At 55.2% G+C, this 229,377-nt stretch carries 213 protein-coding genes, 2 tRNA genes, 1 pseudogene and 2 riboswitches (2 of these 218 only partly in view); of the genes and pseudogenes, 122 read left to right on the forward strand and 94 right to left on the reverse strand.

Features of this window, described 5'->3' with window-relative positions:
• Positions 1-782, reverse strand: partial view of a phosphate acyltransferase gene (locus AC0L7R_RS00475; protein WP_473658277.1) — the 5' end (the start) only. Its footprint begins 1,474 nt before the window's first position; the window shows 782 of its 2,256 coding nt (coding positions 1-782); it begins with the start codon at positions 780-782; its stop codon lies off the left edge, out of view.
• 158 nt (positions 783-940) lie between these two features.
• On the opposite strand from AC0L7R_RS00475, the gene mutS reads away from it, so the two are divergent.
• Positions 941-3,550, forward strand: a complete 2,610-nt coding sequence (gene mutS / locus AC0L7R_RS00480; protein WP_473660460.1) for a DNA mismatch repair protein MutS — start codon at positions 941-943, stop codon at positions 3,548-3,550.
• A 3-nt stretch (positions 3,551-3,553) separates the two neighbouring features.
• Here the strand turns inward: mutS and AC0L7R_RS00485 are convergent, their stop codons facing one another.
• Genes AC0L7R_RS00485 through hrcA form a run of 3 tightly spaced genes read right to left on the reverse strand, consistent with a single transcriptional unit; the run spans position 3,554 to position 6,291 of the window.
• Positions 3,554-4,624, reverse strand: a complete 1,071-nt coding sequence (locus AC0L7R_RS00485) for a TPM domain-containing protein (RefSeq protein ID WP_473658279.1) — start codon at positions 4,622-4,624, stop codon at positions 3,554-3,556.
• Between the two features lie 38 nt (positions 4,625-4,662).
• A complete protein-coding gene (locus AC0L7R_RS00490; RefSeq protein WP_473658280.1) occupies positions 4,663-5,214 on the reverse strand; it encodes a nucleotide exchange factor GrpE in 552 nt (183 codons plus the stop codon).
• 12 nt (positions 5,215-5,226) lie between these two features.
• Positions 5,227-6,291, reverse strand: a complete 1,065-nt coding sequence (hrcA, locus tag AC0L7R_RS00495; protein ID WP_348109424.1) for a heat-inducible transcriptional repressor HrcA — start codon at positions 6,289-6,291, stop codon at positions 5,227-5,229.
• Between the two features lie 119 nt (positions 6,292-6,410).
• Between hrcA and rph the strand changes: the two genes are divergently transcribed.
• Genes rph through hemW form a run of 3 tightly spaced genes read left to right on the forward strand, consistent with a single transcriptional unit; the run spans position 6,411 to position 8,878 of the window.
• A complete protein-coding gene (gene rph, locus AC0L7R_RS00500; protein ID WP_247128109.1) occupies positions 6,411-7,118 on the forward strand; it encodes a ribonuclease PH in 708 nt (235 codons plus the stop codon).
• Between the two features lies 1 nt (position 7,119).
• Positions 7,120-7,728: an RdgB/HAM1 family non-canonical purine NTP pyrophosphatase gene (gene rdgB, locus AC0L7R_RS00505; RefSeq protein ID WP_473658282.1), complete on the forward strand. Its 609-nt coding sequence runs from the start codon at positions 7,120-7,122 to the stop codon at positions 7,726-7,728.
• Positions 7,721-8,878, forward strand: a complete 1,158-nt coding sequence (gene hemW, locus AC0L7R_RS00510; RefSeq protein ID WP_473658283.1) for a radical SAM family heme chaperone HemW — start codon at positions 7,721-7,723, stop codon at positions 8,876-8,878. The genes rdgB and hemW overlap by 8 nt, the downstream gene beginning before the upstream one ends.
• Here the strand turns inward: hemW and AC0L7R_RS00515 are convergent.
• The 7 genes from AC0L7R_RS00515 to AC0L7R_RS00545 form a co-directional block, all read right to left on the reverse strand.
• Positions 8,875-9,759, reverse strand: a complete 885-nt coding sequence (locus AC0L7R_RS00515; protein WP_473658284.1) for a ParB/RepB/Spo0J family partition protein — start codon at positions 9,757-9,759, stop codon at positions 8,875-8,877. The two genes, hemW and AC0L7R_RS00515, sit on opposite strands and share 4 nt — an antisense overlap.
• A 3-nt stretch (positions 9,760-9,762) precedes the next feature.
• Positions 9,763-10,578, reverse strand: coding sequence for a ParA family protein (locus AC0L7R_RS00520; protein WP_348109419.1), 816 nt, complete (start codon positions 10,576-10,578; stop codon positions 9,763-9,765).
• Complete coding sequence (gene rsmG / locus AC0L7R_RS00525) at positions 10,568-11,179, reverse strand: 16S rRNA (guanine(527)-N(7))-methyltransferase RsmG (RefSeq protein ID WP_473658285.1); 612 nt, start codon at positions 11,177-11,179, stop codon at positions 10,568-10,570. Before rsmG ends, AC0L7R_RS00520 begins: the two co-directional genes overlap by 11 nt.
• A 1-nt stretch (position 11,180) precedes the next feature.
• Entirely contained in the window at positions 11,181-13,046 is a 1,866-nt protein-coding gene (gene mnmG, locus AC0L7R_RS00530; RefSeq protein ID WP_473658286.1) for a tRNA uridine-5-carboxymethylaminomethyl(34) synthesis enzyme MnmG, read from the reverse strand.
• A gap of 12 nt (positions 13,047-13,058) precedes the next feature.
• Complete coding sequence (mnmE, locus tag AC0L7R_RS00535; RefSeq protein ID WP_473660462.1) at positions 13,059-14,339, reverse strand: tRNA uridine-5-carboxymethylaminomethyl(34) synthesis GTPase MnmE; 1,281 nt, start codon at positions 14,337-14,339, stop codon at positions 13,059-13,061.
• Between the two features lie 30 nt (positions 14,340-14,369).
• Positions 14,370-15,641 carry a transcription termination factor Rho gene (gene rho, locus AC0L7R_RS00540; protein ID WP_348109416.1) on the reverse strand — a complete coding sequence of 424 codons (1,272 nt, stop codon included), beginning with the start codon at positions 15,639-15,641 and terminating at the stop codon, positions 14,370-14,372.
• A gap of 115 nt (positions 15,642-15,756) precedes the next feature.
• Entirely contained in the window at positions 15,757-16,209 is a 453-nt protein-coding gene (locus AC0L7R_RS00545) for a CopD family protein (protein WP_348109415.1), read from the reverse strand.
• 400 nt (positions 16,210-16,609) lie between these two features.
• Here AC0L7R_RS00545 and AC0L7R_RS00550 point away from each other — a divergent pair, with 400 nt between their 5' ends.
• Genes AC0L7R_RS00550 through dnaQ form a run of 4 tightly spaced genes read left to right on the forward strand, consistent with a single transcriptional unit; the run spans position 16,610 to position 19,350 of the window.
• A complete protein-coding gene (locus AC0L7R_RS00550; protein ID WP_473658288.1) occupies positions 16,610-17,209 on the forward strand; it encodes a Maf family nucleotide pyrophosphatase in 600 nt (199 codons plus the stop codon).
• Positions 17,206-18,039, forward strand: a complete 834-nt coding sequence (locus AC0L7R_RS00555) for a shikimate dehydrogenase (RefSeq protein WP_247128095.1) — start codon at positions 17,206-17,208, stop codon at positions 18,037-18,039. Before AC0L7R_RS00550 ends, AC0L7R_RS00555 begins: the two co-directional genes overlap by 4 nt.
• Entirely contained in the window at positions 18,036-18,623 is a 588-nt protein-coding gene (coaE, locus tag AC0L7R_RS00560; RefSeq protein WP_473658289.1) for a dephospho-CoA kinase, read from the forward strand. Before AC0L7R_RS00555 ends, coaE begins: the two co-directional genes overlap by 4 nt.
• Positions 18,616-19,350, forward strand: a complete 735-nt coding sequence (gene dnaQ, locus AC0L7R_RS00565) for a DNA polymerase III subunit epsilon (RefSeq protein ID WP_473658290.1) — start codon at positions 18,616-18,618, stop codon at positions 19,348-19,350. The genes coaE and dnaQ overlap by 8 nt, the downstream gene beginning before the upstream one ends.
• A gap of 10 nt (positions 19,351-19,360) precedes the next feature.
• Here dnaQ and secB read toward each other — a convergent pair whose 3' ends face one another.
• Together secB and AC0L7R_RS00575 are read right to left on the reverse strand one after the other, a co-directional pair.
• On the reverse strand, positions 19,361-19,870 hold the full coding sequence (gene secB / locus AC0L7R_RS00570) for a protein-export chaperone SecB (protein WP_473658291.1): 510 nt from the start codon (positions 19,868-19,870) through the stop codon (positions 19,361-19,363).
• Positions 19,871-19,939: 69 nt separating this feature from the next.
• Positions 19,940-20,437, reverse strand: a complete 498-nt coding sequence (locus tag AC0L7R_RS00575; RefSeq protein WP_473658292.1) for an FxsA family protein — start codon at positions 20,435-20,437, stop codon at positions 19,940-19,942.
• 110 nt (positions 20,438-20,547) lie between these two features.
• On the opposite strand from AC0L7R_RS00575, the gene AC0L7R_RS00580 reads away from it, so the two are divergent.
• From AC0L7R_RS00580 to AC0L7R_RS00590, 3 genes are read left to right on the forward strand one after another with little or no spacing between them, the layout of a single operon-like run.
• Entirely contained in the window at positions 20,548-21,198 is a 651-nt protein-coding gene (locus AC0L7R_RS00580; protein WP_473658293.1) for a Tim44/TimA family putative adaptor protein, read from the forward strand.
• A gap of 6 nt (positions 21,199-21,204) precedes the next feature.
• Positions 21,205-22,242 (forward strand): MltA domain-containing protein, encoded by a 1,038-nt coding sequence (gene mltA / locus AC0L7R_RS00585; protein ID WP_473658294.1) that lies wholly within the window; start codon positions 21,205-21,207, stop codon positions 22,240-22,242.
• Positions 22,242-22,826 carry a Smr/MutS family protein gene (locus AC0L7R_RS00590; RefSeq protein WP_473658295.1) on the forward strand — a complete coding sequence of 195 codons (585 nt, stop codon included), beginning with the start codon at positions 22,242-22,244 and terminating at the stop codon, positions 22,824-22,826. The genes mltA and AC0L7R_RS00590 overlap by 1 nt, the downstream gene beginning before the upstream one ends.
• Here AC0L7R_RS00590 and AC0L7R_RS00595 read toward each other — a convergent pair.
• The 3 genes from AC0L7R_RS00595 to AC0L7R_RS00605 all read right to left on the reverse strand — a co-directional run bounded on the left by AC0L7R_RS00595 (position 22,809) and on the right by AC0L7R_RS00605 (position 26,534).
• Positions 22,809-24,038, reverse strand: a complete 1,230-nt coding sequence (locus tag AC0L7R_RS00595) for an MFS transporter (RefSeq protein WP_473658296.1) — start codon at positions 24,036-24,038, stop codon at positions 22,809-22,811. The genes AC0L7R_RS00590 and AC0L7R_RS00595 overlap by 18 nt on opposite strands.
• A 123-nt stretch (positions 24,039-24,161) precedes the next feature.
• Positions 24,162-25,469, reverse strand: coding sequence for an ATP-dependent protease ATPase subunit HslU (hslU, locus tag AC0L7R_RS00600; protein ID WP_473658298.1), 1,308 nt, complete (start codon positions 25,467-25,469; stop codon positions 24,162-24,164).
• 9 nt (positions 25,470-25,478) lie between these two features.
• A complete protein-coding gene (locus AC0L7R_RS00605) occupies positions 25,479-26,534 on the reverse strand; it encodes a hypothetical protein (RefSeq protein WP_473658299.1) in 1,056 nt (351 codons plus the stop codon).
• 142 nt (positions 26,535-26,676) lie between these two features.
• Between AC0L7R_RS00605 and AC0L7R_RS00610 the strand changes: the two genes are divergently transcribed.
• Positions 26,677-27,054, forward strand: a complete 378-nt coding sequence (locus tag AC0L7R_RS00610) for a DM13 domain-containing protein (protein WP_348109402.1) — start codon at positions 26,677-26,679, stop codon at positions 27,052-27,054.
• A gap of 59 nt (positions 27,055-27,113) precedes the next feature.
• Here the strand turns inward: AC0L7R_RS00610 and hslV are convergent, their stop codons facing one another.
• From hslV to regB, 9 genes are all read right to left on the reverse strand, one after another.
• Positions 27,114-27,680: an ATP-dependent protease subunit HslV gene (hslV, locus tag AC0L7R_RS00615; RefSeq protein ID WP_473658301.1), complete on the reverse strand. Its 567-nt coding sequence runs from the start codon at positions 27,678-27,680 to the stop codon at positions 27,114-27,116.
• A 120-nt stretch (positions 27,681-27,800) separates the two neighbouring features.
• Complete coding sequence (gene trxA / locus AC0L7R_RS00620) at positions 27,801-28,121, reverse strand: thioredoxin (protein ID WP_247128081.1); 321 nt, start codon at positions 28,119-28,121, stop codon at positions 27,801-27,803.
• Positions 28,122-28,189: 68 nt separating this feature from the next.
• Positions 28,190-31,561, reverse strand: a complete 3,372-nt coding sequence (gene addA, locus AC0L7R_RS00625) for a double-strand break repair helicase AddA (RefSeq protein WP_473658302.1) — start codon at positions 31,559-31,561, stop codon at positions 28,190-28,192.
• Entirely contained in the window at positions 31,558-34,503 is a 2,946-nt protein-coding gene (gene addB / locus AC0L7R_RS00630) for a double-strand break repair protein AddB (RefSeq protein ID WP_473658303.1), read from the reverse strand. Before addB ends, addA begins: the two co-directional genes overlap by 4 nt.
• On the reverse strand, positions 34,496-35,176 hold the full coding sequence (locus AC0L7R_RS00635) for an NTP transferase domain-containing protein (RefSeq protein ID WP_473658305.1): 681 nt from the start codon (positions 35,174-35,176) through the stop codon (positions 34,496-34,498). Before AC0L7R_RS00635 ends, addB begins: the two co-directional genes overlap by 8 nt.
• The gene (locus AC0L7R_RS00640; protein WP_473658306.1) at positions 35,173-36,144 is read right to left on the reverse strand and encodes a phosphotransferase; all 972 of its coding nucleotides are present in this window, start codon (positions 36,142-36,144) and stop codon (positions 35,173-35,175) included. Before AC0L7R_RS00640 ends, AC0L7R_RS00635 begins: the two co-directional genes overlap by 4 nt.
• Positions 36,137-36,595 (reverse strand): tRNA (adenosine(37)-N6)-threonylcarbamoyltransferase complex ATPase subunit type 1 TsaE, encoded by a 459-nt coding sequence (tsaE, locus tag AC0L7R_RS00645; RefSeq protein ID WP_473658307.1) that lies wholly within the window; start codon positions 36,593-36,595, stop codon positions 36,137-36,139. The genes AC0L7R_RS00640 and tsaE overlap by 8 nt, the downstream gene beginning before the upstream one ends.
• A gap of 40 nt (positions 36,596-36,635) precedes the next feature.
• Entirely contained in the window at positions 36,636-38,237 is a 1,602-nt protein-coding gene (locus AC0L7R_RS00650; protein WP_473658309.1) for a PAS-domain containing protein, read from the reverse strand.
• Positions 38,238-38,330: 93 nt separating this feature from the next.
• Positions 38,331-39,716 (reverse strand): sensor histidine kinase RegB, encoded by a 1,386-nt coding sequence (gene regB, locus AC0L7R_RS00655; RefSeq protein WP_473658310.1) that lies wholly within the window; start codon positions 39,714-39,716, stop codon positions 38,331-38,333.
• A gap of 84 nt (positions 39,717-39,800) precedes the next feature.
• On the opposite strand from regB, the gene AC0L7R_RS00660 reads away from it, so the two are divergent.
• Together AC0L7R_RS00660 and AC0L7R_RS00665 are read left to right on the forward strand one after the other, a co-directional pair.
• A complete protein-coding gene (locus tag AC0L7R_RS00660; protein ID WP_247128069.1) occupies positions 39,801-40,409 on the forward strand; it encodes an SCO family protein in 609 nt (202 codons plus the stop codon).
• Between the two features lie 67 nt (positions 40,410-40,476).
• Complete coding sequence (locus tag AC0L7R_RS00665) at positions 40,477-41,034, forward strand: ActR/PrrA/RegA family redox response regulator transcription factor (RefSeq protein ID WP_247128068.1); 558 nt, start codon at positions 40,477-40,479, stop codon at positions 41,032-41,034.
• A 19-nt stretch (positions 41,035-41,053) separates the two neighbouring features.
• Here the strand turns inward: AC0L7R_RS00665 and AC0L7R_RS00670 are convergent, their stop codons facing one another.
• Both AC0L7R_RS00670 and AC0L7R_RS00675 read right to left on the reverse strand, forming a co-directional pair.
• On the reverse strand, positions 41,054-41,590 hold the full coding sequence (locus AC0L7R_RS00670) for a ricin-type beta-trefoil lectin domain protein (RefSeq protein WP_473658311.1): 537 nt from the start codon (positions 41,588-41,590) through the stop codon (positions 41,054-41,056).
• Between the two features lie 99 nt (positions 41,591-41,689).
• A complete protein-coding gene (locus AC0L7R_RS00675; protein WP_473658312.1) occupies positions 41,690-42,562 on the reverse strand; it encodes a LysR substrate-binding domain-containing protein in 873 nt (290 codons plus the stop codon).
• A 96-nt stretch (positions 42,563-42,658) separates the two neighbouring features.
• Here AC0L7R_RS00675 and AC0L7R_RS00680 point away from each other — a divergent pair, with 96 nt between their 5' ends.
• Entirely contained in the window at positions 42,659-42,826 is a 168-nt protein-coding gene (locus AC0L7R_RS00680; RefSeq protein ID WP_247128064.1) for a hypothetical protein, read from the forward strand.
• Positions 42,827-42,833: 7 nt separating this feature from the next.
• On the opposite strand, the gene AC0L7R_RS00685 is transcribed toward AC0L7R_RS00680, so the two are convergent.
• Positions 42,834-43,304 carry a GNAT family N-acetyltransferase gene (locus AC0L7R_RS00685; protein ID WP_473658313.1) on the reverse strand — a complete coding sequence of 157 codons (471 nt, stop codon included), beginning with the start codon at positions 43,302-43,304 and terminating at the stop codon, positions 42,834-42,836.
• Entirely contained in the window at positions 43,301-43,891 is a 591-nt protein-coding gene (locus AC0L7R_RS00690) for an HD domain-containing protein (RefSeq protein ID WP_473658314.1), read from the reverse strand. Before AC0L7R_RS00690 ends, AC0L7R_RS00685 begins: the two co-directional genes overlap by 4 nt.
• Before the next feature lie 110 nt (positions 43,892-44,001).
• Between AC0L7R_RS00690 and ahcY the strand changes: the two genes are divergently transcribed.
• The 3 genes from ahcY (at position 44,002) to AC0L7R_RS00705 (ending at position 46,620) form a co-directional block, all read left to right on the forward strand.
• Entirely contained in the window at positions 44,002-45,393 is a 1,392-nt protein-coding gene (ahcY, locus tag AC0L7R_RS00695; protein WP_473658315.1) for an adenosylhomocysteinase, read from the forward strand.
• Positions 45,394-45,403: 10 nt separating this feature from the next.
• On the forward strand, positions 45,404-46,144 hold the full coding sequence (locus AC0L7R_RS00700; protein WP_473658317.1) for an extensin family protein: 741 nt from the start codon (positions 45,404-45,406) through the stop codon (positions 46,142-46,144).
• Between the two features lie 134 nt (positions 46,145-46,278).
• Complete coding sequence (locus tag AC0L7R_RS00705; protein WP_247128058.1) at positions 46,279-46,620, forward strand: DUF2853 family protein; 342 nt, start codon at positions 46,279-46,281, stop codon at positions 46,618-46,620.
• 219 nt (positions 46,621-46,839) lie between these two features.
• On the opposite strand, the gene AC0L7R_RS00710 is transcribed toward AC0L7R_RS00705, so the two are convergent.
• The 5 genes from AC0L7R_RS00710 to tsaD are packed head-to-tail and all read right to left on the reverse strand — an operon-like array spanning position 46,840 to position 50,032.
• Complete coding sequence (locus AC0L7R_RS00710; protein WP_247128056.1) at positions 46,840-47,232, reverse strand: DUF1761 domain-containing protein; 393 nt, start codon at positions 47,230-47,232, stop codon at positions 46,840-46,842.
• 55 nt (positions 47,233-47,287) lie between these two features.
• Positions 47,288-47,707, reverse strand: coding sequence for an EVE domain-containing protein (locus tag AC0L7R_RS00715; protein WP_473658318.1), 420 nt, complete (start codon positions 47,705-47,707; stop codon positions 47,288-47,290).
• The gene (locus tag AC0L7R_RS00720; protein ID WP_473658319.1) at positions 47,707-47,979 is read right to left on the reverse strand and encodes a YciI family protein; all 273 of its coding nucleotides are present in this window, start codon (positions 47,977-47,979) and stop codon (positions 47,707-47,709) included. The genes AC0L7R_RS00715 and AC0L7R_RS00720 overlap by 1 nt, the downstream gene beginning before the upstream one ends.
• A gap of 2 nt (positions 47,980-47,981) precedes the next feature.
• Entirely contained in the window at positions 47,982-48,944 is a 963-nt protein-coding gene (locus AC0L7R_RS00725) for an NAD(P)H-dependent glycerol-3-phosphate dehydrogenase (protein WP_473658320.1), read from the reverse strand.
• Positions 48,941-50,032, reverse strand: coding sequence for a tRNA (adenosine(37)-N6)-threonylcarbamoyltransferase complex transferase subunit TsaD (gene tsaD, locus AC0L7R_RS00730; protein WP_473660464.1), 1,092 nt, complete (start codon positions 50,030-50,032; stop codon positions 48,941-48,943). The genes AC0L7R_RS00725 and tsaD overlap by 4 nt, the downstream gene beginning before the upstream one ends.
• Before the next feature lie 74 nt (positions 50,033-50,106).
• Here tsaD and AC0L7R_RS00735 point away from each other — a divergent pair, with 74 nt between their 5' ends.
• The 3 genes from AC0L7R_RS00735 to AC0L7R_RS00745 all read left to right on the forward strand — a co-directional run bounded on the left by AC0L7R_RS00735 (position 50,107) and on the right by AC0L7R_RS00745 (position 53,664).
• Positions 50,107-50,814 (forward strand): uroporphyrinogen-III synthase, encoded by a 708-nt coding sequence (locus tag AC0L7R_RS00735; RefSeq protein WP_473658321.1) that lies wholly within the window; start codon positions 50,107-50,109, stop codon positions 50,812-50,814.
• Positions 50,815-50,899: 85 nt separating this feature from the next.
• Positions 50,900-52,132, forward strand: coding sequence for a COG4223 family protein (locus tag AC0L7R_RS00740; RefSeq protein WP_473658322.1), 1,233 nt, complete (start codon positions 50,900-50,902; stop codon positions 52,130-52,132).
• Positions 52,133-52,143: 11 nt separating this feature from the next.
• The gene (locus AC0L7R_RS00745; protein ID WP_473658323.1) at positions 52,144-53,664 is read left to right on the forward strand and encodes a heme biosynthesis HemY N-terminal domain-containing protein; all 1,521 of its coding nucleotides are present in this window, start codon (positions 52,144-52,146) and stop codon (positions 53,662-53,664) included.
• Positions 53,665-53,667: 3 nt separating this feature from the next.
• Here AC0L7R_RS00745 and AC0L7R_RS00750 read toward each other — a convergent pair whose 3' ends face one another.
• The 6 genes from AC0L7R_RS00750 to AC0L7R_RS00775 form a co-directional block, all read right to left on the reverse strand.
• On the reverse strand, positions 53,668-55,443 hold the full coding sequence (locus tag AC0L7R_RS00750) for an EAL domain-containing protein (protein WP_473658325.1): 1,776 nt from the start codon (positions 55,441-55,443) through the stop codon (positions 53,668-53,670).
• 37 nt (positions 55,444-55,480) lie between these two features.
• On the reverse strand, positions 55,481-55,900 hold the full coding sequence (locus AC0L7R_RS00755) for a globin domain-containing protein (protein ID WP_473660466.1): 420 nt from the start codon (positions 55,898-55,900) through the stop codon (positions 55,481-55,483).
• A gap of 125 nt (positions 55,901-56,025) precedes the next feature.
• Positions 56,026-56,814 (reverse strand): FAD binding domain-containing protein, encoded by a 789-nt coding sequence (locus tag AC0L7R_RS00760; RefSeq protein ID WP_473658326.1) that lies wholly within the window; start codon positions 56,812-56,814, stop codon positions 56,026-56,028.
• A gap of 12 nt (positions 56,815-56,826) precedes the next feature.
• A complete protein-coding gene (locus AC0L7R_RS00765; protein WP_473658327.1) occupies positions 56,827-59,199 on the reverse strand; it encodes a molybdopterin cofactor-binding domain-containing protein in 2,373 nt (790 codons plus the stop codon).
• A 66-nt stretch (positions 59,200-59,265) separates the two neighbouring features.
• Positions 59,266-59,751 carry a (2Fe-2S)-binding protein gene (locus AC0L7R_RS00770; protein WP_348108333.1) on the reverse strand — a complete coding sequence of 162 codons (486 nt, stop codon included), beginning with the start codon at positions 59,749-59,751 and terminating at the stop codon, positions 59,266-59,268.
• Positions 59,752-59,776: 25 nt separating this feature from the next.
• The gene (locus AC0L7R_RS00775) at positions 59,777-60,289 is read right to left on the reverse strand and encodes a CoxG family protein (RefSeq protein ID WP_247128042.1); all 513 of its coding nucleotides are present in this window, start codon (positions 60,287-60,289) and stop codon (positions 59,777-59,779) included.
• A gap of 206 nt (positions 60,290-60,495) precedes the next feature.
• On the opposite strand from AC0L7R_RS00775, the gene AC0L7R_RS00780 reads away from it, so the two are divergent.
• The 6 genes and pseudogenes from AC0L7R_RS00780 (at position 60,496) to AC0L7R_RS00805 (ending at position 68,765) form a co-directional block, all read left to right on the forward strand.
• The gene (locus AC0L7R_RS00780; RefSeq protein ID WP_473658329.1) at positions 60,496-61,206 is read left to right on the forward strand and encodes a response regulator; all 711 of its coding nucleotides are present in this window, start codon (positions 60,496-60,498) and stop codon (positions 61,204-61,206) included.
• Positions 61,207-61,283: 77 nt separating this feature from the next.
• On the forward strand, positions 61,284-62,399 hold the full coding sequence (locus AC0L7R_RS00785; RefSeq protein ID WP_473658330.1) for an FIST N-terminal domain-containing protein: 1,116 nt from the start codon (positions 61,284-61,286) through the stop codon (positions 62,397-62,399).
• Positions 62,387-64,600, forward strand: a complete 2,214-nt coding sequence (locus AC0L7R_RS00790; RefSeq protein WP_473658331.1) for a PAS-domain containing protein — start codon at positions 62,387-62,389, stop codon at positions 64,598-64,600. The genes AC0L7R_RS00785 and AC0L7R_RS00790 overlap by 13 nt, the downstream gene beginning before the upstream one ends.
• A complete protein-coding gene (locus AC0L7R_RS00795; RefSeq protein ID WP_473658332.1) occupies positions 64,597-65,394 on the forward strand; it encodes an alpha/beta fold hydrolase in 798 nt (265 codons plus the stop codon). The genes AC0L7R_RS00790 and AC0L7R_RS00795 overlap by 4 nt, the downstream gene beginning before the upstream one ends.
• A 15-nt stretch (positions 65,395-65,409) precedes the next feature.
• Positions 65,410-66,597 (forward strand): kynureninase, encoded by a 1,188-nt coding sequence (gene kynU, locus AC0L7R_RS00800; protein ID WP_473658333.1) that lies wholly within the window; start codon positions 65,410-65,412, stop codon positions 66,595-66,597.
• Positions 66,598-68,765: pseudogene (locus AC0L7R_RS00805) on the forward strand (thiamine pyrophosphate-dependent enzyme).
• Here the strand turns inward: AC0L7R_RS00805 and AC0L7R_RS00810 are convergent.
• Positions 68,755-71,175: an FAD-dependent oxidoreductase gene (locus tag AC0L7R_RS00810; protein WP_473658334.1), complete on the reverse strand. Its 2,421-nt coding sequence runs from the start codon at positions 71,173-71,175 to the stop codon at positions 68,755-68,757. The pseudogene AC0L7R_RS00805 and the gene AC0L7R_RS00810 sit on opposite strands and share 11 nt — an antisense overlap.
• Positions 71,176-71,355: 180 nt before the next feature.
• Here AC0L7R_RS00810 and AC0L7R_RS00815 point away from each other — a divergent pair, with 180 nt between their 5' ends.
• Positions 71,356-72,876 carry a trimethylamine methyltransferase family protein gene (locus AC0L7R_RS00815; RefSeq protein WP_473658335.1) on the forward strand — a complete coding sequence of 507 codons (1,521 nt, stop codon included), beginning with the start codon at positions 71,356-71,358 and terminating at the stop codon, positions 72,874-72,876.
• Between the two features lie 465 nt (positions 72,877-73,341).
• The gene (locus AC0L7R_RS00820) at positions 73,342-74,025 is read left to right on the forward strand and encodes a sugar transferase (RefSeq protein ID WP_473658336.1); all 684 of its coding nucleotides are present in this window, start codon (positions 73,342-73,344) and stop codon (positions 74,023-74,025) included.
• Positions 74,026-74,033: 8 nt separating this feature from the next.
• On the opposite strand, the gene AC0L7R_RS00825 is transcribed toward AC0L7R_RS00820, so the two are convergent.
• On the reverse strand, positions 74,034-74,516 hold the full coding sequence (locus tag AC0L7R_RS00825; protein ID WP_473658337.1) for a hypothetical protein: 483 nt from the start codon (positions 74,514-74,516) through the stop codon (positions 74,034-74,036).
• Positions 74,517-74,717: 201 nt separating this feature from the next.
• A complete protein-coding gene (locus AC0L7R_RS00830) occupies positions 74,718-75,008 on the reverse strand; it encodes a hypothetical protein (RefSeq protein WP_247128024.1) in 291 nt (96 codons plus the stop codon).
• 238 nt (positions 75,009-75,246) lie between these two features.
• Here AC0L7R_RS00830 and AC0L7R_RS00835 point away from each other — a divergent pair, with 238 nt between their 5' ends.
• The 7 genes from AC0L7R_RS00835 to AC0L7R_RS00865 all read left to right on the forward strand — a co-directional run bounded on the left by AC0L7R_RS00835 (position 75,247) and on the right by AC0L7R_RS00865 (position 83,862).
• Positions 75,247-77,397, forward strand: a complete 2,151-nt coding sequence (locus AC0L7R_RS00835) for a polysaccharide biosynthesis tyrosine autokinase (protein ID WP_473658338.1) — start codon at positions 75,247-75,249, stop codon at positions 77,395-77,397.
• A gap of 112 nt (positions 77,398-77,509) precedes the next feature.
• Positions 77,510-78,868, forward strand: a complete 1,359-nt coding sequence (locus tag AC0L7R_RS00840; protein ID WP_473658339.1) for a polysaccharide biosynthesis/export family protein — start codon at positions 77,510-77,512, stop codon at positions 78,866-78,868.
• A 363-nt stretch (positions 78,869-79,231) separates the two neighbouring features.
• Positions 79,232-79,387 carry a hypothetical protein gene (locus AC0L7R_RS00845; RefSeq protein ID WP_348108319.1) on the forward strand — a complete coding sequence of 52 codons (156 nt, stop codon included), beginning with the start codon at positions 79,232-79,234 and terminating at the stop codon, positions 79,385-79,387.
• Positions 79,388-79,596: 209 nt separating this feature from the next.
• Positions 79,597-80,628 (forward strand): pyridoxal-phosphate dependent enzyme, encoded by a 1,032-nt coding sequence (locus AC0L7R_RS00850; RefSeq protein WP_473658341.1) that lies wholly within the window; start codon positions 79,597-79,599, stop codon positions 80,626-80,628.
• Positions 80,625-81,782 carry a M24 family metallopeptidase gene (locus AC0L7R_RS00855; RefSeq protein WP_473658342.1) on the forward strand — a complete coding sequence of 386 codons (1,158 nt, stop codon included), beginning with the start codon at positions 80,625-80,627 and terminating at the stop codon, positions 81,780-81,782. The genes AC0L7R_RS00850 and AC0L7R_RS00855 overlap by 4 nt, the downstream gene beginning before the upstream one ends.
• Positions 81,782-82,468 (forward strand): aspartate racemase/maleate isomerase family protein, encoded by a 687-nt coding sequence (locus AC0L7R_RS00860; RefSeq protein WP_473658343.1) that lies wholly within the window; start codon positions 81,782-81,784, stop codon positions 82,466-82,468. The genes AC0L7R_RS00855 and AC0L7R_RS00860 overlap by 1 nt, the downstream gene beginning before the upstream one ends.
• Positions 82,469-82,614: 146 nt before the next feature.
• On the forward strand, positions 82,615-83,862 hold the full coding sequence (locus AC0L7R_RS00865) for an AarF/UbiB family protein (protein ID WP_473658344.1): 1,248 nt from the start codon (positions 82,615-82,617) through the stop codon (positions 83,860-83,862).
• Here the strand turns inward: AC0L7R_RS00865 and doeB are convergent.
• Together doeB and doeA are read right to left on the reverse strand one after the other, a co-directional pair.
• Positions 83,859-84,848 (reverse strand): N(2)-acetyl-L-2,4-diaminobutanoate deacetylase DoeB, encoded by a 990-nt coding sequence (doeB, locus tag AC0L7R_RS00870; RefSeq protein ID WP_473660468.1) that lies wholly within the window; start codon positions 84,846-84,848, stop codon positions 83,859-83,861. The genes AC0L7R_RS00865 and doeB overlap by 4 nt on opposite strands.
• Positions 84,833-86,017, reverse strand: coding sequence for an ectoine hydrolase DoeA (doeA, locus tag AC0L7R_RS00875; RefSeq protein WP_473658345.1), 1,185 nt, complete (start codon positions 86,015-86,017; stop codon positions 84,833-84,835). The genes doeB and doeA overlap by 16 nt, the downstream gene beginning before the upstream one ends.
• A 164-nt stretch (positions 86,018-86,181) precedes the next feature.
• Between doeA and AC0L7R_RS00880 the strand changes: the two genes are divergently transcribed.
• Complete coding sequence (locus AC0L7R_RS00880) at positions 86,182-87,558, forward strand: aminotransferase (protein ID WP_473658346.1); 1,377 nt, start codon at positions 86,182-86,184, stop codon at positions 87,556-87,558.
• Here the strand turns inward: AC0L7R_RS00880 and AC0L7R_RS00885 are convergent.
• Genes AC0L7R_RS00885 through AC0L7R_RS00895 form a run of 3 tightly spaced genes read right to left on the reverse strand, consistent with a single transcriptional unit; the run spans position 87,555 to position 91,933 of the window.
• A complete protein-coding gene (locus AC0L7R_RS00885; protein WP_473658347.1) occupies positions 87,555-89,600 on the reverse strand; it encodes an oxidoreductase in 2,046 nt (681 codons plus the stop codon). The genes AC0L7R_RS00880 and AC0L7R_RS00885 overlap by 4 nt on opposite strands.
• 12 nt (positions 89,601-89,612) lie before the next feature.
• On the reverse strand, positions 89,613-90,662 hold the full coding sequence (locus tag AC0L7R_RS00890; protein ID WP_473658348.1) for a 2Fe-2S iron-sulfur cluster-binding protein: 1,050 nt from the start codon (positions 90,660-90,662) through the stop codon (positions 89,613-89,615).
• Complete coding sequence (locus AC0L7R_RS00895) at positions 90,659-91,933, reverse strand: SRPBCC family protein (protein WP_473658349.1); 1,275 nt, start codon at positions 91,931-91,933, stop codon at positions 90,659-90,661. Before AC0L7R_RS00895 ends, AC0L7R_RS00890 begins: the two co-directional genes overlap by 4 nt.
• Before the next feature lie 79 nt (positions 91,934-92,012).
• Here AC0L7R_RS00895 and AC0L7R_RS00900 point away from each other — a divergent pair, with 79 nt between their 5' ends.
• Entirely contained in the window at positions 92,013-92,972 is a 960-nt protein-coding gene (locus tag AC0L7R_RS00900; protein ID WP_473658350.1) for a LysR substrate-binding domain-containing protein, read from the forward strand.
• Positions 92,973-92,993: 21 nt separating this feature from the next.
• Here AC0L7R_RS00900 and AC0L7R_RS00905 read toward each other — a convergent pair whose 3' ends face one another.
• Complete coding sequence (locus tag AC0L7R_RS00905) at positions 92,994-95,258, reverse strand: methyl-accepting chemotaxis protein (RefSeq protein ID WP_473658351.1); 2,265 nt, start codon at positions 95,256-95,258, stop codon at positions 92,994-92,996.
• A gap of 70 nt (positions 95,259-95,328) precedes the next feature.
• Positions 95,329-96,228: a LysR substrate-binding domain-containing protein gene (locus AC0L7R_RS00910; protein ID WP_473658352.1), complete on the reverse strand. Its 900-nt coding sequence runs from the start codon at positions 96,226-96,228 to the stop codon at positions 95,329-95,331.
• Positions 96,229-96,327: 99 nt separating this feature from the next.
• Between AC0L7R_RS00910 and katG the strand changes: the two genes are divergently transcribed.
• From katG to AC0L7R_RS00925, 3 genes are all read left to right on the forward strand, one after another.
• On the forward strand, positions 96,328-98,499 hold the full coding sequence (katG, locus tag AC0L7R_RS00915) for a catalase/peroxidase HPI (protein WP_473658353.1): 2,172 nt from the start codon (positions 96,328-96,330) through the stop codon (positions 98,497-98,499).
• Positions 98,500-98,617: 118 nt separating this feature from the next.
• Positions 98,618-99,661, forward strand: coding sequence for a Gfo/Idh/MocA family oxidoreductase (locus AC0L7R_RS00920; RefSeq protein WP_473658354.1), 1,044 nt, complete (start codon positions 98,618-98,620; stop codon positions 99,659-99,661).
• Between the two features lie 11 nt (positions 99,662-99,672).
• A complete protein-coding gene (locus AC0L7R_RS00925) occupies positions 99,673-100,413 on the forward strand; it encodes a TSUP family transporter (protein WP_473658355.1) in 741 nt (246 codons plus the stop codon).
• Here AC0L7R_RS00925 and AC0L7R_RS00930 read toward each other — a convergent pair.
• Complete coding sequence (locus AC0L7R_RS00930; RefSeq protein WP_348109480.1) at positions 100,410-100,976, reverse strand: cold-shock protein; 567 nt, start codon at positions 100,974-100,976, stop codon at positions 100,410-100,412. The genes AC0L7R_RS00925 and AC0L7R_RS00930 overlap by 4 nt on opposite strands.
• A gap of 212 nt (positions 100,977-101,188) precedes the next feature.
• Here AC0L7R_RS00930 and AC0L7R_RS00935 point away from each other — a divergent pair, with 212 nt between their 5' ends.
• Positions 101,189-102,082, forward strand: coding sequence for an SMP-30/gluconolactonase/LRE family protein (locus AC0L7R_RS00935; RefSeq protein WP_473658356.1), 894 nt, complete (start codon positions 101,189-101,191; stop codon positions 102,080-102,082).
• A 61-nt stretch (positions 102,083-102,143) separates the two neighbouring features.
• Here the strand turns inward: AC0L7R_RS00935 and AC0L7R_RS00940 are convergent, their stop codons facing one another.
• The 10 genes from AC0L7R_RS00940 to AC0L7R_RS00985 form a co-directional block, all read right to left on the reverse strand.
• A complete protein-coding gene (locus AC0L7R_RS00940) occupies positions 102,144-103,094 on the reverse strand; it encodes a type IV pili methyl-accepting chemotaxis transducer N-terminal domain-containing protein (RefSeq protein WP_473658357.1) in 951 nt (316 codons plus the stop codon).
• Between the two features lie 172 nt (positions 103,095-103,266).
• A complete protein-coding gene (locus AC0L7R_RS00945; protein WP_473658358.1) occupies positions 103,267-104,859 on the reverse strand; it encodes a substrate-binding domain-containing protein in 1,593 nt (530 codons plus the stop codon).
• Between the two features lie 207 nt (positions 104,860-105,066).
• Positions 105,067-105,843, reverse strand: a complete 777-nt coding sequence (locus tag AC0L7R_RS00950) for a hypothetical protein (protein ID WP_473658359.1) — start codon at positions 105,841-105,843, stop codon at positions 105,067-105,069.
• Positions 105,844-105,895: 52 nt separating this feature from the next.
• Positions 105,896-106,258 carry a hypothetical protein gene (locus tag AC0L7R_RS00955; protein WP_348109475.1) on the reverse strand — a complete coding sequence of 121 codons (363 nt, stop codon included), beginning with the start codon at positions 106,256-106,258 and terminating at the stop codon, positions 105,896-105,898.
• An 87-nt stretch (positions 106,259-106,345) separates the two neighbouring features.
• Positions 106,346-107,299, reverse strand: coding sequence for a dynamin family protein (locus AC0L7R_RS00960; protein ID WP_473658360.1), 954 nt, complete (start codon positions 107,297-107,299; stop codon positions 106,346-106,348).
• Positions 107,296-109,395: a dynamin family protein gene (locus AC0L7R_RS00965; protein ID WP_348109473.1), complete on the reverse strand. Its 2,100-nt coding sequence runs from the start codon at positions 109,393-109,395 to the stop codon at positions 107,296-107,298. The genes AC0L7R_RS00960 and AC0L7R_RS00965 overlap by 4 nt, the downstream gene beginning before the upstream one ends.
• Positions 109,396-109,572: 177 nt before the next feature.
• Positions 109,573-111,084 (reverse strand): hypothetical protein, encoded by a 1,512-nt coding sequence (locus AC0L7R_RS00970; RefSeq protein WP_473658361.1) that lies wholly within the window; start codon positions 111,082-111,084, stop codon positions 109,573-109,575.
• Position 111,085: 1 nt separating this feature from the next.
• The gene (locus AC0L7R_RS00975; RefSeq protein WP_247127987.1) at positions 111,086-112,045 is read right to left on the reverse strand and encodes a PP2C family protein-serine/threonine phosphatase; all 960 of its coding nucleotides are present in this window, start codon (positions 112,043-112,045) and stop codon (positions 111,086-111,088) included.
• The gene (locus AC0L7R_RS00980; protein WP_247127986.1) at positions 112,029-112,784 is read right to left on the reverse strand and encodes an FHA domain-containing protein; all 756 of its coding nucleotides are present in this window, start codon (positions 112,782-112,784) and stop codon (positions 112,029-112,031) included. Before AC0L7R_RS00980 ends, AC0L7R_RS00975 begins: the two co-directional genes overlap by 17 nt.
• A 38-nt stretch (positions 112,785-112,822) precedes the next feature.
• Positions 112,823-115,357 carry a protein kinase domain-containing protein gene (locus AC0L7R_RS00985; RefSeq protein ID WP_473658363.1) on the reverse strand — a complete coding sequence of 845 codons (2,535 nt, stop codon included), beginning with the start codon at positions 115,355-115,357 and terminating at the stop codon, positions 112,823-112,825.
• Positions 115,358-115,596: 239 nt separating this feature from the next.
• Between AC0L7R_RS00985 and AC0L7R_RS00990 the strand changes: the two genes are divergently transcribed.
• The 4 genes from AC0L7R_RS00990 to AC0L7R_RS01005 all read left to right on the forward strand — a co-directional run bounded on the left by AC0L7R_RS00990 (position 115,597) and on the right by AC0L7R_RS01005 (position 119,773).
• Positions 115,597-117,159, forward strand: a complete 1,563-nt coding sequence (locus AC0L7R_RS00990; RefSeq protein ID WP_473658364.1) for a zinc-binding metallopeptidase family protein — start codon at positions 115,597-115,599, stop codon at positions 117,157-117,159.
• Between the two features lies 1 nt (position 117,160).
• Entirely contained in the window at positions 117,161-118,069 is a 909-nt protein-coding gene (locus tag AC0L7R_RS00995; RefSeq protein WP_473658365.1) for an arginine deiminase family protein, read from the forward strand.
• 36 nt (positions 118,070-118,105) lie between these two features.
• Complete coding sequence (locus AC0L7R_RS01000; protein WP_473658367.1) at positions 118,106-119,398, forward strand: acetylornithine deacetylase/succinyl-diaminopimelate desuccinylase family protein; 1,293 nt, start codon at positions 118,106-118,108, stop codon at positions 119,396-119,398.
• 72 nt (positions 119,399-119,470) lie between these two features.
• Complete coding sequence (locus AC0L7R_RS01005) at positions 119,471-119,773, forward strand: hypothetical protein (protein ID WP_473658369.1); 303 nt, start codon at positions 119,471-119,473, stop codon at positions 119,771-119,773.
• A gap of 25 nt (positions 119,774-119,798) precedes the next feature.
• Here the strand turns inward: AC0L7R_RS01005 and panC are convergent, their stop codons facing one another.
• Positions 119,799-120,641 carry a pantoate--beta-alanine ligase gene (gene panC, locus AC0L7R_RS01010; protein ID WP_473658370.1) on the reverse strand — a complete coding sequence of 281 codons (843 nt, stop codon included), beginning with the start codon at positions 120,639-120,641 and terminating at the stop codon, positions 119,799-119,801.
• Positions 120,638-121,465, reverse strand: coding sequence for a 3-methyl-2-oxobutanoate hydroxymethyltransferase (gene panB, locus AC0L7R_RS01015; RefSeq protein ID WP_473658371.1), 828 nt, complete (start codon positions 121,463-121,465; stop codon positions 120,638-120,640). The genes panC and panB overlap by 4 nt, the downstream gene beginning before the upstream one ends.
• A gap of 126 nt (positions 121,466-121,591) precedes the next feature.
• On the opposite strand from panB, the gene AC0L7R_RS01020 reads away from it, so the two are divergent.
• Positions 121,592-123,067, forward strand: a complete 1,476-nt coding sequence (locus AC0L7R_RS01020; protein WP_473658372.1) for an ABC transporter substrate-binding protein — start codon at positions 121,592-121,594, stop codon at positions 123,065-123,067.
• A gap of 40 nt (positions 123,068-123,107) precedes the next feature.
• On the opposite strand, the gene AC0L7R_RS01025 is transcribed toward AC0L7R_RS01020, so the two are convergent.
• The gene (locus tag AC0L7R_RS01025) at positions 123,108-123,536 is read right to left on the reverse strand and encodes a 6,7-dimethyl-8-ribityllumazine synthase (RefSeq protein WP_473658374.1); all 429 of its coding nucleotides are present in this window, start codon (positions 123,534-123,536) and stop codon (positions 123,108-123,110) included.
• 78 nt (positions 123,537-123,614) lie between these two features.
• Positions 123,615-123,758, reverse strand: a riboswitch (FMN riboswitch).
• A gap of 34 nt (positions 123,759-123,792) precedes the next feature.
• Between AC0L7R_RS01025 and AC0L7R_RS01030 the strand changes: the two genes are divergently transcribed.
• The 5 genes from AC0L7R_RS01030 to AC0L7R_RS01050 are packed head-to-tail and all read left to right on the forward strand — an operon-like array spanning position 123,793 to position 129,819.
• Positions 123,793-124,740: an ABC transporter permease gene (locus tag AC0L7R_RS01030; RefSeq protein WP_348107100.1), complete on the forward strand. Its 948-nt coding sequence runs from the start codon at positions 123,793-123,795 to the stop codon at positions 124,738-124,740.
• Positions 124,737-125,549 carry an ABC transporter permease subunit gene (locus tag AC0L7R_RS01035; RefSeq protein WP_473658375.1) on the forward strand — a complete coding sequence of 271 codons (813 nt, stop codon included), beginning with the start codon at positions 124,737-124,739 and terminating at the stop codon, positions 125,547-125,549. Before AC0L7R_RS01030 ends, AC0L7R_RS01035 begins: the two co-directional genes overlap by 4 nt.
• Positions 125,546-127,132, forward strand: a complete 1,587-nt coding sequence (locus tag AC0L7R_RS01040) for a dipeptide ABC transporter ATP-binding protein (RefSeq protein WP_473658377.1) — start codon at positions 125,546-125,548, stop codon at positions 127,130-127,132. The genes AC0L7R_RS01035 and AC0L7R_RS01040 overlap by 4 nt, the downstream gene beginning before the upstream one ends.
• A 20-nt stretch (positions 127,133-127,152) precedes the next feature.
• Complete coding sequence (locus tag AC0L7R_RS01045) at positions 127,153-128,160, forward strand: P1 family peptidase (RefSeq protein ID WP_473658378.1); 1,008 nt, start codon at positions 127,153-127,155, stop codon at positions 128,158-128,160.
• Positions 128,161-128,187: 27 nt separating this feature from the next.
• Complete coding sequence (locus tag AC0L7R_RS01050) at positions 128,188-129,819, forward strand: alpha-D-glucose phosphate-specific phosphoglucomutase (protein ID WP_473658380.1); 1,632 nt, start codon at positions 128,188-128,190, stop codon at positions 129,817-129,819.
• Between the two features lie 124 nt (positions 129,820-129,943).
• On the opposite strand, the gene AC0L7R_RS01055 is transcribed toward AC0L7R_RS01050, so the two are convergent.
• Together AC0L7R_RS01055 and AC0L7R_RS01060 are read right to left on the reverse strand one after the other, a co-directional pair.
• Positions 129,944-130,816, reverse strand: coding sequence for an NAD(P)-dependent oxidoreductase (locus AC0L7R_RS01055; protein WP_247127966.1), 873 nt, complete (start codon positions 130,814-130,816; stop codon positions 129,944-129,946).
• A 73-nt stretch (positions 130,817-130,889) separates the two neighbouring features.
• Positions 130,890-133,421, reverse strand: a complete 2,532-nt coding sequence (locus AC0L7R_RS01060) for an EAL domain-containing protein (protein WP_473658382.1) — start codon at positions 133,419-133,421, stop codon at positions 130,890-130,892.
• Positions 133,422-133,950: 529 nt separating this feature from the next.
• Here AC0L7R_RS01060 and AC0L7R_RS01065 point away from each other — a divergent pair.
• Positions 133,951-134,463: a copper chaperone PCu(A)C domain-containing protein gene (locus AC0L7R_RS01065; RefSeq protein WP_473658383.1), complete on the forward strand. Its 513-nt coding sequence runs from the start codon at positions 133,951-133,953 to the stop codon at positions 134,461-134,463.
• 13 nt (positions 134,464-134,476) lie between these two features.
• Here the strand turns inward: AC0L7R_RS01065 and ppsR are convergent, their stop codons facing one another.
• Positions 134,477-135,928 carry a transcriptional regulator PpsR gene (ppsR, locus tag AC0L7R_RS01070; protein WP_473658384.1) on the reverse strand — a complete coding sequence of 484 codons (1,452 nt, stop codon included), beginning with the start codon at positions 135,926-135,928 and terminating at the stop codon, positions 134,477-134,479.
• A gap of 11 nt (positions 135,929-135,939) precedes the next feature.
• Complete coding sequence (locus tag AC0L7R_RS01075; protein WP_473658385.1) at positions 135,940-136,698, reverse strand: cobalamin-dependent protein; 759 nt, start codon at positions 136,696-136,698, stop codon at positions 135,940-135,942.
• A gap of 277 nt (positions 136,699-136,975) precedes the next feature.
• On the opposite strand from AC0L7R_RS01075, the gene bchF reads away from it, so the two are divergent.
• The 15 genes from bchF (at position 136,976) to AC0L7R_RS01150 (ending at position 153,028) form a co-directional block, all read left to right on the forward strand.
• Positions 136,976-137,500, forward strand: a complete 525-nt coding sequence (gene bchF, locus AC0L7R_RS01080; RefSeq protein ID WP_473658386.1) for a 2-vinyl bacteriochlorophyllide hydratase — start codon at positions 136,976-136,978, stop codon at positions 137,498-137,500.
• The gene (locus AC0L7R_RS01085; protein ID WP_473658387.1) at positions 137,497-138,780 is read left to right on the forward strand and encodes a ferredoxin:protochlorophyllide reductase (ATP-dependent) subunit N; all 1,284 of its coding nucleotides are present in this window, start codon (positions 137,497-137,499) and stop codon (positions 138,778-138,780) included. The genes bchF and AC0L7R_RS01085 overlap by 4 nt, the downstream gene beginning before the upstream one ends.
• Entirely contained in the window at positions 138,777-140,315 is a 1,539-nt protein-coding gene (bchB, locus tag AC0L7R_RS01090; protein WP_473658388.1) for a ferredoxin:protochlorophyllide reductase (ATP-dependent) subunit B, read from the forward strand. Before AC0L7R_RS01085 ends, bchB begins: the two co-directional genes overlap by 4 nt.
• Positions 140,305-143,838, forward strand: coding sequence for a magnesium chelatase subunit H (locus AC0L7R_RS01095; RefSeq protein ID WP_473658390.1), 3,534 nt, complete (start codon positions 140,305-140,307; stop codon positions 143,836-143,838). The genes bchB and AC0L7R_RS01095 overlap by 11 nt, the downstream gene beginning before the upstream one ends.
• Positions 143,839-143,929: 91 nt before the next feature.
• A complete protein-coding gene (gene bchL, locus AC0L7R_RS01100) occupies positions 143,930-144,826 on the forward strand; it encodes a ferredoxin:protochlorophyllide reductase (ATP-dependent) iron-sulfur ATP-binding protein (protein ID WP_473658391.1) in 897 nt (298 codons plus the stop codon).
• Positions 144,826-145,515 carry a magnesium protoporphyrin IX methyltransferase gene (gene bchM, locus AC0L7R_RS01105; RefSeq protein ID WP_473658392.1) on the forward strand — a complete coding sequence of 230 codons (690 nt, stop codon included), beginning with the start codon at positions 144,826-144,828 and terminating at the stop codon, positions 145,513-145,515. The genes bchL and bchM overlap by 1 nt, the downstream gene beginning before the upstream one ends.
• Complete coding sequence (locus AC0L7R_RS01110; protein WP_473658393.1) at positions 145,512-146,942, forward strand: MFS transporter; 1,431 nt, start codon at positions 145,512-145,514, stop codon at positions 146,940-146,942. Before bchM ends, AC0L7R_RS01110 begins: the two co-directional genes overlap by 4 nt.
• Positions 146,943-146,961: 19 nt before the next feature.
• Complete coding sequence (gene puhA, locus AC0L7R_RS01115; RefSeq protein WP_473658394.1) at positions 146,962-147,720, forward strand: photosynthetic reaction center subunit H; 759 nt, start codon at positions 146,962-146,964, stop codon at positions 147,718-147,720.
• 62 nt (positions 147,721-147,782) lie between these two features.
• Positions 147,783-148,421 (forward strand): photosynthetic complex putative assembly protein PuhB, encoded by a 639-nt coding sequence (gene puhB / locus AC0L7R_RS01120; protein ID WP_348107433.1) that lies wholly within the window; start codon positions 147,783-147,785, stop codon positions 148,419-148,421.
• 4 nt (positions 148,422-148,425) lie between these two features.
• Positions 148,426-148,884, forward strand: a complete 459-nt coding sequence (gene puhC / locus AC0L7R_RS01125) for a photosynthetic complex assembly protein PuhC (protein ID WP_348107434.1) — start codon at positions 148,426-148,428, stop codon at positions 148,882-148,884.
• A gap of 64 nt (positions 148,885-148,948) precedes the next feature.
• The gene (locus AC0L7R_RS01130; protein ID WP_247127949.1) at positions 148,949-149,245 is read left to right on the forward strand and encodes a hypothetical protein; all 297 of its coding nucleotides are present in this window, start codon (positions 148,949-148,951) and stop codon (positions 149,243-149,245) included.
• Positions 149,242-150,360 (forward strand): magnesium-protoporphyrin IX monomethyl ester (oxidative) cyclase, encoded by a 1,119-nt coding sequence (acsF, locus tag AC0L7R_RS01135; RefSeq protein WP_473658396.1) that lies wholly within the window; start codon positions 149,242-149,244, stop codon positions 150,358-150,360. Before AC0L7R_RS01130 ends, acsF begins: the two co-directional genes overlap by 4 nt.
• 93 nt (positions 150,361-150,453) lie before the next feature.
• On the forward strand, positions 150,454-151,260 hold the full coding sequence (gene puhE / locus AC0L7R_RS01140; protein ID WP_473658397.1) for a putative photosynthetic complex assembly protein PuhE: 807 nt from the start codon (positions 150,454-150,456) through the stop codon (positions 151,258-151,260).
• The gene (gene hemA / locus AC0L7R_RS01145) at positions 151,250-152,464 is read left to right on the forward strand and encodes a 5-aminolevulinate synthase (RefSeq protein WP_348107437.1); all 1,215 of its coding nucleotides are present in this window, start codon (positions 151,250-151,252) and stop codon (positions 152,462-152,464) included. Before puhE ends, hemA begins: the two co-directional genes overlap by 11 nt.
• 123 nt (positions 152,465-152,587) lie before the next feature.
• Entirely contained in the window at positions 152,588-153,028 is a 441-nt protein-coding gene (locus tag AC0L7R_RS01150) for a c-type cytochrome (RefSeq protein ID WP_348107438.1), read from the forward strand.
• Between the two features lie 59 nt (positions 153,029-153,087).
• Here AC0L7R_RS01150 and bchO read toward each other — a convergent pair whose 3' ends face one another.
• The 4 genes from bchO to crtA are packed head-to-tail and all read right to left on the reverse strand — an operon-like array spanning position 153,088 to position 157,252.
• Positions 153,088-153,942: an alpha/beta fold hydrolase BchO gene (bchO, locus tag AC0L7R_RS01155; RefSeq protein WP_473658398.1), complete on the reverse strand. Its 855-nt coding sequence runs from the start codon at positions 153,940-153,942 to the stop codon at positions 153,088-153,090.
• A 1-nt stretch (position 153,943) separates the two neighbouring features.
• Positions 153,944-155,515 (reverse strand): magnesium chelatase subunit D, encoded by a 1,572-nt coding sequence (locus AC0L7R_RS01160; RefSeq protein ID WP_473658400.1) that lies wholly within the window; start codon positions 155,513-155,515, stop codon positions 153,944-153,946.
• A 19-nt stretch (positions 155,516-155,534) separates the two neighbouring features.
• Positions 155,535-156,539, reverse strand: coding sequence for a magnesium chelatase ATPase subunit I (gene bchI, locus AC0L7R_RS01165; protein ID WP_473658402.1), 1,005 nt, complete (start codon positions 156,537-156,539; stop codon positions 155,535-155,537).
• Entirely contained in the window at positions 156,536-157,252 is a 717-nt protein-coding gene (gene crtA / locus AC0L7R_RS01170) for a spheroidene monooxygenase (RefSeq protein WP_473658403.1), read from the reverse strand. The genes bchI and crtA overlap by 4 nt, the downstream gene beginning before the upstream one ends.
• 110 nt (positions 157,253-157,362) lie before the next feature.
• On the opposite strand from crtA, the gene crtI reads away from it, so the two are divergent.
• The 7 genes from crtI to AC0L7R_RS01205 all read left to right on the forward strand — a co-directional run bounded on the left by crtI (position 157,363) and on the right by AC0L7R_RS01205 (position 165,166).
• Entirely contained in the window at positions 157,363-158,901 is a 1,539-nt protein-coding gene (gene crtI, locus AC0L7R_RS01175) for a phytoene desaturase family protein (RefSeq protein WP_473658405.1), read from the forward strand.
• A complete protein-coding gene (gene crtB / locus AC0L7R_RS01180; protein WP_473658406.1) occupies positions 158,898-159,923 on the forward strand; it encodes a 15-cis-phytoene synthase in 1,026 nt (341 codons plus the stop codon). Before crtI ends, crtB begins: the two co-directional genes overlap by 4 nt.
• Before the next feature lie 35 nt (positions 159,924-159,958).
• Positions 159,959-160,438 carry a tryptophan-rich sensory protein TspO gene (tspO, locus tag AC0L7R_RS01185; protein WP_473658407.1) on the forward strand — a complete coding sequence of 160 codons (480 nt, stop codon included), beginning with the start codon at positions 159,959-159,961 and terminating at the stop codon, positions 160,436-160,438.
• Positions 160,439-160,477: 39 nt separating this feature from the next.
• Entirely contained in the window at positions 160,478-162,283 is a 1,806-nt protein-coding gene (locus AC0L7R_RS01190; RefSeq protein WP_473658408.1) for an adenine deaminase C-terminal domain-containing protein, read from the forward strand.
• 24 nt (positions 162,284-162,307) lie between these two features.
• Entirely contained in the window at positions 162,308-163,789 is a 1,482-nt protein-coding gene (locus AC0L7R_RS01195) for an AMP nucleosidase (protein ID WP_473658410.1), read from the forward strand.
• A gap of 149 nt (positions 163,790-163,938) precedes the next feature.
• Positions 163,939-164,229: an HU family DNA-binding protein gene (locus tag AC0L7R_RS01200; RefSeq protein WP_183525916.1), complete on the forward strand. Its 291-nt coding sequence runs from the start codon at positions 163,939-163,941 to the stop codon at positions 164,227-164,229.
• A 70-nt stretch (positions 164,230-164,299) separates the two neighbouring features.
• Entirely contained in the window at positions 164,300-165,166 is an 867-nt protein-coding gene (locus AC0L7R_RS01205) for an EamA family transporter (protein WP_473658412.1), read from the forward strand.
• 49 nt (positions 165,167-165,215) lie between these two features.
• Here the strand turns inward: AC0L7R_RS01205 and aroC are convergent, their stop codons facing one another.
• The 3 genes from aroC to AC0L7R_RS01220 all read right to left on the reverse strand — a co-directional run bounded on the left by aroC (position 165,216) and on the right by AC0L7R_RS01220 (position 166,991).
• Positions 165,216-166,319 (reverse strand): chorismate synthase, encoded by a 1,104-nt coding sequence (gene aroC / locus AC0L7R_RS01210; protein WP_473658413.1) that lies wholly within the window; start codon positions 166,317-166,319, stop codon positions 165,216-165,218.
• 119 nt (positions 166,320-166,438) lie between these two features.
• Positions 166,439-166,726, reverse strand: a complete 288-nt coding sequence (locus AC0L7R_RS01215) for an SH3 domain-containing protein (RefSeq protein ID WP_473658414.1) — start codon at positions 166,724-166,726, stop codon at positions 166,439-166,441.
• A gap of 189 nt (positions 166,727-166,915) precedes the next feature.
• Positions 166,916-166,991 (reverse strand) — tRNA-Lys (locus AC0L7R_RS01220).
• A gap of 94 nt (positions 166,992-167,085) precedes the next feature.
• On the opposite strand from AC0L7R_RS01220, the gene dapF reads away from it, so the two are divergent.
• Genes dapF through AC0L7R_RS01245 form a run of 5 tightly spaced genes read left to right on the forward strand, consistent with a single transcriptional unit; the run spans position 167,086 to position 171,077 of the window.
• On the forward strand, positions 167,086-167,898 hold the full coding sequence (gene dapF / locus AC0L7R_RS01225) for a diaminopimelate epimerase (protein WP_348107453.1): 813 nt from the start codon (positions 167,086-167,088) through the stop codon (positions 167,896-167,898).
• The gene (mtaB, locus tag AC0L7R_RS01230) at positions 167,879-169,147 is read left to right on the forward strand and encodes a tRNA (N(6)-L-threonylcarbamoyladenosine(37)-C(2))-methylthiotransferase MtaB (protein ID WP_473660331.1); all 1,269 of its coding nucleotides are present in this window, start codon (positions 167,879-167,881) and stop codon (positions 169,145-169,147) included. The genes dapF and mtaB overlap by 20 nt, the downstream gene beginning before the upstream one ends.
• A 53-nt stretch (positions 169,148-169,200) precedes the next feature.
• Complete coding sequence (locus AC0L7R_RS01235) at positions 169,201-169,836, forward strand: glutathione S-transferase N-terminal domain-containing protein (protein WP_473658416.1); 636 nt, start codon at positions 169,201-169,203, stop codon at positions 169,834-169,836.
• Positions 169,837-169,844: 8 nt separating this feature from the next.
• Positions 169,845-170,468, forward strand: a complete 624-nt coding sequence (locus AC0L7R_RS01240; RefSeq protein WP_348107457.1) for an FMN-binding negative transcriptional regulator — start codon at positions 169,845-169,847, stop codon at positions 170,466-170,468.
• Positions 170,469-170,477: 9 nt separating this feature from the next.
• Complete coding sequence (locus AC0L7R_RS01245) at positions 170,478-171,077, forward strand: glutathione S-transferase N-terminal domain-containing protein (RefSeq protein WP_473658417.1); 600 nt, start codon at positions 170,478-170,480, stop codon at positions 171,075-171,077.
• Here the strand turns inward: AC0L7R_RS01245 and AC0L7R_RS01250 are convergent.
• Together AC0L7R_RS01250 and AC0L7R_RS01255 are read right to left on the reverse strand one after the other, a co-directional pair.
• On the reverse strand, positions 171,074-171,724 hold the full coding sequence (locus tag AC0L7R_RS01250; protein WP_473658419.1) for an outer membrane beta-barrel protein: 651 nt from the start codon (positions 171,722-171,724) through the stop codon (positions 171,074-171,076). The genes AC0L7R_RS01245 and AC0L7R_RS01250 overlap by 4 nt on opposite strands.
• Before the next feature lie 87 nt (positions 171,725-171,811).
• Positions 171,812-172,462 (reverse strand): outer membrane beta-barrel protein, encoded by a 651-nt coding sequence (locus AC0L7R_RS01255; RefSeq protein WP_473660333.1) that lies wholly within the window; start codon positions 172,460-172,462, stop codon positions 171,812-171,814.
• Between the two features lie 379 nt (positions 172,463-172,841).
• Here AC0L7R_RS01255 and petA point away from each other — a divergent pair, with 379 nt between their 5' ends.
• From petA to AC0L7R_RS01270, 3 genes are read left to right on the forward strand one after another with little or no spacing between them, the layout of a single operon-like run.
• Complete coding sequence (gene petA / locus AC0L7R_RS01260) at positions 172,842-173,399, forward strand: ubiquinol-cytochrome c reductase iron-sulfur subunit (protein ID WP_247127926.1); 558 nt, start codon at positions 172,842-172,844, stop codon at positions 173,397-173,399.
• A 12-nt stretch (positions 173,400-173,411) separates the two neighbouring features.
• Positions 173,412-174,749: a cytochrome b gene (gene petB / locus AC0L7R_RS01265; RefSeq protein ID WP_348107465.1), complete on the forward strand. Its 1,338-nt coding sequence runs from the start codon at positions 173,412-173,414 to the stop codon at positions 174,747-174,749.
• A gap of 11 nt (positions 174,750-174,760) precedes the next feature.
• Positions 174,761-175,621 carry a cytochrome c1 gene (locus tag AC0L7R_RS01270; protein ID WP_281502013.1) on the forward strand — a complete coding sequence of 287 codons (861 nt, stop codon included), beginning with the start codon at positions 174,761-174,763 and terminating at the stop codon, positions 175,619-175,621.
• Between the two features lie 60 nt (positions 175,622-175,681).
• On the opposite strand, the gene AC0L7R_RS01275 is transcribed toward AC0L7R_RS01270, so the two are convergent.
• From AC0L7R_RS01275 to AC0L7R_RS01290, 4 genes are all read right to left on the reverse strand, one after another.
• On the reverse strand, positions 175,682-176,371 hold the full coding sequence (locus AC0L7R_RS01275; protein WP_473658422.1) for an ATP-binding cassette domain-containing protein: 690 nt from the start codon (positions 176,369-176,371) through the stop codon (positions 175,682-175,684).
• On the reverse strand, positions 176,358-177,884 hold the full coding sequence (locus tag AC0L7R_RS01280; RefSeq protein ID WP_473658423.1) for a thiamine/thiamine pyrophosphate ABC transporter permease ThiP: 1,527 nt from the start codon (positions 177,882-177,884) through the stop codon (positions 176,358-176,360). The genes AC0L7R_RS01275 and AC0L7R_RS01280 overlap by 14 nt, the downstream gene beginning before the upstream one ends.
• A complete protein-coding gene (gene thiB, locus AC0L7R_RS01285; protein ID WP_473658425.1) occupies positions 177,860-178,846 on the reverse strand; it encodes a thiamine ABC transporter substrate binding subunit in 987 nt (328 codons plus the stop codon). The genes AC0L7R_RS01280 and thiB overlap by 25 nt, the downstream gene beginning before the upstream one ends.
• A 36-nt stretch (positions 178,847-178,882) precedes the next feature.
• Positions 178,883-178,981: riboswitch (TPP riboswitch) on the reverse strand.
• A gap of 55 nt (positions 178,982-179,036) precedes the next feature.
• Positions 179,037-180,272 carry a urate hydroxylase PuuD gene (locus tag AC0L7R_RS01290; RefSeq protein ID WP_473658427.1) on the reverse strand — a complete coding sequence of 412 codons (1,236 nt, stop codon included), beginning with the start codon at positions 180,270-180,272 and terminating at the stop codon, positions 179,037-179,039.
• Positions 180,273-180,376: 104 nt separating this feature from the next.
• Here AC0L7R_RS01290 and AC0L7R_RS01295 point away from each other — a divergent pair, with 104 nt between their 5' ends.
• Complete coding sequence (locus AC0L7R_RS01295) at positions 180,377-181,288, forward strand: LysR substrate-binding domain-containing protein (protein ID WP_473658429.1); 912 nt, start codon at positions 180,377-180,379, stop codon at positions 181,286-181,288.
• On the opposite strand, the gene uraH is transcribed toward AC0L7R_RS01295, so the two are convergent.
• Positions 181,285-181,638: a hydroxyisourate hydrolase gene (gene uraH / locus AC0L7R_RS01300; protein ID WP_473658431.1), complete on the reverse strand. Its 354-nt coding sequence runs from the start codon at positions 181,636-181,638 to the stop codon at positions 181,285-181,287. The two genes, AC0L7R_RS01295 and uraH, sit on opposite strands and share 4 nt — an antisense overlap.
• A 163-nt stretch (positions 181,639-181,801) precedes the next feature.
• On the opposite strand from uraH, the gene puuE reads away from it, so the two are divergent.
• The 3 genes from puuE to AC0L7R_RS01315 are packed head-to-tail and all read left to right on the forward strand — an operon-like array spanning position 181,802 to position 184,766.
• The gene (puuE, locus tag AC0L7R_RS01305) at positions 181,802-183,214 is read left to right on the forward strand and encodes an allantoinase PuuE (RefSeq protein WP_473660335.1); all 1,413 of its coding nucleotides are present in this window, start codon (positions 181,802-181,804) and stop codon (positions 183,212-183,214) included.
• Positions 183,211-183,705: an ureidoglycolate lyase gene (locus AC0L7R_RS01310; RefSeq protein WP_473658433.1), complete on the forward strand. Its 495-nt coding sequence runs from the start codon at positions 183,211-183,213 to the stop codon at positions 183,703-183,705. Before puuE ends, AC0L7R_RS01310 begins: the two co-directional genes overlap by 4 nt.
• Before the next feature lie 35 nt (positions 183,706-183,740).
• Positions 183,741-184,766 (forward strand): hypothetical protein, encoded by a 1,026-nt coding sequence (locus AC0L7R_RS01315; protein WP_473658435.1) that lies wholly within the window; start codon positions 183,741-183,743, stop codon positions 184,764-184,766.
• Here the strand turns inward: AC0L7R_RS01315 and AC0L7R_RS01320 are convergent.
• Together AC0L7R_RS01320 and AC0L7R_RS01325 are read right to left on the reverse strand one after the other, a co-directional pair.
• Complete coding sequence (locus AC0L7R_RS01320; protein WP_473658437.1) at positions 184,763-185,593, reverse strand: bifunctional allantoicase/(S)-ureidoglycine aminohydrolase; 831 nt, start codon at positions 185,591-185,593, stop codon at positions 184,763-184,765. The genes AC0L7R_RS01315 and AC0L7R_RS01320 overlap by 4 nt on opposite strands.
• Before the next feature lie 141 nt (positions 185,594-185,734).
• Positions 185,735-185,821 (reverse strand) — tRNA-Leu (locus tag AC0L7R_RS01325).
• Between the two features lie 198 nt (positions 185,822-186,019).
• On the opposite strand from AC0L7R_RS01325, the gene AC0L7R_RS01330 reads away from it, so the two are divergent.
• Entirely contained in the window at positions 186,020-186,997 is a 978-nt protein-coding gene (locus AC0L7R_RS01330) for an NAD-dependent epimerase/dehydratase family protein (protein ID WP_473658439.1), read from the forward strand.
• A gap of 54 nt (positions 186,998-187,051) precedes the next feature.
• Entirely contained in the window at positions 187,052-187,198 is a 147-nt protein-coding gene (locus AC0L7R_RS01335; protein ID WP_473658440.1) for a hypothetical protein, read from the forward strand.
• A 16-nt stretch (positions 187,199-187,214) separates the two neighbouring features.
• On the opposite strand, the gene AC0L7R_RS01340 is transcribed toward AC0L7R_RS01335, so the two are convergent.
• A complete protein-coding gene (locus AC0L7R_RS01340) occupies positions 187,215-188,012 on the reverse strand; it encodes an undecaprenyl-diphosphate phosphatase (RefSeq protein ID WP_348108043.1) in 798 nt (265 codons plus the stop codon).
• Positions 188,013-188,226: 214 nt separating this feature from the next.
• Between AC0L7R_RS01340 and AC0L7R_RS01345 the strand changes: the two genes are divergently transcribed.
• From AC0L7R_RS01345 to AC0L7R_RS01395, 11 genes are all read left to right on the forward strand, one after another.
• Positions 188,227-189,660, forward strand: coding sequence for an FAD-dependent oxidoreductase (locus AC0L7R_RS01345; protein ID WP_473658442.1), 1,434 nt, complete (start codon positions 188,227-188,229; stop codon positions 189,658-189,660).
• Positions 189,661-189,664: 4 nt separating this feature from the next.
• Positions 189,665-190,387, forward strand: coding sequence for a hypothetical protein (locus tag AC0L7R_RS01350; RefSeq protein ID WP_473658444.1), 723 nt, complete (start codon positions 189,665-189,667; stop codon positions 190,385-190,387).
• Positions 190,374-194,906 carry a glutamate synthase large subunit gene (gltB, locus tag AC0L7R_RS01355; RefSeq protein ID WP_473658445.1) on the forward strand — a complete coding sequence of 1,511 codons (4,533 nt, stop codon included), beginning with the start codon at positions 190,374-190,376 and terminating at the stop codon, positions 194,904-194,906. Before AC0L7R_RS01350 ends, gltB begins: the two co-directional genes overlap by 14 nt.
• Positions 194,907-195,056: 150 nt before the next feature.
• Positions 195,057-196,019, forward strand: coding sequence for a Hint domain-containing protein (locus AC0L7R_RS01360; protein WP_247127910.1), 963 nt, complete (start codon positions 195,057-195,059; stop codon positions 196,017-196,019).
• Between the two features lie 72 nt (positions 196,020-196,091).
• Positions 196,092-196,835, forward strand: a complete 744-nt coding sequence (gene mtgA, locus AC0L7R_RS01365) for a monofunctional biosynthetic peptidoglycan transglycosylase (RefSeq protein ID WP_473658446.1) — start codon at positions 196,092-196,094, stop codon at positions 196,833-196,835.
• 64 nt (positions 196,836-196,899) lie between these two features.
• Entirely contained in the window at positions 196,900-197,565 is a 666-nt protein-coding gene (gene fzlA / locus AC0L7R_RS01370) for an FtsZ-binding protein FzlA (protein WP_247127908.1), read from the forward strand.
• Positions 197,566-197,642: 77 nt separating this feature from the next.
• Entirely contained in the window at positions 197,643-198,680 is a 1,038-nt protein-coding gene (gene queG / locus AC0L7R_RS01375; protein ID WP_473658448.1) for a tRNA epoxyqueuosine(34) reductase QueG, read from the forward strand.
• 60 nt (positions 198,681-198,740) lie between these two features.
• Entirely contained in the window at positions 198,741-199,901 is a 1,161-nt protein-coding gene (locus AC0L7R_RS01380) for a PQQ-dependent sugar dehydrogenase (RefSeq protein ID WP_473658450.1), read from the forward strand.
• On the forward strand, positions 199,901-200,896 hold the full coding sequence (locus AC0L7R_RS01385; protein ID WP_473658452.1) for a phosphatase domain-containing protein: 996 nt from the start codon (positions 199,901-199,903) through the stop codon (positions 200,894-200,896). The genes AC0L7R_RS01380 and AC0L7R_RS01385 overlap by 1 nt, the downstream gene beginning before the upstream one ends.
• Positions 200,897-200,914: 18 nt before the next feature.
• A complete protein-coding gene (locus AC0L7R_RS01390; RefSeq protein WP_247127904.1) occupies positions 200,915-201,832 on the forward strand; it encodes a DMT family transporter in 918 nt (305 codons plus the stop codon).
• 82 nt (positions 201,833-201,914) lie between these two features.
• Positions 201,915-202,292, forward strand: coding sequence for a DUF1304 family protein (locus AC0L7R_RS01395; RefSeq protein ID WP_473658454.1), 378 nt, complete (start codon positions 201,915-201,917; stop codon positions 202,290-202,292).
• Positions 202,293-202,330: 38 nt separating this feature from the next.
• On the opposite strand, the gene AC0L7R_RS01400 is transcribed toward AC0L7R_RS01395, so the two are convergent.
• On the reverse strand, positions 202,331-203,200 hold the full coding sequence (locus AC0L7R_RS01400) for a branched-chain amino acid aminotransferase (protein ID WP_473658456.1): 870 nt from the start codon (positions 203,198-203,200) through the stop codon (positions 202,331-202,333).
• Positions 203,201-203,341: 141 nt separating this feature from the next.
• Here AC0L7R_RS01400 and AC0L7R_RS01405 point away from each other — a divergent pair, with 141 nt between their 5' ends.
• The 6 genes from AC0L7R_RS01405 to dxs all read left to right on the forward strand — a co-directional run bounded on the left by AC0L7R_RS01405 (position 203,342) and on the right by dxs (position 208,633).
• Positions 203,342-203,848, forward strand: a complete 507-nt coding sequence (locus tag AC0L7R_RS01405; RefSeq protein ID WP_348108034.1) for a MarR family winged helix-turn-helix transcriptional regulator — start codon at positions 203,342-203,344, stop codon at positions 203,846-203,848.
• Positions 203,845-204,552: a response regulator gene (locus AC0L7R_RS01410; RefSeq protein ID WP_348108033.1), complete on the forward strand. Its 708-nt coding sequence runs from the start codon at positions 203,845-203,847 to the stop codon at positions 204,550-204,552. Before AC0L7R_RS01405 ends, AC0L7R_RS01410 begins: the two co-directional genes overlap by 4 nt.
• A gap of 153 nt (positions 204,553-204,705) precedes the next feature.
• Positions 204,706-205,629: a histone deacetylase family protein gene (locus AC0L7R_RS01415; protein ID WP_473658458.1), complete on the forward strand. Its 924-nt coding sequence runs from the start codon at positions 204,706-204,708 to the stop codon at positions 205,627-205,629.
• A complete protein-coding gene (locus AC0L7R_RS01420; protein ID WP_247127898.1) occupies positions 205,626-205,862 on the forward strand; it encodes an exodeoxyribonuclease VII small subunit in 237 nt (78 codons plus the stop codon). The genes AC0L7R_RS01415 and AC0L7R_RS01420 overlap by 4 nt, the downstream gene beginning before the upstream one ends.
• Positions 205,855-206,709 (forward strand): polyprenyl synthetase family protein, encoded by an 855-nt coding sequence (locus tag AC0L7R_RS01425; protein WP_473658460.1) that lies wholly within the window; start codon positions 205,855-205,857, stop codon positions 206,707-206,709. Before AC0L7R_RS01420 ends, AC0L7R_RS01425 begins: the two co-directional genes overlap by 8 nt.
• A 10-nt stretch (positions 206,710-206,719) precedes the next feature.
• Positions 206,720-208,633, forward strand: a complete 1,914-nt coding sequence (gene dxs / locus AC0L7R_RS01430) for a 1-deoxy-D-xylulose-5-phosphate synthase (RefSeq protein ID WP_473658462.1) — start codon at positions 206,720-206,722, stop codon at positions 208,631-208,633.
• Positions 208,634-208,709: 76 nt separating this feature from the next.
• Here dxs and AC0L7R_RS01435 read toward each other — a convergent pair whose 3' ends face one another.
• Positions 208,710-209,486, reverse strand: a complete 777-nt coding sequence (locus tag AC0L7R_RS01435) for an ion transporter (protein ID WP_473658464.1) — start codon at positions 209,484-209,486, stop codon at positions 208,710-208,712.
• 135 nt (positions 209,487-209,621) lie between these two features.
• Here AC0L7R_RS01435 and AC0L7R_RS01440 point away from each other — a divergent pair, with 135 nt between their 5' ends.
• Positions 209,622-210,275: an androgen-induced gene 1 family protein gene (locus AC0L7R_RS01440; RefSeq protein WP_348107009.1), complete on the forward strand. Its 654-nt coding sequence runs from the start codon at positions 209,622-209,624 to the stop codon at positions 210,273-210,275.
• Here AC0L7R_RS01440 and AC0L7R_RS01445 read toward each other — a convergent pair.
• The gene (locus AC0L7R_RS01445) at positions 210,238-211,101 is read right to left on the reverse strand and encodes an SDR family oxidoreductase (protein ID WP_473658466.1); all 864 of its coding nucleotides are present in this window, start codon (positions 211,099-211,101) and stop codon (positions 210,238-210,240) included. The two genes, AC0L7R_RS01440 and AC0L7R_RS01445, sit on opposite strands and share 38 nt — an antisense overlap.
• Before the next feature lie 56 nt (positions 211,102-211,157).
• Here AC0L7R_RS01445 and AC0L7R_RS01450 point away from each other — a divergent pair, with 56 nt between their 5' ends.
• Complete coding sequence (locus AC0L7R_RS01450) at positions 211,158-211,781, forward strand: methyltransferase domain-containing protein (RefSeq protein ID WP_473658468.1); 624 nt, start codon at positions 211,158-211,160, stop codon at positions 211,779-211,781.
• Here AC0L7R_RS01450 and AC0L7R_RS01455 read toward each other — a convergent pair.
• The 4 genes from AC0L7R_RS01455 to AC0L7R_RS01470 all read right to left on the reverse strand — a co-directional run bounded on the left by AC0L7R_RS01455 (position 211,778) and on the right by AC0L7R_RS01470 (position 216,691).
• Entirely contained in the window at positions 211,778-212,560 is a 783-nt protein-coding gene (locus AC0L7R_RS01455; protein WP_473658470.1) for an enoyl-CoA hydratase-related protein, read from the reverse strand. The two genes, AC0L7R_RS01450 and AC0L7R_RS01455, sit on opposite strands and share 4 nt — an antisense overlap.
• A 3-nt stretch (positions 212,561-212,563) precedes the next feature.
• Positions 212,564-214,585, reverse strand: a complete 2,022-nt coding sequence (locus AC0L7R_RS01460; protein ID WP_473658472.1) for an acetate--CoA ligase family protein — start codon at positions 214,583-214,585, stop codon at positions 212,564-212,566.
• A 96-nt stretch (positions 214,586-214,681) separates the two neighbouring features.
• Positions 214,682-215,845: an acyl-CoA dehydrogenase family protein gene (locus tag AC0L7R_RS01465; RefSeq protein WP_473658474.1), complete on the reverse strand. Its 1,164-nt coding sequence runs from the start codon at positions 215,843-215,845 to the stop codon at positions 214,682-214,684.
• 105 nt (positions 215,846-215,950) lie between these two features.
• Positions 215,951-216,691 carry a class II aldolase/adducin family protein gene (locus tag AC0L7R_RS01470; RefSeq protein ID WP_473658476.1) on the reverse strand — a complete coding sequence of 247 codons (741 nt, stop codon included), beginning with the start codon at positions 216,689-216,691 and terminating at the stop codon, positions 215,951-215,953.
• Positions 216,692-216,930: 239 nt separating this feature from the next.
• Between AC0L7R_RS01470 and araD the strand changes: the two genes are divergently transcribed.
• From araD to AC0L7R_RS01500, 6 genes are all read left to right on the forward strand, one after another.
• Complete coding sequence (araD, locus tag AC0L7R_RS01475; RefSeq protein WP_473658478.1) at positions 216,931-218,673, forward strand: L-arabinonate dehydratase; 1,743 nt, start codon at positions 216,931-216,933, stop codon at positions 218,671-218,673.
• Positions 218,673-219,584: a Gfo/Idh/MocA family oxidoreductase gene (locus AC0L7R_RS01480; RefSeq protein WP_473658480.1), complete on the forward strand. Its 912-nt coding sequence runs from the start codon at positions 218,673-218,675 to the stop codon at positions 219,582-219,584. The genes araD and AC0L7R_RS01480 overlap by 1 nt, the downstream gene beginning before the upstream one ends.
• A gap of 161 nt (positions 219,585-219,745) precedes the next feature.
• Positions 219,746-221,086 (forward strand): FAD-dependent oxidoreductase, encoded by a 1,341-nt coding sequence (locus AC0L7R_RS01485; protein ID WP_473658482.1) that lies wholly within the window; start codon positions 219,746-219,748, stop codon positions 221,084-221,086.
• A complete protein-coding gene (locus tag AC0L7R_RS01490) occupies positions 221,086-221,451 on the forward strand; it encodes a hypothetical protein (RefSeq protein ID WP_473658484.1) in 366 nt (121 codons plus the stop codon). Before AC0L7R_RS01485 ends, AC0L7R_RS01490 begins: the two co-directional genes overlap by 1 nt.
• A 12-nt stretch (positions 221,452-221,463) precedes the next feature.
• Positions 221,464-222,768: an NAD-dependent dihydropyrimidine dehydrogenase subunit PreA gene (gene preA / locus AC0L7R_RS01495; RefSeq protein ID WP_473658486.1), complete on the forward strand. Its 1,305-nt coding sequence runs from the start codon at positions 221,464-221,466 to the stop codon at positions 222,766-222,768.
• 48 nt (positions 222,769-222,816) lie between these two features.
• Positions 222,817-223,080: a DUF7218 family protein gene (locus tag AC0L7R_RS01500; RefSeq protein ID WP_473658488.1), complete on the forward strand. Its 264-nt coding sequence runs from the start codon at positions 222,817-222,819 to the stop codon at positions 223,078-223,080.
• Between the two features lie 45 nt (positions 223,081-223,125).
• Here AC0L7R_RS01500 and AC0L7R_RS01505 read toward each other — a convergent pair whose 3' ends face one another.
• Together AC0L7R_RS01505 and AC0L7R_RS01510 are read right to left on the reverse strand one after the other, a co-directional pair.
• Positions 223,126-223,794, reverse strand: a complete 669-nt coding sequence (locus AC0L7R_RS01505) for an FAD-binding oxidoreductase (protein WP_473658490.1) — start codon at positions 223,792-223,794, stop codon at positions 223,126-223,128.
• 55 nt (positions 223,795-223,849) lie between these two features.
• A complete protein-coding gene (locus AC0L7R_RS01510) occupies positions 223,850-224,452 on the reverse strand; it encodes a TetR family transcriptional regulator C-terminal domain-containing protein (protein WP_247127881.1) in 603 nt (200 codons plus the stop codon).
• Positions 224,453-224,621: 169 nt separating this feature from the next.
• On the opposite strand from AC0L7R_RS01510, the gene AC0L7R_RS01515 reads away from it, so the two are divergent.
• From AC0L7R_RS01515 to AC0L7R_RS01550, 8 genes are all read left to right on the forward strand, one after another.
• On the forward strand, positions 224,622-225,872 hold the full coding sequence (locus AC0L7R_RS01515) for an allantoate amidohydrolase (RefSeq protein WP_473658492.1): 1,251 nt from the start codon (positions 224,622-224,624) through the stop codon (positions 225,870-225,872).
• Positions 225,873-225,988: 116 nt separating this feature from the next.
• The gene (locus AC0L7R_RS01520) at positions 225,989-226,315 is read left to right on the forward strand and encodes a hypothetical protein (protein ID WP_247127879.1); all 327 of its coding nucleotides are present in this window, start codon (positions 225,989-225,991) and stop codon (positions 226,313-226,315) included.
• Positions 226,316-226,326: 11 nt separating this feature from the next.
• Entirely contained in the window at positions 226,327-226,560 is a 234-nt protein-coding gene (locus AC0L7R_RS01525) for a hypothetical protein (RefSeq protein ID WP_348107024.1), read from the forward strand.
• An 18-nt stretch (positions 226,561-226,578) separates the two neighbouring features.
• Positions 226,579-226,896 carry a hypothetical protein gene (locus tag AC0L7R_RS01530; RefSeq protein WP_247127877.1) on the forward strand — a complete coding sequence of 106 codons (318 nt, stop codon included), beginning with the start codon at positions 226,579-226,581 and terminating at the stop codon, positions 226,894-226,896.
• Positions 226,897-226,922: 26 nt separating this feature from the next.
• Positions 226,923-228,380: a dihydropyrimidinase gene (gene hydA, locus AC0L7R_RS01535; protein ID WP_473658494.1), complete on the forward strand. Its 1,458-nt coding sequence runs from the start codon at positions 226,923-226,925 to the stop codon at positions 228,378-228,380.
• 125 nt (positions 228,381-228,505) lie between these two features.
• Complete coding sequence (locus AC0L7R_RS01540) at positions 228,506-228,784, forward strand: hypothetical protein (protein WP_473658496.1); 279 nt, start codon at positions 228,506-228,508, stop codon at positions 228,782-228,784.
• Positions 228,785-228,829: 45 nt separating this feature from the next.
• Entirely contained in the window at positions 228,830-229,147 is a 318-nt protein-coding gene (locus AC0L7R_RS01545; RefSeq protein WP_473658497.1) for a hypothetical protein, read from the forward strand.
• On the forward strand, positions 229,144-229,377 hold the 5' end (the start) of the coding sequence (locus AC0L7R_RS01550; RefSeq protein WP_473658499.1) for a hypothetical protein. It continues 264 nt past the right edge of the window; the window shows 234 of its 498 coding nt (coding positions 1-234); the start codon lies at positions 229,144-229,146; the stop codon falls past the right edge of the window. Before AC0L7R_RS01545 ends, AC0L7R_RS01550 begins: the two co-directional genes overlap by 4 nt.

Genomic DNA, 229,377 nt, shown 5'->3' on the forward strand with positions numbered 1-229,377 from the left:
AAGACATCGCAGCCATCCATCGCTTCGGCCAATGTTCGTGTATCAGTGTTGGCCGCATGGGCAGATTTCCACTGGTTCATGCCTTCAGTGCGGCCCTGGTAAATCACGCCTTTGGTGTCGCACATAATGCAATTGTCGTGTTTCGCACCCATCGCCTTGAGCAATTCAAGACATGCAATGCCAGCAGCACCGGCACCGTTCAGAACAATCTTCACGTCTTCGATTTTCTTGCCTGAGATGTGCAGTGCGTTGATCAGGCCCGCAGCACAGATCACAGCCGTCCCGTGCTGGTCGTCATGGAACACGGGAATGTCCATTTCTTCCTTCAGGCGCTGTTCGATGATGAAGCATTCAGGAGCTTTGATATCTTCGAGGTTGATGCCACCAAAGGTCGGGCCCATCAGCTTCACAGCATTGCAGAATGCATCGGGGTCTTCTGTATCAAGTTCCAGGTCGATCGAATTCACGTCGGCGAACCGTTTGAACAGAACAGATTTGCCCTCCATCACGGGCTTAGACGCGAGCGCACCAAGGTTGCCTAATCCCAGAACAGCGGTCCCGTTCGAGATCACGGCGACCAGATTGCCCTTGTTGGTATAGTCGTACGCCGTCGCAGAATCGGCTGCGATTTCTTCGCAGGGGATCGCCACGCCGGGGGAATAGGCCAGCGACAAATCGCGTTGTGTGGTCATTGGCACGGTTGCCTGAATTTCCCACTTCCCCGGTGTTGGGGCGATGTGGAAAGACAGTGCGTCTTCCCGTGTCATTTTAGTCTTGGCCATGGTGTTCCTCCCGCATGCGTCCGACCTTTGTAAGGGGGGATCAAACCAAAGGGCAACGGGTGGATTTCGGGGTTTCGTCGCTAACATTGCGTCGGTAATGTCGCCCCGATGACCGTGGGGGAAATGTCGTGGCTGCCGAGAAAAGCACAGTGACGCCGATGATGGCGCAATATCTGGAGATTAAGCAGGCGCATCCGGATGCGTTGCTGTTCTACCGGATGGGTGATTTCTACGAGATGTTCTTTGACGATGCCGTTCATGCGGCAGAGGCGTTGGATATCGCCCTGACCAAACGCGGAAAACACGACGGGAATGACATCCCGATGTGCGGTGTCCCCCATCACGCCGCCGAAGGGTATTTTCTAACGCTGATCCGTAAAGGGTTTCGTGTCGCGGTTTGCGAACAAATGGAAAGCCCCGCTGAGGCGAAAAAGCGTGGATATAAAGCGGTCGTGAAGCGCGAAGTAGTGCGGCTGGTGACACCCGGTACGCTGACCGAGGATTCATTGTTGGATGCACGGCGGCATAACTTTTTGGCCGCCTATGCCACTGTACGTGATGAAGGTGCGCTGGCTTGGGTCGATATTTCGACGGGCGCGTTTCACGTGATGACCTGTCCGCGTGTTGCGTTGGGGCCGGAACTGGCGCGACTGACACCGCGTGAAGTGATCGTCGTTGACGGGTCAGAGCCCGATTTCGCCGAATTAGTGTCTGATGCGAGCGCTGCTTTGACCACGCTGGGGGCTGCGGCCTTTGACAGTACGGCCGGCGAAAAGCGGCTGCTGAACCTTTATAACATCGGATCGCTCGACGCTTACGGCACCTTTGCGCGAGCCGAAATTGCGGCGATGTCGGCTGTTGTTGAGTATTTGGAAATTACCCAGAAGGGCAAATTGCCCCTGCTGCGCCCACCTGTTTCTGAAGGCCAACGTGCAACGATGCAGATTGATGCGGCAACGCGGCGGTCGCTGGAATTGACACATGGCATGAACGGCGGTCGTGCCGGATCGTTGTTGGGTGCGATTGATAAAACGGTGACGGCTGGCGGTGCACGGTTGTTGGAGCGGCGTTTGGCGTCGCCATCTTGTAACCTTGCGGTCATTCAGGAACGGCAGGACACGGTTGCGTTTTTGGCTGGCGATAGCCGCCTGACCGGTGATCTGCGAGATCATCTGAAAGGCGTACATGATCTGGATCGTGCGTTGTCGCGGCTTGCGCTAGATCGCGGTGGTCCACGCGATATGGCCGCTATTCGCAACACGATTGGGCAGGCGCAGACTCTTTTTTCTACGTTGCAGGGTGATCTACCCGGCGTTTTGGTGAGTGCCGCTGCGGGGTTGCAAGGTCACGACGAATTGCTGGCGTTGCTTGATGCAGCGTTGATCGCAGAACCGCCTTTGTTGGCGCGCGATGGTGGTTTTATCGCGCAAGGCTATGACGCGGATCTGGATGAGGCGCGGACGCTGCGGGATGAAGGTCGATCTGTAATTGCAGCCATGCAAACGGAATTTATCGAATTGTCCGGCGTGTCTGCGTTGAAGATCAAACACAACAACGTGCTGGGCTATTTCATCGAAACCACAGCGACCCACGCTGAAAAGATGATGACGCCGCCTTTGAACGAAACATTCATTCACAGGCAAACAACGGCGAACCAAGTACGGTTCACGACCGTGGAACTGTCCGAGATCGAGACGCGGATTTTGAATGCTGGCGGGCGAGCGCTTGAGATTGAAAAGCGGCTTTATCAGTCTCTAACTCAGGCGATTGTGGCGCAAGCGGGTCCGCTGGGTGCGTTGGCCCGCGCCTTGGCCGAGATCGATTTGACCGCTGGTTTGGCGCATCTGGCTGCACAGGAAAACTGGGCGCGGCCAAAGATGGACGACAGCCGCGCGTTTGATCTGCAAGGCGGGCGGCATCCTGTGGTGGAAGCAGCCCTTAGCCAAGCGGGCGAGCCGTTTATTGCGAATGATTGCGATCTGTCGGACCAGTCGATCTGGTTGCTGACAGGTCCGAACATGGCGGGTAAATCGACGTTCCTGCGGCAGAATGCACTGATCGCGGTGCTGGCGCAGATGGGCAGTTTTGTACCTGCAAAGTCCGCACATATCGGAATCGTCAGCCAGATTTTCAGCCGTGTCGGGGCGTCAGATGATCTGGCAAAAGGCCGATCCACATTCATGGTCGAAATGGTCGAAACCGCCGCGATCCTGAACCAAGCGGATGATCGGGCCTTGGTAATTTTGGATGAAATCGGGCGGGGGACAGCGACCTATGACGGTCTATCCATCGCTTGGGCCACATTGGAACACTTGCACGATGTGAACCGCTGCCGCGCGTTGTTCGCCACGCATTACCACGAGATGTCGGCGCTTTCCGCGAAATTGGACGGCGTCGACAATGCGACGGTGACGGTGAAGGAATGGGAAGGCGACGTGATCTTCCTGCACGAAGTCCGCAAGGGCACGGCAGATCGCAGTTATGGTGTGCAGGTTGCGCGGCTTGCGGGACTGCCGCCCGCGGTGGTTGAACGCGCAAAAGTCGTGTTGGAAGCGCTGGAAAAAGGCGAACGCGAAGGCGGGTCAAACCGCAAGGCGATCATCGACGATCTACCGTTGTTTGCTGCCGCGCCACCGCCCGCGCCTGTCAAAGAAGTCGTGAAAGAATCCGCTGCAGAGGAGCGGTTGAAAACAATCATGCCGGATGAATTAACGCCGCGCGAGGCGTTGGCGTTGATCTACGAATTGCGAGATTTGGCGGACGGATAAGGGTTACCAGCTACCGCTTGCACCGCCGCCGCTGGAGCTGCCACCGCCGAAGGATGATGATGATGAACCACTGGACGATGATGAAAAGCTGCTACTTGAATTGCTTGAGACATTTTGATCTTCGATCTTTGGAATGACAAACATGGTCACTGTTTCATGATCGCAGTTTTTGCAAAGCGCATAGGCTCTGCCATGGCCTTGGCTGGTTCGCGTCGGATAGGTGTCGGTGATTTTGGTGATGTATTGCGTTTTGTAGCTGCAACTTGGGCAAACCTTGTGACTATTGAAGAGCGCTGGATAGGCTTCGACCCGCACATGATCACATTGGCGGCAGGCCCAGACGTCGTGATCCATCGCCTTGATCCGTTCTTCGATGATCTGGCCCTGACTTAGGAATGCGTCTTCTTCCTCTTCGGTCAGCCAGTACATTTTTGACCCGTCAATCCGGCAAATGCGCGGTTTTGTCCGTTTGTGGTGACGGTACGCTTTCGTGCCGAAATAAAGCCCGAACGGCGTGCCGATTCCCAGTATCCACCAGAACGCCATCGCAACAAATCGGCCTGTTGCGTTTAACATTCGTGTCAGAAGGTTCGCGTCATATTCACCAGGATATCGGCCTGTGACGGCTTGGATGATCTTGATCATGCCTTCGTCGATGCCGGTGTAATATGCATCTTCTCGAAAGGCGGGGGTGATGGTCGTGTCGATGATACGCTTCATTTCCGCATTGTATTCAGCGCCATAACTGGCGCCGAGTTCGATCCGCAGTTTGCGATCCCGACGTGAAACGAGAAGAAGGATACCGTCGTTCGTGTCCGCGTTCCCGATGCCCCATGCATTGAACAAGCCAGTGGCGAAAGGTTCGATCCGGCCGCTGTGCCCGTAATCAGACATGCGATTGATGGTCAAAATGGTGAATTCGATGCCCCGAGCATCATTCAGTTCTTCAAGCCGATACCGCAGCCGCGATTCCCAAGAATTGGGAATTAAGCCCGCGTAGTCATTGACGTAAAGGTCTTCATAATCGGGGTAGGTTGTTTGCGCCTGCCCCGCAGACGCAAAAAGCAGGAGCATCACTGCCCCTGCCCTGATTATATTTGCAAAAGCGCCGATTAGGACGCTGGTGTTGAGGAAACCCCAACTTGCGCGGCGCGCAGAAGACGGTCGTGCAACATGAAACCTTCGGCGGCGACTTGAATGATGTCCCCTGCTTTGGTGCCTGGCACGGGGGCCTCGAACATCGCTTCGTGCAGCTTGGGGTCAAATTTATCGCCGACCTCAGGCACGATGGGGTCGATGCCGTGCTTTTTGAAGGTCGAGATCAATGCGCGCATTGTCAGTTCGACACCTTCGAGCAAAGCCGCGTTTGCGTCGCCTTCGGCTTCTTCCGCTGAATTCAACGCGCGGCGCAGGTTGTCGTAGACCGGCAGCAAATCACGCGCGAGTTTGGACCCGCCGTAGTTTTCCGCTTCACGCCGATCCCGATCAGACCGTTTGCGGATGTTTTCAACGTCGGCCAGTGCGCGCATGAATTTGTCACGGAAATCGTCACGCTCTGTCTTGATGGCTTCGATTTCTTCAAAGCCGCCTTGATCGAAATCAGGCTCTTCACCCTCAGCAACAAGGTCATCCAAGGACATCGGTTCTGCGTTTTCGTCTACCATCTTTTTCTACCTCTAGGACCGGTCGGCAATCATTTTGCCCACCAGCTGTGCCGTATAATTTACGATGGGAACAATCCGCCCATAATTGAGGCGAGTCGGCCCAATGACGCCAACGGCGCCAATAATCTTCTGATCGGCGTTCATATAAGGAGAAACCACCAAAGAGGAACCCGAAAGTGAGAACAATTTGTTCTCTGACCCAATAAAAATGCGAACGCCATCGGCATCGTCTGCCAGTTCCAAGAATTGGGCGATGTCGCGCTTTGCCTCTAGGTCATCAAACAGGGTGCGAATGCGGTCGAGATCGGCCTCGGATTCGTTATCCGTTAACAGATTTCCCCTGCCCCGCACGATCAGCCGTTCGGTTGTTTCGCCTTTGTTTTCCCAAATCGCCGCGCCTGTTTCGACGAGTTCAGCGGCAAGCGCATCAATTTCTTGGCGACGTGCTGCGATTTCACGCGTGATGATCCCGTCGAGTTCGGACAGCGTGTGGCCTTCGGCAATTGCGTTCAGGAAATTGGCAGCTTCACGCATGGACGATGGCGTTTGTCCGGCTGGCGGTGTGAACAGGCGGTTTTCGACGTGGCCATCAGCGAAGACAAGAACCACCAGTGCCCGTTCGCGCGACAGCGAAACAAAGTCGATATGTTTGATCGGTGCTTCGTGCTTTGGTGTCAGGACAAGGCTGGCCCCATGGGTCACGCCGGACAAGGCAGATCCGACACGATCCAACAACGCAGTTACGTCGCTATCTTTTTCACCCATGGTCTGGTCGATCCGCTGGCGGTCTTCGGCACCAAGATCGCCCATTTCGAGAATACCATCGACGAACATCCGTAGACCTAGCTGCGTCGGCACACGCCCTGCGCTGACATGGGGCGACCCGACAAGACCCAGATATTCGAGGTCCTGCATCACGTTCCGAACAGTCGCGGCGGATACGCTTTCCGACAATGTCCGCGTCAAAGTCCGCGACCCAACAGGTGCGCCAGTTTCAAGATAGCCTTCGACGACCCGCTGAAACACTTCGCGGGACCGATCGGTCATATCTTCGATTTGTGGCTTCTTGTCGGACATCAGACTTCTTCAAAAGGAGCAGTGCAATTAAGACCAAGTGGTTGCTGGCGTCAATCAGGCTTGGAATTTTCATGTGGGGCGCGTATCGCAGGTGTGCAACCAATGACAGGAGTTCCCCCATGCGTCCATCAGGCCGTCAGACGAATGAAATGCGCGAAGTTTCCATCGAGACTGGTGTCACGATCCACGCCGAAGGATCCTGTTTGATCAAGATGGGCAACACCCATGTGTTGTGCACTGCGACGGTTGACGAAAAAGTGCCCCCTTTCATGCGCAATTCCGGTCTGGGTTGGGTGACGGCGGAATACGGGATGCTGCCGCGGGCGACGCATACGCGGATGCGCCGTGAAGCGAAGAATGGTCAATCTGGCCGGACCCAAGAAATTCAACGTTTGATCGGTCGGTCCCTGCGGGCTGGTGTTGATCGCGTGGCTTTGGGTGAACGTCAAATTCAAATCGACTGCGATGTGATCCAAGCCGACGGCGGCACGCGTTGTGCGGCGATCACGGGTGGTTGGGTTGCGCTGAAACTGGCCGTGAACCAATTGATGAAAGCGGGCATGATTACGTCCGATCCGCTGGTTGAACCGGTAGCCGCGATTTCATGCGGTATCTACGCGGGCCAAGAAGTGCTTGATCTGGATTATCCCGAGGATTCAGAAGCTGGCGTTGATGGCAATTTCATCATGACAGGCGACAAGTTGATTGAAGTACAAATGTCCGCTGAAGGATCTACTTTTACCCGGGCACAAATGAACGGCTTGCTGGACCTCGCTGAAAAAGGCGTGTCCGAACTGAAAGCAGTTCAGCTGGCAGCGGTATCCTAAGATGCGGAAGTTCACGGGTGATCAGCTGGTTGTGGCGACACACAACAAAGGCAAACTGGAAGAGATTTCAGCATTGCTTGCGCCCTATGGCGTGAAAATTTCGTCCAACGACGATCATGGCCTGCCGGAACCTGTGGAAGACGGTCAGACATTTATCGATAACGCACGGATCAAGGCACATGCAGCGGCCAAAGCGACAGGCTTGCCTGCATTGGCCGATGACAGTGGTTTGTCCGTTGATGCGTTAGATGGTGCACCCGGGATTTACACAGCGGATTGGGCGGAAACGCCGAATGGCCGTGATTTCCCGATGGCTATGAAAAAGGTCGAAGATGCGTTGGCAGCCAAAGGCGCGGACGTTTCACGTAAAGCGCAGTTCAACTGTACACTCGTTCTTGCATGGCCGGATGGACACGATGAGGTGTTTCCCGGTATCATGCCCGGTCAGCTGGTTTGGCCAATGCGCGGTAATGAAGGCCACGGATACGATCCCGTGTTCCAACCAGACGGATATGACATCACATTCGGCGAAATGGATCGTTGGGAAAAGAACAAGATCAGCCACCGCGCTGATGCGTTTGCCAAGTTAGTGTCTGGTTGCTTTGAATAACGATTGGGAAAACGGGGGCTTCGGCCTTTATATCCACTGGCCGTTTTGTCAGGCAAAATGCCCCTATTGTGACTTTAACAGTCACGTGGTGCGCGAGATTGATCAAACGGTTTGGCGCGACGCGTATATCAGCGAAATCCGCCGGACCGCTGCTGAAACCGAAGGACGTGTTTTGCGATCCGTGTTCTTTGGTGGCGGCACGCCCAGCATGATGGACCCCGATCTAGTTGACTCGATCTTACGCGAGGTTCGCGCGGCGTGGCCTGCTGCGAACGATATCGAGATCACGCTTGAGGCAAATCCAACATCTGTCGAAGCGGGTCGGTTTCGGGGATATCGCGGTGCTGGTGTGAACCGTGTGTCGATGGGTGTGCAGGCGTTGAACGATCCGGATCTGAAAGCGCTTGGACGTTTGCATTCTGCATCCGAAGCCATGGCTGCATTTGATGTCGCGCGTGGCGTGTTTGATCGGGTGAGTTTTGATCTTATTTATGCGCGTCAGGATCAAACCGTTAGCGCGTGGGAAGCTGAGCTGAAACAGGCACTAAACCTCGCAATAGACCATCTTTCTTTGTACCAACTGACGATCGAAGATGGCACTGCGTTCGGGGACCGCTACGCAGCTGGAAAGCTACGCGGCTTGCCGGACGAAGATCGCGCTACAAAAATGTACGAAATCACGCAAGCGATCACGGTCGATGCCGGATATCATACCTACGAAGTGTCTAACCACGCTAAACCGGGTCAGGAAAGCAGGCACAATCTGTTGTACTGGCATTATGGCGATTACGTCGGAATCGGACCTGGTGCGCATGGCCGCGTGACGATCGATGGGCAGCGTTATGCGACCGAAGCACCGCTTGGTCCGTTCGATTGGTTGAAAGCAGTACGCAAAGGCGGCAGCGGCGAAAGTGATCGCACCGTTTTATCCCGACCCGACCAAACTAGCGAATTTCTACTGATGGGGTTGCGCGTGACAGAAGGCGTATCATTGGCGCGCCTGCAAGCATTGTCCGGCGGCGCATATGACGCAAACATCGCAAGTTTGCGCGACATGGGCATGGTCGAAACGAAAGACGGCCAATTGCGCGTTACTGCAAAAGGCCGTCCATTATTGAATGCTGTATTGAGCGAACTGTTACGGGATTAACCGCCCAAAGCGCGCAGCAAGTCGTCAAGTTGATCAAGGCTTTTGTAGTTCAGAACCATCTTGCCGCCTTCACCATCCCCAGAATGATCAATGCTGACTTTCATGCCAAGATTGGCGGCAAGCTCTGCCTCGATCTGAAGTGTATCGGCGTCCTTTTTACCGGCAGGTTTTTTCGCTTTTGGTGTCTGGTCGCCCGCGTTCGGGTCTTTTTTGGCAAGACGTTCGGCGTCACGTACTGACAATCCATTCTCGACAATCTGCCGCGCCAGAGCACTGGCAAATGGATGACCGACCAGAGCACGCGCGTGTCCTGCGGATAGCTGACCTTCAACCAACATACGCTGCACGTCATCTGGCAAGTTCAGCAGGCGCAAAAGGTTCGCGATGTGGCTGCGGCTTTTGCCAAGCGCCTGTGACATCTGATCTTGGGTATGCCCAAAACGATCCATCAACTGACGATACCCTGCCGCTTCGTCCACTGGGTTCAGATCTGCACGTTGAATGTTTTCGATAATCGCGATTTCAAGAACTTCAGTGTCATCGAATTCACGGACAATCACCGGCACTTCATGCAGCTGGGCGATCTGCGACGCACGCCAACGGCGTTCACCTGCTACGATTTCAAAATGGTCGGGACGATCTGCGATAGCACGGACGATCAAAGGCTGAATAATGCCTTTTTCTTTAATCGAAGACGCCAGTTCAGCCAGCGCATCTTCGTTAAAAGCACGACGCGGCTGATCCGGATTTGGGTGTACCCGTTCGACTGGCAAATGCGTTTCAGCTTTACGCGGTGCTGCTGTCTGTTCAGGTCCGACATCCGCCATCAATGCAGACAAGCCACGCCCCAGACCACGGTTTTTGTTCGGTTTGTTCGACATGGTTTAGGCCCTTTGCTTAGCGGGCTGTTCACGCCCGATGATTTCTTTTGCAAGCGCGCGATACGCCTGACTGCCCTTGGATTGCGCGTCGTATTGCAGAACTGGCAGGGCAAAAGATGGTGCTTCGCTTAACCGGACGTTCCGCGGGATCACGGTCTGGAACACAAGATCACCCAGATTGTCGCGCGCGTCCATTTCAACCTGTTGCGATAGGTTGTTGCGGCTGTCGTACATGGTCAGCGCCACGCCTTCGATCCGCAAATTCGGGTTCGCTGTTTGGCGCACATCGCGGATTGTCAGCATGAGTTGAGACAGACCTTCCAACGCGAAAAATTCACTTTGCAGGGGGACTACGACGGAATCCGCAGCGACCATCGCGTTCACCGTCAGAATATTCAACGACGGCGGGCAGTCGATCAACACATAGTCGAAACCATATCGGTCGATATCAATCTGGCGCAAAGCATCATGCAGCAGGAAGCTGCGTTTTTCATTTGAGATCAGTTCGATATCGGCAGAACTTAAGTCAGTTGTCGCCGGAATGATCGCAAGATTTTGGATATCTGTTGCCTGAATAGCTTCTTCAAGCGTCGCTTCGCCAGCGAGCAGATCGTAAGTTGTGATATCACGGTCGTCCTGTTCAACACCAAGACCAGTGGACGCGTTCCCCTGCGGGTCAAGGTCAACCAACAACACGTGACGGCCAGCTTCGGCCAACGCCGCTCCAAGGTTGATCGTCGTTGTCGTCTTACCAACGCCGCCCTTCTGGTTCGCAACAGCGATAATTTTAGGTCCGGTACTGCGGCGATTATGCGGCACGGGCGATCCTTTTCAGTGAGAGAATGCGTGAGTCTGGTTCGGTGATACTGGTGTATTCAGCCAATTCAAAGTCCCAATTGCCGCGAACGGCATTCAATTCTTCAGCGTATGTCCGACCCTTCATCAAAAGCGCCTGCCCCGCTGGACGCAGATGTATTTCGATCATCGGCAGCAAGTCTTCAATACTTGCCAAGGCACGCGCACTTACTATATCTGCGTCTTGTGGAGCCGCTTTTTCTATACGTTGTGGTATTACATAGGCATTCAATCCGAGTTCGCGAATTGCGGTTCTCAGAAATGTGCACTTACGCGCATCGCTCTCGATCAGTGTAAACTTTGTATCTGGCGACAGTTCTTTTGCAATAATAGCCATAACGATCCCAGGAAAACCACCGCCACTGCCGATATCTACCCAATGCTTCGGGCTATCCGCATATTGGAACACTTGTGCGGAATCGATGATATGTCGGTTCCAAATATCTGGGACTGTCGATTTTGCGATCAAATTGATCTTGGCTGTCCATTTTGCAGTCAGCTCACCAAATGCCTCGAGATGTTGGATTGTTTCACGTGAAACACTGACGCCAATTTTTTCGATCATATTAGCTACCGGTCTTTCTAACTGAGGACTTCCGCAAACGGCTAAGAATTAGCATTAGCGCTGCTGGGGTAACGCCATCAACTCTACCAGCCTTCGCAATGGTTTCAGGTCGTGCCTTTGTTAATTTCGCCACCATTTCGTTAGATAGCCCGTTGATGGACGCATAATCGAGGTCCGGGGGAATGATCTGCGCTTCATCCCGTTCCATTGCAGCAATATCCTTTTCCTGCCGCGCAATATAATTTGCATAAAGCGCATCGCACTTCACCTGCTGTTGGATCACAGGATCATCCGTCAAAGGCGCATCCAACAACTGTTTGATATGAGAGAAGTCAAAGTCGATCAGAGCCAGTGCGTCCAATGCAGAACGACGCGGACCGTCGGCGTTCAATTTCACGCCCTGCCCCGCGATTTCTCGCGCAGACAATGAAATATCAGCCAAAGAAGCTTTCGTTGCATCAATCGCCGTCATTTTTTCAGAAAACGCCCGCCACCGAACATCTGAAACGCAACCAACCTCACGACCTAGGCCTGTCAATCTCTGGTCCGCGTTATCAGCACGCAACGACAACCGGAATTCAGCCCGAGAGGTAAACATGCGATATGGTTCGCTGACGCCTCTGGTCGTGAGATCGTCAACCATAACTCCGATGTAGGAAGAACGCCGGCTAAAGTGCAGCGCTTCTTGACCTTTGATTCGTCGCGCCGCATTCAAACCAGCAACCAATCCTTGCGCTGCTGCTTCTTCGTATCCAGTTGTCCCGTTGATTTGACCAGCAAGATATAATCCCGGCACGTCTTTCAATTCCAGCGTAAGGCTCAACGCACGCGGATCGACGTAATCGTATTCAATTGCGTATCCCGGCTGCAAGATTTTGGCGCTTTCCAGTCCGTAGATCGAATGAACGTAGTCATCTTGAACATCCACCGGCAACGATGTTGAGATGCCATTCGGATAGACCGTATGATCGGTAACCCCTTCAGGTTCCAAGAAAATCTGATGTGATGTCTTATCCGCAAACCGAACGATTTTGTCTTCGATTGAAGGGCAATAACGGGGCCCAATACCATCGATGTGCCCGCCATACATAGCCGAGCGTTTCAGGTTCTCGCGAATGATATCGTGCGTTGCTTCGTTTGTGTGGGTAATACCACACGAAATCTGTTGGGCTGTCGGTGTCTTTGACATGAAAGAGAACATCGTTGGCGCGTCATCACCCGCCTGCATCTCAAGCTTATCCCAAGCAATAGTGCGCCCATCTAAGCGTGGCGGCGTACCAGTCTTGAGCCGTCCGAGTGGAAGATCAAAGGAATCGATGCGTTCAGCCAATTTGATCGAAGGCTGTTCACCCATACGACCACCAGGTTTTGCGACATCACCTACGTGAATGACCCCGCGAAGGAATGTACCCGTTGTTAGAATGACCGCCTGCGCATGAATTTCGCTCCCATCAGGGAGCGTGATGCCGGCGACCTTCCCGTCTGTCATGATGAAATCAGCGACTTCGCCTTCAATGACATCGAGATATTGCTGTTCGCTGGTAAGGCGTTGCATTTCGCGACGATAGATTGCGCGATCAGATTGTGCACGCGGGCCCTGCACTGCTGGGCCTTTAGTACGGTTCAAAAGCCTGAACTGGATACCTGCCAGATCAGCGACCGTACCCATGACACCATCAAGCGCGTCAATTTCCCGAACAAGATGCCCTTTTCCCAGTCCGCCGATGGCCGGATTACAAGACATAACGCCAATGGTATCCGCACTAAGCGTCACCAGCGCGGTTTCAACACCCATTCTGGCCGCGGCATGCGCAGCTTCGGTTCCGGCGTGCCCACCGCCAACAACAATGACGTCGTAATGTTTCACGTGAAACACTCCTTATTTGCCGATGCAAAAACTCATGAAGATTTCGTCCAAGACGTGTTCGACATCTACACGACCAACGAGCGAATCGACAGCCCGAATTGCCGTGCGTAGATCTTCGGCAATGAGATCGCTCATTCCCATGGGATCATCAATGGAACCGATTGCCACATTAAGCCCTTCGATCCCTTGTTTCAAGGCGATCCGATGACGTTCGCGCATCGCGACCCCGACAGAAGCAACACGTTGCTTTAATTCCGCCCCGATACGATTGATTAGTTCGTCGACACCTGCACCTGTTTTACCGGAGATGGCAAAATCGCCAGAAGATTCAACATCTCCTTTGGCGCGCACGGTAATATCACCATCTACCATATCTAGTTGAGCAGTTTCGCCATCAAGCAACATGTACACGCGAAGGTCGGCTGCGGCTGCCCTGTCTTTCGCACGCGCGACACCCATCATTTCGATCTGATCTTCGCTTTCGCGCAATCCTGCAGTGTCCAGGAACGTGACAGGTAAACCGTCTAAGTCGAAACGCACCTCGATCACATCGCGTGTTGTACCCGCAATATCAGACGTGATGGCCGCATCGCGCCCTGCAATCCTGTTGAGCAATGTTGATTTACCAACGTTCGGTGCGCCGACGATCGCAACTTCGAAACCGTCACGAACGCGTTCGGCAATCTGCACGCCGTCATGTTCGCGAGCAAGGCTTTCTCGAACATCAAGAATTAGCTCTTTCACTTCAGGCCGTGTGTCGACTGGTACCTCTTCATCCGCGAAATCGATGGTTGCTTCCAACAAAGCTGTTGCTCTGATCAGCTTGCGCCGCCAATCTTCCGCCCGTTGCCCAAGTTCGCCGGAAAAAACACGAAGCGCTTGTTTTCGCTGTCCTTCGGTTTCAGCGTCGATCAGATCGGCGAGGCCTTCCACCTGTGCCAGATCAAGCCGCCCGTTTTCGAGCGCTCGTTTGGTGAATTCACCTGCTTCTGCTTGGCGCAGCAACGGATGATCGCCGAGAACACGTAGCACCGCTGCTACGACAGCCGGGCTTCCGTGCAATTGAAGTTCGACAACTTCTTCACCGGTAAAGCTTTGCCCAGATGGAAACCGCAGAACCAAAGCCTCGTCAAGCAAAACGCCATCTGCGTCGATAATGCGCCGGACGCCGCGATCCGCTGGCACATTTGACATGATATCTTGCGATGCAGTCATCGCGTCAGGGCCAGACAAGCGTACAACTGCAACGCCTGCCCGTCCCTGTGCTGTCGCCAAGGCAAAAATCGTATCCATCATCCTAACCCATTGTTTAGGAATAATAATTTATGTGTTCATTGAGTCGAAGAAGTCTTCGTTTGTCTTGGTCTGCTTCAATTTCCCGATCAGGAATTCGATCGCATCCGTGGTCCCCATTGGGTTCAGGATACGGCGCAGCACATATGTTTTCTGAAGATCGATTTTGTCGACTAACAGTTCTTCTTTCCGCGTACCGGACTTGAGAATGTCCATCGCTGGGAAGACGCGTTTATCTGCAACTTTACGATCCAGCACGATTTCAGAGTTACCGGTCCCTTTGAATTCTTCAAAGATGACTTCGTCCATCCGGCTACCTGTGTCGATCAATGCTGTTGCGATGATGGTCAAAGACCCGCCTTCTTCGATGTTCCGCGCTGCACCAAAGAAACGCTTTGGACGTTGCAAGGCGTTGGCGTCCACACCACCGGTCAGAACTTTACCGGATGATGGCACTGTCGTGTTAAACGCACGGCCCAAACGCGTGATGGAATCGAGAAGGATGACAACGTCCCGCTTATGTTCGACGAGACGTTTCGCTTTTTCGATGACCATTTCGGACACAGCCACGTGACGCGTTGCTGGTTCGTCGAATGTGGAAGACACAACTTCGCCCTTCACAGACCGCTGCATGTCTGTAACTTCTTCCGGCCGTTCGTCGATCAACAGAACGATCAGGTAGCATTCGGGGTGGTTCTTTTCGATGCTGTTCGCGATATTTTGCAGCAGAACCGTTTTACCTGTCCGCGGCGGTGCCACGATCAAGGACCGCTGTCCTTTACCGATTGGCGACACTAGGTCGATAATCCGCGCGGATCGGTCTTTGGTGTTGTTCTCTGATTTGACTTCCATATTCAGCCGCTCGTCTGGGTAGAGCGGTGTCAGGTTGTCGAAGGCTACTTTGTGTTTTGCTTTTTCCGGTTCTTCGAAGTTGATAGATTCAACTGAGATCAGCGCGAAATAGCGTTCGTTTTCAAGCGGTTCTTTGATGACCCCTTGAACCGTATCCCCAGTCCGCAAGGAATGAATCCGGATCATTTCAGGCGACACGTAAATATCGTCGGGGCCTGGTAGGTAGTTCGCTTCTGGTGAACGCAGGAAACCAAAGCCGTCTTGCAGCACTTCCAGCACACCGTCGCCGCCGATCACCCATTCTTCATCCGCACGTTCACGCAGAATGGCGAACATCATATCGCCTTTGCGCATTGTGGACGCGTTTTCGATCTCGAGCTCTTCAGCGAGAGACAGCAGGTCCTTCGGGCTTTGCGCTTTCAGGTCGGCAAGGTTCAGACGGTGGGTCATATGCAGTTATCCACGCGCAGGCCCGTGGGTTGCGCGACTTTCAAAACAAATCTGGAAAATGCGATCCCCGAACGGGGTGCGCCTGCTGTGTAGGTTTTTCAGCTTGCTGAGTCAATCAAAACGGACGGACGACAACGGCAACGAGAATGACAAGCATCAGAACCGTCGGAATTTCGTTCGCCATTCGGTACTGACGACCCGTCTTCGCCTGCCCGACTGCCACCGCTTTGCGTTGTTTCCCCAGCCACACGTGGAACACCGTCATAGCGATGACCCCCAACAGCTTGGCCCAGCCCCATACGGCCCCGAAATCCAGCATCCCTAGCCCGATCATGATCAATCCGCAGACCCACGCAACCATCATCGCAGGGTTCATGATCACACGGTGCAGTTTTTCTTCCATCATTTGGAACGTCTGATCAATCTCTGACCCTGAACCAGGTGTTGTCCGTTCGACGTGATGCACCAATAATCTAGGCAAATAGAACAGCGCTGCCATCCAGCTGATCACGGCTGCGATGTGTAGCATTTTGATCCATGGATAGAGATAGCTAAGCAGGTCGATCATAGCGCTGTCCTTATTCTTTCTACTCTTAAATATATATTAAGTATTAGAAAGATGATGATGATTATAGTGTCGTCGTTTTCTGTGGTTTCTTTTTTTATCCGGCAAGTTATCCACCGGTTGAGACCGATCATACTTTGTGAACTTTTGTATACTTCTTTCAGTATATTGAATTATTTCAATAGTTTATTCCGCATTCTTTGCGTACGATGACTTAGCGTCATCCATTGACTCTCGCATAGCGTGCGATTCGTCCACAAGCCTGACTTATCCTCATCCACCGTGGACAAACGTGCTGAACTCTGGGCAAAAAGTCGGGGTTATACCCAAGCCGTTGGTTGGGTCGATTTACCCTCAGGTGTGTGCTCAGATTCTTCACGCATTTTTCCAAAAGGTTATCCACATGGCTGATCCGATTATCCTTGCCTCTGGTTCTGAAATCCGTGCGACGCTTTTGCGCAATGCTGGTGTCGATTTTGATGTCGCGATTGCCCGCGTGGATGAAGATGCGATCAAACAAGCCCTTTTGGCTGAAGACGCCCCGCCCCGCGACATTGCCGATACATTAGCCGAGATGAAAGCCCGCAAGGTTGCGTCAAAACATCCCGATGCTTTGGTGATTGGCTGTGATCAGGTGTTAGCCTTTCAACAACAGACGTTATCCAAGCCCACATCGCCGGATGATGCCCTTGCCCAGTTGAAGATGATGCGCGGTAAGGTCCATCAGTTGTTGTCGGCTGCTGTTCTTTATGGCGAGGGTAAACCGCAGTGGCGTCATGTGGGTGTGGTACGTCTGCATATGCGCGATGCGTCTGACGCCTATCTTGAAGGCTATGTCGACCGGAATTGGGACAGCATTCGTCACGCGGTTGGTGCCTATAAACTGGAAGAAGAAGGCGCACGCCTGTTTCACCGTGTTGAGGGCGACTATTTCAATGTCCTTGGTCTGCCGTTACTAGAGTTACTATCGTATCTAACCTTGCGCGGGACTTTAGACGGATGAGTGTGACTGTTATTCCATTGGCTGGCGTGATCGGGAACCCGATCTCCCATTCGAAATCGCCGAAGATGCACAAATACTGGCTGCGTAAATATGGCCTGTTGGGTGATTATGTGCCGCTGCATGTCCACGAGGACGATCTGGAACGTGTGATCCGTACGATGCCGTTGATGGGGTTCGCGGGCGCAAACGTCACGATCCCGCATAAGGTGAACGTGATGTCGATTGCTGATCAGGTCAGCGACCGCGCCACATTAATTGGTGCCGCCAATACGCTGATTTTCAAGAAAGACGGTAAGATTTACGCCGATAACACCGATGGCTATGGGTTTATGGCGAATATCAAGCAAAACGCACCTGACTGGAATCCAAAGGCCGGTCCTGCTGCGATCTTTGGTGCGGGTGGTGCGGCGCGCGCTGTGATTGTGGCACTTGCGGATGCGGGTGTGCCTGAAATTTACCTGTCCAACCGTACCCGTCCCAAGGCCGAAGCGCTGAAGTCCGAATTTGGCGCACGGATCAAAGTCGTGGATTGGGTGCAGGCGGGCAATATGCTAGATGATGCCAGTACAGTTGTGAATACGACATCGCTTGGGATGAAGGGTGCCGCCGAATTCCGCGTCCCGCTGGATGGTTTGCGTCCGGGAATGGTTGTGACTGATCTGGTCTATACGCCGTTGCGTACGCGTTTGTTGGATGAAGCGGAAAAGGCGGGTTGTACCGTTGTTGATGGTCTTGGGATGTTGCTGCACCAAGGCGTGCCGGGGTTTGAACGGTGGTTTGGTGTCCGCCCCGAAGTTGACGATGATCTACGGCAGGTGATGTTACGATGATCACACTTGGTCTGACGGGTTCGATCGGGATGGGAAAATCCACGACCGCCCAAATGTTCGCGGATCTTGGCGTGCCTGTCTGGGATGCGGATGCTGCTGTCCACCGGATTTATAGCGTTGGTGGGACGGCTGTTGGTCCTGTGTCTGACGTCTACCCGATGGCGATCACCAATGGCGCGGTTGATCGGGGTAAGCTGAAAGATATGATGGCGGACCGCGATGGTGTGTTGGAGAAAATTCAGGAAATCGTGCACCCACTTGTCGCCGCTGATCGGCAGGCGTTTCTGGATGATCATAAAGACACCGATTTTGTTCTGCTCGATATTCCTCTGCTCTTTGAAACGGGTGCCGAGAAATGGATCGACGTGACGATCTGTGTCTCTGCCCCCGCTGACGTGCAAGAGAACCGCGTTTTGTCGCGTAAAGGCATGACAAAGCAGACGTTTGATATGATCCTGTCACACCAAATGCCGGATGCTGATAAACGCGCGAAGGCGGATCATGTCATTGAGACGCTTGAACTGAATGCGACCCGTGATGCTGTCGCTAAACTGATGACTGACTTGAAGGCTACCCATGGCTGATCGTGAAATCGTTCTTGATACCGAAACTACAGGCTTTGAACCGCATGAAGGCGACCGGATCGTTGAAATCGGTGCGGTTGAACTGATTGGTCACGTGCCGACTGGCCGCACATATCACCAATATATCAATCCGATGCGGTCGATGCCGGAAGGTGCGTTTGGCGTGCATGGGATCGGTCCCGATTTGCTTGATGTGCCGCGTGATCCGAAACCGGGTGAGGTTATTCTGAAGGATAAACCGCTGTTTGCAGACATTGCGCAGGATTTCATCGATTTTGTCGGGGATTCCCGCATGGTGATCCACAACGCGGCCTTTGATATGAAGTTTTTGAACGCCGAACTTGGCTGGCTGAACCGCCCGCTTTTACCGATGGATCAATCGCTGGATACGCTGGCCATCGCGCGGCGGAAATTCCCCGGTTCGCCTGCGTCTTTGGATGCGTTGTGTCGCCGGTTTGGCATCGACAACACAAACCGGACGCTGCACGGCGCGTTGCTGGATAGTGAAATTCTGGCGGAAGTGTATCTGGAACTGATCGGTGGTCGACAGCCCGGCATGGTTTTGCAGGCGGCTACGACACAAAAGGCGGGTGGATCTGATGAAGATTGGCGGCCATCGCGCCGTCCTGATCCCCTGCCTTCGCGTATTTCCGAAGAAGAGGCCGCCGCCCACGCTAAATTCATTGATAGCTTGGGCGACGATGCTTTGTGGAAGACGCTAAACTAGCGCCCAAACCTTACTGAACAGGTGTTTCCGCTTTTTGCGCTTCGACACGACGCGCGATTTCAGAGCGGTAGAGTGCCAAGAAGTCGATCGTTTCAAGGTTCAGCGGCGGGAAACCACCGTCACGTGTCACATCGCTGACCACACGGCGCACGAATGGGAACGTGATGCGCGGGCATTCGATCAACAGGTACGGGTGCATCTGTTCTTCTGGAACACCTTCGACGTGGAAGATGCCAGCATATTCAAGTTCCAGCACGAACAACGGTTCGCCGGAGTCTTTCGCGCTGCTGGTGATGTTCAGCTTTGTGATGATTTCGAACTGGTTTTCAGCAGACCGTTTTTTCGCATCAAGGTTTACCTGAACTTTGATTTCAGGTTTCGCATCAGGGCTGGCACCCTTTTGCGCAAGGATGTTTTCGAAAGAAAGGTCGCGGATGTACTGTGCCAAAACGCGGCTTTTCGCCTGCATGGCTTGTTCTTGCGGTGTTGCTGCTGCTGTCTCTGGTGTTTCGTCTGCCATGGGATGCTCCGGCCTTTAAAAATTGATTTCGCGAATTGGTAACAGGACGTTGCACCAGCCTCAACCACGTTAGTGTTTTGTCCACCCCGATGGGCCACGTGGGCTGTCGTGGGTTTGTGTAACGTCGCTGAATTCTCCGTCGATGACGCGATCTTGCGGCCCGCGACGATGATGTTCGTGGGATTGGTGGTTTTCGGCGCCGCCCATTGTGAAGCTTTGCACGTTCACTCGCGATTTCAACGCGCGAAATGCAGCTGCGCGAAACTGCGGGACCAGCAGCGCAAATCCGAAGGCATCAGTGAAGAATCCTGGTGTCAGCAAGAGTGCGCCTGCAAAAAGGATCATCGCCCCGTTCGCCAATGGTTCGGTCGGGTCACGCAGTTCATTGAACGACCCACGTAGATTTGCCAGTTCACGCGCGCCTTGCGATTTAACCAGCCACGACCCTAGCATCGCCGTCAAAAGGACGATCAACAGGGTCGGCCAAAGGCCAATCGCGCCGCCGACTTGGATAAAAAGACCGATTTCGATCAGCGGAACGGCGATAAATGCGAATAACAACCACATAAGGGTGCCTCTTGTGCGACTTCTTGGTGCGAAAGGTGGACTCGCACCCTTCTCGAACCTACATAAGCATTGCTATGCGTTTTTCCATGGTTTCCGAGGATGAGGTCCGAATGAACAACTCGATTATTCAGCTGCTGGTATTGGTTGGCATTGCTGTGTTTCTAATTTTGCGTCTGCGCAGTGTTCTGGGAACGCGGGAAGGTTTTGAAAAGCCCGAAGTGGTCCAGCCGCAGCGCCGCGGTCCTGATCTTGAAGTGATCGAAGGTGGTCCTGATCTGGACATCACCGATCATGCGGAAGAAGGCAGCGATATGGCGAAAGCCTTGGCTGCGATGAAACGCGTTGATCCGTCTTTCCACGTGGGTGAATTCCTCGGCGGTGCTAAAGGTGCCTACGAGATGATCCTGATGGCGTTTGAACAAGGTGAATTGGAAGGCGTTGTGCCGTTCATTTCCGAAGACGTGTTCGAAGCGTTCGCCAGCGTGATTGACCAGCGCGAACAGCAAGGTCTGACGATTGAAGCCACGTTTGTTGGCCTGTCTGACCTGGCGCTTGTTGATGCGGAATTTGATGAGACTACGAAAGAGGCCGAACTGACCGTCCGCTTTAAATCCGAACTGGCCTATCTGGTTCGTGATAAAGGTGGCGACATCGTCGAAGGCGATCCAAACGAGATCAAACGCCAGAAAGATGTCTGGACCTTTGCCCATGACATGGGGTCAGACGATCCGAACTGGCGTCTTGTCGCCACGGGTGAATAACATTTCATGCTGGGTCGTGCGTTCGCATTTGCATGGCTTGGCTTGATGCCAGCGGGGGCCGCATTGGCTGAACCGACATATACAATGCTTGGGTTTGACGACCTGAATGGCTGGGCCGCTGATGATCATCAGGCGGCCCTTTCCACGTTTTTGAACACCTGCCGCGATATCAATGACCCCGAATGGGAAAATCTGTGCGCCTACGCGGCTGATGCACCTGATGCGAAGGCGTTCTTTGAATTGTTCTTTCAGCCTGTGCTGATCGAAGATGGTGAACCGATGTTGTTCACTGGCTATTTCGAACCTGAATTGCGGGGGTCACGGACCCGCGGTGGCGAATACCAGCATCCCATCTACGCGGTCCCTGATGATCTTGTACCCGGTCAACCCTATGCCACCCGCCGTGAATTGCAGGAAGGTGATCTGCTGGCGGGCAAGGGATTGGAAATCGCGTGGCTGGCTGACCCCGTTGATCTGTTTTTCTTGCAGGTGCAGGGGTCGGGTCGCGTGAAGCTGCCAGATGGTGGTGGTTTGCGCGTCGGATATGGCGGTAAAAACGGACGAGATTATTCGTCCGTAGGGCTGGAACTGGTCAACCGCGGGATTTTTGAACAGCATCAGGTGTCTGCCGATGTGATCCGCAATTGGGTGAATGATAATCCCGAAGAAGGTCGCGAATTGCTGTGGGTGAATGACAGCTACGTCTTTTTCCGCGAAGTCAGCGAAGTACCTGCCGACAAAGGCCCGCTTGGTGCGATGAACCGGTCGATTACAACGATGCGCTCTATCGCGGTTGATCCGTCTATCACAAAACTTGGCGCACCGGTTTGGATTGAAAAAGAAGGCGCTGATCCGCTGAATCGTCTGATGATTGCGCAGGATACCGGTTCGGCGATCAAGGGCGCGCAGCGTGCCGATATTTTCTACGGCACGGGTGATCAGGCGGGGCGCGATGCGGGTCGGATCAAGGACACGGGCCGCATTGTTGTGCTGCTGCCGATCCAGCGTGCTTTTGCGAAATTACCTGACGATGTGATTGAATAATGCGCAAGCCACGGCATCTGTCACCCGAAGAACGGGACCTATGGGATTCCGTGGCAGGCCGGACGAAACCGCTTGATCCAAAACGGCCAAAGACACCTGAACCGGCCGCACCACCTAAGAAAGCAGCCCCGCGCGAACGCGATATTATTCAGGATTTCATGGTTGGCGCAAAGGCCGACCCGAAACGCCCCAATGACGTGCTGAAACCTATTGGTGCGCGGCTGAAATCCGCCCCCGTGAATATGGACGCCAAGAACTACGGGAGGATGACCAAGGGCAAGCTGAAACCCGAAGGACGGCTTGATCTGCACGGGATGACATTGGCCGAGGCGCATCCTGAATTGGTCGCGTTCATCCTAGGCGCGCAGGCTGTTGGCAAACGGCTGGTGCTGGTGATCACAGGTAAGGGTAAAGAACGCGACGAAGGGTATGCGATCCCCGTGCGCAACGGGATTTTGCGGCATCAGGTGCCGCAATGGCTTGCTTTACCGCCAATGGCGCAGGCGATTTTGCAGGTAACGCCCGCCCATCTGAAACACGGCGGGCATGGCGCGTATTACGTGTATTTACGGCGCAGTCGGTAGGTCTTTGGATGCGTTCTTGAGCGGAAATAGCATCACCAAAATAGCAACGATAAACGATGCCGCGTACCCCAACATTTGCTGTTCAAACCCGACACCTACGTCGATCAACCAACCCGACAATCCGGGACCGATGGCAGAGCCAAGCACCATCACGGCCGTCGCCGCCGCCTTGATCGATCCGATGTTGCGCGTGCCGTAGAATTCGGACCAGATCGCCATCAGTACCGTCGCCTGCCCACCGCCTGCGAGCCCCATGAGACATACGGCCAACGCGGTCCATGCAAGGTGGTCGGCGGACCAATGCAGGGTGAAGGCGGCGACCAACGGCAACAAGTAAAACGGTAGAATGGTCTTGGCGCCGATCCGGTCGATCAGCCAACCGTAAGCGATGCTGGATACCGCAAGCACCCCCGTCCCGATGGGAAAGACGGACACGAGCGCAAGGTGACTGTATCCTTTGAGGTCTGCGAAATGGACTTGGTGGAACCAAAAGGCCGTCGCGAAGGCGGGAAAGAACATGATGGTGGGCGTCAATGCCCAGAAAAGCGGGTGGCGCAATGCGTCGCGACGTGTCCAATGGTGGCCGCCCATGCCCGGTGACGCATTTTCTTGGGTCACCGATTGCGGTGTGCGTTCGAGACGCAAGAGGCGGATCAACACGGGGATCATCGCAAGGGTGAAGATCGCTGCGCATATCCACAACGTGCGCCAGCTTGCGAATGTTTTTAGCCATACGAATGTCAGCGGCAATGTTGCCTCGGCCAACATGTAACCAAGCCCTGCAATTGCGAGCGCCTTACCCCGTGTCGCGACAAACCAGCGGGCCATGGCAACAACGGCAGTGTGGGTCATCATGCCTTGGCCAGTAAAGCGCAACGCAAAGATCACAAATGGCAAGATGATCGTTGTGGTGTTGTAGGCCATCGTGAAACAGGCAGCGGCGAGCATGGCAGCGACGATAATACCAAGGCTACGCACGCGGAACCTGTCGGCCAAACCACCTGCGAACACCATTGCGACAGCGGATGCACCCGTGCCCAACATATACAGCAGGCCCCAGTCGCCATGGGACAGGTTGAATTCAGCCCTGATGTCGCCTGCGAACACGGCGATGAAAAACGTCTGCCCAAAGGACGACAGAAACGACAGCAAAGCACCCGTCGCAAGGAAGGGCGCGTTTTCGCGGATGAACTGGATGTAGCCTGGAGTCATGGCGCGACATTGCGCCGAAGCGGATCGTAAGGAAAGACCGCTTTTGCAGAGACAGGCGGGGGGCCAGCCCCCCGCACCCCCCGAGGTATTTTTGACCAAAAGAAAGGGGCGCGGGATTTGGGTTTAGAGTACGTAACGGCTGACGTCAGTGGAGCGGCTGAGTTCGCCAAGATGTTCTTCGACAAACGCTGCATCGACGGTGATTTCGTCGCCTGCTTTGTCGGGCGCGTTGAAGGACAGGTCTTCGAAGACACGCTCCATCACGGTGTAGAGCCTGCGCGCACCGATGTTTTCAACGCTTTCGTTCACTTCCGCTGCGATCTTGGCGAGGGCTGCGATGCCTTCGGGGGCGAAGGTGATTTTCACGTCTTCGGTGCCCATTAGGGCGGTGTATTGCAGGGTCAGCGCGTTGTCTGTTTCTGTCAAAATGCGGATGAAGTCGTCTTCAGTCAGCGCGCGTAATTCAACGCGGATCGGCAGGCGACCTTGTAGTTCTGGCAACAGATCAGACGGTTTCGCGACGTGGAAAGCGCCGGACGCCACAAACAGGATGTGATCTGTTTTGATGGGGCCGTGTTTCGTGGACACGGTGGTGCCTTCGATCAACGGCAGCAGGTCGCGCTGCACACCTTCGCGCGACACATCAGCGCCGCGTGCGTCGGATTTTGCGCAGACTTTGTCGATCTCATCAAGGAATACGATGCCGTTCTTTTCAACCGCTTCCAGCGCGACCTTTGTTACGCTTTCATCATCAAGCAGTTTGTCGGCCTCGTCCGCGATCAAGGCGTCATAGCTGTCTGCGACGGACATCTTTTTCTTGACCGTGCGTCCGCCCGCCATTTTGCCGAACAAGTCGCCGATGTTCATCATGCCACCCATACCGCCGGGCTGACCCGGAACTTCGAAACCGCCCATGGGATTGGATGTGTCGGCGAGTTCAAGTTCGATGATCGTGTCGTCGAGTTCGCCTGATTTCAGTTTACGCCGGAACATTTCGCGGGTCTGATCGCGGGCGTCGGTGCCTGCTACGGCGGTAATCACGCGTTCCTCTGCCGCTTCGCGTGCTTTGGCTTTCACGTCTTCGCGCATGTGGTCGCGCGTGTCATTGATCGCGATTTCGATCAGGTCGCGGATGATCTGTTCGACATCACGGCCGACATAGCCGACTTCGGTGAATTTGGTCGCTTCGACCTTGATGAAAGGCGCGCGCGCGAGTTTCGCTAGCCGCCGTGAGATTTCGGTTTTACCGACACCAGTGGGTCCGATCATCAGGATGTTTTTCGGGTACACTTCGTCGCGTAGATCGTCGGACAATTGGTTGCGCCGCCAGCGGTTCCGCAAAGCCACGGCAACAGCACGTTTCGCGTCTTTTTGGCCGATAATGTAGCGGTCCAGTTCGGACACGATTTCGCGGGGGGTCAGGTCAGTCATAAGGGTCTCTTATTCAGCAGGAGGAAGACGGTGCAGCGGGATGAAACCGGGCATAAGGCGTAGCAGCATTGCGCGGAATTTTTCCCAGAATGCACCTAAGATGAGAAGGATGATGCCAAGGGCAAGGATCGTCGTCGCGATGCCATCGCCACCAAACACGGTGCCTGCGACGGCCACGACATAACCGATGGCCGTGATCAGGAACGACCGGCGGTCGATGATCATTGCGATGACAGCGATCACGGCGAGGAACGCCAGAAGAACGGTCATGTTGTCGTCGTTGATCAGTGACAGGGCGATGGTGTTCACAAGCGCGGGGGCGGCGACAACATGTAGCCAGAACCCGTTTGCGGCGCGGCGCGTGACACGGTGCGGATCAGACATATCAAACGCCATAGCGGCAATGAAAATCACGATACCAAGGCCAAGGGTGATCCATGCGAAGGGTCCGCCAGCGGAGAGCAGGAAAAGGTCAGCGGGGTTTTGCGGGGTTCCTTGATTAATGGCTGCAATCATCATTGCGACGAAAAATAGGCTGACAGCAATCATCGCCATGGCGAAAGGAACACGGAACCGCAGCCAGAAAAGGCCAACAGCGACGGTTGTCATCGCCAATGGAAACGGCAGACTGCTGTAGTCTTGTTGGCCGATCATGAAGGGTTCGGCGAAGTAGGCGACAAGCGTGACGCCCGCGTTCAAACCAAACAGGATCGACAGGGCAATCGCGGGGCCAACCATGCGCCTGCGCCAGATGAAATATTCGGACAGCAGCCAAAGGAATGCCGCACCGGGGACACCGTACCAGAGTGCAGCATCACGAAATCCGATGATTTGCGTATCGAAGACGGCGGTGATCAGGCCGACCCAGCCAAGCGACAGGATTAGTAGGCCCACGATGATGAAAATCTCGTTGAAGCCTTTGAACAGCTCGAACGGTTCATCGCCCGGATGCAGGCCTTCGCGCGCGCCACGGCGACTGTGCGCGAGGGCGGTCAGAGACGCAGCCTGCTTTTCGGACAGAATGCCTGCGGCGACGCTTGCGCGGATGTCATCAGTTTCGATCATGTCAGATACCTATGGTCTGTTGGGCCAAAGGCCAAGTGATGACATGATTTTCGCGACAGTTCACAAACGCGTATGCGCGGTATCCCGACAGATTTTTCGCCGCTAGGGTCTGTCGCAAGAGGCCATTTACCGGAGGATACCAATGGACCGTCGTACTTTTCTTGCTGCCGCACTTGCCACAACTGCTGCCCCTGCTGCATTCGCTGGCGGACACGGCCGGCTGTTTTCGTTTCGCGGAATCAACAACCACACCGTAACTGGCACCGCAGAGATTGTGGGTAACACTGTGTATCTGCTGGATGATTTCAACTTTGACAGCGCACCCGATCCGCGCATCGCGCTGGGCAAGGATGGCGTGTACGATCCGGCAACGGTGCATACGCTCGTCTTGCAGCCGAGCCAATACAAGGGCGCGTCGTCATGGGAATTGCGCCCTAGCGTGAACCCTGATGACTACAACGAAGTCTGGATTTGGTGCGAAAAGTTCAGCGTTGGTTTGGCGATTGCATCCGCGAAGTAATTGGGGGCCAGCCCCCAAACCCCCGAGATATTTACGACCAAAAGAAAAAGAGCCCGCGTTTACGACGTGGGCTTTTTGATTGTTTCAACAGTCAGTTTGCCGTTGGTGTAGACGCAGATGTCAGATGCGATGGCCATCGCTTTGCGTGCGATTTCTTCGGCGTTCAGATCACTGTCCATCAGGGCGCGACCAGCTGCCAGCGCGTAGTTACCGCCTGATCCGATCGCTGTGACCTCGTGTTCGGGTTCCAGCACGTCCCCTGCCCCCGTGATCACCAGCAGTTCGCTGCCGTCGGACACGATCAACATTGCTTCGAGTTTTTGCAGGTATTTGTCGGTGCGCCAGTCTTTGGCAAGTTCAACAGATGCGCGCGCGAGTTGGCCTGGTGTGGCTTCGAGTTTCTTTTCCAGACGTTCCAACAGTGTAAACGCATCTGCTGTCGATCCCGCAAACCCACAGATCACGTCGTGCCCGCCCGGTGAAAGACGCCGCACTTTACGTGCTGTCCCCTTAATCACCGTCTGGCCAAGGCTGACCTGACCGTCGCCTGCGATGACCACTTCGTCACCTTTGCGCACGCCGATGATTGTGGTGCCGTGCCAGCCGGGAAAGTCGTCGTTTGCCATGGGTCGCGTCCTTTGTTGCCTAGCGTCTATATGGCAATCCGAAGGTTTGCTGACAATAGCGACTGCCAAAACGCAAAAAGGGCGCTCCAATGGACGCCCTTTCGAACCAAAGTGATTGGTTTAGATGGATTCTTCGATCCAGCCTTGGATCGCAGCTTTTGGTGCCGCGCCCGTCTTGTTAGAGACGACTTCGCCGCCTTTAAACATGAACAACGCAGGAATGCCGCGCACGCCCATCTGTGCTGGTGAATTCGGGTTTTCGTCCACGTTGACTTTGACGATCTTAACCTTGCCGTCCATTTCAGCGGACAGTTCTTCCAAAGACGGGCCGATCTGTTTGCATGGACCGCACCATTCTGCCCAGAAATCCACAACAACGGGGATATCGGACTGACGGACTTCGGCGTCGAATGTGGCGTCGGTGACGGCTACTGTGGCCATGATGGCTCTCCTAGATACATGTGCTTGGTCAGAACCTATGAACCAGCGCGGGTAGGGTCAAGCGGCGTTCACGCGTCAGTTACCGTACGTAGAGCATCGCGGGTCAGGTCCGCAGGCAGCCGCATCAAATTTGCTGTGTGTGTCCAAAGGATTGCGGTTTCAATCGCGTGGTGTGGAAAGATTTGGTGCAACGCCGATTGGTAGGCCCCCATCTGACGCAACAAGCCGACAGGGACGTCCTGTGGTTGATCCGGCACCTTGTGGTTCGACTTGTAATCAATGGCCAGCACGTTGGTACCCGTGACGATCAACCGGTCGATCGCGCCGTGAATACGGTCGTCGTTCAGTTCGGGCAGATCGGCGGTCACATCAACTTCGACAAGTGCATCGGGGGTAAAGATTGGCGTCAGGTCCGGTGTGTTCAGCAAACCAATGACGTGGTCGATCAGATCGGTGTCAAAGGTGTCATCCCCCTGCCCATTCAGGATCTTCAGGCCAAGGTCATAGCGGTTTGCTGGTTCGGCAAGCGGCAGATGTTCCAGCAAGCGATGGATCATGGTGCCGCGTGCCTTGGCGGTTTCTTGATCGGCGTCGCGCGGATCGCCGGGTAGCACTTTTGCGCCTTTTAGATCGGACGGTGAAATGGTCTGTGACCGTGTCCCTTCGGGGGTTTCGCCGAACATGATTTTCTGAATTTCTGCCTTTTTAGTGACTGTTTTTTCACGACGTTCGCCTGCGTTCCAGTCAAGGTGTGAGACGCGGCGGATATCGTGATAACCTACCCTTTCCACGACATCGCCTGCTTGCTTCATGCCGTCAGAGATGATGTTGTACCAACTGTCATCGCCGTCTTTAACATCGCCCGCGGCCGCCACGATCAGCCACTTTTCCGCCCGCGTCATGGCAACGTAAAGCAGCCGCATCCGTTCTTCGGTCTGCTTGGCTTTGATCGCGTCCAGCTTTTCGGCGATTGCGGGTGGCGTGCTGTCGGATTTGGTTTTCCATAACGCGACACCGTTCTTTTCGATCAATTCACTGCGCACGATGTTTTTGCGTTCCGCCGTTTCGGGCAGGAATACGATCGGTGCCTCTAGCCCCTTGGCCCCATGCACGGTCATAACCCTGATCCGGTCGCCTTGGCTGTCCATTTGGCGTTTGACCTCTAGGTCGTCGGTCGCCATCCACGCAAGGAACCCCGTGAGGCTGGGGACGCCGGTGGATTCATAGGCCAGCGCTTGGGACAGCAGCGCGTCGATCCCGTCTTCGGCTTCGGACCCTAACCGCGCGAGAAGTTTGCGGCGCCCGTCGTGGCGCGTCAGAATGCGTTCGATCAGGTCGTAGGGGCGTAAGAAATCGGCCTGTTTGCGAAGATCGCGCAAGACGGTTTTGGTGGACTCGTATTGATCGCTGTCACGCAAGGCGGGCCAAAGATACCCTTTTTGCGGACGATGATGTGCAAGCGTGTAAAGATCCTGTTCGGTCCAGCCAAACAGCGGGGATTTCAACGCCGCGGCGAGCGACAGATCATCCTCTGGCAAAGCCAAGAAGGACAGAAGCGCTGCGAGGTCTTTTACGGCCAGTTCCGCCCCGACCCGCAATCGATCTGCGCCAGCGATTTTCAGCTTGGCAGCTTTGCAGGCACGGATAATTTCCGAAAACAGTTCAGATCGTCGCTGGACCAGAATAAGAATGTCGCCTTCGGTCACGGGGCGACGGTCATAGGTGCCGGAATGTCCGATTTCGACTGGAATAGTCTCTTCTTTGATCATCCGTTTGATGTCGAATGCGATCTGATCGGCAAGCCGGACGACGTGATGATCGGGGCTGATCACATCAACAGGATTAGTCCAGTCAATATCGGGTTTTTCGTCAGATGGTTCGACCACGGGCCATAGATCAACGCGCCCCGGCATGTTTTGCTTGAACGCCAGATGCTGCACGTTTGGTTCCAGTCCAGCGGCGCGGTCGCGGGTGAATGTTTCGTCCACGACGCGCAGGATCGCCTGCGACGAACGGAAAGAATGCAGCAACGCTTCGCCATGCAAACGGTCGTCAACGGCTGCGAGACCTTCCTCAAAGTGACCGCGCATTTGGTCGAACGCGGCGGGATCAGCGCCCTGAAACGAATAGATCGACTGCTTCTTGTCCCCAACGACAAAAATAGTGCGGCGACGCGATGGATCGGCGCCCTCGCCTGCAGTGAATTCTTGGGTCAGCTGTTTGATCACGGCCCATTGATCGGGGCTAGTGTCCTGTGCTTCGTCCACCAACACGTGGTCGATGCCGCCGTCTAGACGAAACAGAACCCATTGGGCAACGCGACGGTCTGTGAGCAGGCCTTTGGTCTTCTGGATCAGGTCGTCGAAATCAAGCATCCCCATCGCGGTTTTGCGGGCCTCGTAGGCGGGCACGAAGGCCGCGCCGAACCGGTTCAACGCGGTCGAGCGTTCAAATGCCATCAAAGCCAGACGGTCATTGCGGGCCTGTTCGACGGTTTCCATGATGATATTCACGTCGTCGATCAGTTCTGCGTTCGCTTCGCGTGTGGCCTTAGTCGGGAATTTGTCGATCTTCGCGCCAAAGGGGGCCTTAGCAGTCGGACCGAACAGGAAAACAGACTCTAAAACAGCGATATCGGCGAGCTTTGGTGGCGCAGCAAAGTCAATTGCTGCAAGCGCATTTGCTGCTTTGATCTCTGTGCTACTGCCTTTCGCAAGCACTGCTTGCAGGCGTTTGAGGGTGTCGCGCTCTTCCGGCCCCAATACGGTGTCGAGCAGAACGTCCTCTGTCACCCCTTCCCCCAAATCGAGCGCTGCGTGCAGATCGCTGTCCTTGGCATTTGTGGTGAACAGGCTGCGTTTATTCGCGATTTCAGCGGTCAATGCCGCGACATCTGCTCCCGTGAAATGACGCAACATCGTGTGAACCGTGTCGGCGCGCGGGCCAAGCAGCAGGTCATCCATGACCTCTGCGCGCAGCAATTCGGCCTGCCTGTCTTCCATTTCACGGAACTGAGGGCTGACGGCGGCCTCTAGCGGGAACCGACGCAGTACGCCCGCACAGAATGAGTGGATCGTCTGAATTTTCAGACCACCCGGCGTTTCAATCGCCTGCGCAAACAAAGTGCGGGCGCGATTGAGTTCTTCTTTCGTGATCGTTTTGTCAAAACCCAGCGTTGTCAAATCAGCCCGCAACGCGTCGTCAGGCATCATCGCCCATGCGCCAAGCCGTTTGAACAGGCGGTTCTGCATCTCGGCGGCAGCGGCTTTGGTGTAGGTTAGGCAGAGAATGTTCTGCGGATCGACCTGTTCGAGCAAAAGCCGCGCCACGCGGTCGGTCAGCACCCGTGTTTTCCCCGACCCTGCGTTGGCAGATAGCCATGTAGAATTCAGTGGATCGGCCGCGTTGACCTGTCGTTGGGTCGCATCGTCGCGCATCATGACAAATCCTCCGGTTTTGGCAGATCCGCCATCGTCCATTCGCCGAAGCGCGATAAGTGGTCATAGGGGCTGAAGTCGTCTTTACTGAACATTGCCATGCGGGCGCTATAGCCTGTAGTTTGCGTGTTCCATTTGCCAAAAAGCGTCTCTAATCCAGCGTAAACCGCTTCAATCGGGTTTTCATCCAAGGGTGCCGGCACGTCGCGCATGGCTGTATTCACGCCGAGAAAAACCGCTTCGTCTACGTGTTTTTCGCCAAGGTCCTTGAACGCGCCGCGTGATACCATCACGGCCTCTGCCAGAAGCTGTTTGTCGAACTTTTCCTGAACGTCCTTGGTGGGCACCGTTCCGGTTTTGTAATCGTAGATCAGGGCGGTGTTTTCCGGCGTCAGGTCGATCCGGTCCGCCTTGCAGGTGATGCAGATGCCGACGGACGGCATGTGCATTTCGCCCCACCCTTCGGATACTGCGAGGCTACCTTTGGCTTGCCGCATTGCTTCTGCGGCGAGGAAAACCGGCGCGAGCTTTTCCATCCGCGCCATCCATTGGGCGCGGATCGTGGGCCATGGGCAGTTTGCGGTGAAATGGCGTGCCGCGGTTTCCATCAGTTGCGTGAATGCGGCTGGGTCTTTCGCGTCAGGTTTACTGCCAATGAATTCATCAAGGATCGCATGGATGATGACCCCGCGCAGTGGTGCATCGGCGGTTGGCACAAGCGGATCAAGATCACGCAGGCGCAGCACTTTTGAGGCGTAAATGGCGTAAGGGTCCCTGATTAGGGTCTTGATCTGCGTGACCGAGATTGTGTCGGGGCGTTCGCTAACCGGCGGTTTCGGGGATGGACGGTGCGCAGGTTTGGTCGGTGCGTCCGGCACGCTTAGCTGTGCGGCCATCGCGATCCAACGGTTGCCTTCGGATTGCATCGCCTTCAGCGCGGCAGGACCGTTTTGATCCGGTAGACCGCTGAGCAGGTTGGTTAGACGATTCACCCAGCGCGACGGAACGGTTTCCGCATCGGCGTTGCGTTTGGCGCGTGTGATCCAGACCTCGGCCCCTGCGACGGCCTGCTGGTAATCGTGCGCAGATAATCCGATGCGCCGTTCGGGCAGTAGTAACCCCGCTTGTGCCCGCATTTTGCGGTTAAGCCATGGATCGGGTGTTGGCGCTTCTGGCCAGACACCTTCGTTCATGCCGCCAAGAATGACGAGATCGGCACTTTGCACACGCGCCTCTAACGTCCCCCAGATCAGGATGTTCGGATGGCCTGCATCGCGGTCGCGCACGGTGCCTGCGGCTAAAAGCGCACCGAACAGGCCCGTGAATTCGGTGGCGAACATGTCGCCGCTGGCGTCAGCGTCGCGCAGGATCGTATCGCAAACCTTGCGGGCTTCGCGACCGGCTGCTTCATCCCAAAGACCACCGGACCCTTCATCGGCTTGGCCACGCGCCAGCGCCTCTGACAGATCAATAATGCGTTCAATATGATTTGTTAGAGACTGTTTTGGCGATGGTGAAACGGATCGCAGGATTGTTTGCACCCATGTGGACCAATCCGGATCAACACGAAATCCCTTGTGATTTGCAGCATCAATCAGCGTCTGTTCATCGGGGAAAGGGACAGCGTTGCGGCGGATAAACAGCTCTAATTCCCGCGTGGATAACAAATGCGGACCGCGGTCGTTCTTTGTGGAATGACACAACGGATGTTTGAGCAACGTCAGCAACGCTTCACTGGTAAAAGGGCGGTTCAATGCGTCAGTGACATGCCGCAGGAACCGGCCGGGCGGCGATAGGGCAAGCGGCATGCCCGCACTGTCGTCCGGTACGATGTTCCACAGATCAAGGGCAGCGGCGACTTGGCGCGTCAAGTTTCGGTCTGGCGTGATCAAGGCGGCGGTGACGCCGTCTTCTGCTGCTTGGCGTAGGCGCAGGGCAATCGTTTCGGCCTCTGCCCGTGGGGATGGGGCTTCGACCAGCGTTAATCCTTTGGTCGCGGCGGTTAGATCGCCAAGATCGGGGCCGTCCGCCAGCCATTGATCCGTCACGGGGGCCGGACGTAATGACAGCGAAACCAATGCGTTACGGGCAGGGTTTGGGGCAGGGCGGTTGCCCCATTGCTGGATATCGTCACGCTGCAAATCCATCGCTGACATCAGTTTGCGAAACCTGAATTGCGGGTGATCTTCTGCAACGCCTTTGTCGCCATCTAGCGCGTTCCAGACGTGCGTCGGCATGTCAAAATCGAAACCGGGCAAGACGATTGCACCGTTTGGTAGGTGCGCAACCGCGCGCATGAACAATCCCGTTGCCCCGCGCGATCCGGTTGACCCTGCGACGATGATCGGATGGGCGGGCGGTGTATCGGCCCATGTCGCGATCAGTGTTTCAATGACTTGGCGTTGACGGGCTTCGATATCGGGCTCTGCGCTGTCGGCCGCAAAGTAAGGCGCGATGATGTTCAGAAACTTTAACGCGCGGTCCCAATGCCCGGATTGATCGGTGATGTCGAGGCCGCTGATGTTGTCAGGCGTAACCCCTTCACCTTGCATTTCATCCATCAATTTTGCGAGGCTGTCGGACAGATCGTAAAGTGCTGCGCGCGGGGCCAGTTCGGGTTCTTTGTCCAGCAAAGCAGACACAAACTTGGCCAACTCCAGCCGTCTGCGCAATGGTGACACAGGTGCCGTTACATCCGTGGCGATGGGGTCTTTAGCGAGATCGGTGATCAACCGGATACGCGGCAGCAATCGTGCAGGGCCGGCGTCGAACACGTCTCTGATGCGGCGTTGCATGCGTGACGTGTTCACGAAAATCTGAATTTTCGCGAAGTCCTGTGGAGGCACATCACCTGCGTAGTCCAGCAATCCGGCCACTAGTGCGGTCGCGAAATCTGATCCTGGTGGCAGGCCGAAAATGCGTGGTTTTGTGCTTGGTTCAAACATCTGCGTTCTTACCGATCAGTGTTTCTGCGATCGGGATGCTGTCAGGTTGACCGACATCGCACCAACGGCCCGCATATGTGATCCCGTGCAAAGTGCCGCGTGCAATTGCGTTGTCCCATAGGCGGTTAAGGGAAAATACGTCGTCCGAAATTTCGGCCAAACCATCGGTGCGGATCATTTGCAGGCCGCTGTAAATGTGACCGGGTTGGCGGGTCAGGCGTCCTGTGTCGTCGATGACGAAGTCGCCTTTGCCTTTGTGACCCAGAACTTGCGCGGTCGGGATCAGCATAAGCAGGCCCTCCATGTCGTCGCGCCACGCATTCAGCAGTTGCGCAATCGGATTCGGCCCGCTCCATATCGCGTCCGTATTCAGCGTCACAACCGGATCGGGGCCCAGCAAGGGAAGCGCATGACGCAGCCCACCACCGGTATCGCGCAGCAAATCGGTTTCGTCGGAAAATACGACAGATCGATCAGCCAAATGGTCACGCAGGATGTCTGCTTTGTAGTGCAGGTTCACGACAGGTGGGTTCAGCGATTGGCCTTTGGTCAGGTCGAGCGCGAAATCAATTAACGGGCGTCCCGCGACTTCTACCATCGGTTTTGGTTTGTCGGCGGTCAGTGGACCCATGCGCGTGCCAAGGCCCGCCGCGAATAACATGATGGAGGTCATAGCAGGTCCTTAATTGCCGCATTTTCTGGCGCAGGTAGTGTCTGTTCAACGCAATTTTGCAATTTTTGCAGGGCAGGGTGGGTAAGATCGGCTTGGATCATTTGCCACACATGCGGGATCATGGCCATGTATCGTGTTTTCCCGTCGCGACGTGCGAGCCGCGCGAAAACACCCAAAATGCGCAGGTTCCGTTGGACAGCCAGACAGGCAAGTGCGGCTTGCATGGCATTGGGATCAGCGTCGGTTTCGACGATGAAGTGGTCCGTCATGGCGCGGGCCAGATCGGGATCAACGACGCGCCGGACATCACGGAGCAACGAAACAAGATCGTAGCCACGCGGCGCGATAAATGCGTCTTGATAGTCAAGCAGGCCAACTCTGTCGGTGCCCTTTTTATCGGCGCGCCAAATCAGATTTTCGGCGTGATAGTCCCGCAGCGCAATCTTATCAGCCGTTGGACAGAGCCGTGCCATGTGGTCAGACATTTCGGTAGCGATCTGTGTTTGCTGGGGGTCACCGTACCATTCGGCGGTGATTTCCAACATTTCGCCGCCAACTTCTGGTGTCATGCGGGCAAGGTCCGGTGGTGGCGTCGCGCGGTCAAGTGTCACCAGAATGTCGGTGGCAGCTGTATAAAGTTGGGTTGCTTGATCGGGTGCGTGGGTCAATTGGATCGCGAAATCGGTGGGCCCGAGATCTTCGAGCAGCAGTAGACCATTGTTCGGATCATGCAGCAGGGTTTGCGGGGGGCACAGATGTTGATCCGTCAACCAGTCACCGATTTTCACAAATGTTGCAGTGCTTTGCCCTGTCTGCGGGTCCGCGTCCATGAGAATGACAGGCTGGTTTTCATTGGTCAGGCGCAGATAGCGCCGCGATGATGCGTCACCGGCAAGCGGGTGTTGCGTCCAATTTTCCCACTGCGACCCTTTCAGGAAGTCGCTGATCAACGATGCCCGATCAGTCATTGAGATGGTCCAACCGTTTGGCCCATGCCGGGTTTGGCGAATAGGTGACTGAATGGCCATTTTCCAAGGCTTGGAAATGCAGGGTTAGGGCATTTGACGGGGCATCGTCCCCCAATCTATCCGGCCATTCGATCAAGCAGATGGCAGTTTCAAACGCCTCGTCAAGCCCGAGTTCGAACGCTTCGTCCGGATGCGTGAGCCGATAGAGATCGCAGTGCCAAATCTCTGCGGTCTTCGTTTCGTATGTCTGCACCAGGGTGAAGGTCGGCGATGGAACGTCGATTTCTGCACCAACCATGGTCCGAATGACCGCCCTAGAAAATGCCGACTTTCCTGCCCCGATGTCACCTGACAGCAGGATCGTATCACCGGGGGCTAGGACAGCCGACATTTGCGCGGCAAAGCGCTGCGTATCGGATTCAAGCGGGAAAAATAGCGTGGTCGTGGTCATATCCCATGATTATGACCTGACGCTGTACCTGCAAGCGAATTCAGCCTTTCAGCCCGTAGATCGCCGGGTCAGGCATAGCCAATTTTTGCTGAACTCGTGGGCTCATCCGCGACAGGACGGAGAATGAAATCATCGTCTTGCCGCCAGCAATTGGTTGCGCCTTACAGGTAAACTGTCGCCCATCGTCCAAAATTGCGCGATCGGTCCACAGTTTGCGATGCCCACTTTTGCCAATGAAGTCGCGCAATTCGCCCCAAATCGGTGCGGCGGCGCAATGGCTTTGCCACATCATCATTTCTGCCCGTAGATCGTGCACCCGCACAGTTGTGTCATGATCGACATCCCAAAGGTCGACGTAGGCCTTGTTCGTTGTCACCAATGTGCCGTTTGCAGAAAATACAGCGATCGCATCGGGTAAAGCGTCCATAACGCCTTGTCCGGTTTCGAGGTCTGACCGAAAACGGCGGGTCATTGAAATTTCAGCAGTGATGTCTTCGAAGAAGAAGGCGTAAGATCCATCTCGTGCCGGTTGGCCCGTCACCTTAAAGGTTTGCCCGTCGGCAATTTCCCAGTTTTCGCAATAGGCTGTGCGTTTCGTGGATGAATCGTTCAGCGGGAATTGTTCTCTCCATTTGACGTAATCTTTGGGTTCCGGCAGCAGCCGTGCTTCTCTCAGGCTGTCCAAAAACATTTGCATCGATGGTTTGCTGCTTAGGAATTCTGGCGCCAGATTTGTCATTTCGATGAGCGCCGGATTAAACATCGTCAGGCGATGGTTCGCGTCAAAAGTTGCAAGTCCGGTCGAAAGTTGCGCGAATATACGGCCAAACATTTGAACGGCTTTGCGTTTCTCCTGTTCAGCAAGGACTGCCTTATTCGCATTGCTCGCGAAATGTAGCGCGTCGTTTCCGTTTTTGAAGGTTGTGATATCGAACCACGCTTCGCCATTTTTGGCCGGAATATCGATCGATTTACGCCGCGACACGTGATCGTCGTCGGTCATATCGTGATGCAAATCGGGGAAAGCAGGTTCGCTTGGCCACGATTTAACGGACTTATTTTGATCGTCAGATATGAGGTCGCACAGGTCGAGATAAGCCTGATTTGCCCAATTCAGTTGCCCATCGCTGTCTTGTTGCCAGACCATGTGCGGGGATTTGTCCGCGATGTTCCGAAGCATGGTCAATTCATCAAGCATCGCATCTTGCGCAGCGATTGCGCTGATCGTCAAACTGTCTTGGGTGCATGTCCCGATCAGTTTCACTTGGATCAACCCGTCGATTTCGGTGACCTCAAGAGAAATGGCTGAATCGTCCGTTGCCGTTAGTGTTTGCACTTCATTTCGACCGATACGGTCCATGACTGTGTTCAATGTCGGAAAGCGTGCGCTTAAGATATGCAACATGGATTCCCGTTCGTTCATGTGCGGCGGGACGTCCCTAATCAACATCTGTGCGTCGGGTGTTGCGTCGCGCAATTCGTTCCCATCAAACAGAAATGTCGGAACGATGTTGTCTAAACCCGCGTAGCGATGGTTCAAACCGAGCGTGCAGTAAAACCAAAACCCAAATGCGACAGCCGCAGTTCCACCCAACGATATGGTAGCGATCAACGCCACCTCCAAAAACCCTAGTGATTCCATTTGCCTAACCTAATTTTGCCCAGGCTGAGAGTCGCTTTGTAAGGTTAATGTTGCGTAAACGTTTAGTGAGACTCAGAAAAATCGTGTCGACCGTTATGAAAATTGTTGGTTTTCACCGAGCGGTTCATCAACATCAGGGGTCGCGATGAATTCGATATTGCGGGGCCAGCGGACAGATACGATCGCACCACCAAGCGGTTGCCCCGCCCAGCCAGCCTGCCCTTTGATGCGGCTGTTGGCGAAGGTCAGTGTCGCGCCAGACCGTTCTAGCAACGTCTTTGCGATGAACATACCGAGCCCCATACCTTCGTATCCGGGACGGTCGTTGGTTTGGCGTCTGCGTCGGACAAAGGGATCGCCGATGCGGCCGATAACCGACGCTGGAAACCCTGCGCCGTCATCCATGATCCGCACTTTGATCAGGTCTTCGCCCCATGCGACTTCGATCTGGACGCTTGTATCTGCAAAATCGACCGCGTTCTGAATAAGGTTGCGCAGACCGTGCACGATTTCAGGGCGTCGCGGAATGGACGGTTGCGCCATTGAATCGTCATCCATTGGGCCAACCCGCAACATGACCGTTTTCCCGCGGTTCATGTGAGGTTCAGCGGCTTCGCGGACCACGGTTTCCAAAGGCGCATGTCGAACGTGAAGATCGTCTTTGCCGGCCCTGCCCATGGATCGCAGAATATCACGGCACCGATCGGCTTGTTCCCCAATTAAAACGACATCGTCGTAGTGGTCTGTATTTTCGGATAGATCTTCCATCAATTCGCTGCTGATCAGCTTGATCGTTGATAATGGCGTGCCCAATTCGTGCGCCGCTGCGGCCACGACCCCACCTAGATCGGTCAGCTTTTGTTCGCGTGCCAATGCCAGTTGGGTCGCCAAAAGCGCCTCTGCCATCGTGTGCATTTCCATCGTGACTTGGCGAGCGTAGACCGCAAGGAACGTGATCCCGATGACCAAGGCGGTCCAAAACCCGAACTGGATCAAGGAGGGCAACGTCAGGACGATCCCGTCCGCCGTCGCAATGGGTTGCGAGAACTGCGAGATCAGTGAAATCAATGTGATCGCGACCATCCCCAGCACCAAAGTACCGCGCAACTGCAGCACGGTTGCGGCGATAGTGACGGGCGCCAAGATCAGGACCGCAAAGGGGTTCACCAAACCACCGGTCACATACAGCAAAAGCGTCAGCTGAAAGATGTCGATGATCAGCATGGAGAACGCTTCACGTTCTGAAAGGCGCTTGTTCTCGGGATAGACGGACGTGAAATACAGGTTCGCGATGATCGCCAAACCAATCACTGCGGTCGCGTAACCCGTTTGCATCTGCAATCCATAGAGCTGGACCGCCACAAGGATTGCGGCAGATTGTCCCGCAATCGCAAACCATCGAACGCGCAAAAGCGTGCGTAGCCTGACCCAATTGCTGCGTTCGCGGTCTTCGCCGATGTGGTAGTCAGAAACGTCCATGTGATCGCCGTTTACCTGTCTGTTATGTACCCCTACATACAGGATACGTTATACACGGGCCATGCGACCAAAAAGGGACAGACTATGTCAAAGAAACTTGCAATAGCGGCGGCGACAGTTGTCGGTCTAGGGATTGGCGGAACGATTGCCGTGACACAACTTGGCGGCGGCATCGAAGAATGCGGTGCGACTGCTGTTGCGGGTGGGGATATTGGCGGATCGTTCGAACTGTTGGACAAAAACGGCGAACTGGTCACGGACAAAGACATCATCACGGAACCGACACTGATCTATTTCGGGTTCACCTTTTGCCCAGATTTCTGCCCGGTCGATATGGCACGCAACTCCCAAGCCGTTGATCTGTTGGCCGAACAGGGGATTGAAGCCACGCCTGTCTTCATTTCCATTGACCCAGAACGCGACACGCCTGAAATCGTGGGCGATTACGCTTACAATTTTCACGACAAAGCCATTGGTTTGACCGGGAGCGCAGAACAGGTTGATGCTGCATCGAAGGCTTACCGCACCTTCTATCAGAAGGATTCCAGCGGTGATCCTGACTACTACCTGATGCAACACACAACCCTGACCTATTTGACGTTGCCTGAAATAGGGTTTGTGGAATTCTTCCGAAACACCAATACTGCAGAGGAAGTTGCAGAGACGGTGAGCTGCTTCGTGAACGCCACTTAGGGGAAAAGGTCGCATTTGACCCGGCGTTCCGTTGGTCTAAGTCCTGTTTCGAACAAAGGAAACGGTGATGACTGCGGAAAATAATGCACTGCCCATCGGCGAAGACCCGTCACTTCTATTAGTTGATGATGATGAAGCTTTTCTGAAACGCCTCGCGAAGGCGATGGAAAAGCGCGGTTTCGCCGTGGAAACGGCCGATTCAATTGCAGCAGGAAAGGCCATCGCGACAGCGCGCCCACCTGCATATGCTGTCGTGGATTTGCGTCTTGGCGACGGGAACGGCTTGGATGTCGTCGAAGTTTTGCGCGAACGCAGGCCTGACGCCCGCATTGTTGTCCTGACCGGATATGGTGCGATTGCAACGGCGGTGGCTGCGGTCAAAATCGGCGCAACCGATTACTTGTCAAAGCCTGCGGATGCGACTGATGTCACGAACGCCTTGCTTGCCAACGGTGATGATCTACCGCCACCCCCTGAAAACCCGATGAGCGCGGATCGCGTCCGTTGGGAGCATATTCAGCGGGTGTACGAGCTATGCGACCGCAATGTGTCTGAAACTGCACGTCGATTGAACATGCACCGACGGACATTGCAGCGCATTTTGGCAAAGCGAAGCCCGCGTTAACGGGCTTTGCTAGGCGGCATTATTCAGGCGCGGTGCGTACGTTCCATGTTTGATAGGTCGCGTTGTCATCTGTGCATTTCTCTAGCGACAGCACTTTGATCTGATTGGCATCGCTGCGCCCTGTGCGGGTGTCTTCGGCGACAGTGAAACACATCGTGTCATTTGAAACCGGTGTAATTGTGCCTTCACCAGAGAAGTTGAACGCTTGCGCATCGCTGCCATCACAGGTCGCCAGATCAATGGTTGTACCCGCTTCGTCAGACGCAATTTCAGCGCAAACGTCGAATTCAGGCATATACAGCACATTATCTGCGAACTTTTCAGTATCAAAGATTTGGTCAACCATCAGTTCGCCGGATGGGCTGTAGCATGTATGGCCTTGCAAGCCGTCGTCTGGGTTTGCGGCTGTCCCCTGCGCGCGTGCGATATCGACACAATAGCCGTTTTGTGTGTTGTCCAGCATATCGACCAGATAGATTTCAACGCTATCAGCGAAAGCAGGTGTCGTTGTCAGAATGGCAGCAGAGACGGCGGCAATGGCAGTGCGATGTAACATGGCTTTTCGTAATCCTTTAAAAATGCGTTGATGGTTAAACGCAGACGTCACACGTTTCCGTCGCTCGGAATGCGAAAGAAATGGACATAAGCCGCAGAGCTACTTTTGCGATAGCAACCATTTGCGGAATGTTTTGACCTTATTTGTTTCGGAGCCGTCTTGGCTGACGACGTAGTAACCTAGGTTTGGCGCAGCTGCGCCTTCTTGCACTACGACCAACCGACCCGATGCGATGTCGTCTTCGACCATCGCGCGGATCACCACCGAAATCCCGCCACCTGCGCGTACGGCCGATGTGATCATGCTCATGGAACTGACTTCGCGGATCGTGCAGACATCCACGTCCAACCCGTTTTCGGACGCCCAGCGCTTATAGACGGGCAGGGTGGGGCTAAACAGCCAAGCCAAATCCTGCAGATCGGCTAACGTATCGACCCTGCGGTTCCCCAACAGGTCAGGTGTGGCGACGACGACGTAGTCGCCCGCCACCAAAAACTGTGATTGAAGGCCCGGATAGTCGCCTTCGCCATAGCGAATGGCCATGTCGTATCCGTCGCGGCGCAGATCAATCAGGTCATTGCTTGCGTGGACAGTGACCGTGATCTCGGGATGCTGGCTCCAGAAACCACAGAGCCGCGGCATTAACCAGTATTCCGCAAAGTTCGGGGTCACAGTGACGGTTAAAGGGCGTGTATTCACGTCTTCAACAATGCGGGCCACCCCATCAATGATTGTGCTGAACCCCGTGCCCAGATCATTGGCAAGCTGCGCACCCGCATCGGTCAGGACCATTTTGCGGCCTTCGCGGTTAAGGAGGGACATGCCCAAGTGTGCTTCAACGGATCTGACGTGCTGTGCGATCGCGGCATGGGTGACGTTCAGTTCACGCGCAGCCGCGCTGAATGACCCCGCACGCGCGGCGGCTTCGAAACCCTTTAGGGCTGCAAGCGATGGGATGTCACGCCAGTTCATATGATAGTTCAGCTAACATATCGAAATTCTTCCTGACTCGGTGTCTGGACGCAAGTGTTTTATCAAAAATGCAGGAAAACACGAAAGGAACGCACAATGTTTGGTATCTTCAACCGTACGATCAAGACCGCAACTATGATTGATGATTGGCGCGCGCCTGATCATTGGAAGCACAACTTGCACCAAGACACATATCATCGCCAGCAACGCAAAGCGGATGAACACCGGATTCGCATGGCGAAAGATATCGGGCTTTGGCGATAGCTGAGGTTTAAAGCACCAATCGCTTTGTTACCCGATCCATCGGCGTGCCGTCTGCCAGCGGCACGTCTTTGTCGATTGCGTGATCCGTGAAGCCCATCTTTGTATAGTACGCCAAACCGGGGACGTTATCTGCCCTGATCTTGGCGTTGATAAACGTGTAACCGGTGGCGATGGCGGCGGCTTTGGTCGCTTCAAACATAACAGACCCTGCACCCCGTACAGGGTTTTGTTGATCCGTAAAGCTGCCGATAGATAAGCCGTTGTCTGGCAGTGCAAAAACCGCTTGAAAACCGACGGGTTGGTCATCTTTCAGAACAGTGTGGACCATAACGGGGTCATCAAAATAGTGAGTTTTGAAGGTTGGCGCGTCCCATTCTTCTTCATGTGCTGTCGTGCCGCCCTGTCTGACCGTGTGGTTAAACAGCGCGGCGAGAGCAGGAAGATCGGATTCTTGGGATGGGCGTGCCATCAGGGTCATAATTGGCCTAAGAGTTCTGCATGTTTTGACGTGAATTCCGCCCGCACGTCGGGCGCTGGGCGTAGTGCAATGGTTAACCCGCTCATCAGCGTTTGGTCTACCTTACCGAAAAACTTGTCCGCTTCAGCAACAGTAAAACCTGCAATCTGCGTGGCTTCCATCCATGCACTGATCTTGTCCGCTTTCTTGATCTGTTTCTTCACGGTTGCGGGGATTTTTGCAGGCAAACCGAACCGGATGTGAATGGCTGCGGCCAACCGTTCGTCTAGCGCCTCATATCCCGGACCGACCGCGTTTTTCACGGGGCTGATCATGTCGCCAATCACATATTCAGGCGCGTCATGCAGCAACGCGGCCAATTGCCATTTTGCAGGGGCTTTGGGTTGCATGCGGCAGAATAGATCAGTGACCAAGAGCGAATGTTCGGCGACTGAATAGGCGTGATCGCCTGCTGTTTGCCCATTCCAGCGCGCCACAAACGCGAGCCCATGCGCAATATCTTCGACTTCGATATCAACGGGCGTTGGATCAAGCAGATCTAACCTGCGGCCTGATAGCATCCGTTGCCACGCACGTGGTTGTTTCATGATTTATCTTTCTTAAGCTCTGCGTTCTTTTTTGCACCAGTGCGTCGCATTGTCGAGAACGGCTGGGAATGTTATGGCGACCCAAATTCACATGCATCAGGACTTTTTCCATGGCTGAAGACTATATCGTCAAAGACATCGCGCTCGCCGGTTTCGGCCGCAAGGAGCTGGACATCGCTGAAACTGAAATGCCGGGCTTGATGGCGTTGCGCGCTGAATATGGCGACAGCAAACCACTCGCGGGTGCGCGGATCGTTGGTTCGCTTCACATGACCATTCAAACAGCGATTCTGATCGAAACGCTGGTCGCGTTGGGTGCCGATGTGCGCTGGGCGTCTTGCAACATCTTTTCCACGCAAGACCACGCGGCGGCGGCGATTGCGGAATCCGGCGTTCCCGTGTTTGCGATCAAAGGTCAGTCATTGACTGAACATTGGGACTACCTTGACCGGTCCTTCATGTTCCCAGAAGGCGCGAACCTGATCTTGGACGACGGTGGCGATGCGACATTGTACGTTCTGTTGGGTGCCCGTGTTGAAGCTGGCGAAACCGATCTGATCGAAGTGCCGACATCCGAAGAAGAAGAGGCCGTTTTCGCACAGATCAAAAAGCGGATGGCAGAAACACCGGGTTGGTTCACAAAAACCAAAGAAGCGATCCTTGGTGTGTCGGAGGAAACAACAACAGGTGTTCACCGTCTTTATGAATTGCAGCGTGAAGGTCGTCTGCCGTTCCCAGCGATTAACGTCAACGACTCTGTGACAAAGTCCAAATTCGATAACAAATACGGCTGTAAAGAATCGCTCGTTGACGGCATCCGTCGCGCCACAGACACGATGATGGCTGGTAAAGTTGCTGTTGTGATGGGTTACGGTGACGTTGGGAAAGGGTCCGCTGCGTCATTGTCCGGTGCTGGTGCGCGTGTGATCGTGACCGAAGTCGATCCAATCTGTGCGTTGCAGGCTGCAATGGACGGCTACCAAGTTACGACGCTGGACGATGTTGTTGAAACCGCTGATATTTTTGTCACCACAACTGGCAACAAAGACGTCATCCGCATCGAACATATGCGCCGGATGAAAGACATGGCGATCGTGGGCAACATCGGCCACTTCGACAACGAAATCCAAGTGGCGTCGTTGAAGAACCACAAGTGGACGAACATCAAAGAACAGGTCGACATGATCGAGATGCCGAATGGTAATCGCCTGATCCTGTTGTCTGAAGGCCGGTTATTGAACCTTGGTAACGCGACAGGGCACCCATCCTTTGTGATGTCTGCATCGTTTACAAATCAGGTTCTGGCCCAGATCGAATTGTGGACGAAAACGGCGGAATACGCGCCAGGCGTCTACATTCTTCCAAAGCATCTGGACGAAAAGGTTGCGCGCCTACACCTCGACCGCATCGGTGTGAAACTGTCCACGCTTGATGCCGAACAAGCCGCTTACATCGGCGTAAAACCAGAAGGGCCGTTCAAGCCAGAGCATTACCGCTACTAAGGCGTCTGGGGTGAAACCTCACCTACGACCTGAACATGAAAAGCGCCGTCCGTCCCTGTTGGGGCGGGCGGTGTCTTTGCTTTTGGTGTTTGGCCTTGTCTGGGGGAGCTATCAGGCATTGTACCATCCGCAGACGCCACTGCCGCGCGGCTGGAACCCGACGTTGCCGTTGCAAGTGGCGGACGACGTGACCCCGATCACCGGATGGAAATTGGATCGTGCGCTTGCGTCGACGCAAAGCTGTTTGGCTGTGTTAGAGTCTGCGGCGCAGTTTACGGCGATGCCGGATCTAGAGGCATCAGATACTTGCCACATCACAGGCCGCGTGGATTTGCGTGGCGTTGGTGATGCGTCCCTTGCCTCGATTGAAACGCGTTGCGCCATTGGGTTGCGTATGGCGATGTGGGAAGAACACGCGCTACAGCCCGCTGCACACGACCTGTTTGGCGCGCAGATTTCACAGATTGACCATATCGGCAGCTACAATTGCAGGCGGATCAGGGGGTCGTCTGAACGTTGGAGCACCCATGCGACCGCGGATGCGATTGATGTGTCGGGGTTTCGTCTAGACGATGGAACACGCTTGCGGCTGATCAACGATTGGGATGACGGTGGACCGAAGGGCGCGTTCCTGCGTCGGGCGCGTGATAGTGCCTGCGATTGGTTCCGTGTGACACTTTCGCCGGACTACAACGCCCTGCATGCCGACCACTTTCATGTGCAATCAAGCGGCTGGGGTTTGTGTCGCTGATCCGCTCATGCAAAGTTTCCCCCTGATTTTTCCTTTACGCAGGACGAATCGACGGATTAACGTAACCGCAATGCGCGCGGAGACCGCGCGATACCCGGCCAAAATCGGCCAAATACATGAACGGGGACGACAAAATGGGTAAGAGAGACGATTGGATCGCAAAATACGCGGAAGATCTTAAGGGCAAATGCAACATGACGCCTGACATGGATTTGCTGACAAAGGTTACGATTGGCTGCGGTCCTTCGATCTATAACGCCGATGCATCCACAGTTGCCGGCAGCCAAGCGTCAGAGCTTGAAACCGTCAAAAACAACTTCCTGATCAAAAAGCTTGGCCTGAAAGACGGTCCAGAGCTGATGGAAGCAATCAATTCTGTGATCGAAGTTTACGGCAAATCAGAGCGCAACAAATACCGCGCTGTTGTCTACTACATGCTGACAAAGCATTTCGGCAAAGAATCCGTTTACGGTTAAGCCGATGGTTTAGATTTAGGAAAGGCCCGCCCGTTGTCGGCGGGCTTTTTCGTTTTTGGTTCAAATTTTGGATAACGTTTGTTCGCGATCTGCGCCTGAGTGGTGTATCAAATTATCACGGCCAGAACGGCCCCGACCAGAGTTCAGATACGCGTGTGGTGCTAGGGAGCACGCGGGGTGAAAGAGGGTCCGGTGGCGCGTCGGACCCTCTTTTTCGGTTCAGAACAGGCCCAAAACGGCCCCGATCACCGCACAGCCAAAGGTGGCGTATCCTGCATCGATCAGCGTCAGCTTGAACGGCCGCATGCCGTAAGCGTTGTTAATCATGATCCAAGGGCTGATGAAGAACAGACCAACACCAAGTCCGGAAATTAGGCCTTTCCCGAAGGTTTCGATGCCCGACAACGCAAATGTGTGCCGCATCATTCCTGCGACTAAGATCATCGCGATCATCGACATGATATAGGGTGCCGCGGAGTCCCCGACAGGTCTGCCGTTTTCGTCAACTTCGATCTTGGCCGCGGCCACCCATGGCTTTGACAGCGTCATGTACCACGCTGCCCCGAATGCCCAGCCAGCGACGGCTGCTACAATCACTGCAATAAATCCCATAGTTCCCTCCGTTATTTTGGATGGTGTGAACTATGGGCGACGTTTGGCTGGACGCCTAGGGTTTTGTATCGCCTAGCGCGCAGACAATGGCCCATTCGTCATCGGTGACAGGTTGAACTGAAAGCCGCGACGATTTCACCAGCGCCATTTCAGACAACCTGTCGTCCGCTTTGATGTCCTGCAATGTCACCGGTTTTGCGAAGGGACGCACCGCTTTGACATCGACGCAATCCCAGCGTTCATCATCTGTTGTGCTGTCTTGGTGGGCTTCAGCGCAGACCTCGACGATCCCGACGATTTCCAGTCCGGACCGCGAGTGGTAGAAAAAACCACGGTCCCCTTTGGCCATCGCCCGCATGTTGTTGCGTGCTTGGTAGTTGCGCACGCTGTCCCATTCTTCGCCTGCGTCGCCTTTGGCGGTTAGATCATCCCAACCAAAGACATCCGGTTCAGATTTGAAAAGCCAGTAGGCCATCAGCCGATTACCCTGTTCCACGCATCCAAAGTGACGCTTTCGAACTGGCCCGCTTTTGCATATGGGTCATTGTCGGCAAATGCTTGCGCTTGCGCCATGTCTTCGACGTTTAGCACGATCAGCGATCCGCACATGCCGCCGTCTGCGTCCAGCAATGGCCCCGCCATTTCAACGATACCTGACGCTTTGATATGCGCCAGATGCGCTTCACGATTATCGAGCCGCGTTTGCAAAGCGCCAGATTTATCGCGGGCCGTAAGTGCAACAAGCATGTCTATTCTTCCTTTAGAGGACGGGCCATCAGCGCCTCTAGCGCAGTGGACACGTCGGTTTTTGCATCAATTAGATCAGCCACAACCGTGCAGATTGGTAGATCCAATTCAAGCGATTTCGCAAGTTTAGTGACTGATTTTGCGGTGGCGGCACCTTCGACAGTCGTAGTTTTGTCAAAGCCGGTATCGCGGGCAAGTGATTGCCCATACCGGAAGTTGCGAGATTGGGTAGAGGTGCAGGTCAGGACCAGATCACCAAAGCCGGAAAGTCCGCCAAGCGTTGCACGTTCCGCGCCCAATTTATCCGCGAGCGTCAGCATTTCAGAAAACCCGCGTGTCATAAGCGCGGCCCGTGCGCTATCGCCAAGGCCCGCGCCGATGGCGACGCCACATGCGATTGCCATCACGTTCTTCAACGCGCCGCCCAGTTCCGCGCCAATCGTGTCTGTCGCGCGGTAGATGCGCAGCGTCGGGGTGGACAGTTGGGTCTGTAACGTTGTGCCGATGGCGTCGTCAGAGATCGCGAGCGTCAGCGCCGTTGGCAGGCCGTTTGCAATATCTGCCGCGAAACTGGGTCCGGTGAGCATCGCGGCATTGGCGTTTGGGACGATTTGCCGGATCGTCGAAACGGGGCCCGTCATCGTGGTCAGATCGATCCCTTTGCAGCACGCGATTAGCGATTTGCCGGAAAGAGCCTGTTTGTGGGTTTCCAAGAAAGGGCGCATCGCCTGCGCAGGTAGTGCCAACGCGATCGTGTTCTGTGCAAAAGCAGTGTCTAAATCAGCAGAACAGGTGATCTTTGCGGGCAGCGTTACGTCCGGCAGGCGTGGCACTTTACGGTTTGTCTGCATCGCATTCATGACGCCTGCGTCACGGCCCCAAAGGGTGACGTCTTGACCTGATTGCGCCCATGTTATGGCCAATGCTGCGCCAAATGCGCCGGCACCAATGACTGCGATGCTCATGCTTTTGCGCCTTTCTTACCGGATCCCAACATGGGTGCGGCGGTGTTATCCAAGGGCCAGCGCGGGCGCGCTGATAGGGTCAAATCATCGACGTCATTCTTGGCCAGTCGCGTTAGTCCGACATAGGCGATCATCGCTGCGTTATCGGTGCAAAGTGCCAAAGGCGGTGCAGTGAAGGCGACATCGTGTTTCGCGCACAGGTCTTGCAACCCCGCGCGGATCGCTGTGTTCGCGGCGACACCGCCTGCGACCGCCAAAGTTGGCGTCGTTGGGTTCAGTTTAAGGTATTCAGTCAACGCGCGACGCGATTTTTCAACAAGGACATCTGTGATTGCTGCTTGGAACCCAGCGCACAGATCTGCCTGATCTGCCTGCGTTAGACCCTGCTTTTCGGCAACGACACCGTCGCGGGCGCGCAGCATTGCGGTCTTTAGGCCCGAGAACGACATATCACATCCTTCCCGATCCAATAGCGGACGGGGCAGTTTGAACCGTTTGGGGTCACCGTTTGCCGCGGCCTTTTCAACTGACGGACCACCCGGCTGAGGCAGGCCCAGAATACGGGCAGTTTTGTCGAATGCTTCGCCCGGGGCATCGTCAATGGTGCCGCCGAGACGCTTGAAATCGTCGGGGCCTTTCGCGACCAGGAATTGGCAATGCCCTCCTGATACGAGCAACATCAGGAATGGATAGGCGATGTCGTCTGTCAGGCGCGGCGTCAAAGCGTGGCCCGCAAGGTGGTTCACGCCGATCAGGGGAAGCCCCGTCGCAGCGGATAGACCTTTCGCACACATGACGCCGGACAACACACCACCAATCAGACCCGGACCGGCCGTGACCGCGATCCCGTCGAGATCCGATAGCGTCAGATTTGCCTGAGACAGCGCGTCTTCCACGCAATGATCCAGCTTTTCCGCATGCGCACGTGCCGCAATTTCTGGGACGACGCCGCCGAAATCAGCGTGCAGCGCAGTTTGGCCATAGACGACAGAGGACAGCACTTCAGCGGTGCCATTCAACCGGACCACGGCGGCGGCTGTATCGTCGCAGCTGCTTTCGATCCCAAGAACGGTCAGAGTATCAGTCATCATGCGCCCATTGCCTGTTTCCGTTTCGCAGGTAACACTCTGCACAGGGCAAAACAACTGCGGGGCGATCCGACATGTCAGCAACTGTGCTGATCACACGACCAAAAGCGCAGGCAGAAGCGTTTGCCGCGTCGTTGGAAGCGGCGCATGGTGGGCCTTTGCACTGTGTTATCTGTCCTTTGATTGAAATCGTGCCGGTTGCGGTTTTCGGGGCGTTGGATGACGTGGAGCATGTCATTTTCACGTCTACGAATGGTGTTTCGCAAGCACTGCGCGTGGGAATCCCTGTTGGCATAACAGCGTGGTGCGTTGGATCGCGGACTGCGCAGGCGGCGGCCGAGCTTGGGTTTGATGTACGGATCGCGGATGGGAATAATCGCAGTCTTGTGGCGCTTATTGTCGCACAGGCACCGGTTGGTCGGATGGTTCATCTGCGGGGTCGTCATGTCGCTGGCACTGTCGTCGACGATGTATCTGCTGCAGGTATCAATTGCGAAGCTGTGATCGCCTATGATCAGGTTGCGATTGCGCCCACGCAATTGGCGCTTGATACATTAAGAGGCGAAACCCCTATAATTGTGCCACTTTTTTCGCCGCGCAGTGCGAAACTGTTCGGACAGATTGCGGATTTCAATGCACCGCTGCATCTCGTCGTCATAAGTGAAGCGATTGATGTCGTGCAGCAAAACGCGCCCGTCGTCAGTCGCGCAGTTGCAAAGTCCCGCGATGGGGCGGGGATGGTTGCGGCGACTTTGGCGCGATATGCCGAAATCTCCCCCTGATCATGACTTGAGGGTCTGTGCTACGCGTTATAACGTGAACTGTCGGCCTTTGGGTCGCGTTGATGAGTTGGGAAAGGGCGATACGTTGGCCAAGAAGAGCAAATCTAGTCAAAAGGATAAGACCCCAGACGTGGTCGAAGCCGAAGAAACGATTGCCGAGGCAACGCCTGACGAAACACCGGAGGTGACAGAAGATGTCACCGAAGAAACGATCCCCGACACGCCAGAAGAAGTTGCTGTCGCCGAAGAGATTACGCCGGAACCTATCGTCGAAGAGACGACCGTTGATGATACACCCGTGTCATCGCCGGAAACGCCTACGCAACAGGTCCACACGTCTCTTGAGCCACACGATTCCGCATCGAATAGTGTGTTCTTGCCCGCCATTTTAGGCGGCTTGATTGCAGCGGGTCTTGGATTTGGCGCTGCTTATTATTTCATCCCACGGTTTGAACCAGCGATGGTTGAAACGATGAACACAAATGAAGCTGCGATTGCGGATTTGCAGGCTGAAATCGCGGGTTTGGGAACTGGTCCTGACATCACGCCTTTGGCGGACGAAATTGCGGCCCTTAGCGGTCAGGTGACAGACCAATTCGCGTCCGTTGGTGAACGAATCACCTCTTTTGAAGACCGCCTTGTCGCGCTGGAAAAGCAGCCAAGTGCGGATGGTACGCTACAAGACACTGCGCTGCAGGCCTATCAGGCAGAGCTGGACAACCTGCGTGCTCAAGTCGAAGAACAAGCAAGCGCCGCTTTTGCGCAACTTGAATCGACCCGCGAAGAAGCGGCAGCGATTGAAGAAGCTGCTTTGTTGGCCGCGCGTAACGCGAAAGGTCGCGCAGCACTGGCACAGATCCGCAGTTCTTTGGATACCGGTGCGCCGATGACGGCTGCATTGGCTGAACTCGAAGATGTGCTGGGCGAACCTGCGCCAGATGCTTTGACGGCAGTTGCCGAAGGCGTGCCGACATTGGCGAAGCTGCAAGGCGATTTTCCACCTGCGGCCCGTCAAGCATTGTCCGACGCGCGATCTGATGGGTCATCCGGCGAAAGCACCGGCGCATTTGGATCGTTCTTGCGGGAACAGTTTAACGTCCGGTCTGTTGCACCTCGTGATGGGGATGACGCAGATGCCATATTGTCACGTGCGGAAGCTGCTTTGAAAGAAGGCCAGCTTGAAACCGCATTGTCTGAAGTGTCCGCCCTTCCTGAAGGTGCCGCTGGTCCATTGGCTGGCTGGGTGCAACAGGCGCAGGCCCGTGCTGATGCGCTGGCTGCGGCGAACGACATTTCTACTTCCTTAAACGATAACTGAAGGTCAACGCGATGCTCTGGTCCCTGATCAAAATTCTGGCTTTCATTCTTATTGTCACTGGCCTGACATACGGCGCGACGCAATTGCTTGAGGTCGAAGGCGGTGTTGCCCTGACCATTGGCGGGATCGAGATAACACTGTCGGTGCTTGAAGCGGTATTTGCCTTTATCGCACTGGTCGTTTTGGTGTGGCTGGGTCTGCGGTTGGTTAAATTGCTGATTGCGACGTTCAAGTTCCTGAACGGCGATGAAACCGCGATCTCGCGCTACTTTGACCGCAACCGTGAACGCAAAGGGTTCGAGGCGCTTTCCGAGGGGATGATGGCGCTGGCATCTGGCGAAGGTCACCTTGCGATGACAAAAGCGTCCCGCGCCGAACGTTACCTTGATAACCCGAAGCTGACGAACCTTTTGACAGCACAAGCCGCTGAAATGGCCGGTGATCGTCGTAAGGCCGAAGCGACGTATAAAAAGCTGCTGGCAGATGACAGCACCCGCTTCGTAGGTGTGCGCGGTATTCTCAAGCAAAAGCTGGATGATGGCGAAACCGATACGGCGTTGAAATTGGCACAAAAGGCGTTCGCGCTGAAGCCAAAGCACACTGAAACACAGGACGTTCTGATCAAGCTGCAAGCTGAGAAAGAAGACTGGAAAGGTGCGCGCGAAACGCTGAATGCCAAACTGAAAGCAGGATCGTTGCCGCGCGATGTGCACCGTCGTCGTGATGCCGTTCTGGCGCTGTCCGAAGCCAAGGATATCCTGAACGAAGGCAAGGATGTCGAAGCCCGCGAAGCTGCGATTGAAGCGAACCGGATGTCGCCGGATCTGATCCCAGCTGCCTGTATGGCTGCGCGTGGTTACGTTGCCGCTGGCAATGCGCGCTATGCGTCACGTGTGATTGTAAAGGCGTGGACTGCCCAGCCGCACCCTGATCTGGCGGCTGCCTTTGCCGAGATTGCACCGGATGAAACCGCCGCTGCACGTCTGAAGCGTTTCAAAACGTTGACGAAAGTGAAGCCGGTTCACCCTGAAACGAAAATGCTATTGGCCGAATTGAACATCGCTGCGGAGGATTTCCCAGAAGCAAAACGCGCGCTTGGCGATCTGGTCACAACGGATCCGACTGCGCGAAGCCTGACACTTATGGCGGCGATTGAACGTGGTGAAGGCAAAAGCGATGAAGTCGTCCGTGGTTGGTTGACTAAAGCGTTGACTGCATCACGTGGTCCGCAGTGGGTCTGTTCAACATGTCAGCACGTGCATCCGGTTTGGGTTCCTGTGTGTGACAATTGCTCTTCTTTCGACACGTTGGCGTGGACGACACCGACCAAGGGCGATGTGGCGATGCCATCTGGAACCGAAATGTTGCCATTGATTGTTGGTCAATTGGCGAAGCCTGCAGAACCAGATGATGTGGCGACCCCTGATAACGATGTTATCGTTGTTGAAATCGAAGACGCCGAAGAAGTTGTCGATGCGCCAGAGGTAGATGTGGCGACTGAAACCGATCCAAAACCAGGTCACGTCAGATAAAACCTATGCCGCGCTGTTTTTACGACGGCGCGGCGGTAGCTTCTTGATCGTTTGCGTTGCCTGAAGCCAGTCAGGCACGTCGCTTGCTGGCATAGGATGCGCCACGCCGAACCCCTGAATGTGATCGCAGCCAAGCGCATTGAGCACGAGCCGTTCTTCGGGTGTTTCGATTCCTTCCGCCAATACATCGATCCGCAAAGAATGCGCTAACCCGATCATCGCGGATGTGATGCGAGCGAGTTCGGAATATAGATGGACGTCTTTGACAAAGCTGCGATCAATCTTGATCCGGTCCACCCTGAAATGCCGTAGGTTTGATATCGACGCATGGCCTGTTCCAAAATCATCAAGTTCCACTTTGATACCTGCAGCGGACAGATTTTTGATATTCTCGATCATGCGCTTTGATGTGTTATCAATCATCGCGCTTTCGAGAATTTCAACGCTGATCTTGCTAGGATCGACCCCCGCATCGCTTGCCGCGAACAGAATGCTATCAACCAGATCGACATCTAACAGGCGGCTTGTTGTCAGGTTCAGGGAAACCTGTGGCACGTCGAGCCCTTGATCAATCCATGTACGGAGCGTGGTAAAGGTGCTGACCATCAGGTGTTGATCAAGCTGATCGAGCAATCTCGCATCTTCGGCGGCAGACAGGAAATGGAATGGTGTCAGCACCCCGCGTGAAGGGTGATGCCATCGCGCCAAGGATTCAAAACCAACGATTTTGCCAGATCGTCCTTCGACTTGCGGCTGGAAATATGGTCTGAATTCCCCTTTTTGCAGGCCCTCGCGCATGTCCGATTGTAGTTCTTCGACCTTCTCGATTTGGGTTCGCAATGTGGGTGAAAAGAACCTGCTTTTACCGCGCCCGCCGTTCTTTGCGGTATAAAGGGCGAGATCAGCGTTCCGAATGTATGAATCAAGCGGCAGACCATCCGCAAAACTGCCTGTTTCGATCCCAACGCTTGCCCCTGCGTAGCATTCCTTGCCCTCTACGATGAAAGGTGTGGAAATAGTGGCGATCAATTGATCGGCGATGTCCTTTAGCGCGTCAGAATCGAAGTCGCCGAATAGCAGGAGTACAAATTCGTCCCCACCGGTACGCGCGACAAACATGTTGGGATGATCGGCGGATATCATCGCAGCTGACGCGTGGCGCAGCGCCTTGTCACCGGCCGCATGCCCCATCGTGTCATTGATGATTTTCAAACGATCCAGATCGATCTGCATCACAGCGACGTTGCTATGGGGCCAATGTCCTGCGTCGTACCGTTGGATATGGTCATACAGTGCGCGCCGATTTGGCAAACCAGTCAGTTCATCGACAGAGGCCAATCTGGATGCGCTTTGATCCCCAATTTGGCCAACATGTCGGGCCGCCGCTAAAAGCCCGTCTATCGTTTGATGCAAATCTTCGGTCACGATCCGCATTAGTTCACGCAATTCCGTTGTTTCAGGACGTTGATCAAACAGAAGCTGAGTGCAGATGCTAATGCCGATGTCTTCAAAACATCTGAACGAATCCTTGGTTTGGCGCGTAAACGCTTTTGACATGATCTGAATGAGGTGGCTGTCGCTTCCGTGCAGAATGTGATCACCTGCATTCCGCAAACGGGCCCACAAACCAGATATTTCACGCAATCGCTGACGCACAACACGTGCGTCGTTTGGCCCGCTATCGGACAATGTACTGGCAGATAAGCACAACATCGCGAAATTATGGCTGGCAAGACGCAGGTTATGCACTTCGTCTAGCAGCACACTGAAACGGGCCATGTGAAATGAAGTATGGCTTGTCGGTCGTTGTGTTTCTTCAGGTCCCACTGTCAGCAGCACCTTTCAGCATGGTAGTGCAAACCGCATTGAGTGCAGTCTGCCACGCATCCTGATGTGCAAGGGTCCAGTGATTATCCATGAGCGCTGAGATCGTTTCGATCAGAATCTGTGACACCAGTTCGTAATGTTCCGGTTCAGCGCCGTATTGCACGTGTCTGGCGCCAAGTTGTTTCAGCGCGTCCGTGATTTCACCAAGGTCGTCTGCACTTTCCACGACCATGACGATGGAATTCCAAAGTTTTTCGCTTTGGTTGAACATGTCGTCCGGAAACAGGTTTCGGATGCTTGGTGCGGCTGAAAACAGGTTTGCGTAGAACGCATTTGTTGCCGCGACACTGGTTTCGGCTATTCGTTCGGCGGAATCCCTGATGAGATCAATTTGGTTGTCGGTTAACATGAGGTCCACGTTCTTCATCCGTTACGTCGCCGAACATGACCTGAATTTCCTAAGATTAAGTGACCCCAACCGAGAATGAAGAAGGCCCCGCAAATGGCGGGGCCTTCTGTTGTTTTCAATTGGTCTTAGCTGGCTTTCGAAACAGCCCGTCCGGTCATGACTTTGACCAGATGCGCCCGATATTCAGCGGTCCCGTGCAGGTCGCTGATCAGATCATCCGCTGGGACTGTCAGATCCGCCAAGGCGTCAGCTGAGAAGTTCGCGGAAAGCGCTTCCTCTGCGGCCGTCCAGCGATGCACGCCATCATTGGATGCGCCTGTCACGGCGACGCGTACACCGTCCGCGTATTTGGCGACAAACACCCCAACGAGCGCAAAGCGCGACGCGGGCTGCACGAACTTTTCGTAGTGCGCCTTTTCCGGAACTGGAAAAGATACCGCTGTGACGATTTCGCCTTCTTCCAGTGCCGTCGTGAACATTCCTTGGAAGTAGTCGTCTGCTGCGATTTCACGCGTGTTTGTCACGATCGTCGCACCGGATGCCAAGGCTGCGGCAGGATAGCACGCTGCAGGGTCGTTGTTGGCGATTGATCCGCCAATGGTTCCGCGATTGCGCACAGCAGGATCGCCGATGTTGGCCGCAAGACCGGCGAGCGCTGGATAGATCGCGCCAGCCTCGGATGCGACGGTCGCATGGATAGTTCCACCACCGATCCGCAGATTGCCGCCTTCCGACGACATGCCCTGCATTTCGGCGATACCAGACAGGCTGACCAGCTTTTCGGGGCTGGCGAGCCGGGCCTTCAGCGTCGGGATCAGCGTTTGACCGCCGCCCAGCGCCTGTGCGTCTTCGTTTGCCAACGCGTTGGCGGCGTCTGCCACCGTTGCGGGCCGTTCAATGTCAAATGCATACATGGTCCGCTCTCCTTATTCAGCGTTGTTCATGGCAGCCCAAACCCGATGCGGGCTGACAGGCATGTCGATGTGCGTGACGTTCTTACCGCCGGACTGTAGCGCGTCGATCACGGCATTGACCACCGTTGGCGGCGACCCAATTGCGCCTGCTTCGCCACAGCCCTTTACCCCCAACGGGTTATGCGTACAGGCATTCCCCTGGCTATGATCGACGATGTAGTTCGGGAGATCGTCGGCACGCGGCATGGTGTAATCCATGTAAGACGCCGACAAGAGTTGCCCGTTTTCGTCGTAGGTCGTGTTTTCAAGCAACGCTTGCCCGATCCCTTGACCCAGACCCCCATGCACCTGACCGGTAACAACCATCGGGTTGATCACGTTACCGAAGTCATCGACGGCCGTCATCCGGTCCACGCGGACCTTGCCGGTTTCAGGGTCGACTTCGACCTCGCAGCAGTACGCGCCTGATGGATAGGTAAAGTTCGCAGGATCGTAGAAAGCTGTTTCTTCAAGACCCGGTTCGATGTCTTCGAGCGGGAAGTTGTGGGGGATGTAGGCCTTCAATGCGACTTCGCCAAAGCTGACCTTTTTGTCGGTCCCAGCCACAGAAAATTCACCATCAGTGAAGTCGATATCGCCTTCCGCTGCTTCCAGCATGTGGGCTGCGATCTTCTTCGCTTTGTTGATGATTTTCTCGGTGGCCCGCACCACGGCTGATCCACAAACCGCCAAGGAACGTGACCCGTAGGTTCCCATTCCGAACGGAATTTTGGATGTATCGCCGTGAACGATGTCGATGCTTTGTGGATCAATGCCTAGCATTTCGGCGACGACCTGCGGGAACACCGTTTCGTGGCCTTGGCCATGGCTGTGCGCACCGACCATGACAGACAGATTGCCAGTCGCGTTTACACGGACAGTTGCGGCGTCATACAGCCCAACGCGCGAGCCGAGGATACCAACAAGGTTTGACGGCGCGATGCCGCAGGCCTCGATATACGCGTTCACGCCGAAACCACGCAGCATGCCTTTGGCTTCAGATTCCTTCCGACGGGCTTCGAAACCAGCCTTATCGGCGACCTCTTCCATCTTATCCATCAGGGCGTCGTAGTTGCCTGAATCGTATTCAAGACCAGCAGCAGACGCGAAGGGGTATTGATCCGGTTTGACGAAGTTCTGACGGCGCAGCTCAATCGGATCGCGACCTGTTTCACGGGCCGCCATGTCGATGACACGCTCTAGCGAATAAGTCGCCTCTGGCCGTCCGGCACCACGGTACGCATCGACGGGGGCAGTGTTGGTGAACACTGCTTTGACGTTCACGTAGACCAGCGGCACCGTGTAGTTGCCCGCCATTAAAGTGCCATGCAGGAACGTTGGTGTCGCGGTTGAGAAATTGGACAGATACGCGCCGACGTTGGCGTGTGTTTCGGTCCGGAAAGCAAGGAAGTTGCCAGCTTCATCCAGCGCCAGTTCGATCTTGGTGACGTGGTCACGACCGTGAGCATCCGTCAGGAACGCCTCTGTCCGGTCAGCAGTCCACTTGACCGTGCGACCGAGTTTTTTGGCGGCTGCCAGAACAAGCGCTTCTTCACCGTAATGATAGATCTTGGACCCGAAACCACCGCCTACATCGGGGGCAATCACAGTGAGCTTGTTCTCAGGGATGCCCATCACAAATGCAGAAATCAGCAACCGTGTCAGATGCGGGTTCTGTGATGTGGTGTGCAGCGTGTAGTCGCCGGTGCCAGGGTGGTAATGGCCGATGGAACAACGGGGTTCCATTGCGTTTGGCACAAGGCGGTTGTTGACCAATTCCAGCTTGGTCACGTGATGGGCGTTCTTGATCGCCTCATCGGTTGCCGCGCGGTTGTCTTCGATCCAACCCCAGTCGAAACACTGGTTTGTCCCGATTTCGTCATGCACATAATTATCGCCAGCAAGCGCGTCTTTCATGTTTACGACGGCGGGAAGTTCTTCGATATCGGCTTCAATCGCCTCAACCGCATCACGGGCCTGTGCAACCGTTTCAGCAATGACAGCGGCGTAAGCGTCGCCGACGTGCCGGACCTTGCCATGTGCCAGAACCGGACGCTTTGGTTCTTGCATTGGTTCGCCGTCGCGGCTGTTGATCAACCAGCCAGCGGGGTTGCCGCCAACCTCTGCAAAATCTTCGCCGGTGAAGATCGCAAGTACGCCGGGCATGCCTGCGGCTGCGGTTGTGTCGATTGATTTGATGACACCATGCGCCACAGTCGAGCGTGCAAACACAGCCGCGCATTCGGCGTTTGTTTGGATGTCGTCGGTATAGGTTCCTGTGCCGGTTAAGAACCGGACGTCTTCGCGGCGCGTGGTTGCTGCGCCAATTCCACCATCTTTAGGCATTTACGTTCCTCCCTTTGTCCATCGCGCCCTCCTCGACACGACGTCCAAATTTTCTAGAAAATTTGCTTACTCTGCAGCGATTGCGCTGACATCTTGACCCGATGCCGCCAAAATCGCTTTGACGATGTTGTGGTAACCGGTGCAGCGGCAGATGTTGCCTTCCAGATGCTCGCGCACTTCCTGCTCGGTCGGTTTCGGATTTTCTTTAAGCAGTGCAGCCGTCGTCATCACCATGCCCGGTGTACAGAACCCGCACTGCAGGCCGTGGTGATCCTGAAACGCCTGTTGGATCACGTTCAAAGACCCGTCTGCATTCGCTTGGCCTTCAATTGTGGATACCTGCGCGCCGTCTGCTTCTGCCGCGAACATTGTGCAGGATTTCACCGCTTTGCCGTCGACGTGCACAACACAGGCGCCGCACTGCGACGTATCACAGCCGATGTGAGTCCCCGTCATGCGCAAGTCTTCACGCAAGAAGGACGACAACAATGTGCGCCCTTCTACGTCTCCGGAAACCTCTTTTCCGTTGATGGTCATCGTGACTTTTGTCATCGCATCCTCCCTTGGATTTCTCGTCTCAGCTGCCGGTCATGCGCCGGAACCAGCCTTTCTTTTTTGTATCGTCTTCTGCGTCGGCCGCATCTGGATCGGGTGGTTCCACCGCATCCTGAAAGTTCGCAAAGAACTGATCGGCCATTTTTTTGGCAAAGCCGTCGATGATCCGTGATCCTAGCTGCGCGAGCTTACCGCCAACGTTTGCTTCAACATCGTAATGCAGGATCGTGGCGTCGCCATCGGCCTCTAGCCGCACGTTCGCGCCGCCCTTGGCAAAACCCGCTGGCCCACCTTTGCCTTCGCCTGTCATCACAAGGCTTTCGTTCTCGACCATGTCGGACAATTGCACCGCGCCTTTAAAGGTCGCCTTCACTGGCCCTACCTTCTGCACGACAGTGGCTTCGAATCCCTCTTCGGGGGATCCGGACATTTCGGTGCATCCTGGTACGCATTCTTTCAACACGTCAGGGTTCAGAAGCCCTGCCCAGATTGTGGTCACGTCCGCTTGAATAGTACGGCTATCGGTTAATTTCATAAGGTATTCCGTTTTGCTTGCGCAGCTTAACCTAGGACCGCGATCATCTTGGCGATATACGACCAAGGGCTTAGTGACGCAGGAGTCGTGTGCAGATGATGACACCAAGACTGCGCTTCGCCAAAACATTTCTGCGGTGGGGTCACAAGGCGGCCTTAGACCTTTGGTGTATTGGCGCGGCTGCAATTGGCTGATTTACTGGCGTTATGATAAGTGATCTTCAAACCGCCTCCGCCGACACGCGTTTTGCGCATACCCGCGGCTGGGCATTGATCATCGATGACCATCCGCTTTTCTGTGATGCGTTGGAATTGACGCTTAGCGCGTTGGATGACTTCACCGAAGTTGTCACTGCCGACTGTATTGAACAGGGGCTTCGTGTTTTGGCGGACAGGGGATCACCCGGTCCTGCGTTGATCTTACTTGATCTGAATTTGCCTGACGTCAGTGGTCTGGATGGATTGATCCGCATCAAACGTGGCGCGGAAAAAACCCCCGTTGTGATCGTGTCGTCGATGACCGACAATGCGATCATCAGCGGGGCGATTGCGGCTGGTGCGTCTGGATTTGTGCCGAAGCATTCCGGCAGGGCCGTGTTCAAAGAAGCCTTGGCCGCGATTGCGCAAGGCGGCGTTTATAAGCCCGCAGGTTTTGTCGAATCGGCGCACGGGGATGATCTGGAACAGGTTCTGACCCGACTATCGTCTTTGACGAACCAGCAGGGGCGTATTCTGGAATTGATTTGCGAAGGCAAGCTGAACAAGCAAATCGCGTTTGATCTGTCGATCGCGGAAGGCACCGTTAAGGTCCATGTCACCGCGATCATGCGTAAACTGGGCGTGCAGCGCCGGACACAAGCGGTGTTGGTCGCGCAAGAAGCGCGGTTCTTTAACAGATTGCCAAACGGAGAGACCTGATCATATCTTTCGGTCAGGGAGAAACGACAATGACGACGACGGGGGGAGTCCGCCAGAGCGTGCTCTGTAAGGCGGAGGTGCGGTGTACAACAACCGCGCCAGTCAAAGCATTACGGCAATTGCTGGGTGATGAACCGCTTGCGCTATTGGCGCTTTTCGTCACGTCGCAGGCCGATTTTCCAAGCGTTGTTGCAGAAGCCGGGCAGCTTTATCCGGATACTGATGTCGTTGCCTGCACCACGGCGGGCGAAATTGGCGCAATGGGCTATGATGACGGTTTGATCGTTGCGGTCGGCTTTCCAACCGCTGATTTCGCGTCGAAGTCTTTGGCTTTCACCGATCTCGAAAACTTTCAGGTTGAATCCGAAATGGACCGCGTCGCCCAAGAACGTGTCGCCTTGCAAGACCGTAGCCCCGAGATGGAAGAAGGGTTTGCCTTCTTGATTGTTGACGGCTTGTCCCTGCGTGAAGATGCGCTGACGACGACGATTTCACCTGCGCTGCGCGATATGCCGTTGTTTGGTGCATCCGCTGGGGATGGCGCGGATTTTACTGAAACACTGGTCGCTTTGAACGGGCAAATCATGGCGAATGGTGCTGTCTTGAACATGATCCGCAGTCGCCACCGCACCAAAGTGTTCAGCCTTGATCACCTTGTGCCGACCGATATCCAAATGGTCGTGACCGATGCTGATCCAGAGCTGCGGATCGTGAAATCGATCAACGCGGAACCCGCTGGTCGTGAATATGCGCGGATTGTAGGTAAGGACCCTGAACAGCTCGACCGGTTTACGTTCGCGTCGCATCCCGTGGTCGTACGGATTGGTCGAGATCACCATGTGCGCGCCATTCAGCAGGTTAACGACGCGGGCGAATTGGTTTTCTTTTCTGCGATTGATGAAGGCATGGTTTTGACGGTGGCGACGCCCCAGAATATGGCCAGCCATCTGTCGGATAAAATGGCAGACATGGCCGCTGATCAACCGTTCACGGATATCATCGGGTGTGATTGCATCCTGCGTCGTATTGAGGCCGAACAAACCCAAATGACGAACGAATTGTCGTCCATTATGGCCAAGAATAACGTGACCGGCTTTTCCACATATGGCGAACAAATTGGCCCGTTGCATGTGAACCAAACGATGACTGGCGTTGCCTTTTTCCGCAAAGATAGCACCGCATGTCGATCGTAAACCCGAATGATCCGTTAGAACGGCAGAACGAAAAGTTATTGGTGATTGCCCAATCGCTGATGCGGCGTGTCGAGCAGAAGAATGATCAGTCGGGGTTGGCGTATCAGCAGTTTGAACGCGCGGCGTTGCTTGAAACGCAGGTGCGGCAGCGAACGCAGGAACTGGAACGGACGCTTGATCTGCTACAGGATTCCAATGCGCGGTTGGAGCAGGCGAATTTCGAAACCGAAGCTGCGCGAACGAACATCACTGAAGCGATTGAAACAATTAACGAAGGCTTTGCGCTGTTTGATCCGGATGAACGGCTGGTGTTGTTCAACAGTCGGTTTTGCCGCGATATTGCTGATGTTGCCGACGATCTGGCCGAAGGATTACCGTTTCAGGAATACGTCGAATTGGTGTCGCGAAGCCCGCATTTGGCGCATGAAAGCGGGGAAAGCCCTGCAGATTGGGCTGCTGCCCGTTTGTCCCGTCATAGCCACGACCACGTCGTGTTTAACGTCAGGCTGAGATGGAATCGCTGGCTGCAGATTTCGGAACACCGCACGGCGCGGGGCGGTACGGTTATTCTGCAAACAGATGTGACCGACATGATGCGGTCCGAACGGCAACAGCGGGATCAATTGCTGGATCAACAAGCACGTATTCTGCAGGCCACCCTCGATCACCTGAACCAAGGGGTCTGTATCTTCAACCATGACAAAGAACTGGTCGGTTGGAATAAAACAATGAGCGATTTTGCAGCGATGCCGGCCGATGAAAGCGTACATGGGCTGACGTTTTCGGCGCTATTGGGCAACATTCGCAACGAATTGACCTTCCATGATGGTTTTGACGATGCGCGGTTGTCGCGCTGGGCCAATCATCGGTCGCGACGCAAGCCGATTGCGTTCGAAGTTACCCGAAATGATGTCCAAATCCTAAGCGTCTTTGCACAGGAAATGCCGGATCGGGGTTTTGTGATTAGTTTCACCGATGTCACGTCGGAACGCCAAGCGGCGCGGGCGCTGTTCGACATGAACGAAACACTGGAAGCGGGCGTAATTGCGCGGACCGAAGAGCTAGGTGTGGCGCTGGCCGAAGCGGAACGTGCGAATGCGTCGAAATCGCGCTTTGTTGCGGCTGCATCGCATGACCTTTTGCAACCGTTGTCTGCCGCTAAATTGTTCATGTCGTCTCTGTCGGATCAGTTGGATACGCCGCAAACCCTGAACGTTCTAGGCAAAGCAGAGACTGCGCTTGCTGGCGTTGAAAACATCATCGCCGCCTTGTTGGATATTTCCAAACTGGACGCGGGCAAAGCCGTGTTCGATATTCAGCCTGTCAGATTGTCTGCGATTTTTGGCCCGTTGCGCGATGAACTAACACCTGTGGCGGCGGCGAAAGGTCTATCCCTAACGATCATTGAAAGCAGCCTAAGTGTGCAAAGCGATCCGGGGTATTTGCGGCGGATTATGCAGAACCTGATTTCCAATGCGATCAAATATACGACGACTGGCCGTGTTGTGGTTGGGGTGCGCCGCCATGAAGGTTCAGCGCGCGTCGAAGTGTGGGACACTGGACCGGGTATCGCGGAAAAAGACCAGCAAACCGTGTTTCAAGAATTCGAACGATTGGATGGGGCGACACCGAATGACGGGCTTGGCCTTGGGCTTGCGATTGTTGACCGCGCGGCAAAGGGCCTTGGTCATGATTTGAACCTGCGGTCTGAAATCGGGCGCGGCAGTTGTTTTATCTTGGATACGAAGATCGCGCTGGGCAGCGGTGATACACTTGGATCAATTCCGCAGTTTCAGGCGGATTGGGGAGATGCGCTTGACGGGATGATCGTCTTGTTAGTGGAAAACGACGCGCAGTTGGCCACAGCCATGACATTCATGATGGAAAGCCACGGAGCAGAGGTTCTGCCAGCAGGCAACGCGCAAGACGCAAAAGATCTGCTCGAAGAAATTCAATTGGTGCCTGATGTGGTCCTGCTGGATTATCAACTTGGCGGCGACGTGACCGGCATTGATTTGTATCGCGATCTACAAGCGGCTTACGGGAATGTGCCTGCGGCTGCTATTTCGGCGGATCACAGTCAGGCGTTGCGTCGCGATTGCGCGGCGCTGTCGCTTAAGCTGCTGGCAAAACCAATCGACAAGGAAAAGCTGCTAAGTTTCCTTGTCGTGCTGCGAGAAGAAGGTGTGGAACAAACGTGACGGATTTTGATTGGGACGATGCATTCGCCAATTCAGCCTACATTCCGGGGTCAGAAACCTTTCCGGATCGCTGGGCATCCGAGGCCGCAGCATACCGCTACAGTGGCATCCGGATCGAACAAGACATCGCATATGGCGCAGCCCCGCGTGAAGTGTTTGACCTGATTTTACCGGATTGGGCACCGCAGGGCTTGGCTGTTTTTGTGCATGGCGGCTATTGGATGCAAACCGACAAATCCATGTGGACAGCATATGCCGAAGGGGCGCGTGCGCGGGGTTGGGCGGTGTGTTTGCCAAGCTATACACTGGCCCCAGAGGCGCGCATCAGCGACATCACCAAACAGATCACTGCCGCGATTACCCATGCCGCGACTTTGGTGTCGGGACCTATTCGTATCGCGGGGCATTCGGCAGGTGGGCATCTGGTTGCGCGGATGGTTTGTGCCTATAGTCTGATTGCGGATCGTATTGACCACGCTTTGTCGATCAGCGGCGTCCATGATCTGCGTCCGTTGATGCAGACGAAGATGAACGCGACTTTGCGTCTTGATGAAGCAGAGGCTGACCGCGAAAGTCCTGCTTTATTGAACCCGCATTCGACGGCACAGATCACCGCGTGGGTTGGTGGCAATGAACGTCCTGAATTTATCCGCCAAGCGCAGTTGTTCGGGCGGGCATGGTCAGCGCAAGGTGCGCAGATCACCTGTCAAATCAACGAAGGTCATGACCATTTCTCTGTGATTGAGGGGTTGAAGGACCCTAACAGTCGGATCACACATGCCTTTGTTGGCTAACGAAGGACGCGTATCATGACCCTGCCGCTGAAAGATCAATTCGTCTTGCCTGAGGGCATAATCTATCTTGATGGGAATTCTCTTGGCCCTTTGCCAAAAGCGGTGAACGCGCGGCTGCAGGCTGCCGTGATTGATGAATGGGGCCAACATCTAATCAAGGCATGGAACGTCGATGACTGGATGGGACAACCGATGCGTGTCGGGAACATGGTCGGTCGTTTGATCGGTGCACCGGAAGCATCCGTTACGATGGGCGACACCCTGTCAGTAAAGGTCTATCAGGCGCTGTCAGCTGCGCTTGAAATGCGTCCGGATCGCAAGGTGATCTTGTCCGACAGTGGAAATTTCCCATCCGATTTGTATATGGCGCAAGGCCTGATTGCGCATCTTGGTAAGGGGCACGAACTGCGGATCGTGGAACCTGAAGATGTGATGGACGCGCTAACCGATGACGTTGCCGTCGCGATGATCACGCAGGTGGATTACCGTACAGGGCGTTTGCACGACATGGCGTCCATGACGGCCAAGGCGCATGATGTGGGTGCCGTGATGCTGTGGGATCTGGCGCATAGTGCAGGGGCTTTGCCAGTTGATGTCACAGCATGTGGCTGCGAATTCGCCGTTGGCTGTACCTACAAATATCTCAACGGTGGACCGGGTGCGCCCGCGTTTATCTATGCGCGTCCTGATATCGTTGGTGACATCTCTCCAGCCCTTTCAGGTTGGCTCGGCCACGACGCGCCATTCGCGTTTGAACCTGATTATCGTCCCGCAATCGGGATTGAACGTATGCGTGTCGGAACGCCACCTGTGCTGCAAATGACCGCGTTAGAGACTGCTTTGGCGGTTTGGGACAGTGTCGATATGGATGATGTGCGGGCGGCATCCATCGCATTGTGTGATCAGTTCATTGAAGAGATTGAGGCGCGTTGCCCTGACCTGACGCTGGTCAGCCCACGGGATGGGACGTTACGCGGCAGTCAGGTGTCGTTTGCGTTTGAACATGGTTATGCCGCGATGCAGGCGGTGATTGCGCAGGGCGTCATCGGTGATTTCCGTGCGCCTAATATTATGCGTTTCGGGTTTACGCCACTTTACATTGACGCGGACGATGTGACCGGCGCCGTAGATGTTATTGCCGATGTGATGACCTATCGGCTGTGGGATGACCCCAAGTTCAAACAAACCAGTCGGGTGACATAAATGGATCGCGCGGATATTGTGCATGACGCATTTATGGCGCGTCTCGCGTCAGGTGATTTTCCGGACGGTGCGGCCCCCGAAGGCCCCTTGTCCAATGCAGAAGCGCTTGCGATTTTTGAGGCACAGTGCCTAAGCCGCAATCTTGATCGCAGGTCTCGCAAAATGCAGGCGGCGGGCGAAGGGTTCTATACAATCGGATCATCCGGCCATGAAGGGATGGCTGCAGTCGCGTCTGCCTTGCGTCCAGATGACATGGCGTTTCTGCATTACCGAGATGGTGCGTTCCAGACACGTCGGTCCGCCCAGGTCGGCGTCGATGCGACCCGCGACATGTTGCTCAGCTTTGCGACATCGACGGATGATCCAATTTCGGGCGGCCGGCATAAGGTGCTGGGATCGCGGGACATGAATATTCCGCCGCAGACATCGACCATCGCCAGCCATTTGCCGAAGGCAGTTGGTGCCGCCTATTCGGTCGGAATGTGTCAGCGGCATACGCCAGTGCAACAATCAATCCCAGACGATGGCTTGGTGATGTGTTCGTTTGGTGATGCGTCATCAAATCATTCCACCGCGCAAGGGGCGATTAACACGGCCTGCTGGACGTCCTATCAATCGGTGCCCCTGCCGCTTTTGTTCGTGTGCGAAGACAATGGCATCGGGATTTCTACCCGCACGCCGCAGGGCTGGGTCCATGCGAATTTTGCGCAAAAACCGGGCTGAAGTACTTTCACGCCAGTGGTCTTGATCTGTTCGAAACCTATCGTGTCGCGGCAGAGGCAGCGGCCTACGTTCGTACCCGCAAAAAACCGGCTTTCATGCATTTGTCCCTTGTTAGGCTCTATGGTCATGCGGGTTCAGACATGCAGCAAAGCTATTTGCCCAAGACCGTCTTTGAAAGTTGGGAAGGCGACGATCCCTTATTGCATTCCGCACGTCTGTTGATCGCGTCGGGGGCTGCAACGGCGGATGAGGTTGCCGCGATTTACACGCATACCGAAGACGATTGCGCGTGCGTCGCGGCAGAGGTGATCACCCGACCGCGTTTGCAGAACGCCGCCCAAGTCATGGACAGCATCGTGCCGCCAAAGCGTGATCTTCCCGCGACCAACGGTCCGTCGACAGACGCCAGAAGCGCCGTGTTCGGGTCTGATTTGAAACAGATGACCCAACCGCAGCCGATGTCGAAACTGCTGAATTGGGCGTTGACCGATCTGATGCTTGCGCATGGCGACATTGCGATGATGGGCGAAGATATCGGCGCAAAGGGTGGCGTTTACGGCGTCACGCAAAAGCTGTCTGCGCGGTTCGGGCGCGACCGGATGATCGACACGTTGCTGGATGAGCAATCCATCCTCGGCTTGGCGATTGGCATGGCGCATAACGGGTTCACACCGATGCCGGAAATCCAGTTCTTGGCGTATCTGCACAACGCCGAGGACCAAATCAGGGGCGAGGCCGCGACGCTGTCGTTCTTTTCCAACGGTCAGTTCACGAACCCGATGGTCGTGCGGATCGCGGGGTTAGGGTATCAGAAGGGATTTGGCGGGCATTTCCATAACGACAATTCACTGGCTGTGCTGCGTGATATTCCGGGTGTGGTCGTCGCGGTGCCAAGCCGTGGTGACGATGCCGTCAAGATGCTGCGCGAATGCGTGCGGCTTGCACGTGAAGAACAGCGCGTTGTGGTGTTTGTAGAGCCTATTGCGCTGTATCCGATGCGTGATCTGCACGAAAAAGACGACAAAGGCTGGATGCAGACCTATCCAGCGGTGGATGAAACCATTGCGCTGGGCTGCGTTGGTGTGACGGGTGACGGGCCTGTCGCGATTGTGACCTACGGAAACGGTCATTACCTCAGCCAGCAGGCTGCGGCTGATTTAGCGGACAAGGGAATTGCCACGCGGATCATTGATCTACGGTGGATTTCGCCTTTGCCAGAGACTGATTTGATCGCAGCGGTTGCAGGTGCGGAGCGCGTGCTGGTGATCGATGAATGTAGGAAATCGGGCAACGTTGGCGAAGGCGTCGTGACGCTGTTGACTGAGCAGACCGATTTGCCCGTGAAACTGCTTGCTGCCGATGAGAGCTTTATCGCGACGGGGCCTGCCTATGCGGCCACGATGCCATCGAAGGACAGCATCGTGGCGGCGGTTCTTAACGGCTAGATTGCGCCTGATATGGACCTGCCGGGATGACCTTGGCGGGTACCATTTTACCAAGAACATCGACCTCGACTGCGGTGCCTTCTGCGGCATACGCAGTCTCTACAAAGGCGTATGCGATGTTCAGGCCGGTCCGGTAACCCCAGTCACCTGATGTGACGGTGCCTACGACTTTGCCGTCGATCATGACCGAAGACCCGCCATGAGCAGCCGCATCTGTGCTATCAAGCGCCATGGAGACGAGCAGGTGTTTCGGGTCGCCCTTCTTTTCCAGCGCGGCTTTGCCGACGAAGTCTTCTTTGTCCATTTTGATAAAACGGTTCAGGTTCGTCTCGAACGGATCGAATTCGGTCAGAATATCGGCTTTCCAATGCAGGTAACCCATTTCCGTCCGCATGGAATCGACCGCTTTTGCACCGAAAATTTTCATGCCATGAGCCTTGCCCGCTTCACGAAGCGTCAAATACGCACCGTAAAGAGACGCATTCGGGATGTGCAATTCGTATGCGGTTTCGCCAGAGAAACTGACCCGCATCACGGTCGCTGGCGCAATCCCGATGTAGGCTTCGCGCACGGCGAGGAATTTGAACGCTTCGTTTGACCAATCGCCACGGCTGACCGACGACAGAACATCGCGGGCCTTTGGACCAGCAATGATCAGGATGGTTTGATCGTTCGTCAGGGATTTGATCTGCACGTCCTCGTCATCGCGAATGTGCTGCTGCAACCAATCCATGTCGTGCAATTCTGACGCGGCGGCTGAACCGTACCAAACCCGGTCAGGTCCACGATCTGACGCAGGAATGTTCGCGATTGTGGCTTCCGCTTTGACGTTGCCGTGGTGGTTGAGCAGATAGATCAGACCCATACGGCCCGGTTTGCGTGGCACGGTGCTACATGACATCCGGTTCAGGAAATTGCTTGCGTCTGCACCTGTCAATTCGAACCGGTTGAACCCGTTGACTTCGCAGATGCCGACGTCGGTTTGCACCGCTTTGACTTCTTCGCCGACGGCATCGAAGCTTTCGTCGAACTTGAAGGTGTGGGTGTGGTGGAAGTCCGCTGATGGCTTGATGTAATCCACGCGTTCCCAGCCGTTTACGATGGTAAATTCCGCGCCTTCAGCCGCCATGACCGGTGTCAAAGGCGTAGTTTTGGCGTTGCGCCCCGCGGGACGGTGTTCGTTGGGGAAATGGAAGCGAAATTCGTTTTGGTAATCTTCGATGGCCTTCAACGCGGTCAGTTCGACGTTCGTGTGTTCGCCGAAACGACGCGGATCGATGCACCATGTGTCATAAACCGCTTCGCCATGGACGATCTGTTGGGCCAGCAGCCAGCCGTGACCACCGCCTTCACCAAGACCCGCACGCAGACCGATACAGCAGAACGCGTTGCGCTTGCCGGGGATCGGTCCCACAAGCGGTGCGCCGTCGATGGTGTAGGTGATCGGGCCGTTCACGACATTCTTGATGCCGACTTCCATCAGGGCGGGCATCCGTTCAAACGCGCCTTCCAGAACGTCGGTGATGCGGTCGAGGTCATCGGGGCAAAGCGCATTCACAAAATGCGGATCGATGCCGTCCATGCCCCAGGTTTTACAGCCCTGTTCGTAGAAGCCGATCAAGAGACCGTTCTTTTCCTGACGGCTGTAGTAATCGCTGATCGGGCAACGCAGCAGCGGCATACGTTTGTCGGATTCGACAATCGCAGGGATGTCTTCGGTGACAAAGTACTGGTGTTCCATCGACGTAACAGGATGTTCAACGCCCATCATCGCGCCGACCTCGTTCACGCGGTAACCACATGCGTTCACCACGATTTCACAGTCGATATCGCCGTGTTCGGTGTGGACCGTCCAGCTATCATCTTTGTGCTGCGTCAGGCCAGTCACAGGAGTGTTGCGATACACCTCGGCCCCCGCTTTGCGGGCGCGCCGCGCAAGCGCTTGGCAAAGCGATGCCGGATCAATGTCACCGTCGTTGGCATCCCACAGACCACCAAGCAAGTTGTCAGTTGAAATCAGTGGATGGCGGCGCGCGCATTCCTCTGCATCGAGGATTTCGAATTCAACGCCCATACCACGCGCCATAGACGCAAAGTGACGGTATCCGTCCATCTGCGCCTCTGTATTTGCCAAGCGGATACCGCCGTCACCGTGGTTGTATTGTACCGGATAGTCGGCATCGTCGCGCAGTTCTTTATAAAGATTAATCGAATGGGTCTTCAGGCCAACCATGGTCTGATTGCCACCAAAATTTGTGACCTGTGCTGCGGAATGCCACGTCGTGCCGGATGTCAGTTCATTGCGTTCGACCAAGACAACATCGGACCAGCCTTCTTGGGTCAGGTGATAGAGAGTTGAGCACCCTGCGATACCACCGCCAATAACGACAACCTTTGTTTGCGACTTCATGTGACAGTTCCCTTGTGTGTTTAAACCCAATGACAGCGAAACATAGGCAGTGGTCAAATGGAATTTTCAGCGTTCTATTTTTGTCGAACGGGGCGTCAAGGAATCCGGAAAACGAGAGAAAGGTTTTGCTTTATCGTCGCTGAGGCATTTCAGTTTTTGTCAGGCAGCAAAGGAACGATGATGTCAGACAAACCGCGGCGGTCAGGACGTAATGCAAGGCTTGCGAAACGCGCAGCGCCGCCGACGGTGAATCCGGCACCTCCCGGGCAGCGGGGAGGCCAGTATCGTCCGTTGTCCGAGACTGATTTGCGTCAGATTTACGATACAGCGCTGCGGCTTTTGGCAGAGCTTGGAATGGGCGAGGTGCCCGATCGGTTGCGTGCCGACCTAATAGGTGCAGGCGCACAATCCCGCGACGATGGGCGTGTTGTTTTCCCAAAGGCATTGGTAGAAGACTGTATCGCAAAGGCTGCTAAAAAGTTCATGCTGCATGGTCGTGATCCGGATCGATCAATCGAGGTTGGCGGTGACAAGGTGTATTTCGGTACCGGTGGCGCGGCGGTGAATACGCTGGATCTGGACACGGGGCTTTACCGGCCGTCGACGCTACGCGACTTACATGATTTCACGCGTCTGCAGGATCAGCTTGATAACGTCGCATGGTTCACGCGGTGTTGTATCGCGACGGACGTCCCCGACAATTTCGATTTGGACGTTAACACGGCATACGCATTGCTGCGCAATACGACGAAACCGACGGCGACTGCGTTCACGATAGCGGAACATGTCGATCCCATCGTGCGCATGTTCGATATCGCGGCAGGCGGCGAAGGGGCCTTTGCCAAGCGACCGTTTGTGAAGTGCCATATCTCACCGGTTATCTCGCCGATGCGATTTGGTGATGATGCTGTGGATGTCATTTATAAGTGTATCGAACATAACATTCCGATGTCGTGTATCACGGCCGCGCAAGCAGGGGCGACGGCACCGGCTACGATGGCGGGTTTCCTTGCGCAGTCCTTAGCCGAAACGCTTGCGAGCCTTGTTATGGTGAACGTTATTGCGCCGGGATATCCGATGGTGTTTTCGAATTGGCCGTTGGTGATTGATCTGCGCAGCGGGGCCTTTGCGGGCGGTGGCGGGGAAACGACGTTATTGAACGCGGCCTCTGCCCAGTTATCGAATTGGTTGGGGCTCCCGTCCGGTGTGGCGGCATCGATGACGGATGCGAAAGGGATCGATGCGCAATACGGGGTTGAAAAAGGCATGACGTCATTGGCGGCGGCGCTGGCTGGTGGGAATCTGATTTACGAAAGCTCTGGTATGACCGCCGCGTTGTTGGGCGCAAGTTTCGAAGCGTTCATTCTGGATGACGAAATGCACGCGATGACATATCGGGCGCTGCGCGGTGTTGAGGTGACCGAAGATAATCTGGGGTTCAACGCGATTTGCGGCGCTATCTTGGGTGACGGGCATTTCCTTGGGACGGATCATACGTATCAAGCGATGGAACGTGACTATCATTACCCAAAGTTCGCTGACCGCGCCCAGCCGCAAGTTTGGGCAGATGCTGGCGCTGAGTCTGCATGGGACAGGGCCAATGCGCGGGCAAAGCACGTTTTGGGCGAAGATGGCCCTTCATATCTGACGACTGACCAAGATCAGGCTATCCGAGAACAGTTCCATATTCTGGACCATTAGCGATAAGTCGCCGATACGCCGAAAAATTTGACGTTATGGATCGCAGATTTTTTGTCGAATCATTTTCGCTTTGTCATCTGATTGACAATTGATGCTGCGATGCAGAATTGTGGTTCTGGGTTTGAGTTCATCTTTCAAAAATTCACCGCGGAACCGGTTTTTTTATTATAGAATAGTCCCTTAAAGATTTAGGAAATCGGTCTTTGTCGGTGTCGTTTCGCGAATTTTTAGAAACCAGATCAATCAATTCTACTTAAGAGCGATTACAAATTGGTTTCAAAAACATTTAGCATGGTTAACGACACTTAAGGGTTGGAATGGTAGTTTTTGCAATATTGCCATATGCTTAAGGGGTATGCACAACCACCATTTGCTAAATTTGTTACGCTTCGTTAATACCCAAACGTAGTCTATAAGAGAAATAGAAATTTTTACGTACTACTAGTTCAGTTCCCGGGGGACACTGTGAAGCATCAACCAGTCGAAGAGTTTGCAGTTACTCCACGTGCCTCCAATGCGTCCGCAGCATTAACACCATGCCGTTCGCGCACTGTTGACCCGGGTTTTGTTTACACGACAACGAAACGTGCCTTTGACATCGTAATGTGCGTTCTACTGGCACCAGTGATGCTTCTATCAGTGGTTGCACTGTTGGTTCTGAATCCGTTCAAAAACAAGGGCCCATTGTTTTATGTCCAAACACGTATGGGCAAGGACTGCGTACCGTTCCGCGCTATTAAGTTCCGCAGCATGACCTGTGCACCTGTGATCGAGCGCGGCGCAAACGACCCGCTTGAAACGCACCGGATCACGAAGCTTGGCAACTTTCTTCGTAAGTCCCGTTTGGACGAGGTCCCGCAAATTATCAACGTCCTCAACGGCGACATGAGTTTGGTTGGACCACGTCCCGACTTTATCGATCATGCGATTGAATACGCTGAGACGATCCCCGGCTATAAAGAACGCCATGCTGTTCGTCCGGGCATTAGCGGGTATGCCCAGACTGAAGTCGGTTATGTCGAAAGCACAGAGGGTACGCGCAACAAAGTTGCCGCTGACCTCCACTACATCCAGAATAGATCGCTTGGTTTGGAAGCTTGGATTGTGTGGCGGACGATGCAAACCGTTCTGCGCCGTGGCGGTGCGTAACCGGCCGCCTAGCAGGATTGAATCCCCATCTTGATGATGTCTGACCCGCGAAAGCGATAGACATCGACAATTTCGTAACGTCCCGTCTTCATATACCAGTCTTTGAGAACTGCTGGGTAGTGCTCTGCCATGACTTTTGATGCTTCTTCGAAAAGCGCCGGTTCAAGCGGGCGTCCGTAGGAGCTGGGTCCGTGAAAGCCAAATGTCGTTGATGGTGAAACGCAAGTTTGCGGTAAGCTCAGAAACATGGTGCAGGTTGAATAGCAGATGTTGCCCGTGATCCTCACGCTTTGCCCGGTTCGGCGCAATTGCTGCAATTCAGCAATGCGATCAAGTAGCAAGCCGCCGCGGTCATTGGAAATCTCGACATAGTTGCCGGTCACGGGCGTTGATTGCAGTTGCGCTGATGCGGTCGATCCCACGAAGATGGCCGCGAACGCGAATTTCAGTATGTCAAAGACCCGCGCCTTGGCATTGTAAAGGTGTTGCATTGATCACTCCTCGATATGAACGACCTTGGCTTGGTCGAACGTTTCACCGGGGACGAATTGATCATATCAGTCTTAATCAGCTGTTTCTGAGTGCTGGCTAAGTAGTTGGCATTTAATAGGACATTTACGTTTTTTGAATCAAGAAGGGCCGCAGTCGAAACTGCGGCCCTTCAAAAAAACTAGTCTAAATTCGTATCGAATTTAGTTTGTGCCGCTTGTACCGCCGCTGTCACCGCCACCGGCGATCGCGCCGATTGCAATGATTGCGCCAAGGCCAAGTGCGAGCGGGCCGGCTGCGCCGAGAGCCGCACCAGCAAGTGGTGTGAAGCCGGTCACAGGAGCAGCAGTGTTGTTCAGCGCTACAGTGCAGATGTCCAAGCCAGCGTTCGCAGCTACTGCGCAGTCAATTTGCGGAGCTTCTGTGGTCTGAGCAAAAGCAGGTGCTGACGTCAAAGCCAAAAGTGCGGCAGAGATGATAACTTTAGTGTTCATTGGGTTCTCCAGATTTTCCTAGTATCGCATACCATGTTACAAACGCGATTCAAAGCCTTAGAGTGCTTGTTTTTATGGAAAATGCCGATTAGGACACGGGGAATTGCAGGTGTTTCAGCACCCACGAAGTTCCCCGTAGTTTTTGCGGGGAAATTGGCATAGTTTGCCGAGATAGAAGAAATATGTGTGGCCAGTTGATATTGCTGCCGCCTAGCCGAACTGAGAAGCGGATAAGTCATTGGATCAAAAGCGTTTTGTTGAAGATGTCGATGACGACACAATTGATTTGTTTGCGCTGCTACGGACGGTTTGGCTAGGTAAGTGGATCATCGCGCTATTTTTCGTTATTGCTGCTGGTATTGGCGTATACGTCGCGTATTTTGCATCAACTCCGATTTATAGGTCCACAGCTGTTGTAATTCTGGAAACGAATCAACAGTCACCTGTGCTTGATTTGCAGAGCGTGGTAAGCGGTGCGTCGGGCGATTCAACGGAAGTTAAATCTGAAATTGAAGTTCTGCGCGCGCGCAGCCTTATGGAATTGGTCGTCAATCGTATGGATTTGACGAATGATCCGGAATTTAATGCGTCGTTGCGACCTGAGACCAAGATTGATCAATGGAAATCCACTGCGATCGAGTCCGTAAAAGGAGCCATTGGATCTGTTACGGGCGCTGATTTGTCGGGCGCTGAACCCGAAGTTGTTCCTGTCGATGTTGCAAACCAGCGCGCCCTCGATTCAGCGGTTGATATTCTGCTTGGCAAGACGTCTGTGCAGAACGTGAACGGTTCTCTTGTGTTTCGAATTACTGCGGAATCCGAAAGTGCTATTAAGGCCGCGAAAATTGCCGATACAATTGTAGAATTGTACATCATCAATCAGGTCAATGTGAAATTCGAAGCGATGGAGCAAGCTACCGCTTGGCTGAGTAATCGCGTTTCCGAATTGAAGATTGAACTTGAGGATGCGGAAGGTGCTATTGCAGAATTCAACGCTGGCACCGATCTGGTGTCTCTTGAGATCATTAAAGATTCTGAATTAGAACTCAATGACTTACGCCAACGTTCGGCTGATGCCCGCGAAACATTGAGCGAATTTGAAGTCGCATTGGAGGCATTCGAATCCGCGACGAGCATCGAAGAAAAAGTCGCCGTTTCGAATGACCCGCAACTGCGTCGGCTGTCCGATACTGTGGCGTCCGACCCACGCAGCGTTGCAGCGTTTGATGTCCGTTTTGCATCGCTGCTTTTGCGCGCGGAACAGAACGTCGAAAGCGCTGAATTGCAGGTCACGGCGTTGGATAACGCGGAACAAGAATTGGAAGCGCGGATCGCGACGCAAAGCCGTGATTTGATCGCGCTTCAGCAATTAACCCGAGAAGCGGAAGCGACCCGTCTGCTTTACGAATATTTCCTGTCACGGTTGAAAGAAACGTCTGCCCAACAAGGTATTCAGCAAGCGGATAGCCGGATTCTTTCGGATGCGGTCATTCCGCGCAATCCGTCCGAACCTAAAAAGTCGCGGATCGTTGCGCTGTCCGGCATCCTTGGAATTATGTTGGGCGTTGGTGTTGTCTTGCTGCGGGCAAGCCGTCGGAATGGGTTCCAAACCGCAAGTGATTTGGAAAAACACACTGGCGTCACCGTCGTGGGACAAATCCCGACAATCCCAGCCCGTCGGCGGATGAAAGTTCTGGACTACCTGATCTCGAAACCGGCTTCTGCGGCTGCCGAAGCCGTCCGTGATTTGCGTACCTCAATCATGTTGTCTGATCTTGATAACCCGCCAAAAGTGATCGTTTCGACGTCGTCCATCCCGGGTGAAGGTAAGACAACAAATTCTTTGGCGTTGGCGCAAAACCTGTCTTCAATGGGACAAAAAGTTCTTTTGATTGAAGGGGATATCCGCCGCCGCACGTTGAATCAATACTTCGATGCGAAACCGACCCACGGTATCGTTTCGGTCCTGTCTGGTGACAAAGCGGTATCCGAAGTCGTGGAGCATTTCGAAGACAAGGGCTTCGACGTCATATTCGGGGAAAAGACCAGCGCGAACGCGGCTGATGTTTTCTCGTCTCGCCGCTTTAAAGACTTTATTGCGGAACAACGGGACAATTATGACATCATCATCATTGATACGCCGCCCGTTCTGATCGTTCCCGATTCACGGATTATCGCACAGGTCGCTGATGCGACGCTTTTCTCAGTGAAATGGGACAGTACATCGCGGCCGCAAGTCGACGAATCCTTGCGCTTGATTCAGAATGCGAACCAAAAAGTGACAGGCTTGATCCTAAGTCAGGTCGATGCGGCCGGTATGAAGAAATACGGTTATGGCGGTAGTTACGGCGCATACGCTGGATACGGTGCGCAGTACTATTCCAACTAACTATATGCGAACGAGACCGTCTTGTGACTGGATCACAAGCACTGAAACGGTATATGTTCGCGCAGATTGCGACGCTGATACGTGTCCGAACGATAAGATGAGGAGTACGCGGGTGCGTCTGATAGGAATGGCTGTGATTGCGTTGGCTTTAGCGGCCTGCGACTCTGTTTATCGGACACCTGACGTGATTGCGGGCGCTGGCCAAGGCACGAACGTGCGCGTTGTGCCGGTCACTGCCGAAACAGTCGTTCAAGCCAATCGGTCACCGTACACACCTGCGGCGCTGCCTGCGATCTTTTCGCAAACCGCTGGGTCAGGCGGTGCAATTCGCGGCGCAGGTGCTTTGCCTGATGCACCATTGCAGCCTGAAATTGCCCCACAATCCTTGACCTTGCGTTTGCCGCCGGATGCGCCAGCGCAACCTTACCAGATTGGTGTGGGCGACGTTGTTTTGCTGTCTACGCCAACGCCGACCGGTGACACCGTTGCCGAATTGTCCGGCTTGCTGGCCGCACAAAACTCGCGTCAGGGTTACACTGTGCAAGACGACGGCACGATCAACATCCCGAACATTGGTCGGATTGATTTGGCTGGGCGAAGTATTGAAGACGCCGAAGCGCGGTTGTTCCAAGAATTGGTGCGTAATCAGGTCGATCCGAATTTCAGCCTTGAGATCGCAGAGTTTAATTCGCAGCGTGTTTCAATCGGCGGTTCCGTATCGAACCCTACGGTTGTCCCTGTGACGCTCGTCCCGCTGTATTTGGACGAAGCATTGGCGCGCGCTGGTGGGATCGCAGTCAGCGACATTGATTTTGCCTCTGTCCGCCTGTACCGCGACGGTGGTCTGTATCAAATCCCGCTCGCACAGCTTTACGCGAATAGCCAACTTACACGGACCCGTCTGCAAGATGGTGATGTATTGTTCGTTGATTCCGAATTTGAACTGGATCGCGCCCAGCAGTATTTCGAACAGCAGCTTACCATCGCCAACGTGCGTCAAAGCAATCGGCAGTCAGCGTTGCAGGAACTACAGCTTGAAATCGGCCTGCGTCGTGCAGATTTGACCGAAGCGCGTCAGAATTTCCAAACACGGATCGATCTGGGTGCGGACAACCGCGACTATGTCTATCTGGCCGGTGAAGTGGGTCAGCAATCCCGGTTCCCATTGCCGTATGAAAGCCGTGCGAGCCTTTCCGATGCACTGTTTGAAAATGGTGGGATCGCGTCATCGACAGGCGACGTGAGTCAAGTATATGTCCTGCGCGGGTCCACCCATCCGCGGGAATTGGGCGCTGTGACAGCGTGGAATCTTGACCTGCGCAATGCTGCCAACTTTACATTGGCCGCGCAGTTTGAATTGCGCCCTGACGATACGATCTTTGTCGCGCAACAGCCTGTCACACGTTGGGATCGTGCGTTGTCGCAGATCATTCCGCAGATCATTAGCATTGGGACGCAGGTCACCAACTAGTAGCTCATTTTGTGAAGTGCGTGCTCGGTATGGGTGAATGTAAACATTCCACCTATGGGAGCCGTGTGGGGCTATTTTGTAGTGACTAAAATCTCTTAAGTGGGCATCTCAAAACTGGTTTGATCGAAAATACCAATGGTCAGCTCACTTATTTCGGGTGACCGCGTTAACCATAGCTGACCACGACGTCGTGAAACTTGGGCTGTCGCTGTCCGACATGCATAAAGTGTATTAACGGGCTTCGATTTGCACGCTAAAGGTGAATCAAACCAATGAATTGTGGGAACAAACGGGATTAACCAAGCGTTTGTGTGGTGGGAATAAAGAGTTCCTATTCGACAGTTATCCTACAAGGACGAACAAATGGCGTCATCACAACAATCGAACCGCATGAAAGAACAGCAGACCGAAGAAGGGCCATCGCAAAACTTTGATCAGGAAACACGCGACAAAAGTACTGACGCATTGTTTTCCCTTTTGACTCATTTGAAACGTCGAGATGAAGAGACGGATTACTAGTCTCTTACGCTTTGCTTGAAGATCAAAACCCTACGCAATCCCGGTACCTGCCCGCGTGAAAACGCGCCCCGTGCTCTTCCGTTGTTTTCCGCAGCAATGGCACGGGGGCTGACATTCAAATGGATGATAGCGCACGTTTCCGTCGTCGAAAGACTTGGGAAAGGCGAAAACGGAACAGGTTCGCGCCAGTCTTATGCTACCAAATGGGTATGGATATACTGGCGAACCCCCACATCCCTCTTTCTGGTCTTGAAGATGTGCCTTGGCCCAGCAGCGACGCGGACCGTCCGATGGCGTTGCTACAACGATGCCCTGCCTCTGCGGTAACGCCATTGGTTTCGGTGCCCGAATTGGCGGTGATGGCTGGCGTCGCACATGTGTCAGTTAAAGACGAACGGGCACGCATGGGCTTGGGCAGCTTCAAGGCGCTGGGCGCTGCCTACGTTATTGCCTGTGACGCAGAAGCGGGCGCAGCAAAGGGGCAAACATACGTCACGGCGAGCGCTGGCAACCACGGTCTGTCCGTGGCTGCAGGTGCTGCTGCATTTGGCGCAAAGGCGGTCGTGTACCTGTCGCAATCAGTCCCACAGGCTTTCGCAGACCGCCTAGCCGCAATGGGGGCGACGGTTGTGCGCCACGGCGACATTTACGAAGACAGCATGGCCGGTGCGCAGGCTGCAGCGATGGAAAAGGGATGGACCCTTTTGTCGGATAGTTCGTGGGCGGGATATATGGACCGTCCGCATCGGTTGATGGAAGGGTACCTGACCCTCATGGCCGAAGCCGTTGATCAAATGGATGCGCCACCGTCGCATATCTTTTTGCAAGCCGGTGTTGGCGGACTAGCGGTTGCCTGCGCGACATATGCCCGCAAAGTGTGGGGTGCGTCGCCCAAAATCGTTGTTGTCGAACCGAACGCAGCACCTGCCATTCATGCGTCAATCGCTGCAGGATCAGCGCAGACTACGACCGGACCAGTGTCTAACATGGGGCGGTTGGACTGTAAGGAACCGTCTTTGATCGCCCTGAAGGGGCTTGCAAGGGATGCGGATTTCTTTGCTTTGATTTCAGAGGATGAAGGGCAAAAGGGAGCGGATGTCGCAGCAACCTTGGGCCTGCCATCAACGCCATCCGGCGCTGCGGGGATTGCCGGGTTGCTCGCCACGTCCGGTCATCGAGCGGAGCTTGGACTGACGCCTTCGTCTCATGTCCTATGCATTCTCAGCGAAGAGGCAACATGACGCCGCCGCGCGGTTTTAAACCTGCTGAATTTCAACGACGGGTCGCGGCGGCCCAAAACCTTATGGCGCAAGACAGTATTGATGCGCTTCTGCTCACGACAGAGCCGGATGTGCGGTATTTTACCGGATTCCTGACACGGTTTTGGGAAAGCCCCACGCGGCCGTGGTTTGTGGTGATACCGTCTAAGGGGGCGCCGATCGCTGTCATTCCAGCCATTGGTGCGCATTTGATGGCGCAAACGTGGATCACGGATATCCGAACGTGGCGTGCGCCCGATTACGATGATGATGGTATTGGTCTGCTTGTTGATACACTAGCAGAATGCGCTCCACCTGGCGGTCTGATTGCATTGCCAGATCAGATGGAAACACACGTGCGTATGCCTTTGGCCGCGCTGAAGGCCCTTGAACAGAGACTGCTTGATCGCGTCCTTGTCGGGGACAGCGCAATTGTACGCAATTTGCGGATGGTCAAGTCGGATGCCGAGATAGCGAAGATCGAGACGGCATGCCGGATCGCAGAACGCGCCTTTGATCGGGTGCACGAAATTGCGAAAACAGGAGTGCCGCTGTCAAAAGTCTTTCGCGAATTCCAAGCCTTGTGTCTGCATGAAGGGGCCGATTGGGTGCCGTATCTAGCGGGCGCTGCGGATCAGGGTGGCTATGGCGACGTGATTTCGCCGGCGTCTGATACGCCCTTGGCAGACGGTGATGTTCTGATGCTGGATACTGGCATGGTTTGGGATGGCTATTTCTGTGACTTTGATCGGAATTTTGCGATCGGGGCGCCGAATGCCGATGTTAGGAACGCGCATGATCGTTTGATGGAAGCGATACAAGCGGGTGCCAGTTCGGCCCGTCCAGGGGCAACGATGGCAGACCTTTTTCACGCCATGAATGATATGGTCAATCCTGGAAAAACAGGCCTTGGCGCTGGGCGTCTGGGGCATGGTTTGGGGATGCAGCTGACGGAATGGCCATCGATTATAGCCGCGGATGAAACGGTGCTTGTACCGGGAATGGTGCTGACACTTGAACCCGGGATCGTGATGCAGAACGACAAGATGATGGTCCATGAAGAGAACATCGTGATCACAGATGGCGCAGCGCGGTTTCTGTCCGATTTCCGACCGAACCAGATGAGAGTGTTGTAATGGCATTACCGTACAAATTGGTCGAAACTGGTCGGAAGTGCATCGGGTTAGCGGTTTTGCAAACCGACGAGACCTTGGAAAATGATATGCGGCGATTGTTGCCAGCTGATGTCGACGTCTATGTCTCGCGCGTGCCATCGGGCACGACAGTTTCATCCGATACATTAGCAGGCATGGCACAAGTATTGACGTCCGCAACCGCGCTCTTTCCACCGGGTTTGACGTTTGATGCGATTGGGTACGGGTGCACATCAGGAACGGCGGAGATCGGCCCTGCCAAGATCGCAAAACTCGTCCGCGCGGGTGCGCAAACGTCTGCAGTGACCGAACCGGTTTCTGCGTTGATCGCGGCATGCCACGGCCAAAGTATCACGCGTATCGGCCTGATTAGTCCCTATGTCGCTGAAGTGTCGGCGAAACTGCGACAGGTGTTGGCGGCAAATGGGATCACGGTCACCAGCTTTGCCAGTTTTGATGAACCGGAGGAACGAAACGTTGTTCGGATTGACCCGGCCGATATTTATGCGGCGGCTGTCGGGTTACAGGGCAATTTTGATGCCATATTCTTGTCTTGCACAAACCTACGGACGCTTGATGTGATCGGTCCTATTTCTGCAGAGATCGGAAAACCGGTCATGTCGAGCAATCAGGTACTTGCCGATCACTTGATGGCGTTGATCGCCTAACAGTCGATCTTTCGCTTGTTTAGACTCTTTTTGGTGGTCGCAGGCGGTATCGCTCCTATTTGCAGTCTATGGATGATCCAAGATACAGATCGCGCGCTACCGCTGTTCCCGCGAGCCGCCTAAGCAGGTTGACGCGATTGGGATCAATGACCGCTGGCGTCATGGGCAATATGGCCGTTGGCGGTGCTGCAAGCCTTGGTCGTGGTCAGCGCCCGACCATGCGAGATTTGCTTTTGACGCCGCGCAATGTAGGCCGCGTCGCCGATGAACTGGCGAAAATGCGCGGCGCTGCGATGAAGATCGGGCAACTGGTGTCGATGGATACGGGCGACGTGCTGCCACCCGAGTTATCGCAGATCATGGCGCGGTTGCGCGACGATGCCCATATCATGCCACCTGCCCAGCTGAAAAAGGTGCTAAACGCGCAATGGCCTGATGGGTGGCTTCGTTCATTTGCAAAATTCGATGTGCGACCCATTGCGGCAGCGTCGATTGGTCAGGTGCATCGTGCGACGTTGAAAGATGGCCGCGATTTGGCGATTAAGGTGCAGTATCCGGGGGTGGCGCAAAGTATCGACAGTGATGTTGCGAATGTCGGCGCATTGATCCGGATGTCGGGGTTGTTGCCCAAGGGATTCACGCTGGCACCCTATCTTGATGACGCGCGCAAGCAGCTGCATGAGGAAACGGACTACACCCGTGAAGGGGCGCAAATGATGCGCTTTCGAGATCTGTTAAAGGATGACGAAACCTTCGCTGTGCCAGACCTACAGGATGATTGGTCGACGCGCCAGATTTTGGCGATGACGTATATGGATGGCGCAGCAATTGAGGATCTTGTCGATGCGCCTCAAACCGTACGTGACCAAGTTGCGGCTGATCTGATCAGTTTGACGCTACGGGAATTGTTTGCCTTTGGATTGATGCAAACAGACCCTAACTTTGCGAATTACCGCTATAATCAGACATCCGGTCAGATTGTTTTGCTCGATTTCGGTGCGACGCGTGTGATTGGGGCTGAGATTGCCGATCTATATAGGCAACTGATCATTGCGGGCATCGCCCGAGATACCGCAGAGATAAGGCGCGTTGCGGAGGACATCGGGTTTATTGACGGGACGACAAGACCGGAACATAACGACCGGATTCTAGCGATGATTAATATGGTCTTCGCGGAAATTGCGTCGAAACCAGTGATCGATTTTGCCGATACGACGCTGTCGCGGAAAATGCAGGCAGAGGGCATGAAATTGGCCGAAGACGGCTTTGTTCCGCCGCCATTGCCGATTGACGTGCTGTTCTTGCAGCGCAAATTTGCGGGGATGTTCCTGCTAGCCGCGCGGCTAAAAGCCGTTGTTGATGTTCGCAGCTTGATCGCACCCTATTTGGCCTAAATCGGTACGGCAACCAAACCCACGAAATCCCCCATTTTCACCAGCCCAGGGACATGGCGTGCGGTCATAATACCAGCGCGCTGGGCATGGCAGATTGTTGGGGCCACACCCGTTCGATCAGCGGGCCAAATCCGCGCGATTGGTTGATCTATAGCGACAGTTTCCCCCAATTCGACAAGGTATTCTATCAACCCCGCATCGCGTGCAAATACGAAACATGCGTCGTCGGGCATATCGAGCTGAACGCTTTCGCTAATCTGCATCTCGCCTTGCAAAATACCGGTATGGACCAGCAGATTTCGGATGCCTTTGCCAGCAATAGACACGCTTCTTGCAGTCGCCGTGCCTGCACCGCCCAGTTCTGTGGTCACGAAGATTTTGCCTTGGCTTTCCACTTCGGTGTCTAGCATGCCGACGTTATCGATCTCTAACATCCGGACCGAATAGGGAGCGTTAAACGCCTGCATCGCGGCCATGCAGGCTGCTTCTTGGGTCTTGTCATCAAGGATATGAGCCGCAGCGAAAGGCAGGAAATCGAGCGTGCGCCCCCCTGAATGAAAGTCCAAGACAACGTCGGCTCGCGGAACCAGTTCCGTCGCAACGTAGTGGCATATTTTCTGCGTGACAGTCCCGTCAGGTTTGCCCGGAAAACTGCGGTTCATATTTGCATTGTCTATTGGGGAACACCGCGTTCCCGCCGCAAACGCGGGTTGGTTAATCATTGGTAGGATAATGACACGGCCCGTGATCGTTGCAGGGTCCAAGGACGCGGCAAGATTTTGTAGCGCAATGGGCCCTTCGTATTCGTCACCGTGGTTCGCACCTGTCAAAAGCGCGGTTGGACCGTCGCCATTTGCAACGACCGTGATCGGGATCATGACAGACCCCCACGCGCTGTCATTACGGCTATAGGGCAGTTTGAGAAACCCGTGATGGACCCCGTTTGCATCTAGCGGAATGGTTGATGTGATCATGCTTTGACCCATAGTGAACGAGGTGTGTTGCACAAGCATTCGTGACCCGTTTGTGTGATGAGGATGGGTTCCGTGATTTCGAGCCCACCGTCATCAAGCCATAGCGCGGGCATAAAGTGGAACGTCATGCCGGGTTCAAGGATTGTCGTGTCGCCGCGGCGAAATGAAATTGTGCGTTCCCCCCAATCAGGTGGATAACTGATCCCAATGGCATAACCACACCGACTGTCTTTTTCAAAACCGGCCTTATTCAGTGTCTGATTAAAGGCGTTTGCGATGTCTTGCGCCTGATTGCCGGGTTTGGCTTGCGCCAGACCGGCTTCGATAGCGTCCAATACGGCGGCCTCTGCATCGCGATATTTTTGTGGGACCTCACCTAGAAAAAGCGTGCGAGACTGCGGGCATTGATACCTGCGATGTGCGCCTGCGATTTCGAAAAACGTTGCTTCGCCCTTTTGCATAGGGCGGTCGTCCCACGTCAGATGCGGGGCGGTTGCATCCAGACCAGAAGGGGCCATCGGCACAATCGCGGGGTAGTCGCCCCAATGCCCATCGGCACCACGGATCGAGGTTGCATAGATTTCGGCGATCAGTTCGTTCTTACGCAAACCCGGTTCCGCCAGTTCAAGGACCCGTTCATGCATGGTTTCGACGATCCGCGCGGCGCGGCGCATATAGATGATTTCTAGCTCTGATTTCACGGCGCGTTGCCAATTCACCAGACCAGTTGCATCTGTGAAGGTGGCATTGGGAAGATGGGCGAGAAGAACGGTGTGCGCTTTGGCAGTGTAATAATAATTGTCCATTTCGACACCAATGCTGGCGTTTTGCAGGCCAAGTTCTGCCATCAATGCCGTAAGTTCTTGCATCGGGTGCTTTTCAGGGTTCTGCACAAAGGTGTCGTCGTAGCCCCTGATGTGATCTCCATGTGACATGAAAACAGTGCGCTGCGCCCCGACGGCGTCCATCGCACGGCCCCACCAAACTGGATCACCTTCCAAGGTGAGTATCACGCCCTGATGGACGTAAAAGGACCAACCATCGTAGCCCGTCAGCCATGCCATATTGGACGGGTCGGTGACAAAAATGGCCTCTAGTCCAGCCTTTTCCATCGCTTTACGCACCTTGGTGATCCGTTGCCGATATTCTGCGGTGCTAAAGTTATCGTCTTGGTCGGTCATCGGGTTTCACGCTTTCGCAATAGGCTGGCATGTTCAGATTTGACCGTTTTGAACAACCTGACAAGTCTGCCACCGACCATATGCATGGCTAGTTTGTCGTGATTGGGGGTAGTTGTGCTGAAACGGATGTCCTAGCGTCGCGGTAGACCACGGCGGAGCAATCGATGACCAACACCCTGACAAACGATCAATTGACCCAATGGGACCATGATCATTTTTTCCATCCCTCTACGCATCTGGCGCAGTTTGCGCGGCGCGAGATGGGAAACCGGATCATCCAAGGGGCGAAAGGCGTTCACATCACCGACCGCGAAGGGCGGTCATCATTGGATGCTTTTGCGGGGCTGTATTGTGTGAATGTCGGGTACGGCCGGACCGAGATCGCGGATGCCATTGCCGCGCAAGCGCAAGATCTGGCTTATTATCATTCCTACGTTGGGCATGGCACCGAAGCGTCGATTACCTTGTCCAAGATGATCGCGGATCGCGCGCCGGACGGATTAAACCATGTCTATTATGGGATGTCAGGGTCTGATGCGAATGAGACGAACATCAAACTGGTTTGGTATTACAACAACATCCTCGGACGCCCGCAGAAGAAAAAGATCATCTCGCGATGGCGGGGGTATCACGGGTCTGGTCTTGTGACTGGATCGCTGACTGGGTTGGAACTGTTTCACAAGAAATTCGATCTGCCATTAAGCCAAGTCATCCACACAGAAGCGCCCTACTATTATCGCCGCGCTGATCGCGACATGGACGAGGCCGCTTTTTCTGCTGATTGTGCTGCGAAACTAGAGGCGCTGATCAAGGCCGAAGGCCCCGACACCATCGCAGCATTCATCGGCGAACCCGTTTTGGGAACAGGGGGCATCGTGCCGCCGCCTGCGGGCTATTGGGACGCGATTCAGGCGGTTCTGAAAAAGTACGACATTCTGTTGATTGCGGATGAAGTCGTGACTGGTTTCGGGCGACTTGGCACAATGATGGGGTCCGATCACTATGGTTTGAAACCTGATCTGATCACGATCGCTAAGGGCCTGACATCTGCTTATGCGCCTTTGTCAGGGTCTATCGTGTCCGACAAAATGTGGGAGGTGTTAGAGCGTGGCACCGACGATTTTGGCCCCATAGGTCACGGTTGGACCTACTCGGCACATCCGATCTGCGCGGCGGCGGGTGTTGCGAACCTGAAACTACTGGATGACCTGCAATTAGTGTCTAACGCAGGCGAAGTCGGCGCATATTTGAACAAAGCGATGACTGAAGCGCTGGGTGATCATCCGAATGTCGGCGAAATTCGCGGTGAAGGAATGCTGTGTGCCGTCGAATTGGTCAAAGATCGCGACGACCGTGTGTTTCTGGACGCAGCAGACAAAACAGCACCACGCATAGTGGCCGCAATGTTGGAGCGTGGCGTAATTGCCCGTGCGATGCCGCAAGGCGATATCATTGGTTTTGCGCCGCCCTTCTGCCTTACGCGCGATCAAGCGGACGAAGTGGTGGCGGTCACCAAAGCTGCCGTCGACGCGGTTCTTTAGGCGCAGCACATCAATCGTAGGGCGTCGTAAATCGCGGCATGCGTATTGCGGGCAGACACGGCATCACCAATCCGGAACAGCTGAAAAGCGCCATCTGGATTGGTAGTGATTCTCTGGGGTTTACGGTCGATGAAAGCGTCGTGATCCAGTTCGCCACGATTTGACGACATGTCCTTCAAATCGAAATATAGATCGTCCAACGGTAACGTACCATAATTTACGACTACTTGGTCGAAATGTTGGACCGTGGTGCGATCCGAATAATCGGTGCCGATGGTAGCAGCCAATCGATTGCCATCTTTTGCCACGGCTTTCAGGCGCTGCGTGACCGTGAACGTCACGTTGTCCGCTTGCAGCGCACGCATGTATGGGGTCAGGTTCATCGCCATAACCTCTGGTGCGAAGGTGCGGTCTGGCGTCATTATTTCAACGTTAGAGCCTGTTTTGATCGCAATCTCGGCCGCTTGCAGACCTGCATGATCACCCGCTTCATCATAGACCAGAATTGATTGCGCTGGTGTCACGTCGCCAGAAATGATGTCCCAAGACGACACAACGTGTTCCGCGTCTTGGCCCGTCTCATAAAGCGCAATGTTCGCCATCCCGCCTGTTGCGATGATCACGATGTCAGGGTTTTCTGCTGTGACGTCTGCAACGTCCGCGAAGGTGTTGTACCGGATCGTCACGTCAAGTCTGTCGCATTCCGCGATCCGCCAATCGATAATCTGCATCATCTCGGCACGACGTGGTGTTTGAGCGGTTAGCCGGATTTGGCCACCAGCCTGATCTGCGGCCTCGAATACAACGACCTTGTGACCTCGTTCGGCGGCGACGCGCGCGGCTTCCAAACCAGCGGGACCAGCGCCGACGACCACGACCTTCTTCTTGGTCTCGGCCTTCGTAATCCTGTGCGGCATCTCCTGTTCGCGACCCGTCGACGGGTTGTGGATGCAAAGCGCCATACCACCCTGATAGATCCGGTCGAGACAGTAGTTTGCCCCGGTGCAGGGTCTAATTTCGGCTTCGCGACCAGCCATGATTTTTTGCACGACATGCGGATCAGCCATATGGGCACGGGTCATCCCGACCATGTCGAGATGACCTTCCGCAATCGCGTGGCGGGCTGTTGCGACGTCTTGGATGCGGGATGCGTGGAAGGTTGGCAAACCTGTGGCTTTGCGAATTTCGGATGCGAAATCAAGGTGCGGTGCGCTGCGCATCCCAGCAACAGGGATCATGTCTGTCATCGCAGGATCGGTATGGATACGACCACGGTTCACGTTGAAGAAATCGATCATGCCACTGTCGCGCAGCATCGTCGCAATTTGCACGCCTTCCTCGGACGTGATCCCACCCTTTTGCATTTCATCGACTGTACCGCGCACCCCAACGATGAAATCAGACCCAACCCGTTTGCGAATGGCTGTCAGCACATCGAGCGTCATCCGTACGCGGTTTTCAAGCGTGTCGGCGCCGTAGGGTCCCTGCAGGGTATTCGACAGCGGCGACCAGAATTGATCAAGCAAATGACCGCCCGCATACAGTTCGATCCCGTCCATACCGCCCGCCTGCATCCGTTCTGCGGCGGCTGCATAATCTTCGATAATACGGGCAATGTCCCAGTCTTCCATCTTTTTCGGGAAGGCACGGTGCGCAGGTTCGCGGTCATGGCTGGGTGCCACGGACGGCAGCCAATCACCTTTGTTCCAATTCGTGCGCCGCCCCAGATGCGTCAGCTGGATCATGCAAGCGGCCCCATGTTCGTGCACCGCATCGGTCAGTTCACGCACCCAAGGCACGACTTCGTCCTTATAAGCCAGAATGTTGTTGAACACGGGCGGGCTATCGCGGGCAATTGCGGCTGAACCGGCGGTCATGGTGAGAGCAACACCGCCTTTGGCACGTTCCGCATGATAAGCCCGATAGCGCCCCTTTGGCATACCGTCTTCGGGGTAGGCGGGTTCATGGCTTGTCGTCATGACCCTGTTTTTCAGGGTGAGATGCTTGAGCTGATAAGGCTGCAATAGGGGGTCGGTGGACATGAATGCAATCCTTTAGCGGTCAAGAATAATGTCGGTCAACGGACGGCTGGTGCAGGGCAGAATGAAACCGCGGTCCATTTCGCGCTGCCGGATACCGCCCGCGTTTGTCATGTTCACTTCACCCGAATGCTTGAACGTTTTGCAAGTCCCGCATTCACCTTTTGAGCAAGACGACGGCATTGGCACGCCTGCGTCTTTTGCGGCCCGCAAGATGTTCATCCCTTCGGGGCAATCAAAGGTGACGCCTGTCTTGGCGAAGGTGATGCGCCGGAGTGGGGCGTCTGTTGCGGCATCTTTGACGTCCGCAACGTCCGCGAAGGTAAAGCTTTCCTGAAGGTAGTTCGCAGGTAGCACACCTGCGTCCAACGCCGTGTCATACACCATCGCCATAAAGGCATCTGGACCGCAGCACATGATGTTGCGATCAGCCAGATCCGGGATCAGCAGTGATAGCACTTCGGGATCAAGTCGGGTCGCATGCGGGCCTTGGGACGGCAAAATATGAGACACTAATAAGGGCATTTTACGATGTAAGACGGGAATTTCGTCTGCGGCGATTGCGGTTGTCTCGTCGCGGGTCACGTGAACGAAAACGCAGTCCAATGCGATGCCACGATCAGCGGCAGTGCGTAGAATGGACAGCATCGGGGTTACGCCACTTCCCGCTGCGATCAAGGCAAATTTTTTGCCCTCGAACGGGATTGGCGTGAATTGTCCAGAAGGCCCGAAGGCTTCGATCTCTGCGCCCACCTTTAAGGTCTCATGTAATGCACCCGATGCGGCCCCGTCTGGTTGGTGTTTGACTGTGATTTCGATGCCGCCATTGCGCGCCGCAGATGATGCGATTGTGTAGCAGCGTTCGATGATCCCTCCTGCCGTTTCGATGCGAAACGTCATGTATTGGCCGGGATTATGGGCGATGCGTGATCCTTCGGTTGGGGTCAGCAAGAAAGTACGCACACCGGGTGCATCGTCCCAAACTGCGCGACAGGTCAGCATTCCCCACCGGTCTGATGGCCAAGCCCGTTTGCGTCGTGCTTCCCAGACGTTTTCCGTGATCATGTCGCGTAACCGTGGGCAGTCATGCGTTCAACGTACCACGTCGCAAATTCATCCAACGCGCGTTCGGTGAATGGCGAATATGGACCGGGACGATACCCTGCCGAAGACACGCCCTGATGGGCCAGCGCGACCAGGTTCGCATCTTCCGCATTTGTTGCTTTCCAAACAGCAGTCAGGTGATCAAGATCGTAATCTTCGCCTTCAACGGCATCCTTGTTCACAAGCCATTTTGTGCGGACGAGCGTTTTGCCAGGACCCATGGGAAACGCGGTAAATATCACGGCATGATCCGCCATGATGTGGTTCCACGAATTGATCCCCCACAGGTGCAGGTCGCCGCTGCCCGACATCGTCATATTTCCCAATGGGATTGCGCTGGCCGCGCGGGTGTCCATGGTTTGGGATTCACCAAGACCTGCGATGATCAGGCGCTGCATGCGAAAATTGGTGGGATACCCAATGGTGTGTTCAATCGCTGTTGGGTCTAACCCCTGCGTTTCCCATATCTTGCCCTGTTTTTCATAGGCTTTGGCAAGCGCATCGGCCTCGTCTTTTTCGGTGGGCGTCAGGCCTTCTGGATCAAAACCGAAATCGGCTGAATGGAACGACAGGCTGAGTTCTGGATGGTTTGACGCGCAATGATAACATTCGCGGTTATTTTCCATCGTTAGTTTCCAATTGCCGTCTTCGATGATCTCGGTTTCGAACGCGACTTTGGCATTGGTTAGATCATAGGGTGCAAGGCGCGGACCGACTTTGTTGATCAGGTGTGTGATATCGTCCGGCGGATCGTCTGATAGGCAAGCATATAAAATGCCGCCAATGGATCGAAGCGCCACCTGCTTGAGATGATGCAAACTGCGATCAAAGTCGACGCCCATCTGCGGGGCTAGCGCCAATGCGCCGTCCAAATCGTAGGTCCATTGATGATACGGACACACGAGTTTTCCAACGACAGATCGGCCCGGCGGCACCAAACGCGATCCTCTATGTGAGCAGACATTATGGAAGGCGCGGATGTTCATGTCGTCGTCACGGACGATAACGATTGATGATGTCCCAATCTCGATTGCGATCACATCACCGGGTTCTTCGACGTCGCAGTCCACGCCAACAGCGATCCAATGCTTGGCAAAGATGGCATCGCAATCGGCCAGATATGCCGCTTGGCTGATATATAGTTGGGCGGGCAATGTATGACCGGCCTGTCTTTTGCACAGTAATGATCCGATTGACGCATCGTCTGCGTGCAGGTTGTTCTCATCTAACATGGGCAATCTCACGATAATGATGCGTAAGATTATCTGCAGATTTCGAGGTGCGACAACTGCAGTAATTTGCTACCAATGCATGACTACTGATTATGTATTGGAGACAGCCTTGCGCCGATTACGACGATCCATTCCATCGCTCGGCGCACTAAATGCGTTTGAAGCGGCGGCACGACTGCAAAGTTTTACGGCAGCTGCCGCAGAACTGGGTGTGACCCAAGCGGCCGTCAGCCGACGCGTTAAAGAGCTGGAGATTGCATTAGAAACACAGCTTTTCATTCGTGCAAACCGGCGCGTACAGGCGAACGGTGCCGGATTGGAATTGTTTGAAGCTGTGAATGAATCGTTCGATAAAATTGCGGTCGCTATCGATAACATCCGATCAGCAGCTGCAGTAGATAGCGTGACGATCGGCGTTTCGCTCGCGTTCGCGCATTTTCGGTTGATACCCGCATTAACGGCGTTTCACACGCTTTACCCAGATATTCGGGTAAGGGTTATTTCCGAAGACGTTTGGACGCATTCACCAGATCATTCACTTGATTTGGAATTGCGCTATGGGACCGGTCACTTTGACGGCCAAGCCATCATCGCATCGCTTCCGGAAGTCGTATTTCCGGTATGTTCGCCCGATTTCGCCGCGCATCACAGCATTGACCCTGCGCAAGAGATTACAGGCGCTACGCTCGCGGGACTTCCATTAATCGAGGGGGAGCAACGATCAGGGCGCTTTTTGTCTTGGGGGCAATGGTTCCGTTGGATTGGTATGCCGACAACATCCATCAGTCCACGGCTACAGTTCAGTAATTATTCGGACGCTGCATACGCTGCAATGAACGGTGACGGCGTTGCTGTTGGTTGGGGAAGCCTTTTGCAGCGCCCGATTTCTGATGGGCGACTTGTCGCACTCGGTACGGCCCGTGTTACCCCACCGGGGCAGCATCATCTGCTGGTTAAAAAGGGACGCAGTCAAAAGAAGTCCGTAGAGGCATTTGCCGAATGGTTCACGCAAGCGTTAGTACAGTCTGGAAGCCGTTAAGGCATTCCAGATTAGAATGGTTTACGCTCCGGTGACCGCTGGCGCAGTTGATCTGTTGCGTGATGAAAACGAAACCACGGTGTCATCGTTGTCGGCAACGATAAACAATTTCAGCAATTCCAGCAGATTTGCTGCTTCTGACTGGAGCGCGCGAACGTTGTTCGTTGAATTGTCGACCATCATCGCATTTTGCTGGGTTACGCGATCTAGGTTTGTCACGCCGACATTAATCTCTTTAATGCTGCCGGCTTGATCGGTTGCCCCTGCAGAAACCGAAGCAATCAGCGTCGAAATCGTTTCGATGCGTTTCACAATTTCCAAAAGCATACCTTCCGTATCGCGGACCAGCGCCACGCCTGTTTCCACGTTTGTCGCGCTAGTCGTGACAAGTTCTTTGATCTGACTGACGGCCTCTGTCGACCGCATAGCCAGTTGCCTGACTTCTGCTGCTACCACCGCAAAACCTCGGCCGGCATCACCGGCGCGGGCCGCTTCGACACCCGCATTTAAGGCGAGAAGGTTGGTCTGAAACGCGATATCGTCCACAACCCGAATGATGGATCCGATTTCTTTAGATGACTTTTCGATTTCGCCCATCGCACTTGTCGTATTTTCGACGACTGATCGTCCCTTTTTGGCATCGGCATCAACTTCATATATCAGCTTTTCGGCTGATTTCAGCTCTTGCGTACTTTCCGCGATCTTGCTGGTGATTTGATCAATGGCAGCGGCGGTTTCTTCGAGCGTCGCCGCCTGATTTTCGGTGCGGCGCGATAGTTCTAGCGCCTCTTCGCCCATTTTTTCGGTTTGATTGCCGATCATTGTGGAAAACTGCTTCAAATTCTGGATCGTCGATCCAACGCTTTGGACGCTATTGTTATAATCAGCGCGGAGCGCGTCATATTCGGCGGCGAAAGTCTGTTCCAGCGGCCTTGTAAAATCTCCGGCAGCAAGCCGCCTTAATCCGCTTCCCAATTCGTCAACGGCGTATCGTTGCGCGTCGGCTTTTTCGTTTTCTTCGATCAGCTTTTGGTCAAAGGCCCGCAAGCGATCCGCCATAAGTTCCAAGGTTCGTGAAAGATCACCGATTTCATCTTTGCGGCGTGTATCCGGAATGGTGAAGTTGTAGTCACGGTCACCGATTTTTTGCATAGCTTGAACAATCGAGGTCAGAGGATCTGTGAAGGTTTTGGATATGAACCAACCTACCAGTGCAACAAGTAACATGGCCGCTAACGTCAAAACAAAAACCTTGTTTCGTTCCTGTTTCGCAATCGCGTAGACTTCTGAAAGTTCGAATTCCCCGACCAGAACCCAGTTTTTACCAAGAATGTCGATGGCGCGTGCGACGCCAATGGACAGCGTGCCATTTAAGTTGACGTCGTTTGCATAAGTGCTCACCCCGGTTTCAAAGGCGTCGATCACTGATTGATTGGGGGTCAATGGGTCAAGCGTTGAATGGCGACTGTCAAAACGGGATACGGACCGCGCCAGCATGTCGGGTGCTAGCATTGTCAGCTCTCCGGTTTCACCAAGCCCATCCGCGCGCGCGATGACGTCGCTAACTGCACCCAAAGCTAACTGCACTGCAAAGACACCGATTATGGTCCCTTGCGCGTTTTCCACCGGTGTCGCGATAAAACCCGCGGGTGCGCCGTAGCTTGGTTCGTATGGTTTAATGTCATTGAAAACCGTTTCGCCGACAGGAAGCGTGAGAGATGTTTCGAACGCGGCAGCAAGACCTGAATTGGCGTATGGTCCTGTCAGGAAATTAGTCGCAAAATCGGTTTCTTTATAAACGGAGTACAGCAGGTTGCCGTCTGTATCGAAAAGAAAAACGTCATAAAGGCTAAGCCGGTTTTTTATGTCCCGAAAGAACGGATGGAAGTTTTCGTGCTGAAAATTGTAAGGGATCGATGCAGGCGCGCGGTCGAAAAGGTCCTTTTCACCGACTGGGTTCGGATTTTCGTCGATGTAAGCCTTGTGCAAGTCAGCGACTGGATCATCCATGAGCAGCCCAAACGTTGAATTGAACCCTTGTATCGCTTGGATGACTGTCGGGTCAGACGCATAGCTTGCTACTTTTGAATCAAGGGATTCGAACCAGTTTTCCATCGCAAGCGAACGTTCAACCGTTAGAATTTCAAGCTTTGCCTGTGTTTGTTGCAACAGGCTGCTTTTGAAATCTTTGTAATTTAGCCAGCTCAATGACAACGCCACGCTCAATGACAGCAAAACAAATGCCACTGGCAGTTTCGCGGTCATTCGTATGTCGTTGATGTTCATCGCGGCTTCTCCAACTCAAGCAGAACGGTCCGCCGTCAATACAGGACACATTCTTAAGGAAGCGATAAACTCAGATTGTATTTGTTGGTGCTGCTGCTTTGACCTCTTCGGCGATTTGTTCAAGTTGTTGCGCAAGCGGGTTGGTCTTGCGCCAAATCATACCAATTGTTCGCGATGGTTGCGTGCCGCCGAACCGGTTGACGCAAACAGGTGCGGATCGGGTTTCGACGCTTAGCGCCATTTCAGGAATCAGTGTTACGCCGATCCCTGCGCCGACAAGCTGTACAAGCGTGGACAGTGAACTGCCGTCCAGCCCTTCGCGTGCTCGCGCTGTTTGCATGTTACAGTACGACAGAGCCTGATCGCGCATGCAATGGCCTTCCTCTAGCAGCAAAAGACGCATGGTTTGTAGGTCATCAATATGTGGGATCGGTTCACTAGCGTCTTTGGCGGGCCGGACCAAAACGAAGTCTTCGGTGAACAGGGTTGCAACCGTAAAGGACGGTTCAGCGATAGGAAGTGCCACGATTGCCGTATCGATCTGGCCATCCAGCAATTCCTGTACCAAGCGCGGGGTGGTTGTTTCGCGCACGTGGATATCGAGTTCGGGGTGCGTTTTTGTGAGCCGACCAAGAATATTTGGCAAAAGATAGGGGGCGATGGTGGGGATGACGCCAATCCGAAGCCGACCTGCCATTTGACGGCCAGGCATGCGCACCAGATCTTCCAGTTCTTCAACACCACGCAGGATGTCCCGCACACGCAAAGCAAAGTCTTCGCCGAATCCCGTCAAACGAACCTGTCGCGCACTACGTTCGAATAGCGGCGCGCCAAGCGTTTCTTCCAACTCTTTGATCTGCATCGACAAAGCGGGCTGAGAGATGGCGCAGGTATCCGCGGCCCTCCCAAAGTGGCCGTGTCGTGCGAGCGCTTCAAAATAGCGGAACTGTTTAAGGGTAACGTTTATCATAAGGTTAACTTATCGCTTCAATCAGGATATTCAACTTAAACTAATTCTAAATTCTTGCTACGACTCGCGCAAACGGCACATCAACAACGGAGTATTCCCATGGACGGCAACGCCTTTGACACAAATGATAGCTCGGCAAAGTGTCCGGTTCTTGGTGGCGCACATCGCCACGGTGCAAAAGGCACCACTGCGAACCAGCACTGGTGGCCTGAACAGCTAAACCTGCGGATGCTGCATCAGAACACGCCCCAAGGGAACCCGATGGGCGACGATTTTGACTATGCGGAAGAGTTCAAATCGCTGGATATCGACGCCGTCAAAGAAGACTTGAAAGCGTTGATGACGGACAGCCAAGATTGGTGGCCTGCCGACTATGGCCACTACGGTCCGTTCATGATTCGGATGGCGTGGCACTCTGCGGGTACGTACCGTGTGGGTGATGGCCGTGGTGGCGCATGTTCCGGTAGCCAGCGTTTTGCACCGCTGAATTCATGGCCTGATAACGTGAGCCTTGATAAAGCGCGTCGCCTGATCTGGCCAATCAAAGCCAAGTATGGCCGCAAGATTTCTTGGGCTGATTTGATGGTTCTGACCGGCAACGTCGCGCTTGAAACGATGGGTTTCGAGACATTCGGTTTTGCAGGCGGTCGTGAAGATATCTGGGAGCCAGAAGAAGACATCTACTGGGGTCCAGAAACTGAATGGCTGGACGACAAACGCTACACAGACGCCCACGACATGATTGGCGAACTGGGTGCGGTTCAGATGGGTCTGATCTACGTGAACCCGGAAGGTCCAAACGGCAATCCTGATCCGTTGCTGTCTGCGCGCGACATTCGCGACACCTTTGCCCGCATGGCGATGAACGACGAAGAAACTGTGGCCTTGGTGGCTGGTGGTCACACCTTTGGTAAGGGCCACGGTGCCGCTGACCCGAATGAACACGTTGGTGTTGAGCCAGAAGGCGCAGCACTGGAATCGCAGGGTCTTGGCTGGCATTCCACATACGGGTCAGGCAAGGGCGAACATACCATTTCGTCCGGTCTGGAAGGCGCTTGGACGAGCAACCCGATCGCATGGGACAACGGTTATTTCTCGAACCTGTTCGAATTTGAATGGGAGCTCGGCAAAGGTGCCGGTGGTGGCCATCAGTGGTATCCGAAAAACGGTGAGGCCGATGTGCCGGACGCCCATGTTGATGGCAAAAAGCACCTGCCAACGATGTTCACATCCGACATCGCACTGAAAGAAGATCCCGCCTATCGCGAGATTTCCGAACGGTTCTACAAAGACCCGGCAGCGTTCCAAGAAGCGTTTGCAAAGGCATGGTATAAGCTGACGCACCGCGACATGGGTTCATACGAGCGTGGCTTGGGTGATCACAAACCTGCAGAGCCACAGCTGTGGCAAGATCCGGTGCCTGCAGTTGATCACGAGCTGATCAACGACGCGGACATCGCTGATCTGAAGGCGAAAATCCTTGCGACAGACCTGACGGCGGCAGAACTGATCTCCACCGCTTGGGCATCCGCATCTACATATCGCGGCTCTGACCGTCGTGGTGGTGCCAACGGTGCACGGATTGCACTGGCCCCGGCCAAGGATTGGGAAGCCAACAACCCTGCGCAACTCGCCAAAGTGCTGGACGTGCTGCGCGGTGTGAAATCCGACTTTGCCAAGCCAGTGTCGCTTGCTGATTTGATCGTTCTGGGTGGTGTTGCTGCGCTGGAAAAAGCTAGCGGTATGGACGTGCCGTTTGCACCGGGCCGGACTGACGCGACGCAGGACATGACCGACGTTGAATCATACGCATGGCTAGAACCAAAGGCAGACGGTTTCCGTAACTACTACAACACGGACGCCAACCTGCGCACACCTGCAGAAATGTTGGTCGATAAGGCACAACTGCTGACGCTGACTGCGCCGGAAATGGTTGTGTTGTTGGGCGGTATGCGCGCGCTGGGCGCGAACTACGACGGGTCAGCGGATGGCGTGTTCACAGACACACCCGGCACGCTGAACAATGCGTACTTCGTGAACCTGCTCGACATGGCGACCGAATGGAAAGCAACGTCCAAGGACAGCTATGAAGGCATCGATCGCGCTTCTGGCGACGTGAAGTGGACAGGCAAATCCGTGGATATCCTGATGGGGTCCAATTCCGTGATGCGAGCGGTGGCTGAAGTGTACGCGTCCGCTGATGCGGCGGATAAATTCAAGTCCGACTTTATCGCAGCTTGGACGAAGGTCATGACGGCTGACATCGTCTAAACCATCCGATGGTTCAAAATTTGAACGGCGCCCTGACCTTGGTTGGGGCGCCGTTTTTGTTTGGGTCTGCCGTAGTGACTTGATACTGGGGAGATAACAAACAACTACAGGTAGCAGCATGTCCCAACACCAACCGATAGGCATCGCATTGATTGGTGCGGGCATGATCGCTGAACGTCATGTCAAAGCCATTTCCGCAGCGCAGGACGACATGCATCTGCGAGCTGTTGTGTCCCGCAATCCTGAACGGGCGCGGGGGCTTGCCGAGGCTTACGATGGACCCTCGCCCATCTTTACATCCGACCTTTCTGGAATCGCACGAGACCCAGATATTCACATGGCCATCGTTGCGACTCCGCCGAGCGTGCGTGCCGACGTAATCGCGCCATTGGCAAATGCGGGCAAACATATCTTACTCGAAAAGCCGGTCGGGCGAACGACCGCAGAAGCAACCGAGGTCGTCGAGATATGCGAAGACGCTGGTGTAACGCTTGGCGTTCTGTTCCAGCATCGTGTTCGCGACGCCGCCCGTGCTGCTGCCAAATACGTGGCAGAAGGAACGCTTGGCCGATTGGGTCATGTCGAAATTGCTGTCCCGATCTGGCGTGCGCAAAGCTACTATGACGAATTGGGGCGAGGAACCTACGCACGTGACGGGGGTGGGGTATTGCTGACCAATGCCATCCATTCGATTGACCTTGCGTTGTCTTTGACGGGCCCTGTGAAAAGCGTGCAAGCGATGACGGCAACGTCGCCGTTACACCGTATGGAATCGGAAGACGTAGCCGTTGTTGGACTGCAATTTGCATCGGGTGCTGTTGGGTCACTGCTGGCCAGTACGGCCACATTCCCGCATGGGACCGAAACGATCACGCTTCACTTTAGTCAGGGGTCATTGCGAATGACCAAAGACTCATTGACTGTCAGTTGGCATGACGGCCGCGTGGAGACGCCTATCAAGGATAATAGCGACGGCGTGGTTGTTCCCCTTTCGGGTGGTCAGGTGGCATGGCACCAAGACGTCATCACCGATTTTGTTACCGCGATACGAACTGGCAGTGCGCCGCTTGTGTCAGGACGACAGGCGCTCGAATCCCACGCATTAATCACGGCAATCGAAACGTCATCGCGTTTGGGGCAGCGTGTAGACATGGGGGCGTGACCACGTTGGACATGTCCTTTTTATACGCAGGCCTTGATCCAGCAACGGCGGTTTTCCTGTTTGTGATCAGCTTCTTCGGATCATTCATTACTGTCGCAATGGGGATCGGTGGCGGGGCAATGATGCTGGCGGTGATGGCCACTTTGTTACCACCCGCCGCGCTGATACCGGTGCACGGGGTCATCCAATTCGGATCGAACGCCTATCGCGCTTTCGTATTGAAAGAGCATACGTTTTGGCCACCCATCGGAGCGTTTGCAATCGGCAGCTTGATTGGGGTTAGCGTCGGCGGTTTGATCGTTGTTGATCTACCGCCGAGTGCAGTTCAAATCCGCGTTGGCCTATTCGTGGTCTGGTCTGTCCTACGTAAACCGCCAAAGTGGCTGACTCATTGGCCGTTTCTGACAGGGCTTTTGTCGAGCTTCCTGACGATGTTCTTTGGTGCAACTGGTGTATTCGTTGCGGGCATTGTCAAATCCCATCAATTGGGCCGCGAAGCTCACGTCGCGACCCATGCAGTGATGATGACGTTGCAGCATCTGTTGAAGATCATCGTCTTCGGAATGCTCGGTTTTGCATTCGGGCCTTGGCTGGGTTTTATGGGGGTCATGATCGCATCAGGATTTGTCGGAACATTGGCCGGCAGACACGTTTTGCGCCGCATAAACGATGCAATCTTTGGCAAAGTCTTGAATGTTATCTTGATGCTATTGGCCTCACGCCTGATCTGGCAGGGGATTGCGGGGCTTTAACTGGTGAATTTCCAAGGTTGGATAACAGCAACCTGTTTCTGCGCTTCACCGCGTTCCACAACCACCGCAACAGCGAGGCCTGGAAACAATTCACCCATGCCGAATTTGCGCAAGATATCCGCATGGACGAAGATTTCTTCGTTCGTGCGGAACAGCATGACGAACCCGTAACCTTTGACCGAGTCGAACCATTTCACGCATCCTGGTTCAAGCGTCTCTTTTTCCTCGGCCGTCAGGTCATCGTAGGTCACGACATCGTTGGGCTGGCGGATCTCAAGAACCCGCGCGACGCGGACACCACGGTCCGTGCCTTCTATAAGGAAGTCGACGACGACTTCCTTGGCTATTGTGTTGATGCCAAACTCGCGCAACGTGTTGACGTGCAGAAGCACCTCATTCCCGGACTCGGCGTCGACGACGAAACCGAAGCCTTTTGCGGGATCGAACCATTTGACAGAACCAGAGTAACTTTTGTCGTCAGAATACATAATGTGACCGCGAAACATGATCAGAAGATTGGCATCTTCTTTGGGGTAAGCTTGGACTGCTGTGCAATCAATCATCGTAACGTGTGACCTGACCTAAAGGTCAGGTTCAATTCGTGATTGTGCGCTGAACGGGTCAACATATTGTCAATGAAGTGTCGAAAAGCATGAAAAATAAACAAAATTTCGACGCTTCAGGTTACGAAGGCGCTAACTAAGAATCAACGAACTTGACCACTTTATACGATCATGATGACCCTAAGGCGAAATATATTGATGCAGGTGAATGTATGACCCAGTTTGAAATCCGCGATCCGGCCTTCTCTAACTTGTTTCCGGATGGCGCTGGGCTGCAAGAAATCGCGACAGGTTTCGGTTTTACGGAAGGCCCGATTTGGCACCCGCACGATAAGTGGCTCATGTTTTCGGATATCCAAGAAAGCAAGCAATACATTTGGCGCGAAAGGGCGGGTCACAGCATTTTTCGCCAACCCAGCAATCAGGCGAATGGCAACTTCTTTGATCGCGATGGGCAGGTTCTGACGTGTGAACACGCGGCATCACAGGTGACGATCCACGACCACGGTGGGAAGCGGGTCACGCCAATCGCGACCCACTATGAAGGACGCGCATTAAACAGCCCTAACGACATTATCTGCGACAGCTTGGGGCGGATTTGGTTCACTGATCCGGCGTATGGACGGACGCGGGCCGATTTGGGCATCATCCGCGATCAGGAATTGGTTTTTCAGGGGGTTTACCGGCTTGATCCTGACGGGTCCCTCCACCTTGTCGCCAGCGATTTTGACCAACCGAACGGTCTATGTTTGTCACAAGACGAAACCAGATTGTTTATCAATGACAGTCCGCGTGGCCATATTCGTGTGTTTGATGTCGCAGCTGACGGGGCGCTGTCGGGTGGTAAAATCTGGGCGAATGTCGTGGGTGAAGGGCCGTGGGTGCCGGATGGCATGAAGACGACGACGCAGGACCATATTCTTTGCAATGGCCCCAGCGGGGTGCACATCTTTACAGCAGATGCACAGTGTCTTGGAGTCATCCTTATGCCGCAAAAATCCACGAATTTTTGCTTTGGCGGCGACGATATGACGTCGTTGTTCATCACGGCATCTGCGTCAGTCTACCGGATCGAAACGCGCATGACTGGGCTGGCAATGTTTTGAACGAAAATGCCCTGCCGTTTCCGCGAAACGACAGGGCATTTGGTTGGTTTCTAAAGGGTTGTTATAGGCCCAGTTTAGAATTCTCTGTGTACATGCCAACAACGGCGTTCATATCGGCCATCGTCTTGTTCAAACCTGTGAAGATCATCGCGCGGGTTGCTTCATCAACAGATCCGCCAGCCGATACGGTTGCCACCTGATCGCTGATCTCTGCCCAATCCGCTTGCACGATTTCCAAGCCTGTCAGAATTTCTTCAGTCGGTGCAGGCGAAATGCCGGCGCCATCCATTCCGAAGATAAGCGCGTTCAACGAAGTTTCGAACATGCTGACAGTTCCGCCGAGCGTTTCAAGCGACGCATCCGCGTAGATGCCTGATGTGATCAAGCATACCTCTTTCGAGATTTTCTGGGTTAGCATCCGCTGACGGCCAGCAATATCGATGGTCAACGCGTCAGACTGCAACAAAGCAGTTGGATCGGCATATTGGCCTGAGATTTCACTGACGAGCAGTTTTGCGGCATCCAGAACTTCCATGTTGTGTTCGGCCAGTTCCAAGACTTCTTCGTCGGTACCGCCAGTTGCTTCGATGTCGTCAAATGCGACATGGAGCGGATCGTATTTTGCATGAAGGTTTGCGATCGCGGCCAGTGTCTTGCGACGTTGTTCTTCACCGATGATGTTCAACGTCTCATCACCAAATTCAAGTGCGGCGATAATCGTGTCGAATTCTACTTTTGCAGCGTGCAAAACGGCGTTGCTTTGCTCCGGTGCGATTCCAGCGTGAAAGGTACAGGCCGCTGCAGGGATGCGCTGGCTCAACATTCGCAGTTTGCCCGATAGGTCGATGCGTTCGCTTGCGCCAATATCTTCCAGAAACTGGGTCAGCTGGATCGGATCTTCGGGTGGAATTGAAATAGCACCGGATTGCGCGACGCCTTGGGTTGCGGTCGAAAGCGTCAATGCAGCAACGGCACCGAGCGTTATTTGTGTAATACTTGAAGTGCGTGTCATCTTGATCTCCTTTTTCCACACCGCAAAGGGTGCAGGATATCACCGGCATGAATCGCAGCACGTGGGCAGATCGAAACCGGTTCTGAAAATTCAAAGTGCTGTTGGCAAAAGGATGCCAAACAGGCGACCAGTGGGTGATGCGGGCACAGCCATTTGACTGTGCCCGACAAAATTACCCGCGGGCAGCTTCGATCCACACTTCAACGCGACGGTTAATCGTACGACCGTTTTCGTTGATGTTACATGCGGATGGTGCGATCTCGCCGAAGCCGGACACGCCCATTTCAAGGTTTGCGACACGATCACCTGCAAATGCAGCAAGTTCCGCCATCACTTGGTTCGCGCGGCTTTCTGAAAGTGTCCGGTTGCTATCAAACGCACCAACACCGTCTGTAAAGCCAACAAAACGCACTTTTGTGCCTTCTGGCTGCGCTTCAAGGAAATCGGCCAAACGTGCCATATCAAGCAAGCCACGTTCGTCCAAACGGGATGATCCTGTCGCGAAACGGAATGTTGTGGACAAGCGGTCGTAATCAACCATTTCAGACAACATTTCACGCATCACGCCGCCTTCGTAGGCGTCAACGTTTGGATCAAGCAATGCACGTGCACGTGCGCCATCAAGCGCCTGTTCGCGGCGGCTGATGCCCAAGTCGATAAAGCCTGCTTTTGCGATCACGCCATCAGCATCTTTGGACACGGTATAGTCCACGAAATCTTGTGTGGATGCATCAATCGCGTCGCTACGGTTGTAGAGATACAGACGACGCTGCAGGGCGTATTCTTCTGTCTTGGCTGAGAACGCGTCAGGTGTCACCGAAATTCCGCATTCGTTCACAACGGACAAGGCTTTTGCGCCACGCTGGAAAGCGTAGCCAACATAACCCAGCGCAAATGGATCTTCGTTCACCATTGCGGCCATTTCGTTGTTGCCTTCGACAACAGCTGCCGTGGAAACGAGTGATGGTTCGATTTCACCAAAGATACGGCTTTCGAATACGGCACGTGTACCAGATCCGTCGACACGTGTGATCAGCTTGATTTCAGCGTCACCACCGCCCACTTCGGACCAGTTTGTGATGGCACCCGAATAGATACCGCGCAGTTGTTCCAGCGACAGTTCTTTGATTGGGTTTTCCGGGTGGGTGATAACCACAAGGCTATCCACCGCAATCACATGTTCCTGTTCTGCGCTGACCATGTTGCCAGCGCCGTTGTCACGCAATGCACGGGCTTCAGCTGGACGAATCCGGCGCGACGACATGCCGATTTGGGCCGTTCCATCCAGAAGGGTAGAGAACGCATCGCCGGACGATGTTGATGTCACAAGATAGCTGCCGATTTCATCGCCAAATCCACCGTCGCCAACAAGGTTCGCCAGAATTTGACCTCGGGTTTCTGTCGCGATGACCGATGCCTCTGCATTCAGGTGCGACGCGTAGCCGGAAATCAGCAATGGCATCATACCAAGACCAACTGTGTCAGACCCAGCGATTTGGATGTCTGCAGTGGCAGTATCAAAGACCGGGCATGCATCGCCTTCACAGCGAACGCGGTTCGCGGCAATCCGAAGATCGCCAAGGCCGGTGCGGATGACGTAGTTGTCGTCGACGAAATCGACGAATTCCCCAACAAGGTTTACGGTTCCGTCAGCAGACTTGAGCGTAACCTCGTCTGCGAGAACTGACATTGGCAAAGCGCCTGCAGCAAAAGTAATTAGGGCACGTGCCGCAATTTGGCATGCGTTGTACTTGTTGAAAAACATATCGAAATCTCCTCATAACCAAACAAAAATGGGCGTCTAAACTTGAAAAAGCGACCCATCCACGAACGCAAACGTCTTCGTTCGCGTCATTGATGGTGAGATTTGATAAGATTTTGTGGAAAATTTATGACCAAACTGAGTGCGGAAGCTGACCTAACGGCAGTCTCATTTTTGGACTACACGTAAGGGTTTAGTGCGGATTTGGTCCTAAAGTTTAGATTTTGACCACGCACTGTGCAAATTTGCCATATTTTCAGACGCATAGCACAAAATAGCAGCTTCTGAAGAAGTCTTTACGATTGCAACAGATCCGGCTTCATCTAAGGCATCATTCAGGCAAATAAATCCTGTTGGACCCGCCAATTGATCCACGGATTGAGAAAAACTGTCCCATTTTGCATCGATCGCTGCGCGTAATGTCGCCAGTTTTGCGCCATCTCCGCCGGTTGTGTTCTCGGACCCGTCTTTCAAAACCACCCAAGCGGTGACAAAATCCCCGCAATCACGAACAAAAGAGATCATCGGTGTTAACGGCGCCGGGTTCAGGTCAACGCCCCAATGCGCCGCAAGATTCTGCGCGGTTAGGCCCGCGTCAGATTGGCCACCCATCGCGTCGGGTTCGTCACTGACAACTGTCAATTCGCCGGCAGCGGCCGTGAATTGATCAATGATACCATGCAGACCATCAATGACGTCCGGCGCATCATGGGAAATGGATTTCCCCAACACGCCCATCACGCCTGTGATGTCTTTTGATGCCTGCACCAAACCACGCAGGCGACGCCCGCCCGCGACCAAAGATATTTCGGACCCGTTCATCTTGAACGTCAGTTTGCGCGGCAAGACCGTCATGTCGATTTCGTTCAGGATCGCGGTCAGAATCGGCGGTTCTGTCCCGTCAGATACAACTCGCAGGCCGTTTTCAAAGCTCTCGCCTTCGGATGAAAGCGCGGCAAGTTTCTGGGCAAGGGTTTGTTTATCCATCACAAAGGTGATCCTGCATCGTGCGACATGGGAAGGGTTGCGAGATCGATCATCATGATCCGCTGCTAATTTTTTGAAGCGTCGGGCGCGCGGCTGTCAGGAACGATGACACGTCAATATCAGGCTGACAGACGCAGCAAAGAACATCAGACGGTTCGTTCGCTGCGCGCAAGAAAATGGTCAGCTGATCGCGGGTCGCGATCATTGCTGTGTCGCTTTGGCCATCACCAAAATTTGGACTTCCGGGTTTGCCAAGGCTTTTGGCCGCGTCTGCGCACAACGCGTTCAGCGCCTCGCGTTGCTGCGGGGCGTCTGTGTTTGTAACCAAAACCATCTCGGTAGACAGATCCGCAAACGCGAGCGTTTCACACTTTGGAAACTGGCTGTGCAGCGCGTCCAATTCTTCTGTGGCCATGTCTTGCGCACTCTATCCCGTTACACCCAAAGTCCTTTTATGACATTCGGGCGCACAGGGAAAGGGACTGCAACATGCGTCGGTTGTTTAAGATGCAATCTGCGCTGGGTTTTCAACAGTCTCGTCGTCCATGTGGAAAACGGGACGCGATGTGTTTGGGCGCGGCGTGTGTGAATTGTCATCTGCAGCGTCTACGCGACGTGCGTTGACACGGCGCGGGACCACTGGTGCGGCTTCGGGATCGCGACCGTCTACGACGGGGTCTGTCAACAACAATGGCGCAGCTTCTGCGTCAGCAGCTTGGACTTCTGTTGCTTCCGGGGCCGACACGTAAAGCGTTTCGGTTGTTCCTGCGACGGCAATAGTCAGTTCCTGAACCATTTCGATCAAATGTTCGGTGAACGCGCCAGCACCACTGGCGTCCCATGCATCGTAATCTTCGCCAGCATTCAATGCCTGAAGCAGAGATACGGGGAAGGTCGCGCCGAACTGACCTTTGGTTTCGTGCTTGACCCGCGCCAATACGCGATTGCGGTCACGCTCTGTCGTCAACTTGTCGAAACGTGTGATCAGCAGGATAGACCGCTTGCGCACGGCTTCGGGCATCTGGGCCCAAACCGCAGCTTCGGACTGCCGCCACGCTTGAGTCGCGTGGGTACACCACAAGACAGCGTCGACTTCTTCCAGCATCCGTTCAACCACATCAGATGACATGTTCGGGTCGGAAATTCCTGGAAAATCAATCAGATCACACACATCAAGGATATCGCTTTCAAAGAACAAGCGGATCACACGCGTGTTTTCAACGCCAATTTCTTCGAGGTGCGACAGTGAAATCAGTTCTTCGGTGCCGTCCACATCAACGCGGTAAGGGGGCTGTGAACCGGACGCCATCCAAACAGGTGACAGGCGCGTTGCCGTTACCTTTTCCGGCAAGGGGCGTGATCCCAGTAGCAGGTTTGACAACGTGCTTTTGCCAGCACTGAATTCACCCATAAGCGCAATGCGTGGCTTACGGTTCAGCGAAGTGGAATGGGTCATGCGGCAGCACCTCCGGATATTTTTGGGTCAACGTCGTAGTCATCGTCATCAATTGCGAGATCTTCGAAAATGATGTCGAACAGTTCTTCACGTTCTTGCTGAGCTGTAATGCCGAACAGGCCTTCCAGATCACCAAGACCGATTTGAGATTTTTCAGCGATATCCGTCAGAATGCCGCGTTGTTCAGCTAAGAAATCGGCCATCTCACCAAGGGCGGTTTGGCGGATGTCGTTCAACTGACGGTTTTTTAGGTCATCGACGATAGGGGCGGTTTCCGCCTCGATCAATTCATAGAAATTGCTGGCAAAGGCGCGGTATCCTTTGCGGCGTTGCCACCAACCTTTCCACCAAGATGTCTGCAGATCAAGCGCGATGGTTTGTCCCAAAGACACAGGAGCAGGCACGCCAGGTGCGTCTGGTGGTGTCACCGTGAAGTTTTCGACATCAACCGAAAATGCCTGACCATAAAGATCAGTGAGATCAGTCGCCGCGTCACCAAAAGCCGCGTCGCACATGGCGGTAAAGTCTTTCTTCATCACCTGATAACCGGTGCGCAACAGAATGCGCAGACCGTCCGGGGAATACTGCCAAATCTCGTTTTCACCTTTTGTTTCAAGGTGTTGGATCAGCGTTTCAACAGCCCGGTCTAGGAACCGTTTGTTCGATTGATCAATACGGCGGCTAAACTTGGCAAAGACTTCGTCCAGACCGTCGTTCAGTTTCTGGATATGCTTTGCGTCGATTGCATCAAGATGTGCTTTCAGCGTCGTTTCATCCATCGTAGTGACGTTGTCGCCTTCTAAACGCATGGACACCAGTGAACTCGACGCCCGTAGGCCGCCCACGTGGTTTTGCGCGCTCTTGCGGATGGACGTCAGACGTTCTGCGCCAGAACCTTCGGCGATCCGTTCGGAAATCGCATCGAACAGATGCGGCAGGCCGGACAATTGCCAGACCATTTCGAACGCATCCATATCTGTGGCTTGGTCGCCAAGGATCGATTCGGCGTAGTTGAACAAGGCATTAGCGCTGTCATCAACAATTTCGGTCAGATCACCGCCCAGCGCCATGTTGGCCCAGTAGGCAGACCCGAACAGCACTTCGCAGTTTTCGGGGCCGTTGTTGTCAGACAAAGTCTGCAAAATAGACGCACGAATTTCAGGGATCTGATTTGCCGGATCGGACAATTCGTCGACACGGTTCACAAAAATCACGACTTCACGGCTTTTCACGTTTGAAATCAAACGGATCAACCCCATGTCCATGGTCGACAACGCTTGGTGTGCAGACAGAACAACCACACAAATCCGACTGTCACGCAGGGCTTTGATCGTGATCTGCTCACGCATCATGAACGTATCGTTCACGCCTGGCGTATCGCGGATACACAATGGCATCGGCAAGAAACTAGCGTCCATGTACAGGTCAGCCGATTTCGTAATATCGGCGAAACGACCCTGCTGTTCGGCTTGCGAAATTTCGTCGAAGTCATCGCCCATGCAGACGTAGCGCTGCATCAGGTCGTCGTCGAGTTCGGCGTAGTTGTGACGTTGCCCCAGCAGCAGTTCGAACTTACGTCCCAACCGTTCGCGGGTTTTTTCGTACATCTGGCCGATCTGTTCGCGGACCTTGTTCATTTCTTCGTCGGCGCCAGCGCGGCTGGACAATTCGCCGATACGGCCACCGTTTTCGACCAAATGATCCCATTCGTTCTGGTCAAAGAACTGGAACGACGCACGCGGCGCATCGGGCGCCATCGGCGTGTTCAGGTGAAGTGACGTGATGACGGACGTCCACGGGTTCACGTCCGCTGGCAGCAATCCGGGACGGCCTGCCATGGCGTTCACGAGCGATGTTTTACCGGCCTTAATCTGGCCGATCATCGTGATGTTCGGTTCGAACGCACGCAGCTGTTTGACCAGCTTTTGCGCCTTTTTGGCCGCTTCTGGGCCGCCAATCTTTTCGATGTCGAAAAGGGTATCTTCAAGATCGCTCAGTTCGTCGTGGTAGGTCTCAAGCTTGTTCAGACCAATCCGCATGAATCCGGGCTGTGACACTTGGGCCTGCTCACCCTGATCGTTTGTCAACTTTTCCATATCCACGTTCTTTCCTGCCCGCGTTTTGTGCGGGTCGTTGGCTCTGGTTGGGGCCAATAGGCGGCCCGAACCCTAATTGATCCGTCTAAAGAAACAGTCTGCCGCGGCGGAATTAAGGCAAAAGTTCGCTTAAAAATTGAACCGTCGCTCGGTCGGCAGGGGCTGTTTCCCCTTATTTTATGCGGCTTGATGACGGTTTGTGTGACGGGCCAGCGCGATTTCAGATTCGAGATCGCGTTTCAATTGGATCACCAAGCTTAGCGCATCAAGCGCCGCAGAATCGTTTTTCTCGATCTGCATCAGCTGGACCAGTTCAGCGGCATCCAAGGCCCGCGTGCGGGACTTTTCGAGCACAGGATCATCAGCGATAGACAGATCTTCGAGATAGTCAGACAACCACATGATATTGTCCGCAGACGCGTTCATCAGGTGATCGGACGACAGGTTATCATTTGCGGCCATGTCTTGTGTCAGCGCACGCCCCTGCTTTGTCAGGTAAGCGATTGCTTCATCGTAGGCGGCGCATGTTTCGGGTGTCGCACGGGGAATGATCACCGTTGTGCGCGCCTTTGGCATAAAGCCAGGACGTGCCTTCTTCGGCGCAGGATCGGCCGCAGGTGCTGTTGCGACAGGCGCTTGTGGCGCGGGTGCCGGGGCTGCTTGCGTTTTTTGCGTAGGGCGCGATGGTTCGATGGCCACAAGTTTGGATTTGAGCCGTGGGCGTGGTGCAGACTTGGCTGCCGCTTCGACCATATCAACAGGCTTGGCTGTCTTCATTTCAACGACATTCACAGGCTTTGAAGGCGTGATGACGGGTTCTTGCGCCACGGGTGTTTGTGCGACTGGTTCGGCGATTTTTGCGACTGGCGCATCTTTGTATTGCGCGACCATTGCGCCGGCTTCGTCAACAGCGCCTTGCAACCGCGCATCGACCTGTTTCAAGATCGAAGAAATCAGCGTCAATGCACCACTTTTTTGCATCATTGCTTTGTCGACGCTGCCGTCAGGTTGGCGCGCAGCAATAGCGCTTGGCGTCGCGATAGGCATGATTTTGTTGAACTGATAGGCGTGATTCTGGCGGATGCTGCCCAGCAGATGATCCAATTCACCACGGGCCAAGGCTTGATCGGCGTGGGTCAGCAGTAAGTATGCGTTGTCTTTGATGGCATCCGGCATCGTGTCCCACAACGCTTGTTCGGACCGATCAAAATTGTCGGTGCACCACAGCGCCAGATCGGTCCGTTTTGCGGCCCAATGCATCGCACGTTGTTGGTCCTGCAATACGGCAGGGGCCACAACTTCAAGCACGTTGATCCGGCCGAGTGCTGCCAGTGGCAAAGCCACTTCGACGAACATAGGGGAAGCAGCCGCGATTTGAAACGGATCTGCCTTGTCCAAGGTTTCGCGCCGACCATCGCTGAGCGTCATGACGGCTGACGGGTTTTCGCCATGGACGTATTGCGTTGTCGGCAAGCTAATCCCGTCGGGGATAACCGCGTCGTTCAGCAATAGGTTGACCAAGGTGGATTTACCGGCACCGGGTAGGCCCAAAAGAGTGACCCGTACGGGCTGTCGCAGACGCTTGAGCAATGCGTTCGCAGCGTCAGCCACGTCAGCAGGAATTTTCCCAGACACCAGCGCGTCGTTAAGCGCGAGGTGAACTTGATCGGCGGCAGCCCGTACAGACATATTACTTTACTCCGGATACCAGTTTCAGTGCTGGTTCTTCATCAGATGCAGCGGATGCAGCATTTTTCTTAGCTTCGGCCACCTCATCCAGATGGACGACACGGGTCACGGACGCGGATGTGGTATCCACGATGTCGGTCGGTTTCACCCGAACGGCGCGATCCATCGGCTTGTTGTGGTTCAGCTTGATCACGGCAAAAGACACGTTGTCCTGATCCACATCACCCAGCTTTTCGATAGCCTCCAACAGATGCCCTGCAATTTCGGCGCTCTTACGGCGACGGTACTTGTGCAGGATCTTTTGGATCACTGGTTCATCAAGATACTGAAGTCCATCCGAAGACACGACCACGATATCGCCAATCTCAAGACCAAACGGATCGTTCGGACAATCAGACTTCGCGACGCGTTCGCCCAAGATCACCGACGTCAGACAGTTCCGATCAGGATGGTTCTTGGCAACTTCGGGGTCCAGAAGGCCCGACTGCACCATGAAATCAATCTGCGGAGCCATTGAATGATCTTCGTTCAACTGGCGCAGTTTACCGCCGCGCAACAGATACAACGGGCTGTCACCAATCGACATCCAGAACATCCGGTTTTCCACCATGACGAGCGAAACCAAAGTTGCACCCATACCGCGGGTTTGCGGGTTGTCTTGGACATGGTCGCGGACACATGCGTTTGCACCAGCTGCCGCAGAGGTCATCATCGACGGGATGTCTTTTTCGAATTCGTGAAAGTTCGCGGATTGGAACTTCAATTCGCTAAAGACCTCTGTGACGACGATCTTTGACGCCACATCACCAGCCGCATGGCCACCCATACCGTCAGCAAGGACGACAACACCGCTATCAGATCCAAACGGAAAGTCAGTGACAATCGCGTCTTCCTGATAGTCACGGCCGCCTTGGCACAACGCAGAGGCTACGTCGTAACGGGGTTCAGGCGATCGCCACATCGTCGGACTCCTCGTTGTCGGTGGTGCCTTCGGCTGCCCAGTTAAAGTCTGGAGAACACAGCGGCACAAAGCGCAAAGTCGTCTCACCGATCCGGATCATATCACCGTCTTTCAGAGCTTCATTGCTGATCACTGGTTGGTCATTCAGGCGTACGATGTTGCTTTTGCCACCATGACCTAACAGGAACGTGTGGTTTTCAGCATCGTAAACAATCGCTGCATGGTTGGTACGCGACACGGCGTTATCGCCGAAATCAAGCTGGATGGCTTGGTCTTCGCCGCGTCCAATCTGGGACATGCCGGATTCCAGCGAGAAACATTCGCCACGACCTGGGCCGGACACAACAATCGCCCAACCAACTGGGAACTTTGCCCGTTTGGTAGGTGCTGCTGCTGGTGTGCTGTCGAACAGATCAACAACGCCAGAGCTGCTTTCGAAACCGATCAGGCGCGTCTTCGTGCGGCGTGCGCGGGACGGGGCCTTTGCAGGTGCCGGTGCACTTGGACGAATTTCTTCGAGCGATGCGACTGGTGGCAGATCTTCTTCATCATCCCAGATGTTTACCTTAGGAGATTTATCGCCAACTTTTTCGTTCACATTGTCGATCAACGCATTGGTGTTGACCTGATCAAGCGTTGCGTCAGCGCGTGTCGCGACATCCGCAAAGTTTTCGATTGGTGCATCGGCCGGCTTGGCGTCGGAACGCTTGCGACTAAAAAGATCACTTAGAAATTTCATGGGTTATACCTCTTTTTTCCTTAGGGCACAGGCCGATTTCATTGCGCGTTGCCAGCGTAGTCGAGCGATGCAATCCACATCGTTCCGTCACGGTTGACAGCAAAGCTAAACAGCGATTTGCCGTCAGCGAGTTCACGATCCATGATCGTTTTCATTGATGTGCGATCATCCACAAGTTCGGATGTCAGCATGTATGCGATCAGCTGATCGCCGACCTTCAAGTCGCTTTTCGCGCTTGCCGGTGCATCAGTCACAGTTGTGACCCACGCATCGTCGATGCGACGTGTTTCAAAGCTGATCCCATTCAAAAGGGCTGTCTTTTGGATGATAGGCAGGGTCCAGTTTTGTTCAGTTTGATTGCCGGTTTCTGCATCTTTGATGCCGAAGCTGACCTGCAATTCAGTCTGATCCTCTAATTGAATCGCGCTTTTCAGGGTATCGCCAATGCCGTCGATGTTGGCGATTGCACGACCATTCACGGTATCAATTTCGACACCTTCATTTACCCAAAGCGGGGCGACAGGGCCAACATTGCCGATGACACGGGACGAAGACGACGCTGCCGTAAACGGCAATTCGACGGTCCAGTTTGACAGAACGAATGAATTGTCTGCCGGTGTCTCGTTAACGATCTCGCGGCCCGGTGCGAACGCTGGGATCGCTTCTGACAGCGCCAATGAAACAGATGTGAAACCTGAGGCAGTCTCGGGGAAGACGAAATTAGCTGTATTAGCGAAACCGGATGCGTTCGGACCTTCCGCCAGAATGGCTGCAAAGGCGGTCGCCGGCATTTCAGGTGCGCCGGTGATCCCGGCAAGTGCGATCAATTCGTTAGAATCCATCGGCGGTGTTGGTGTGTCCAGTGTCGCGGCGGCCAGTGCTGCAGCTTCAGCTTTGCGCGCAGCTTCCGCAGCTTCCGCAGCTGCAACACGTGCGGCTTCTTCGGCTGCTGCCTGAGCTGCGTCAGCTTCAGCTTGTGCAATGGCACGTGCCTCTGCTTCGGCGGCGTCCTGTGCTTCTTGTGCAGCACGTGCTTCGGCCAATTGGCGCGCTTCTTCAGCCGCTGCGGCTTGTGCTTCTGCTACAGCTTGTGCTTCGGCTGCTACGGCGGCGCGTGCCGCGGCTTCAGCTTGGGCTGCTTCGCGGATTGCCAATGCCGTGGCGCGTTCTTCGGCGAGCGCGATACGGCGTGCTTCGTTTTCAGCGGCGAGCGCTGCAAATTCGGCGGCTTTAGCGACGCGTTCTTCTTCGGCGGCAAGTTCCAGTGCAGCCAATTCGGCTTCGACTTGAGCTTGGGCTTCAAGAACGGCGGTGTCTGTTGCCTGCGCAGAGTCGACTGCAGGAGCCTCTGCAGCAGCTGTTTCAACTGCGGCGCTTTCTTCGATTGCGTCTTGTGTCGCTGCTTCAACAAGCGCCAAAGCTTCTGCCATGGCGTCTGGTGTTTCAGTTGCAGTCGCGGATGCGTCGGCCTCTACGACCTCTGCTGCGTCAAAAGCACCGGTTGAGAATGCGACGCCAACGCCAACAACAGCAATTGCTGCGGCTGATGCCATCAACATTGCGACCTTGGACTTGCCTTGTGATGGTGGCGCTGTTGCTGCAACTGCTGATGCAACTGTCGCTTTGCTACCTTCGGCAGTTGGCAAATGCTTACCCGCAATCATGTCCAACCATTCCTGTGCGGACTGAACGCGGTTCTTTGGCAGGACTTCAAGCGCCTTATCAATAGCTGACAAGAAATTGGAATCGTAGCCCGGGATCGCGCCATTCAGCGGAACGTATGGATCGCTGTCACCGGATGCGATTGCAGCCAACCGTGCCTGTGAATTCGGCGGAACCTCACCCTTGATGAAGTGATAGAAGCTAGCGCCCAGTGCGTACAAATCGGATGACGCGTTCTGGTCTGATCCTGCGATGTAGAATTCTTGCGGCGAATAACCGTCCTTCACAACGCTGAGCGCAGACAGCACGCGGCTTTGCTTGGTGGCTTCTTCACGTGCTGCACCAAAGTCGATCAGAACCGGACGACCTGATGGTTCGATCAGGATGTTGTCTGGCGAAATATCGCGGTGCAGAATGTCTTGGCTGTGAATGAAGCCAACAGCGCCCAGCACGTCAATCAACATCGACTTGATGGTTTCCGGTGCCATGACCGCATCTGGATCGTCTAGCGTATCCAGCATGTCGCGACCTTCAACAAAGTCGAGCGCCATGTATGCGGTATCGTTGTCTTCAAAAACCTGGTGAACGCCCACAATGTTCGGGTGGTTCAGTTTGGCAAGGCTTTTCGCCTCTTGCACAAACAAGCGTACCATTGAATTCAGTTCTTTCTGGTGGGCACGGGACCGTGCCTGCACAATCGACCGGCTACGGCGGCAGAAAGATCCAGGAAAACATTCCTTGATCACGATCTTCCGATCAAGACTATCTCTGGCCAAGTACGTGATGCCAAAGCCGCCTGCATTCAGGAAGCTTTCGATCGTATACTGGCCATGCATCAACTGCGTGCCCGGCTTCAGCTCGTCAACGAAATCCTCGTCGGTGCCGATTTCTGCTGCGTTCTCGTTGCCCATATCACATCCAGCTTTCAAACAAATAAATTGACGGGGGGATCCGTCTGACTTGGGATCGAGAATTGTCATTCAAATTAGGCTAAAAGGTGACGCGACTTTGTTGTTTCATGGCCATTAATCATCTTTTCGGGCGCTGATTGGAGTCGATCTGAGAACAATGGGGATAAGTTTTCCGGAAACAATCACTAGCGGGCGAACCTATTTTGCACCAAACTTTACCTGCAATATAGGGGGTTTGGATGCCAAGCACTGCACAAGCGACAGCCTTAAACCACGTTGAACAATCAGCTGAAGACCTTTCAAAGGCATGCCAAACCATTTTCAACTTCGGTGAAACCGCTTGGCGGGAATACGAATCTGCTGCGTGGTACGTCAAACGGCTGCGCGAAGAGGGATTCGCAGTTGAAGAAGGTAGCGCAGGGATGCCAACGGCATTCTGTGCAGATTGGTCGAATGGCGATGGTCCAATCATTGGGATGTATGCCGAATACGATGCTGTGCCTGGCAATTGTCAGGCGGCGACGACAGATCGTGCTCCACGTGATGGTCTCGGTTACCAAGCAGGCGGGCATACTGATCCGCATTCCGGTCTTGGGATCGCAGGGCTTGGCGGATTATTGGCGACCAAGGCCGCAATGGAAAAGCATGGGATCAAGGGAGCGCTGCGGTTTACCGGTGAACCTGCCGAAAAGGTGCGCGGGTCAAAACCAATCCACGCCGCTGCCGGATACTATGACGGGCTTGCTGCGATCCTATCGTTTCATCCGTTCTATATGCTGCCGATGTGTAACACGGTGCGGTGGGATACCCACTGTGGTGCCGCCTATTCCATGGTCTACCGCTTCATTTGCGATGCGCCTGAAACATGGGGCACGACCGACACACCGATCCCGCAAAGCCATTCGGCGGTTCGGGCACCTGGTGCGAATGATGCGTTGAATATGATGTACCTCGCGTCGAAATCCCTACGCGACAGCATGTTGCCGCACCAAGGCGGCTGGTCGATTTCCGAAGCCATCCTGACCGCAGGGCAAGCCACGGCTGATAACCTGCCAGCCGGATTGGCCGAGATACAATATATGATGCGCACGCCCGACATTGCGATGGCGGAACAGATCACAGCTGTGCTGGACCGCAACGCGCAGGCCGCAGCGGATATGACTGGATGCCGCTGGGAAAAACACTGGGTCTGCAAATCCCGCCCCGGATTGGCGAACCACGCGATCGCGCGCACCGTTTGGGAAACGATGGTCGAAGTGGGGCCACCGATTTGGGGTGGTAGGGCCAAGGCCATCGCACGTGAAATGCAAAAGAACCTAGGCTTAGCGCCAATGGAGGACCCGTTCATTCCAGAAATGTCGCGCCTGATTGATCCCGAAGCGGCAGAAGCGATTTTGCGACATGACCTGCCGCCTTCGCAAACAAATTCAACATCCGACGACTATACAGACATGACGTGGCAGGCACCGACAGCACGGTTCTATGTGGCGCGCCCTGCATTGGCGGCCGAGCCCGGCGTGACTTACCCGTCGTGGGTGATGAACGCGCTTGGGGGTATCCCCGCAACGATTGACCCAATGGTGCAAACGGCGGCGAAAATTCTCGCGATGTCTGCGGTTCGGCTGCTTGAAGACGACGACGCACGTGACGCCGCAATGGCCGAATTTCAAGCGCGGACGGCAAAAGACCCGATCCCGCCTTTGTGTGACTATGACCCGCCGATCCACTTCCGTTGGCCGGAGTATGTGACGACGGCGCGGGGGCGCGACTGGTGGATTCCCAAAGATATGGATGGTGCATGACATGACGAACGAATTTTCTTTGCAACGACGTAACGCGCAAGGCGGCACGCCACTATTGGACACATGGGGCTTTGCCAATGAAACGGATCGGCTGACGGATGTCTTGCTGGGGTCGCCCGCGCATCTGCGGCATCTGTCCACCAGTTCATTGTCCCGTCATCATCTTCGCGAGAATCCCTGCAACGTTCAGGTGGCCCAAGCTCAGCATGCGGAATTGGTCAGCGCATACGAGCATTTCGATGTCACTATACATATGCACGACCCGCAACCTGAATTGCCGATGCAGGTCTACGCGCGCGATAGTTCGGTCATGACACCCTACGGCGCGGTGATCACGGCGATGTCGCAATGGTGGCGGCGCGGCGAGAATTATGCAGCGATCCGCACATATGAACAGCTCGGCATCCCGATCTACGACATGGTGACAGCTGGCACATTCGAAGGCGGGGATTTCAACGTCATCGAAGAAGGTTGTGTGCTGATCGGTTGTGGTGGTGCGCGGACCCAAGAAGAAGGGGCGCGTCAGGTCCAAGCTTGGTTCGATGCGGAAGGCTGGGAAACGCGGCTTGCCTTCATCGACGAATACTATGTGCATATCGACCTGATGGTTGTGCCAATCGCTGAAAAGCTGACGGCAGTATGTCTGGATTGCACGGAACCTGCGATTGTGGATTGGTTGAAAGCCAAGGGTCACGAGATCATCGACGTCCCGTTCCGCGATACCATGGCGCTGGGCTGCAATTTCATGTCACTCGGCGGGGATCGCGTGATCGCGCCGACGTCTTCGCAGACGTTGATTGATCAACTGCGCGCGCGTGGTTTTGATGTTGCAGCGATTGATATGTCCGAGATCAGCAAAACTGGCGGTGGCATTCATTGTATGGCGCAGGCACTGAAACGGGTTGCGTGACTTGCTCGGGCGACAACCTTCGGCAATGGTGGTGTCATGACAGATGACAGCCCGCAGATGACCGCCCTGATGGCCGCGATTGAAGATCGCCGCGATGACCTGATCCAGCTGACTGGGGATTTGATCCGTATCCCGACGCTGAACCCGCCGGGCGAAAACTATCAGGCGATCTGCGACTTCCTTGGCAAGCGGTTGAAGGCATCGGGTTTCGAGATCGAGATGATCCGTGCCCACGGCACGCCCGGCGATAGTGAACGCTACCCCCGCTGGAACGTAATTGCGCGGCGCGATGGCAAACATGCGGGCGATTGCGTGCATTTCAATTCGCATACGGATGTGGTCGAGGTCGGCAAAGGCTGGACTGTTGATCCGTTTGGCGGCGAACTGATCGACGGTAAAATCTACGGGCGCGGGGCCTGCGACATGAAAGGCGGGTTGGCTGCGTCGATCATTGCAGCAGAGGCGTTCATCGCGACCTACCCCGATTATCACGGTGCGATTGAGATCTCCGGCACCGCTGACGAAGAATCCGGCGGCTACGGTGGCGTCGCTTATCTGGCCGAGCAGGGCTTCTTTGCGCCCGAGCGCGTGCAGCACGTCATCATCCCCGAACCGCTGAACAAGGACCGCGTGTGTCTTGGGCATCGCGGCGGTTGGTGGGCCGAGATCGAAACATTCGGCGAAATCGCGCATGGGTCCATGCCGTTCCTTGGCGATTGTGCCGTGCGGCATATGGGGGCGGTGCTTGATAAATTCGAGACTGATCTTTACCCCGCGATGGCGCAGCGACGTACTGATATGCCCGTGGTGCCCGAAGGGGCGCGGTCGTCGACGATGAACATCAACTCAATCCACGGCGGGATGGCCGAACAATCGGATGATTTCACCGGCCTGCCCGCCCATTGCGTCCCCGATTCCTGCCGCGTTGTGATTGATCGGCGGTTCCTTGTCGAAGAGCCGCTCGCGCAAGTCCGCGACGAGGTCACAGCGCTGCTCGAAACCCTCAAAGCCGACAGACCCAAGTTCGACTACGCATTGACCGAACTCAACGCGGTGCTGCCCTCAATGACTGACAAAGACGCACCAATCGCCGCCACCGTCGCCGCTGAAATCGGGCATGTGCTGGGCCGCGAAGCCGAATTCGTGGCCTCACCAGGCACCTACGACCAAAAACACATCGACCGGATCGGCAAGCTCAAAAACTGCGTCGCCTACGGACCAGGGATTCTAGAACTGGCACATAAGCCCGACGAATATGTGGGGGTCGATGATATGATCGACAGCGCGAAGGTGATGGCACGGACTTTGGTGAAGTTGTTGGTGGCTTGAGTAACTAGGAAAAATGGAATCCAATTTGAAAGGTTTGACTTTGAGCCAAATAAATTACCTAGGAGACGCGCGATGGCTTGGTATCGAATAGCAATCGCCGACTATCCCAAACACCTACGGGATTCTGTTTTCAAATGGGAACGCGATGATAGGAAGCCACGAAGTATCGCGCTAGAGACTGGGCAGTTTTTTGATGATCCTGAGGAAATCAGCGCAGTAAACGTTGTATATTATTTTGATCTCGAAGCAACTATTGAATGTGGGGACTTCTTTTTTGAAAGCGTTTCAGCTGCGAAAACTTGGTGTTGCGAAGCTTTGGAATTGAAGTCTAACGATTTTTCTCACTTTCGACCGCTTCTGAAACTATCAGAATGAAACATGGCGCGAGTTAGATAGTTCCTCAAACAGCAATATTATCAATCAACCGCACTCCAGCCAGCCAAGCTGCTGCGAACAACCGCGCCCCCTCAACTGGTTGATCCAGTAACCCAAGGTCCGTTCCGTCCCGCAGGTCGAGGTATTCCACCTCGTTGAACCCCGCGTTCACGATCTTCCTCTTTGCGTCGTCCAGCAGGTCCGACATCCGCCCGCCCGCCAGCAACGCGGTGCGCAATTCGTTCATCACCTCCGCCAAAGCAGGCGCTTTTACACGCGCCCGGTCCGAGATCAGCAGGTTGCGCGATGACATTGCCAACCCATCTTCTTCGCGGATCGTGGGGCAGCCAACGACATCGATTGGAATGTCCAAATCCATCGCCATGCGCCGCACGATTTGCAGCTGTTGGTAGTCTTTTTCGCCGAAAAACGCTTTGTCAGCCGACGTCTGCAAAAACAGCTTGGACACCACCGTCGCCACGCCATCGAAATGACCGGGCCGGTGTGTGCCGCAGAGCATATCGGTCAGCCCGTTCACCGACACGTTCGTCGCAAAACCGTCAGGATACATCTGCGGCCCGTCGGGATTGTAGATCAGGTCAACGCCTATGGATTCCAGTTTTTTCGCATCTTCCTGTTCGGTGCGCGGGTAGTTTTTCAGATCGTCGGGATTGTTGAACTGTTTGGGGTTCACAAAGATCGTGACGATCACGCGGTCGCAGGTTTCGCGGGCGGCCCGCGCGAGCGACAGGTGCCCTTGATGCAGAGCGCCCATCGTCGGGACCACACCAATCGTTTCGCCAGCCCTGCGCCAGATCGCGGTCTGCGTGCGAAGACCCGCGAGCGTCTGTTCAATCGGGGCGATCATTTGCTTGGCGCTTTGTCAGAGAACACATGTTCAGCGGCAGGGAATGTCCGCGCGCGCACTTCCTCTGCGTAGGCTGCAATCGCGGCTTCGCCGTCGTCTGCAAGATGGGCGTAGCGTTTGACGAACTTGGCTTTGAACGCTGTGAACATGCCAAGCATGTCATCCACGACAAGGATTTGACCGTCACAACCCGCACTTGCGCCGATCCCGATGGTGGGGATGTCGACCTGCGTTGTGACCTCATCGGCGAGCGTTTCCGGCACTTTTTCAAGCACCACGGCAAAAGCGCCTGCCTCGGCCACAGCAACGGCGTCGGCCATCAACGTGTCACCCGCGTCACCGCGACCTTGCACTTTATAGCCGCCCAGCGTGTTGATCGACTGCGGTGTCAGGCCGATGTGGGCCATGACGGGAATGCCGCGCTTGACCAAAAATGCGATGGTCGGGGCCATTTCAACGCCGCCTTCCAGCTTCACCGCACCTGCGTTCGTTTCCGACATCAGGCGGGCGGCGTTGCGGAATGCTTGCTGTGGGCTTTCTTCATATGACCCGAACGGCATGTCGATCACCATCATTGCGCTGGCCAATCCGCGCGATACGGCTTGTCCGTGCATCACCATCATATCCATCGTCACACCCAGCGTGGATGGCAATCCGTGCAGCACCATCCCGACGCTGTCGCCAACCAGAACAAAGTCGCAATGCGCGTCCATCATCTGGGCCATCGGTGTCGTGTAGGCGGTCAGGCTGACCAGCGGAGTCCCACCTTTGGCTGCCCGAATATCATCAGGCATTGGGGCGCGTTTTTTGGCTGTGGCGCTCATATTGGCAGTCCTTGGTTAGCACATGTTGACGGGCCCAATAGCAGTCACACAGCTTGGTTTCTAGCCATGGGACTTGATTTGACCCAAGGTTGCGTCGACAGTGATGGGAACCAGAAGGGGTTCATCATGAAACGTTTCCAGACATTCATCGCGTCATCCTTTGTTGCGATTTGCGCGACTGGCGCATTGGCCAATGACAGTGTGACCATCGCCGTCCAGCTTGAACCGCCTAATCTTGACCCAACCGGTGGCGCAGCACAGGCGATTGATACGGTGGTCTATCATAACGTGTTTGAAGGTCTGACGCGGTTCGAGGCGGACGGCGCTGTGGTGCCAAGTCTTGCGCAAAGCTGGGATATTTCCGACGACGGTTTGGTCTACACGTTCAGCCTTGTACCTGACGTGATGTTCCATGACGGCACGGCGATGGACGCGGATGATGTGGTGTTCTCGCTGGATCGTGCGCGGGCCGAGGATAGCACAAACGCGCAAAAGGCGTTGTTTGCCGGTATCGAAAGCGTCGAGGCGGTTGATCCTTTGACGGTGAAGGTCACCCTGTCCCAGCCAAACGGATCGTTCCTGTTTAACATGGCATGGGGCGATGCGGTAATTGTGTCGGAAGACAGCATCGCAGATATCGCGACGAACCCGATCGGCACGGGTGCCTATAAATTCAGTGATTGGGCGCAAGGCGACCGGATCGAATTGGTGCGCAATGGCGCCTATTGGGGCGATGCACCTGCGATTGACACCGCGACATTCCGGTTCATTAGCGATCCAACGGCGGCCTTTGCGGCTGTCATGGCCGAAGATGTGGATGCCTTTGCCGGTTTTCCTGCGCCTGAAAATCTGCCGCAGTTCGACGCTGATCCACGTTTCACGGTGCTACGTGGAAATACTGAAGGTGAGACGATCTTGTCGACCAACAACAAAATGCCGCCGTTTGATGATGTGCGGGTACGCCAAGCTGTCGCCCATGCGATCGACCGCCAAGCGATCATTGACGGGGCGATGTTTGGGGTTGGAACGCCGATTGGGACCCACTTCGCGCCGCATAACCCTGATTATGTCGATCTGACCGCGAATTCGAACTACGATCCTGAAAAGGCAAAAGCGTTGTTGGCCGAGGCTGGCTTTGCGGACGGGTTCACGACGACGCTGAAACTGCCGCCACCATCCTACGCGCGGCGCGGCGGAGAGATTATCGCGGCCCAACTGCGCCAAGTTGGGATCGAAACCGAGATTAGCAATCTGGAATGGGCGCAATGGCTGGAAGAAGTGTTCAAAGGGAAGGACTTTGGCCTGTCGATCGTCAGCCATACGGAACCGATGGACATCGGGATCTATGCGAACCCCGACTATTACTTCCAATATGACAATCCCGATTTTCAGGCGCTGATGATGGACCTGACCGGAACTGCTGATCCAGCCGCGCGGTCCGATCTGTTGGCCCAAGCACAGACGATAATCTCGGAGGATTACGTCAATGGCTATCTGTTTGAACTTGCGTGGACGTCTGTCGTGAAGGCCGACTTGCAGGGTATGTGGGAAAACCAGCCGACGGCGTCAGTCGATCTGACGGCGCTTAGCTGGGCAGAATAATTGTAAAAGCCTCCGGCGATCATAGCCGGAGGCATTCGACTTAGGCGGCTGCATGCAAATTCTGATACACGCCCGTGATCGACAGCGCGGCCTTTGCCGCCTCGCGGCCTTTGACCTTGAAATGGTCGCGGTAGATCGCGGTGTGGTGCGCCGTTTCCTGAAAATGATGGGGCGTCAGGCTGACGGACAGGATCGGGGTATCGGTCTGCAGGCCTACGTCCATCAGCCCTTTGACCACAGCATCGGCCACAAATTCATGCCGGTAGATACCGCCATCAACGACCAGCGCGGCACAGGCGATTGCGTCGTACTGCGGGGCAAGTCGTTTGGCGAGCAACGGCATTTCGAACGCGCCTGGCACGTCAAATACATCAACGTTTGGGATCAATTCCTGAAAACCTACAAGCGCCTGATCAACGATATCAGCGTGCCAGTTGGCTTTGATGAATGCAAAACGGGGTGGTGTCATTTGTGATCTCCTTTTGTAACAATCGACACGTCACCCAAGGCATCACACGTCCACACTTGCCCCAAGGGACATGCGTGACCGCGTTCTCTTTCATCCAGACTATCACTGTCGGCTCAGGCATCGCACCTGATCTGCTTGACCCTTTCGCGGACGAAAGGCGCTCGCGGGCTCGTGTTGCCACATACCGCCGGTGGGGAGTTACACCCCGCCCTGAGAACGCTGTGATTGATACACGATTGATATATGGGTGCAAGTGATGATCCGATATGTCTTGGGCCGATTTCTGTCACTCGTGATCAGTCTGATTGTGGCGTCTTTCGTGATCTTCGCGGTGATCGAAATCGCTCCGGGTGATCCGGCGTCGTTCATGTTGGGGATCAACGCGCAGCCCGAAACAGTGGCGGCGCTGCGGACTGAACTTGGGCTCGATGTGGCGAAACCCGTGCGTTATCTGAATTGGGTGACGGGGATGATCACGGGCGATTTTGGTACGTCGTACACCTACCGCGCACCTGTGTCAGAACTGATCGCAGATCGCGTCGTCGTGTCTTTGCCTCTTGCCATTTACGCACTGATCTTATCGACGCTCATCGCCTTTCCGGCGGGCATTTACGCTGCATCCCGCCGTGGCCGTATCGGCGATATGTCGGTGATGGGGGCCACGCAATTGGGCGTCGCGATCCCGAATTTCTGGTTCGCGATGATCATGGTTCTGATCTTTGCTATCAATCTACGTTGGTTTTCGGCGGGTGGATTCCCCGGTTGGGACAAAGGGTTCTGGGGCGGGATGAAGGCATTGACGCTGCCCGCCATATCATTAGCGTTGCCCCAAGCCGCGATCCTTGCGCGTGTGATGCGATCATCCTTGCTGGACATGCTAGGTGAGGATTTCATGCGCACCGCCCGCGCCAAAGGGCTGTCGCAACGCCAAGCGCTTTGGAAACACGGGGTGCGCAATGCGCTGATCCCCGTGCTGACGATCATCGGTTTGCAATTCTCGTTTTTGCTGGCGGGCGGGATCATTATCGAACAGGTGTTTTTCCTGCCCGGTCTTGGTCGCCTGATTTTCCAAGCCATCAGTGCTCGCGATTTGATCGTCGTGGAAAGCGTGGTGATGTTGCTCGTCTTCGTCGTAATCTTGGTGAACTTCGTGGTCGACATCGCCTATGCCGCCGTCGACCCACGTCTGAGGACACGAGCATGAAGGGGCTGTGGATTGGTGCAATTCTATCGCTAAGCTTTATCGCGATGGCACTGCTATCCTTCGTCTGGACACCCTACGATATCGAGGTGTTCGATATCCCGAACAAACTGAAATCACCCGATGTGGCGCACTGGCTTGGCACCGATCAATTTGGGCGGGACATCCTGTCGATGATCATGATGGGCGCGCGGACATCCATCGCGGTGGCACTGCTCGCCGTGGGAATCGGTATGGCCATCGGGGTGCCTTTGGGCCTGTGGGCAGCTGCAAAGCGGGGCGCGTTTATTGATGAATTCATCATGCGTGGGAACGATTTGATCTTCGCTTTCCCATCGTTGGTCATCGCGATCCTGATCACGGCTGTATTCGGGGCAGGGGCGGTTAATGCGATCATCGCCATCGGCATCTTTAACATTCCTGTCTTCGCGCGACTGACTAGAGGGGCAGCACTGTCGTTATGGGAACGTGATTTTATCCTCGCGGCCCGCGTTTGCGGGAAGTCGGCGTACCGCATATCGTGGGAACACATCCTGCCCAACGTCCTGAATTTGATGATTGTTCAGGGCACGATCCAATTTTCGCTTGGCATTCTGGCTGAAGCGGCACTGTCCTACATCGGATTGGGTGCGCAACCACCCACAGCAAGTTGGGGGCGGATGCTGGCAGACGCGCAGACGCTGGTCAGCTTCGCGCCGTACACCGCCCTGATGCCGGGCGGGGCAATTGTTGTGATGGTCTTGGGTTTGAATTTGCTCGGTGACGGCTTGCGCGACGCGCTTGATCCACGGATCAGGGTCGACCGGACATGACATTACTGCGCGTACAAAACCTGTCGGTCGCGATCCACGAGACACCGATCCTGCACGACGTTTCGTTTGACGTGCAGGCAGGCGAGATCGTGGCAATTACAGGCGAAAGCGGTTCTGGAAAATCGCTAACAGCGCTGGGCGTGATGGGGCTTTTGCCGCGCGGGTCTGTGGCAACGGGTGCAATTGATCTTGATGGGCAAGACGTATTGCAAGCGTCAGAAGCGCAGTTGTGCGGGATGCGCGGGAATGATGTTGGCATGGTTTTTCAAGAACCGATGACCGCGCTCAATCCCGTGCAAACCATCGGTGATCAGGTATCCGAAACTATTCGCGTGCACGGGTATGCATCACGTGCAGATGCGCGTAGACGGGCCGCTGAAATGTTGGCGCGCGTGGGCCTGCCCAATGATCGGTTTCCGCTGTCGCGCTATCCCCACGAATTATCCGGGGGGCAACGTCAGCGCGTCGTCATTGCGATGGCAATCGCGCTGCGGCCCAAATTACTGATCGCGGATGAACCCACGACGGCGCTGGACGTGACGACACAGGCGACCATCCTTGCGCTCTTGCAAGACCTCGTGGCCGAATTTGATATGGGCCTGCTGATGATCACCCATGATCTGGCGGTTGTGGCGAATATGGCTGATCGGATCGTTGTGATGCAGAAGGGGCGGATCGTGGAACAGGGGGCAACCGCCGATCTTCTGCGTACAAAACAACACCCATACACACGGGCGCTATTCGCGGCGTCTGAGCACAAGGTTGTATTACCCCCCGTCGCTGCGCACAGTCCGCTCTTATCGGTCCAGCGCGTCAGCCGTGATTACCGCACGCCACGCCCTTCGTTTTTTGCGAAACCGGGGCGGTTTCGCGCTGTTGATGGTGTCAGCTTTGATTTGCGGCGCGGTGAACGGATTGGCCTTGTCGGGGAAAGCGGATGTGGAAAATCGACCCTAACACGGGCTATTCTTGGGCTAGAGCCTGTTCAGGCTGGTACTATCATACTTGATGGCGATCCTGTTTTCGCGGGCAAACAGCCGAACCTGAGCGTTCGTCGCAAGATGCAAGTCGTGTTCCAAGACCCGTTTGGGTCGTTCAACCCGCGTCATCGTGTCGGACGTTTGATCGCAGAGCCATTCCATTTGTCCGACCCTAGGCCGACACAGGCGGAACAGCAAACCCAAGTGGCTCAGGCGCTTACCGACGTCGGTTTGAAACCGGAAGACGCACACAAATACATCCATGAATTTTCAGGTGGACAACGTCAGCGCATCGCCATTGCACGCGCCTTGATCACGCAACCCGATCTGATCGTTTTTGACGAAGCCGTCTCTGCGCTTGATGTGTCTGTGCGGGCGCAAGTGCTTGACTTGATTGCAGCACTTTGCGCGCAACGGTCTTTTTCATATCTGTTCATCTCGCATGACTTGTCGGTTGTGCGGACGATCACGGATAAGGTGCTTGTCATGCAAGCGGGCAGGATCGTCGAACAAGGCGCAACCGAAGACGTCTTCCAAAATCCGCAGCATCCATACACGCAAACATTGCTTGCAGCCGCACCAACTTTACCGGACGATGGGTGAAACCACTGAAAAGGGAACTGATGAAAACCGGCCCCCTCAATTTGATCACCGACGTGCGCGGTTTGCGGGTCGGAAATGCGCAAGACAGTGATGTCAAAAGCGGCGTGACTGTCGTGACGGCGGATACCCCATTTACGGCTTCGGTGCATGTGATGGGCGGTGCACCTGGAACGCGTGAAACGGATTTGCTGGCCCCTGATAAATTGGTTCCTGCGGTTGATGCGTTGTTTCTGTCTGGTGGATCGGCTTTTGGACTAGACGCGGGATCAGGGGTAATGGACGGATTACATGCCGCTGGACGAGGTTTTGCCGTAGGCAATGTAACAGTCCCCTTGGTGCCCGGAGCGATCTTGTTCGATCTGATCAATGGGGGCGACAAAACGTGGGATCAGAACCCGTATCGCGCGCTCGGGCGGGCGGCATATAATGCGGCAGGTTCAGAATTCGCGCTGGGCAGTCATGGTGCTGGCACGGGCGCGACGGCTGCGATGCAAAAGGGCGGGTTAGGGTCGGCTTCTGCTGTTTTGCCAGATGGGACGACTGTGGGCGCGTTGGTAGCGGCTAATCCGATTGGGTCTGTTACGACGCCTGATACCCGCCATTTCTGGGCTGCGCCCTATGAGGTCGGGGAAGAATTCGGCGGTTATGGCGTCAATCCGTCTGCGCATCTGGGCGACCTACCAGATAGTCAAAAGGCGGCCGCAATGGCGTCGTCCGGCCAGCCAACTAATACAACGATCGCAATTGTTGCGACTGACGCCCCGTTGACCAAAGCGCAATGCCAACGCGTCGCCGTTGCAGCACACGACGGTATGGCCCGTGCAATTGTGCCGTCGCATACGCCCTTCGATGGGGATCTCGTTTTTGCGGTATCGACGGGTGAAGCCAAAACACCTGTCGATGATGGGGCGCTTTTGGCGATTGGACATGCCGCCGCCGTTTGCCTGAGCCGTGCGATTGCACGCGGCATCTACTACGCGACACCTGCGAAAAATGATCTCTTGCCGTGCTGGTCAGAGACCCTGTAGCCGTTGGTTGAATTTAAAGGACAGATTATGACGCGCAAAACAGTTCAGACCGCTCCGATTGATGGCCAGAAACCCGGAACTTCGGGTCTGCGCAAAAAGGCGCGGGTGTTCATGGAGCCGCATTATCTTGAGAATTTCGTCCAATCGATCTTTGACGGGATCGGTGGTGTTGCGGGCAAAACACTGGTGGTTGGCGGCGATGGGCGGTTCCACAACGATGTCGCGGTCCGGACAATTTTGCGTATGGCTGCTGCGAACGGGGCGGCGAAAGCTATTGTGGGGCAAGGCGGTTTGCTGTCGACCCCTGCCGCGTCACACCTGATCCGGCTGCATAAGACGGACGGTGGCATTATCCTGTCGGCCAGCCATAACCCCGGCGGGATTGATGAAGACTTTGGTATTAAGTTCAACACGCCGAACGGTGGACCCGCGCCTGAGGCCGTGACAGACGCCATTTTTGAACGAACCACCACGATTGATGCCTACCACATCTGGGAAGGTGACGCGCCGGATATCGACCAAATCGGCGACAGCATGCTTGGCGAAATGGCTGTCCAGATTGTCGATTCAGTCAGCGATTACGCGGATTTGATGGAAACCCTGTTCGACTTTGGGGCAATCCGAGCGCTTTTTGCAGACGATTTCACTATGCAGTTTGACGCGATGAACGCGATCACGGGCCCCTATGGGCGCGAGATTTTGGAAAACCGATTGGGCGCGCCCAAAGGGACCGTCGTGCATGGAACGCCGCAGCCGGATTTCGGTGGCATGCACCCTGACCCTAACCCGACGTGGGCGCATGAACTGATGGAAACGATGTTTGCCGAAGACGGACCTGATTTTGGCGCGGCCTCTGACGGGGACGGTGACCGGAACATGATCGTGGGCCACCAATGTTACGTCAGCCCGTCCGACAGTCTTGCGGTTATCGCGGCCCACGCCACGTTGGCGCCGGGTTATAAGGAAGGCTTAACCGGTGTGGCGCGGTCGATGCCAACTTCTGCTGCGGTGGATCGGGTAGCCAAATCGCTGGGCTTGCCTTGCTTCGAGACCCCGACAGGTTGGAAGTTTTTCGGCAACCTGATGGACGATGGGCAAGTTGCACTGTGCGGCGAAGAAAGCTTTGGCACGGGGTCGGACCACATCCGTGAAAAAGACGGTCTTTGGGCTGTACTGATGTGGTTGAACATAATCGCAGCGACCGGGCAGGGCGTTGCGGAATTGCTGAAGGCGCATTGGGCTTTATATGGTCGGAACTACTATTCGCGGCATGATTTCGAAGCCATTCCAACGGAACAGGCTGACATCGTCTTTGACGGCCTACGCGATAAACAAGCGGGGCTTGTGGGGCAGGTTTTTGCGGGTCTAACCGTCACAGCGGCGGATGAATTCAGCTATAACGATCCGGTTGATGGGTCTGTGTCCCACCATCAAGGCCTACGTGTGATGTTTGGGGATGGGACGCGATTCGTCCTGCGCAAATCTGGCACGGGCACAACGGGTGCGACGCTGCGGTTGTATTTGGAAGCATTGGAAGAAGATCCGGCGAAGCTGGATCAAGATGCGCAGACGGCTTTGGCTGATGTAATTGCTGCGGCGGATGCAATTCTGGGCATGGAAGCCGCGACAGGGCGTACCAAACCAGACGTCATCACCTAGATTGTCTGACCGAAATGGGCCTGCCAAGGCAGGCAAGACATTTTGGATAGCTGAACGCCGACGGCAGTGGGGATGATAGACCTGATGCCTCCGGCGGAGATATTTATGACCAAAAGAAGCGGCGTTATCCCACAGACGTCAGGCGTTTGAGCAGGGAAGAGGTATCCCACCGACCACCTCCCAGTTTTTGGACGTCTTTGTAGAACTGATCGACAAGTGCTGTGACAGGCAAGCTTGCGCCGTTTTCTTCTGCTGTTGCCAAGCAAATTGCGAGGTCTTTGCGCATCCAATCGACGGCAAAGCCATGATCAAATTCGTCGGCGATCATCGTCTTATAGCGGTTCGCCATTTGCCAACTGCCAGCCGCGCCCTGACTGATCACCTCTACCACGGATTCGCCGTCAAGTCCGGCCTTATCGGCAAAGTGAAGCGCCTCTGACAGGCCCTGAACCAGCCCTGCGATGGCGATTTGGTTGCACATCTTGGTAACTTGTCCCGCACCACTGTCACCAATCCGGCGGCACAATTTGGCGTAAGTCGTGATGACTTTTTCGGCAGCATCATACTGGGCCTGCACACCACCACACATGATCGACAGTTGACCATTTTCAGCGCCTGCTTGACCACCAGACACAGGCGCATCAACGAAACCGATGCCCTTGTCGGCGGCAGCTTGGAATAATTCACGTGTCACGGCGGCGGACACGGTTGTGTGGTCTACGAACAATGTCCCGTCGGCCATTCCTGCAAATGCACCGTCATCGCCAAGTGTTACTGACCGCAGATCGTCATCGTTGCCGACGCAGGCCATCACCAAATCAGCGCCGATTGCGGCTTCGCGAGGTGTTTTTGCGGCTGCCCCGCCGTGTTCTTTGACCCAAGCGTCTGCTTTTGCAGCGGTCCGATTATAAACGGTGACGTCGTGGCCAGCGGCTTGCAGATGTCCGGCCATCGGATAGCCCATGACGCCGAGGCCCAAGAATGCGAGTTTTGCCATAAGAGGTCGCCTTTTGATTTGGTAAGTTTCCTTGACCGCAGCATGGCGAAAACAGCAGTCGTCGCAAGGTGAATTATAAGTTTGGCAGAAGCTCTTGTATGTCGTCAACGCCCATGGGACGGGCCAGACCGTAGCCTTGCAAGAAATCGCACCCAAGACTTGCGAGAACTTTGACGTGTTCTTGGGTTTCGACGCCTTCTGCGACGACTGAAATGCCTAAAACGTGTCCGATTTCGATGATGGAGGCCACCAACCTGCGTTGTTGCTGACTGCGGACAAGGGGCATGACCAATTGGCGATCAATTTTCAGCCGGTCAGGCCGGAGGTTTAGCAACCCCACCATCGAGGCATGGCCGGTCCCAAAATCGTCGACTTCGATCGCGATCCCGAGTTTGCGGATGCAATCGAGATTGGTCGCAAGGTTATCATCCGCATCGTCGAGAAATACGGATTCTAGCAGTTCAAAAGCGAAGTTTTGTTCTTCGTCGGCGAGGTGGGATATGCGCATGGCAAGCATCGGATCCAAGAGCCGCTTGGCCGAAACATTCACCGAGATTTGTGGAACGTATTTCCCTGCTGAGCGCCACCGCGTTGAATCTTTCAGTGCCTGTTCGAATACGACCTGATCGATCTTTGCAACGATATCAAGATCTTCGGCAACATCCAGAAATGCATCGGGCGTTAACCTACCTCGTGTGGGGTGATCCCACCTGACCAACGCTTCTGCGCCGGCAATTTCAAGCGTCTTGCAGTCATATTGCGGTTGGTAAACGCACTGAAATTGGCCTTCATCAAGTGCGATGAGCATGTCGTCTGCGCATTGCCGTCGCGCCAGTGCCGCCGTTTTCAGGTCCGCCGTGTAAAAGTGCAGTTGCCCGCGCCCGTCTTCTTTAGCGCGGTAAAGCGCGAGATCTGCGTTTGAAAACAGCGCTGTGTCATCCATCAGTAGGTGGTCGTCTGTCGCGATGCCGATGCTCAGCCCGAAACGGCATTCGTGGCCTTCATACATAAAGGGACGTTTTGATTCCTGAATGATGCTGCGTGCCCAATACCCCAAAAGCGCATTGTGAGGGGCGTGATCCAAGAAAACGGCGAATTCATCACCGCCGACACGCGCAACGATGCAGTTTGGCGTCGCTGCACTGCGCAGAATATCAGCAACATGGCGCAAGACCGCATCACCGGCCGCATGTCCCAATGTATCGTTGATCTGCTTAAACCGGTCGAGGTCGATATGTAGCACCGCACTGCGCATCTTGTTTTCAACGCGGCGGTCCCGAGCGTTTTTCAGATAGCGTTCGAGCATGCGCCGATTTGGCAAATCGGTCAGCGCATCGTGGTTGGATTGGTATTCCATTTCTGCGCGTGCGGCTTCCAAAGCAGCATTTTGTTCAACCGCTTTTTCGTTGGCTTCGCGCAGCGCTTCGGCCTGTTCATGTTCGCGTGTTGTATCCCAATTGATGCCAATCAGTTTGTCCACACCCTGCGCATCAGTAAAGTAATGCCCAGTCGAACGCAGATGGCGCATCACGCCATCGCCGCGAATGATGCGATATGACAGATCAAAATCGACACGGTCGCGCATCGAAATTGCGCTTGCTTCAACGATTTCATCATAGTCATCGGGGTGAAGCGAATCTTCCCATATCGTTCTGGATTTTTGCTGATCACCATCGGTGATCCCATACATCGCGTACATCTGCCGGTCCCACGTGACAGTTTGCGTGTCGATGTTGAATTCCCAAACGCCGAAGCCTGACGTTCGTATGGCCAGTTCTAAACGCTTCGAAACATCGTCGTATTGGTCGCCGAGTTGCTTGAGGTGGGTGATGTTTGTATCGGTGCCAATGATGCGCATCGGCTGGCCGCAAGGGTCGCGCGATACGACCTGACCGCGTGACAAAATCCAAATCCAATGTCCTTCGGCGTGCTTTTCGCGATATTCGTAAAAGAACTGATCAAGCTCTCCACGCTCAACGGCATCCATAGATTTCATCAGGGCGGCGTGATCCAGAGTGTGGACGCGATTGAGCAAGTCGCTGCTGCTTGTCACACCCGGGTGATCCGCGGGAAGGCCACGGATAAGACGCCACCCTTTGGAAAAATAACGGATGTTCGCGGCGTTATCGATGTCCCACATGCCGTGCATTTCGCTGTCCATGGCGTGGAGCCAGCGAAACTTAAGTTTGTTGAGTTCTTCTAACGACGATTGGGTCTGTTCCAGCTGTGAAACATCGCTATCGGTCCCGATAATTCTAATCGGTTTTCCGTTTTCGTCGCGCTCCGTGACTCTGGATTGCGACCGAATGAATATCCAATGCCCATCAGCGTGCTGTTCGCGGAATTGCACATCGCAGGCACCATCAAGCATCAATTTGCGAGTAGCCTGCAACACATTTGACAGGTCGTTGGGGTGTATGCGGGCAAGTTGGGCCGCGCGCGATGTGTGTAAATGTTCGGATTTATCGAGGCCACGCAACGCAAACCATGCATCGGATCGAAACGATTCTTTCAGGGACCGATCATAGGACCAGAAACCGTCAGGCAGGTTGTTGATGACTTCGGACCAAAAGCAGCTTTCCGGTCGGTAACCATTGGGTTGCATGTCACAACTGCGGCTTGGGACAACAAGGCCTAGGATACCAGAATCCCATTTCTGGATCCCGCCCACAGCCGTGAACCAAATCGAACGCCCCTTGTGGGTGGTACGAAAAACGCAGCCATCCCCGTGGGTTAAGCCTATTGGACTAAGTCGATCTATAAACGCGCTGCGTTGGGATGGGTGAATAAGGCTACAAATATTTGGGCCAAAAACTGGGGTAGGGTCAGCGCTGATCCAATCGACCCAAGCATCATTATGGTGAATAATGACACCATCCGGCTTTAAATAGACTGCGGGAATCGTCAGCGGGTCAATCAGGCTAGCCGCTAGCAAGTCCGTCGGAGATTCACGCCCCATTCTCAACTTGTTTGCCTCGCTTCCACAATCGCCCACCCAGCTATCGCTAATAAAGGTTAAGATAGCGTTAAGAATTTAATTGCTGACACAATCAGCTGTGACATCTAGCCACTTGTACCGTGTGCCTGACAAAGTTACCCAACCGATGAAGCCTATGAGTAAAGGGATGATTCAGATGCTTAGATTTATGGCGGTTTTGACAGCCGTTGCGATGCCATCACTGGTCGCAGCACACGAGTATAAGGTTGGTGATCTGGTGATCGACCACCCCGCCGCCAAGACAACACCTGCGTCCGCAATGACCGGCGCGGGCTACTTGACGATCACGAATAACGGCGACGCGGCTGATACATTGATTGCCGTTGAAGCTGATTTTCCGCGCGTTGAAATCCACGACGTGAAAGTCGAAAATGACGTGGCAACGATGTTCCAGATCGAGGGCGCAGAAATTGCACCGGGCGAATCTGTGACGTTCGCGCCGGGTGGCAAGCACATCATGTTTATGGGCCTTGATGGCGACCCCTTTGAAAAAGGTGAAGCTGTGAATGCGACGCTTGTGTTTGAAACAGCGGGTAGGATCGAAGTCGTCTTTGACGTCGAAACGCTTGAAGAAATCGTCGAGCGCGTTGGTTCAGGGCATATGGACGGCATGAAGATGGATCACGGCGAAGGCCACGACGACCACTAAGGCATGTCTTTAATTACTCTCCTGCGGTTCCATCGCGGGAGAGTAGATTGAATTTGCGCAGCTTCACATAAAGCGATTGCCGCGAAAGCCCCAGCATTTCTGCGGCGGCCACGCGGTTGTTCATGGTCAAAGCAACCGCCGTTTCAATACACATTTTTTCGACCACATTTGTCGTTTCTGCGACGATGTCTCTCAATGTGGCCTGACCGACAAGTTCTTTCACGGATTGCATCGTATCTTCGGCCGTCGGGCCGGTAGCCTCGCGGGCGGTGTCTGACCCCGTATTTTCGCGGATCACATATGCAAGCAGCGGCGTTTTACCGGCCATGATCTGCGAGACAGAGATATCAACAGCGCGTGGACTGCCATAATCACCCGCAACACGGGTCGCGTAAAACCGCATCTTGCCGTTGCGAGCTGCATTTTCAGCCATGACTTTGACGTCGACCGTGCCCCTTTGGAGGTAGTTGGCAAGGTTATTGCCCCGCACCGAAATATCGTGTGCGATGTCGATCAGGTTCAGGAACCCGTCATTGGCCGACATGATCGTGCCGTCGTCGGTCGTGAAAACGATCGCGTCTGTGCTGCTTTTGTAAAGACCGCGCAAATTCGCTGACAGATCGTCAGGGCGAACGGCTGCCTCATCTTTCGGGGCGATACGGCACAACAGGACGCGTTCGCCCGCCGCCCGAAACAGAGTCGGTGTCATCAACAGATCAACACCGGATTTGCGCAGTGTGGCTGTGACGGGGGTGTCCGTCTCTGCAATTGCTTGGGTCGTCATGTCCGCGACAAGATCACCCGCTTTGCGCACAGCAAATGAATCCGCGAAATGTCGACCGACCAAACTGTCACGATTGCTTTCCAGCAGGTTGGCGGCGATGTGATTCGCTTCAGTAATCAGACCGCTATGTGCCGACACAAAGACCATGGCGTCGGTTGTGTTTTCCATAAGAACTCGAAACCGCGTGTCATGTTCGCGCTGCGTTTCGTAGTCTTGTTCAAGCGCGATCTGGGCTTGGACCAATTGTTGCTGCATCTCTGCGACAGGACGCAGATCACGCCCAAGCATCAAAATAGCACCGTCTGGGCCAATGCTGTGGAAACTGTAACGGATGGGGAATTCCCACCGACCTGTTGCGCTGGCGTGGTTCAGTTCAACAGGTTTGACGTTCTCGTCTTCGCGCAAAAATGCAGCAAGGCGGCTTTCAAACTTTGGAATGCTTTCCGTTGTCAGGATCGTGCGGATGTCGCGATTTTCGAACCGTTCGAACGACTTGAATGAATCGTACAGCGGATTGACCAGCACCGATAACACGTGACCTTCGCTTGAAATCACGATGCCGAGGTCAGCGACCTCAGCAATGATGTTGCCCAGAATTTCAGGAGCGATCAGTGGAATGGAGCCGGAGTTCCAGTATTTTGTACCGCGCGATGTCATCGCTGTCGTACCGGTGTTTGGCACTTGGTCATGGTCTAGGTCCTGGCGGTATTTTGGGACGGCTGTTCTTTTAGGCCGCAAAATGTGATCGCCTCATCGATATTTGATGTCATGATGTCCGCCCCGGTCAGGGCCGCAACATCGGCTGATGTCTCTAAAACCGACCCGCCAATCGCAATCGGCAAACGGTGAAAAGTTAACGTCCGTACAAACTCTATCAAACGACGCAATTTATCAAGGCTTTCAGACCGCGCAGCCGAAATGAATATGGCGTCAAAAGCAATGCGATCCATCAAACTGGCAACAGATTGCCGGTCGGCATCAAATGCCATCCTGACTGAATACCCGTTACGGCGGAGTTGCCCTGCAATAACTGCCGCCCCAAGTGTGTGGGCAGCGTGCCGTGGGGTGATCAACAAGACGCCGGGTGCATTCGCGGGCGCCGTCGAATCTGCGGACCATTCCGGGCCGAGTTCGCGTAGCAATGCCTGTAGGCGGGCCACCCCAATGGTCACACTGGCAAATCCAAGAATGTCGCTGCACCAGTGATCGCCCAAAACCTTGGCAACCGCAGGAATGTAGTGATCGGCCAAAGTCATCTGCGCAATTCCGGCGCTGGCGGCTTGCGCAACGGTCAACTTGCAGTCTTCGCGGCCGGACGACAGCGCAGCATCGTAAAGCGACAAAAGGATGTCTGCGTTCAAAGCGGGGTTTGCGTTTGCAAGCTGTGCTTTCGTTTCAGACGCGCCAATCCGCAAACCCCGAGGCGCTTTTGTTGTTGATGATTGAGTCATCTGCGCACCTTTGTGCCGTTTCGGAAAGGATCATTCAGTGGGATTGCAAGAAGTGACATGCAGTGTCTGCGCAAGTTGACGAATTGTCAAAGATAATTGACACTTTTTCTAACTCGGTTTTGCAAAAATTGCCCTATCTTTATAATATATAGGGCGAAATTTGATAGGATGCTCATATTGTAAGCGCTAATATTTCCATCACGATGTGTAACTTAAAGTTGACACTTTGCAGCTTTGGGACCTAGCATGACACATGCAAGCGTCAGGAAAAGTTTACATGAGCGTCCAAAGTATCGGTCAGAATAGCAGACAGTCGGCGGCCTTCCGGGGCGCGAAGAAATCTGTGACGCCCTTGTATACACCGGACCAAAAAGCACGTCGCGACGCGACACGTTGGACGCTCGTGCAGGGCGTTTTAGCGCCGCTTCAGTTTCTGGTCTTTCTCGTCTCGTTTGGCTTGGTGTTGCGCTATCTCGGGACTGGAACGGGGTACGAAGCCGCAACGGCATCGATCATTCTGAAAACCGGCATCCTTCTATTGATCATGGTGACTGGCGCGATTTGGGAAAAAGTCGTGTTCGATCAGTACCTTTTCGCACCTGCATTCTTTTGGGAAGACGTATTTAGCTTTGCCGTTATCGCCCTGCATTTGCTCTACGTCTTTGCGCTGATCTCTGGCGCTTTTGCCCCAATGACCTTGATGTGGATCGCGCTCGCCGCCTACGCCACCTATGTCGTGAACGCCGCCCAATTCGTCTGGAAACTGCGCTTGGCGCGTTTGACCGCAGAGGTGGTCGCATGAACCTGCCGCTAACTCCATCCAACGGTGGATGCCGTACCGCTCCAGTTCTGAAGGAACGCGGGCAACGTGAAGTGTTCTGCGGTCTGACGGGAATCATCTGGCTGCACCGGAAAATGCAGGATGCCTTCTTTTTAGTCGTTGGGTCGCGGACCTGTGCGCATCTTCTGCAATCGGCGGCGGGCGTAATGATCTTTGCGGAACCACGATTCGGAACAGCGATTCTAGAAGAGACCGATTTGGCTGGTATGGCCGACGCGCATACAGAGATTGATCGCGAAGTTGCCCGTCTATTGGCGCGTCGCCCCGATATTCGACAATTGTTCCTTGTCGGCTCCTGCCCATCTGAGGTCATCAAGATTGATCTGGCCCGTGCAGCCGAACGTCTGACCCAAGTTCACGCGCCGCATGTGCGTGTGCTGAATTACTCTGGTTCGGGAATCGAGACCACATTCACGCAGGGCGAAGATGCCTGTCTTGCCGCGATGGTGCCGATTCTAAAAGACACAACCGCGCGTGATCTTCTTGTTGTGGGTGCTTTGCCTGATGTTGTCGAAGATCAAATGATTGATCTGCTCAGCAAACTTGGGATCGACAACGTGCGCCTGCTTCCTGCGCGGCGTATTGATGACACGACAGCAATTGGCGAAAACACTGTGTTTGCCCTGACCCAGCCGTTTCTGGGCGATACTCACGCAGCATTGGAACGGCGCGGCGCACGGCATATCGCGGCACCTTTCCCGTTCGGGGATGAGGGCACAACTGCTTGGCTGCGTGCAATTGCTATTGAATTTGGGGTATCTGAAGACCTGTTTGATCAGGTCACTGCAGCGCCACGTGCGCGGGCGCGCAAGGCAATTAGCCAAGCTGCGGACGTCTTGAACGGCAAATCCTTATTCTTCTTTCCGGATAGCCAATTGGAAATTCCATTGGCGCGGTTTTTGACCCGTGAATGCGGGATGACCGCGATAGAAGTCGGTTCGCCCTATATTCACGACGCCCTGCACGGTCCCGATTTGGACTTGTTACCTGCAGGACCACAAATTTCCGAAGGCCAGGACGTCGACAAACAGCTAGCGCGGGCACGTGCTGCGCGCCCTGATCTGACGGTCTGCGGGCTTGGCCTTGCGAATCCGCTAGAGGCGGAAGGACTGTCCACAAAATGGGCGATCGAATTGGTCTTCACGCCTGTCCATTTCTACGAACAAGCGGGTGATTTGGCGGGCCTGTTTTCGCGCCCGCTGCGTCGCAAATTCGTGCTGAACCTAGAGGCTGCGGAATGAAGTTGACGGTTTGGACATATGAGGGCCCCACGCATGTCGGCGCGATGCGCGTTGCAACCTGTATGAAGGGGCTGCACTACGTTCTGCATGCACCGCAGGGTGATACCTACGCCGACCTGTTGTTCACCATGATCGAGCGGCGCAATCATCGCCCGCCAGTGACCTATACGACGTTCCAAGCGCGTGATTTGGGGTCGGACACAGCGTCGCTTTTCAAAGCGGCGGCCCAAGATGCGGTCGATCGGTTCAAGCCCGAAGCGATCATCGTGGGGGCGTCTTGTACAGCAGAATTGATTCAAGACGATCCTGCGGGATTGGCTGAAACTATGGGTCTTACGATCCCTGTCATCCCTTTGGAATTGCCCAGCTATTCCCGCAAAGAAAACTTCGGTGCGGATGAAACATTCTACCAGATCGTCAAAAACCTGACGCGTCCGGCTGAACGGACAAGGCACGTGACCTGCAATATTCTGGGGCCAACCGCGCTTGGGTTTCGGGCTCGCGATGACATTGAAGAAATCACCGGCCTATTGGAAGACATCGGCATTTCCGTGAATGTCGTAGCTCCATACGGCGCAACGCCCACAGATATAGCTGCTTTGCCTGCCGCCCATTTCAACGTCCTTCTGACACCAGAGACGGGCGAGTCTGCCTGCCGCTGGCTCGAGAAAAATCACGATCAGCCCTACACCAAAACTGTCCCGATTGGCGTCGGAGCCACGCGCGATTTCATCGCAGAGGTCGCCGCAATCACGGGACTGCCGTGCCGCGCCGATGAAAGCCGGTTGCGCATGCCATGGTGGTCTAAATCCGTCGATTCGACATACCTAACCGGCAAACGCGTGTTCATTTTTGGTGATGGCACGCATGTTGCGGCGCATGCACGCATCGTGCAGGATGAAATGGGTTTTGAGGTCGTGGGCATCGGTTGCTACAACCGCGAAATGGCGCGGCCGATCAGAGCATTAGCCCAAGAACATGGTCTGACCGCGTTGATCACAGACGATTATCTCGCGGTTGAGGATGCGATCCAAGATGCGGCCCCCGAAATGATCCTTGGCACGCAAATGGAACGGCATATCGGCAAACGGCTTGGCATTCCTTGCGCCGTTATTTCCGCCCCTGTTCATGTTCAGGATTTCCCTGCGCGATATTCGCCGCAGGTCGGGTTTGAGGGCGCGAATGTTATCTTCGACACACTTATCCATCCGCTTGTGATGGGGCTGGAAGAACATCTGCTGACAATGTTCCGCGATGATTTTGAATTCCACGATGCGGCTGGTCCATCCCACCACGGCGGACATAGCCCGTTGCCCGCGCAAGAAGCCACTGCAGAAATCCAACACCCGGACGTGCAAGCTCCCGGCGCGGATAACGTGATTTGGCTGTCCGACGCTGAACGCGAACTGAAAAAGATCCCGTTTTTTGTGCGCGGTAAAGCGCGGCGCAATACCGAAGCGTTCGCGGCACAACGGGGTTTGGCTGAAATTTCATTGGATACGCTGTACGAAGCGAAGGCTCATTATGCGCGATAGTGGTCCCCCTGATCCGTTCCGTTTTGTGATTGTCACGCTGGATAGTCACACAGCAGGTCCTGCAACGCGGGTTCGCGACCGGCTGGTTGCCGATTTTCCGGGGCTAGAGATTGCAGTGCATGCGGCTGCCGAATGGGGTGAAAACCCCGCCGCTTTGGCTGATGCGAAACAGTCGATTGCACAGGCTAACATTATCGTCGCGAACCTGTTGTTTCTTGAGGATCATACGACGGCCATTTTGCCCGACCTTTTGGCGCGGCGCGATGCGTGTGATGCGATGATCAATGTGATTGCCGACAGTGACATCGTGAAACTGACGAAGATGGGCGATCTGGACATGTCCAAGCCCGCCAGCGGCGCGATGGCATTGCTGAAAAAGCTGCGGCCGTCCCAATCGAAAGAGGCGAAATCTGGTAAGTCGCAGATGAAAACGCTGCGCCGCCTGCCCAAAATTTTGCGGCTGATCCCCGGCAAGAGCCAAGATCTGCGGAACTGGTTCTTGTCGATGCAATACTGGTTGGGCGGATCTGACGCGAATATCGAACAGATGATCCGGATGTTGGTATCGCGCTATGCAGTTGGACAATCTTGGGCACCAGTGAAGGCAAATCCGCCGATCGAATATCCCGAGGTCGGTCTTTATCACCCTGATCTGGCCGAACCGCATATCGTCACTGATTTTGACGAACTTCCACAGATCAACGATCCAATTGCGACAGTCGGGTTGTTGATGCTGCGGTCCTATATTCTGTCGTCGGACAAGGCGCACTATGACGCTGTTATCCGCGGCTTTTCGGCACAAAATATCCAAGTGATCCCTGCTTTTGCTGGCGGATTAGACGGGACGCCCGCGATTGAAGCTTACTTCCAAGGTCGTGTCGATGCGATGGTGTCGCTGACTGGATTTTCGCTGGTCGGTGGGCCTGCATATAACGACAGTGATGCAGCAGTTGCCCTGCTAAAATCGCTGGACGTGCCCTATGTCGCGGCGCAACCACTCGAATTTCAGACACTGGGTCAATGGGCTGATAGTCCGCAGGGGCTTGGTCCGATTGAGACGACCATGTTGGTTGCTTTGCCGGAAATCGATGGCGCGACGAACCCGACCGTCTTTGCAGGGCGGCATGGTAGCGGTGGCTGTCAGGGCTGTGCGCAAATGTGTCAGGCGACTTCTACCCACAAGGCGATGGCGCCGTGTTTTGAACGGATTACAACGCTTGTCGAAAAGACAAAACGGCTGGCATTGTTGCGGCGTAAGGCGAACGCGGACAAGAAAGTTGGCGTTGTTCTGTTCGGCTTCCCGCCAAATGCTGGTGCTGTTGGCACGGCTGCCTACCTCAGTGTTTTCGAGAGCCTTTTCAATACACTGACGCAGATGAAGCGGGAGGGTTATACGCTTGATGTGCCAGGTGATGTGGACGCATTGCGGGCGCTAATCTTGCAGGGCAATGCCGCACAATACGGGCAGGACGCCAATGTCGGGGCCTATGTTGATGCCGATACGATGGTCGCGAACACGACGCATTTGAGCGAAGTCGAAGCGGCTTGGGGTCCTGTCCCCGGAAAACATCAATCCGACGGGCGTGGCGTATTCATACTAGGGGCGCAGCTTGGCAACGTCTTTATCGGCGTGCAGCCCGCATTTGGATACGAAGGCGATCCGATGCGTCTGTTGTTTGAACGCGGATTTGCACCAACACATGCGTTTGTACAATTCTATCAGTGGCTGCGCGATACGTTCGCAGCGGATGCCTTGCTGCATTTCGGTATGCACGGCGCGCTTGAATTTATGCCGGGCAAACAGGCGGGCCTTGGGGCGCAGGATTGGCCGGATCGGTTGATCGGTGAGATGCCCAACATCTACCTTTACGCGGCCAACAATCCGTCTGAAGCATCACTGGCAAAACGGCGTGCGAACGCGATCACGATCAGCCATTTGACGCCACCTTTGGCGCAGGCGGGTCTGTATAAGGGGTTCGTAGATCTGAAAGAGAGCCTGACGCGCTGGCGCGGGATGTCGCCGAACGATGCGGCGAAGGGTGATTTGGAAAAGCTTATTCGGGATCAAGCCAACGCGGTGGACTTGAATGCGCGTGATCTGGATGGGCTTTGGCTGAAAGTTCTGGAAACAGAAGGGTCGCTGATCCCTGACGGGTTACATGTTGTTGGTCAGCCGATGACGGCGGCAGCATTGCACGATATGGCAGCGTTAATGGGGCTGGACGCGCCGGTTGATCTGTTGCGCGAGGATCATGAACTGCCAGCGTTGATGCGGGCCTTGTCCGCACATTTCATACCGCCAGTTGCGGGTGGTGATCTGATCCGGTCGCCCGAGATTGTCCCGACGGGCCGCAACATTCACGCGTTTGATCCGTTCCGCATGCCAACCACCTTTGCGATGACTGACGGCCATAAACAGGCGGATCTATTGCTTGCGACCCCTGACTGCATGCCGCGCACTGTCGCGATGGTGTTGTGGGGGTCGGACAATATCAAATCTGACGGTGTCCCAATCGCGCAAGCCTTAGCGTTGATGGGAGCGATTCCTCGGTTCGACAATTTTGGGCGATTGTCCGGCGCTGATTTGATTCCATTGGCCAAACTTGGGCGGCCACGCATCGACGTTGTGATGACGTTGTCTGGGATTTTCCGTGATCTCCTGCCGCTGCAAACACGGATGCTGGCCGAAGCTGCGTTGAAAGCAGCGCAAGCAGATGAACCGGTTGAGATGAACTTCATCCGCGCCCATGCGCTTGCCTATGCCGAAGAGATGGGTTGCACGTTAGAGGACGCAGCGCTGCGGGTCTTTTCCAACGCAGAAGGCGCATATGGGTCCAATGTGAATCAGTTGATCGATAGTTCTGCCTTTGGTGATGAGGATGAACTGGCAGATGCCTATGAGGCGCGGAAATCATTTGCATACGGTGTTGATGGCAAGGCGTCACAGAACCCAGCATTGTTGCAGAAAGCCCTGAAAGACGTCGATCTCGCCTACCAGAATTTGGAAAGCGTTGAGTTGGGCGTGACGTCGGTTGATCATTACTTCGACACGCTGGGTGGCATTGCCCGCGCTGTGAAGCGCGCCAAAGGTGGCGATGCGCCAGCGGTCTATATCGGGGATCAAACGCGTGGGGCCGCAAAGGTGCGCACCTTGCAAGATCAGGTGTCGCTTGAAACGCGTGCACGTTCGTTGAATCCGAAATTCTACGAAGGTTTGTTGAAGCACGGCCATGAGGGCGTGCGCCAGATCGAGGCGCATATCACGAACACCGTTGGCTGGTCGGCCACAACCGGCGCGGTCGAGCCATGGGTGTATCAACGGTTGTCCGAGACATTTGTGTTGGACGAAGGCATGCGCGCGCGCTTGGCAGAGATGAACCCGCAGGCGTCAATGCGCATGGCGAACCGACTGCTGGAAGCATCGGACCGCGCCTATTGGGCCCCTGACGACGCGACCTTGGCCGCTCTGCAGAATGCGGCGGACGAGATTGAAGATCACATGGAAGGAGTTGCTGCAGAATGATGAGAGACGCTCGCTTTTGCAAAGCATCGCCCCTCCCACCATCCCGGATGGTGCGTTGTTTTGGACAGATGAAAACGGAAGGAGGCTCTGCATGAGCCCACGTGACGAAGTACCCAACATACGCGGATTGGATGGCGAAGGGTCTGTTCAAGTCCATCAAGATGAAAATGCGAAGATCGAGGGCGCGAAGGTGTTTTCGGTTTATGGCAAAGGCGGGATCGGGAAATCGACCACGTCGTCGAACCTGTCAGCGGCCTTTTCGATGCTAGGCAAGCGAGTATTGCAGATTGGGTGTGATCCTAAGCATGACAGTACGTTCACCTTAACCGGCACGCTGGTGCCGACGGTCATTGATATCCTGAAGGACGTTGATTTCCATTCAGAGGAATTGCGCCCCGAGGATTTCGTCTTTGACGGGTTCAATGGTGTGAAATGCGTTGAAGCAGGTGGCCCGCCTGCGGGCACTGGCTGTGGTGGCTATGTCGTTGGCCAGACGGTCAAATTGCTGAAACAGCACCACATGCTCGAAGAGACGGATGTCGTGATTTTCGACGTTTTGGGTGACGTTGTTTGTGGTGGCTTTGCCGCCCCTTTGCAGCATGCTGACCGTGCATTGATCGTTACAGCCAACGACTTTGACAGCATCTACGCCATGAACCGGATTATTGCCGCGGTGCAGGCGAAATCGGCAAATTACAAAGTCCGGTTGGCAGGCTGTGTTGCGAACCGTAGCCGCGAAACGGACGAGGTCGACCGCTACTGCAAAACCGTTGGGTTTAACCGCATTGCCCACATGCCGGACCTTGATGCGATCCGGCGCAGCCGCCTGAAAAAGAAAACGTTGTTCGAAATGCCGGACGACGAGGAAATTGTGTTGGTCCGCAAGGAATACATCCGGCTGGCAGAGACGCTTTGGAATGGCACGGAACCTTTGGCACCGGCTCCATTGCCGGATCGCGAGATTTTTGAACTGTTGGGTTTTGATTGATGGATTACACCGCCACACGTGACCGCGTTGAAGATTACTTCGACCGCTCTGCGACTAAGGTTTGGGAACGGTTGACGTCGGATGCGCCGGTGTCTGGTATTCGTGCGACGGTACGTGCGGGCCGTGACCGTATGCGTCGATTGATGTTGGATCAGTTGCCGCAGGACCTGTCGGAGTGCCGTGTGTTGGACGCCGGATGCGGGACGGGTGCAGCAGCCGTCGAATTGGCGAACCGTGGTGCCGATGTTGTTGCGATTGATATTTCACCCGCGCTTGTGAAAATCGGCCAAGATCGTGCCCCACGCACGTTGAAGGGTACGATTGATTGGCGGTCCGGCGATATGTTTGATGCCGGGTTGGGTCATTTCGATCATGTGATCGCGATGGATTCGATGATCTACTACACCAGTCCAGATGTTGCCCGCCAGCTGGCCGCAATTGGCCCCCGTGTATCGGGTAAATTCGTCTTCACGTTGCCGCCGCGCACCCCGTTGTTGATGGCGATGTTCGGGGCTGGAAAGCTGTTTCCGCGCGCTGATCGGTCCCCACAAATGGTACCGCAAAATGGTCGTGCTGTTGAAAAGGCGCTACGCCAGCAGAACACGCAAGGCCGTGTCACTGAAATCGAACGCATCAAATCAAGCTTCTACATCTCGACCGCATTGGTTTTCGAGGGAGGTGCTGTGTGATCTTCAAGGCCAAATCCCTGCAATCCTTGTCGACCCGCCTTTTGCCGTTTGGCGACGCGGTGTCTGATGATTTGCCGCTTGGCCAGTTGCTACGTCTGTCATTGTTTCAGGTGTCCGTGGGGATGGCCGCTGTGATGCTTTTAGGCACGTTGAATCGTGTCATGATTGTTGAGCTCGGCATCGGCGCGATGCTGGTTGCCGCGATGATTGCTATTCCGGTTTTGGTGGCCCCGTTCCGTGCCTTGGTTGGGTTTAAATCCGATAATTATCGGTCTGCGATTGGTTGGAAACGCATTCCATACCTGTGGTTTGGGACGATGTGGCAGTTCGGTGGTTTGGCGATTATGCCGATGGCTTTGCTGGTTTTGTCAGGTGACCGGGCGATTGATATTTCGTGGGCGGGCTATGTTGGTGCCGCACTTGCATTCCTGCTGACGGGCATCGGGATGCACATGACGCAAACTGCGGGGCTAGCACTTTCCGCGGATCGCGCCACCGAGGACACCCGTCCAAAGGTCGTGGCCCTGTTATACGTGATGCATCTGATCGGGATGGCCTTCGCGGCGATTATTATTGGGGCTTTGTTGCGCGATTATAGTGCTTTACGCCTTGTGCAAGTGGTGCAGGGGACCGCTGTTGTCACCCTGCTGCTGAACCTCATTGCGTTGTGGAAACAGGAAAACGTAGCCCCGATGACGAAGGCTGAACGCGCCGCCGAAGGGCCAACGTTCAAAGCGGCTTGGTCCGACTTCGCAAGCGGTGGTGACGCGGGCCGTCTGTTGGCGGTCGTGTTTATCGGGACAATGGCCTTCAACATGCAGGACGTGCTGCTTGAACCTTATGGCGGCGAAATTCTTGGCCTTTCTGTATCGGCCACGACATTGCTAACGGCCACTTGGGCAGGTGGCGCTTTGTTAGGGTTCGGGACGGCCGCAAAGTGGTTGGCCCGTGCAATGGACCCCTACCGGATGTGTGGGCGCGGCATATTGGTTGGCATTGCCGCCTTTGCTGCCGTGATCTTTGCGGCACCGCTTGGGTCGTCTGTATTGTTCTACGTTGGATCCGCATTGATCGGATTTGGAAGCGGGTTGTTTGGCGTCGCCACGCTGACGGCCGCGATGACTATGAAAACCACTGGAACAGCCGGACGAGGTCTTGCGCTGGGTGCTTGGGGGGCCGCGCAGGCCACGGGCGCCGGGTTGTCGATATTTATCGGGGGCACATTGCGTGACCTCGTGAACCATGCCGCTGGAACCGGCATGTTGTCAGAGGCGCTCGCCACGCCAGCCACCGGCTATTCGGTCGTCTATCACACCGAAATTGGCCTTCTTTTCATCACGTTGATTGTTCTGGGTCCGCTTGTGCGGGTCAAGGCGATTACACATGGGGCTCAGACAAGAACCGGTCTTGCTGAGTTCCCGACCTGACCACCGAAAGGACCACATCATGGTTGGTACAACATTCCTTGGTAATTTCGATCTGGCGAGCCTTGCGATTTGGGGTTTCTGGATCTTCTTTGCGGGCCTCGTTTATTATCTGCAAACCGAGAATATGCGCGAAGGGTATCCGTTGATTGATGATGACGGAACGCTGTCGTCCGGCCCGGGGATTTTTCCAACACCTGCCGATAAGACGTTTGCATTGCGTGATGGTCGCGGTGAATTGACGGTGCCGTCTGGGCAAAACCCAGAGCGTACTGATTTACCATTGGCCCAGTCGTCGGTGTCTGCGGGTTCCCCAATGGTCCCAACAGGTGATCCGATGGTTGACGGTGTTGGTCCAGCAAGCTGGGCTGCCCGCAGTGATCACCCAGAACTGGACGCCCACGGTCACGTCAAGATCAAGCCGATGACGTCATTGGCAGATTTCAAGGTGTCCGCTGGTCGCGATCCGCGGTGTTTGCCTGTGATGGGTGGAGATGGCGAAGTGATTGGCCGCATCGTGGATATGTGGATCGATGTGCCTGAACAGATGGTGCGTTACCTGACTGTTGACTTGAACCCGGAAGGGTCCGGTCAGCACAGGTTGATCCCGATGAACATGGCGCGGATCAAGCCGGATCACGTGATGGTCCAATCACTGCATGCCCACAATTGGACCGGAATTCCGCAAGCGAAATCCACCGAGCAGATCACTTTGCTTGAAGAAGAAAAGGTGATGGCTTGGTTCGGTGGAGGCGCGATGTACGCCAACCCAAAACACTAACGTATTTGGGGTCCGGTTCGCCGCCGGTCCCCCCGTGATCTAATCCACAGAGGGATGCTGTGATGACCCATGACGACTTTCAGTTTGAACCCGTAAGGGGTCTGCCCGAAGAATTGCCCGAAGATGAACATATCTTGTGGCAAGGTGCCCCCAATCCGCGTGCATTGGCCCGCGAAGCATGGGGTATCCGATGGGTCATGGGGTATTTCGTTCTGCTGGCTGTGTGGCGAATCGGGGTGTCATCCACCCAAGTTTCACTGACCCAATCGATGGCACACGGCATCCCCTTTGTGATTATCGGCGGGATTGCCTGCGCGATCATCTACGGCATTGCTTATATGCAGGCGAAATCCACCGTATATACACTCACCAACAAGCGGGTTGGCATGCGGATCGGCGCTGCGCTGACCATGACGTTGAACTTGCCCTATACATGGATCGGGACGGCCAAGCTTGACACAAAACCCGCGGGCACGGGCACGCTTGCCTTTGAACTGATCGGTGAAACACGGCTGTCGTACCTGATGACCTGGCCGCATGTCCGGCCATGGCACATCAACCGCACGCAACCGGCACTACGCTGTATTCCGCATGCCGCCAAAGTGGCCGAGATATTTGCAGAAGCTGCCGAAACACGGATCAGCCAGCCGCAGATCACGCGTGTCGAACCAAACGGCGGCGCAGCCGTTGCAGCGGAGTAAAGTCATGACCAGTCTAGACCACCCCAATCGGCGTCCCGAAAAGGAAATGGTGCCGCGCATTCTTGTTCAAGCGATGTTTGCTCTGATGGTCGGAAGCTGTGCAATGGTCGGTTACGCCCAATGGGCTGACGTGCCGGACACGGGCGTGCTGATTGAAGCGCCTGTTGTGCAGGAACGCACTGTCACCTTGGTCGGCGACCGGACTGGAAAATATACGGTGCGCGACGATACCGGAGCAGTGATTGCAGCGTCATCGGACGACAAGGCCGGGTTCTTGGGCGTGATGGGCCGCGTGATTGAACGCGAACGCGCGCTGCAAGCCGTGGCAATAGATGCGCCGATCCAAGTTGTCCGCCGCACTAACGGGCATGTTGGGATCGTCGATCCGTCCACGGGAATGGTCATCGATCTGATCGGTTACGGCACCGACAATGTCGCGGCATTTGCGAATTTACTGAAGTGAACGAAACCACCACTTGCGACGGATTAGCCATCCTGTCGCAGCATATGTGAAAGGGAACACACAGATGGGACTACTTTTCAGAACACGCGAAACGGCACCTTGCACGGTGACGATCAGCCACCGGTTCGAAGAACTTTCCGCGCACGTCAAATTTAACAACGGCGCTGTCGTTCATCCGGGCGACACGGTGCAGGTTCAGGGGCCTGAAATCATGGCAGCCTTCGGTGAGCTGGTTGAAGAAGACCGTACTGCGGTGATCACGCGGGCGAGCCGTATCGAACAAATTTGGACGCGTGCCACTGGCGATTTCGAATTTATGGAATTGTGCGAATTTTCCTTTAGCGAAGAGGTGATGTCATGAATATTCATTCATCCGAGGCCCTGACCGCCGAAGACGCCATCGCCGCGCAAGAGGCACTTCCGCCACTAACCAACGAAGAAGCGACGCAAGTGGCCATGTCCAATACGCTGCTGACGCCGCGGTTCTACACAACCGATTTTGCGGAAATGGACGCGATTGATGTCACGCCTGTTCGCGCGGATTGGGACACCCTGATCGCCCAGATGAAATCAGATCCGAACCGGGGTCATTTCAAGAAAAACGAAGATTGGGACGCCGTCGACTGGGACGGGATGGAACCAAAGCTGAAGGCCGAATTCATCGACTTCTTGATCTCAAGCTGTACAGCCGAATTTTCGGGCTGCGTGCTGTACAAGGAAATGAAGCGGCGCGGGTCGAATAAAGATATCACAGAACTGTTTCAATTGATGGCCCGTGACGAGGCAAGACATGCAGGTTTCATCAATGATGCGCTGCGCGAGGCCGGCATTGCGGTGAACCTTGGCTTTTTGACGCAAGCGAAGAAGTACACCTACTTCCGGCCAAAGTTCATCTATTACGCGACTTATCTATCTGAAAAGATTGGGTATGCGCGTTACATCACGATCTACCGCCACCTTGAGAAGTATCCGGAAATGCGGTTTCACCCGATTTTCAAATGGTTCCGCGAATGGTGCAACGACGAATTTTCCCACGGGGAAGCGTTTGCCTTGCTGTTGAAAACGGACCCTGCGCTGACTGAAAGCCGCGTCAATAAACTGTGGATCAAGTTCTTCCTGACAGCCGTGTTTTCGACGATGTGGGTGCGTGACCACCAGCGGCCAGAATTCCATAAGGCGCTGGGCGTTGATCCCAAATGGTATGGCCAAGAAGTGTTCCGCAAAACATCGGACATTTCGCGTCAGGTGTTCCCGATGGTGCTCGATATCGAGCACCCGCGTTGGGAAAAGCAGCTGAACAAGATGCAGGATGCAAATGTGCAAATCGCAGCAGGCAAACGTGCGGGCGGCGTTGGCGGGTTTGTGACGCGGATGATCGGTTCTGCAAGAGCAGGGGCCGCATTCCTGTCGCTGCTGACGATCCCTGCGATTGCGAGTGATGTGCCTGAAAGCCCTGTGATGGCACCTGCCTATTGATGGGCTGGAGGGCCCCGCCCTCCCACCCCTTTTCGGGGCATTGCCCCGGACCCCAAGATATTTGAAACCAAAAGAAGATGATGACGCCCTGACATGACACAGCCTTGGATCGCAGCATTATTTGCCTTGTTCATCTGGTGGTTTTCCACTGGCGTGATCATGATGGCTGTGCGCCGCGCGGACCGTGTTGATGGCCATGTCGCCTTGGTCATAGCAGGCGTGCCGGTGTTGGTGATCGGCGTTGCGTTGGTGAGTGCATCTTTGCAGGCCCAAACCGTTGTTGGCGTCTACCAAGGGTTCCTCGGCGCCCTTGCAATTTGGGGCTGGATCGAGCTGACGTTTTTGGCGGGCGTTCTGACCGGTCCACGCCGCGTTGGTGCGATGTCCGGTGAACTGGGGTGGCCGCGCTTTGTGAATGCTGTGTCGGCACTGGCCTATCATGAGGTGTTATTGCTGGTCGCGGCAATTGGGCTGAGCGTTGTATCTGATGGCGCATTGAACCAGATCGCGATTGCGACGTTTCTGATCCTGTTTCTGGCCCGTGTTTGCGCCAAGCTGAATTTGTTTTTCGGGGTTCCCCGCATCAATTTGGAATTCATCCCAGCGCGCCTGACCCACCTGAAAACCTTTTTCAAACAGGGACATGTGACGTTGGCCTTTCCGATTGCAATCACCGTGCTGACTGCCGTTTTAGCAGTTTGTGCTGAACGGCTTTGGACCGCCCAAACTGATGTGACCCAGATTGGTTTTGCTTTGCTGACCGCTTTAGCGGCGCTTGCCTTGCTTGAGCATTGGCTGATGGTGATCCCGCTGCCGGATGCAAAACTATGGCGCTGGATGCTGCCGGCCCCACGACAAGATGACTTTGGAAGAAAGACGGATAGACACCATGGACTTTGATACGCTTTTCAATGCCCAGCTGGACCAGCTGAAAGCCGACGGCAATTACCGCTATTTCGCGGAGCTGGAACGCCAATGTGGGAAGTTCCCTAAGGCTGCCAATCATGCCGAGGATGGCGTGCGTGATGTAACGGTTTGGTGTTCCAATGACTATCTTGGCATGGGCCAACATCCTAAGGTGATTGCTGCAATGTGCGAGGCCGTTGAACGTACAGGTACGGGCGCAGGCGGCACCCGCAATATCAGTGGTACCAACCATGATCACCTGTTGTTGGAACATGAATTGGCTGACCTACATGGCAAGGAAAGCGCGTTGCTGTTCACGTCCGGTTACGTGTCGAATTGGGCCGCGTTGTCGACGCTTGGGTCGCGTTTAGACGGATGTGTGATCCTGTCTGATGCTGGCAACCACGCGTCGATGATTGAAGGTATTCGCCATTCCCGCGCCCAGAAAGTCATCTGGAAACATAACGACGTGGCTGATCTGGAAGAAAATCTTGCCGCATTGCCTGCGAATTGCCCAAAGATTGTAGCGTTCGAAAGCGTCTACTCCATGGATGGCGATGTCGCACCCATCCGAGAGATTGTCGACGTTGCAGAAAAATATGGTGCGATGACCTATCTGGACGAGGTTCACGCTGTTGGTATGTACGGTCCGCGCGGCGGCGGTGTGTCTGAACGCGACAAGGTTGCAGATCGGATCACCCTGATCGAGGGCACGTTAGGCAAGGCGTTTGGTGTTGTTGGCGGCTACATCACGGGGTCGTCAGCCTTGTGTGATTTCATTCGCAGTTTCGCCAGTGGTTTTATTTTCACGACTGCTTTACCGCCTGCAGTTGCGGCTGCTGCGCGCACGTCCATCGCACACTTAAAGGCGTCAAACGCTGAACGGGAAGGCCAGCGCCGCCAAGTCGCCAGATTGCGTCAGGCGCTGGACCGCGAAGGTATTCCGCATATGCAGAACGAAAGCCACATCGTGCCTGTGATGATCGGTGATCCTGTGAAAACCCGTATGCTGTCGGACTATCTGATGCGTGAATGGGATATATACGTGCAGCCGATCAACTACCCGACTGTCCCTAAAGGAACGGAACGTCTGCGCTTTACGCCATCGCCATTGCATACAGATGATGACATTGATCATTTGGTAAAGGCGCTGCGTGTATTGTGGAAACAATGTGCCCTCGCGCATGCGGTGGCTTAACGCCGATCACGGAGAATTTTACGACTAGGGACTGGACGCCTCAAGCGCAGGCGCTAACGTATAGAGTGACGCTGATGTATCAGATACATGTGGCGACAGAATTAGATCGAGAGGAAGACGATCATGAAGACATTTAACATCGCAGCGGCGATCACGATGCTTGCCGCACCTGCATTTGCCGACGGTCACGCTGCATCCGGTGATGCGGCCGCGGGCGAAGAACAGTTCAACCGTCAGTGCGTATCCTGCCACGTGGTTGCAGATGCCGACGGCAACGTTTTGGCCGGTCGTGCCGCCAAGACTGGCCCTAACCTGTACGGTGTTGCGGGTCGCGTCCCTGGCACAGTTGACGGGTTCCGGTATGGCAACTCTATCGTTGAGCTTGGCGAAACGACTGGTCTTGGTTGGACTGAAGAAAGCTTCGTCGCATACGTCATGGACCCAACGGGTTACTTGCGTGAAGCGCTCGACAACAACCGTGCGCGTGGGAAAATGTCCTACAAAGTACGTGACGAAACGCAGGCTGTTGATATGTACGCATATCTCGCGACATTCGCCGAATAGGCCACTTTCGAATGATTTTTGCAAAGGCCGTCAGGGGAAGCCTTGGCGGCCTTTTACATTTATGACTGAAGCGCGGACAGAATGATGTCGGTGATTTGATCCGCGTCTTCTTCGTGGGCAAGATGGCCAAGATTTGTCAATTCCAAAACACGCGCGTTTGGCATATGCGCGGCTGCTTCCGCGCTAGTTTGGGGGGGGACCGCTTTGTCATTTGTGCAAGCGATAAGAGTTGTTTTCACATCAATTTGCGGGAGGCGAGCAAGCAGCGGATCAAGCGACCACTGCGCCATCATCGACAAAGTTGCGCCCACATGACCCGTGTCTTGGGCTAGCCGCAGATAAAACGCCTCTCCCTCGGGGCCGATGTTTGATCCGGTTCCTTTGATTAATTTGTGTAAGGATGCGGCCGTCGTGGTCGCGCAGAAAACGCTTGCCGTAAATGGCGTCGCGGCTAGAAACTTGGCCATCGCCGGAAAAAGCCATCCGGCCACGCCTTTAAAATTTCCAAGTGCTGCGTTGATGCCGACAACGCCATGCGGTGGTCTGACCCCAAGATCACAAACCCGTAACGCAATCGCAGCACCTGCTGAATGACCAACTATAAGGTCAGGTTTCGCGTCGATCTGATGCATTAGCCGCAATAGGTCATCGGCCATCGCGTCCAGTCCGCACCGTCCCTGTCCACCCAGTTGCGTGAAACCCTGACCGGGCAGATCAATCGCCATCACTGTGTTTGTGGTCGCAAGAATAGGAAACAAGTGCCGGAAACTTTGCGTGGCTCCACCAGCGCCGTGGATCAAAAGAATAAGTGGCCCGCTTCCCGCTGTTTGCACATGCCAGCGATGGGGTTTGCACAGAATATGCTGGGAAAATTCGCGCATGGGCCAGTTGGACGCATCGCGTGGCCAGCGCATGTCAGGCGTCCAGCGCGGCGCTAACGGCACCGGACAGGCGGTGTGCATCGGCGCGCGGGAGCGGCAAGTACGCCGCACCAAGTGTTGAAGCGAGGTGTTTCAGCACGGCTTCGGGCCGGTTGCCTGTATCAATGACCAGACTTTCGACACCGTGAGACCGCACAGCAATTGCCATGTCTTGTGAATCTTGGGCCGCTTGTTGTCTGTTTGCTGTACCATCAAGAGCGATGTTCGCGCGGCCATCCGTCAACATAACCACGGTGGGGGTTAACCCTTTCTGCTTGGCATGCAGCGCTTGCATCAAGCTTTCCTGCAAACCGGCCGCAAGCGGTGTGCCGCCTCCGCCGGGCAAGGCCGCCAACCTGCGCTTTGTTTGCACAAGCGATCGTGTTGGCGGCAATAATAATTCTGCGGTCGTTCCGCGAAACGCGATCAAACTGACGTGGTCGCGGCGGGCGTAGGCCTGCGACAGCAGCAATTCGATTGCGCCTTTTGCTTCTGCCAGCCGTGCGATAGCCGCAGATCCGGATGCATCGACGGCAAAGATCAACAAGCGATCACTGCGGTTTTCATAGCGTTTGACGTGAATGTCTGACTGACGAATGTGCAGACGGTCACGCCCTGTCATTTGCTGCCTGATCGTCTGCCAAGGTGCCGCGCTGCGCAATGTGCCGATGAGGTCGATTCGTGCGCCGTCCGACAACCGCCCCTGACGTGCAGGTAACGGTCTACCGCGGCGGTTACTTTTTCGTGCGGCGCCACTCCCGTTGCCTTGTCCGGCTCGCGCTTTTTGTGCGGCGATCCTGTCCAGTAAATCGTCGGGCAACATGGTCCGAATTGCGTCCAGCACCAGATCGTCGGGAATTTCCGTTGGCGTTTGCTGGGTCTCGGCCGATTGTTCTGGCGCGGGGGGATCGTCCGGTTGTTGCGGGAACTGTGTCGCGCGGTGGACGAGCGTCAACTGGGCGGCGGTTTCCAAGTCACCGGTCGCACGTAGCGCTTTTAGCGCAAATGCAGGCGCACGCAGCGACGCGACCCCCAATTGATTTGCAATCGCGATGATCTGGTGCAGGTCATCGTCGGACGTCTTTGTCCGGTTCAACGTAGACGTCTTTGTCCGGTTCAACGTATAAGAAACGCTAGAAACATCACCGATGCCCACCTCTGTGAGATCAATATTGAACGCGAGCCTCTCTCGCAGGTTCGCAGGGGCTGTTTCGTCGGGTGTCGCGCCTTCGTCCAATACAATCAGCCGTTTGGTTGGATCTTGATCCAATACGCATCCAAGACGAGCCGCAAGTCCGACGGTACACCGTTCCCCCATCGCAAGAACGAAGGTATTGCCCGCCATCAACAGGCCCGATTTTTCGACCAATGATCCCGAAGCCAGCGTCGTGGTCAGATCAATCCCGCCAAGCAAAACATCATCCGACATCAGCGGGTGTAAACGGGTCACGCTGCCAAAATGGTCATTCACTGCGGTCATGAAAGCATCACGGACAGGACCGGACCGCGCGCGCACAACCATGCCGCCAAGTCCCGAATTTTGCGCCAACACATGCAGCGCAAGCATCGCATTTTGCCATATTTCGCTACCCAAGGACATCGGCCACAACACGACCAACACGGGCACTTGACCCTGCTTCGTCTAGCGGATCGCGGCGCAGGCGGTGGCGCAACGCCATGCCTGCCACATCGCGCACATGCGCACGCGTCAGCGCGGTATCATCACGCCACGCCGCATAAGCACGCGCCGCTTTCAGTAAGGTTAATTCGCCGCGCAAACCGTCTGATCCCATCTTGAGGCAGAGTTCCGCGACATCGCGCAGCGTCGCATCGGGTGTTTTGAGGTCTTTCAATGCTTTGCGCGCAGTCAGAATGCGGTCGCGAATGGCGGCATCTTCGGCCTGCCACCGGATCATAAAGGCTGCGTTGTCATTTTCATAAGCGTCACGTCGTTTGATCACGTCGACCCGCGTGTCGATGTCTTTTGGGCTGGCGACTTCGACAGATAACCCAAATCGGTCAAGCAGTTGAGGTCGCAGTTCGCCCTCTTCAGGGTTGCCAGACCCCACGAGCACAAAACGGGCAGGGTGCCGGATCGAAAGCCCTTCGCGTTCCACTACGTTTTCGCCGGATTGCGCGACATCAAGCAGTAGATCAACAATGTGATCTTCGAGCAGGTTCACCTCGTCGATATAAAGATATCCCCGATTTGCCCGCGCCAGCAGGCCGGGTTGGAACGCTTTCTCGCCTTGTGACAGAGCCTTTTCAATATCTAGCGCGCCCGTCACGCGATCCTCTGTCGCGCCAAGCGGTAGGTCTACGACGGGGGTTGGAACTTCGTGTGTGGCTTTGGTTTTGAGGTTGGCCCAATCCGGAACCTCGCCCGCCTTTGCGCTGTTCACAGGGCATCCTTCGATAGCCGCAATGGGCGGCAAAAGGGCGGCCAATGCGCGCACAGCGGTGGATTTGCCAGTACCACGATCACCAAACACCAGAACACCACCAATTGACGGATCAATCGCTGTGAGGATCATCGCGCGTTTCATTTCTTCTTGGCCAACGATAGCAGAAAATGGAAAAGGCTGTGTCATGCGGGGTCCAGTTCTGATCTGGAGAGGTTTGCAAGCGGCGACGTGCCGCCCCACGTGCCGATGTCGGATTGAACGACGAAACGGGCGTAAAGTTCTTCTTTGAACCAGCCTTCTTGGCGTACTGCCTTGATCGCTTGGGCGTGGGGTCCGGTGCGGGCGAATGCGTCCATCGCGGCCTGCGATGGCCAAATGGAAAAAGTGACTTGATGCAGCATTGGGACCTCGCCAATCCCAATTTTGAACGCAACGTTGCGGTCGGTCCCGATCATCGCCGAAATATCCGGTACGCGCGCCCAAAAGCGTGACAAAATGCCGGGCTTTATCGTGGCTCGGGTCAGCGCCGCGAGAGGTCCGCTGCTGCTTTGCTGCGGCAAAAACGGCTTTTCACCTGACCAATCCCCACGTGCTGACGTGGGGGTCAAAAATACGGTCCAGTTCTCGACGGATTCGGCGCGGTAGCGTTGATAGATGGGGGTCGCGGCTACCCTGTCATGTGCAGTTTGCGCGTCCGGCCACGTGGCGAGGATTGCGAAGACATCAGGGGCGATGCGCGGCGTGAACCCTTCGCCCTTGCCGGACCCGCATAGTTTCCAAAATCCGATATCGGGAATGCGGGCCATAGGTCTGCGCGCAAAGCCCATCATAGCAAATGCCCACATCCGTGCGATGGGGCCTGCGAACCTGAAGAAAGAAAGAGTGACCGTTTGCGGCATGAAGATTCCTGTTGTGTAAACTTACACTGACATATGAATCTGCTTTTGCAAAGGTTACATGCACATAGCTTGTACTTGCCAGTCTGAATTTCCCAACTTAGTGTAAGTTTATGTTGACACATTTCGCTTCCTCCCCTGATTCCAATGCGGCGCTTGTTGTGGGCGCAGGCTTGGGCGGTTTGGCGGCGGCCATGCGTCTTGGTGCGAAAGGTTATGCCGTTACAGTGTTGGATAAGCTTGATCGCGTGGGTGGCCGCGGATCATCCGTGATGCAAAGCGGACATCGTTTTGATCTTGGCCCGACGATTGTCACCGTCCCGCAGGTGTTCGAGACATTATGGGCAGATTGCGGTCGTGATTTTCGCGAGGACGTTGATTTGAAACCGCTTGATCCGTTCTACGAGATACGCTGGCTGGACGGATCGAAATTTACCGCATGCGGAGACACCGATCGTATGGTCGCTGAGGTGGGTCGTTTGTCGCCGCGCGATGTGAAAGGTTACAAGCGTTTTCTCAAGGACAGCGAGCGCCGATATGTTGTGGGCTTCGAAGGAATGGTCGCAGAGCCGATGCACAAGGCATGGTCCACTATTAAAGTGCTGCCAGAGTTTGCGAAACTGCGCGCGGATCGCTCTATCCTCGGTCTTGCAAAGGCCCGTGTGAAAGACCCGCGTTTACAAATGGCGTTGTCGTTTCATCCGCTGTTTATTGGCGGCGATCCGATGAATGTGACGTCGATGTACGCTTTGGTCAGCCATCTCGAGAAGGAATATGGCGTCCATTACGCTGTCGGCGGCGTGCAGGCGATTGCCGACGCCATGGCGTCCGTGATCCGATCGCAAGGCGGCGTCATTCGGCTGGGCGAACAGATCGATGAAATCGTCGTCGAAGATGGTGCCGCTAAAGGCGTGCGCACGACAAATGGCGAAGCACTGGCAGCGCCTTTGGTCGTCAGTAACGCTGACGCGGGCCATACTTACAAAGAGATGTTGAAGAAGCCAAAGAGGTGGACAGGTGCAAAGCTGGACCGCAAACGGTGGTCCATGGGATTGTTCGTCTGGTATTTCGGCACAAAAGGTACCGCTGATAAATGGGCCGACGTAGGTCATCACACGATCATGTCCGGTCCGCGTTACGAAGGGCTTTTGCAGGACGTTTTTATCAAAGGCAAACTTGCAGACGACATGTCGCTTTATGTGCATCGTCCTGCGGTGACTGATCCTACGGTCGCCCCGAAGGGTGATGACACCTTTTACGCGCTATCGCCGGTGCCGCATCTGGGCCATGCAAACCCCGTTGATTGGGGTAAGGAGCGCGATCTTTATAAGGCTAAGGTCGCTGATGTTCTGGATGGTTTAATCCCCGGTTTCAGGGACCATCTGACGACCGAATTGATTTACACACCCGAAGATTTTCGTGACCGGTATCTGTCGCCGCATGGCGCGGGTTTCTCGCTTGAACCTCGTATTTTGCAATCCGCCTATTTCCGTCCGCACAATGTGAGCGAAGAAGCGAAAGGTCTGTATTTGGTCGGCGCGGGGACCCATCCGGGTGCCGGCCTGCCCGGTGTGGTATCAAGCGCAGAAGTGCTAGGCAAATTAGTGCCAGATGCGCCCGTACAGCGTGACATAAGGATGGCTGCGGAATGATTGATCCGGCTGATCTAGACCATTGTCGCGAGACGATCCGCACGGGATCGCTAAGCTTTCACGCGGCGTCCAAAATATTGCCGGAGTCAGTGCGTGATCCGGCTTTGGCGCTGTATGCGTTTTGCCGCTTGGCAGATGACGAAGTAGACGAAGGCACGTGTAAAACATCCGCCGTTTTACGCCTGCAGGATCGGCTTGATCTGGCCTATGCTGGTCGACCACGCAATGCACCCGAAGACCGCGCATTCGCTGCGATTGTTGCGGAATTTGAAATGCCGCGCGCGCTGCCTGAAGCTTTGCTTGAAGGGCTTGCTTGGGACGCGGATGAACGACGCTACAAGGACCTGTCAGGCGTGCGTGATTATTCGGCCCGCGTGGCAAGTGCTGTCGGTGCCATGATGTGCGTCTTGATGCGGGTGCGCGACCCTGATGCACTTGCGCGAGCTTGTGATCTGGGTGTTGCGATGCAGCTGACCAATATTGCTCGCGATGTCGGCGAAGACGCCCGCATGGGACGGATATACCTGCCGATGGATTGGCTGGCAGAGGAAGGGATTGATCCGTTCAATTTCACCCGCGACCCACTGCCGACCGATGCCGTGCGGATGATGGTGAAACGCCTATTGGCCGAGGCGCAGCGGCTCTATCTGCGATCTGAAGCAGGGATCAACGCGCTACCTTTCAAAGCGCGTACCGGAATTTGGGCTGCGCGTTTGATCTATGCGGGCATCGGTACACAAATTCGCCACCAAGGGTACGATACGATTTCGATGCGGGCGCACACGAGCAAGGTGCAAAAACTAGGGTGGTTGCTGCAAGCTGGCACGCAAACGGCGGTGTCGACGTTTATGCCCAAATCAGCGGTGATCTATGCACAGCCGCTCAAAGAAGTCCGGTTCTTGGTCGATGCGGCGTCGCATCGCGTGCCTGATCAGCGCAGATCATTGGCCGTGCTGGATATTCTTGCGGACCTGAAAGCGCGTGAACAAGAAGCAATTGGAACCAATCGCCAAAAAGCATAGTTATGCAGATACGACCCGTAGCAAAGGGCTGATCCATGGACTTCGTTTACTTCGTCATTTTCCTCCTCGCGACATTCGGGGCCGCCGCTACAGGTGCGCTGTTTCCAACTGGGGAATGGTACAAGCAGCTGAACAAACCAACTTGGGTGCCGCCCAACTGGGTATTTCCCGTCGCATGGACGTCGATTTATCTGTTGGTCGCTTTTGCGGGCGCACGCGTTGCTGGCATCGAAGGATCGCAAATTGCGCTTGCTTTTTGGGCCCTGCAGATCGCGTTCAATACACTGTGGACGCCCGTGTTCTTTGGGTTGCGCGCCTTGAAGAAATCCTTGCCGATCATGGCTGCGCTTTGGTTGGCAGTTTTGGGTTGCCTGATCACACACTTTCAAGTCGATTTCTGGGCAGGTATGGCCTTTGTGCCCTACATGGTTTGGGTGACAATTGCGGCGGCGCTGAACCTTAAAATGGTTCAACTGAACCCCGATCAAAAACCGTTAGACATCGCGAAGCTCTAGACCTCTTGCGCCTTCCTCAAAACGGTGAAACCATTGGGGATGGAACAACACATTAAATCTTGGGCTGAAACCGCCCCCCGTTTGGTTGCAGTCGCCGCTGGTCGCGAACATGCTGATCTGGTGATCCAAGGCGGTCGCCTTGTAAACGTACAATCCCGCGAAATTCTGGACGGCTGGCAGGTCGCCATCGTCGAAGGCCGCTTTGCCTATGTCGGCCCTGATGCGTCGCATTGCATCGGCCCTGATACGGACGTTGTGGACGCCGCTGGACGTTACCTGATCCCTGGTCTTTGCGACGGTCACATGCATATCGAATCCGGCATGCTGACGCCGGCTGAATTTGCCGCAGCCGTCATCCCGCATGGCACGACAACGATGTTCACCGATCCGCACGAGATCGCGAACGTCTTGGGGCTGGAAGGCGTGCGGATGATGCATGACGAAGCGTTGATGCAGCCCGTGAACATCTACACACAGATGCCGTCCTGCGCCCCGTCCGCCCCCGGTCTGGAAACAACAGGTTTTGAGATTTCCGCGGATGATGTGGCTGAAGCGATGGCTTGGCCGGGTATCATCGGACTTGGTGAGATGATGAATTTTCCGGGTGTGATCAACGGCGATCCACAAATGCTGGCTGAAATGGCCGCGACAATGAACGCGGGCAAAACCGTGGGTGGGCATTACGCATCGCCTGACAAAGGCATCCCGTTTAGCGCCTATGTCGCGGGCGGTGCCGCCGATGACCATGAAGGAACCGCCGAAGCAGATGCGATTGCGCGTGTCCGGCTTGGGATGAAATCGATGATGCGGCTTGGCTCTGCGTGGTATGATGTCGAAAGCCAGATCACAGCGGTGACGGAAAAGGGGCTTGATCCACGCAACTTCATTCTGTGCACAGATGATTGCATGGCCGGAACCTTGGTCAACGACGGCCACATGAACCGTGTTGTGCGTCATGCGATTGAGTGCGGGTGTGATCCTGTGATTGCGCTGCAAATGGCGACGATCAACACGGCGACACACTTTGGCTTGGAACGTGAACTCGGGTCGATTGCACCGGGTCGCAGGGCCGATGTCATCCTGACGTCTGACCTCAAGACACTGCCGATTGATGTGGTTTACGCGCGCGGCGTGAAGGTGGCAGAGGCAGGCAAGATCACCGTCGATTGCCCGCACTACGCGTGGCCGGAAAAGGCGCGCCAGACGGTGCATATGGGCAAGACGCTTGCCGCCGCTGATTTTGAGATCGCAGCGCCTGCGGGCAAAAACACCGTGACCGCCAAGGTCATCGGCGTCGTCGAAAACCAAGCCCCGACAGAGGCCCTGACCGCTGACCTGCCCGTCGTAGAGGGTGTGGTGCAGGGTGAAGGCAAGACTTGCCAAATCGCGCTTGTCGAACGGCATCGCGCGACGGGTGATGTGGTCAACGGTTTTGTGTCCGGCTTTGGCTACACAGGCGACATGGCAATCGCGTCGACCGTCGCACATGACAGTCATCACATGATTGTGGTCGGCACAGACCGCGCTTGCATGGCGCAGGCGGCGAACCGTCTGGGTGAAGTTGGCGGCGGCGTAACTGTCTGGAAAGACGGTAAGGAAATCGCGTTGATCGAATTGCCTATTGCCGGATTGATGTCAGGCAGACCCGCAGCGGAAGTGGCTGCAAACGCAGATCAAATGGTCGCAGCGATGGCCGCATGTGGATGTACGCTGAACAATGCCTATATGCAGCATTCGCTTCTCGCGCTGGTGGTCATCCCCGCGTTACGCATTTCTGATTTGGGTTTGGTCGATGTGACCAAGTTTGAAATGACGTCGCTGTTTGAAGATGAAAACGAAAAATAAATAAGAATAAGTGAAGATAATCGTATGATGAATGAAAATACACGCACCTTGCTGACACCCGATGTGCCAGCCCCTGAAAGTTTTACCGATCCGGCAGCAGCCGTCGCTCGCCTGAATGAAATCTACCGCACAGCGACACATTTCCTGTGTGGGCACTTTGCGGAAGCGGTGTCTGGCAAGACGCCTGCGCATAAATACCGCGCGTTTTACCCTGAAATCCGCCTGACGACGACAAGCTACACAAAGGCGGACAGCCGCCTGTCCTTCGGCCACGTTGCAGAACCTGGTGAATATAGCACGACGGTGACCCGTCCCGATCTGTTTCAGCATTATCTTGAGCAACAGATCGGTCTGTTAATCGAAAATCACGGTGTGTCGGTTGTGATCGGTTGTTCCGACACAGAGATGCCGGTTCACTTTGCCGTGGCGAACGATTCCACGATGACTGTTCCGCAAGAAGGGTCGATGGATTTCGCGTTGCGCGACGTATTCGATGTGCCGGATCTCAGTACGACACACGATAACATCGTGAACGGGGCAGGGTTCCAGTACCCAGACGGGTCCGCACCATTGGCGCCATTCACAGCACAGCGCGTGGATTATTCGCTGGCGCGTTTGCAGCATTATACCGCCACTGCCGCAGAGCATTTTCAGAACCACATTCTGTTCACGAACTACCAGTTCTATGTCGAGGAATTTGAAGGCTACGCGCGTCAAATGCTGGCTGATCCAGATAGCGGCTACACAAGTTTTGTCAGCACCGGTAACGTCGAAATCACTGACGCAGATGCACCGTTGCATGCGCCCGCGAAACTGCCGCAAATGCCAACCTACCACCTCAAACGTGAAGGCGGCGGTGGCATTACGTTGGTCAACATTGGTGTCGGTCCATCAAATGCGAAAACGGCGACTGATCATATCGCGGTTCTGCGCCCCCACGCGTGGTTGATGGTAGGTCACTGCGCTGGGCTGCGCAATTCGCAAAGCCTAGGTGATTTTGTGTTGGCTCATGCGTACCTGCGTGAAGATCACGTTTTGGACGATGATCTGCCGGTTTGGGTGCCAATCCCTGCGTTGGCCGAAATTCAGATTGCGTTGGAAACGGCTGTGGCCGACGTGACCAAGCTGAAAGGCTACGAGCTGAAGAAAATTATGCGGACCGGTACCGTTGCCACCATCGACAACCGGAACTGGGAATTGCGCGAACAAGCGGGCCCTGTACAGCGGCTTTCGCAGTCACGAGCGATTGCGCTAGATATGGAAAGCGCGACCATCGCGGCGAACGGTTTTCGCTTTAGGGTGCCGTATGGTACGCTCTTGTGTGTGTCGGATAAGCCGCTACACGGGGAACTGAAGTTGCCCGGAATGGCGTCTGATTTCTATAAAACACAGGTGGCTCGTCACTTGATGATCGGAATCAGGGCGATGGAAGGCTTGCGTGATATGCCGTTAGAACGCATTCACAGCCGTAAATTACGCAGCTTTGAGGAAACAGCGTTCCTCTAAAGGCGCAAAACCTGCAAAAAACAGTGGAAAACGCGTTATTTTCCTTGCGCAGGACACACAAATTGTAGTGGATAGCCACCATATACCGTTCACTCAGACGGTAGGGGACCCTATGGGTTGTTAAAGTATAAAACGAGGGAGACTGAACCATGGCCACTAAGCCTATGACAAAAGCGCAGCTGGTAGCTGCGATCGCCGAAGAAACCGGCTTGGACAAAAAAGGCGCGACAGGCGCGCTTGATGGGATCGTTTCCATCATCACGAAAGAAGTATCCGGCGGCGGCGCTGTGACACTTCCAGGCGTTGGCAAAATCTATTGCCGCGAACGTCCAGAGCGTATGGTTCGCAACCCAGCCACTGGTGAGCAGATCAAGAAAGACGCAGACAAGGTTGTCAAAATGACAATCGCGAAAGCGCTGAAAGATTCCGTAAACGACTAAGTCGTTGCGCATCTTGCAAGATTGGGAAAGGGTCGCCGAAATGGCGGCCCTTTTTCGTTTGTGAGGTAACATGGACATACGCGCAATTCTGATGGGGCTTGCTTTCGCGGCGATGTGGTCTTCCGCATTTACGTCTGCTCGCGTGATCGTGGAATACGCGCCGCCGTTGACTGCGCTTGCCTTTCGGTTCCTTGTGTCGGGCACGCTCGGGGTGCTTATCGCCGCCGCACTTGGCCAGAACATGCGTTTATCGCGCCAACAATGGGTTGGCGTCGTCGTTTTCGGTGTTTGCCAGAACGCGTTGTACCTTGGACTGAACTTCGTGGCGATGCAGACGATCGCCGCGTCGCTGGCTGCCATCATCGCGTCAACCATGCCGCTGCTTGTGGCCTTCGTCGGCTGGCTCTTCCTAGGGCAGAAAATCAAAGCACTGGGTATTGCCGGCCTTATCGCCGGTGTAATCGGTGTCGTCGTCATCATGGGCGCACGGATCATAGGTGGCGTTGACCTTTACGGCCTCGTCCTGTGCTTGATCGGGGTCGTGTCCCTGACAATCGCGACGCTTGCTGTGCTTGGGGCTGCTTCAGGCGGCAATGTGCTGATGATTGTTGGCCTGCAAATGCTTGTGGGCAGTGCTATGCTTTGGGCCCCCGCATTCGCGTTTGAAACCTTCGACGTGACGTGGAATTGGCAACTGATCGTGGCCTTCATCTACACAACTATCGTGCCCGGGCTATTGGCAACGTGGGTTTGGTTCGTGCTTGTCGGGCGTATCGGCGCTGTCAAAGCGTCAACGTTCCACTTCCTCAACCCGTTCTTGGGCGTTGCAATTGCGGCGGCCCTGCTCGGCGAAACCATTGGTCTGCTCGACGTTTTGGGCGTTGTGATCATAGCAGGAGGTATCCTAGCCGTACAATTGAGCAAACAACCGGCCTAATTCTTCTTTTGGTCAAAAATATCCCGGGGGTTTGGGGGCTGGCCCCCAATTAACCGATCTGGCCGCGCACGCCGCCTGTTTGACCGCGATCCAACAGCAGGTGATCCAAAATCACACAAGCCATCATGGCTTCACCCACAGGCACCGCACGAATACCAACGCATGGGTCGTGCCGCCCCTTGGTGATCACCTCTGTTGGTGTGCCATCCATCCGGATTGATTTCCGCGGGCTCAGGATCGACGACGTAGGCTTTACAGCGAACCGAACCACGATATCTTGACCCGTGCTGATACCACCCAAAATGCCGCCAGCATGGTTTGATGAATATTCTGGCCCGCCCTGGCCCATGAAAATCTCGTCGGCGTTGTCGCGCCCTGTCAACGCGGCGGCGGCCATGCCTTCGCCGATTTCGACGCCTTTCACAGCGTTGATCGACATCATCGCAGCCGCAAGATCGGTATCAAGCTTACCATAGATCGGCGCGCCGATCCCCGCAGGAACGCCGCGCGCGACGACTTCGATAATCGCACCGACGGAATTGTGGTCGTCTTTGCGCAGCCACGCCAGATAGTCGTTCCATTCCGCCGCTGCATCTGCGTCTGGGCAAAAGAAATCGTTCTTGTCGATCTGGCTCCAGTCCAGTTTGGACCGATCAATCTGTTTGGCACCCATCTGGGTCATGTAACCGCGAATTTCGACATTAGGAGCAAGTGCCTTGATCGCCTCACGCGCGACACCACCAGCTGCGACCCGAGACGCGGTTTCACGCGCCGATGACCGTCCGCCACCCCGATAATCCCGCACACCGTATTTCTGGTGGTACGTGATATCCGCGTGACCGGGGCGGAATGTATTGGCGATATCGCCGTAGTCTTTGGACCGCTGATCTGTGTTTTCGATCATCAACTGGATCGGGGTGCCCGTCGTTACTCCATCAAAAACGCCGGACAGGATTTTTACCTCGTCCGCTTCTTGGCGCTGAGTGGTGTTCTTGTTCAAACCGGGGCGGCGCTTGTCCATCCATTGCTGGATCATCGGCGCTTCCAGTTTCACGCCTGGAGGGCAGCCATCAACTGTCGCGCCCAACGCAGGTCCATGGCTTTCGCCCCATGTGGTGAACCGGAAAAGATGGCCAAAGCTGTTGATCGACATGAATGTCCCCTTCGTTTGGTCCCGAATAGGGCAATCGGCAGGTGCGGGAAAGGGGCACAAATGAGTGGGGAGCTGGGTTTTTCCGCTGGTGTGGCGTAAATTGATCTGCCGTAGCGGCTTTATCGCCCGTCTAAATAGTCCGCGGACACATATCCAGAAACGCGCGGGGCATCGGCAAGCGCCACTTCGCACCACAATTGACCCACTTCGGTAACGCAGTCGCGGCGCACAAGATCGGTCCCATCCGGCAACCCCAACACCACCGCAAACCCAAGCCCCGGTCCCGACCGCAGCTTCAGCAGATCGTCTGTACCGACACCAACGACGGTTGTTCGATCACGCCCTAAACCACTGCACGCGGACAAAAGGGTGGCAGCAAGAAAAACAAGGATAAGCGATGGTCGCATGATGTAGCCTAAGGATTGATTTTCAATGTCGTGCGCGGGACTTGCACTGCTTTGATTTGTAAAAGCAATGTCAGCCAAAAGCGATCACCGTTTTGATGATACGGCCGAATCCTACCAAGTGTCGCAATCATACGACCCACAATCCCACCAACGTATCGGCCTTTGGTAGATAAAGCTAAGGAGGGAAAGTGGTGAGCCGTGATGGGTTCGAACCATCGACCTACTGATTAAAAGTCAGTTGCTCTACCAACTGAGCTAACGGCCCACTGGGGGCGCTTCTAGGAATACCGGCCGACAGCGTCAACCCCAAATTTGCGCGCATCTGGATAAGATCACAAACCTTGTCTATATGCGCCTGTATGAGCCAGAAAAATGTGACCAGAATCCCGTTTATGAAGATGCATGGACTGGGAAATGACTTTGTTGTTGTTGATGAACGGGGAATCACCCCGCGCGTCGATGCTGCATTGGCGATTGCTATCGCGGATCGCCATCGTGGGGTGGGCTATGATCAGCTCGCCGTTCTCAGTGATTCGCCTAATGCGGACGTTCATCTGACGTTTTGGAATGCCGACGGATCACAAGCTGGCGCATGTGGGAACGCAACCCGTTGTATTGCCAGACATATGATGGACGGTTCCGGGGCCGACTCCGTGACCTTAACTACCGAACGCGGCACGCTTCAGGCCGTCGATGTGGATGGCATGGCGTCTGTGAATATGGGACATCCGCAAATCAACTGGGATGAAGTGCCGCTGGCGCATGAGATGGACACGCTATCTTTGCCGATTGATGGTGCGCCAACGGCCACCGGAATGGGCAACCCACATTGCACGTTTTTTGTGGATGACGCTGATTCTGTTGACCTTGAGGCGCGTGGCGCCGAGTTGGAACATCATCCGCTGTACCCGCAGCGCACAAACGTTCAGTTCGCCAGTCTGATTGGCCCTGATCATATCCGCATGCGGGTGTGGGAACGTGGCGTCGGCGTGACGCTTGCGTCTGGGTCTTCATCCTGTGCGACTGCTGTGGCTGCCGCCCGCCGTGGTTTAACTGGCCGTAAGGCCCAGATTGATCTGGATGGTGGTACGCTGCAGATTGACTGGCGTGATGATGGCGTTTGGATGACTGGCCCGACGGCCCATGTGTTTGATGGTGTCTGGCATGGCTAAAGCTCCGATTTTTTCAAATCATGGATGTCGTCTGAACGCTTATGAAACCGAGGCGATGAAAGATCTGGCGACCCAAGCAGGCGTATCTGACGCGATCATTGTGAACACTTGTGCGGTGACGGCAGAGGCGGTGCGCAAGGCCAAGCAGGACATTCGTAAGCAGCGCCGCGCCAATCCGGATGCAAAGATCATCGTGACCGGATGTGCAGCGCAGACTGAACCCAAGACGTTTTCGGATATGGGTGAGGTCGACGTCGTCCTCGGCAATACCGAAAAGATGAACCCTGACACATGGGTCCAGATGGCCCCTGACTTGATCGGGGCGACCGAACCTGTACAGGTCGACGACATCATGTCCGTGACCGAAACCGCAGGTCACCTGATCGATGGCTTCGGCACCCGCAGCCGCGCCTATGTGCAGGTCCAAAACGGGTGCGACCACCGCTGCACGTTTTGCATCATTCCTTACGGTCGCGGTAATTCGCGTTCTGTGCCAGCTGGCGTCGTGGTCGACCAGATCAAACGGCTCGTGCAAAAGGGCTACAACGAAGTCGTCTTGACCGGCGTTGACCTGACGTCGTGGGGGGCTGACCTGCCATCGGAACCAAAGCTTGGCGATCTGGTCATGCGAATCCTCAAATTGGTGCCTGACCTGCCGCGCCTACGGATCAGTTCCATCGATAGCATCGAGGTAGACGAAAACCTCATGCAGGCCATCGCGACCGAACCGCGTCTGATGCCGCACCTTCATCTGTCGCTTCAGCATGGCGACGACATGATCCTGAAACGGATGAAACGGCGGCACCTGCGTGACGATGCAATCGCATTCACCGAGCAGGCCAGCAAATTGCGCCCTGATATGACCTACGGCGCGGATATCATCGCGGGATTCCCGACCGAAACCGACGCGATGTTCGCCAATTCACTGGCTCTGGTAAAAGACTGCAATCTGACTTGGCTGCACGTCTTTCCCTATTCCGCACGTGAAGGCACGCCTGCTGCGCGTATGCCGGCGGTAAACGGCAAACTGATTAAAGCCCGCGCCGCGCAGCTTCGTGCAGCAGGTGATACCCAAGTGCAGAATCACCTGAAGGCCCAAATCGGTCAAACCCATCACATTCTGATGGAAAATCCTCGCATGGGTCGGACCCAGCAATTTGCCGAAGTTACCTTCGACACCGACCAACCCGAATCCCAGATCGTGACCACCGTAATCACCGGTGCCACAGCCACGCAGCTGACGTCATAGACGCCGCAACCCGCTTCTTTGACGTACTCTATATCCCCGCCGGAGGCTCCCGCATGATGCCCCAAACACCGATCCTTTGGTCTTTTCGCCGCTGTCCTTACGCCATGCGCGCGCGTCTTACGGTTCTTTACACTGGTGTGACGGTCGATCTGCGCGACATTCTTCTCAAGGAGAAACCGGTCGAAATGACAACGGTCAGCCCAAAAGCGACTGTACCTGTCTTGAATGACAACGGGACGGTCATAGACGAATCGCGCGACGTGATGATGTGGGCCTTGCGCAAGAATGATCCGGAAGGCTGGCTTGATATGCCTGCCGAAGGGCACGCGATGATTGATACCAATGATGGTCCTTTCAAAAAGGCGCTTGATCACACGAAATACGCGGTGCGCTTCCCTGAACGTGATGCATCTGCCGATCGTGCCGCTGCCGCAGATGTGTTGATGGGCCTAAACGACCGGCTTGCACGTCAAACCTATCTCTTTGGTGATATGGCCAAAATGGCTGATACGGCGATCCTCCCCTTTGTGCGTCAGTTCGCGAATACGGATCGTGATTGGTTCAATGCCCAAGACTGGCCGCATCTGATCCGTTGGTTGACAGCGTTTGAAACCTCGGACAGCTTCGCCACCATTATGGTCAAGCGGCCCATCTGGGTGCCGGGGGCTGAACCTACCTATTTTCCGTAAGGCAGACCATGCATCCCAACCCGTCCTTCCGCAAACCTGACGATGTCCAAAACATCACCTTTGCGCGGGAACGTGGATTTGGCGTATTGGCGTTGAACCATGACGATGGTCCGCTGGTGTCGCATATTCCGTTTGCGTTGACTGCAAATGGGGTGACCGCCGATCTGCATCTTGTCAGGTCAAACCCGATCTTACGCCTGCTCGACACTCCCCAAAAGGCCGTCATTGCCGTAACGGCAGCCGATGGATACGTGTCGCCCGATTGGTATGAGGTTCCCGATCAGGTTCCGACATGGAACTATGTTGCTGTCCACCTGCGAGGCACGCTCGAACGGCTCCCGCAGGACGCAATGCGTGACATGTTGGATCGCCAGTCGGCGCATTTCGAAGATCAACTTGCGCCAAAACCGCCTTGGTTGACGACAAAGATGACGCCGGACGTGCTGGACAAGATGATGCGCCAGATTGTGCCGTGCCGTCTGCATGTAAGTGCGATCAACGGCACATGGAAGCTGAGCCAGAACAAGCCTGACGACGTTCGCCTGCGTGCGGCTGACAAGATCGAAACATCAACGACAGGCATCGACACCCAAACACTTGCGCATCTGATGCGTCATCCACCGCAAAATTAAGGAAGTCACATGAAACTGATTATGTCCCCGACGTCGCCCTATGTGCGCAAAGTACGTGTGTTGATCCGTGAAATGGGGTTGGAAGATATCATTCCGGAACAAGCCGTCGCCACGACAGCGTTCAACTCTGATGCCGCCGTGATCGCGGCGAACCCGCTTGGAAAAATCCCTGCTTTGGTCCGTGATGATGCCCCAACGTTGTTCGACAGTCGCGTTATCACGCGGTTCCTCAACGATACCAACAACGGCAGCATGTATCCTGCTGCACGGATTTGGGACACGTTGACTTTAGAAGCCACCGCAGACGGTATCATGGATACGACGGTTTCAATGGCCTACGAGGTACGTTTGCGTCCCGAAGCGGAACAATCCGCCGATTGGGTTGAAGCGCAATGGCAAAAGGCCAGCCGTGCAATCGCGTCGATCAATGACCGCTGGATGAGCCATTTGTCAGGCCCGCTGGATATGTCCCATATCGCTGTTGCTTGTGCGTTGTCTTATGTGGATTTACGGCACGATGTGCGGAACTGGCGTGACGGTAAGAGCGACTTGGCCGCTTGGCATGCAGCATTTGTCGAACGCCCGTCAATGCAGGCAACAGCGACTTAAAAGCTAAAGCTGACGCCGACGTTTAATGCGTTGGTAAAGATGTCGGACGTCAGCGATCCGCCGCCGTCCAATTCCACGTCGTTGGACGTGAACGTTCCTTTGTATTCGCCAAAGACCGACCATTCGTCGTTCACGGGATAGGTCACCCCTGCAAGCCACGTCGCGGCCACGCCGGTGATTTGGTATTCAAAGGTGTCGGACCCTTGGTAGCGGACTTCGACCCCAGGAGCTGAAATGCCGAGACCCGCGCCAACATAAGGCGTGGCGTCCCCGACGGCGTTTTGCCAGCGGCGGTACCCGTTGATCGTCCAAGTGTTCAGCCCGTCAGTGAATTCGAGCGCGGAAAAGCCTGCGGGCAATTCGCCGTTCGGTGGCCTGACCTTGTTGTGGGCATAGTCCAGACCGTAACCGTAGTCAGGCGTGCGCCAGTTTGTGACGCGAAATCCCGCGTAGATCGGCCAGTTGAACGACTGTCCTTCCCACTTTTGTTCAAAGCTAAGGTCGGGAATCGTGCTGTCACCAGTAACGTTGATGTCGGATGGCGGCCCGGACTGGTTTCCCAGATAAAGGCTGACTTCGACTTCAGAAAGCGCCGCTGATGGCACTACAAAACATAAAAGAATGGTCGAAATTGACCGGTACAGCATAGAAACGAATCCCTTTGGCAGTCGTCGTACCAAAAAGATTACGCAGCTTCCCCTGATCGCGCAAATCAAACTCGCGCGAGATGCTAATTAAAAGTTGAAGCTCACCCCAACGTTGAGCGCGTTCGTAAAGATGTCGCTGGATACTGTCCCACCCGTATCCAAGTCACCTTCGTTGACCGTGTAAGTGCCTTTGTATTCGCCAAAAATCGACCATTGATCATTTATTGGCATGCTTGCACCGGCGATCAAAGTAGCGGCAGGACCGGTCACCTGATAGCCAAGGGTCCGGCTATCAGAGGTCAACACCTCTACATGTGGGATAGACAGCCCGACACCACCCCCGACATATGGTGTGATCTCGCCCAATGCGTCTTGCCAACGGTAATAGGCATTTGCCGTCAATGTGTTCAGACCATCCGTAAATTCCAGCCGGTCATACCCAGCCGGCAATTCGCCGTCCTGCGGGTACACTTTGTTATGTGCGAAATCGATGCCGTAACCAAACGATGCGCTCTGCCATTTTGTGACACGAATGCCATAGTAGACGGGTGCATCAAATGACCGACCTTCCCAGTCAATGCCAAATGTCGCGTCGGGAATCACATCGTCGCCTGCAATCGTAACATCAGACGAAGGCGCGTTTTGGATGCCGCCGTAAAAGCTAAGTTCAACCTCAGCAGCTGCAGTGTTTGCAGCGAAAAGCGGGATCAACAATGAAATAAGGCGGATGGCGGTCATAGCGGTGTCCAGCGTTACAGGGTCTGTTCCGCTATAGACCCCTGTTTTGCGCTGCTCAACCACCCAAAACGCCACATCTGTTCACCTCTTCGCTAGTTTCCGCCGAGAATCGAATCAGTAATTACGCTTTCTTGCTTACGATTGCGCAGGTCTGGGGGAGTCGCGCTGATAAGACGCAGGATATAGTCCTAAAATAAAGTATGGCAGGTTTAACGGGTTAGCGACGCGTAACACTTAGACATCAGATAACAGGCTGCGCCCGAATGTCCGCTGGACTGGCAGGGAATTGCCGTCTAAACACCGCCGCAATGGGCGGCCCTTTATGGAACGACCTCTATTCGTGCGGAATGTCCGCAACATTAAAACGGAGATGCACCCCGTGTCACATGCAGACGAACACCAGGGCACACGCCGCGACTTTATCTACTACGCCACCGCTGGTGCGGGCGCAGTGGTTACAGGCGCTGCTGTCTGGCCGCTGGTCAATCAGATGAACCCCTCTGCCGATGTTTTGGCCTTGGCCTCTATCCGCGTTGATATCAGCGCGATTGATCCCGGCACACAGATCACTGTGCTGTGGCAGGGTAAGCCGGTTTTCATCCGGAACCGCACAGAAGAAGAAATCGCAGAGGCCCGTGAGGTCAGCGTTGACGATCTGCCTGATGCAGAAGCGAACAACGACAACCTTGGCGAAGTGCCTGCGACCGACGAAAACCGGTCCTTGGACGAAGCTGGTCAATGGCTGGTGCAGATGGGTGTGTGTACACACCTTGGTTGCGTGCCGCTTGGCGATGCTGGTGATTTCGGCGGTTGGTTCTGCCCGTGCCACGGTTCTCACTACGATACGGCTGGCCGTATCCGTAAGGGTCCAGCACCGCGCAACCTGCCTGTCCCCGTCGCGTCGTTTATCGACGAAACAACAATTCAACTCGGTTAAGGAGAGATACCCATGGGCGGCATTCCCCACGACCATTACGAACCAAAGACGGAATTCGAAAAGGGCCTTGATAAGCGCTTGCCAATTGTAGGCTTGCTGCACGGCACTTTGATGATCCCGACTCCGAAAAACCTGAACTGGATGTGGATTTGGGGCATTGTCCTGACATTTACATTGGCGCTGCAGATCATCACCGGCATCGTGCTGGTTATGCACTACACGCCACACGTTGATATGGCGTTTGCGTCTATCGAACACATTATGCGTGACGTGAATGGCGGACATATGATCCGTTATTTCCACATGAACGGCGCGTCGCTGTTCTTTGTGGCTGTTTACGCCCACATTTTCCGCGGACTTTACTACGGGTCTTACAAGGCACCACGTGAAGTCACATGGATCATCGGTATGCTCATCTATCTTTTGATGATGGGGACTGCGTTCATGGGCTACGTTCTGCCATGGGGCCAGATGTCGTTCCACGGTACCGCTGTTATCACTGGCTTGTTTGGCGCGATCCCGTTCATCGGTGAAAGCATCCAGACATGGTTGTTGGGTGCTGGCGCCGTTGGCCAACCTGCGCTGAACCGCTTCTTCTCACTGCACTATTTGATGCCGTTCATCATTGCCGGTCTCGTGATCCTGCACATTTGGGCGTTCCACACGACAGGCAACAACAACCCAACTGGTGTTGAGGTACGTCGGACATCAAAAGAAGACGCACAAAAAGACACGCTGCCATTCTGGCCATACTTTGTGATCAAAGACTTGTTCGCACTCGCTGTGATCTTGGTCGTGTTCATGGCGGTTGTTGGCTTCATGCCGAACTACTTGGGCCACCCGGATAACTACATCCCTGCGAACCCGCTTGCGACACCTGCACACATCGTTCCAGAATGGTACTTCTTGCCATTCTACGCGATCCTGCGGGCCTTCACTGCAGACGTTTGGGTTGTTCAGATCGTTCAGTTCCTGAGCTTCGGCATCATTGATGCGAAATTCTTCGGTGTTCTCGCGATGTTTGGTGCGATTGCTGTCATGGCGTTGGCGCCTTGGTTGGACACATCTTCTGTTCGCTCCGGTCGTTACCGTCCGATGTTCAAATGGTGGTTCGCGCTGCTGGTTGTCGACTTCATCTTGTTGATGTGGGTCGGTGCCCGTCCGGCGGAATTCCCGTATGACTGGATTTCTTTGATCGCGTCGGCTTACTGGTTTGCTTATTTCCTCGTGATCTTGCCATTGCTTGGTGTGATCGAAAAGCCAGACACACCACCGGCGACTATCGAAGAAGACTTCAACGCGCACTACCCGGCCAAAGGCACTGATGGTGCCACACAGCCGGCAGAGTGAGGAAAGATACAATGACTATGTTCCGTAAACTCACCCTTTCAGCCGTTGCTGCCGTGTCCCTTCTGGGGACACAAGCGGCGGCTGCCGGATCCGAAGTGCACATTCATGACGTTGATTTTTCATTTGATGGCATGTTCGGGTCTTTCGACCAGATGCAACTTCAGCGTGGCCTGCAGATCTACACAGAGATTTGTTCGTCATGCCACGGTCTTGAACATGTAGCGATCCGCACACTTGGCGACGAAGGCGGTCCCGCACTGCCCGAGGATCAGGTTTTTGCATACGCTGAATTCTACGAGGTCTTTGACCCTGCATTGTTCGACGGCGAAGGCGATTTCCGCACAGCCACACCAGCTGACAAATTCCCAGCTGTGACATCAGCAAACGCGCCCGACCTGTCCTTGATGGCAAAAGCGCGCGCTGGTTTCCACGGTCCATATGGCACGGGCCTTGCCCAGTTGTGGTACGGCATGGGTGGCGCTGAATACATCACTGCGCTGCTGTCCGGCTACGAAGAAGAACCAGAATGTGCTGCTGATGCGAACATGGATGGTTACTACAACACGGCGTTCGCGTCCGGTGGTTTCCCAGCAAGCTGCATCGATGAAAAAGGCAAGCACATGGTGCCTGGATCATGGATCGGCATGGCACAGCCAATCTACGGCGGCGACATCGATTTTGCTGACGGCCATTCCAACGACATCCACCACATGTCCGAAGACGTCGCAGCGTTCCTGATGTGGACAGCTGAACCAAAGATGATGGCGCGTAAGCAGGCTGGTCTGACCGGCGTGATCTTCCTCGCGATCCTGTCTGTACTGCTTTACCTCACAAACAAACGTTTGTGGGCACCACACAAGCACAAAGACTGATATCGTCTTGAACCAATTTGAAAGGCCCGCCAGTTTGGTGGGCCTTTTGCGTTTCGGGTGCTAGCCCAAATAGGCTTTTAATGCCGCCGGTGGATCGTCGAAAATCCGTTGTCCGTCGACGGGTGGGTGGGCTTTGCCATCAGCCACCAGCACCACACGATCCGCGATACGTCGTGCATCGTCGGGATCATGCGTCACCATGACAATGGATTTGCCAGCCGTAGCCAAGGTCGTTGTGACCAATTCCAGCATCTCGTCTTTTAGTGCAGGGCCTAAGGCCGCGAACGGTTCGTCCAGCAAAACCAAAGGCCGATCCGAAACCAGCACGCGGGCCAGTGCCGCGCGGCTTTGCTGGCCGCCGGACAGCGCGTTCGGTTTGCGCGATCCTAAATCAGTCAAGCCAACTTGCGTTAGTGTCTTAGCGACCGTCTCTTTTTGAGCGGTTGAAAGCTTGAGGTCGGGCTTAATCCCCAGACCGACGTTCTGTTCAATCGTTAGATGCGGAAATAGATTGTTGTCCTGAAACAACATACTGACGGGGCGTTCACCGGGCGGTTGCTTGGACAACGATTTATCGTGCCAAAGGATGTCGCCTGCAGTCGGCGCGATGAATCCGGCTATCGCCGCCAAAAGCGTAGATTTGCCGCCACCGGACGGACCGATGATCGCGGTGATCCCCGTTGGAAGCGCAAGGTGCGCAGTCAGGTGGAACGTGCCCTGTTTCAAAGTTACGTTTTCAAACGTCAGCATCAACGCGTCCTCCACGGTCACAAATCCAAAACAATAACAGGCTGAGCGCAACTAAGAGCAGCCCAGCACCCGCTGCCGCGTCCATCTGATAGGCACCCATGAGACGGTACATCGCAAGAGGTAAGGTTGCGCCGTTTTCATCCGCGAATAGGGCGATCACTCCCAAATCTCCCATCGACAGTGCTGCCGCGAGGCCAAGCGCAAAGCCTAGTGGCCTGCGTATGCGGGGCAATATGATCAGACGTAACCGTGTCCAGCCCGTGACGTTCAGCTGGTCCATCAACCGGCCATAGTCGGCGACAACGCCATCAACGGCAGGTGCAATGGAGCGCAGCGCAAATGGCAATGCCAGCGTCGCGTTGACCAATGCCGTGACGGGCAAGGCAAGATCGGATGGCCGCCAGAAGGGAAAGACAATCAGGAACAGGCCTGTGCCCACGACCAGACCTGATGCGGCAAGAGGCAAAACGCCAATGATTGACACGATGCGCCCGCCTTGCAAGGCAAGCGCCAACGCCATCGTGATGCACAAAATTGCAGATGCGAGCGCGACAAACACGGATCGCGCGGCGGCTTGGACAATGCTGAATGGTAATTCGGACAGGCCCATGATTCCGTTGATCACGACCATCGACAGGGGCACGATCAGAAACGCGGCGGCAAGGCCGATCCAAGCAAAATCGATGGACCGCGATCCATCCCAACGCTGCACCACGCGGTCCAGACCCGCGCCGAAACCATCCACGGCCGTGACTTGCCATGCGACGATGGCTGCAATGGTGCAGATGCCAAACTGGATACAGGCCAGTAAAGCGGCGCGCCCAAGGTCGAAATCGAACCGGACAGCTTGATAGATGGCGAGTTCCACTGTCGTTGCCTTCGGCCCACCGCCAAGGGTCAGCGCAACCGCGAAACTGGTCAGGCAAATCAGGAATATGACAAGAAATGTTCCGGGCAAAACGCTGCGCAGCATCGGCCATTCCAACAGACGACCGACAGGTGCGTTTAGCGTCGCCGCAAGCCGGAAACGCTCGGACGGGATCGCGAGCCAGCCTTGCAGAATGAACCGCGTCGCGAGTGGCAGGTTAAAGAAAACATGCGCCAGAACCACGCCATGAAAACCGTAGATCGTAAAGGTGGGGAGGCCCAACACCTCTAACCCTGCATTCAAAATACCGTTGCGCCCGAAAACTGCGAGCAATCCAAGAACGGCCACGATGACGGGAAGAATAAACGGGGCACCAAGCAGGGTAATCAAAGCCCCGCGTCCCCGAAAGGACTGCCTCGCCAATGCGCGTGCGACAGGGATCGCGATGATGATGCTGACCAATGCAGATACAAATGCCTGCGATACCGTAAATTTGATCGCGGCCCAATCTGCGGCAGAAAGGCCAGTGCCCACTTCGGCCCGCATCGCAACTGCGATCAACGTGCCAAGCGTCAGCACCAGCACCAACATCCCCGCCATGACAGCGGGGATGCGCGTGATTATTGGGACAGCGCTGCGCGCCATTCGGCCAATGCCTCTTCACGAACAGCAAGCGCATCTTCAGGTGTTTTCAGCAAAGATGTGGCTGGCGCGATCAAAGTGTCGAAACCGTCAGGCAGACCATCCGCAGGTGTGGCGGCTGGGTACATCCAGTTGGTTGTTGGGATGATGGATTGGAACGCGTCTGACACCATGAATTCCAAGAACTGGTCAGCCAATTCGGGCACATCGGTGCCTGCCACTTTGCCAGCGACTTCGACCTGCATGTAATGGCCGTCACTGAATTCCCATGCGACCTTGCTATCGTCTTCTTCGGCGATCAGGTGGTAGGCGGGCGACGTCGTGTAGGACAACACGGCATCCGCTTCGCCATCAAGGAACAGACCGTAGGCTTCGGACCAACCGGGTGTCACGGTGACAATGTTGTCAGCGATCGCGTCCCAGAATTGTGGGGCTTCGTCGCCGTAAACTTCTTTCGCCCACATCAGCAGACCAAGGCCCGGTGTGGATGAACGTGGGTCTTGGATCACGACCTTGATGTCGCTCTCGGCCAATTCGCGCAATGACGTCGGCGCGTCCGCGTCGGCGTTGCCTACAAAAGCGAAATAGCCCCAGTCAAACGGCATAAATTCCGTATCGGTCCAGCCCAATGGCAGCGTCAAGTCAGCCGTGATGCCGTGTGGTGCAAACAGACCTGTTTCACGGGCTGCGGCTGTCAGGTTTGTATCCAGTCCGAGCACGATATCGGCTTCGGTCCGTGGTCCTTCCAACTGCAAACGTGCCAGCAATGCAGCGCCGTCACCAGCCCCGACAAATTCCAGATCACATGCGCAGATTTCCTCAAACGCCGCTTCCACCGCAGGGCCGGGGCCCCATTCGCTGGTGAAGCTGTCGTAGGTGAGAACAGACAATTTCGGGGTCTCTGCCGTGGCTGCAGTCGCCAAGCAAAGTCCCGCAACAGCTGTCAGATAAGTGGTTTTGAACATCGTATCCTCCAAATGCGACGGGCGGATTGGGGGATAGCGTGTGTGCTAAACCTTCCCTCCGCCGGTCTTAACCGGTTCAGGTTCAACGGGTCAGCTTGCGCAATCTCAGCCGTATTGGCCCCCCGAGGTAGAGCGTTGGTAGGATGCTTTATGGGGAAGGGCAAGGGGAGCGGTTAACGCGTGTTAACGGCTAGCCATCGTTTCTAGCGTTTGTGATCCACGTGATCAGCGTTTCGCGGGCGTCGGCGTCCATCTGAATCGCGTTGGGTGGCGGCATGGCGTGTGAAACGCCAGCGTGCAGGTAAATCTGGGTTGCGTGTTTGGCGACGTCCGCTTGCGTTTCAAGGTACACGCCTTTGGGGGCCCAGCGAATGCCATCCCAGAAGGGTTCGCGCGCGTGGCACATCGAACAATTCCCAAGCACGGTGTTGTAGGCCTCGTCGAACCCTTCGGCAGACGCATAATGCTGTTCATAGGGCGTCATCGCGCGGGCTTCGGCCTGGTCGATGGTTTCTGTCGACCTGACTGATGACAGCCAAGCGATGATCAGCATGAGCAAGACGGTGACCGCCCACGTCCAGTTTGGACCAGCACCCGTGGCGTGCATCGTGTTGAAATAGTGTCGGATCGTAACGCCGGTCAGGAAAATCAGGCTTGCGATGATCCACGCGTATTCAGTCCCGAACGCCAGCGGGTAGTGGTTCGACAACATCAAGAACACGACTGGCAAAGTCAGGTAGTTGTTATGTGTCGACCGCAGCTTTGCGATCTTTCCATATTTTGCATCAGGCGTGCGCCCTGCTTTCAGGTCTGCGACAACGATGCGTTGGTTCGGCATAATTTGGAAAAACACGTTTCCTGTCATGATCGACGCGGTGAAAGCGCCAAGATGCAGTAACGCAGCGCGCCCTGTGAATATCTGGTTATACCCCCACGCCATCACAACGAGGATGACAAACAGCAACACCATCAACGTGGTTGGTTGTTCGCCAAGCTTGGATTTGCACAAGAAATCATAGGCCAACCAACCGATGGTCAGTGAACCGCCAGAGATCAGGATACCCTGCCACAACGTCAGATCAGCCTTGGTCGGATCGAGCAGGAATAATTCGCCACCGACCCAGTAGACGATCATCAAAAGGGCGGCACCAGACACCCACGTGATGTAGCTTTGCCATTTATGCCAGATCAGGTGTTCGGGCATGTTTGGGGGTGCGACGAGGTACTTCTGGATGTGATAAAAACCGCCGCCGTGCACCTGCCATTCTTCGCCATGCACGCCGTCGGGCATGTTCGGTGCTTTCTTTAGGCCAAGATCAAGCGCGATGAAAAAGAACGATGCGCCGATCCACGCCATGGCCGTGATCACGTGCAGCCAGCGGACGGAAAATGCGATCCAGTCCCAAAGAATTGCCATGTCGTACATTAGGGTCTCCGCCGTGCCATGTATAAAGTGCGGCCACACTAGGCCGCTTGTGATTATTCTGCTATTGCTTGGAATGGCCAAACAGCATCAAAAAATCCAGAACAATGTCATACCTCGATAATATCCGAACTTTTGTGCGCGTCTACGAACTCGGCAGTATGTCTGCTGCTGGGCGTGATCTGCGGATATCGCCTGCTGTGACATCAGCGCGGATATCGCAACTTGAGGAAAAATTGGGCGTTCGGCTGTTCCAGCGGACCACGCGCAGCCTGACCGCGACCGAACAAGGCCAAGCGTTCTATGGTGGAGCCTGCGAGGTACTAGAGGCCGTCGATGCCGCCGAAGCGAAGGTCGTGAACATCACCGATCAACCGCGCGGATCACTGTATGTTGCCGTGCCGTTGGGCATCGGGAAACGCTTGATCGCACCGCTTATTCCCGGTTTTTTGGAAGAATATCCTGACGTGCAGGTCAGGTTGCGGTTGACGGACCGGACAGTTGATCTGACGACGGAAGGGCTAGATCTGGCGTTTTTCATGGGCCAACCGACGGACAGCAATCTGCGGATGCGCAAAATCGCGGATGTGGAACGCGTGCTTTGCGCTGCGCCCGATTACATCGCGGCCCGTGGTCATCCCCTGGACGGCACAGCGTTGATTGCGGACGGCCACGAATGTCTGAACCTGCGCTTTCCGGGTGCAACCGAATTCCAGTGGCGGTTGATGACCCCCGATGGCCCCAAGAAGTTTCAGGTCGCGGGGCGTTACGAATGTGACGATGGCGATGTGTTGACCAATTGGGCGTTGGATGGCTGCGGCGTAGCGCTCAAGCCGGTATTCGAGGTCGCGGATCACATTGCGGCTGGCAGGCTTGTGGTCGTGGCGGATGAGACGCCACCAACGCCTGTGCAGCTGGCCTGCTTGTTCACGCACCGACGCAATCAAGACCCTAAGACACGGTTGTTTATGGACTACGTGATCAGCCGGATCGCACCGATTGTCCGCGCCGCCGATTAACTACCGCGATAGGTGCTGTAACCGAACGGAGATAGCAGCAGCGGCACGTGATAATGCGATTGCTCTGACATGCCGAACCGGATCGGGATGATATCAAGAAACCGCGGGTCCTCAGCGGGTGTGCCGATCGCATCAAGGTAGGCGCCCGCGTGAAACACCAATTCGTAGGTGCCAGTCGCAAAATCTGCGGCGGGTAGTATCTGGCTATCTGTGCGTCCGTCATCGTTGGTGGTCAGCGATGTGATGTGCGTCCGCGTGTCACCATCAATGCGGTACAGATCGATTTTCAGTCCCTGCGCAGGGCAGCCGCGCGCCGTATCAAGAACGTGAGTTGTTAAAAATCCGGTCATAACAGGTCTTTCCGCTGCAAAAGGTGCCTCTGATAAGGTCGGTCTATACGTCAGCCCGCCGCAAGTGCCAAAGGGGACGTGCAAGAGGCAGCTTCATGTTTTATTTGAAAACCAAGCTGATCAGTTTGATTTACAAGGTACCCGCATGATCAAGGAAAACAATGTGAACCGCTACCCCCGTGATATGACTGGTTACGGCGCCGTCCCGCCCGCAGCCAAATGGCCGAATGGGGCCAAGATTGCTGTGCAAATCGTACTGAATTACGAGGAAGGCGGCGAAAACAACATCCTGCACGGTGATCCCGCGTCAGAGGCGTTTTTGTCCGAAATCACAGGGGCGCAACCTTGGCCGGGGATGCGTCACTGGAACATGGAATCCTTGTACGAATACGGATCGCGTGCCGGTTTCTGGCGTGTGCACCGGATGCTGTCGGATTTGCCTGTCACGGTTTACGGTGTCGCTACGGCGCTTGCACGTGCCCCTGAACAGGTCGCGGCGATGCAGTCTTCGGGTTGGGAAATCGCCAGTCACGGTCTGAAATGGATCGAACACAAGGACATGCCAGAGGATGAAGAACGCGCCGCCATCGCTGAATCCATCCGCTTGCATACCGAAGTCACCGGCACTCCGCCGCGCGGCTGGTACACAGGTCGCTGTTCAAACGACACGGTGCGATTGGCCGCCGAAACCGGCAAGTTTGCCTATATCGCGGACAGTTACGCTGACGATCTGCCGTACTGGATGGAATTCGGGGATCAGGATCAGTTGATCGTGCCGTACACGATGGATTGCAACGACATGCGGTTCGGCATTCAGGCAGGTTTCACCACAGGTGATCAGTTTGAAAGCTACCTGAAAGACAGTTTCGACACGCTTTACGCTGAAGGTGCCGCTGGTGCGCCAAAGATGCTGTCGATCGGTTTGCACTGCCGGATCATCGGCCGTCCTGGGCGTGCTGCTGCCCTGCGCCGCGCGATCGCGCATTTCCAGTCGCATGACGGCGTTTGGTTCGCGACGCGTGAACAGATCGCAAATCATTGGGCCGCGACACATCCGCATCAGCGTTTTGCCCGCCCGTCGCAGATGGATCGCGCGACCTTCGTCGCGGAATATGGCGGCATTTTTGAACATAGCCCGTGGATCGCAGAAGGTGCGCATGCGTTGGAACTTGGGCCGACGCATGACACCGCACAGGGCGTGCATTCGGCACTTTGCCGCGTGTTCCGCACAGCATCCGATGATCAACGCCTAGGCGTGTTGCGGGCGCACCCAGATCTGGCAGGGAAGCTGGCAGCGGCGAAAAAGCTCACCGCCGAAAGCACCGCAGAACAGGCAAGCGCGGGCCTTGATGCGTTGACCGACGACGAACGCGAAATGTTCCAAGACCTGAACGCGCGTTACGTTGAAAAACACGGATTCCCGTTCATCATCGCAGTGGGCGACAATACGAAAGCGACCATCACAGCCGCCTTCAACCGACGACTTTTCAATGACACGGCTGATGAATTGCAAGAGGCCTGCCGCCAAGTCGAACGCATCGCGCAATTGCGCCTAATCGCGAAGTTCGGCACATGACCGTCCTGCATTTACAACCGCTGACGGCAGAGGCGTTCGCGCCGTTTGGCGATGTCTTAGAAGTCGCTGGTGACCCTGACAAAATCATCAACCAAGGACTTTGCGGACGGCATCATGACCTTGCCCAGCTCGACTTTGCAGATGGCAAGGCCGGGATCAGCTTGTTTAACGCGCAGGCCCGCAGTTTTCCCATCGCGCTTGATATGATGGAACGTCACCCCGACGGCAGCCAAGCGTTCATGCCGATGACGCACACGCCATTCGTTGTGGTTGTCGCTGCGGACGACAACGGCAAACCGGACCACCCACAGGCGTTTCTGACGCAAGCGGGCCAAGGCGTGAACTACCACCGCAACACATGGCACGGCGTACTGACACCGATCAGCGCACCGGGGCTATTCGCAGTGGTGGATCGGATCGGCGCAGGGCCGAACCTGCAAGAGCATTGGTTTGATACGCCTTTTCGTATTGTCGAAATGGGATCAACTTGAAATTGTGTGCGAAATCAATTTCAGGTGGTTCTCCAATGAGTGTTTTGCGGTTTTTGACGGGCGTTTGTCTGACTGTCCTTTGGTTCAGTCAGGCAATGGCGCAAACTGTGGTTATGTCCGGCGCTGACGATGCCAATTTCACAGCAAGCGTAGATTTATGGCTTGCAGGGGAAGATCCAATCGCGCTGGAAAAGCTGGCGCAACTGTCCAGCGATGGAAACCGTGCCGCGCAGGTTCTGCTTGCCAGTATCGCAGCACGCGGCAGTTTGCATACCCACGTGACGTCTGATCTGACCCGGCAAGACAGGATTGCACTGTTGCGCATAGCGGGTGGTTTGTCGGGCAAATCATGGCTCACCGAAGCGGCAAAGGAAGACGCCTTGGCAGTGGCACTGTTGCAATCGTCGCGGATTGGCGAAAAGGCCGCAGGCGTCGGCGCTCTTTTTGATCTTGGGGAGCCGCAAACTGCGATGTTGGCAGCGCAGGCCATGCTGCTTAACGGAGAGGGGCAAGACCTTATCGATAGCCTCACCGAACGCGAAGCGCGCCTACCACCAGAGGCTGGCCTGCTTGTGAGGTGGGCGTTGTCTAGCATCGCGAGCGGGGCAGGCGGCAATACGGGTTCCGCGAGAATTGCGCAGACACTTACGGGCAACGGGTTATTTTCAATCGTGGATTTTGCGTGGGTTGCAATATCGCCGCGGAAAATTATTGAAGACGCGGGTTTTCGAGACAATGTAATGGATGCGGTCGGTGATGTGCCGTCATGGACGCCTGTCACACAGTTTTGCAATGCCCACTGTCCAAAAACGCAAAGGGCCTGCGCTGCGTTAGGGGTAAGTTTGACGGTACTTGCGGGCCCGTTTCCGATGCGAAGCCCGTTAATGTCTGTTATCCCGAACGAAATGTACTGGGATAGTCCGCGTGCCGAAGGTGACCTAGCGCGGATCACAACGGATCTGGGTAAGCTAGACCAAGACTGGCTAGGCACTGTCGATGCGTGTTATGTCGATGCCATGGTTGCAGCGCAGGCTGATCACGGGGCGGCCAAAGGGCCTTAACGCGTCAGCGGCTTTAGGCCCATGTGCCGGTTCACGTCCTTGTATAGCAGATACCGGAATTTGCCCGGTCCACCTGCATAACATGCTTGCGGGCAGAACGCGCGCAGCCACATGTAATCGCCGGCCTCGACCTCGACCCAATCGGTATTCAGCCGATAAGCGGCTTTGCCTTCCAACACATACAGCCCGTGTTCCATCACGTGAGTTTCCAAGAATGGAATCACAGCACCGGGTTCAAACGTCACGATCGTCACATGCATGTCGTGGCGCAGATCAGTCGGGTCGACAAAGCGGGTCGTACCCCATTTGCCGTCTGTATCCGGCATAATCGTTGGGGCGATATCATTTTCGTTCAAGATCAGCACCTCTGGCATGGGCAATCCGGGGACAGCTTCATAGGCTTTTCTGATCCAATGGAACCGCAAAGTCGTGTCTGATGTGTTGCGCAAACTCCAATCGCTGGCGGGAGGGATAAAGGCGTATCCGCCTTCGGCTAGCTGATGCTTGGCCCCGTTGATTGAAAGGGTGGCGGTACCGTCCACGACAAACAAAACTCCCTCGGCGCTCGCGTCTGTTTCAGGCGTGTCAGAGCCACCATTCGGGGCGACTTCCATGATGTAATGCGAAAATGTCTCGGCGAAGCCAGTCATAGGACGCGCAATAACCCAGAGGCGCGTGTCGTTCCAAAATGGCAGGAAACTGGTCGTGATATCACGCATCGTGCCCTTAGGGATAACAGCGTAAGCGTCTGTAAATACGGCACGATCCGTCAAAAGCTGTGTCTGCGGAGGATGCCCGCCGGATGGAGCGAAATACGTGTTAGACATGTTATCCCTTTACGCGGCTTGAACAGAACGATTATGCGCGACCCTGCCAGTGTGGACCAGCGATAACGCCGCAAAGGACTTTACAGATTGTTTTGATAATACGCGGCCTGCGCCGCCGCATCTTTTCCGAAATAAGGAAAATGGTGCCCAGAAGAGGACTCGAACCTCCACGTCCATACAGACACCAGCACCTGAAGCTGGCGCGTCTACCAATTCCGCCATCTGGGCACGGTTGGTAGCGGTGATCTAGTGACCTGCGCGGTGCCTGTCAACGCGATTCGCACGGGTTTTTGCACGAACACGGCTCTACCATGCGATCCTATCCGCAAAACCCGTTAAAACATGCGAAACCGAACTGTGCCTTTCGTCTTGTCTGCCACGGCTGTCAGGCGTAAACACGGGCGAAATCAATGAAAGGCCAGCCTCATGTCCAAGCTTGTTACCATTTTTGGCGGTTCCGGTTTTGTCGGGCGTTACATCGCATTGCGGTTGGCCAAAGAAGGCTGGCGTGTGCGTGTTGCTGTACGCAATCCTGAACAGGCCGGTTTTGTACGCCCTTACGGTGTGGTTGGTCAGGTCGAACCTGTATTCTGCAACATCCGTGATGACGCAAGCGTCGCGGCTGTGACCCAAGGCGCCGATGCGGTTGTGAACTGCGTAGGTGTGCTGGCCGAGACTGGCAAAAACACCTTTGAAGCCGTCCAAGCGGAAGGTGCCGAACGCGTGGCGCGGATCGCTGCGGGCATGGGCATTGACCGTATGGTGCATATCTCTGCCATTGGTGCGGATGCCGACGCTGACAGCGATTACGCCAAGACCAAAGCGCAAGGCGAAGCAGGCGTTCTTGAACATATGCCAAACGCGATGATCCTGCGTCCGTCGATTGTGTTCGGTGCAGAAGACGAATTCTTTAACCGGTTCGCAGGTATGTCCCGTTTTGGGCCGATCCTGCCTGTCGTCGGTGCGGACACGAAATTCCAGCCTGTCCATGTGGACGATGTAGCTGCTGCCGCTGTCAAAGGCGTGAATGGCGAAGCGTCCGGCGTGTTCGAACTTGGCGGGCCAGAGGTGAAAACCTTCCGCGAACTGATGCAAGACATGCTTGCTGTCGTGCGCCGCCGTCGTTTGATCCTGAACGTGCCGTTCTTTGTGGCAAAGATCATGGCATCGGTCTTTGGCATTGGGCAGTTTCTGACAGCCGGAATCGTCAAGGCACCGATCACGAAAGATCAGGTTATCAATCTGGCCGTTGATAATGTCGTGTCTGGTGATGCGCGGGGCTTTGATGCGTTGGGGATCCGTCCTGCAACGATGGCGACGATCCTGCCAGATTATTTGTGGCGGTTCCGCCCGTCCGGTCAGTACGACGCTATCAAGGAATCTGCGAAAAACTTGCGGACCTAAAGGCTTGCGCGGCAGGGTAGTCTCACACCAGACACCCCAACGCGCAGGCCTTTCATGACACCAACCCGTATTACCGCCGCGACCCCAATTCAGTTTCGCGGGCCATTGCCTGTTTCTGTCGACGTCGTGATTATCGGTGGCGGTGCTGTTGGTGTTTTTGCGGCTCTGTATTTGGCCGCTTTATCGACGTTTCAAAGCTGAATATTGGGCCAGGGCTTTAGCTGTAGGCGATAAAAAGCAGAACCACGCCAAGGATGATCCGGTAAATGACATAGGGTGTGTAGCTGACCGATTGCAGCAGCTTCATCATCAAGAAAAGTGCGGCGAGTGCGGCGATACAGGACATGGCCGCGACGATGGCGATATCGCCCATCACGCCGGGCGTTCCGATGACATCGAGGCTCAACAGTGCCGCCGAGGCGATGATCGTCGGGATCGACATCAGCATCGCCAGCCGCGCCGCGTCGCGCCGATTATAACCCAGTTGCCGCGCGCCTGTAATGGTGATGCCTGACCGCGACGTGCCGGGGATCAATGCGATGCACTGCCACAGCCCCATGATAAACGCATGCTTTAATGTCCATTCTTCGGCGCTGCGTGTCTCTGCGCCCTTTTGGTCGGCCCAATACAGAACGATACCAAAGATCAGCATCGACCAACCGATCACAGTGATCCCTCGCATCGCGTCAGCCAAACCAGTAACTTTCAAAATCAAGCCGACGGCAATGACAGGAATGGTTCCGATTAACAGGCAAAGGGCCAAAAAGGCACCTTTGGTGTCGATCTTCCCGCGCAGCAGTCGCAACGTACCAAACAGGGCCAGCTTCACGTCCGACCAAAAGTAGATGATGACCGCAATCAGGGTGCCAACATGGGCCGCGACGTCGATGACCTGACCTTGATCATCAAGACCAGTCAGGGACGGAAGAAGAATCAGGTGGCCCGATGAGCTGACAGGTAGAAACTCTGTCAGGCCTTGAATAAGGGCAACGAGGATAAGATTGAACAGCGGCATGTACGATCCTTGATTCGGTTTCGCGCACCATAGACCCCTTTAAAATCGGGGAAAGTGTCGAATTAGGGTTCGATCCGGACCTAAAAAATCGACTAGACCCGAAAATTATTATCGCTTTGATGTCAAAATCCGATTAATAGGTCAACAGTGCTGACTTTTCATTTCTGACGCTCCCGCATAAAAGGGCGCTCTAGCCCTTTGACAGGAGGATGCCATGGCCGGCCAGAAGATGCTCAAGTTCGTAAACGTCGAACGCGATATGCCAGAAAAACGCGTACCTAATTTGCGCAACACGGATTTTCAGGAAATCTACGCTGAATTTGCGACGGCCAAAGCCGAAGAGCAAGCAAGTCGCTGTTCCCAGTGTGGCGTCCCTTATTGTCAGTCGCATTGTCCGCTGCACAACAACATTCCGGATTGGCTACGTCTGACTGCTGAGGGTCGCTTGCGCGAAGCCTATGAAGTATCCCAAGCCACAAACACTTTCCCGGAAATCTGTGGTCGCATCTGCCCGCAGGACCGTCTGTGCGAAGGCAATTGCGTAATCGAACAATCTGGCCATGGCACTGTCACCATTGGCGCGGTTGAAAAATACATCACAGACACCGCATTCGAAGAAGGTTGGGTCGCCCCGATCCGTCCGCATATGGAACGCACCGAAAGCGTTGGCATCATCGGCGCGGGTCCGGGTGGTCTTGCTGCCGCTGACATGCTGCGCCGTGAAGGCGTGCAGGTCACCGTTTATGATCGTTACGATCGCGGGGGCGGTCTGCTGACTTACGGTATTCCAGGCTTTAAGTTGGAAAAAGACGTTGTGATGAAACGCATGGCGCAGCTCGAAGATGGCGGCGTTGAATTCGTACTGAACTGCAATGTTGGCGAAGACATCTCATTCGACGCGATCCGCGGCAAGCACGACGCGGTCTTGATTGCGACGGGTGTTTACAAAACACGCGACCTAGAAGCGCCGGGTTCTGATGCGGACGGCATTGCCGACGCGATTGATTATCTGACTGCCAGCAACCGCAAATCATTCGGCGATGTTGTCGAAGAATTCGAAAGCGGTGAGTTGAACGCCGAAGGCAAACGCGTTGTCGTCATCGGCGGCGGCGATACCGCGATGGACTGTGTACGCACAGCTATCCGTCAGGGCGCAACATCCGTGAAATGCCTGTACCGTCGTGACAAAGCGAACATGCCCGGATCACAACGCGAAGTGCAAAACGCCGAAGAAGAAGGCGTCGAATTCGTCTGGCTGTCTGCCCCGAACGGCTTCGAAGGTAACACAGTCACAGGCGTGAACGTCCAGAAAATGCGTCTTGGTCAGCCCGATGCGACGGGTCGTCAGGTGCCTGAGCTGATCGAAGGTGCTGATTACGTCGAAGAAGCTGATCTTGTGATCAAGGCGTTGGGTTTCACACCCGAAGACATTCCCGCGCTGTGGGGCGTTGAAGGTCTGGAAGTCACGCGTTGGGGTACGATCAAGGCGCAATTCGAAACGGGCCAAACCAGCCTTGATGGCGTGTTTGCCGCAGGTGACATCGTGCGCGGTGCGTCGCTTGTTGTCTGGGCGATCCGTGACGGACGTGACGCGTCAGCCGCAATCCTACAGTATCTATCCCAAGCCACATCAGTCGCAGCGGAGTAAACTTATGAAGAAGACACTGACTTGCTTTTTGATCAGCGCAGCGGTTCCTGCTGTCGCCCAAACTGCCGAAGTATTTGAATTGCCAGCGGGCTGCGATGCCTACCTGACAATCCAGACCGAAGCCTGTTCTGTCGACCATATCTTTACCTGTGAAGGTGACGCCGAAGGCCACCAGCGCCGGATCAGCATTGGCGAAAACGGCGTCACATACGCCGGTGAGATTGATGAAGAAACGCAGTGGGTTGAAAGTTTCCACGTCGGGTCCGGTCATGTTGAACGGCTCGAGGCGGAACCGCGTGATCGCGCGTCTTTCTCTGAACTGGTTGAGATGGGCATCGACACCTACGACTTTATGACCGAATCCGAAGAAGTCGGGAAAACACGCTATGTGGGTCAGGATTCGTTGACGGGAGAACAGATCACCATCGACGGCGTTGTGCTTGATCAGACGCAATACAACATCACCGCTTATGATGAAGCAGGTGATGTGAAATGGGCGTCTGAAGGGAATGAATATATTTCCCTGCGCTTCAACATGTTCCTTGCCGGATCCAGCAAAGTCACGACTGAAAACGGCACCTTTGATAACGACGACAATCCGGTTGAATTCATCTTCCCAGGTGAGCCCGGCTTTTTGTCAGCTAACCCAAAACACGGCTGCGGTGAGACTTTGTCGTCTGCCCCATCCCTGATCCAACGCTTGGAGTCCCTCAATGACAAACTTTGATGAAAACTGGGTCGCCGCCGAAGAGGCAAAGCGCCAATGGATGAACGACAACGGCCTGTACCGTGAAGAAGAAGAACATTCTTCGTGTGGTGTTGGTCTTGTTGTAGCGATCGACGGTGAAGCGTCGCGTGGCGTTGTGCAAAAGGGCATCGATGCGCTAAAAGCGATCTGGCACCGTGGTGCTGTTGATGCGGACGGTAAAACTGGCGATGGCGCTGGTATCCACGTCCAAATTCCCGTGCAATTCTTCTACGATCAAGTACGCCGCACAGGTCACGAACCGGATCAGGATAAGCTGATCGCGGTTGGTCAGGTGTTCCTGCCGCGTACCGATTTCGGCGCACAAGAACGCTGCCGGACCATTGTTGAGGCCGAAGTGCTGCGCATGGGCCACTACATCTATGGCTGGCGCCATGTGCCTGTGAACGTGAAATGCTTGGGCGATAAGGCCAACGCGACACGTCCGGAAATCGAACAAATCCTGATTCGCAATGAGAAGGACATCGACGAGGAACAGTTCGAACGCGAACTGTATATCATCCGTCGTCGTATCGAAAAAGCGGTGACAGGTGCAGGCGTTGCAGGCTTCTATTTCTGCTCTTTGTCTTGCCGTTCGATCATCTACAAAGGCATGATGCTGGCCGAACAGGTTGCCGATTTCTATCCTGACCTGCTCGAGGATCGTTTTGAATCTGCGTTCGCGATCTACCACCAGCGTTATTCCACAAACACATTCCCACAGTGGTCATTGGCTCAGCCGTTCCGCATGTTGGCGCACAACGGCGAGATCAACACGCTAAAGGGCAACGTCAACTGGATGCGGTCCCACGAAATTCGCATGGCGTCCGGCGCATTTGGTGAAATGGCGGAAGACATTAAGCCGATCATCCCGTCAGGCACATCTGACTCAGCCGCGCTCGATTCCGTGTTCGAAGTTCTGGTGCGCGCAGGTCGCGACGCACCTATGGCCAAGACAATGTTGGTACCCGAAGCATGGGCGCATCAAGCCGTGGATATTCCGAAGGCTTGGCAGGACATGTACGGCTATTGCAACGCTGTGATGGAACCATGGGATGGTCCTGCGGCCCTTGCGATGACCGACGGTCGTTGGGTTTGTGGTGGTCTGGACCGGAACGGTCTGCGTCCACTGCGTTATGTCGTGACTGGCGACGGCCTGCTGATCGCGGGTTCCGAAGTGGGCATGGTCACCATCGACGAATCCACAGTCGTTGAAAAAGGCGCGCTTGGTCCGGGGCAGATGATTGCCGTGGATATGAAAGAGGGCAAACTGTTCCACGACACCGAAATGAAAGACACGCTGGCCGCAGCGCAGCCATTTGGTGATTGGGTGAGCAAGGTTAACAACCTTTCACTGTCGATGCGCGACCTGCCAGAAACATCTGTTTTCGCGGGCGAAGAGCTGCGCAAACGTCAGGTGGCTGCTGGCTATTCCATCGAAGAGCTGGAAAATGTGTTGGCCCCGATGGCCGAAGACGGCAAGGAAATGATCGCGTCCATGGGCGACGACACACCTTCTGCGGTTCTGTCCAAGAAATACCGTCCGCTGTCCCATTTCTTCCGCCAGAACTTTTCTCAGGTGACAAACCCGCCAATCGATTCACTACGTGAAAGCCGCGTGATGTCGTTGAAAACACGGTTTGGTAACCTCAAGAACGTTCTGTCCGAAGACAGCAGCCAAACCGAAATCGTCATGCTCGAAAGCCCGTTTGTGGCGAACGCAGAATTTGACAAAATGGTTGCGCATTTTGGGGACAACGTCGCGTTCATCGACTGTACGTTTGAAACAGGCCGCGACGCGTTGCGCGCGGGGCTGCAACGCATTCGTGCCGAAGCGGAAGATGCCGTGCGTTCAGGCGCTGGTCACCTTGTTTTGACTGACCAACACCAGTCCGAAACACGCGTACCGATGCCGATGATCCTCGCGACATCTGCTGTGCATTCCGGCCTGACCAAGAACGGTCTGCGGACATTCTGTTCCATCAACGTGCGCTCTGCCGAATGTATCGATCCGCATTACTTTGCGGTTCTGATCGGCTGTGGTGCGACAACTGTGAACGCTTATCTGGCACAGGATTCGATTGCTGATCGTATCGGACGTGGCCTGATCGAAGGGTCCTTGATTGATGCTGTGCGCCGTTACCGCGCAGCCGTTGACGCGGGTCTGCTGAAGATCATGTCGAAGATGGGTATTTCGGTACTGTCGTCTTACCGCGGTGGTCTAAATTTCGAAGCCGTCGGTCTGGGTCGCGCGATGTGCGCCGAATATTTCCCTGGCATGCAGTCACGGATTTCCGGCATCGGGACCATCGGTATCCAAGCCAAGGTCGAAGAAGTTCACGCAAAAGGCTGGAAAGCGGCGAACGACGTGCTGCCAATCGGTGGGTTCTACAAATCCCGTCGGTCCGGAGAAAAACACGCGTGGGAAGCGCAGACAATGCACATGCTGCAAGCCGCTTGTAACAAAGCGTCCTACGCGATGTGGCAGCAGTTCTCGAAGTCCATGCAATCGAACCCGCCGATCCATTTGCGCGACTTGCTTGCGATCAAAACAATGGGCGACGCGATCCCGATTGAAGAAGTCGAAAGCATCACGTCGATCCGCAAACGGTTCGTGACACCGGGCATGTCTTTGGGTGCTTTGTCACCAGAGGCGCACAAGACCCTGAACGTTGCGATGAACCGGATTGGTGCGAAATCCGATTCTGGTGAAGGCGGCGAAGATCCGGCGCATTTCCATCCGGAACCAAATGGTGACAACCCGTCTGCGAAGATCAAACAGGTCGCGTCTGGCCGGTTTGGTGTGACAGCAGAATATCTGAACCAATGTGAAGAGCTTGAAATCAAGGTCGCCCAAGGTGCGAAACCGGGTGAGGGTGGTCAGCTGCCGGGGATGAAAGTCACTGATCTGATCGCGCGTCTGCGCCATTCGACCAAAGGCGTGACGCTGATTTCACCGCCGCCGCACCACGATATCTATTCGATCGAGGACCTTGCGCAGCTGATCTACGATCTCAAGCAGATCAACCCGCGCTGTAAGGTGACGGTTAAACTGGTGGCGTCGTCTGGCGTTGGGACTATTGCTGCTGGTGTTGCAAAGGCCAAGGCCGACGTGATCCTGATTTCAGGTCACAACGGTGGTACTGGTGCGTCCCCTGCGACATCCATCAAATACGCGGGTTTGCCGTGGGAAATGGGTCTGACCGAAGCACACCAAGTGCTCGCGATGAACAACCTGCGTGAACGTGTGACTTTGCGGACTGATGGTGGCCTGCGCACAGGTCGTGACATCGTCATGGCCGCGATGATGGGTGCCGAAGAATACGGTATCGGCACTGCCGCATTGATCGCGATGGGCTGCATCATGGTCCGTCAGTGTCAGTCCAACACATGTCCGGTAGGCGTGTGTACACAGGACGAAGCACTGCGCGAAAAGTTCACAGGTAACGCCGATAAGGTCGTGAACTTGATCACATTCTACGCCACCGAAGTCCGCGAAATCCTCGCGTCTATTGGTGCACGTAGCCTTGATGAAGTGATCGGTCGTGCTGATCTGCTGACGCAGGTATCACGTGGCTCTGCTCATCTTGATGACCTTGATCTGAACCCGCTTCTGATCACTGTCGATGGCGCTGGCGAGATCAAATATGACCGCAACAAACCACGCAACGCGGTGACCGATACGCTTGACGCGCAAATCGTAAAGGACGCGGCACGCTTTTTGAACGACGGCGAAAAGATGCAGCTTGATTACGCAGTGCAAAACACACTGCGGACCATCGGGACACGTACATCCAGCCACATCGTCAAACAGTTCGGGATGCGCAACAACCTGCAACCTGACCATCTGACCGTGAAACTGCGCGGTTCTGCGGGCCAGTCGCTTGGTGCTTTTGGTGCGCCGGGTCTAAAGCTGGAAGTGTCCGGCGATGCCAACGACTACGTGGGTAAAGGTCTGTCTGGCGCGACCATCGTTGTACGTCCGCCAATGGCGTCCCCACTGGTGGCTGCAAATAACACGATCATCGGGAACACTGTGCTTTATGGTGCGACTGCGGGTTATCTGTTTGCGGCTGGCCGCGCAGGTGAACGTTTTGCCGTACGGAACTCCGGTGCGCAGGTCGTGATCGAAGGCTGCGGCACAAACGGTTGTGAATATATGACTGGCGGTGTGTCCGTAATCCTTGGGTCGATTGGTGCCAACTTCGGTGCTGGTATGACAGGCGGGATGGCGTACATCTATGATCCTGAGGGTGCCGCAGGCGACCTGATCAACATGGAAACGCTGGTGACATGCCCAGTGACTGTTCCGGCTTGGGAAGATCAGCTTCTAGGGCTGATCAAGCGCCACTTGGCTGAAACAGACAGTCGCAAAGCTGCTGAAATTCTGCAGAATTGGGATACTGAAAAAGCCAACTTCGTGCAGGTTTGCCCGAAAGAAATGCTGGTGCACCTCAAGCATCCGCTGACGACTGAAGAACAGGCAATTCCAGCGGAATAAGATCGAGGGGACAGCCGCAGGGCTGTCCCCTTTGCTTTTCAAGTCGCGTTGCACGTGTGCAACATTGCTGTGTGCCCGCTTCACGTCACCTTTTAGACAAAATCGAATAATAGTCTGTCTATACATGAGTTAGTGTATTGGACTTTTGACGTGGCTGATTTCACTCTAACCGCCCAAAATGTGAACGGAGATCCGTTTACGGATGGCAGCAATATCAACATCGTCGCGAATTCGACGACCCAATTGATATTTCAGGACGTCGATAACCAACTTGGTGGGCCGACCGGCGGCGAAACAGTGTCGATCGATGGTGGCGTTACCTTTTTGACCTATACATTCTTAGGTTATGGCGATGTGCGGGCGGATTCATCCCAAGACGCTGCTTTTGTCAGGGTGAATTTGGCGGATGGCTCAACGCAAACATTTGCGGTTGATATGAACGCCGATGGTGACGGCCTACCAAACCTAAGCAATGGTAACACAAAGCTGGCGACGACCGATCTGGATACGGATCGCGTGTCCAATTTTCCTGTCCCGCCCTGTTTCGTGTCAGGGTCATTGATCAGGACGGACAAAGGTTACCGGAAAGTCGAAGACTTGGTCGCAGGTGATCTGGTTTGGACGCGTGACCACGGATTTCAGCCTATCGTTTGGCACGGGCGGCGCAGCGTTTGGGGTGGCGGAGATTTCGCTCCGATCCGGTTCGCCCCTGGTGCATTTGGCAACGATACCGCACTGTTGGTGTCACCGCAGCACCGCATGCTCGTCACCGGTTGGATTCCTGAATTCTATTTCGGAGAGAAAGAAGTGCTTGTCGCCGCAAAGGATCTTGTCGATGGCGATCTGATCACATCCGAACCGGTTCAGACCGTGACGTACCATCACATTCTGTTTGCCCAGCACGAAGTTATTCAGGCTAACGGGACCTGGTCCGAAAGCTTTTATCCCGGAGACTACATTCTCGGGGCGATGCCGGGCGTTTCCGCAGAACTCTTTGCCCTGTTTCCCGAACTGAAGGATGACGGTGTGGATCACGGGCTTTGCATGGCTCGTCCGAACCTGTCAGGTCGTGAAGCAATTGTCCTACAATCCGAAGCTGTGTTTGCCGCTTGATCGGTGTGGCGACACGTGCGATCGCGTGCGACCATGCTTGACCAGATGCCCGTGCCTATGACTTAAGGCGTTATGGCCAAATCAACCCGTAAAACCAAAGCAAAGCCGCGCAAGCCTGCGAAAAAGGCGATGCCGGGGACGTCGCTGATCCAAAGGATGCGGCGCTGGTTTTGGCGGGTCGTACTTGGCGCCATCGCTGTCGTCGTAGGGCTGACAGTGCTCTACGCCGTCGTGAACCCACCAACGACGCCCTATATGTTTCAAGAAGGTCGCCGTGTCGGGGATGTGGCATACGACTTTGTTCCACTCGAAAACATTGCACCTGTGATGGCCCGCTCTGCGGTGGCGGCAGAGGACGCGAATTTCTGCCTGCACTGGGGGCTGGATGTGAACGCAATTCGCGACCGGATTGAACGGGGCGGCACAGGCGGGGCCTCCACGATTTCGCAGCAGGTCGTCAAAAATGTCTACCTGTGGCATGGCCGATCTTGGGTGCGCAAAGCGACGGAAGCATTGTGGACACCTCTGACGGAACTGATCTGGACAAAGCACAGGGTGCTCGAACTCTACCTGAACGTTGCTGAATTCGATGAAGGCGTGTTTGGGGTGCAGGCCGCAGCGCGTCATTATTTTGGCGTCAATGCGTCCGACCTATCGGCGGTACAAGCGGCACGACTTGCTGCAATCCTGCCGTCTCCAAAAACGCGATCTGCATCGAACCCGTCCAATGCGACCCGCAGGCGTGCGGCATCAATTCTGGACGGTGCAGCAACGATCCGTGTCGACGGGCGGGCCGCTTGTTTCAACGGCGAATAGAGACGCCCATTGAAACAGGACGCCGGTTGCGGCATTGAAGACAAGCACCACAAGAGGGACCCCAATGAATCGTTTGTACCATTACCCGCTGTCACCTTTTTCTCGCAAAGTGCGCCTGAGCCTTGCTGAGAAGAAAATTGAAGTGGAACTGGTCGAAGAACGGTACTGGGAACAGGACAGCGATTTCCTGCGGCGCAATCCTGCGGGCAAAGTGCCGATCTTGAAGCTGGGCAACCGGACGATGGCCGATAGTGCCGCGATCTGCGAATATTTGGAAGAAGCGCATCCGACGCCTGCTTTGCTGCCAAAAGGGGCCGAAGCACGTTACGAAGTCCGCCGTCTGGTCGCGTGGTTTGACGACAAGTTTTACAAAGAAGTGACGTCGATGCTGGTCGGCGAACGCGTGTTCCGCAAGGTGATGGGGACAGGATATCCCGACAGCGCGAACGTGAAATCAGGTGCGAAGGCGATCCGGTATCATCTGGATTACATGACGCATTTGCTGGACCAACGTCGGTGGTTGGCAGGCAATGAAATGTCTTTGGCGGATTTCGCAGCTGCGGCGCAACTGTCCTGTTTGGATTATATCTCTGACGTGGATTGGAACCGGTCCGAGATCGTCAAAGACTGGTACGCAAAGATCAAATCACGGCCTGCCTTCCGGACGTTGCTGGCCGATCAGGTGCCGGGTTTCCCACAACCGCGCCACTATGCGGACCTTGATTTTTAAACGCGGGACGATTTTTCGCGATAAATCGGTTGGGGGCCAGCCCCCAAACCCCTGAGATATTTAGGACCAAAAGAAATATGGGCCTGCGTGATGATCTTGTCGCTTTCGCCACGGACGCAGGTTTTGCGAAGGTTGGCATTTGTCGGCCTGACGCGGCACCTGAAACTGCGGACAGATTAGCTGCTTTCGTTGATGCCGACATGCATGGTCAAATGGCTTGGATGGCAGAACGGATGCATTGGCGGGGTAATGCCGCAGCCCTTTGGCCTGCTGCCAAATCGGTGATCATGCTCGCCGAGGTTTATACGCCTGATCATGATCCGTTGGCTGTTTTGGAGCAACCGGATTGCGCGGCGATTTCCGTCTATGCCCAAGGCCGCGATTATCATGACGTTGTCAAAAAGCGTCTCAAGCGGGTTGGGCGCTGGTTGATCGAACAGGACCCGAGCGCGGAAATAAAAGTATTTGTTGATACGGCTCCGGTTATGGAAAAACCGTTGGCACAGGCCGCCGGATTGGGCTGGCAGGGCAAGCATACCAATTTGTTGGGGCGTGATCTGGGGTCGTGGTTCTTTTTGGGCGCAATTTTCACGACGCTTGATTTTGAACCGGACGCGCCAGAGCAAAGCCATTGCGGCAATTGCACCGCGTGTCTGGATATCTGCCCGACCAATGCTTTTCCCGCGCCTTATCGACTGGATGCCCGACGGTGTATTTCGTATCTGACGATTGAACATAAGGGTCCTGTTGATCTCGAATTGCGGGGGTTGATGGGCAACCGGATTTACGGTTGCGACGATTGCTTGGCGGTTTGTCCGTGGAACAAGTTTGCCCAAGACGGGCGCGATGCGAAATATGATCCGCGTGCTAACAACCTTGCCCCGCCTTTGGCTGTACTTGCCGCACTTGATGATGCGGATTTTCGCGCAAGGTTTTCGGGGTCTCCGATCAAACGAATTGGGCGGGACCGATTTGTGCGTAATGTTCTGTATGCAATCGGAAATTCCGGCGATCCAACGCTCGTTGATGCGGCGAAGCCATTGGTCAATGATACCGATCCAGCCGTTGCTGATGCTGCCCGTTGGGCCATTGATTGCCTGACCACGGGAACTTGAATTGGCTTTGGGCAGTTGCACCTTACGCTGTGCATTAGCCCCGAGAAAAGGATTGCGACCATGCGTTTGACCCTGCTGTTATTTGTACTTCCCACGCTGGCCATTGGTCAGGTTGAACAGGGCGCGCCTAATGCCGGTTTCGACCCTGCATTCCCTGAACAGACCCGCGCCCCTGCGTTGGAAGCAACCCCCGTTACCACGACGATTTTCGCGGATGGTCTGCAGCGCCCTTGGGGGATCGTCGCATTGCCTGATGGCGGCTTTGTGGTGACTGAACGGCCTGGCAGAATGCGATTGATCGATGCGGACGGTGTGTTGTCTGATCCGATAACCGGTCTGCCCGATGTCTGGGATCAAGGACAGGGCGGTTTGCTGGATGTTGCCGCGTCCCCCAATTTTGCGACGGACCGTACGTTGTTCTGGACCTACGCAAAGCCGGTCGATGGTGGTGCTGTCACCGCCGCTGCGCGCGGCATAATTGGGGACGACAACACGTTAACAGACGTCCGCGACATCTTTGTGCAGTCGAACCCGACATCGAAGGGCCAGCATTTCGGCAGTCGCGTGATTCCGATGTCTGACGGTACCGTTTGGATCACAACCGGCGATCGCGGCGCCGGTGATGATGGCACATTGGTGCAAGATATCACAACGACGCACGGCAAGGTCATTCGCGTCACAGACACAGGCGGCGTGCCGACGTCGAACCCTTTTGTGAACCAGCTTGGCGATGACGCCGTTTGGTCCTACGGGCACCGCAATATGCAGGGTGCAACGATTGGGCCAGATGGTGCGCTTTACACCATTGAACACGGTCCGCGCGGTGGGGATGAGTTGAACAAACCGGTGGCCGGTGGCAATTACGGCTGGCCGCTTGTATCCTACGGGATCAATTACCGTGGCAGCGACGTCGGTGAAGGGGTGGCGGTGCAAGACGGCACAGAACAGCCGGTTTACTACTGGGATCCGGTGATCGCGCCAGGTGGTATGTCGTTTTACGACGGTCCTTATTCGGATTGGCAGGATGATCTTCTGATCGGATCGCTGAACCCCGGTGCGCTTGTGCGTCTGAAGATGACAGACGGGTTGGTCACGGGGGAAGAACGGCTTTTGACCGACGTGGGCCGCGTCCGCGATGTAGAGGTCACCGCAGACGGTCGCGTCTTTGTACTGATCGACGACACGGACGGTGCGGTGCTTGAAGTTGTGGTGGGGGAATAATGCTAAAACTCCGTCTTGCCCGTATCGCCAGCGCGATTGAACGCCGCCTCGACCCGCTTATTCAGCGGCGACACGTGGCATCGGTGATCGCGCCTTATATCGGTTACGCGACGCCCGAACACCTTGTCGTGCGCGGGCGTGTGCTCGGCAACGCGCAGAAAACGGTAGCCCATGCTAATCAAAGTAAATGGCGGAATTTACGTCAGATGGTGGCTCTATTCCTGACCGATGAGGTCGCCGATGTGACTGTGACCTGCGGTGACTACACGGCAGTGACGGACGAGGAAGGGTATTTTACCATTCTCGTGCCACGCGGTGACCAAACAGGTTGGACCGATCAGGTGATTTCGGCAGGCGACGTGACTGCTGTTTGCCCTGTGTTCGTTCCACACCCTGATGCGGATTTCGGCGTGATCTCTGATATTGATGATACAATGATGGAAACGGGCGCCTATTCGTTGTGGCGCAACTTGTGGACGTCTTTGACGGGTAATGCCTTGACGCGGAAGGTCTTTCCTGACGCGGTTACGTTGATGACGCAGTTGCACCAGAATGGGCGCAATCCCGTCTTTTTCATCAGTTCGTCACCTTGGAATATGCACGGTTTCCTTGATCAGATTTTCGCACGCACTGGATTGCCCAAAGCGCCCAAGTTCTTGCGCGATTACGGGATATCGGAAACGCAATTCATCACAGGCACTCATGGGGACCATAAGGGAAGCGCGATTGATCGTGTCCTTGCTGCAAATCCTGATTTGGCGTTCTATCTGATCGGTGACACGGGCCAGCACGATGCGCATGTGTATCGCGACGCCGTTCAGCGACACCCCGGTCGGATCAAGCAGGTAATCTTGCGCGCACCCGGCGATGGGGCCGATGCAGATGACATGTCTTATGTTGATGCGATCCGCGCGCTGGGCGTGCCGGTGGACGTCGCGCCAGATTATATCGATACAATTGCGGCCTTGCACCCAGATGAACCAAGCCTAGTGTGACCCCGAAAGGGGCCGCCAATGCAACCTGTCCATGGTATCGCGCTCAAGGTAATTTCTGTATGTATGTTTGTCTGTATGGCCAGCCTGATCAAGGCGACGGCTGACAGTGTACCGCCTGGCCAAGCCGTCTTTTTCCGGTCGTTCTTTGCGCTGCCGATTATCTTTGGCTGGCTCGCGATGCGGCATGAATTGCGGGACGGGTGGAAAACCAATAACCCCTTGGGCCATTTCTGGCGCGGATTGATCGGGACGGGCGCTATGGGGCTCGGGTTCACTGGTCTGGGCCTGCTGCCGCTGCCTGAAGTCACGGCGATTGGCTACGCAGCCCCCCTGTTGGTGGTTGTCTTTGCTGCGATGTTTCTGGACGAAAAAGTCGGGATATTCCGGTTGTCCACCGTCGCTTTGGGCATGGTCGGGGTTTTGATCGTGCTGTCACCGCGCCTGTCCGCTGCGCTGGGCGTGTCCGAAACACTGGGCGCATTGGTGGTCTTTATGGGGGCCGTTCTGGCGGCACTCGCACAGGTTTTTGTGCGCAAGTTGGTCGCGACCGAGGGTACGGCAGCGATCGTGTTCTGGTTCACAGTCACATCAAGCATCTTGTCGTTGTTTACGATTCCTTGGGGCTGGGCATGGCCCGGCTGGTCAGCGGCGGCTTTGTTGATTTGTGCGGGGCTTTTCGGCGGGATCGGTCAAATTTTCTTAACATCAAGCTATCGCTACGCCGACGCGTCGTTGGTCGCGCCCTTTGACTATACGTCCATGCTGTTAGCGCTCGGCATCGGGTATTTCATCTTTGACGAAGTCCCCACGGCGACAATGCTTCTGGGTGCCGCGATTGTTATCTCTGCGGGGGTTTTGATCATCTGGCGTGAACGGACGTTGGGCCTGCAAAGAGCACAAGCACGCAAAGCGATGGGATCAATTGGCGGGAAGTGACGCTAGGGCGCGTGATTTTCATCGGCCAACGACGCGTTGATCTGCTACAGTCTTGAAACGGGCTGCTGCAAAAGGAAAACGCATGCGCAAAATTTCGATGGTCTTCATTGCGGCAATCGCTGCGCTGCATTTTTATATCGCATGGTTTGAAATCTTCGCGTGGACCACACGTGGCCCCAAAATCTTTACGACTTTCCCTGAAGAGCTGTTCGAACAGACAATCGTTCTGGCGGGCAATCAGGGCATCTACAATGCGTTTCTTGCGGTTGGTTTGGTGTGGTCGTTGCTGATCAAGGATCGGTATTGGTCGGCAAATGTCGCGACCTGCTTTTTGCTTTTTGTGGCGGCTGCGGGATTGTTCGGGGCTGCAACCGCGTCGCCTAGCATCCTGTTTGTACAGACGGTGCCTGCGACCATCGCGTTGGTCTTTAGCTATTTGGGACGCAAGTCCGACAGCTAAACGTCAATAAAAAGGGGCGCCGAAGCGCCCCGATCTGATTACATGCGAACCAGTTTTTCGTAGTCCGATGCGATTTCTTGTGCCATGGCGCCAACTTCAAAGTTGTAGTCGCCGATTTGACCAACTGGGGTCACCTCAGCGGCAGTGCCTGTCAGCCAGCATTGTTCGAACCCTTCCAGTTCTGCTGGTTTGATGGTGCGTTCAACAACTGTGATGCCTTTTTCGCGCAGCATGCCGATAACAGTCTGACGGGTGATCCCGTTCAGGAATGCGGATGCGTCCGGCGTGTGCACTTCGCCATCTTTCACGAAGAAGATGTTCGCGCCCGTAGCTTCGGCAACGTCGCCTTTGTAGTCAAACATCATCGCGTCAGAACAACCTTTGGCTTCTGCGGCGTGTTTGGACATGGTGGCGATCATGTACAGACCGGCAGCTTTCGCTTGGGACGGCGCTGTTTCCGGCGACGGACGCTTCCATTTGGCAATATCGAGCTTGGCACCTTTGGTCTTCGCATCACCGTAGTAATTGCCCCATTCCCAAACGGCCACGGCAAGGTGGACAGGGTTGGCAGCAGCAGCGACGCCCATATCGGTGCCAGACCCGCGCCATGCTACTGGACGTACATACGCGTCTTTCAAACCATTGGCATCAAGGGCGGCCTGCTTGGCTGCTTCGATTTCATCCACTGTGTAAGGAATGTCAAAATCGATCAGCTGGCCGGACTTGATCAGGCGTTCTGAATGTTCACGTGATTTGAAGATCTTGCCAGAGTAACAACGCTCACCTTCAAAGACAGACGACGCATAATGCATTGCGTGGGTCAGAATGTGGACGTTGGCGTCACGCCATTCCACAAGCTTTCCGTCGAACCAGATTTTGCCGTCGCGATCGTCATATGCAGCTGCCATTGCGGCCTCCCGATTTGCATTTGTTGCGCGTTTATGTCCGAAATGGACTTAATGTTGCGCAATTTCTCAAAATCGCTAACAGTTGATTCTTGGAATGTCAACAAAGCTGACGTATTCTGAACGAGCGAGGTGGAGGAAGCCATGACACAAAGCGGTCAATCGACGACGGGGCAAAGCCTGCTGTTCCTAACGGATGAACAGCTGCGCAAAGGAACCGAGGCAATGTTCTTTGCCTATCGCGGATTTACCGCTGATCCGGATCGTATCCTATCCGAACGAGGCTATGGTCGTGCCCACCACCGTGCCGTACATTTCATCCATCGCAGCCCCGGAACGACGGTTAATAACCTGCTTGCGATCCTTGGCGTTACAAAACAATCGCTTAATCGTGTGTTGCGTACATTGGTCGAAGACGGTTTGGTGCTCAACACAGTTGGGACAAAAGATAAGCGGGAACGTCATTTGTATTTGACGGAAACGGGTACGGCGTTGGAACGTGCCTTATCTGACGCTCAGCGGGACCGGATGCGCGCGGCTTATCGTGCGGCTGGACCTGCGGCTGTTGCGGGGTTCCGGCAAGTGTTGGAAGCCATGATGGACGAAGAAATGCGTCGTCACTACGACGCACTGAAGGACAAAGCGGAATGAATGCAGACGACGCCCACCTGCTGATTGTTGATGACGACGAACGTATTCGGGGTCTTTTGCAGAAATTTCTGATGCGCAGCGGCTTTTTGGTCAGCAGCGCCAAAGATGCGGCCCACGCGCGGCGTATCCTCAGCGGGCTCGAATTCGATCTCATCGTGCTGGACGTCATGATGCCGGGTGAAGATGGTCTGTCGCTATGCCGCGATCTGCGAACGCAGATGACTACACCGATCTTGTTGTTGACCGCTAAGGGCGAAACGGACGATCGGATTACAGGGTTGGAAGCGGGGGCCGATGATTATCTGGCCAAACCGTTTGAACCCAAAGAGCTGCTGCTGCGGATCAACGCAATCCTGCGCCGTGTGCCTGCGGCCGAACCCGTGATGGCGACCCCGAAAGTGCTGAACCTGGGTCCGGTGCGGTATGACATTGAACGTGGCGAGATGTGGCGCGGCGAAGAACTGGTGCGACTGACATCCACGGAAAGCCAGCTGATGCGGATTTTCTCGGGCGTGCCAAGCGAACCTGTGACGCGGGCGAAGCTTGTGGAAGAGTTAAGCCGTTCCGGCGGGCAAACCCAAGAACGTGCGGTAGATGTTCAGATCACACGGCTGCGCCGCAAGATCGAAGAAGACCCGAAGCAACCCCGCTACCTGCAGACTGTGCGTGGTGCCGGATACATGTTGGCCCCTGACCAATCCTAATCTACCAAGATTGATCCCATTGTGCGGCTACGCCGCAAGTGATTAGTTCAGTTGTGACTGCATCACCGTTGTTGTCCGCAAGGTGATGTAGGCACATGCCGCTACGGCGGACCCTCTGGGGGAGATATTTATGACCAAAAGAAGGGCGAATTGATGTCGACCGTTGTGATTACCCACAAGGATTGTTTCGATCATGTGACACCACCAGGCCATCCAGAACAGGTCGCAAGGCTGGATGCTGTTTTGACAGCACTTGAGGCGTTGGATGTGCAGCAGGTCACCGCCCCGCTTGCTGCAGATGATGACATTTTGCGCGCCCATCCGAAATCTCATGTAGAGTCTATCAAGGCGGCCGCGCCTGCAGAAGGATGGCGGTCATTAGATGCGGATACGCATATGTCCGTAGGCACTTTGGCAGCTGCGTATCGTGCAGCCGGTGGCGTCGTGAAGGCCGTGGATATGGTGTTAGGTGGTGAGGTCGGCAATGCCTTTGCTGCCGTCCGCCCGCCGGGCCATCACGCAGAACGTAAAACCGCGATGGGGTTTTGTTTTTTTGGCTCGGTAGCGATTGCTGCGAAACATGCGTTGGACCATCACCGGCTGAAACGCGTCGCGATCCTCGATTTCGATGTGCACCACGGCAACGGGACGCAAGATTTGGTCGAGGATGATCCCCGGATCTTGTTTTGCTCTAGCCACCAATCGCCCCTTTACCCGGGCACCGGGGCTGCCCACGAGACAGGCGTTGGGAATGTGTTGAACGTGCCCCTGCCAGATGGCACAGGGTCTGTTGCTTTTCGCAAGGCATGGGATGATATCGTGTTTCCACGCGTAGATGCATTTCAGCCCGAATTGATCCTCGTGTCTGCCGGATTTGATGCGCATCAGGACGATCCGTTGGCTGGCATGATGTTGAAGACCGACGATTTCGCCTGGATCACCCGCCGGATTTGCGCGCTTGCGGATTTGCATTGCGCAGGGCGCGTGGTATCCGCCCTTGAAGGCGGTTACGATCTGGATGCCCTTGGTGCCAGTGTTGCCGCGCATGTCGGTGTTTTAGAGGAAGCAAGCAGATGACAGACGCTGTTGATCAGATGAGTTTTGAAGACGCGATGAAAGAACTGGAAACCGTTGTTGGCCAGCTTGAACGCGGCGATGTGGCTTTGGATCAGTCGATTGCATTGTATGAACGCGGTGCTGCTTTGAAAGCGCGGTGTGAGGCGAAGCTGAAAGAGGCCGAAGAAAAGGTCGCGAAGATTACCCTCGGTGAGGGTGGTACGCCTAACGGGACTGCGCCGCTGGATGCTTAAGGCGGCGCTACAGGATGCGCAGAATCGCGTCGCTGCGATCGTTGATGCGGCCCTGCTCGATGTTGACCTGCCAGTTGCTGACGCGATGCGTTATGCTGTTGGTGGTGGCAAAGGTCTGCGCGGATTTCTGGTGTGCGAAGGTGCGCGTCTGCATCAGGCAACTGCCGCTGACCACGTGGCAGCCGCGATTGAATGTCTTCACAGTTATTCCCTGATACATGACGATATGCCTTGTATGGACGACGATGCATTGCGTCGTGGTCTACCGACTGTTCATGTAAAATGGGACGAAGCGACCGCCGTATTGGCGGGTGATGCGTTGCAATCGCTGGCGTTTGAACTGATCGGTAACGCGCCGATGGATGCGGCCCCGCGTGTCGACTTGATGACGTCGCTAGCCATTGCTGCGGGTGTACGCGGCATGGTCGGTGGGCAGGCGCTGGATATCGCTGCGGAAACCGCGCCGTCACCATTGACGCTTGATGAAATCACGACGTTGCAGGCAGGTAAGACCGGTGCGCTGATTACGTGGTCTGCTATGGCAGGCCCGCGTATGGCGCAGGCCGATACGGCAGCGTTGCAGGCATATGGCGACGCACTCGGGCTCGCTTTTCAAATCGCTGACGACATTCTGGACGTTGAAGGGGATGCTGCCACGGTCGGGAAGGCCGTCGGCAAGGATCAGGATGCGGGCAAAGCCACCTTCGTTTCGCTTCTCGGCTTGGATGCGGCAAAACGTCGGGCAAAGGTGCTGGTAGACGAGGCCTGTGATGCGCTATCACCGTATGGGAATGATGCGGAAACGCTGCGGGACGCTGCCCGCTATGTGATTACCCGCGATAAGTAGGAGCCGACAGATGGCTGACCGTCCAACAACCCCGATCCTTGATCAAGTGACTGTGCCTGCGGATATGAAAGCCCTGTCTGACGTACAGTTGCGCCAGTTAGCGGATGACGTGCGCGAAGAAACAATTTCGGCGGTGTCCGTGACGGGCGGACATCTGGGCGCTGGGCTTGGTGTGGTTGAGCTGACGGTTGCGCTGCATGCGGTGTTTGATGCGCCGAAGGATAAAATCATCTGGGACGTGTCCCACCAATGTTACCCGCACAAAATCCTGACAGGTCGGCGTGACCGTATCCGGACCCTGCGGATGGAAGGCGGATTGTCCGGTTTCACGAAGCGGTCCGAAAGCGAATATGACTGCTTTGGCGCTGCGCATTCCAGCACATCGATTTCGGCTGCTTTGGGCTTTTCAGTCGCACGCGATCTGGGTGGTGAAGGTGGGGACGCGATTGCGATTATCGGTGATGGATCGATTTCTGCGGGTATGGCCTACGAGGCGATGAACAACGCGGGCCACTTGGGTAAGCGCCTTATCGTGATTTTGAACGATAACGAAATGTCGATTGCACCGCCTGTTGGAGCGATGTCGACCTACCTGTCCCAACTTTACGCCGGCGAACCGTTTCAGGAACTGAAAGCCGCAGCCAAGGGCGCGGTGTCCTTCCTTCCCGAACCGTTCCGCGAAGGCGCCAAGCGCGCCAAAGATATGGTCAAACATATGACCGTGGGCGGAACTCTGTTCGAACAGTTGGGCTTTTCCTACATCGGTCCGATTGACGGGCATGATATGGACCAATTGCTCGCGGTTTTGCGCACCGTGAAGGACCGCGCAACCGGTCCGGTGTTGATCCATGCGATCACGAAAAAGGGTAAGGGTTTTGCCCCCGCAGAGGCTGCGCGCGACAAGGGCCATGCCACAGGCAAGTTCAACGTCGTGACGGGCGAACAGAAGAAAGCGCCGTCAAACGCACCGTCTTACACCTCTGTGTTTGCGGAAAGCCTGCTGAAACATGCGGCGACCGATACGAAGATTTGCGCGGTGACTGCGGCGATGCCTGACGGCACGGGTCTGAACAAATTCATGGAACGTTACGCGAGCCGTTGCTTTGACGTCGGTATCGCCGAACAGCATGCAGTGACCTTTTCTGCGGGCCTTGCGGCGGGTGGGATGCGTCCGTTTTGTGCGCTCTATTCCACGTTCTTGCAACGCGGTTACGATCAGGTTGTCCACGATGTTGCGATCCAACGCCTGCCTGTGCGTTTTGCGATTGATCGCGCAGGGCTTGTTGGTGCGGATGGCGCGACACATGCGGGTGCGTTTGATGTGGCGTTTCTTGCCAACTTGCCCGGATTTGTTGTGATGGCTGCAGCTGACGAGGCGGAACTGGTGCATATGGTTGCGACCGCGGCCGCCCATGATGAAGGCCCAATTGCATTCCGTTTCCCTCGTGGCGAAGGTGTGGGCGTTGATATTCCGGTAGACGCTGAAATCCTAGAGATCGGCAAAGGCCGGATGATCCGCGAAGGATCCAGGGTCGCGATCCTGTCCTTCGGCACCCGCCTGCAAGAAGTCGAAGCCGCCTGCGAAGCGCTCGGCGCGAAAGGTATTACGCCGACGATTGCGGACGCACGTTTCGCTAAGCCGCTCGACCGCGACATGATCCTGAAACTGGCAGAAGACCACGACGCGTTGATCACCGTGGAAGAAGGCGCTGTTGGCGGCTTCGGGTCGCATGTGGCGCAATTGCTGGCCGACGAAGGCGTGTTCGACCACGGATTAAAATTCCGGTCGATGGTGCTGCCCGATATCTTCATCGACCAAGCAAACCCGCGTACGATGTACGACGTGGCGGGGTTGAATGCGGCCGATATCGAAGCGAAAGTGCTCGAGGTGATGGGCGTTGCAACGATTGAAAAACGCGCCTGACACGGGTATTTCGCGGACGTCTTGGGGGCTAGCCCCCAAACCCCCAGGATATTGAGGGCCAAAAGAAGGGGACGATCTAGCGCTTGTTCGCGTCCAGACGCCGTTCAATCGCGATCAGTTTTGCCATGACTTCGTCCCTGTAGGCGTCCGTTGCAGCGTTGCCTTCTTCGGCATGGGCGTCTTGCATCGAATTGACGATCAGACCGACCAGCAGGTTCACAACCGCGAAGGTCGTAATCAGGATGAACGGGACAAAGAACGCCCAAGCGGTCGGATAAACCTCCATCACGGGGCGCACGATGCCCATTGACCAGCTTTCCAACGTCATGATCTGGAACAAAGTGTAGGCGGACAGCGCAAGATTGCCGAACCAATCGGGAAAAGCCGCACCAAATAGCTTTGTGGCTATGACCGCGCCGATGTAGAAAATGATGCCCATCAGCAAAAATACCGATCCCATGCCGGGCAGGGCGGTCACAAATCCTTCAACAACGCGGCGCAGCGAAGGCGCGACGGATAGCACCCGCAGGACACGCAGCACGCGAAGCGCGCGCAAGACGGATGCGCCTTGCGTGACGGGCACAAGCGATATGCCGACAACAGCAAAATCGAACAGGTTCCAACCATTGCGGAAAAACCGCGGGCCTTGCGCGAACAGCTTGGCCGCGATTTCCACGGTAAAGATGGTCAAACACAGCAAGTCGAGGAAACGGATCACGGAGCCAGCCTGCGCCATGACCGTCGTCGACGTTTCCAGTCCCAAGATCACCGCATTGAACAAAATGACGACGATGATTGCGTTCTTAACGGGTTGGCGGTCGAGAAAATCAGATGTTTGTTGACGAAATGACATGCCGCGGCCCTTAATAAAGTCTCGGTTTCATATGGGTCGGGCAAGCTAAATGCGCAAGGCGGCAATGGTGACGCCATGTCTTGCTGGACCGAAGTGGTTTTCCGCGTTTGACTGGTCGCAGGAGGACCTCAAGATATGATGAACAAGCGGCGCATTTTCCGGTGGATCGTGTTTCTGTTGGCCGCGTTCTATTGCTTGCGCACATTGTTCTTTGGCGATTTTTCCGAATTTGGCGGACCGTTTCGATATTTGACGATCTGGGCGCTGTTCTGTTCGTTCTTTGCCGCAAGTCGGATGATGGCGTTGGAAGAAGGACGCAGCACGCGGCGCTGGGACGGCTTTGTGTGTATGACGGCCGTGATCAACGCGATGGTCGTTTTCCTGTATTGGCGGCTGTTTTTCGCGGATCCTGCGTCTGTCACCCGCGACGGCGAACTGGGGCAGTTCTACCTCGAAATGTATCTGCATGGCCTTGGTCCCGCGTTGCAGATCGCGGACACGCTGTTTGTGCATCGTAGCTACAGGAAACTGACCGCACCATTGGCGTGGCTCTTTGGGGTGATCGCAGCCTACGTCGCGTGGGCCGAATTGGTGGTCGGACCGATGAACGATAGTCCGGTCGGTGCGGTGACAAGCGGTTTGCCCTACCCATTCCTGAACGATTTGGCACTAAACGGCAGGGCGGTTTTTTACGGATCAAACTTTGCGGTCGCGTTAGTTCTGTTGCTTGTTTTCGCAGCGGTCGCTTGGCTTATCCGCCGGACATTTCCTGCGCAAACAACGCCTTAAGTCCTGATCTGTAGTCGGGGTAAAGCAGATCAACACCCAATTCATCCTTGATCCGGTCGTTCCGCACTTTCTTGCTTTCTGCATAAAAGCTGCGGGCCATGGGGGTCATTTCAGCCGTTTCAAAATCCTCGGCCACTGGCACAGGCAGCCCGAGCAGTCCGGCTGCGTAGGCGATCACGTCTTCGGGCGGGGCAGGGTCATTGTCGCAGACGTTGTAGGCTGCACCCGGATTGGGACGTTGAATTGATGTGTCAAGAATGCGGGCGATGTCAGCGACATGGGTTCGGCTAAACACTTGCCCCTGTTTGATAATGCGCCGCGCAGTCCCGTTGCGGACCTTCGAAAACGGACCGCGTCCGGGCCCATAAATACCAGCGAGCCGGAAAATATGCAGCGGTAGCCCCTCAATCTCTGACCAAGCCGCTTCCGCTTTCACACGCGCGATGCCACGTTTGGTGGCGGGGGTCAGGGGTGCAGTTTCATCGACCCAATCACCTTGGTGATCGCCGTAAACGCCGGTCGTGGACAGGTAGCCGACCCACGCGAATTGATCGGCGCGTTTGGCGATTTCATCCCGCAATTCGGCCAGCACCGGATCACCGTTTTCACCGGGTGCTGCTGAAATCAACAAATGCGTCGCCGCATCAAGGGCAGGGATCATATCCGCGCCAGGCCAGATGCGCGGTTCAATCCCGTCTTGCATGAACGTAACGGCTTTGTCCTCTGACCGTGTTGTGCCGATGACGCGCCAGTCGCGCGGCAGCAAAAGCCGCCCCAGTGCCTGCGCCGAATATCCGTGTCCAAATGAAAGCAATGTCTGTGTCATGGCACCTGTGGTGATACAGACAAGACAGATGCGCAAGTCCGTGCTAGCATTTCAGGATGAGCAAACCGCCGATTGTCAAAGACGCATACGCCCTGACCTCTGCTGAAGCGGTGAAGGAATTGTATCGCGATTGGGCTGTCAGCTACGACATCGGGTTTAGCGTGAGCCAAGGCTACCAAATCCCACGTGAAGTGGCGCTTGCATTTTTCGGGGCGGAAGGCGTTGGGCCTGTGCTGGACGTTGGTGCCGGAACGGGGCTTGTTGGCGAACAACTGGCCGCACTTGGCGATGTCATCATTGATGGTGTTGATTTGTCCGCTGAAATGTTGGCGGTCGCGGCCACAAAGGGTCATTATCGGGACCTGATCGAAGCGAACATCCTGCAACCACTGCCGACGCAGCAACGCTACGCCGGGGTGGTCAGTGCGGGCACCTTTACCCTAGGGCATGTCGGCCCCGAAGGGGTCGTGGCCCTGTTAGATGTCGCCGATCAGGGTGCTCTTTTTGTGATTGCGGTTAACGCGGAACATTTCGAAAGCGCAGGTTTTGCCACGATGCTGGATGACATCGCCGACCGCATCGCAGACCTAAGCTTCAAAGACATCCGCATCTATGACGACCGCGCATCAGAAGATCACATTGATGACATGGCCCGATTGATCATCTTTCGCACCGTTTAGCGTCCCTTCCAAACCGGATCACGTTTTTCGGCAAAGGCTTTTGCGCCTTCAAGCTGGTCTTCGCTGGAATAAAGCACATCAACGCTGGCCAATTGCCGCTGTGTGATCCGGTTCATCGCGTCTTGGAATTTGGAATCTTCCGCATCGCGCACAACCTCTTTGATTGCAGCATATACCAACGGCGGACCGGATGCGATCAGGCGGGCCATGTCCCAAGCTTGATCCATCAAATCAGCGGCAGGATAGGTGTGGTTCACTAATCCCCATCCCATTGCCTCTGACGTGTCGAACCATCGCCCCGTTAGCAGCAGTTCCATCGCGATGTGATAAGGGATGCGTTTCGGCAATTTGATCGATGCGGCATCCGCCACAGTGCCAGATCGGATTTCGGGTAGGGCAAAGGTGGCGTGATCAGCTGCCAGAATAATATCGGCAGACAGGGCAAGCTCTAACCCGCCCCCGCAACAAATCCCGTTCACGGCGGCGATCACCGGTTTGTTCATCCCGCGCAGTTCCTGCAATCCGCCAAACCCACCGACACCGTAATCGCCATCAACGGCGTCGCCTTCACTGGCGGCTTTCAAATCCCAACCCGGGCAAAAGAATTTGTCGCCCGCGCCGGTGATGATCGCGACACGCAGGTCTGGATCGTCGCGAAAATCTGCGAACACATCCCCCATGATCCGCGATGTCGCAAGATCAATGGCATTCGCCTTTGGACGGTCCAGCGTGATTTCCAGAATGCCACCTTCGCGGCGTGTTTTGATAGGGTTGGTCATCGGTTACTCCGGATATGTTTGGCGCCACAGCGCGTCCGCGATCACAGCCTCTGTCGGCGTGCAAATCAGCGGATTGATTTCGATTTCGACAAAGCCGTCGGTCTGCATGGCGACGCAAGCCTGCAGTTTCAGGATCTGGTCAATAATGGCAGCGCGATCCGCAGCAGGCTTGCCGCGATATCCGTCAATCAACGGCGCGATCCGCAATTTGCCCAACGCCGCATCAATCTGTTCGTGCGTCGCAGGCAACATCAAATGCTGGGTGTCCTGCCATAACTCGGCCAAGGTGCCGCCCGCCCCAATCGTCAACATAATCCCGTGTGCCGGATCATGCGTCGCGGCGATCAACAGTTCGACAATGCCGCCTTGGGCCATTTCTTCGACAAAGTTGTGCCCGCCGCTGGGCGGCAAAACCGCCAGCGCCGCAGTCGCGTCATCAGCCGTGCGCACATTCAAAACGACGGCATTCGCCTCTGTCTTGTGCGCTATCCGGTCCGCCTTTACGACAACCGGAAAATTGAGCGCTGCGATCTGGTCTGGATCCGTTTCCAACGCATTGCGCGGGACATTCAGGCCGTGACTGCGTAGCATCTCTTTGGCGGCGCGTTCGCCGTGATCAATATGTTGGTCGTATGTGGTGCCAGTTAGCAAACCTTCACATGGCGCTTGACGGGTCAAAGCGGCGGCAGCTGCCATCGCCTCCGCCAATCCCTGTAGGGGCGCCACGTTGTGGGCCAGCAATCGCTCGGCGACGGCTGTCGGCATCGTTTCTGGCAGTGACGACACCATCGCAACTGGCCCGCCCTTTTCCTGTGCGCCGATTGCTGCATCAACTGCGCAATCCCAGTCTTTCGGGTCAGCACGGGCAGGATCAGGTACATCCACGACGGTCATAGTCAGGGCAACAGCAGGATCAACCATCGCAGACCATGCGGCTGTCATGGCAGCCGTGTCACGCCAAATATAGGTGTGGTAATCTAGCGGGTTCGCCAGCGCGACCTTAGGGCCCAGAACATCGCGTAGCGTTGTCGTTTGCGCAGCGGTCAACGCCGGAAACGTCAACCCATACGCCTGCCCCAGATCAGCAGCCAGCGATGCCTCGCCTCCCGAACAACTGATCGACGCCACGTGTTTGCTGTCCAAGCGGCCGCAAACATGGCCTAGCTTCAACGCCTCTAAAAACTCGGGCAATGCATTCACACGGCCAATGCCAAGGAATGACAGTAACGCATCGGCACTCGTATCCTCACCTGCTAATGACGCAGTGTGTGATTGCGTGGCGGCTCGGGCCGCTTCTGATCGGCCCGCCTTGATTGCAACAATCGGGATATCGCGGGCATGCGCCTTGTGCGCGACCGCTTCCCATCCCGCGAGGTCGGTGAAACCCTCGACATGGACGCCAATCGCCGTGATCCTATCGTCATCTAGCAATGCATCTATGATCGCCGCCTGCGACACCTGCGCCATGTTTCCACACGTGATCATCATCGCAATGGGCAGGTTACGGGCCTGAAACGTCAGATTGATCGCGATGTTCGATGATTGGGTCAGGATCGCGACACCACGATCAACACGCGACAACCCGTGTTGGTCCGGCCAGATGATGGCGCCATCCAAAGCGTTGATAAAACCATAACAATTGGGGCCAAGGATCGGCATGTCGCCTGCCGCATGCAACAATCGGGTTTGGGCGTCGCCGGCAAGACCATCCTCGGCTTGCGCTTCGGCAAATCCGGACGCGAAACAAACCGCACCGCCCGCTTGCGCCTTCGACAACCGCTCTGCCGCACCAATCGTGGCATCGCGATTTATGCCGATAAAGGCGGCGTCAGCTGCGGCGGGTAAATCCGGCACACCTTGATATGCGGGCAATCCGGCAACCTCGGTTTTCACCGGATGGATCGGCCATATCTGACCGGCGAACCCAAAGGCCTGCGCCTGTTTCACAACCGCTTCACCCCATGCGCCACCACCAATCACGGCCAGCGACTTCGGTTTCAAAAGCCGTTGCAAGTCAACCGACATCCGCCGTCCCCCGCTTCTTTTGGTCATAAATACCTCGGGGAGCGCGAGGGGCTGGCCCCTCGAACCTGTCGGCTTGGCGCGCCAAGTCGAAACACATCACGCGCCCAAGGCCCGCAGCAAATCGCGACTAATGATGTGGCGTTGAATTTCCGACGTCCCGTCCCAAATCCGTTCCACGCGGGCATCACGCCAGAACCGTTCGAGCGGGTAATCATCCATCAACCCCATACCGCCGTGAATCTGGATCGCGGCATCAGTCACACGCGCCAGCATTTCAGACGCATACAGTTTCGCCGATGCAATTTCGCGGTTCGCGGGCAGGCCTTTATCCAAACGATCCGCCGATGCGAGCGTCAGTAGATCAGCCGCATCAATCTCTGTGATCATGTCTGCCAGTTGGAAACTGACGCCTTGGAACTTTCCGATCTTTTGGCCGAATTGTTCGCGTTCAGCGGCGTAATTCAACGCGTAGTCGAACACACGGCGTGCGCGACCCACAGACATCGTCGCGACTGTGATCCGCGTGGCATAAAGCCATGTGTTCATCACCTCGAACCCGCCATCGACCTCGCCCAGCACCTGCGCGTCAGGCAGGCGGCAATCGTCGAATTCTAGGATCATGTTCTGGTAACCGCGGTGCGACACCGATTTGTATCCGTCGCGGATCGTAAAACCGGGTGTGCCGCGATCCACCAGAAACGCTGTGATCCGTTTCTTAGGGCCGCGCGGGGTCTGGTCTTCGCCCGTCGCGATGAAGACGATGATGAAATCGGCATGTTCAGCGCCGGAAATAAAATGCTTCGTCCCGTTCACGACCCAATCGCCGCCGTCACGAACAGCGCTGCATTTCATCCCGCGCACGTCCGATCCGGCCCCCGGTTCGGTCATGGCAAGCGCGTCCATCTTTTCGCCGCGCACCGCAGGCATCAGATATTTTTCGACCTGATCACCTTCGCACGCCATCAGGATGTTCTGGGGTCTGCCAAAGAAGTGGTTCAGCGCCATCGACCCGCGTCCCAGTTCCCGTTCGACCAGCGCAAATTCTAGATGGTTCAGGCCGGCACACCCGACACTTTCGGGGAAATTGCAGGCGTAAAAGCCCAGTTCGATCGTCTTGCGTTTGATCTCTTGCGCGATCTCGGTGGGCACGTGGCCGGTGCGTTCGACCAGTTCTTCATGCGGGTAGATTTCGTTTTCGACGAAGCTGCGCACAGTCTCCGCAATCATCGTGTGTTCGTCAGTGGTGCCGTAAATTGTCATGGGATCGCCTTGGGTTTGAGGTCAGGAAAAAGGGAAAAACCCTTTCAGCCCCTCGGCGCCAAACGTCGCGTGCTTTTCCACTGCTTTTTATCGTCAAGCACGCTGCTAGCTCGCATAGGGCGACCCTTCTTGATCCAAGATGGCCTTAAGTTCAGCCAGATGCCGTTGATCTTGCTCAGGATAGCTTTCCAATTCAAGCGCGGTTTTTTCGGCGATGTCGTCGGGCAGCACGCGTAAGGGTAGGCCCGTTTGCAGTGCGCGAATGTAGGTTTCGCAGGACCGTTCAAAATAGAACATCCGGTTGAAGGTATCCGCGACCGTGTGGCCGATCACCAACACCCCGTGATTGCCCATGATCATGACCTTTTTCTTCGGATCGCTAAACTGCGCTGCACAGCGTTCACCTTCGTCCTCAAACGCTAAACCACCATATCCATCGTCGATCACATAGCGATTGAAGAAGGTGCAGCAGTTCTGGTCAATCGGCGGTAGGCGACTGTCCTGCAATGACGCCAACACTGTGGCGAACGTGGAATGCACATGCATCGCGCAGCGCGCATGTGGGACCAGTCGGTGAATTCCGCCATGCAATCCCCACGCAGTTGGATCGGGCGCATCGGGCCCTTTCAACGTGTCGGGATCATTGGCGTCTACCACGATCATATCGGACGCTTTCACGCGGCTGAAATGTACCTGATTTGGGTTCATCAGAAACCGTGTGCCATCGTCATTGATCGCCAACGAGAAATGGTTCGCCACCCCTTCGTGCATGTTCAATCGGGCCGTCCAGCGAAACGCTGCCGCCAAATCAACCCGTTCTTCCCAATGATCAACCGTGTTGCGCATGTCGTCCTCCGTTTGGGCTACGCTGGCAGGCCATTGCTTCGTAATCAAGCGTTTTTGGTTTCATTATTTGGACAAAAACAGCCCAAAATGGGGTGGTTGGTGTCACATAGTGAGACTGGCCCAAACCCAAGCAAAATAAAGCGGTTTTGCGTCGTTTTTTGCCTTGTTTCGCGTTTGAGATTGGCGCGAACAGCGCGTATCAATTCCTAAACACCCAATAGCATCAAAACGAGGCAACCATGACCTTTCAGCCTGCCGAATGGCCCCGCAAACTCCGCTCTCAGGAATGGTTCGGTGGATCAAGCAAGGACGCGATTTATCATCGGTCGTGGATGAAGAACCAAGGTCTGCCCGCCGATCTTTTGGATGGTCGTCCGGTGATCGGTATCTGCAATACGTGGTCCGAACTGACGCCTTGCAACGCCCACCTGCGCGATCTTGCCGAACGCGTGAAATTCGGTGTGTACGAAGCAGGCGGGTTCCCCGTCGAATTCCCCGTGTTTTCTCCGTCCGAGGTCGCATTGCGCCCCACCGCCATGATGTTCCGCAACCTATGTGCGATGGACGTCGAAGAATCCCTGCGCGGTAAACCCATCGACGGCGTTGTGCTGCTCGCAGGTTGTGACAAAACCACGCCCGCCTTGCTGATGGGCGCGGCATCCGTCGACATCCCCGCGATCATGGTGTCCGGCGGCCCAATGCTGAACGGTAACTTCCGCGGTGAAGTCGTGGGGTCCGGCACCCACATCCGCCATTTCTCCGCCGAAGTTGCAGCAGGCAATATGACCGCCGAAGAATTCGTCGCGGCAGAGGCGTCAATGTCCCGCTCTGCTGGGTCGTGCAACACGATGGGCACCGCGTCCACAATGGCGTCGATGGCCGAAGCGCTCGGCATGGCATTATCCGGCAACGCTGCGATTCCTGCCGTTGATAGCCGCCGCCGCGTAATGGCCCACATTACAGGCCGCCGTATTGTGGACATGGTCAAGGACGACCTGAAACCGTCTGACATCATGACCAAAGAGGCATTTGAGAACGCAATCCGCACCAACGGCGCAATCGGCGGATCAACCAACGCGGTGGTCCACATGCTCGCCCTTGCGGGGCGTTGCGAAATCGACCTGACTTTGGATGATTGGGATCGCTGCGGCAAAGGCGTGCCAACAATCGTGAACCTGATGCCGTCCGGTAAGTACCTGATGGAGGAATTTTTCCATGCAGGCGGTCTGCCCGTCGTGATCAAACGCTTGGGCGAGGCAGGGATGTTGCACAAAGATGCGCTGACCGTATCCGGCGGAACCATCTGGGACGAAGTCAAAGACGTCACCAACTGGAACGACGACGTGATCTTGCCCGTTGAAAAAGCGCTGACAGCATCAGGTGGCATCGCCGTATTGCGCGGTAATCTCGCGCCAAACGGGGCGGTTCTGAAACCGTCCGCCGCCAGCCCGCACTTGATGAAGCACCGTGGCCGCGCCGTCGTGTTTGAAGATATCGACGACTACAAAGCTCGGGTAAACAGCGACGACCTGGACATTGATGAAACCTGCGTCATGGTCCTGAAACACTGCGGGCCGCGTGGTTATCCGGGCATGGCAGAGGTCGGCGATATGATCCTGCCGAAGAAGGTCCTGCAAAAGGGTATCCGCGATATGGTGCGCGTGTCCGACGCGCGCATGTCCGGCACGGCCTTCGGGACCGTGGTGTTGCACACAGCGCCTGAAGCAGCCGCGGGCGGTCCATTGGCGGTCGTGCAATCGGGCGACGTTATCGAACTAGATGTCGAAGGGCGCACACTGCACCTCGACATTTCCGACGACGAATTGGCGTCGCGCTTGGCAGCGTGGAAACCAAGCGTTCCGGCACCAAACGGTGGCTATGCACAGCTGTACCACGACAAAGTCATGGGCGCGGACACAGGCGCGGATTTTGACTTCCTCGTCGGATGTCGCGGAAATGAAGTCGCAAGGGAGAGCCACTGATGGGAACCAATATTTGCCTCGTCGGCATCGGCAAGATCGCGGCCGACCAACATGTCCCCGCAATCAACGCGTCCGATGACTGGACCCTCGCTGCGACTGTCAGTCGGGCGGGGACTGTAGATGGCGTGCCGTCCTTCACCGACTTTGATCAAATGCTGGCGGACCGGCCTGATATTCCTGTCATCTCGCTTTGCCTGCCGCCAGTCCCGCGTTTCGATTTCGCGGCCAAAGCGATCGCAGCAGGCCGTCACGTGATGCTTGAAAAACCACCCGGGGCGACTTTGGCAGAGGTGCACGCGTTGCAACAAATGGCCGCCGACAAGGGCACCAGCCTGTTCGCGACATGGCACAGCCGTGCGGCAAAAGCAGTGCAACCGGCCAAGGCCTGGCTCGCCGACAAAACTATCACATCGGCGCATATCAACTGGAAAGAAGACGTGCGCAAATGGCATCCGGGCCAAGACTGGGTGTTCGAGGCGGGGGGCATGGGCGTCTTCGATCCGGGCATCAATGCGCTGTCCATTATCACCGAAATTCTGCCCTTCGAGATGCGGCTCAAACACGCAATTTTGGAATTTCCATCCAATCGCGACACACCTATTGCGGCAAAAATGCAATGGGCAGACAACGTCAGCGGTGAATTTGACTGGCGTCAAACAGGTCCACAAAGCTGGGATATCACGGTTGAAACGACTGCTGGTACGGCGGAAATCAAAGATGGCGGAACGCGGTTCTTGATCGACGGAACGGAACAAGACACTGGCGAAATCGGCGAATATCCAGCGCTGTATGCTCAGATGAATAATCTTGTGAAATCAAACGCTTCGGATGTCGATTTGCGTCCGATGGTGCATGTGGCGGATGCCTTCACTTTGGGGAAACGCACCGTGACTGACGCGTTCGAATTCTAGGCGCAACCGCCCCTTCATTTCGCTGAAACAGCTCCCGCCGGAGGCACCTGAATGTGCCCCCGGCGCGGGGCTCTGTTTTCATTTCGCCTAAAATTTACCATTTGATAAAAAAATTTTCTGTGCCAAGCTGAACGCAATTCAGGATAGACAGAGAGTTGCCCATGGCCACCCCATTGACTCCCGGTATTGCTGTCGGCCGCTTGCCCGCCGACGAAATCGCCGAGAACTTCAAAGACCTCCACGCGCCATACGCGCCGCACGAAGCGTCGGTTGCGGCTGACCGGTGTTATTTTTGCTATGACGCGCCATGCGTGACGGCCTGCCCGACGTCGATTGATATTCCGCTGTTCATTCGCCAGATCGCAACAGGCACGCCAGAGGCATCAGCACAAACCATCTTTGACCAGAACATTCTTGGCGGCATGTGCGCCCGTGTTTGTCCGACCGAAGACCTTTGCGAACAGGCATGTGTACGCGAAGCCGCCGAAGGCAAGCCTGTCGAAATCGGTCGCTTGCAGCGTTACGCCACTGACACGCTTATGGACAAAAACAGCCATCCGTTTGAACGCGCAGCACCAACTGGCAAACGCGTAGCCGTGCTTGGCGCTGGTCCTGCGGGTCTGGCCTGCGCACACCGCCTTGCGATGCTGGGTCACGAGGTGAATCTGCTCGATTCCAAAGGCAAAGCAGGCGGTCTGAACGAATTCGGGATCGCTGCTTACAAATCCACGGACAACTTCGCCGCGAAAGAAGTTGAATGGCTGATGGGCATTGGTGGGATCACCTTCCACAAAGGCCAGATTTTGGGGGAAAGCTTCCAACTGGACGAACTTGTCGCAAACCATGACGCGGTTTTCCTTGGCGTGGGTCTTGGCGGTGTGAATGCGCTTGGCGTGCCGGGTGACGATCAGGATCAGGTGTTCGACGCGGTGCGCTTCATTGCCCATCTGCGGCAGTCCGATGATCTGTCCCAACTGCCTGTCGGGCGCAACGTTGTGGTGATCGGCGGCGGGATGACCGCGATTGATGCGGCAGTCCAATCGAAACTGTTGGGCGCGATGAACGTGACAGTTGCCTATCGTCGCGGGCGTGATGCCATGGGTGCCAGCACCTACGAACAGGACCTCGCCGCATCGAAAGGCGTCAACCTGATGTTCAACGTGCAGCCCAAAGCCTTGCACGCGGATGATGAAAACTACGTTGAATTCATCGAACTGGAATACACGCAAGACGACGGGTCTGGCCTGAAAGGCACGGGCGAAACCGTGAAACTTGAGGCTGACCAAGTGTTCCGCGCCATTGGTCAAACCCTGACCACAGACGGCGGGCTTGCGCTGGACGGCCGCAAAATTGCGGTCTCTGAAACGGGCAAAACCAGCAACGACAAAGTCTGGGCCGGTGGCGATTGTGCCGCGGGTGGTGACGATTTGACCGTGACTGCCGTTGCCGAAGGGCGTGATGCTGCGATGGATATCCACGCCACACTAATGGGTGCCGCCTAATGCGGATGGTGCCAACCTTGATCGGCGCAATGTCTGTTTGTTCTCCCGCGTGGGCAGACATTGCACCGTTCTTGGGCGCGCACTGCGGCACGAGCGAAGTAATTTACATCGAAGAAACCGGTGCCGGTTTCAACGAACATACGGTGTGTGATTACCTGTCCGATCCGGTGATCAAATCCCGTTCTATCGAGGCGTCATTGGCATGTCGGAATGTCTATGTGCTGGATGCCTCGACCGACCCAATTACGGTGGAAGAAACCGACCACCAAAACATCGTCCTGCGGATGCATCGCACTGCGGACAACGAAAATTATGATGCGTTTATCGACGGCGCGCCCATCGGGCGTTTCGGCATTTGCGGTTAAGGAGGCTACACAATGGCTGATCTCACAACTGAATTTCTGGGCATCAAAAGCCCGAACCCATTCTGGCTGGCCTCCGCGCCGCCAACTGACAAAGAATACAACGTGCGCCGCGCTTTTGAAGCAGGCTGGGGCGGCGTTGTCTGGAAAACACTCGGGTCTGAAGGCCCGCCAGTCGTCAACGTCAACGGCCCACGTTACGGCGTGATATACGGCAAAGACCGGACCGTGTTAGGGATCAACAACATCGAATTGATTACCGACCGCGACCTTTACACCAACCTAGAAGAGATCAAGCGCGTCAAAGCTGACTATCCGGACCGCGTGATCATCGCGTCCATCATGGTGCCTTGCGAAGAAGAAGCGTGGAAAGCGATCCTGCCGCTGGTCGAAGACTGCGGCGCTGACGGGATCGAACTGAACTTCGGGTGTCCGCATGGTATGGCCGAACGCGGTATGGGCAGTGCTGTGGGTCAGGTGCCTGAATACATCGAAATGGTGACGCGCTGGTGCAAGCAATACTATAGCAAACCGGTCATCGTGAAACTGACGCCGAACATCACCGACATCCGCAAACCAGCGGCTGCGGCGAAACGTGGTGGCGCGGATGCGGTCAGCTTGATCAACACGATCAACTCGATCACCTCTGTCGATCTTGATGCTATGGCGCCAGAACCGACAATCGACGGCAAAGGCACGCACGGCGGCTATTGCGGTCCGGCCGTAAAACCAATCGCCATGTCCATGGTGTCAGAGATCGCGCGCGACCCTGAAACGCACGGTCTGCCGATGTCTGGTATCGGCGGTATCACCACATGGCGTGATGCGGCGGAATACATGGCGTTGGGCTGTGGCAACGTACAGGTTTGTACGGCTGTGATGACTTACGGCTTTAAAATCGTTGAGGAAATGATCAGCGGTCTGTCCCAGTGGATGGATGAAAAGGGTTACACCAACACGTCCGATTTCGTCGGCATGGCTGTGCCAAACGTCACAGATTGGCAGTACCTGAACCTGAACTACGTCGCCAAAGCCCAGATCAGCCAAGACGACTGCATCAAGTGTGGTCGGTGCTATGCGGCCTGCGAAGACACATCGCACCAAGCGATTGCAATGACCGAAGACCGGACATTCAGCGTGATCGATGAAGAATGCGTCGCCTGTAACCTTTGCGTTGATGTGTGTCCGGTTGAAAACTGCATCACGATGGTCGCGATGAAACCGGGCGAAGTTGATCCGCGCACGGGCAAAGTTGTCGAAAAAGAATACGCCAACTGGACGACGCACCCGAATAACCCAAGTGCTGTCGCCGCTGAATAGCGGAACCAATCATGGCTTTGGTCGTTGCTCTGTCGAAAGGAGACCACGATGACCAAAGACCACGGACCATCCATTAAGGATGACGAAACATACGAGGCCTTGCGCGAAGACGGGGCCTCGAAACAAAAAGCGGCTCGGATCGCGAATGCGCAAGCCAGCGACGATCAGAACCCGTCGGAAAAGGGTGGCAAAGCCCCGCCTTACGAAGATTGGGCCAAAGATGATCTGTACGAACGGGCGCAAGAGTTAGAAATCGACGGGCGGTCAGATATGACCAAAGACGAATTGATCGACGCGCTGCGAAATTCATAAATGAAAAAGCCCGCCAAGCGATCTTGGCGGGCTTTTTGCTGGGGTTTACCAGCCGTCTTCGGTGATAATTTTGTCGTCAGCCACGCCCATATCTTTCAAGGCATCGCGCATCGCATCCACAAAACCACCCGGACCACAGATGTAGAATGGTTGGGCCTTGTCAGTAATCAGCTTTTCCAACTCAGCTTGGTCGACCTTGCCTTTGGTGTAGGCCGTATCCTCCTGATCCGAGATGTAGAAAATTGGATCAACACCGGCCAACGATTCCCACGTTTCTTTCAGAATAATGTCGTCATCGGTCTTGTTCGCAAAGATCAGCGTGTCGCCCTTAATCCCTTCGCGTTCGTGCTTTTTCAGGATCGCAATAAACGGTGTTACACCGGCACCTGCGGCAAGAAAAACGCCAGCGCCATGGTCTTGGATCGCGCCAAACGGGCCGTCAGCCTGCGCAATATCGCCGATGCCAAGATCAGGCACATGTTCGGTCACACCGTCATGATCGGGGTAGGACTTGATCACAAAACTGAGGCTGGATTCATCGGGTTGCGACACCATCGTGAACGGGCGTCCTTCATCCTTGATCCCGTCTTTTTGAAACGCCAGCTCAGCGGCCTGTCCAGGCGCGAATGTGAAATCCTTCGGGCGTCCAAACATCAACTGGTATGTATCGTGCGTCACCGGAGTGATCTCTTGCAGGACTAATTTATGGGTCATTTCAATCTCCTTTGGCGGCATAACCGCCTAGGTTTTGAAATGTTCCGATGTGCGGTTAGACGGCCAAGAGACGGCGGAAAACATCATCCAAGTGGGATTCCGCAGACACAAACGGATCCGTGTCGCCCAAAATAGACCGGACCTGCACATCAAAATCCGCGTAATGCTGGGTCAGTGACCAGATCGAAAAGATCAGATGAACGGGATCGACAGGTCTGATTTTGCCATCCGCGATCCAGCCTTCAATGACTGTTGCTTTGGCTTCGACAAGTTCACGCAACTCACCAGCTAAAACATCTTTGATCCGTGGTGCACCTTGTAGAATTTCATTGGCGAACAGGCGGCTTTCACGGGGGAAATCGCGGCTCATGGCCAGTTTGCGGTTCGCATAGGCCAGAATTTCTTCAACGGGATCGCCGTTGTCGTCCATCTGGTGCAGGGGTTCCAGCCAGTTTTCCAGCAGTCGCGACAGTAGCGCGCTGTAGATCGCGTCTTTTGACGGGAAATAATACAGCAGGTTCGGTTTCGACAGACCGGCAGCGTCCGCGACCTGATCCAACGTCGATCCGCGAAAGCCAAACTGGGAAAAAACTTCCAACCCAGCGGCCATGATAGCGGCTTGGTTTTTTTGCTGAATACGGGTGGCTGACTTAGGCATGAGTTACACTTTGCACAAAAAGGAAGCGAGGGAAGCAATTTCTACGCCGGCGGCGCACTTTTTTTAGGAATAACGAAGGTAGGCGGCAGAAAGCTTGACTGAGTCTTGCCCTCTGTTAGCGTGTCTTTGACCAGATGGTCAAATAAGCAAGCAGTAGACGGGGGTCGCCATGCCAGCACCAGGTGAAAATCTCAAAGTGAACGGATCTCGTTTGTGGGACACGCTGATGGAGATGGCAAAAATCGGCCCCGGCATTGCAGGCGGGAATAACCGCCAGACTGTCACGGACGAAGACAGCGAAGGGCGGCACCTTTTCCAAGATTGGTGCACTGCCGCGGGTTGCACGATGGGCGTCGACACAATGGGCAACATGTTCGCCCGTCGCGAAGGCACGGATCCCGATGCGCTGCCAGTCTATGTTGGCAGCCACCTTGATACGCAACCGACAGGCGGCAAGTACGACGGTGTGCTTGGCGTGCTCAGCGGTCTTGAAGTGATCCGTACGATGAATGATCTGGATATCAAGACAAAGCACCCGATCGTTGTGACCAACTGGACGAATGAAGAAGGCACACGTTTTGCGCCTGCCATGCTCGCGTCCGGTGTTTTTGCGGGAATGCATACCCAAGAATGGGCCTACGACCGCGAAGATGCGGAAGGTAAGAAATTCGGCGAAGAACTCGCGAGGATTGGCTGGAAAGGTGATGAACCCGTCGGCGAACGGAAAATGCATGCGTTCTTTGAATTGCACATCGAACAGGGACCAATCCTAGAGGCTGAAGGCAAGCAAATCGGCGTCGTCACGCACGGCCAAGGTCTGTCTTGGACCCAAGTCACGATCACCGGCAAAGAAAGCCATACGGGTTCAACCCCCATGCCAATGCGCAAGAACGCGGGTCTGGCGATGGCGCGTGTGCTTGAAAAGGTTGAAGAAATCGCGCTGTCCCATGCGCCTCATGCTGTGGGTGCTGCTGGCCACATCGACGTGTACCCCAATTCGCGCAACGTGATTCCGGGTAAGGCAGTCTTTACGATTGATTTCCGGTCGCCAGAACTTGCCGTGATCCAAGATATGGAAGCACGGCTAAAGACCGAAGCGCAGGCCATCGTCGACGCAATGGGCATGTCGATTGAATTCGAAAAGGTTGGTGGTTTTGATCCGGTCACCTTTGACGAAACCTGCGTGACAGCGGTACGCAACGCGGCTGAACGGTTGGGGTATTCCCATATGAACTTGATCTCGGGTGCGGGGCACGACGCATGTTGGATCAACCGGATGTTCCCGACAGCGATGGTGATGTGCCCCTGTGTGGACGGTCTATCGCATAACGAAGCGGAAGAAATCAGCCAAGAATGGGCCACCGCTGGCACGGATGTTTTGTTCCACGCAGTTGTCGAAACGGCAGTGATCGTCGGTTGAATGGGGCGTGGTCATGTCGAAGGGCTGGTCACTGATGGTTAATGTGTGGCACCACTACGCCCAGTAACCCAAGACCCAGTCTTATAAGATGATGACCAAGAATAAGTGAGAAGTTAATGAAACGTCTGATCCCACTCCTTGTACTGCCGCTGGTTGCGGCCTGTGCAGATCTGACCCCCGGTCCTGTTGATGAAAATGGTGTGCCAATTCCGCCGCCACCGCCGCCTTTGCCACCACAAGTGCAGGCCGCAATGCCTGACGGCATGCCGCGTGATTTTGTGTTCGAAGCTGCGAACGGATGTTGGGCTGTTGGGATCGAAGCGGGCGAACCGCGCACGGGCAGGCCTTTGCGTGATGCCGCTGGCAACTGGGTCTGCAACGAAGGCGTGATCGCGCCAGATCAGATCGAAACGACAGCCGCGACGCTGCCTGCTGCGACCTGATGCACGCGGGGGTGATCATAACCGCCCTCGGGACGTTGGCTGCGTGCCAGCGTCCATTGCCCCCACAGGGGTTTGTTCAAACGGACGGGATTGTACCGCTGACGGTCGAACAATCCTTGCCTGACGATGTTTCAGCCTTCAGCGTCCTTCAACGCGACGGCTGCTATTATTACCCATCGTTCGACAGGCTTATCCTGATCGAAACAACAGCGGCGCCCGACGCCGCTGTTCAATGCAACGCATAATTTCAGAAAGTGACTTCCATGTTTTCCATCACACACAAAACACTTGCCGCCCTGACACTTGCCACCTTTGCATCCGCCTGTTCCGGCCCTGTCGTGATCCCGGTAGGCCAACCAGAACCAGTTGAACCCGGTCCGATTGTTGCAGCAACCCAACCATTCCCGGCCGAAGTAACCGCAGCGCTGCCACCTGAAATCCCGGCCTCTGCCGTGAAAGTCCAAGACGGCTGCTATTTCTACCGCTTCGGCGACGACATCCGGCCTGTGTCCTTTGACGGCGTGAACCCGGTTTGTCCGACAGCAACCGCAGCCGCCGCTGCTGCTGCGCCACCCGCTTAACGCATTCTGACTGCAGGAGACCCCCAATGACCACCAAAGTGATAAAAAACGGCACCGTTGTCACAGCTGATCTGACCTACAAGGCAGACGTGCTGATCGAAAATGGAACGATTATTGAAATTGGGCCGAACCTGTCAGGTGACGAACAACTTGATGCCACCGGCTGCTACGTAATGCCCGGTGGTATCGACCCCCATGTGCATCTCGAAATGCCGTTCATGGGCACCTATTCTACGGATGACTTTGAATCCGGCACCCGCGCTGGTCTTGCTGGCGGCACCACAATGGTTGTCGATTTCTGCCTGCCGAACCAAGGCGAAGGGTTGATGGACGCGATCAAGCGTTGGGACAATAAATCGACCCGTGCGAACTGCGATTATTCCTTCCACATGGCCGTGACATGGTGGGGCGAACAGGTCTTCAACGACATGGAAACCGTGATCAAAGAGCGCGGGATCAACACGTTCAAACACTTCCTCGCGTATAAAGGCGCGTTGATGGTGAATGATGATGAACTCTTCTCATCCTTCAACCGCCTCGCTGATCTTGGCGGCATCGCTATGGTCCACGCCGAAAACGGGGATGTGGTGGCGGAACTGTCCGCGAAACTGCTCGCCGAAGGCAACACAGGGCCGGAGGCGCACGCCTATTCCCGCCCGACCCAAGTTGAAGGCGAAGCCACCAACCGCGCGATCATGATCGCCGACATGGCGGGCGTACCGTTGTACGTCGTGCACACGTCCTGCGAAGAGGCCCACGAGGCGATCCGCCGTGCGAAAATGCAGGGCAAACGCGTCTGGGGCGAACCGCTGATCCAGCACCTGACGCTTGATGAGTCCGAATACTTCAACAAAGACTGGGACCACGCCGCCCGCCGCGTCATGTCCCCACCTTTCCGCAATAAACAGCACCAAGACAGCCTGTGGGCCGGTCTTCAGTCCGGCACGCTGTCCGTCGTGGCCACCGACCACTGTGCGTTCTCAACCGAACAAAAACGCTTCGGCGTGGGCGACTTCACAAAGATCCCTAACGGCACGGGTGGTCTTGAGGACCGCTTGCCGATGCTTTGGACTCACGGTGTGGCGACGGGCCGCCTGACAATGAACGAATTTGTGGCGGTGACTTCTACGAATATCGCGAAAATCCTGAACTGCTACCCGAAAAAGGGGGCCATTCTGGTCGGCGCAGACGCAGACATCGTTGTTTGGGACCCAGAGAAATCCAAGACCATCACAGCGGGCGCGCAGCAATCGGCGATTGATTACAACGTCTTCGAAGGGAAAGAGGTCAAAGGCCTCCCGCGCTTCACCCTCACACGCGGCCACGTCGCGATCCACGACGGCGAAGTCCGCACCCAAGAAGGCCACGGCAAATTCGTACAACGCGAAGCTAACACGCCAGTCAATCGGGCGCTGTCATCATGGAAAGACCTGACAGCACCACGACCCGTACAGCGGTCCGGCATTCCGGCGACGGGGGTTTAAGAGTGCCACAGGTTAGGAGGCATTATGGCGTTGTTTTCAGTTGGATTTCCGCGACGTCTGTCGTTCTCGTTGTGCTAACCGCGAGGGCGTTCCTACTCGAACCCGTCGAAGCTTCTCTAATTCTTATGCCGATTGTGTTGTTGCCGTTTGCATTGATTTTCACGGTTCCCGCGCTGGCGGTAAGACTTGTTTTTTTAAACAACGCTCGGCCATCTGTGTTTGCACTTGCGGGCGCCGGATACGCGATCGCCCTTATGGCAATTCCCGATATGGGCCTGATGGATCGTCATAATCCAGCAGATTGGGTTGTTGCTACAATTGCGGGTGCAGCAGGAGGTTGTGTTTGGGGGCGCATGGAAAAAGTTGCACCTGAAGCACCTTGTGCGGAGTTCAAGAAAGTTTGATGCGGAGTGCATGATTTGAAGCCCTTAATTGTCTGTTTGTGTGTTGTGCCTGGGATTCTACAAGCCCAAGTGTTCGGCGACGCCGCCGGTTGCGCGTGGCTTGCGGGCGAACCTGTCGTGACGGATAGCCTTTACCTCTACGATCAGAACACGATCCAACGGGCCGAAAGCACATGCCCCGTCACTGGTGCCCTGCAAGTCGGATCAGGGGCCACGGTTGTGACTGTCGCATGTTCGGGCGAAGGCGACACGTGGGAAGATTTTTACATGATCATGACCACGGCGGATGAAAACACTCTGCTTATCCACCCCGAAGCCTACCCCGAATTTGTAACTGAAATGAAGGTCTGTGTACCCCAATGACCAATCCGCCCATCCCCTTAGGCCGGACGATTTTCGAAGCTGGCATTTTCACGCAAGAAAACCAGATCGTTGGCAAAAACCGCTTTGATGTTGAGCGTTGCATGGGGTTCAACGCAGGCCACCTGGCGCAGGGTTACACCGTCGCGCACCTGCAAATGGCGCCGAAATACAACGATTGGACCTTCCGGCGGTACACCCAGATGTACGGACACGCCGCCGATTGGGACCCC

This window comes from Yoonia sp. D2-7, assembly GCF_055809435.1.

What these genes read in the sequence shown, in the direction of transcription:
- mutS (WP_473660460.1), top strand. Translation starts at nt 941, where the DNA reads ATGATGGCGCAATATCTGGAGATTAAGCAGGCGCATCCGGATGCGTTG.
- AC0L7R_RS00485 (WP_473658279.1), bottom strand. Translation starts at nt 4,624, where the DNA reads ATGCTCCTGCTTTTTGCGTCTGCGGGGCAGGCGCAAACAACCTACCCC.
- AC0L7R_RS00490 (WP_473658280.1), bottom strand. Translation starts at nt 5,214, where the DNA reads ATGGTAGACGAAAACGCAGAACCGATGTCCTTGGATGACCTTGTTGCT.
- hrcA (WP_348109424.1), bottom strand. Translation starts at nt 6,291, where the DNA reads ATGTCCGACAAGAAGCCACAAATCGAAGATATGACCGATCGGTCCCGC.
- rph (WP_247128109.1), top strand. Translation starts at nt 6,411, where the DNA reads ATGCGTCCATCAGGCCGTCAGACGAATGAAATGCGCGAAGTTTCCATC.
- rdgB (WP_473658282.1), top strand. Translation starts at nt 7,120, where the DNA reads ATGCGGAAGTTCACGGGTGATCAGCTGGTTGTGGCGACACACAACAAA.
- AC0L7R_RS00515 (WP_473658284.1), bottom strand. Translation starts at nt 9,759, where the DNA reads ATGTCGAACAAACCGAACAAAAACCGTGGTCTGGGGCGTGGCTTGTCT.
- rsmG (WP_473658285.1), bottom strand. Translation starts at nt 11,179, where the DNA reads ATGATCGAAAAAATTGGCGTCAGTGTTTCACGTGAAACAATCCAACAT.
- mnmE (WP_473660462.1), bottom strand. Translation starts at nt 14,339, where the DNA reads ATGGATACGATTTTTGCCTTGGCGACAGCACAGGGACGGGCAGGCGTT.
- rho (WP_348109416.1), bottom strand. Translation starts at nt 15,641, where the DNA reads ATGACCCACCGTCTGAACCTTGCCGACCTGAAAGCGCAAAGCCCGAAG.
- AC0L7R_RS00545 (WP_348109415.1), bottom strand. Translation starts at nt 16,209, where the DNA reads ATGATCGACCTGCTTAGCTATCTCTATCCATGGATCAAAATGCTACAC.
- AC0L7R_RS00550 (WP_473658288.1), top strand. Translation starts at nt 16,610, where the DNA reads ATGGCTGATCCGATTATCCTTGCCTCTGGTTCTGAAATCCGTGCGACG.
- AC0L7R_RS00555 (WP_247128095.1), top strand. Translation starts at nt 17,206, where the DNA reads ATGAGTGTGACTGTTATTCCATTGGCTGGCGTGATCGGGAACCCGATC.
- coaE (WP_473658289.1), top strand. Translation starts at nt 18,036, where the DNA reads ATGATCACACTTGGTCTGACGGGTTCGATCGGGATGGGAAAATCCACG.
- dnaQ (WP_473658290.1), top strand. Translation starts at nt 18,616, where the DNA reads ATGGCTGATCGTGAAATCGTTCTTGATACCGAAACTACAGGCTTTGAA.
- secB (WP_473658291.1), bottom strand. Translation starts at nt 19,870, where the DNA reads ATGGCAGACGAAACACCAGAGACAGCAGCAGCAACACCGCAAGAACAA.
- AC0L7R_RS00575 (WP_473658292.1), bottom strand. Translation starts at nt 20,437, where the DNA reads ATGTGGTTGTTATTCGCATTTATCGCCGTTCCGCTGATCGAAATCGGT.
- AC0L7R_RS00580 (WP_473658293.1), top strand. Translation starts at nt 20,548, where the DNA reads ATGAACAACTCGATTATTCAGCTGCTGGTATTGGTTGGCATTGCTGTG.
- mltA (WP_473658294.1), top strand. Translation starts at nt 21,205, where the DNA reads ATGCTGGGTCGTGCGTTCGCATTTGCATGGCTTGGCTTGATGCCAGCG.
- AC0L7R_RS00590 (WP_473658295.1), top strand. Translation starts at nt 22,242, where the DNA reads ATGCGCAAGCCACGGCATCTGTCACCCGAAGAACGGGACCTATGGGAT.
- AC0L7R_RS00595 (WP_473658296.1), bottom strand. Translation starts at nt 24,038, where the DNA reads ATGACTCCAGGCTACATCCAGTTCATCCGCGAAAACGCGCCCTTCCTT.
- hslU (WP_473658298.1), bottom strand. Translation starts at nt 25,469, where the DNA reads ATGACTGACCTGACCCCCCGCGAAATCGTGTCCGAACTGGACCGCTAC.
- AC0L7R_RS00605 (WP_473658299.1), bottom strand. Translation starts at nt 26,534, where the DNA reads ATGATCGAAACTGATGACATCCGCGCAAGCGTCGCCGCAGGCATTCTG.
- AC0L7R_RS00610 (WP_348109402.1), top strand. Translation starts at nt 26,677, where the DNA reads ATGGACCGTCGTACTTTTCTTGCTGCCGCACTTGCCACAACTGCTGCC.
- hslV (WP_473658301.1), bottom strand. Translation starts at nt 27,680, where the DNA reads ATGGCAAACGACGACTTTCCCGGCTGGCACGGCACCACAATCATCGGC.
- trxA (WP_247128081.1), bottom strand. Translation starts at nt 28,121, where the DNA reads ATGGCCACAGTAGCCGTCACCGACGCCACATTCGACGCCGAAGTCCGT.
- addA (WP_473658302.1), bottom strand. Translation starts at nt 31,561, where the DNA reads ATGATGCGCGACGATGCGACCCAACGACAGGTCAACGCGGCCGATCCA.
- addB (WP_473658303.1), bottom strand. Translation starts at nt 34,503, where the DNA reads ATGTTTGAACCAAGCACAAAACCACGCATTTTCGGCCTGCCACCAGGA.
- AC0L7R_RS00635 (WP_473658305.1), bottom strand. Translation starts at nt 35,176, where the DNA reads ATGACCTCCATCATGTTATTCGCGGCGGGCCTTGGCACGCGCATGGGT.
- AC0L7R_RS00640 (WP_473658306.1), bottom strand. Translation starts at nt 36,144, where the DNA reads ATGACTGATCGGGCATCGTTGATCAGCGACTTCCTGAAAGGGTCGCAG.
- tsaE (WP_473658307.1), bottom strand. Translation starts at nt 36,595, where the DNA reads ATGACCACGACCACGCTATTTTTCCCGCTTGAATCCGATACGCAGCGC.
- AC0L7R_RS00650 (WP_473658309.1), bottom strand. Translation starts at nt 38,237, where the DNA reads ATGGAATCACTAGGGTTTTTGGAGGTGGCGTTGATCGCTACCATATCG.
- regB (WP_473658310.1), bottom strand. Translation starts at nt 39,716, where the DNA reads ATGGACGTTTCTGACTACCACATCGGCGAAGACCGCGAACGCAGCAAT.
- AC0L7R_RS00660 (WP_247128069.1), top strand. Translation starts at nt 39,801, where the DNA reads ATGTCAAAGAAACTTGCAATAGCGGCGGCGACAGTTGTCGGTCTAGGG.
- AC0L7R_RS00665 (WP_247128068.1), top strand. Translation starts at nt 40,477, where the DNA reads ATGACTGCGGAAAATAATGCACTGCCCATCGGCGAAGACCCGTCACTT.
- AC0L7R_RS00670 (WP_473658311.1), bottom strand. Translation starts at nt 41,590, where the DNA reads ATGTTACATCGCACTGCCATTGCCGCCGTCTCTGCTGCCATTCTGACA.
- AC0L7R_RS00675 (WP_473658312.1), bottom strand. Translation starts at nt 42,562, where the DNA reads ATGAACTGGCGTGACATCCCATCGCTTGCAGCCCTAAAGGGTTTCGAA.
- AC0L7R_RS00680 (WP_247128064.1), top strand. Translation starts at nt 42,659, where the DNA reads ATGTTTGGTATCTTCAACCGTACGATCAAGACCGCAACTATGATTGAT.
- AC0L7R_RS00685 (WP_473658313.1), bottom strand. Translation starts at nt 43,304, where the DNA reads ATGACCCTGATGGCACGCCCATCCCAAGAATCCGATCTTCCTGCTCTC.
- AC0L7R_RS00690 (WP_473658314.1), bottom strand. Translation starts at nt 43,891, where the DNA reads ATGAAACAACCACGTGCGTGGCAACGGATGCTATCAGGCCGCAGGTTA.
- ahcY (WP_473658315.1), top strand. Translation starts at nt 44,002, where the DNA reads ATGGCTGAAGACTATATCGTCAAAGACATCGCGCTCGCCGGTTTCGGC.
- AC0L7R_RS00705 (WP_247128058.1), top strand. Translation starts at nt 46,279, where the DNA reads ATGGGTAAGAGAGACGATTGGATCGCAAAATACGCGGAAGATCTTAAG.
- AC0L7R_RS00710 (WP_247128056.1), bottom strand. Translation starts at nt 47,232, where the DNA reads ATGGGATTTATTGCAGTGATTGTAGCAGCCGTCGCTGGCTGGGCATTC.
- AC0L7R_RS00715 (WP_473658318.1), bottom strand. Translation starts at nt 47,707, where the DNA reads ATGGCCTACTGGCTTTTCAAATCTGAACCGGATGTCTTTGGTTGGGAT.
- AC0L7R_RS00720 (WP_473658319.1), bottom strand. Translation starts at nt 47,979, where the DNA reads ATGCTTGTTGCACTTACGGCCCGCGATAAATCTGGCGCTTTGCAAACG.
- AC0L7R_RS00725 (WP_473658320.1), bottom strand. Translation starts at nt 48,944, where the DNA reads ATGAGCATCGCAGTCATTGGTGCCGGCGCATTTGGCGCAGCATTGGCC.
- tsaD (WP_473660464.1), bottom strand. Translation starts at nt 50,032, where the DNA reads ATGACTGATACTCTGACCGTTCTTGGGATCGAAAGCAGCTGCGACGAT.
- AC0L7R_RS00735 (WP_473658321.1), top strand. Translation starts at nt 50,107, where the DNA reads ATGTCAGCAACTGTGCTGATCACACGACCAAAAGCGCAGGCAGAAGCG.
- AC0L7R_RS00745 (WP_473658323.1), top strand. Translation starts at nt 52,144, where the DNA reads ATGCTCTGGTCCCTGATCAAAATTCTGGCTTTCATTCTTATTGTCACT.
- AC0L7R_RS00750 (WP_473658325.1), bottom strand. Translation starts at nt 55,443, where the DNA reads ATGGCCCGTTTCAGTGTGCTGCTAGACGAAGTGCATAACCTGCGTCTT.
- AC0L7R_RS00755 (WP_473660466.1), bottom strand. Translation starts at nt 55,900, where the DNA reads ATGTTAACCGACAACCAAATTGATCTCATCAGGGATTCCGCCGAACGA.
- AC0L7R_RS00760 (WP_473658326.1), bottom strand. Translation starts at nt 56,814, where the DNA reads ATGTATGCATTTGACATTGAACGGCCCGCAACGGTGGCAGACGCCGCC.
- AC0L7R_RS00765 (WP_473658327.1), bottom strand. Translation starts at nt 59,199, where the DNA reads ATGCCTAAAGATGGTGGAATTGGCGCAGCAACCACGCGCCGCGAAGAC.
- AC0L7R_RS00770 (WP_348108333.1), bottom strand. Translation starts at nt 59,751, where the DNA reads ATGACAAAAGTCACGATGACCATCAACGGAAAAGAGGTTTCCGGAGAC.
- AC0L7R_RS00775 (WP_247128042.1), bottom strand. Translation starts at nt 60,289, where the DNA reads ATGAAATTAACCGATAGCCGTACTATTCAAGCGGACGTGACCACAATC.
- AC0L7R_RS00780 (WP_473658329.1), top strand. Translation starts at nt 60,496, where the DNA reads ATGATAAGTGATCTTCAAACCGCCTCCGCCGACACGCGTTTTGCGCAT.
- AC0L7R_RS00790 (WP_473658331.1), top strand. Translation starts at nt 62,387, where the DNA reads ATGTCGATCGTAAACCCGAATGATCCGTTAGAACGGCAGAACGAAAAG.
- kynU (WP_473658333.1), top strand. Translation starts at nt 65,410, where the DNA reads ATGACCCTGCCGCTGAAAGATCAATTCGTCTTGCCTGAGGGCATAATC.
- AC0L7R_RS00810 (WP_473658334.1), bottom strand. Translation starts at nt 71,175, where the DNA reads ATGAAGTCGCAAACAAAGGTTGTCGTTATTGGCGGTGGTATCGCAGGG.
- AC0L7R_RS00815 (WP_473658335.1), top strand. Translation starts at nt 71,356, where the DNA reads ATGTCAGACAAACCGCGGCGGTCAGGACGTAATGCAAGGCTTGCGAAA.
- AC0L7R_RS00825 (WP_473658337.1), bottom strand. Translation starts at nt 74,516, where the DNA reads ATGCAACACCTTTACAATGCCAAGGCGCGGGTCTTTGACATACTGAAA.
- AC0L7R_RS00830 (WP_247128024.1), bottom strand. Translation starts at nt 75,008, where the DNA reads ATGAACACTAAAGTTATCATCTCTGCCGCACTTTTGGCTTTGACGTCA.
- AC0L7R_RS00845 (WP_348108319.1), top strand. Translation starts at nt 79,232, where the DNA reads ATGGCGTCATCACAACAATCGAACCGCATGAAAGAACAGCAGACCGAA.
- AC0L7R_RS00850 (WP_473658341.1), top strand. Translation starts at nt 79,597, where the DNA reads ATGGATATACTGGCGAACCCCCACATCCCTCTTTCTGGTCTTGAAGAT.
- AC0L7R_RS00855 (WP_473658342.1), top strand. Translation starts at nt 80,625, where the DNA reads ATGACGCCGCCGCGCGGTTTTAAACCTGCTGAATTTCAACGACGGGTC.
- AC0L7R_RS00860 (WP_473658343.1), top strand. Translation starts at nt 81,782, where the DNA reads ATGGCATTACCGTACAAATTGGTCGAAACTGGTCGGAAGTGCATCGGG.
- AC0L7R_RS00865 (WP_473658344.1), top strand. Translation starts at nt 82,615, where the DNA reads ATGACCGCTGGCGTCATGGGCAATATGGCCGTTGGCGGTGCTGCAAGC.
- doeB (WP_473660468.1), bottom strand. Translation starts at nt 84,848, where the DNA reads ATGGGTCAAAGCATGATCACATCAACCATTCCGCTAGATGCAAACGGG.
- doeA (WP_473658345.1), bottom strand. Translation starts at nt 86,017, where the DNA reads ATGACCGACCAAGACGATAACTTTAGCACCGCAGAATATCGGCAACGG.
- AC0L7R_RS00880 (WP_473658346.1), top strand. Translation starts at nt 86,182, where the DNA reads ATGACCAACACCCTGACAAACGATCAATTGACCCAATGGGACCATGAT.
- AC0L7R_RS00885 (WP_473658347.1), bottom strand. Translation starts at nt 89,600, where the DNA reads ATGTCCACCGACCCCCTATTGCAGCCTTATCAGCTCAAGCATCTCACC.
- AC0L7R_RS00890 (WP_473658348.1), bottom strand. Translation starts at nt 90,662, where the DNA reads ATGATCACGGAAAACGTCTGGGAAGCACGACGCAAACGGGCTTGGCCA.
- AC0L7R_RS00895 (WP_473658349.1), bottom strand. Translation starts at nt 91,933, where the DNA reads ATGTTAGATGAGAACAACCTGCACGCAGACGATGCGTCAATCGGATCA.
- AC0L7R_RS00900 (WP_473658350.1), top strand. Translation starts at nt 92,013, where the DNA reads ATGACTACTGATTATGTATTGGAGACAGCCTTGCGCCGATTACGACGA.
- AC0L7R_RS00905 (WP_473658351.1), bottom strand. Translation starts at nt 95,258, where the DNA reads ATGAACATCAACGACATACGAATGACCGCGAAACTGCCAGTGGCATTT.
- AC0L7R_RS00910 (WP_473658352.1), bottom strand. Translation starts at nt 96,228, where the DNA reads ATGATAAACGTTACCCTTAAACAGTTCCGCTATTTTGAAGCGCTCGCA.
- katG (WP_473658353.1), top strand. Translation starts at nt 96,328, where the DNA reads ATGGACGGCAACGCCTTTGACACAAATGATAGCTCGGCAAAGTGTCCG.
- AC0L7R_RS00920 (WP_473658354.1), top strand. Translation starts at nt 98,618, where the DNA reads ATGTCCCAACACCAACCGATAGGCATCGCATTGATTGGTGCGGGCATG.
- AC0L7R_RS00925 (WP_473658355.1), top strand. Translation starts at nt 99,673, where the DNA reads ATGTCCTTTTTATACGCAGGCCTTGATCCAGCAACGGCGGTTTTCCTG.
- AC0L7R_RS00930 (WP_348109480.1), bottom strand. Translation starts at nt 100,976, where the DNA reads ATGATTGATTGCACAGCAGTCCAAGCTTACCCCAAAGAAGATGCCAAT.
- AC0L7R_RS00935 (WP_473658356.1), top strand. Translation starts at nt 101,189, where the DNA reads ATGACCCAGTTTGAAATCCGCGATCCGGCCTTCTCTAACTTGTTTCCG.
- AC0L7R_RS00940 (WP_473658357.1), bottom strand. Translation starts at nt 103,094, where the DNA reads ATGACACGCACTTCAAGTATTACACAAATAACGCTCGGTGCCGTTGCT.
- AC0L7R_RS00945 (WP_473658358.1), bottom strand. Translation starts at nt 104,859, where the DNA reads ATGTTTTTCAACAAGTACAACGCATGCCAAATTGCGGCACGTGCCCTA.
- AC0L7R_RS00950 (WP_473658359.1), bottom strand. Translation starts at nt 105,843, where the DNA reads ATGGATAAACAAACCCTTGCCCAGAAACTTGCCGCGCTTTCATCCGAA.
- AC0L7R_RS00955 (WP_348109475.1), bottom strand. Translation starts at nt 106,258, where the DNA reads ATGGCCACAGAAGAATTGGACGCGCTGCACAGCCAGTTTCCAAAGTGT.
- AC0L7R_RS00960 (WP_473658360.1), bottom strand. Translation starts at nt 107,299, where the DNA reads ATGACCCATTCCACTTCGCTGAACCGTAAGCCACGCATTGCGCTTATG.
- AC0L7R_RS00965 (WP_348109473.1), bottom strand. Translation starts at nt 109,395, where the DNA reads ATGGAAAAGTTGACAAACGATCAGGGTGAGCAGGCCCAAGTGTCACAG.
- AC0L7R_RS00970 (WP_473658361.1), bottom strand. Translation starts at nt 111,084, where the DNA reads ATGTCTGTACGGGCTGCCGCCGATCAAGTTCACCTCGCGCTTAACGAC.
- AC0L7R_RS00975 (WP_247127987.1), bottom strand. Translation starts at nt 112,045, where the DNA reads ATGTGGCGATCGCCTGAACCCCGTTACGACGTAGCCTCTGCGTTGTGC.
- AC0L7R_RS00980 (WP_247127986.1), bottom strand. Translation starts at nt 112,784, where the DNA reads ATGAAATTTCTAAGTGATCTTTTTAGTCGCAAGCGTTCCGACGCCAAG.
- AC0L7R_RS00985 (WP_473658363.1), bottom strand. Translation starts at nt 115,357, where the DNA reads ATGGGCAACGAGAACGCAGCAGAAATCGGCACCGACGAGGATTTCGTT.
- AC0L7R_RS00990 (WP_473658364.1), top strand. Translation starts at nt 115,597, where the DNA reads ATGCCAAGCACTGCACAAGCGACAGCCTTAAACCACGTTGAACAATCA.
- AC0L7R_RS00995 (WP_473658365.1), top strand. Translation starts at nt 117,161, where the DNA reads ATGACGAACGAATTTTCTTTGCAACGACGTAACGCGCAAGGCGGCACG.
- AC0L7R_RS01000 (WP_473658367.1), top strand. Translation starts at nt 118,106, where the DNA reads ATGACAGATGACAGCCCGCAGATGACCGCCCTGATGGCCGCGATTGAA.
- AC0L7R_RS01005 (WP_473658369.1), top strand. Translation starts at nt 119,471, where the DNA reads ATGGCTTGGTATCGAATAGCAATCGCCGACTATCCCAAACACCTACGG.
- panC (WP_473658370.1), bottom strand. Translation starts at nt 120,641, where the DNA reads ATGATCGCCCCGATTGAACAGACGCTCGCGGGTCTTCGCACGCAGACC.
- panB (WP_473658371.1), bottom strand. Translation starts at nt 121,465, where the DNA reads ATGAGCGCCACAGCCAAAAAACGCGCCCCAATGCCTGATGATATTCGG.
- AC0L7R_RS01020 (WP_473658372.1), top strand. Translation starts at nt 121,592, where the DNA reads ATGAAACGTTTCCAGACATTCATCGCGTCATCCTTTGTTGCGATTTGC.
- AC0L7R_RS01025 (WP_473658374.1), bottom strand. Translation starts at nt 123,536, where the DNA reads ATGACACCACCCCGTTTTGCATTCATCAAAGCCAACTGGCACGCTGAT.
- AC0L7R_RS01030 (WP_348107100.1), top strand. Translation starts at nt 123,793, where the DNA reads ATGATCCGATATGTCTTGGGCCGATTTCTGTCACTCGTGATCAGTCTG.
- AC0L7R_RS01035 (WP_473658375.1), top strand. Translation starts at nt 124,737, where the DNA reads ATGAAGGGGCTGTGGATTGGTGCAATTCTATCGCTAAGCTTTATCGCG.
- AC0L7R_RS01040 (WP_473658377.1), top strand. Translation starts at nt 125,546, where the DNA reads ATGACATTACTGCGCGTACAAAACCTGTCGGTCGCGATCCACGAGACA.
- AC0L7R_RS01045 (WP_473658378.1), top strand. Translation starts at nt 127,153, where the DNA reads ATGAAAACCGGCCCCCTCAATTTGATCACCGACGTGCGCGGTTTGCGG.
- AC0L7R_RS01050 (WP_473658380.1), top strand. Translation starts at nt 128,188, where the DNA reads ATGACGCGCAAAACAGTTCAGACCGCTCCGATTGATGGCCAGAAACCC.
- AC0L7R_RS01055 (WP_247127966.1), bottom strand. Translation starts at nt 130,816, where the DNA reads ATGGCAAAACTCGCATTCTTGGGCCTCGGCGTCATGGGCTATCCGATG.
- AC0L7R_RS01060 (WP_473658382.1), bottom strand. Translation starts at nt 133,421, where the DNA reads ATGCAACCCAATGGTTACCGACCGGAAAGCTGCTTTTGGTCCGAAGTC.
- AC0L7R_RS01065 (WP_473658383.1), top strand. Translation starts at nt 133,951, where the DNA reads ATGCTTAGATTTATGGCGGTTTTGACAGCCGTTGCGATGCCATCACTG.
- AC0L7R_RS01075 (WP_473658385.1), bottom strand. Translation starts at nt 136,698, where the DNA reads ATGACTCAATCATCAACAACAAAAGCGCCTCGGGGTTTGCGGATTGGC.
- bchF (WP_473658386.1), top strand. Translation starts at nt 136,976, where the DNA reads ATGAGCGTCCAAAGTATCGGTCAGAATAGCAGACAGTCGGCGGCCTTC.
- AC0L7R_RS01085 (WP_473658387.1), top strand. Translation starts at nt 137,497, where the DNA reads ATGAACCTGCCGCTAACTCCATCCAACGGTGGATGCCGTACCGCTCCA.
- bchB (WP_473658388.1), top strand. Translation starts at nt 138,777, where the DNA reads ATGAAGTTGACGGTTTGGACATATGAGGGCCCCACGCATGTCGGCGCG.
- AC0L7R_RS01095 (WP_473658390.1), top strand. Translation starts at nt 140,305, where the DNA reads ATGCGCGATAGTGGTCCCCCTGATCCGTTCCGTTTTGTGATTGTCACG.
- bchL (WP_473658391.1), top strand. Translation starts at nt 143,930, where the DNA reads ATGAGCCCACGTGACGAAGTACCCAACATACGCGGATTGGATGGCGAA.
- bchM (WP_473658392.1), top strand. Translation starts at nt 144,826, where the DNA reads ATGGATTACACCGCCACACGTGACCGCGTTGAAGATTACTTCGACCGC.
- puhA (WP_473658394.1), top strand. Translation starts at nt 146,962, where the DNA reads ATGGTTGGTACAACATTCCTTGGTAATTTCGATCTGGCGAGCCTTGCG.
- puhB (WP_348107433.1), top strand. Translation starts at nt 147,783, where the DNA reads ATGACCCATGACGACTTTCAGTTTGAACCCGTAAGGGGTCTGCCCGAA.
- puhC (WP_348107434.1), top strand. Translation starts at nt 148,426, where the DNA reads ATGACCAGTCTAGACCACCCCAATCGGCGTCCCGAAAAGGAAATGGTG.
- AC0L7R_RS01130 (WP_247127949.1), top strand. Translation starts at nt 148,949, where the DNA reads ATGGGACTACTTTTCAGAACACGCGAAACGGCACCTTGCACGGTGACG.
- acsF (WP_473658396.1), top strand. Translation starts at nt 149,242, where the DNA reads ATGAATATTCATTCATCCGAGGCCCTGACCGCCGAAGACGCCATCGCC.
- puhE (WP_473658397.1), top strand. Translation starts at nt 150,454, where the DNA reads ATGACACAGCCTTGGATCGCAGCATTATTTGCCTTGTTCATCTGGTGG.
- hemA (WP_348107437.1), top strand. Translation starts at nt 151,250, where the DNA reads ATGGACTTTGATACGCTTTTCAATGCCCAGCTGGACCAGCTGAAAGCC.
- AC0L7R_RS01150 (WP_348107438.1), top strand. Translation starts at nt 152,588, where the DNA reads ATGAAGACATTTAACATCGCAGCGGCGATCACGATGCTTGCCGCACCT.
- bchO (WP_473658398.1), bottom strand. Translation starts at nt 153,942, where the DNA reads ATGCGCTGGCCACGCGATGCGTCCAACTGGCCCATGCGCGAATTTTCC.
- AC0L7R_RS01160 (WP_473658400.1), bottom strand. Translation starts at nt 155,515, where the DNA reads ATGCTTGCGCTGCATGTGTTGGCGCAAAATTCGGGACTTGGCGGCATG.
- bchI (WP_473658402.1), bottom strand. Translation starts at nt 156,539, where the DNA reads ATGACACAGCCTTTTCCATTTTCTGCTATCGTTGGCCAAGAAGAAATG.
- crtA (WP_473658403.1), bottom strand. Translation starts at nt 157,252, where the DNA reads ATGCCGCAAACGGTCACTCTTTCTTTCTTCAGGTTCGCAGGCCCCATC.
- crtI (WP_473658405.1), top strand. Translation starts at nt 157,363, where the DNA reads ATGTTGACACATTTCGCTTCCTCCCCTGATTCCAATGCGGCGCTTGTT.
- crtB (WP_473658406.1), top strand. Translation starts at nt 158,898, where the DNA reads ATGATTGATCCGGCTGATCTAGACCATTGTCGCGAGACGATCCGCACG.
- tspO (WP_473658407.1), top strand. Translation starts at nt 159,959, where the DNA reads ATGGACTTCGTTTACTTCGTCATTTTCCTCCTCGCGACATTCGGGGCC.
- AC0L7R_RS01190 (WP_473658408.1), top strand. Translation starts at nt 160,478, where the DNA reads ATGGAACAACACATTAAATCTTGGGCTGAAACCGCCCCCCGTTTGGTT.
- AC0L7R_RS01195 (WP_473658410.1), top strand. Translation starts at nt 162,308, where the DNA reads ATGATGAATGAAAATACACGCACCTTGCTGACACCCGATGTGCCAGCC.
- AC0L7R_RS01200 (WP_183525916.1), top strand. Translation starts at nt 163,939, where the DNA reads ATGGCCACTAAGCCTATGACAAAAGCGCAGCTGGTAGCTGCGATCGCC.
- AC0L7R_RS01205 (WP_473658412.1), top strand. Translation starts at nt 164,300, where the DNA reads ATGGACATACGCGCAATTCTGATGGGGCTTGCTTTCGCGGCGATGTGG.
- aroC (WP_473658413.1), bottom strand. Translation starts at nt 166,319, where the DNA reads ATGTCGATCAACAGCTTTGGCCATCTTTTCCGGTTCACCACATGGGGC.
- AC0L7R_RS01215 (WP_473658414.1), bottom strand. Translation starts at nt 166,726, where the DNA reads ATGCGACCATCGCTTATCCTTGTTTTTCTTGCTGCCACCCTTTTGTCC.
- dapF (WP_348107453.1), top strand. Translation starts at nt 167,086, where the DNA reads ATGAGCCAGAAAAATGTGACCAGAATCCCGTTTATGAAGATGCATGGA.
- mtaB (WP_473660331.1), top strand. Translation starts at nt 167,879, where the DNA reads ATGGTGTCTGGCATGGCTAAAGCTCCGATTTTTTCAAATCATGGATGT.
- AC0L7R_RS01235 (WP_473658416.1), top strand. Translation starts at nt 169,201, where the DNA reads ATGATGCCCCAAACACCGATCCTTTGGTCTTTTCGCCGCTGTCCTTAC.
- AC0L7R_RS01240 (WP_348107457.1), top strand. Translation starts at nt 169,845, where the DNA reads ATGCATCCCAACCCGTCCTTCCGCAAACCTGACGATGTCCAAAACATC.
- AC0L7R_RS01245 (WP_473658417.1), top strand. Translation starts at nt 170,478, where the DNA reads ATGAAACTGATTATGTCCCCGACGTCGCCCTATGTGCGCAAAGTACGT.
- AC0L7R_RS01250 (WP_473658419.1), bottom strand. Translation starts at nt 171,724, where the DNA reads ATGCTGTACCGGTCAATTTCGACCATTCTTTTATGTTTTGTAGTGCCA.
- AC0L7R_RS01255 (WP_473660333.1), bottom strand. Translation starts at nt 172,462, where the DNA reads ATGACCGCCATCCGCCTTATTTCATTGTTGATCCCGCTTTTCGCTGCA.
- petB (WP_348107465.1), top strand. Translation starts at nt 173,412, where the DNA reads ATGGGCGGCATTCCCCACGACCATTACGAACCAAAGACGGAATTCGAA.
- AC0L7R_RS01270 (WP_281502013.1), top strand. Translation starts at nt 174,761, where the DNA reads ATGACTATGTTCCGTAAACTCACCCTTTCAGCCGTTGCTGCCGTGTCC.
- AC0L7R_RS01275 (WP_473658422.1), bottom strand. Translation starts at nt 176,371, where the DNA reads ATGCTGACGTTTGAAAACGTAACTTTGAAACAGGGCACGTTCCACCTG.
- AC0L7R_RS01280 (WP_473658423.1), bottom strand. Translation starts at nt 177,884, where the DNA reads ATGGCGCGCAGCGCTGTCCCAATAATCACGCGCATCCCCGCTGTCATG.
- thiB (WP_473658425.1), bottom strand. Translation starts at nt 178,846, where the DNA reads ATGTTCAAAACCACTTATCTGACAGCTGTTGCGGGACTTTGCTTGGCG.
- AC0L7R_RS01290 (WP_473658427.1), bottom strand. Translation starts at nt 180,272, where the DNA reads ATGTACGACATGGCAATTCTTTGGGACTGGATCGCATTTTCCGTCCGC.
- AC0L7R_RS01295 (WP_473658429.1), top strand. Translation starts at nt 180,377, where the DNA reads ATGTCATACCTCGATAATATCCGAACTTTTGTGCGCGTCTACGAACTC.
- uraH (WP_473658431.1), bottom strand. Translation starts at nt 181,638, where the DNA reads ATGACCGGATTTTTAACAACTCACGTTCTTGATACGGCGCGCGGCTGC.
- AC0L7R_RS01310 (WP_473658433.1), top strand. Translation starts at nt 183,211, where the DNA reads ATGACCGTCCTGCATTTACAACCGCTGACGGCAGAGGCGTTCGCGCCG.
- AC0L7R_RS01315 (WP_473658435.1), top strand. Translation starts at nt 183,741, where the DNA reads ATGAGTGTTTTGCGGTTTTTGACGGGCGTTTGTCTGACTGTCCTTTGG.
- AC0L7R_RS01320 (WP_473658437.1), bottom strand. Translation starts at nt 185,593, where the DNA reads ATGTCTAACACGTATTTCGCTCCATCCGGCGGGCATCCTCCGCAGACA.
- AC0L7R_RS01330 (WP_473658439.1), top strand. Translation starts at nt 186,020, where the DNA reads ATGTCCAAGCTTGTTACCATTTTTGGCGGTTCCGGTTTTGTCGGGCGT.
- AC0L7R_RS01335 (WP_473658440.1), top strand. Translation starts at nt 187,052, where the DNA reads ATGACACCAACCCGTATTACCGCCGCGACCCCAATTCAGTTTCGCGGG.
- AC0L7R_RS01340 (WP_348108043.1), bottom strand. Translation starts at nt 188,012, where the DNA reads ATGCCGCTGTTCAATCTTATCCTCGTTGCCCTTATTCAAGGCCTGACA.
- AC0L7R_RS01345 (WP_473658442.1), top strand. Translation starts at nt 188,227, where the DNA reads ATGGCCGGCCAGAAGATGCTCAAGTTCGTAAACGTCGAACGCGATATG.
- AC0L7R_RS01350 (WP_473658444.1), top strand. Translation starts at nt 189,665, where the DNA reads ATGAAGAAGACACTGACTTGCTTTTTGATCAGCGCAGCGGTTCCTGCT.
- gltB (WP_473658445.1), top strand. Translation starts at nt 190,374, where the DNA reads ATGACAAACTTTGATGAAAACTGGGTCGCCGCCGAAGAGGCAAAGCGC.
- mtgA (WP_473658446.1), top strand. Translation starts at nt 196,092, where the DNA reads ATGGCCAAATCAACCCGTAAAACCAAAGCAAAGCCGCGCAAGCCTGCG.
- fzlA (WP_247127908.1), top strand. Translation starts at nt 196,900, where the DNA reads ATGAATCGTTTGTACCATTACCCGCTGTCACCTTTTTCTCGCAAAGTG.
- queG (WP_473658448.1), top strand. Translation starts at nt 197,643, where the DNA reads ATGGGCCTGCGTGATGATCTTGTCGCTTTCGCCACGGACGCAGGTTTT.
- AC0L7R_RS01380 (WP_473658450.1), top strand. Translation starts at nt 198,741, where the DNA reads ATGCGTTTGACCCTGCTGTTATTTGTACTTCCCACGCTGGCCATTGGT.
- AC0L7R_RS01385 (WP_473658452.1), top strand. Translation starts at nt 199,901, where the DNA reads ATGCTAAAACTCCGTCTTGCCCGTATCGCCAGCGCGATTGAACGCCGC.
- AC0L7R_RS01390 (WP_247127904.1), top strand. Translation starts at nt 200,915, where the DNA reads ATGCAACCTGTCCATGGTATCGCGCTCAAGGTAATTTCTGTATGTATG.
- AC0L7R_RS01395 (WP_473658454.1), top strand. Translation starts at nt 201,915, where the DNA reads ATGCGCAAAATTTCGATGGTCTTCATTGCGGCAATCGCTGCGCTGCAT.
- AC0L7R_RS01400 (WP_473658456.1), bottom strand. Translation starts at nt 203,200, where the DNA reads ATGGCAGCTGCATATGACGATCGCGACGGCAAAATCTGGTTCGACGGA.
- AC0L7R_RS01405 (WP_348108034.1), top strand. Translation starts at nt 203,342, where the DNA reads ATGACACAAAGCGGTCAATCGACGACGGGGCAAAGCCTGCTGTTCCTA.
- AC0L7R_RS01410 (WP_348108033.1), top strand. Translation starts at nt 203,845, where the DNA reads ATGAATGCAGACGACGCCCACCTGCTGATTGTTGATGACGACGAACGT.
- AC0L7R_RS01415 (WP_473658458.1), top strand. Translation starts at nt 204,706, where the DNA reads ATGTCGACCGTTGTGATTACCCACAAGGATTGTTTCGATCATGTGACA.
- AC0L7R_RS01420 (WP_247127898.1), top strand. Translation starts at nt 205,626, where the DNA reads ATGACAGACGCTGTTGATCAGATGAGTTTTGAAGACGCGATGAAAGAA.
- AC0L7R_RS01425 (WP_473658460.1), top strand. Translation starts at nt 205,855, where the DNA reads ATGCTTAAGGCGGCGCTACAGGATGCGCAGAATCGCGTCGCTGCGATC.
- dxs (WP_473658462.1), top strand. Translation starts at nt 206,720, where the DNA reads ATGGCTGACCGTCCAACAACCCCGATCCTTGATCAAGTGACTGTGCCT.
- AC0L7R_RS01435 (WP_473658464.1), bottom strand. Translation starts at nt 209,486, where the DNA reads ATGTCATTTCGTCAACAAACATCTGATTTTCTCGACCGCCAACCCGTT.
- AC0L7R_RS01440 (WP_348107009.1), top strand. Translation starts at nt 209,622, where the DNA reads ATGATGAACAAGCGGCGCATTTTCCGGTGGATCGTGTTTCTGTTGGCC.
- AC0L7R_RS01445 (WP_473658466.1), bottom strand. Translation starts at nt 211,101, where the DNA reads ATGACACAGACATTGCTTTCATTTGGACACGGATATTCGGCGCAGGCA.
- AC0L7R_RS01450 (WP_473658468.1), top strand. Translation starts at nt 211,158, where the DNA reads ATGAGCAAACCGCCGATTGTCAAAGACGCATACGCCCTGACCTCTGCT.
- AC0L7R_RS01455 (WP_473658470.1), bottom strand. Translation starts at nt 212,560, where the DNA reads ATGACCAACCCTATCAAAACACGCCGCGAAGGTGGCATTCTGGAAATC.
- AC0L7R_RS01460 (WP_473658472.1), bottom strand. Translation starts at nt 214,585, where the DNA reads ATGTCGGTTGACTTGCAACGGCTTTTGAAACCGAAGTCGCTGGCCGTG.
- AC0L7R_RS01465 (WP_473658474.1), bottom strand. Translation starts at nt 215,845, where the DNA reads ATGACAATTTACGGCACCACTGACGAACACACGATGATTGCGGAGACT.
- AC0L7R_RS01470 (WP_473658476.1), bottom strand. Translation starts at nt 216,691, where the DNA reads ATGCGCAACACGGTTGATCATTGGGAAGAACGGGTTGATTTGGCGGCA.
- araD (WP_473658478.1), top strand. Translation starts at nt 216,931, where the DNA reads ATGACCTTTCAGCCTGCCGAATGGCCCCGCAAACTCCGCTCTCAGGAA.
- AC0L7R_RS01480 (WP_473658480.1), top strand. Translation starts at nt 218,673, where the DNA reads ATGGGAACCAATATTTGCCTCGTCGGCATCGGCAAGATCGCGGCCGAC.
- AC0L7R_RS01485 (WP_473658482.1), top strand. Translation starts at nt 219,746, where the DNA reads ATGGCCACCCCATTGACTCCCGGTATTGCTGTCGGCCGCTTGCCCGCC.
- AC0L7R_RS01490 (WP_473658484.1), top strand. Translation starts at nt 221,086, where the DNA reads ATGCGGATGGTGCCAACCTTGATCGGCGCAATGTCTGTTTGTTCTCCC.
- preA (WP_473658486.1), top strand. Translation starts at nt 221,464, where the DNA reads ATGGCTGATCTCACAACTGAATTTCTGGGCATCAAAAGCCCGAACCCA.
- AC0L7R_RS01500 (WP_473658488.1), top strand. Translation starts at nt 222,817, where the DNA reads ATGACCAAAGACCACGGACCATCCATTAAGGATGACGAAACATACGAG.
- AC0L7R_RS01505 (WP_473658490.1), bottom strand. Translation starts at nt 223,794, where the DNA reads ATGACCCATAAATTAGTCCTGCAAGAGATCACTCCGGTGACGCACGAT.
- AC0L7R_RS01510 (WP_247127881.1), bottom strand. Translation starts at nt 224,452, where the DNA reads ATGCCTAAGTCAGCCACCCGTATTCAGCAAAAAAACCAAGCCGCTATC.
- AC0L7R_RS01515 (WP_473658492.1), top strand. Translation starts at nt 224,622, where the DNA reads ATGCCAGCACCAGGTGAAAATCTCAAAGTGAACGGATCTCGTTTGTGG.
- AC0L7R_RS01520 (WP_247127879.1), top strand. Translation starts at nt 225,989, where the DNA reads ATGAAACGTCTGATCCCACTCCTTGTACTGCCGCTGGTTGCGGCCTGT.
- AC0L7R_RS01530 (WP_247127877.1), top strand. Translation starts at nt 226,579, where the DNA reads ATGTTTTCCATCACACACAAAACACTTGCCGCCCTGACACTTGCCACC.
- hydA (WP_473658494.1), top strand. Translation starts at nt 226,923, where the DNA reads ATGACCACCAAAGTGATAAAAAACGGCACCGTTGTCACAGCTGATCTG.
- AC0L7R_RS01540 (WP_473658496.1), top strand. Translation starts at nt 228,506, where the DNA reads ATGCCGATTGTGTTGTTGCCGTTTGCATTGATTTTCACGGTTCCCGCG.